The following is a 226,199-nucleotide window of genomic DNA, read 5'->3' as shown; positions in this document are numbered from 1 at the left end:
TGGTGGCCAGCTGCACCGCTTTGCGGTCCAGCACGGCGCGGTAGCCGGCGATCAAGCCCTCGTCTTCCAGGCGCTTGAGCCGGCGCGCGCAGGGGCTGGGCGATAGCGCCACCCGCTCGGCCAACTCGGCAATCGAAAGCCGCCCCTCGCGCTGCAGCAAGTCCAGCAGCTGGATATCAATTCTGTCCATGGCTTGTTTCAATCAATCGTTGATTGATTATTGGCGAATTCCACCTCTTTCGAGTCAACCGAGTGCTGATTTCGCGGCAAATCAGCCCGGGTGAGGCCAGAAAATTCTGCCTGCTTCTCCCCCTGCCAGCGGCGCTGCTGCCGCCGCGCTCGCGCCCTTTTTTGCTCCCGCCTCGCCTCCTGCTCCTGCTGTCCATGTCCTCCCCCACTCTCTCGCCCAGCGCCACCTTGGCTTCCGCCGCCACCGCCACCACCCAGCCGCAAGACGAGCAGGGCAAGCAAACGCAATGGCTGGGCTGGGCTGCCCTGGCGTTGACGCTGTGCATCTGGGCCGCTTTTTTCATCTCGCTGCGCGCCGGCGCGCGCGCCGCCCTGCCGCCGGTGGAACTGGCCCTACTGCGCTTCGGCCCTGCCGGCCTGCTGCTGGCGCCGCTGCTGTGGACGCGCCACGCCCGCTTTGCCGCCGTGCCGACTCGCTTGCTGCTGCTGGTGGTAGCCGGCGCCGGCCTGCCTTACTTTCTGATTGCCGGCTGGGGCATGCGCCATGCGCCGGTGGCCGATGGCGCCACCCTGATTCCCGGCACCTTGCCGCTGTTCACGGCTTTGTTGGCCGCAGCCCTGCATGGCCGCTCCGCCCTGCGGCATTGGCCCGCATTGCTGTGCATTGCCGCCGGCGTGGCCACCTTGCTGGCTTTGCGCGCCGGCCAAGCCGATCTGGCCCAGGGCTACAGCCTGTTCTTGCTGGGCAGCCTGATGTGGTCGGCCTACACCCTGGCGCTGCGCCAGGCCAAGCTGGCGCCGATTGAGGCGGCCGCCCTGATTTCTGGCGTGTCGCTGCTCCTGCTGCTGCCGCTGCTGGGCTGGCATGCCTTGCAGCAGCCGTTGGCCCTGCCCCAGCTGCCCGTCAGCCAGCTCTATTTGCAGCTGGCCATTCAAGGCCTGGGCGTGGGCCTGCTGTCCACGCTGGGCTACAGCATGGCCGTCAGCCGCCTGGGCGCGGAACGCAGCGCCACCGCCGGCGCCCTGACCCCCGTGCTGGCCACGCTGATGGCCATGCCTCTGTTCGGCGAGCAACCCGATGGCGGCACCTTGCTGGGCATGGCGCTGATCGCCGCCGGTGTGCTGTGGAGCCAGCGCCAGCGCTGACAATCCCCGTCCCCGCAGCCAAGCGCCCCTCAGGCGCCACCGCCACCATGGCAAGAAATATTGAGATCAAGGCACACGTCAAAGATCTGGAAGCCGTGGCCGCAGCCGCCGCCAAACTGGCAGGCGCGGCGCCAAGCCTGATCGAGCAAGACGACACTTTCTTCAGCTGCCCGGCCGGCCGGCTCAAGCTGCGCAGCTTTGTGGATGGCAGCGGTGTGCTGATCTTCTATCAACGCGCCGACCAGGCCGGGCCCAAGGAATGCTTCTATGCCCTGAGCGAAACCGCCGACGCCGCCTCGCTGCGCGAGACGCTGAGCCTGGCCTACGGGCAGGTCGGCCGGGTCCGCAAGCTGCGCCGGCTATTCATCGTCGGCCGCACCCGGGTGCATCTGGATCAGGTGGAAGGCCTGGGCTCGTTCATCGAGCTGGAGGTCGTGCTGGGCGAACACGAAGCCGCCGAGCAAGGCGTTGAGCAAGCGCATGCCCTAATGCAGCAGCTGGGCATCGCGAGCGAAGACTTGCTCGAAACCGCGTATGTGGACTTGCTGGCCGATTCGGCCAAAGCGGCCCAGGCCTAAGCGCTGAAGGCCGCTCAGGCTTCTTCCAGCCAGCCCCGCATCACCGCATCCACCGCCGCCCCCAAAGCCGGCAAGCGCCAGGTGGTGGCCAGGCGCGCCTCGGGCGCGTAGCGGCTGCCCAGATTGCTGGTCATGGCGATCAGGTAGCGGCGCTTTGCCGGGGCCAGGCCCATGACGATGCCGGCATCGGCGCTGTAGTTCTGGGTATTGCCGGTCTTGTGCGCGAACAGCAGTTCCGGTTGGTTCGTTGCCGGCCGCAGGTCACCGGGGAAGTCAGTGCCCGCTACGCGGGCCGTGCCGTCGGCGCGCACCCAGCGGGCGGGCAGGCGCGCGGGCAGGCCGGGCACCCAGGCGGGCAGGCCCATCAGCAAGCCGCTGGACAAGATTTCGTGCAGGCCTTGCTCGCGCAAGCAGTGCAGAATCTGGCAGCGGCTGTAGTCACTCAGGCGCGGCGCATCGGCACCCAGCCAGGGGGCGGGTGGCGCCTGCGGGTCCAGCCACCAGAGCAGGCGCACGGTGTCCCAGGCGGTCATCTGGCAATGGCCCACGCCCGAGCCGGCGGCATTGCCCCAGCCGCCGTCGGCGCGGGTATTGGCCAAGCGCAAGCTGCTCAGGCCCAAGGTTTCAAACCAGCGGTGTAACTCGTTATGTGTTTCCAAGCCGGCGTGGCGGCGGATCGCGCCCACGGCATGCAGATGGGCCACCAGGGCCGAAGTGGCCTCGTTGCTGCTGCTGGCCGTCATGTCAAACGCCCAATCGGCCATGCTGCGGCGCTGGCCGGCGTAGCTGATAGTGCTCTCCCAAGTGCTGCGGCCCAAGTCCACCAGCAAGCCCATGCCCACCAACACCATCAGCTTGAGCAACGAGGCCGGATAGGGCGCGACAAAGCGCTGCGGCCCTCGGCCACTGAGTGCACGCCAGCTGATTTGCGACCAATCCGCGCCGGGCAGCCAGGCGATGGAATTGCCCTGGGCGTCCTGGCAATCCGCCGAATAACTGATATTGCTGACGGCACCGGCACCCGGCGCGATCTCGGCCACCAGGCCTTGCGGGTGTTCGCGCGAGAACAGCACATTGGCAAACACCGGCGCCGCGTCACGAGGGAATGCCACGACGGCCAGGTCGATAGTGGGGTGCAGGCCCAGGGGCGCACCGCCCTGCAAGCTGTCGGGCGTTTGCTCAAAAGCTTGGGCGCGCACCGCTGCCAGCAGCGCGCTCGCCAGTTCAGCGTGGGTAAAACTCATGGGCGCGCTCAAGCCAGTTGGAAACCATCCAGCGGCACCGGGCTGGCACGACCCGCGACCAGATCGGCCACGATATTGGCCGTGCCGAAAGAGAAGGTGAAGCCGAGTGCGCCATGGCCGACATTGAGCCACAGATTGCGCAGCGGTGTTTCCCCCAGAATGGGGGCGCCGCTGGGCGTGGCCGGGCGCAAACCGGCCCAGGCGCTGGCCTGGGTGTAATCGGCCGAGCGCGGGAACATGGCTTGCACATGGCCGCGCAGCGAGGCCAGGCGGCGCGGGTCCAGGCTGGCGTCGTCGCCCACCATGTCCACCATGGCGGCCACGCGCATCTGGGCGCCGATGCGGGCGTAGACCACTTTCTTTTCGAAATCGGTGACGCTGATTTCGGGCGCTAGGTGTTCGGCGGCGATGGGCGCCGTCAGGCTGTAACCCTTGAGCGGATAGAGCGGCAGCCGCAGGCCCAAGCTCTGCGCCAGGCTGCGGCTTTGCAAGCCGGCGGCGAGCACGAAGTCATCCGCCGCCAACACACCCTGCCTCATTTGCACGGCGGCGATGCGCCCGCCCTCACCCGGCTTGAAGCCCAGCACGTCGCCTTGGACAAGGCCGCGGAAATTGGGATGGCGCTGCAGGCTGGCGGCCAGGTGGGTGCAAAACGCATGGCAATCCGCCACCGCTTCGCCCGGGGTGAAGATGCCGCCCGCCAGCTGCACGCTGCTGGCGGCCAGGGCCGGTTCCAGCTGCAGGCAGGCTGACGCATCCAAGGCCTGCTCGGCGCCGGCCGGCTGGGCTTGCAGGCGCTGGCGCACACGCTTGAACTCGGCGGCGTGGCGGTACAGCACCAGCTTGCCGGGGCTACGCAATTGCAGGGCCGGGGCGCTGAGATTCGCATCCGCATGCAGCTGCGCAAACGCGGCCTGGCTATAGGCGCCCAGCGCCAGCAGCCGGGTGGTCATCTGCTGGTTCACCGGCGCGCGGCAGGCACGCAGAAACTGCGCCATCCAGCGCCATTGCTGCAGCGAGGTCAAATCGGGCTTGAAGCGCAGCGGGCCGTCCGGGTCCAGCAGCCAGCGCAGCGCTTTCATTGGCACACCGGCATCGGCCAGGGGCGACACATAGCGGTAGCTGAGCTGCCCGCCGTTGGCGAAGCTGGCACCCTGGCCGACCTGGGCCTCGCGCTCGACCAAGCTGACGGCAAAGCCGCGCTCGGCCAAGGCCCAGGCGCTGGTCAGGCCCACCACTCCGGCGCCGATCACCACGCAATGCTTTTTCTGTCGTCCGCTCATTCGTCCTTCGGCCTGCCACTGGGAAAACAAGCCGCCAGCTTAGTGAAGGGCCGCCCGGCTGACTAATGAAAGCGCGGGCGCAAGCCATAACTTGACCGCATGTGTGACAGCGCGGCAAGCCCCTCAGCGGGCCAAGACGCAAACCCATATAGTGCCTAGCCAAGCGCAGACGAAAAAATGGGGGCACTGATGGCAGGTGGCAACTGGAAAGAGATGTACATCGCCGGCTGTGAGGGCGACCTGGAACTCGTCAAGTACCATGTCAAGCAAGGCGTGGATGTCAATTACGCCCACCCCGAATTTCTGTCCACCCCGCTGGTCGCCTGCGCCTTGGCGGGTCAGGAGGAAATCGCCCTGTACCTCTTGGACTCAGGCGCCAATCCGCATCTGCCATCCGAGTTTGACGAACTCACGCCAATTCAAGCCGCCCGCAAGGCCAAGCTGGTCGGGCTAGAAGCCAGGCTGACGCAGCTCGGCGCGATTTCAGCAGCGGCATCGCCGGGCGCCGGCCGCGATCAGCGCGGCTGGTTCAGCCGCTTGTTTGCGCGCGATAGCGCCTGAACTTGCGAGCGGGCCTCAGCCCAAGCCGCGCACAAACGCCAGAATCTGACCCGCCATGCGCGGCGTGGCCAGCGGCGCGTCGATATCACCAGCCAGCACATGCTGGCCCGGGCTTTCGCTGTAGTTCACCTCGATCAGCTGCTTGGGCTGGCTGCCAAAGCGCTTGAAGGCAGCCTGCAGGGCCGGCACATGGATGACGGTGTCGCGCGGCGAGTAAAGCATCAGCAGGGGTGCCGTGACCTTGTCCAAGCGGCTAGCGCGAACCTGGGCCACCAAGGTCATCATCGGGAACAAGGCGCTGGTGGGGTGGCGGCTGGTCCAGAAGCGTTGACGGGCTTCGCTGCTGGCGGGCTCACCCATCATGCGGCCATGCACCTGGCGCGCCAACCAGCGGCCCAGGCGCCAGTTCAGCAGGGCCGAGAACGGGTCTTTGGGCCGGAAATTGGGCGACACCATCACCCAGGCATCAACCGCCTTGGTTTTCAGCGCAGCCCAGGCGGCCAGGGTGGCGCCGGTGGAACAGCCGATCACCAAGACCCGCTCGCCCAGCAAGCTGCCGATGGCCAGGGCCTCGCGCACATCGGCTTTCCATTGCTTGAGGCGCATGCCTTCCATGGCCAGCTCGGGGCGGCCGTGGCCGGCCAGGCGGGTGTAGAACACATGGCCAGCTAGGCCGGCTGCCACCTGTTCGGCCAGCGGCGCCATTTCCTGCCGCGTGGCCGTGAAGCCGTGCAGATAGACGACCGCCCAGGGTGCGCGCGCCAGACCTGCTGCGCCCCAAATGATGGTTTTTTCGGTGCCGGGCCGAACATCACCCCAGCGCGCTTCGCTGGCGGCCAGAAAGCCGTCCAGCTGATCCAGCCGACTCGGCAAGGGCGGCCTGGTGCCCGTGTTCACACGAGCCGCCAGGCCGGGCGAAGGCCAAGGACCCTGGGCAGGGCGGGCTTCAAGCGCAGAGGATCACGGTGCCGGCTTGTTGCTTAGCGCAACTCAGCTCAGCACAGCAGCCATGGCGGCGGCCGTGGCTTCGACGTTCTTGTTGTTCAAGCCGGCAATGCACATACGGCCCGAACGGAGGATGTAAACGCCGAACTCGTCCTTCAGGCGGTCCACCTGCTCGGCGCTCAGGCCGGTGTAGCTGAACATGCCGCGCTGGGTCAGGAAGTAGTCGAAATTGCGGCCCGGCAGCTTGGCCGTCAGCACTTCGTACAAGGCATTGCGCATGGCGTGGATGCGCTCGCGCATCTCGGTCACTTCGCCTTCCCACAGGCTGCGCAGGGCCGGGTCGCTCAGCACGCGGGCAACGATCTGGCCGCCGTGCATAGGCGGGTTGGAGTAGTTGCGGCGGATCAGGAACTTCAGCTGGCCCAGCACATTGACGGCCTGGGCGGCGTTGGGGCAGACCACACTCAGCGCGCCGCAGCGCTCGCCATACAAGCTCATGCTCTTGGAGAAACTGTTGGCGACGAAGAAGCTCAGGCCCGCATCGGCCATGGCGCGGATGGCGAAAGCGTCTTCCTCGATGCCCTCACCGTAGCCCTGGTAGGCCAGGTCCAGGAAAGGCAGCAACTCACGCGCCTTCAGCACCGGGATCAGCTCATCCCACTGCGAGGGTGTCAGGTCCACCCCGGTTGGGTTGTGGCAGCAGGCGTGCAGCAGCACCACGCTCTTGGCCGGCAGGGCTTCGATGGCGGCCAGCAACTCGGCAAAGCGCACACCACCGCTGGCGGGGTCGTAATAGGGATAGGTCTTGACCTCGATGCCGGCGCCTTCGAAGACGGCGCGATGGTTGTCCCAGGTCGGGTCGGAGACGTAGATGGCGCTGTCGGGGAAGTAGCGGTGGATGAAATCCGCGCCCACCTTCAGGCCGCCGCTGGAGCCCACGCTCTGGATGGTGACGGTGCGCTCACGCACCGGATTGGCTGCGCCGAACAGCAGGGCTTGCACCGCGCTGCGGAAATTGGCGGCGCCTTCCATCGGCAGATAGGGGCGCGCACCGGCCTCGGCCACCACGGCCAGCTCGGCCTTGCGAACCGAGTCCAGCATGGGGATGCGGCCGTCATCGTCGAAATAAATGCCGATGGACAGATTGATCTTGCCCTGGCGAGGATCTTTCTGAAACGCCTCGTTGAGGCTCAGGATCGGGTCACCGGCATAAGGTTCGACGTGATGAAACATGGCTTGGTCTCCAAAACGAAATTTGCGTTTGATTATCAGCCAGCGCGCTGCAGCAGCATGGCGTCGCCATAGCTGAAGAAGCGGTACTGATGGGCAATGGCATGGCGGTACAGCGCCATGATGGGCTCATAGCCGGCAAAAGCACTGACCAACATCATCAAAGTGCTCTTGGGCAGGTGGAAGTTGGTGACCAGGGTATCGACCACGCGGAACTGGAAGCCGGGAGTGATGAAGATGGCGGTTTCACGCGCGCCGGCTTGCAACTCACCGCCCTGGGCCGCGGACTCCAGCGCGCGCAAGGTGGTTGTGCCCACCGCCACCACGCGGCCACCGCGGGCCTTGCAGGCGGCGATGGCAGCCACTGTCTCGGCGCTGACCTCGAACCATTCGCTGTGCATTTTGTGGTCGCTGAGCTGCTCCACCCGCACAGGCTGGAAGGTGCCCGCGCCCACATGCAAGGTTACATGCGCCGTGCCCACACCGCGCTCGGCCAAGCGGGCCAGCAAGGCCTCGTCGAAATGCAGGGCGGCGGTGGGTGCGGCCACCGCGCCGGGCTCTTTGGCGAACACGGTTTGATAGCGCCGCACATCGTCGGCCTCATCGGCATGTTCGATATAGGGCGGCAGCGGCACATGGCCGTGTTGCTCCAGCAGCGCGAAGGGGTCGCTGGGGAAGCGCAGATGGAACATGCCGTTATCGGGCCCGCAGCGGCCCAGCACTTCGGCGTCAAAGGCTTCGTTGAAGCGCACCCAGCTGCCCGGTTTGGGCGACTTGCTGGCGCGCAGATGGGCCCAGACTTCATTCGTGCCGGCAATCACCCGCTCGATCAGGCCTTCGACGCTGCCACCGGTGGCTTTTTGGCCATAAATCCTGGCCTTGATGACGCGGGTGTTGTTGAACACCAGCAGGTCGCCGGGGGCGAGCAAGTCGGGCAGTTCCCGAAAGATGCGATCCACCGCAGTGGCATGACGGCCATCCAGCAAGCGCGAGGCGCTGCGTTCGGCGGCGGGGTGTTGGGCGATCAGCTCCGGAGGGAGTTCGAAGTCGAAATCACTGACGCTGTGTTGACGAGCAGACATTGTGTGTTGAGGGCCGGACGGACCCGTACCAAGCAAAGAAAGAGCGCGGATTTTCCCATGCCGCACGCCAGGCACCGGCAAGCACTGGGCGAGCAGCAAAAGTTGACGCCGATCAAGGTAGCTTCCCGCCCCCGGTGCGAGCATGAGTTCCAAGGAGATCACAGCTTATGAGCAAACACCATCTCACCTCGGGGCAACAAGCCCTGCTGGAAGCCGCCCTGAAACTGCGCCAGCAATCCCTGGAGCAGGAGTTGAGCAACCAACTCGGCACGCAGGGCCGCGTGGAACATGCCCGCGAAGAATTGCTGCAAGTCGTTGACGGCGAGCAAGCCCACCAAGCCGACCGCGAGGTCGATCTGGCCCGCAGCGACCAGGCCCTCGAATCCCTGCGCCAGGTCAACGAGGCCCTGCAGCGGGTGCACGACCCCGAATTCGGCCTGTGCGGCGACTGCGGCGCCGCCATCGCCTTTGACCGCCTCAAGCTCAACCCGGCCGTGCTGCGCTGCATCGACTGCCAATCCAAGCAAGAGCAAAGCCACGGCATGGCGCGCTCGCACAGCTTGTGAGTTTGAAGCGCCAGCTACTTGAGCGCTGGCGCGGCAACAGCCGGCCAGGTCATCAGCCCTTCTTTCAACGCTTTACCTATCACTTCAACCCATAAAGGCATTCGCGCTATGAGCACTTTTCACGCCGTCGTTTGGCTCGATCACCAACAAGCCAAGGTCTTGCAGTTCGACACCGAGCATGTGCAGGCCGAGAAGATCAAGGCCCATTCCCACCACACCAAGCAGCGCGGCAGCGCGGTGCGCACCGAGCATGAATTCTTCGGTGAAGTGGTGGATGCACTGAACGGCATCACCGAAGTCTTGGTGGTCGGTTCCAGCACCGCCCAGGCCGACTTCAAGCACTATGTTGAAAAGCACCGCCCGCAAGCCGGCAAGGCCATCGTGGCCTATGAAACCGTGGATCACCCGACCGAGAACCAATTGCTGGCTTTTGCCCGCCAGTACTTCCTGAAGTACGACCGCATGGCCGGCGTGCCCACCCCGACCTGAGCACCGTGCACTGAGGCGGCACTTGCCGCTTCGCCCTCACTCAGCTAGGTTCAGGGCGAAGTCAGCCCACTCATGGCACTGCGCATGGCTTCCCGGTAAATGCCGGGGGCCTCGCGGTGCAATCCGCTGTGTGAGCCGCCGGCAATCTCCACCCAGCGCACCGGCGCCTTCCCCGCGGCTTCGGCCGTGTTGCGCAAGCGCCGGCCCAATTGCACAGGCACGGTCTTGTCGGCGCTGCCGTGCAGCATCCAGATGGGCGCGTCGATCTTGCCGATTCGCCCCGCCGAATTGAAGTCCAGTGTGGTGATGGCGGCGGCGACTTCGCCGATATTGCCGACCTCGCGCGCCACATCGGGCAGGCTGGTGAAGGTGGATTCCAGAATCAAGGCGCCGTAGTCCTGACCGTGGTGCAAACCGCTGGCCAGACGCACCGCTGCCGCGCCACCCATGGAGTGGCCAAAGATCACCCGTTTACGCGGGTCGGGCTGGCGGCGCTGCAACTCGGCAAACGCCTGGGCCGCGTCGGCCGCAATCGTCGCTTCCGAGGGAATGATGGCCGCGCTATCGCCCCAGCCGCGATAGTCCACCGCCAGGATCGCAAAGCCGGCCGCCCGCAGGGCTTCGATCTTGGGCAGGTTCTCATAGAGGTTGCGCAGGGTGCCGTGCAGATAGAGCAGCGTCGGCGCCTCCGGCTTGCCCACTTGCGGCAACCACCACAGCGCCAGCATCTGCTGCGGATCGCTGGCCGCTGGAACTAACCAACGCTGGTCGCCCGGGCGCAAGCCAGCGCCGTCTTCAGCAAAGGCCGCCGGCCGGCCCGGCGAGGGGCGCAGGGCCAATTCGCGTTGCTTGGCGTCCCACCAGGCGCAGCCGCTCAGCGCGGACACCGCCATGGCCAGGGTCAGGCCGCGTGCAAGCCCTGTCACAGGCCTTGCGATTCCCGCCGCCATAATGCGCGCCATGAAATTGCCTTTGTCGTCCATATCTATGCGGGTGTCCTCAACATCAAATATTCCCCGAGTCGCCGCAGCGGCCTTGTGCGCCGTTTTGGCGCTGGGCTCGGGAATGGCGGCTCACGCCGCTGATGATGCCAGCGATTCCAGCGCCAGCGGCTACAGCTTTGGCGGCCGCTTCACTGGCCCCTCGCATTGGCGCTTCGCGGGCTCGCCCTACACCTTGCATTTCCACCCTAGCCCCGAGCATCGCCATGTTTGGGCCGTGGGCGTCGAGAAGCAATGGGACGCCACCGACTGGCTGGCCGGTGCCTCCTACTTCAGCAATTCCTTCGGTCAGGACAGCGCCTACGTCTACGTCGGCAAGCGCTATCCCGGCCTGTGGGGCTGGACCTCGAACGAGTACTTCGCCCAGTGGTCGGCCGGCGTGCTGTGGGGTTACCGCGGCGAATACAAGAACAAAGTGCCCTTCAACTACCGCGGCATCTCGCCCGGCTTGTTGTTCTCGCTGGGCTGGCAGTTCACACCCAAGGACGCGCTGACCGTGCACGCCCTAGGTGACGCCGGCCTGATGCTGCAATATTCGCGCGAGTTCCGCTGACGCCTAAGCTTGAGCGCTAAGGGCTCAGCACACGGCAGAATGGCGCCGATGTCAGAAGCCGCCAGCACCAGCAAAGCCAGCTCCACGCCCAAATCTGCGCCGCAGAAGGCGATGGAGAAATTGGGCCTGCTGCGCGATATCGACCTGGCCCTGCACCTACCGCTGCGCTACGAGGACGAAACCCGCGTCACCCCGATTGCCGAGGCCTTCGAGGGCGACAACGTGCAATGCGAGGGCGAGGTGAGCGAATGCCGCATCGACCTGCGCGGCCGCCGCGTCTTGCTGGTGCGCATCGAGGACGACAGCGGCCAGCAACTGCTGCTGCGCTTCATCCACTTCTATCCCTCGCATCAAAAGACGCTGGCTGTTGGCAACCGCGTGCGGGTGCGGGGCGAAGTGCGCCACGGCTTTTTCGGCCGCGAGATGGTGCACCCACAGTTCAAGGCCGTGCAGGCCGACACGCCGCTGGCCGCCGCGCTCACCCCCGTCTACCCGGCAAGCGCCAGCCTGCCGCAAGCCTATTTGCGCAAGGCCGTGGCGGCCGGTTTGCAGCGCGCCGATCTGCGTGAGTTGCTGCCCGCCGGCGTGGTACCGGCCAAGCTGCCGACGCTGCGCGAGGCGCTGAACTTCCTGCATCACCCGACGCCGCAAACCCCGCTGGCCACGCTGGAAGACCACAGCCACCCGGCCTGGCAGCGCCTGAAGTTCGAAGAATTGCTGGCCCAGCAGCTCAGCCAGATGCAGGCCCAGCGCGAGCGCGCCCTGCTGCACGCCCCGGCCCTGCGCGCCAAGCCCGGCGGCTTGGTGGAGCAGCTGCTGGCCGCCCTGCCCTTCGGCCTGACCGGCGCGCAGCAACGCGTCAGCGAAGAAATTGCACAAGACCTGGCCCTGCCCCAGCCCATGCACCGCCTCTTGCAGGGCGATGTGGGCTCCGGCAAGACCGTGGTGGCCGCACTGGCGGCGGCCGTGGCCATCGACGCCGGCTGGCAATGCGCGCTGATGGCGCCGACCGAAATCCTGGCCGAGCAGCATTTCAAAAAGCTGCTGGGCTGGCTGGAGCCGCTGGGCCTCAAAGTGGCCTGGCTGACCGGCAGCGTCAAGGGCAAGGCGCGGCAGAAAATGCTGGACGCCGCCGCCGACGGCTCGGCCCAGTTGGTCATCGGCACCCATGCGGTGATCGAAGACAAGGTCAAGTTCGCCAAGCTGGGCTTGGCCATCATCGACGAACAGCACCGCTTCGGCGTGGCGCAGCGCTTGGCGCTGCGCAAGAAACTGGCCTCAATGGATTTAGAGCCGCATCTGCTGATGATGAGCGCCACGCCCATCCCGCGCACCCTGGCCATGACTTATTTCGCCGACCTGGCGGTCAGCACGATTGACGAGTTGCCGCCCGGCCGCAGCCCCATCGTCACCAAGGTGTTTGCCGATGCCAAGCGCTGGAATGTAATCGAGAAGATTCAGGAAGAGGTGGCGCGCGGCGCCCAGGTCTACTGGGTCTGCCCGCTGATCGAAGAGTCCGAGGCCATGGACCTCAGCAATGCCACCGAAACCCATGCGGAGCTGAGCACGGCGCTCGAAGGCTTCAGCGTCGGCCTGCTGCATGGCCGCATGGCGCCGGCCGAAAAAGCGGCGGTGATGGCGCAATTCGCCGGTGGCGAGATGAAGCTCTTGGTGGCCACCACCGTGATCGAAGTGGGCGTGGACGTGCCCAATGCCAGCCTGATGGTGATCGAACATGCCGAGCGTTTCGGCCTCAGCCAGCTGCACCAGCTGCGCGGCCGGGTCGGGCGTGGTGCCAAGGCCAGTGTGTGCGTACTGCTCTACACCGGGCCGCTGTCGCAAACCGGCAAAGACCGCCTGCGCGCCATGGCAGAAACCAATGACGGCTTTGAGATCGCCCGCCGCGACCTCGACATCCGCGGCCCCGGCGAATTCATGGGCTCACGCCAGAGCGGCGCCGAGCTGCTGCGCTTTGCCGATTTGCAGGAAGATTCGGTGCTGCTGCAAACCGCCCGGCGGCTGGCGCCGGTGTTGCTGGATCAACAGCCCGAAGTGGCCGCCAAGCAGGTGATGCGCTGGCTGGGCGGCAAGGCGGAGTTTTTGAAGGCCTGAGGTCTCGTGAACTGAGCGCCACTCAGCGGATCATCAATTCGCGATCACCCCGCAAGCCATGCGCTGCCCGCCGCCGCCCAAAGGCATGGGGTGGTCGGCATGGTTGTCACCTCCGGCGTGCACCATCAGGCTACGGCCCTTGATGTCGGCCAGTTTGAGGCGCGGCGCCAGCACGGCATAACTGGCTTTGCCAGCGGCATCCACCACCAGGCCGGGCAAGTCACCCAGATGGCCGTCACCCCAGGGGCTGCCGTGCTTCTTGCTGCCCAGCGGGTCGTAGTGGCCACCTGCTGCCAGGCCAGCGACGGGCTGACCATCTTTCATGGCCGAATCGCAGCTGCCGTTTTCGTGAATGTGGAAGCCATGCACGCCGGGTGGCAGGCCTTGCAGATCGGGGGTGAAGACCAGGCCATAGGCCGTCTGGGTGACGGCCACCGTGCCCAGGGACTTGAGCACGCCCGCCGGGTTGACCTGGCTGACGGTGATGCTGAGATCGGCCGGCGCGGCCATCGACTCAGCGGCCTGGGCGCTGGACGCGGCGGCCGCCAAGGCCAGGGCCGAGAAGAACCATGTGTTGGACAGACGCTTGATCATCGGGTTCACCTTCGCTGTTGAGACGGGAGAGGATCTGCGCACCAATCTAACACTCCGATGCGCTAAAGCAAGCGCGCCATCAAAGCCCCTTCGAAGCGCGCTTCCAGCGGCATGCTCACCACCACGCCATTGCCTGCGGCCTCGCTGACCGGCTCGCCCAGCTTGCCGCGCAGCTGGGTCACGTCGACGATCACATTGCCGCTGGGGTGGATGATTTCCAGGCGGTCGCCCACTTCGAAGCGGTTCTTCACCTCGATATCGGCCCAGCCCTGGGCATCCACGCTGCGCACTTCGCCGACGAACTGGCTGCGCCGCGCCTTGGAATGGCCGTCCAGATAGTTCTGCGTGTCCTGGCTGCGGTGGCGCTGATAAAAGCCCGAGGTGTAGCCGCGGTTGGACAGGCCGTCCAGCTCGGCCAGCAAGCTGGGGTCAAACGCGCGACCGGCCACCGCGTCGTCGATGGCGCGGCGGTAGACCTGGGCCGCACGCGAAACGTAGTAGCGGCTCTTGGTGCGGCCTTCGATCTTGAGCGAGTCCACACCAATCTCCACCAGGCGCTGCACATGCTCAACCGCGCGCAGATCCTTGGAGTTCATGATGTAAGTGCCGTGCTCGTCTTCCATGATGGGCATCAGCTCACCCGGCCGCTGCGACTCCTCGATCAGATAGACCTGATCGGCCGCCGGGTGGCGGCTCGTGCCACCGGCGGCGGCGAAGCTCTGGTCGGCCAGCTCGGCCGCCTTGCGGAAGTCGAAATTGATCTTTTGCGCCTCTTGCGCCTGGCCGGCCTCGTCCTCGAAGGCATCACCCAGCTTGTAGTCCCAGCGGCAGGCATTGGTGCAAGTGCCCTGGTTGGCGTCGCGGTGGTTGAAATAGCCCGAGAGCAGGCAGCGGCCCGAATAGGCAATGCACAACGCGCCGTGAACAAAAACTTCCAGCTCGATGTCCGGGCATTCCTGGCGGATCTGCGCCACTTCGTCCAGGCTCAGCTCGCGGGACAGGATGATGCGTTTGAGCCCCAGCTTCTGCCAAAACTTCACGCCCGCGTAGTTGACCGTGTTGGCCTGCACCGAGAGGTGCACCGGCAGCTCAGGCCAGCGCTCGCGCACCATCATGATCAGGCCGGGGTCGGCCATGATGAGGGCGTCGGGGGCCATCTCCACCACCGGCGCCATATCGGCCAGATAGTTCTTCAGCTTGCCGTTATGCGGCAGGATATTGCTGGCGACCAGAAACTTCTTGCCCCGCGCATGGGCCTCGGCAATGCCGGTCTTGAGGTTTTCCAGCTTGAAGTCGTTATTGCGCGCGCGCAGGGAATAACGCGGCTGGCCCGCGTACACCGCGTCGGCGCCGAAGTCGAAGGCGGCGCGCATGCGCTCCAGGTCGCCGGCGGGCAGCAGCAGTTCGGGTGCACGCAGGGTGGGCGCTGCGGGGGTGGTGAGGGGCTGATTCATGGCAATGGCCGAGAAGGTGGCAAGCAAAGGGCAAGCAACCCGCTAGGTTATGCGCCAGCGCCGCGCTGCGCCTTGCTACAGGTCAAGACATGCGCTGGGCGGCACGCCAAGATCCTCGTGACTGACCACCAGCCAGAGGCGATCGCGGGCCAGTGCCGCCTCAGCCATACGTGCGCGCAGATAGCTGAGCGACTGCGCATCCAGTGCGTTCAGCGGCTCGTCCAGCAAAAGCAAGGGCGTTTGCAAGGCCAGCGCCGCCGCCAGGGCCGCCTTGTGCTGGGTGCCGGTGGAAAGCTGGCTCAAGGGTTGATGCAAAAACGACGTCAGGCCAAAACCGTCCACATGGGCCTGCCATTGCGCCGCATCGGCCCGGGGGTAAAGCCCGGCCAGAAAGGCGAATCGTTCGGCGGGGTTCAGATGCTCAAAGGGCGGCGGCTCGGCGCCTACCCAGCTGACTTGGCGGCGATAGTCCAGCGGTTGCGCCTGCAGGTCCAGGCCTTGCAAGCGCACCGTGCCGTACTGCGGCGTGAGGGCACCGGCCAGCAGCTTCAAGCGGGTTGATTTGCCGGTGCCGTTGGCGCCGCGCAGCCAGCACAGGCCCGGCGCCAGGGTCTGCGTCCACAGGTCCACCACCCTGCGCTGCTGGGTGTAGGCAAAGCTGAGCGCCTCGCAGTGCAAGAAGTTCGCTTCGATACTCATGCGGCGCTCTTTTTCTCTTCTTGTTTTTTCATCACATCAACACCTCGCTGGCCACCGCCACCCACACAGCCCAACACAAGAGCCAGCGCGCGGCGCGCAACTCAGCCCCGCCGCCATCAAAGGCAATCGCCAGCGTCGGCGCCAGCAAGCCCAGCAACATGAACAGCGGCGTGGCACGCGGCGCCAAGGCCCAGGGCCTGACCATCAACAAGCCGGCCAGGGCCAGCCAAGCCAAGACGGCGGGCAAGAGACTCAGCAGGGCCAGGCGCCAGGCCCAGGACACATCGGCAACAGGCAGCAACTGGCTGGCCTGGCGCAGCGGGCCATAGCAGCGCTGGGCCAGGCTGTGCAGACGCGCCGTCCAGCCCATCACCAGCAAAGTGAACAAGGCCAAGGCCCAGGAGGCCTGCTGCGGCCAATGCCAGGCCAGCAGCAAGCTCAAGCTAGGCAAGAGCAGCGCCAGCAGCCAGGCCCACAACACCGCCCGCGCCGGGCCGCGCCACAGCGGCAGCCACAGCAGGCTGAACCAGGGGGAGCGCATGGCGAGCAAGGGTTGGGGCGAAGCCGGGGTAGCGTCGGCAGCGGCCCTGCTCTGGGTACGGCGGGCCGGCACGACCGGGCGGCGGCGCTGCCAGTGCAAGGCCAACACGCCCAGGGCGCTGGAGATCAGCAGCGAGGCGGCAAAGCCGGCCAGCACACCCAGCCACAGGCCTTGCATCCAAGCGGGGCTGTCGCGCCGCCAAGCCAGCATGGAAATGAGATTGAGCAACAGCCAAGGCGCTTGCGCCAAGGCCAGCACCGCCAAGTCGGCGGCTAGACGCTGGCGCCCGCTCAGCGGCAGGCTGGCCTCGGCCGGCAACCAGCGCGCGGGCAGCAGTTGCTCGCGCAGCGCCCAACACAGCAGGGCGGCAGGCAAGGCGTGGGCGGCGATGGCCAGCAGCGCCAGGCCTGCGCCTTTCGGCGCTTGCTGCACCGCCCAGAACAAGGGCAAGGCCGGCCAGCCGATCAAGGTGGTGAAAAACGGGCCCAGCACCATGGCCACCACCAGCACAAAGCCCGACCAGCGGCGCAGCAAGGCGCGCAACTCGACAGCGCTGCCGCGCAGGCGCATAGCCGTCAAGCTCACGGGCCGCTGCTGCTGCTGCAGCGATGGCGGCCCGCTTCGGTTCCTCATTACTTCAGGCGTTGCACCCAATAGATCAACACTTCTTGTTGTGGCTGGAGATCGGTATCACTGTAGCGGTAAGTGGGCACCGCATTGATGGCCTGCACCGTGGCCATGCCGGAGATGACGCGACCGAAGACGGTGTAACCGGGTTGGGCCGCGTTCTTGTAGTCAAGCCCAGGGTTGTCGACCACATTGATGAAGAACTGGTTGGTGGCGCTATTGGGGTCGCCGCGCCGCGCCATCGCCAAGGTGCCGGGCAGATTGGCCAGGCCGTTATTGCTTTCAGACACGATGGGCGCGTAGGCCGGGAAGCGCTCCACCATGCCACTGGTGTAAGCCCCGCCCTGGATCACGAAGTCGCGATCCACGCGGTGGAACAAGGTGTTGCTGTAGGCGCCATCGGCCACATAACGCAGGAAGTTGTTGACCGTCACCGGCGCGTAGGGCGTGTAAAGCTCAAACACGATTTCGCCGCTGCTGGTCAGCATGCACACGGTGGCATAGCTGCTTTGCGCCGACTTGGCCAGGCCTTCGCTGCTGCAGCTCAGGGTATTGGGTCGGGGGTTCGGGTTGGGTGTGGGCAGCGGCAGGCGGTCATGATCACCGCCATCTCCACCGCCGCCGCAGGCGCTCAGCAAGAGGCTGCTCAGCACCAGGGCCGCGGCCGTGAGCGCGCGGGTGCCGAAGGCACGGCGATGGCTGAGATTGCTGTCAGTACAAAGATCGGTACGCATGCTTGAAAACTCCCTGTTAACAGGGCTTTCAACGCTGCAGCGTGATCAGGGGATGACAGGTCTTGTGCGAATGGCGCCTGAGAAGTGCGGCGGGTGAAACAAGCCAGCGCACAAATGCGCGCAAAATCGCGGCCTTCGATCCGCCAAGGGCTTGATTGTTTTTTTGCCCGCGTCTTCACTTTCAACAAAAGTTTGTCTACTCATCATGATCAAGCCTTTTTTCCGTGCCTCGAACTTGGCTGCCACCGTCCTCGTCGCGACCCTGGGCCTTAGCGCCTGCGGCGGTGGCAATGACTCGGGCAGCTCAACAGACAGCGCAGGCTGGGCCTCCGTCACCGCACTCAAGACGAACGACACCGCGGTCGGCACCGGCGCAACAGCCGTCGGCGGCAGCGTGCTGACGGTGCACTACACCGGCTGGCTGTATGACCAAAAGGCCGCCGATCTGCGCGGCGCCAAGTTCGACAGCTCGGTGGGCGGCAACCCCTTTGGCTTCACCCTGGGCGTGTCTTCAGTGATTCAAGGCTGGCAGCTGGGCATTCTGGGCATGAAGGCGGGCGGCAAGCGCACCCTGATCATCCCGGCCAGCATGGCCTACGGTTCGACAGGCGCCGGCAACGTGATTCCGCCCAATGCGGCCTTGGTGTTCGATGTGGAACTGCTGACCGTCAAGTAAAGCAGTAGCGGCAGGCCCCAGCGGGGCCCGCACTGCGCGGCCCTCAGCCCTCGATGTTGTCGATCAGCCGGGTCGCGCCCAGCTTGGCCGCCGCCAAGGCAACCACCGGCTGGCCCGCTTGCGCCGAGCCCAGATCATGCTGGCGGCGCAGGCAGACATAGTCGGGCTGCCAGCCGTGGGCGCGCAGATGCGCCATCGCTTCGGCTTCCAGCAGGCTGAGGTCTTGCTCGCCCGCGGCCCAGCGCGCCAACATGGCTTTGAGCGTGCGGCTCAGGCGCAAGGCCTCCGCGCGCTCAAGCTCGCTGAGATAGCCATTGCGCGATGACAAGGCCAGGCCTTCAGCGCTGCGGGTGGTTTCGCCACCGATGATCTGAATCGGCAGCGCCATCTGCGCCACCATGCGGCGCAGCACCATCAGCTGCTGATAGTCCTTCTTGCCGAACAGGGCGATGGAGGGCTGCACGATATTGAAGAGCTTGGCCACCACCGTGCACACGCCGGTGAAAAAGCCGGGGCGGAACTCGCCTTCGAGAATGTCGGCCAACTCGGTCGGCGGTTGCACCTTGTAGCCCTGCGGCTCGGGATAAAGCTCGCGCTCGTCGGGCGCAAACACCACGTCACAACCGGCGGCTTGCAGCAGTTCGCAGTCACGCGCCAGGGTGCGGGGGTAGCGGTCAAAGTCTTCGTGCGGCGCGAATTGCAGGCGATTGACGAAGATGCTGGCCACCACCAAGCCGCCGCTGCCTTGCGCATCGAGCGCGGCGCGGGCTTGGCGAATCAGGGTCAGGTGGCCCTCATGCAAATTGCCCATGGTGGGCACAAAAGCGCGGCGCGGGTCGGCGGCCAATGCCTGGCGCAGGCCGGCGATGTCGTGAATCAGTTGCATGAAAAAACGAGAAGAGAAAAGGGACAGCCAGATTGAGAACTTATCCGTCAATCAATAGCTGTGCAGATCATTCTGCGGGAAGGTCTGCATCTTGACCTCGGCCACATAGCGCGCCACGGCGTCTTGCACCGAAGCCGCGCCGGCCATGAAGTTCTTGACGAAGCGCGGCCGGCGGCCGGGCGTGATGTTGAGCATGTCGTGCAGTACCAGCACCTGGCCGGAGCAGCCCACACCGGCACCGATGCCGATGACGGGGATGTTCAGGGTCTGGGTCAGGTCGGCGGCCAGGCCGGCCGGCACCATCTCCAGCACCAGCATTTGCGCGCCGGCCTCGGCCAGTTCGATGGCCTGGCGCTTGAGCAGTGCGGCGGCGGCATCGTCGCGGCCCTGCACCTTGAAGCCGCCCAGCATGGTGGCGGTCTGCGGCGTCAGACCCAGATGGGCGCAAACCGGAATGCCGCGCTCGACGATGAACTTGACCACCGGCGCGGTCCAGCCACCGCCTTCAAGCTTGACCATATGCGCGCCGGCCTTGACCAGCGCGGCGGCGCTTTTCCAGGCTTCTTGTGGGCTGGCCTGATAGCTGTCGAAGGGCAGATCGCCGATCACCCAGGCGTTCTTGCGACCACGCACCACACAGCGGGTGTGATAAACCATGTCTTCCAGGCTCACCGGCACCGTGCTGGTCTGGCCTTGCAGCACATTGCCCAGCGAGTCGCCGACCAAGAGCACGTCCACGCCCGCCTCATCCTGCAGCGTGGCGAAGGCGGCGTCGTAGCAGGTCAGCATGGCGATTTTTTCGCCGCTGGCGTGCATGTCCAACAGGCGCTGGATGCTGATGGGTTTGCGTTCGGTCATGATGGCACCTGAGCGTTGAAAGAAAAGCTGGGCCGGCAATTGAAAGTCCCATGCCAGCGGCCCGAAGTGTAGCTGTGTGCCCCGATGTCATGCGGCAAGCACAGCTTGCACTTCGCCCCTGACAATATAGGCTTTGCCTGCGCCAGCTGCCCAGCAGAAAGCCGAACCCATGACCCTGACCGAGTTGCGTTACATCGTCGCCGTGGCCCGCGAGCGGCATTTCGGCCGTGCTGCCGAAGCCTGCTTTGTGTCGCAGCCCACTTTGAGCGTGGCGATCAAGAAGCTGGAAGAAGAGCTGGATGTGAAGATCTTCGAGCGCGGCGCTGCCGAGGTCTCGGTCACCGCCCTGGGCGCGGACATCGTGCGCCAGGCCCAGTCGGTGCTGGAGCAAGCCCATGCCATCAAGGAAATCGCCAAGCGCGGCCAAGATCCCCTGGCCGGTGAGTTGCGCCTGGGCCTGATCCACACCATCGGCCCCTATCTGCTGCCCGAGCTGGTCAAGCGGGTGATTGAAGACTATCCGCAGATGCCGCTGATGCTGCAGGAGAACTTCACCGTGCGCCTGCTCGATATGTTGCGCACCGGCGAGCTGGACTGCGCCATCCTGGCCGAGCCCTTCCCCGACACCGGCCTGGCCGTGGCGCCGCTGTACGACGAGGACTTCATGGTCGCCGTGCCCGCCAAGCACCCCTTGGCCCAGTGCAGCAGCATCAGCACCCAGGAGCTGAAGCAAGAAACCATGCTGTTGCTTGGCGCCGGCCACTGCTTCCGCGATCAGGTGTTGGAGGTCTGCCCGGAGTTCGCGCGTTTCTCCAGCGACGCCGAAGGCATACGCAAAAGCTTCGAAGGCAGCTCTCTGGAAACCATCAAACACATGGTCGCCTCGGGCATGGGCGTGACCGTCGTCCCGGCCATGTCGGTGCCCAAGCAGCGCCAAGAGCTGGATCATCTGCGCTTCATTCCCTTCGCCGCGCCCGTGCCCACCCGCCGGGTGGTGCTGGCCTGGCGCAAGACCTTTACCCGCTACGAGGCCATTGCGGCCTTGCGCAATGCCGTCTACGGCTGCGAGCTGGCTGGGGTGACGCGCCTGTCATGAGGCAGGCGCCGGCCTTCTTTGCCTTGAACGCCGAGGTCGAGGCCCTGGCGGAAGAAGTCGCCGGCCTGCCCTCGCCGCAACGGCTGCCGGCGCAAACGCGGCTGGCCTGGCTTTTGCGCGAACGCGACTGCGGCCGCGCCCTCGCCCTGGCCCAGCAGGTCGAGCAAGCGCTGAGCCCAGCGGCCTGCGCGGCCCTGCCGCCCGAGCTGCTCGCTTCGCTGCGCTGGCGCCTGCAACTGACCGGTATTGAAGTCCGCCGACTGCGCGGTGAGCCGGCCCAAGACAAGGCCCTGGCCACACTGATTCTTCAACAAGCCGAGGCGGCGGCCGACTGGATTTCGGCTGCCGATGCCTGCTGGATTTTGGCGCTGTTGAGCCCAGCCGACGGCGATATGGTTCGCTGCGACCTGGTTGGCCACGGCTTCGAGCTGGCGCGGCGCGCCGGCGACCTTGATCGGCAATGGCTGCTGGAATGCAGCCAAGCCCGCTACGCCGGCTTGACGGACCGCTACGCTGCCGAGGCCCGATGGGGCGACCGCTTTGAGCACATCGACGCCGCGCTCGCACCCGCCTCGCGGCCCCTGATCGAGCTCTACGGCGCATACCGGGCGATGCGCGCCAGCAAGCTGAGCGAAGCGATCCAACGTTTTTCGGCCCTGATCGAGCCCCTCAAGGACGCCGGCAATATCCGCGAGGCCATCACCGCCCAGGTCAATCTGGGACATTCCTTCAATGAATTGAATGCCCCGGAAGCGGCGCTGGAGTGGACCGAGCGCGCCCTGGATATGGCGCGCGGCCAGGGCTGGCGCAACAGCACCGGCATCTGCCTGATGCTCTTGGGCGATACCCTGCGCCGACTCGGCCAACTGGACTTGGCTGAGCAGCATTTGACCGAGGCGCTGAAATGCTTTGCCAAGCAAGCGCAAGCGCGCAATTACGCGCTGGGCTTGAGTTATCTGGGCCGCTTGGCGCTCGATCAAACGCGGGCGCAAGAGGCCACCGGCTACTTTGCGCGCCTGCAGGCCCTGGGGGGATTCGTCGATTTGCAAATGGTCGCGCTGCGCGGCCAAGCCCAGGCCATGCTGCAACTGGAACAGTTGGATGAGGCCGAACGCTTTGCACAGCAGGCCTTGCAGTTGGCGGCATCACGCGGCGCGGGTGAACTGGAGGTGGAGCTGGGCCTGCTGCTGGCACGCATCGCGCAGCGTCAAGCAGCCGATCCGCAAGGCCTGGCGATGCAATACCTGGAACGCGCCCGCGAGCGCGCCAAGTCGATCGCCGGCTACCAAGACGGGGCCGACCTGCTGAATGCCCTGGCCATCGCCTATGCCAATGCAGGGCGTTACCGGGAGGCTTTTGAGGCCAGCCAACTGGCGGCCAGTTCGCGTGCCCAGACGCTGGGCCGCGAGGCTGACAAGCGCCTGGCCTCGATCCAGTTGCGCAATTTGAGCGAGAGTGCGCGCGCCCAGGCCGACTACCTGGGCCAGTTGGCCGAGGCCGAGCGCCAAAAAGCCCAGCTGATGCAGCGCAATAGCGACACGCTGGAGAAGCTGGGCCTGATCGGCCAGGAGCTGACCCGCCAACTCGACCTGAACTCGATCTTCTCGGCGCTCAGCCAGCACATCCCCTCTTTGCTGGATGCCCGCTCATTCGAAATCTATCTGCTCGACGCCGAGGGCCAGGGTCTGAACTCGGTGTTCGGTTTCGAGGATGGCGAGCGACTGCCGCCCGACCATATTCCGCTGAACGATCCCGCTTCGAATGCGGTGCGCTGCGCGCTTGAACGCAGCGAACTGTCGGTGCAACTCGCGGCCGACGGCAGCGACCCCAGTCAGATCCCCGGCACCATGCGCACCCTCAGCGCGCTGTTTGCGCCGCTGTTGATCGGGGATCGCCTGCTTGGCGTGGTGACGGTGCAGTCGCCACTGGCCGATGCTTACGGCGAGCATGAGCGGATGATTTTTCGCACCCTGAACGCCTACACCGCCATCGCGCTGGACAACGCCAACGCCTACCAGCGCCTGCAGCAGGCGCAAAGCCAGCTGATTGCCCAAGAAAAGCTGGCCGCCCTGGGCGCGCTGGTGGCCGGCATTGCGCATGAGCTGAACACCCCGCTGGGCAACAGCCTGCTGATGGCCAGCACGCTGGAACAAAGAACGGCCGAGGTGGAGCGCGCCGCCGTCGCCAATACCTTGCGCCGCAGCGAGTTGGCGGCCTTTTTTTACGAAGCGCGCTCGATGGCGCGGCTGATCATGCGAGGCCTGGAGACCGCCGCACGTCTGATCACCAGCTTCAAGCAGGTGGCGGTCGACCAGACGGTGGAGCAGCGCCGCGACTTTGATCTGGCCGGCATGTGCGAGCAGCTCGTCGCCACCTTGCATGCCAGCATTCGCAAGCAGGGGCACCAGATCACGCTGGACATCCCGGCCGGCATCTTGATGAACAGCTTTCCCGGCCCCTTTGGCCAGGTCTTGAGCAATTTGATCAACAACGCCATGCTGCACGGCTTCGGGGAAGGGCGCGGCGGCCAGATGCATTTGAGCGCCCAGCTGCTGAAGGACGGCCGCGTTGAGCTGCGCTTCGCGGACGATGGGCTGGGCATCAGCACCGCCCATGCCAAGCGCATCTTCGAGCCCTTCTTCACGACCAAGTTCGGCCAGGGCGGCAGCGGCTTGGGCCTCTCAATCAGCCACAACATCGTGAGCTCCCTGCTGGGCGGCAGCCTGACGCTGGAGCCCAAGCAGGGGCAGGGGCCGGGCGCATGCTTTGTGGTGAACCTGCCCTTGCAGGCGCCGCAGCGGGTAGACGGCGGGGCGGCGGGGACGGCGGCGGTTTCCGTCTCAACGCCGGCCGGCTCGGCGCAAGAACCGGGTGGGCAGAGCGGCAGCGCAATTTGACAATGCGCTCATCCGCAGCTTCAGCCCCTTGCCATGCGCCTCAGTCGATTTGAAATTCAAAGCCATGCCGCTGAGCCGTCTGCCCGGCTGCTTGCGCGCGACCTTGCCGCCCGGCGGTGCCAGCCATGCCAGCAGGTAGCGCCGCGATGAATGCGCGCTATCAACGTATTCGCGCCGCCATTGAGCGGCTCGCCGCGGCCGAGCAGGCGCCGCCGCTGCAAGCGCTGGCCGACGAGGCCGGACAGAGCCCGTTTCACTTCCAGCGCAGCTTCGTCAGCATGGCCGGCGTGACGCCCAAGGAGTTCAGCCAGGCGCTGGCCCTGCAGCGCGCCAAGCAAAGCCTGGCGCAGGCCGACTCGGTGATGGAAGCGGCGCTGGCGGCAGGGCTGTCCGGGCCTTCGCGCTTGCATGACCTGTTCATCGGCCTGGACGGCATGACGCCGGGCGATTTCAAAAACGGTGGCGCCGGTCTGACGCTGCAATGGGCCTGTGCTGACACCGTGCTGGGGCCCATCTGGCTGGCCGCGAGTGAGCGCGGTGTGATGCGCCTGGTCTTCATGGGCGACGCCTCAGCAGCCGAGCTGATCGAGCGCGAGGCCGCCGCTGCCCTGCCCCAGGCCAGCTGGCGTGAAGCGCACAAGGAGCTGGCGCCCCTGACCGCCGAGGTGCAGCGCCGGCTCAGCGGCCAGGGCGCGCGCCTGCCCCTTGGCCTCTTGATGAGCGGCACGCCGCTGCGCCTGAAAGTGTGGCAAGCCCTGCTGGCTATTCCTGAGGGTCAGGTCTTGTCCTACAGCCAGCTGGCCCGTCTGGCCGGCGCGCCGCAGGCGGTGCGCGCGGTGGCCAGCTGCGTGGCGGCCAACCCGATTGCCTATCTGATCCCCTGCCACCGGGTGATTCGCGCCAATGCCGATTTTGGCGAGTACCGCTGGGGGCCGCAGACCAAGCGCGCGCTGCTGGGGCTGGAGCTGGCGCGAGGCGCGGCCTCGGGTCTTGCGGCGAACGCCGCGCACTCGCTGGCTTGAGCGAAGCCTTAGGGGTTGGACTGCCCGAAGACGGTCTTCTGCGCCGTCGGCAACCATTCCTCGATATTGCGGCTGGTCGCGATCAGCACCGGCACCAGAATCTGCTTGGCAGGCAGCTGCCCGGCGCGCCCGGCCAGCAAAGCCTCGGCGGCGCGGCTGCCCATCAACAAGGGCTGCTGCATGCCTACCGCCAACAAGGCCTTGCTCTTGAGCAGGTCGACGAATTCCGGAATACCGTCAAAAGAGCCCACCAGCAAATCATTGCCCCGTTTGGCCTCGCGTACCGCCTGCAGCGCGCCCAGGGTGGGCTGATCCACCTCGACAAACAGGCCGCGCAGCTTGGGGAACTGGATCAGCATCTCCTTGACGAAGCCATGCGTTTCCTCGGTGGAATAGCTCTTCATCTGCCGCAGCGCCACCTCTTTGCCAAAGCCCGCTTCGCGCATCGCGTCACGAAAGCCATTGGTGCGGTCTTGGCCGTTTTTGCGATCCAGGGCGATGGTGCAAAGCCCGTATTCGCCGCCTTGCCAGCCGCGCTCCTTCATCGCCTGGGCCATCACCACGCCGACGCCAAAAGCGCCCTTGTAGTTATCGGACTTGATGTAGGACAGATACTCGCCGCCATTGGTGCCAATGTCGGCCACCACCGCTGGCACTTTGGCACGGCTGGCCAGCTCCAACACATCCAGCGCCGACTTGCTGCTGGTCGGCGACAGTACGATGCCGGCCGCCCCGCGCGCCAACACGGCGCGCGCATTCTGCAATTGCTGCGCATCGCTGTTGCGGCTGTCCAGTGCCTCGAAAGCGAAGCCCTGCGGCTCCACCACCGTCTGCACGCCCCGCCCCAGCATGCGCCAGAAGGGCAGATCCAGGCCCGGCGTCAGATAGGCCACCAACGGCGCCGGCGCGGCCTGCAGCGGCCAAGGCGCCAGCGCCGCCATGCCGCTGCCGTAGATCAGTTGACGCAAACAGTCGCGGCGCGATGCACGGGGCTCAGACATGGCGAACTCTCCCTTGTTCACTGACTCAAGACAGCTGGGGGCTGGATTGACCGTCCGGCGCCCCGCTGGCAACCTCGCGCGGCAGGCTCATCAACACCGTGGTGCCCTGGCCTCGCTGACTGACGATGCGTATCTTGCCACCCAATATGCCGGTAACGATATTGAATGCGATGTGCAAACCCAGGCCCGAGCCGCCGCGACCGAAGGTGGTCGTGAAGAAGGGCTCAAACACATGCTTCAAATGCTCCTCCGGGATGCCGCAACCGTCATCACTGACGCTCAGCTCGACTTGATCGGCGCCCAAGCTGCGCGCGCTGATCCTGATTTGCCCCTGCTCACGCCCCTCAAAAGCATGCAGCATCGCGTTATTGATCAGATGGCCCAGCACCTGTCCGAGGGGGCCGGGGAAGCTGAGCATTTGCAAGTCATGCGGCAGTTCGGCCTGCAGGCTGCACCTCGCCTTGCTCAGGGCGGGCTGCAAGGAATTGCAGATTTCATTCACCACCTCGTGCAGCAAAAAGGGGCGACGCTGCGAGCTTTCGCGGTCAGCCGCCACTTGTTTGAAGCTGCTGATCAGGTCAGCGGCCCGGCCCAGATTGCGCAGCACGATCTCGCTTGCGGTCTGCATCTCCAACACATAGTTGTTCATGGTCTTGCGGGCCAGCGGTTGTGACAACTGCTCACGCAATTGGCGGGTGGCATCGGCCATGGTGCTGGCCGCCAGCAAACCGTTGCCGATCGGCGTATTGAGCTCATGGGCCACGCCGGCCACCAGGGCGCCCAAGGCCGCCAGCTTTTCGCTGGCCACCAGGTCCGCCTGCATCTGGCTCATGGCGTCGAGGCTGCGCTGCAACTCGGCATTGGCGCAGCGCAAGGCATCGTCACGCTCGATCAAGCGCTTGCGCATCACCTCCATACCGTGTAGCAGGCTGCTGCTGTCGCTGCCTCGTAAGTGGATCGCCATCTGCATATCGCCCGCCGCGATGCGGCGCGCAATGTCCACCGCATATTCAGGCTCGCCGCCCAGGCGGCGCAGCAGGGAACGGGTGATCAGCACCGTGACCAGCACGCTCAGCAGCAGCGCCATGCCTGAGAGCGCAAAGATCAGCCAGCGAGCTTCCAGGTAGTCTTGCTCGACATGACGGCTGGCCGCCAACATCTGCGCCGCCTGGTGTTGGCTGAACTGCTCCAGCAAGGCGAAGTAGTCGGTTTGGTAGCCATGCAAATCAACGATCAGCAGATTGCGCGCCTCGCTCAGGCGATGCTGGTTGAGCAAGCCGATGAAGTCGTCCTGATTGATGCTGTAGGCCGAGTGCACCGTCTGCATGCGGCGCAGAAGATCGCGGCCCAAGGGGTCTTCCACCTGCGCCGCCAGCGTGGCCAGGGCGGCCAGCATGCGTTGATTCGCCGAGGCGATGTCGGCCTGGTGCTGGGCCAGGGCCGCGTCCTCGCTGAAGATCAGCGCATTGCGCATGGCCAGGGCGGCGATGCCGAGTTGGCTGTTCACCTCATTGACCAGGGCGGTCTTCGGGTATTCGCGCTGCAAGGCCTGCTTCGTGGTTTCGCTGAGCGTTTTGAGCTTGAGTACCGCCACCACACTCAAGCCCACCAGCAGCAAGATGATGGTGCCGTAGCTCAGTGCCAGACGCTGACCAATGCCGACGCGGGGCTGCACGCGCGATGACCGCTCTTTCACGGCAGCACCTGCCATCGGCTGGCCAGTGAAAAGTTCAAAGCACGCCCCTCCAGCATCTCTGATTTACCCTCGGCTGCAGTCTAAGCCCAAGCCCGCCAGCTTGGGCGGGCGGCTAGCTGCACTCAGCTGATTTTGATCAGCCAATCGGACGGCTGGCAGGGGTCGGAGGAACGGGTGTTTGCGCGCGAGGAAGCTTCATCAACCGAGGGCGGACACGGCGCATGCCCATCTGGGTCGCGCCTACTTTTGGCTGGCGCTCTTGGCTGCGGCCGTGAGCTGCTGGCCTTGGAGCGCTGCCAAGCGCCGCTCTTCGCGCTGCTTGGCCTCGGCTCGGCGCTGGGTGGTGAAGGGGTCGACCTCGTTGTCGGCGGGCATCTGGCCTTCGGCGCGGGCTTTGACCAACTCGGCCACCACCTCGGCGCGGCTGCGCTCAGTCGATGGCGCCGAGGCTGCTGGCGTCGCCTGCACCGCTGGCTTGCTATCAGCTGCCTGCGCTGGGCCGCAGCCAGCCCAAGCCGCTGCGAGCAGCAGAGCAGCCGGGCGCAGGGATTGAAAAGAAAAACGCGTGAAAGTTGCAGTCTTGGACATGATTCGTCACTCCATCAAAAACTAGGTCCGCCCGGCTCGGACCCGAGGGATTGCAGCCGGGGCTCGAAGCCGATGTGGCTTCGCTGGAGGGCAATGTCGCGAATCGGGCCGGGGCGGCCCATCCATTTGCGACCAAGGCTGCAAGGTGCGGCGCCAGGCAGCCTGATTGCGGCGCCAGCTGTGCGCTGGCCAAACGCGGCCAAGCAATGTGGGATTGCGCGGCAAACTTTGTCTGATGAAGATATGGCGTCGAGTTTATGTTTAACTATCGACGAGTTTGATTCTATTAACTGGCGCTATTGATCCAGGCGCCCTAAGCTTGCAGCACTGTCAGCCCAGCTGGCCCCACAAGGCGACGCCTCCCTGCGATGGGCGGCGCTCAAAACCCAAGGAGAGATGCCCATGTCCACCGAAGCCAAGTGCCCTTTCAACCACAGCGCGGCCGCTGCCGCGAGCGCCGCTCAAGCCAAGTCCAGCCGCGACTGGTGGCCCAATCAGATGAAGCTGGGCGTGCTGCATCAGCACTCGGCGCTGTCCGATCCCCTGGACCCGGGCTTTGACTACGCCCAGGCCTTCAAGAGCCTGGACCTGGCCGCGCTCAAGCAAGACTTGCATGCGCTGATGACCGATTCCCAAGACTGGTGGCCGGCCGACTTCGGCCACTACGGCCCCCTGTTTGTGCGCATGGCCTGGCATAGCGCCGGCACCTACCGCACCGGCGACGGACGTGGCGGCGCCGGTGCCGGCCAGCAGCGCTTTGCGCCGCTCAATAGCTGGCCCGATAACGTCAACCTCGACAAGGCGCGCCGCCTGCTGTGGCCGATCAAGCAGAAGTACGGCCAGAAGATTTCCTGGGCCGACCTGATGATCCTCACCGGCAACGTGGCGCTGGAATCTATGGGCTTCAAGACCTTCGGCTTTGCCGGTGGCCGCGCCGATGTGTGGGAGCCGCAGGAAGACGTCTACTGGGGTTCGGAAAGCACCTGGCTGAGCGACGACAAGCGCTACTCCGGCGCGCGTGATCTGGAGAACCCGCTGGCCGCCGTGCAGATGGGCCTGATCTATGTGAACCCGGAAGGCCCCGGCGGCAACCCCGACCCTTTGGCCGCCGCGCACGATATCCGCGAAACCTTTGCCCGCATGGCCATGGATGACGAAGAAACCGTCGCCCTGATCGCCGGCGGCCACAGCTTCGGCAAGACCCATGGCGCGGCAGATGCCAAGCATGTGGGCCTTGACCCCGAGGCCTCCGACATGGCCCAGCAAGGCATGGGCTGGGTGAATAGCTACGGCAGCGGCAAGGGCTCGCATGCCATTGGCAGCGGCCTGGAAGTGACCTGGACCACCACCCCCACGGCCTGGAGCAATAACTTCTTCGAAAACCTGTTCGGCTACGAATGGGAGCTGAGCAAGAGCCCCGCCGGCGCGCACCAGTGGGTGGCCAAGAACGCCACAGCCAACACGCCCGACGCGTTCGACCCCGCCAAGCGCCACTTGCCCACCATGCTGACCACCGACTTGTCGCTGCGCGTGGACCCGGCTTACGAGAAGATCTCGCGCCGCTTCCTGGCCAACCCGGATCAGTTCGCCGACGCTTTTGCCCGCGCTTGGTTCAAACTGACCCACCGCGATATGGGCCCGCGTACCCGCTACCTGGGCCCGGAAGTGCCGGCCGAAGAGCTGATCTGGCAAGACCCGATTCCCGCGCTCAACCATGCGCTGATCGAGGCCAAAGACATCGCCGAACTCAAGGCCAAGATCGCTGCCTCCGGCCTGACGGTGGCGCAGTTGGTCAGCACCGCCTGGGCTTCGGCTGCCACCTTCCGTGGCTCCGACAAGCGCGGCGGCGCCAATGGCGCGCGCATCCGCCTGGCACCGCAAAAGGATTGGGCCGTTAACCAGCCCGCGCAATTGGCCGCGGTGCTGCAGACGCTGGAAGGCATTCAAAGCGCCTTCAACGTCAGCCAGGCTGCCAGCAAGAAGCAGGTATCACTGGCCGATCTGATCGTGCTGGCCGGAGGCGTGGGCATTGAGTTGGCCGCGCAAAAGGCGGGGCAAGCCTTGAGCGTACCCTTCACGCCGGGCCGCATGGATGCCTCACAGGCGCAGACCGATGTGGACGCCTTCGCCGTGCTGGAGCCGGTGGCCGATGGCTTCCGTAACTTCGTCAAGGCCCGCTACAGCGTGCCGGCGGAAGCCTTCCTGATCGACAAGGCCCAGCTGCTGGGCTTGAGCGCGCCGGAGTTGAGCGTGCTGGTCGGCGGCCTGCGGGTGCTGGGTGCCAATGTGGGTGCATCGCCGCACGGTGTGTTCACGCAGCGGCCCGGCACGCTCAGCAATGACTTCTTCGTCAATCTGCTGGACATGAACACCGAGTGGAAGGCCGTGTCGCCCGAGCAAGAGCTGTTTGAAGGCCGTGACCGCAAGACAGGTAGCCTGCGCTGGAGCGCCACCCGCGCGGACTTGGTCTTCGGCTCCAACTCGCAGCTGCGCGCCGTGGCCGAGGTCTACGGCAGCAGCGATGCGCAAGCCAAGTTCGTCACTGACTTTGTGGCCGCCTGGACCAAGGTCATGAATCTGGACCGTTTCGACCTGGCCTAAGCCCCTGGGCTAGCGTCAACACACCGGGGCTGAGCTGCGGCTCAGCCCCGATGCATCCACCCCAAAAGGAGTACCCCATGTTCAACAAACCCCGCCACTTGCTTGGCCTAGCCATTCAGCTCTCGGGCAGCGCCCTGGGCGCGCAGTTCATCGTCGACTGGATGCGCCACAGCGCCAGCTGATCTTCAGGGCCACGCCCGCCACAGCGTGAACGCAGCGGCCAGGATCAGCACCAGGCCCACGCCACGCACCATCCAGCCCGCCGTGGCGCCACGTGGCCCTAGCCAATGGCGCGCCCCGGCTGCCGCAGCCGCCACCGCCCCGTAAACCACGATCTGGTTACCGGCAATGATGGCGGCCAGCAAGGCCGCTTGCGCCGCCACGCTGCGCTGCGTCACCTGCAAATAGGCCGGGAAGACCGCCAGCATGAAGGCATAGGCCTTGGGATTGAGTAAGCAGCTCATCATGCCGCGCATGAACACGCGCGGCATCGAGCCCAAGGCCGGCGGCGGCACCGGCGCTGACGCCGCACTCGCGCCTTCATCGGCCCCCACGGGCGCACGCAACATACCCCAGCCAATCCAGGCCATGTAGACGCAGCCCGCCAGCAGCAGGGCCTGAAACGCGCCCGGCCACAGCATCAGCAAGGCCGCCAGCCCCAGCACATTGAGCAGCACATGCACAAAGCCGCCCGCCACCACGCCGGCCATAGCCACCAGCCCACCCCGCAGGCCTCCGGCCGTGGCGCTGCCGGCGATGAAGGCCATGTCCAGCCCAGGCAGGGCAATGATGCCCAGGGTCAGGGCGAAGAAGATCCACAAGCTGTTGGCGGTTTGCATGGCGGGAGTTGGCTGGCGTCAGCACGATGAATGGAAAGCGGCTCGCAGTCTAAGCATCAATCAGGACAGAATCCGCCCTATATCGATTTGTTCGGCTTGCGCCAAGCTTGCCCACACCTGCATGCCCACTGACAACAAAAGCAAACCCACCAGCCGCGTGCTGGCCCTGCTGGAATTGCTGCAGGCCAAGCAACAGGTCAGCGGCGCCGAGCTGGCGCAGACCATGGGGGTGGATGCGCGTACGGTGCGGCGCTACATCGGCCACTTGCAGGCCCTGGGTGTGCCGGTGCAAGCGCGCCGGGGCTGCGACGGCGGCTACCAACTCGGCCCCGGCCACAAGCTGCCGCCGCTGATGTTCACGCAGGACGAAACCCTGGCCCTGGCAATGGGCTTGCGGGCGGCGCGCGAGCTGGGCCTGCACGGCATCCTGCCCGCCATTGCCAGCACGCAGGCCAAGCTGGAGCGCGTCAGCCCCAAGAATTTGCAAAAACGCCTGCGCGATGTCAGCGAGGTGGTGGCGATGGAGGCCCGAGATGGCCGCTCCGCCGCATTGCCGCGCAGCCAGGAGTTGCTGGCCCTGTCCGCCGCCGCGCGGGCGCAGCAGCGGGTGGAACTGCTCTACCGCGCGCCCTCGGGCGAGGCGAGCGTGCGCGAGGTCGATGTCTACGGTTTGGCCTTCCGGGCCGGTGCCTGGTATGCCGTGGGCCACTGCCATCTGCGCCGCGCCTTGCGCTGCTTCCGGCTGGACCGGGTGGAAGCGGTGGAAGCCCGGCCCGCCAGCTTCTTGCGGCCCAAGGGCTTTGATGTGCTGGGCCATTTGGCCCAGGCGATTGCCGAGCTGCCGCGCACGCACAGCGTGCAGATGCGCTTGCACACCGACCTGGCCACGGCGCAGCGGCATATCGCCCCGGAGTTGGGGCGCTTGGACGGCAGCCGCGGTACGCTCAGCTTGCACGCGCAGATCGACGATCTGGCTGCGCTGGCCCGCGAGATCGGCCGCTGGCCCTTTGCCTGGCGCGTCATCAAACCAGCCGCCTTGCGGCGCGAGTTGCAAGAACTGGGCGAACGGCTGCAAAACCTGGCCGCTCATCCCTAGGATGGCAAAGGCACCAGCCAAGCCGGGCCTATAGTCCCGCTTAGGATGACAGCCCTGAGTAGCCAGGGCCTGTCGCGAGCCGGCACCCCATTCACTCAAACCCAACCAGGAGCAGCATCCCATGGCCAAGAAGGCAGCAACCAGCAAGGGCAAGAACATCGGCAGCAGCGCGATCAATATCGGCATCTCCGACAAAGACCGCGCCGCGGTCGCCAGCGGCTTGGCGCATTTGCTGGCCGACACCTACACCCTCTACCTGACCACGCACAACTTCCACTGGAATGTGACGGGGCCGATGTTCAACACCCTGCACACCATGTTCATGGCGCAGTACACCGAACTGTGGAATGCGGTGGACCCGATTGCCGAACGCATCCGCAGCCTGGGCCATGTGGCGCCGGGCTCTTATGCACAGTTCGCGCAGCTGAGCTCGCTGTCCGACGCCCCCACCACGCCACCCAAGGCGCTGGAGATGGTGCGCATTCTGGTGGAAGGCCATGAGGCCGTGGCGCGCACCGCCCGCAAGCTCTTCCCCGCCGTGGAAAAAGCCGCCGACGAGCCCAGCGCCGACCTGCTCACCCAACGCCTGACGGTGCACGAGCAAACCGCCTGGATGCTGCGCAGCCTGCTGGAAGAGTAAGCACAGGCGAGGCCGCAGCGCAGGCTGCGCCCGCTGATTGGCCAAACCTGCGAGACCTGGCCAGCGCGCAATTTCAAGTGATCCACAAGGCCCCGGCTGTCTCAGCGCCGGGGCCTTTTCTTTGTGGCCACGGCATCGCAAGCCGATAGCGAACAGCAGTCAGCACGCACCACCATCAAATCTAAATGCGAATTATTCGCATGTACTGTGTTATGCTGCGGAGCAATGACCGGTGCCCTTGCGTCCAGAGACGCTGAGCTGGGCGCCCTTCCGGTCACCCTGATCCCTGCTTTCCTCTGCACCAGCCAGCCACTGTGAGCCAGCCCGTGTGTCATCACTTCGGACTGATTCCCTATGCTGCGCAAGACTCCCGTCGCGCTGGCGCTCGCTGCGCTATGCCTGCCCTTTAGCCCGTCGATCGGCTGGGCGCAAAACTCCACAACGAATTCAGCACCAGCGCCCGACAACAGTGTTGCGCTGAGTGAAGTCACCGTCAGCAGCACACGCACCGAGCGCAGCACTGACGCAGTGCCGAACACGGTCAGCGTCTACGGCAAGAAAAAGCTGGCGCAGCGGGATGCCCGCGACCTCAAAGCCTTGCTGGATCAAGAGGTCGATCTGGCGGTGCGCGCGGCGTCACCGCGCTTCACAGCGGCAGGTGCGGCCACCGGCCGCGGCGGAAATGAGGGGCTCAATATCCGCGGCCTGGAAGGCAATCAGGTGCTGATGCTGGTGGACGGCATTCGCTTGCCGCAAAGCTTCAACTTCGGCGCTTTCTCCAGCGGCCGACTCGATTACACCGAGATGGACACCCTGGCCGGCGCCGAAGTGCTGCGCGGCCCCGCTTCGGCGCAATACGGCAGTGACGGCCTCGCCGGCGCACTCAGCCTGCGCACCCTCAGCCCGGAGGACCTGCTGGTGAACGGCAAGACCACGGGCGGCTTTGCGCGCGCGAGTTGGTTGTCGGTCGATCGCTCCCTCGGGCTGTCCGGCGCGGTGGCTGGCCGCAGCGGCGACTGGACTGGCTTGCTCTTGCTGAGCAGCCGCAGCGGGCACGAAACCGAAAGCCACGGCGATAACCAAGCCCCTAAAAGCAGCCGCACCGCGGCCAACCCAGCCGATATCAGCAGCAAGAGCTGGCTGCTCAAGACCGGCTTGCGCATCAATGGCCAACACCAGGTTCAAGCCACCGCGGAAGGCCGACGCCGCCAGGTGGACACCGATGTGCTCTCGGCACGCGCCGAAACCGTCAACGCCAAGACGCCCAGCGCCGTCGTCGATCTGCAAGCGCAAGACCGCTTGGAGCGACAACGCTTTTCGCTGGAGCATCGCTTTGAGGACCTGAACGCCAGCTGGCTGCATGCCTTGAAGACCCAGTTCTATGTGCAAGACAGCGAGACCCGGCAATTTGCCAGCGAAGACCGCCACATCTCGCCCGACCGCACCCGATCGGGCCAATACCGCGAGCGTCTGCTCGGCCTGAGCAGCCAAGCCCAGACCCAGCTGCCCGGCCAAGTGATCAGTTATGGCCTGGACCTGAGCCGCAACCGCATCCAAGCGCTGCGTGACGGCACGGTGCCGCCCGCCGGCGAGACCTTCCCCAGCAAACCCTTCCCTGACACCGACTACACCCAACTGGGCGGCTTCGTTCAAAGCGAGCTGGCAGCAGGCAACTTCAGCTTGGTGCCCGGCCTGCGCTACGACAGCTATCGCCTGGCCCCCAAGCCCGAGGGCTACAGCGGCACGGCCGTGCGCCTCAGCGACCAGGCCCTGACGCCAAGGCTGGGCCTGGTCTGGCGCGCCACTGAGCAATTGCAGCCCTATGCCCAATGGGCCTTGGGCTTCCGCGCACCTGCGCCCGACCAGGTCAACAATGGCTTTGCCAATCCGGTCCACGGCTATATGAGCATCGGCAATCCCGAGCTCAAAGCCGAGCATGCCAACAGCCTGGAAGCCGGCTTGCGCGGCCAGCCGATCAGCGGCCTGCGTTGGCAACTCAGTGCTTACTACAACCGCTACAAAGACTTCATCAGCCAGCAAGTGGTGCGCGGCAGCGGCCGGCCGAACGATCCGCTGGTGTTCCAGTACATCAACTTGCAGCAAGCGCAGATCCGCGGCGCTGAGGCAAGGCTGATCTGGCAAGCCGCACCGGGCTTGGAACTCAATGCCGCCATCGCCCACAGCCGCGGCGACAGCCAGGTCGACGGCGCCGATCGGCCACTCGACACCATTCAGCCCACCCGCGCCAGCCTCAGCGCCAAGTATGAAAGCGGCCCATGGAGCTTGCGCGCCAACTGGCTGCACAGCGCGGCCAAGCCGGCCTCACAAGTCAGCGATGCCAAGGCCTTCTTGCCGCCAAGCTTCGACGTTATTGATCTCGGCGCCTCGTATCGCATCAGCGCTGGCCTGAGCGCCAATGTCCTGATCACCAATCTGGGCGATCGCAAGTATTGGCAGTGGGCCGACGTGCGCGGCCTGGAAGCCAGCAATGCCGTGCTTGACGCCTACACCGCACCCGGCCGGCAGGTCCAGCTCTCGCTGCGCGCCGACTTCTGATTCCCCCTACCCAGGAGCCCCCTATGCAAACCCGCTACAGCGATCTGCGCCAAGCCTTCACCTCGGCGCGCCAACAACACCGAGCCCGCCATCGCGATATTGCCGAGTCACTGGCCATCAGCGAGGGCGAGTTGATCGCCTCCCATGTCGGCCACTTCGAAGCGCAGGAGTCGCCGCTGCAGGCCTTGCGGCTGAAGGCCGAGTGGCCCGAGCTGATCGCCGCCCTGGAGCCTTTGGGCGAACTGATGGCGCTGACCCGCAACGCCTCTTGCGTGCACGAAAAAGTGGGCATATACCGCGAGGCCTCGGCCCAGCACGGCGTGGGCCTGGTGCTCGGCGAGATCGATTTGCGCCTGTTCTATCGCGTCTGGTCGCATGGCTTTGCGGTCAGCGAGCGCCTGTCCGACGGGGCTTTGCAACGCAGCTTGCAGTTCTTTGATGCGGCGGGCTCGGCCATCCACAAAGTCTTCCTGCGCCCACAAAGCGATCTGGCCGCTTACACCGCATTGCTGAGCGCCTTTACGGCCGAAGACCAAACGCCCGGCCTTGAACTCGGGCCGGTGCCCGCCGAGCCCAGCGAGCGCAGCGACGCCGACATCGACGTGCCTGGCCTGCGCGCGGCCTGGGCCTCCTTGCGCGATACGCATGACTTCTTCGGCCTCTTGAAGCGCTTTGGCGTCAGCCGAACCCAAGCCCTGCGGCTCGCGGATGCGCAGTTTGTCCAGCCACTGCCGATCGGCAGCGTGCACGAACTCATCAGCCGTGCCGCCCAGCAGGGCGTGTCCATCATGGTCTTCGTCGGCAACCCCGGCCTGATCCAGATCCACACCGGGCCGGTGCAAAAAGTGGCCGTCATGGGGCCCTGGATCAACATCCTGGATCCCGGCTTCAATCTCCATCTGCGGGAGGATCACATCGCGCAGGTCTGGCTGGTGCGCAAGCCCACCGTTGATGGCCTGGTGAGTTCACTGGAACTCTTCGACGCCGAAGGCCGCAATATCGCCATGCTGTTCGGCGAACGCAAGCCGGGCCAGGCCGAACGCTGCGATTGGCGCAGCCTGCTCAACAGCCTGACCGACCCGGCGGCGGAGTTGGCCGCGTGCCCATGAAGCCCGCCCCTTACCCACGCACAGCGCTGGCGCCAACACAGCGCCGCCAATGCTTGGCCTGGGCGGCCAGCGTCGGCCTGGGCCTCGGGCTGCCGGGCGCCTGGGCGCAGGCTCCGGCCAAGACTCAAGCCTTGCGCGTCATCAGCCTGGGCGGCGCCGTGACGGAGTTGATTTACGAACTCGGCCTGCAACAGCTCTTGGTGGGCGTGGACAGCAGCTCGCTCTACCCCGCCGTGGCGCAGAAACTGCCCCAGGTCGGCTACGCCCGCACCCTGGCCACCGAAGGCCTGCTATCGCTGCAACCCAACTTGATCGTGGCCACCGAAGATGCCGGCCCTCCGGCCGTCTTGCGCCAGTTGGAAGCCGCCCGCGTTCCCCTGCATGTGCTGAGCGCCGAGCATCGTTTTGAAGGCCTGATTGAACGCTGCCTGAAACTGGGTCAATTGCTGCAGCGGCCCAGCGAAGCCCAAGCCCTGGCCGAGCGCTTGCGCCGGCAATGGCAGAGCAGCGTGGCCCAAGTGCAGCAGCTGCAAGCCAGCGCCAACGCCAGCCGCCCGCCTCGGGTGATGTTCGTGTTGGCGCATGGCCCGCAGCAGCTGCGCATTTCGGGGCAAGACACTGCAGCCGATGCCATGCTCCGCTATGCCCGGGTCGAGAACGCGGTGCAAGGCTTCAAGGGCTATAAACAGCTGACACCCGAGGCCGCGATTGCCGCCGCGCCCGACATCTTGCTGGTCACCGACCAAGGATTGGCCGCGGCCGGCAGCATTCAGGACTTTCTGAAACTGCCCGGCCTGGCCCAGACGCCCGCAGGGCGGGCGCAACGCCTTGTGTCCATGGATGCCTTGGAGCTGCTGGGCTTCGGCCCCCGTTTGCCGCTGGCCTTGAGCCGTTTGGCCACGGCGCTGCACGCCAAGGCCTGAGCCAAATTGAGCGAGAGTAGAAGGAGCGCCTGCCCATGAGCCGCCTCAATGCCAGCCTACCCGCTGCGGCGGGCTTGGATCGCCCACTTGTCCAGCCCGGCTCGCGTGCACGCCTGCTGCGCATGCTCGCCTTGCCCGCCGCCTTGCTAGGGCTCCTGCTCACGCTGAGCCAGCTGGGCGCCGTGCCGATTGGCCTGCAGGACTGGCTGCACGGGCCGTGGACTGAGGACAGCGGCAGCGCCGGCGCCCATGTGCTGTGGCAGCTGCGCCTGCCACGCATCTTGCTGGCGGCCAGCGTTGGGGCGGGGCTTGGGCTGGCGGGTGCCTTGAGCCAAGCCCTGTTCCGCAACCCGATGGCCGACCCGGCCCTGCTGGGTGTCACCAGCGGTGCGGCGGCCGCTGTGGCCCTGAGCCTGACCCTGTTCGCCGGCCTGCAACTGGCCCTGCCTGCGCCCTGGCGGGTTTGGCTGCTGCCGGCCGTCGGCTTCGCCGGCGCCTTGCTGGTGTGCTTCGCCTTGGAGCGCTTGGCGCGCTGGCTGGCACCGGGCTCCATCGCCGCGCTGCTGCTCAGCGGCCTGGCGATTCAGGCCCTGGCCTTTGCGCTGGTCGGCTTGTGCAGCCACCTGGCCACGGATGAGCAACTGCGCTCACTGAGCTTTTGGACCCTGGGTTCCTTGGCCGGCGCCAGCTGGTTGATGGTGGCGCTGATGGGTGGGGCCGTGGTGCTGGCGGCGACTCTGGCCAAACGCATGGCGCCCCGGCTCAACGCCCTGGCCCTTGGCGAGGCGGCGGCCAGCCATGTGGGCGTGCAGGTCCATAGCTTGCGATTGCAGACCATCGCCTGCGTGGCCTTGCTCAGCGCCTTGGCCGTGGCCTGGTGCGGCAGCATCGGCTTCATCGGTTTGATGGCGCCGCACCTGGCCCGCCAATGGGTGGGGGCAGACCTGCGCCGCGTGCTGCCAATCGCGATGCTGGCGGGGGCTTTGCTGCTGATGCTGGCCGACACGCTGGCGCGCACCCTGGCCATACCGGCCGAAATCCCGGTGGGCGTGTTCAGCGCCTTGATCGGTGCCCCCTGGTTTTTGTTCATGTTGCGCAAGTCGGTGCAGCGCATGGGGAGTGTTTGAGCCATGTTGATGCAAGTGCACCAAGCCTCGCTGCGCGTGGGTTCGCGCCAGCTGGGTCGCTTCAATCTGCAGCTGCGGGCCGGTGATCGCGTCGCCATCCTGGGCCCCAGCGGCGCCGGCAAATCCAGCCTGCTGAAACTGCTGGCCAAGGAGCTGCCCGCCTCTCAGGGCTCAGTCACCTTGGGCGGCCGCGATCTGCAGCATTGGTCGGCGCCCGAACTGGCGCGCCGACGCGCCGTACTGCCTCAGGCCCATGGCCTGGCATTCGCCTTGCCGGTCGAGTTGGTGGTGTCGCTCGGCCGTGTGGCACGCGAGTTCGATCCGACGCAAATGGCGCTCGTGCGCCAGGCCTTGGCGCAAGCACATGCCAGCCATCTCTGGGGGCGGCGCTTCGACACCTTGTCGGGAGGCGAGCAAGCGCGGGTGCAGTTGGCCCGCGTCTTCGCGCAGCTCTGGGATGCCGAAGGCGGCGTGCTGCTGGTGGATGAACCGCTGGCGGCGCTGGACCCCGGCTTGGTCTTGGAGCTGATGCACGCGATGCGCGAATTTGCCGCCGAGCGCGGTCATGCCTTGGTCGCGGTCTTGCACGATATGAGCCTGGCCATGAATCACTTCGAGCGCCTATGGCTCTTGAAGGACGGCCAGATCCTGGCCGATTGCGAGGCGGTTCCCGCCGTGCTGCCGCTGCTGGAACAGCTCTACGGCCTGCGCCTGCGGCTCTTGCAAGACGCCGAGGGCATGGCCTTGCTGGCCAGCCGCGCAGGCCCCGTTTCCGCGCGTCGGGTGGCGGAGGCGGCATGAGCTGGCGCATGAGCTGGCCCCTGAGGCCAGGCCTATGGCTATCGCTCATCTTGCATTCAGCCGCATTGCTTTGCTGCTGGACCTGGAGTTCAAGCGCCACGCCGCAGCGCCTGCGCGCCCAGCCCACCCAAACCGCCGATGGCGCCAGGATCAGCGCCTTCATCGTGCCTCAGCGGCGCGCTGCCAGCGAGGTGACGGAGGCGGCTTCTAGCCATGCGCAATCACGTCTGCGTCCGCGCTTACCGCCCGCTGCCGCGCTGCCCGCCCACACCACACTCACCGCCCAAGAAGCAAGCGAAGCCATCGTCCCTGCCGCGCCAACGCTCAAGCCCGCGCCCTTGCTGGCCCATACCACCGATGCGCCCGCGGCCGTCGACAGCAAGTCCCCCACGCCAGCGCCAGCACCGGCCCCCAGCAAACAGCCGCCCGAAGCCCAGTGGGTGGCGGCCAGCCTGCCGCCCGAGCATGGCCAATGCTCGGCCAGCAACACCGCCCGGCTCTATCCCGCCCTGCTGCGCGAACGCGGCCTGCAAGGGCGGGTCACGCTGCGGGTGCAAGTGGACGAACAAGGCCGCGCGACCGACATCCAGCTCAAGCAGGGCAGCGGCCTGCGTCTATTCGATGAAGCGGCCCGACTGGTCGCGCAAGCCTGTCGTTTCATCCCGGCCCGGCGTGGGGAGCAAACCGTCGCCAGCTGGGTGGAGTACCCGGTGCGCTTCACCTTGCAACAAGATCTGCTGCAATGAGTTCCATCCTCTTGCGGCCCATCGACACCAGAGCGCCCGCTCTTTTTGAGAATCTCATCCCAATGCTGCACGACTCCATGCCCGCCCGCCATGCGCCTTCACACCAAGCTCGTCCGGCCATCGCACTGCTGCTGGCGGCAGCGGCAGTGATGATGGCAACGACGACTGCCCAAGCCAGCCCCGAAGCAACAGAGCCCACGGGCGAAAGCTTGATCGATAGCCGCAGCCAAGAAGTGCTGAGCCCGGCCGACTTGTTGACGCTGATGCGCCAGAGCGACTTTGTGCTGCTGGGTGAAGTGCATGACAACCCCTTGCATCATCAGCGCCGCGGCGCGCTGCTGGCCCAGTTGCGTGCGCCCGCCGTGGCCGTTGCCGAGCACCTGCCTGCCCCTGCGCAGCTGCAGCTGCGGCCCGAACTGGATCTGCTGAGTCAACTCAGCGGCGCCGGCTTTGAGGCCAAGGCCTGGCGCTGGCCTTTGCACGAGGCTTTGTTTGAAGGGCTGAGGGCTTCGGGCATGACATTGCTCGGCGGCAATGTGGCAACCCCGCTGGCACGCCAGGTCGCACGAGAAGGCCGCGATGCCTTGCCCGACTTCGCCCGCGCGCAAATGGACGCGACACCTTTGTCAGCGCCGGGGCGCGCCGCTTTGGCCGCCGACCTGGTGCAAGGCCATTGCGGCCAACTCAGCGGCCCACGGCTCGAAGGCATGATCTGGGCGCAAGGCCTGCGCGACGCCAGCCTGTGGAGCACCATGAAAGCCGCCGCCAAGGCCGGCGCCAAACCGGTACTGCTGCTGGCCGGCAATGGTCATATCCGCAGCGACTATGGCTTGGCCTATTGGATTCAGCAGCAGGCCCCAAAAGCGCGTGTGATCAGCGTTGGGTTCGCCGAGATTGGCCAGCCCACTGCCGGCTTGTACACCCATGTCTGGCGCACGCCGGCCGCCACGCGCGATGATCCCTGCGCCGGCTTCAAGATGCCGCCTGCGACCCCCTAATTGGAGCCCCCCTCAGTGCGGCCAAACAGCCATCGAGATCGGTTAACCTCAGCGGCGTGAGCGCCTCCATCCCCACCCCATCGAAAGCCGCGCTGCGGCTGATTTTTTTCCTGCCCATGCTGCTCGCCCAAGCCTGGGCGGCGGACACGGCGGCACCGCCAGGACTGAGCTGGCAGGACGCCGTGCAGCAGCTGCAACAAGGCTCCGATCAGCTGGCCGGCGCGCGCGCAAATGTGGCCTACCGCCAGGCGCAGAGCGAAGGCGTTGCCCGGCTGGGCGGGCCCATCGTCAGCCTCTACGGCGCCGCTTACCGCTACAAGGCCAGCCTTGACCTGAACCTGGATCCGCTCAACCAGGGTCTTGGTAACGCGATCGGCCTCTTGCCGCCAGGCCTTGCCGGCTTGTTGCCGCCCCTGCCCCCGCTGCCTTCCGACTACACGCTTGAGCGGCGCAACAGCAATCAAACCGCCATCCTCAACGCGGTCTGGCCGATCTATATGGGCGGCGCGGCCGACGCAGCGCGCGGCTTGAGCAAAGCCCAGGGTGACGAGGCGCAGGCCGAGCTGAGCCATATTGAAGAAGAAGCACTGGGCCAGTTGGCGCAGCGTTACTTCCAGACCCAGCTGGCGCGCCGCGCCGCCGCTTTGCGCGAGGCGGTGGTGCAAGGCGTGGCCGAGCATGATGCGGCGCTGGAGAAGATGCTCAAGGTCGGCGTTGTGTCCCAGCTCGAACGCCTGCAGGCGCGCGCCGCGCTGGAAGATGCCCGCCACCAGGCCCGCAAGGCACGCAGCGATGCCGAGATGGCCGCGGTGGCCCTGGCCCGCAGCGTCAAGCTGGCGGGAGCGCCGCCCACGCCCAGCACACCGCTGGCCCTGCGCAGCCAGCCGCTGGCACCGCTGCAAGAGTTCATTGACCAAGCCCTGGCCCACCACCCCGGCTTGGCCAAAGTGGCCGCCAAACGCAGCCAGGCCGAGCAAGCCAAGGCCGCAGGCGACGCGCTCAACAAGCCACAGCTGTTTGCCTTTGGCCAAAGCAATTTGAGCCATAACCGCGACTGGGTGGCCGGTGTGGGCGTGCGGGTAAATCTGTGGGATTCGCTTGACCACGAGGCCTTGTCGCGCTCACACGCCAAGCAGATCGAGCAGGTCAATGCCGCCGATGCCCAGGCCCGCAGCGACATCGCCCTGCTGGTGGAAAAGCAGTGGCGCAGCGCCGAACGTGCGCGCGAGCAATTCATCGGCCTGGCGCCGCAAGACGAGCTGGGCCTGGAGCTGCTGCGCCTGCGCCAAGCCGGCCTGCGCCAGGGCACCAGCACGGCGCTTGATTTGATCGACGCCGAACTCAATCTGGCCAAGCTGCGCACCGAGCGCGCCCAAGTGGCGTATGAGTACGTGATGGCCCTGACCGGCCTGCTGCAAGCCAGCGGCCAGATTCATCGCCTGGGCGAGTTCCTGGCGCAAGCCGATCTGCGCGTCGAGTGAATCAGCGCTTCAGCAAGCAAGCCCGCAAGCAAGTAGAACGAATAGCAAAGCCATGAAACTCAAACCAAGCCAGATCGTCGCGCCCGTCCTCTTGCTGGGCCTGGGCGCCTGGGGCGTTTACGCCTTGCTGCAAGGTGGCCGCGAGCCGCCCCAGCAGCTGCAAGGCATGATGGAAGCGCAGGAAACCGATATCGCGCCCAAGCTCACCGGCCGCATCGCCGAGCTGATGGTGCAAGAGGGCCAGAAGGTCGCGCCCGGCAGCCTGCTGCTGCGCATCAACAGCCCCGAAGTCGCGGCCAAGCTGGCACAAGCCAATAGCGCCGAACTGGCTGCGCAAGCGGTGGCGCAAAAAGCCAAGAACGGCGCGCGGCCCGAAGAGATCCGCATGGCGCAAAGCAATTACGAGCGCGCCAAGGTCGGGGCCGAACTGGCCAAGAAGAGCTACGAGCGGGTGGAGAGCCTTTACAAAGACGGCCTGGTGGCACAGCAAAAGCGCGACGAGGCCGAAGCCAACTGGCATGCCTCGCAAGGCCTGGCCGATGCGGCCAAGGCGCAAGCCGATATGGCCCGCGCCGGCGCCCGCAGCGAAGACAAGGCCGCGGCCGCCGCCCAAGCCGCCCAAGTCGCCGGCGTGGTGCAGGAAGTGGAAAGCGCCCGCGCCGAGACCGAACTGCGCAGCCCGGTGGGCGGCGAAGTGGCCAAGCTGCTGGCCAAGGTGGGCGAGTTGTCGCCCGCCGGCGTGCCGGTGCTGACCGTGGTGGACTTGCAAAACCAATGGGCCGTGTTCAATGTGCGTGAAGACCAGCTGGCCCGCTTTGCCATCGGCCAGGAGTTCGACGCCGAGTTGCCCGCGCTGAAGAGCCAGGCCAAGCCGCTCACGGTGCGCTTCAAGGTCACGGCCTCGCAAGTGCTGCCGGACTTCGCCACCTGGCGCGCCACGCGTGCCAACCAGGGCTATGACTTGCGGACCTTTGAGGTCAAGGCCAAGCCACTGCAGCCGATTGCGCAAGCGCGGCCCGGGATGAGTGTGCTGGTGAAGTGAGCCTTCATCTGCCCGCCCGCCGCGTGCCTTGATGCCGCATTGACCCCACCATGCCCGAGACTCTGAGCAACCCCCGCCCCTGGCGCGACAGCTTGCGCCGCGAGTGCGCCCTGCTCTGGGCGCGCCCCTTCGACCTGGCCATGCTGAGCTGGGTGCCCTTGCTGCTGGGCCTGATGGTGATCTGGAGCTTTGCGGCGGGCCTGCCCACGCGCTTGCCCATCGGCGTGCTGGACGGCGACCACAGCGCCTTGTCGCGCCAGTTGCAGCGCATGCTGGACGGCGCGCCGGGGCTGGCGCTCAGCGCCCAGTTCAGCGACGAGCAAGCCATGCAGCGCGCCTTGCGCGCCGGCGAGGTCTATGCCGCGCTGGTGATTCCGCCCGACCTAGCGCGTAGCATCAAGCATGGCCAGGCCGGGCAGCTGGCCCTGCTGCATAACGCGCAGTTCTCCAGCCATTCGGGCCTGATTCAAAAAGACGTGCGCACGGTGGTGGCCACCTTGTCGGCCGGCATTGAGTTGACGGCACGCGAGAAGCGCGGCCAAAGCCCGCTGGCCGCCAAAGAGGCCTTCGAGCCCCTGCGCAGCAGCCTGGGCGCGCTCTACAACGGCGCGCTGAACTACCAGCAGTTTCTGGCCACCGCCCTGATCCCCGCCCTGCTGCATCTGCTGGCCATGGTCGCCGGCGGCTGGACGGTGGGGCGTGAGCTGCGCGACGCCACCGCGCCCGCCTGGCTGGCCGCCAGCGGGGGTCAGGCCTTGCCTGCGCTGCTGGCCAAGCTGGCCCCGGCCTGGCTGCTGCTGAATTTGGTGAACTTTGCCTTCTGGCTGATTCTGGGCCGCCTGGGCTTGGTGCCCGAGGGCACGCTGAGCACGCTTTTGTTACTGCACGGTTTAATGATCGCGCTCTACCTGGCGCTGGGCGCGGCGATTGCACTGGCCGGGCGCTCGCTGCGCCTGGTGCTCTCGGCCGCCGGCTTCATCACCGCGCCAGCCTTCGCTTTCTCCGGCCTGGCCTTCCCGCTGATGGCCATGCCCGAAGGTGCGCGGATGTGGGCGCAAGCCTTGCCCTTCACCTGGGTTTTGCAAGGCCAGATCGGCCTGCTGCAGGCGGGCCTGAGCCCCGCTGACCTGCAAGCCACCCTGGGCGGCTTGGCCCTGGCCAGCCTGGCGCTGCTGATGACGGCCTGCTTCATGCTGCCGCGCCTGGCCTTGCGGCCCAGCAGCTGGGGGCGGCGTTGATGAGCGGGCAAGCCGATATGTCGTGGTTCAAACACCTCGGGGCCACCCTGGCCTCGGCCCTGCGTGATCAGGGCGCATTGCTGATGCTGCTAGTGGCGCCGGTGATTTACTCTTTTTTCTACCCTTGGCCCTATTCGACGCAGGCGCTGCAGCGCGTGCCGGTGGCCATCGTCGATCAAGACCAAAGCAGCCTGAGCCGCCAGATCGTGCGCTTCGCCCAGGCCAGCCCGCGCCTGGACATGAGCGTGGTGAGCGCCGACGAGGCCGAGGCGCGCTCGCTGATGGCACGCCGCCAGATCGAAGGCTATGTGCTGCTGCCCGCCGGCATGAAGCGCGATGTGGGGCGTGGCCAGGCCGTCACCCTTCCAGTGCTGTCGGACGGCGCCTACTTCCTCACCAACAAGGTGGTGCTGAGCGGCTTTGGCGAGGTGATTGGCACCGTCTCGGCCGGCGCCGAACTCAAGACGCTCAAGGCCCGCGGCCAGCCGCCGCTGCAAGCCGAGCAGTCGCGCAGCCCGCTCAATGTGCAACTGATTGCGCTCTACAACCCCAGCGAGGGCTATGGCAGCTATGTGGTGCCAGCGGTGGCGGTGCTGATCATCCAGCAGCTGCTGCTGATCGGCACCGCGCTGTGGGTAGGCACCTGGTTTGAGCGCCGCCCGCAAGCCGGCGAGCCTGAGGCTACGCGGGACAACAGCCTCACGGCCTGGTCGGCCCGCATCGCCGCCTTCGCGCTTTTCGGCCTGCTCTCAGCGGCCTGGTACTTCGGCCTGATGTTCCCCTGGCTGGGCTACCCGCATGGCGGCAATAACGCCGGGCTGGCGCTTTTACTCCTGCCTTTTTGCTGGGGCGTGGCCGCGCTGGGCGTGGCCCTGGGCGCCTTGTTCGCTGACCGCGAGCGGGCCATGCAGGCACTGTTATGCACCTCGCTGCCGATTGCCTTCATCGCCGGCTTCTCCTGGCCGCGCGAATCGCTGCCGGCGGCCTTGCAGACCTTGGGCGATGCCGTGCCCGCCGTGGTCGGCATTCAGGCCTTTTTGCGCCTGAACCAAATGGGCGCGCCGCTGGAAGCGGTGGCCCCCTACGGCTGGGCGCTGCTGACGCAGGCCGCCGCCTTCACGCTGCTGGCGGCCTGGGCGGTTCAGCGCCGCTCGGGCGGCACGCCGACCGCGCTGGGCTGATCGCTCAAAGCACCGCCGCCAAGCCCGCCAGGCCCAGGCCCAATGCGGCGAGTGCGTCACCGGCGATCAGGCCGCCGCCGACCAGGGAGGTGCTGCTCATATCGTCCGGCAGATCTTGCTCGCCGGCCTTGCGCTTGGGCTTGAGGGTGTTGATCAAGCTGGAAATGGCCCCGCCGGCCGCAAACCAGGCTGAGGTAGGCAGGTTCACAAAGCCGCCGAATGAGGAGGCGTAGGGGCTAGGCAAGAGCAGCACGTCCACGCAGAAGTCAACGGCAAAGCCCTTGCGGCCGGCCTTGACGAAGCGCTGATAAGCAGAGTTCGCCTTGATCAGCTTGCGCAGCAATTCGGTGACGAAGCCGATGCCCAGACCGATCAGGATGGCGGTGGTCTGAAAAGCCTTGGGCTCGGTCAGGCTGCGCAGCACGCCGACGAATTTGAAGGTCATGGCCGAGGTCCATTGCGCCGGCGCTTCGCTCTCGCTCATCACCGTTTGGTCCAGCTTGAGCACCGGGTAGGCGGTCATGAAAAGCTGGGCAATCGCCACCGCCAGAATCGCGCCCAGCAACAAGCCCGCCACCTGGAAACGGAACTGCACCGTGCGGTTGGAGCCCAGGCGCCAGCCGGTGGAGCGGTCTTGCTGCATATCGCCGGCCACACTGCTGGAAACGAACACCACCATGGCCGCCATCAGGCCCAGCATCGGGTCTTTGAGGCCAATGCCGGCCAGGATCAGCACCGTCACCACAAAGGCAGAGGAAATCGGGTTCTGGTCGGTCAGGCCCAGCGAGATGCCGTTGACGATGGCAAACACATAGACCAAGCCCACGGCCAGCAACATATAGCCCAGCGGTTCATTGAAGAAGCTCATGCCGGCCACGATGGTGGCCACGGTCCAGCAGCCCACCCACAGCAGCAGGCGCGGCATGCTGGCACGCGGGCCAATGCCCTGGCCGACCTGCTCGGCCGGCACCTGCGCCGCCGCACTGGCGGGCGTGCTGCGCAGGCGCTTGACAGCGCGGAACATGATCAGCGTCAGGTCCACGATGGCGGCGCCCAGAATCATGCCCAGCGCGATCAGAAAGGCGATCTTGCGGAAGGGCTCACCCTCTTTCAACCAACCGATGCTGATGAAATAGGGCGCCAGAGACCAGAACACCAGGCCACCGAGGATGGCCGGAATGCCCACCCGCGCGCCCACGATCAGGCCGGCGCCAAAGGTGGAGGTCGATAACTCAATCACCCCCAACACCGCCATCTTGGCCGCTGCGATGCCGCCAACGGCACCTGCCGCCATGCCACCGAACAGGCGCGTCACCGATTGCTTGAGCAGCACCGGGTCGGTCAAGGCGCGCAAGATATTGGCCACAGCCAGGCCGGAGGGAAAGGTCAGCTGCATGCGCTCAACCAAGATGGGCGTGTAGAGCATGCCGATGCCCGCGGCCATCATGCCGATGCAAAGCATGTAAGTGACCAACTGCCAGGTCGGCACCGCCGGCATGCCCATCCAGACCATGGCTTGCACCAAGGTGCTCATGGCCATCATGCCGGCTACCGAGGCGGCCGTCGTCTGGATGTAGTTGGCGCCGTGCTTGCCTTCCGTGCCGTAGCCAAAGGTGACCACCGAACCCAGAATGCCGGCCAGCACCTGGCCACCGACGAAGAAGCCGATGGAGAAGTTCATGAAGGCAGCAGTGATGCCACCCAGCGGCCCGAGGATGAGCATGCCCACCACACCGAGCAAGAGGTAGTAAGCGGCCGAGCCGACCGGCGGCAGCCAGGCCCAGCGGCGCGTGTCCAAGGCTGCGCCCTGGGTGAAATTTGAAGTGAGAGACATGGGGGTCAACTTTGACTAGGATGGCGCGCACTGTAGTCCTCTGCGCAGCGCCGCCCCATGAGTGCTTCCACCCGCATCGCCATTCTCAGCTTTGACGGCTTCAATGAGCTGGACAGCTTCATTGCCCTGGGCCTGCTGAATCGGCTGCGACCGCTGGGCTTGCATGCCGAGCTGTGCGGGCCAGGCCACAGCGTCAGCTCGATGAACGGCGTCACCGTGCAATTGCAGCGCCCGCTGGAATGGGCCAACGAGGCCGAGGTGGTGCTGTTCGGCGCGGGGCTCTACACGCGCTCGCTTGCGCAGAACTCCGCCCTGCTGGACCGGCTGCAGCTGGACCCCCTGCGCCAGCTGATCGGCGCGCAAGGCTCGGGCAGCTTGCTGATGGCCCGCCTGGGCCTGTTGGGTGATCAGGCGGCCTGCACCGACGCGGGCAGCAAGCCCTGGCTCATCGAGGCCGGCGCCCGCGTGCTGGACGAAGCCTTCCACGCCCACGGCCCCATCGCCACCGCCAGCGGCGGCCTGGCAGCGCAATACTTGGCCACCTGGGTCATGCTCAGCAAGGCCGGTGAGGCGGCCACCCGCGAGGCCTTGCACGATGTGGCGCCGGCGGGCGAGAAGGACGAGTATGTGGCGCGGCTGATCAAGACTGTGCAAGCCTTTCTGACACCCAAAAACTGAATACAAACGGAGGAGACAAGCCTTGAGTTCATGCACGCACCGCCCCAAGCTCTCTCTCGCCTTGATGGCGCTCAGCCTGGCCGCGTGCCAGCCCAAGCCACCGGAAGCCACGGCCAAGGCCGAAGTCTCTACCCAGGTCCAGCAAGCCCATGCGGCCACGGCCAAGGCGGCAGACCTGTCTGACCCGGCCACGTTCGCCGATGCCAAACGCGGCTTCATTGCCGCGCCCAAGGGTCAGGTCAAGAATGCCGCGGGCGAGGTGATCTGGGACTACGAGGCCTTCGCCTTTGTGCAAGGTGCCGCCCCTGCCACCGTCAACCCCAGCTTGTGGCGCCAGGCCTTGCTGAACAATCAGATCGGCCTGTTCAAGGTCAGCGAAGGGATCTGGCAGCTGCGCGGCTTTGATCTGGCCAATATCACCCTGATCGAGGGCAAGACGGGCTGGATCGTGGTGGATAGCCTGACCTCGCGCGAAACCGCCGCAGCGGCCATGGCCTTTGCACGCCAGCATCTGGGCAATAAGCCGGTCTCGGCCCTGGTCTTCACCCACAGCCATGCCGACCACTTCGGCGGCGCGCTGGGCGTGCTCTCGGCCGAAGACGCCAAGGCCCGCGCCGTGCCCATCGTCGCCCCGGCCGGTTTCATGGAAGAAGCCACCAGCGAGAACCTGATGGTGGGCAGCGCCATGGCGCGGCGCTCCATGTATATGTACGGCAGCCGCCTGCCGCGCTCTGCCACCGGCCTGGTGGACGACGGCCTGGGCAAGGCCGTGGCCTATGGGCAGCTGGGCATTCTGACGCCCAACCGCCTGGTCGAGAAAGCCGACGAAGAGCTGGTGCTGGACGGCGTGCGCTTCGTCTTTCACAACGTGCCCAGCAGCGAGGCACCTTCGGAGTTCACCTTCTCACTGCCGGACCTGAAGGCTTTTGGTGGCGCTGAGCTGATGAGCCACACCTTGCACAACCTCTACACCTTGCGGGGGGCCAAGGTGCGGGACGCGCTCAAGTGGGCGGCCTATCTGGACCGCTCGCTGGCCCAGGTCCAGGGCGCCGAAGTGGTGTTCAACCAGCATCACTGGCCGGTCTGGGGCGAGGCGAAGATTCGCGACTTCATCACCAAGCAGCGCGATGTCTACAAATTCATCCACGACCAGACGGTGCACGGCATCAATGCCGGCCTGAACGGGGCCGAGATCGCCGAGACCTTGCAGCTACCCAAAGCCCTGCAAGACCATCTGAATGTGCGCGGTTATTACGGCACGGTGCGGCATAACGCGCGGGCCGTCTACCAGTTCTATATGGGCTGGTTTGACGCCCACCCGTCCAATCTGGATGCCTTGCCCGCGCAGGAGCTGGCCCAGCGCTATGTGAGCTTGGCCGGTGGCCCGGACAAGGCCCTGAGTGCGGCACAGAAAGCCTTTGATGCGGGCGACTTCCGCTGGGCCGCCGAGCTGCTGAAACACCTGGTCTACAGCCAGCCCAAGGACAAGGCTGCGGCCGAGTTGCTGGCCCGCACTTTTGAGCAGCTGGGCTATGCGGCGGAGTCCGCGCCCTGGCGCAACTTCTACCTCACCGGCGCGCTGGAGTTGCGGCAAGGCCCACCCGAAAAAGGTACCAGCACCGCCATGCTGATGGACATGTTGGAGCACACGCCCATCGAGCGTTTTTTGGAGGCGATGGCCGCAGGCATCAATGCGGGCAAGGCCGAGGGGCTACAGCTCAAGATCAATCTGGTGTTCTCAGACATTCAGGAAAGCTATGTGCTGCAGCTGGACAACTCGGTGCTGCACCACAAACAGGCCCCACCCGCCAGCGATGCCAATGCCACGCTGACGCTCAGCAAGCCTTTCTTCCTGCGCATGATGACGGGCTCGGCCGGCGCCAAAGATCTGTTGCTGTCCGATCAAACCAAGATCAGCGGCAGCACCCTGGACCTGGGCCGATTCTTCAGCCTGATCGACAAATCCAAGGGCGTCTTCCCCATCGTCACCCGCTGAGCTGGCGCAGAGAAAAGGGGCGGGGCGCGCAGCGGGACCGCCACTGCGATAATCCCGCTCTTATCTTCGAATCTGCGCGTGGGCCCTGGGGCCATCACGCCCGCCTGCCCCATGTCCGCCGATCTACCCTCCCGCATTGAAACCGAAGTCAAGCGTCGCCGCACCTTCGCCATCATTTCTCACCCGGATGCGGGTAAGACCACGCTGACGGAAAAGCTGCTGCTGTTCTCGGGCGCGATCCAGATCGCCGGCTCGGTGAAGGCGCGCAAGGCCTCGCGCCACGCGACGTCCGACTGGATGGAGATTGAAAAGCAGCGCGGCATTTCGGTGGCGTCTTCCGTCATGCAGATGGAATACCGCGACTGCGTGATCAACCTGCTCGACACCCCCGGCCACCAAGACTTCTCCGAAGACACCTACCGCGTGCTGACCGCGGTGGACGCGGCGCTGATGGTGATTGACGCAGCCAACGGTGTGGAGCCACAGACCCGCCGCCTGCTGCAGGTTTGCCGCGCCCGCAACACGCCCATCCTGACCTTCGTCAACAAGATGGACCGCGAGGTGCAAGACCCGCTGGCCCTGATGGATGAGATCGAACGCGAGCTGGGCATGACCGTTGTGCCCTTCACATGGCCGGTCGGCATGGGCAAGCATTTCCACGGCGTGATGGACTTGCGTCGCGAGCAAATGCGGGTGTTCTCGCCCGGTGAAGACCGCGTGGGCGGTGACGACGAGATCCTCAGCGGCCTCAACAACCCGGCTTATGCCGAGCGCTTTGGCATGCAGTACGAGCAGGCTGAAGGCGAGATCGAACTGGTGCGCGATGCCGCCGCCGAGTTCAATCACGAGGAGTTCCTGGTCGGCAAGCAAACGCCGATGTTCTTCGGCTCCGCCGTCAACAACTTCGGCGTGCAAGAAATTCTGGACGCCCTGGTCGAGCTGGCGCCGGCGCCGGGCGACCGCGCCGCCATGCAGCGCGTGGTCAAGCCCGAGGAATCGAAGTTCACCGGCGTGGTGTTCAAGATCCAGGCCAATATGGACCCCTCGCACCGCGACCGCATCGCCTTCTTGCGCGTGGCCTCGGGCCACTTCGAGCGCGGCATGCGGCTGAAGGTGGTGCGCTCAGGCAAAGAGTTACGCCCCAACACGGTGGTGAGCTTCTTGAGCCAGCGCCGCGAGCTGCTGGACGAGGCCTTTGGCGGCGACATCATCGGTATCCCCAACCACGGCGTGCTGCAGCTGGGCGACACCATCACCGAAGGCGAGGCCCTGCAGTTCACCGGCCTGCCCTTCTTCGCGCCGGAAATGTTCCGCAGCGTAGAAGTGGCCGACCCGCTCAAGACCAAGCAACTCAAGGCCGGCCTGCAACAGCTGGGCGAAGAAGGCGCGATCCAGGTCTTCCGCCCCATCGCCGGCAGCGTGCTCTTGCTGGGCGCCGTCGGTCAGCTGCAGTTTGAAGTGGTGGCGCACCGCCTGGAGCATGAATACGGCTGCAAGGCCCGCATCAGCGGCAGCCGCTTCCAGGTGGCTCGCTGGGTGACCTGCGATGACGAGAAAGAGCTCAAACGCTTCATCGACGCCAACGACCACCGCATGGCTTACGACGCGGTGGACGCGCCCACCGTGCTGGTGGAGTACGCGCCCGAGCTGCGCGCCATCGAGGCCAACTGGCCCAAGATCAAGTTCCACGCCCTGCGCGAGCACGCTGGCTTGGTGTTCCAGAAGCGCCTGGAAGGCTGATCCCAACCATGCCGCTCAGCAGCGTGCTGCAGCGCTTGGAAACCAAGCTGCCGCCTCTGCTGCTGGTGCTGGCTTTGGCCACGCTCGCTTGGCTCTTGGCCTGGCAGTGGCCGGCACTGAACCTGCGCTTTGCCGGCCAGCGCTGGTTCGCCCTGGGGCTGGCGGTGCTGGCAGCGGCCATCGCGCTGGCGGGTGTGCGCGCCTTTCGCCAGCATGGCACCACGGTGGACCCGACGCGGCCCGAGCACAGCTCGGCCGTGGTCAGCAGCGGCATCTACCGCTTCACCCGCAACCCCATGTATCTGGGCTTCGGCCTGGGCTTGGCGGCCTGGGTCATCGGTTTGGGCAATGCGGCAGCGGCCCTGCTGATTCCGGTCTATGTGGCCTATATGGTGCGGTTTCAGATTCGCCCCGAAGAAGCGGCCCTGCAAGCCAAGTTCGGCGAGCCCTTCGTGGCCTATATGCGCCGGGTGCGACGCTGGCTGTGAGGCCCGGCAAGACCTGACACCAGACGGGCGCCAGACGGCGCTCCTTTTGCTCGCCTTGCCACCTTCCCGGCGGCCCGGCGGGTCCTGGCTCACGCCGGATCAGTTGCGTCACAACAAAGTTTTGTCAAACCGGCGCCACAAACGTGACACATATCACACGCAGAGCGCACACCCCCTTGGGCCACGGGGATGCGAGGATCTGAAGTGCTGGGAACAATAGCGACATCGTGTTGAAACAGCACCTTTGCAGTTGAAGTGAAAGCAAAAATGAAATCTCTGGTTACCGCTCTTGCCCTGATCGCCGCCCCCGCCATCACCCTGGCTGCCCAGCCTAATCTGCTGGTGAATGGCAGCTTTGAAGACAGCGTCATCGCCAATGGCAAGTGGAACGTCTTCGCCAATATCAATGGCTGGACCGGCACGGGCGCTGGCATTGAGGTGCGCAACAACATCGTTGGTTCGGCCCTTGATGGCAAGAATTTTGTAGAACTGGACAGCTATTCCAACAGCGGCATGTTCCAGACCGTCGGCACCAGCGTCGGCAGCAGCTACAACTTCAGCTTCAGCTTCGCCAATCGTGAAGGCACAGTCGCCGCCACCAATGGCCTGGACTGGACGGTTGACGGTGGCAAGACTTGGAACGCCGCTCCGACCCTGAACAGCAGCAAGTGGGCCGATTTCAGCACCAGCTTTATCGCCAGCAGCGCCAGCACCGTGATCGGCTTCCGTGCCACCGGTACCAACGACGCGCTGGGCACCTCGCTCGACAAGGTCAGCCTGACCACCGCCGTGCCTGAGCCAGAGAGCTATGCCCTGATGTTGGCCGGTTTGGCCGCCGTGGGCTTTGTGGCCCGCCGCCGCAAGAGCGCCTGATAACACAGCGCCCAGCTTGGGCGCTGCAATGTGGTCAAATCAGAAAAGCCAGCACGGTGTGCTGGCTTTTTGCATTGCTGCTGAAAAGACGCGCGCTCAGGGCTTGCTGGAATAGTTGGGCGGCAGCCAGACATAGCCCTTGCCGTCGGGCCGCAGCCGCCCGATGCCCGGGAACGAGGAATGGGCCAGGGCCACGTAATAACCTTTTTCGGCCGCATCGGCCATGGCCTTTTCGCGCTGGGGCTGAGCCAGGCTGGCATCGCTGTCGAAGCTGATGGTCACCGTGGGGTCGGGCAACTGGACTGCCGCCACATGCATCAGGTCACCCCAGACGGCCAGCTTCTGGCCCTTGCTCTCCACCAAGTAGACGCTGTGACCCGGGGTGTGCCCGTAGGTGGACAGCGCGCGGATGCCGGGCACCAGCTCGACGCCGGTCTTGGCGTCCCCCTCGAAGGGCTTGAAGCGCCCCGCCTCCTGATACGGCTTAACGGCCGCCCGGGCGTTGGTGAAGGTGCCACGCGCGCCCTCCGCCACTTTGGCCGCGTTCTCTTCGCTGAGCCAGAAATCGGCTTCACGCTGATCCATGCGCAGCGTGGCGTTCGGGAAGGCGGCCTTGCCCTCGCTGAGCACGCCGCTGATGTGATCAGAGTGCAAATGGGTGATGTAGACCTCGTCCACCTGCTCGGGCTGGTAGCCGGCTGCCTTCAGGTTCGTGATCAAACGCCCCAAGGTGGGGCCTAGATTGCTGCCACCGCCGCTGTCGACCAGCACCAGTTTGGCGCCGGTATTGATCAGAAAGCCGTTGAAGGAAGTCTCCAGCGGCAGGCCCAGATAAGCATGCTGCAGGGCGCGCAGCACCTGGCCGGGTTGGCGTTCCTTGAGCAGCTTGTCCACCGGCAGATCGCGCGTGCCGTCATTCAGGGCGGTGATCTCAAAGTCACCCAGCATCATGCGGTAGAAGCCCGGCGCCTGGGTTTTGACCTGCGGCGCGGCGGCCATGACTTCGGTATTTATACCGCCTAACAAAAGCGTTATGGCCAGTCCGAGTTGAGCAAACTTGGGCATCACGATGTCCTTCCAAATGGGGGGCACCCAGCATAGCGCGGGGGCAAAAGCCCTGCTCGGGGCTGCCGCATCGGCACTCCCCGTGTTAACCCTAGGACAAATCTACGTAAAGGTTCTTCCTGTGTCTGCCGCCATATTTCGGCCCTACATTGGGGAACTCAATTTTTCCGTGCCCTCACTCGGTGCAATACCTCTGATGAGCGAACTCATTCTTGAAACCAAGAATCTGACCAAAGAGTTCAAAGGCTTCACGGCCGTGGACAAGGTGAACCTGCAGGTTCAGCGCGGTCATATCCACGCTTTGCTGGGCCCCAATGGCGCGGGCAAAACCACCTGCTTCAATTTGCTGACCAAGTTCTTGGAGCCGACGCGCGGCACCATCATCTTCAACGGCATCGACATCACTGGTGAGAAGTCGGCCGAGATCGCCCGGCGCGGCGTGATCCGCAGCTTCCAGATCTCCGCCGTCTTCCCCCACCTCACGGTGCTGGAGAACGTGCGCATCGGCCTGCAGCGCTTCACCGGCACCAGCTTTCACTTCTGGAAGGGCCTGACCGGCCTGAAGCAGTTGGACGCCCGCGTGCTGGCCTTGCTGGAACTGGTGGACCTGCGCGACGCCGCCCACCTGAAAGCGGGCGATTTGCCCTATGGCCGCAAGCGCGCGCTGGAGATCGCCACCACCATGGCCATGGAGCCCACGCTGATGCTGTTGGATGAGCCCACCCAAGGCATGGGCCACGAGGATGTGGACAAGGTCACCGAGTTGATCAAGCGGGTGGCCGAAGGCCGCACCGTCTTGATGGTTGAACACAATATGAAGGTGGTGTCGCGCATCGCCGACCGCATCACCGTGCTGGCGCGCGGCGCCGTGCTGGCCGAAGGCGACTACGCCACCGTGTCCAAGCACCCCGCCGTGCTGGAGGCCTATATGGGCAGCGAAGCCGCTGAGTTGCAGGGAGCCCACTGATGTCAGTCGCGTTGGAAATCAAGGACCTGCACGCCTGGTACGGCGAGAGCCACATCCTGCACGGCATCAATCTGCGCGTCAAAAAGGGTCAGGTCTTGACCTTGCTGGGCCGCAACGGCGCTGGCCGCACGACCACCTTGCGCGCCATCATGGGCCTGACCGGGCGGCGCAAGGGCAGCATCCGCGTGCATGGGGTGGAAACCATCGACATGCCCACCCACCACATCACCCACCTGGGCCTGGGCTACTGCCCGGAGGAGCGCGGCATCTTCGCCTCGCTGACCACCGAGGAAAACCTGCGCCTGCCGCCGCTGCTGAAGAACCAGCGCGCCAAGCCGATGAGCGAGGCGGACATCTACGCCATGTTCCCCAATCTGGCCGAGCGCAAGAACAGCCCGGGCACCCGCTTGTCGGGCGGCGAGCAGCAGATGCTGGCCGTGGCGCGCATCCTGCGCACCGGCGCGGACATCCTCTTGCTGGATGAGATTTCCGAAGGCCTGGCGCCCGTCATCGTGCAAGCCCTGGCGCGCATGATCACAACGCTGAAATCCCAGGGCTTCACCATCGTGATGGTGGAGCAGAACTTCCGCTTCGCCGCACCGCTGGCCGACCACTTCATGGTGGTGGAGCATGGCGAGGTGGTGGAGTCCTTCCCGGCTTCTGAGCTGGCGGCCAAGCAGGCCGTGCTCGATGTGCTGCTGAGTGTTTGATGACGAGTTGGCAATAAGTAAACCCAAGGAGATGACCCCAATGAACCAAGTTCTCAAGCAAGTTGCAATCGCCAGCCTGGCCGCCTGCGGTGGCTTGGCACAGGCCCAGGTCTCCGGCGATGTGGTCAAGATCGGCTTCATCACCGATATGTCCAGCGTCTACGCCGACATCGACGGCGCCGGTGGCGTCGAAGCCCTCAAGCTGGCCATTGCCGATATGAAGGGCGTGGCCGCCGGCAAGAAGATCGAACTGATCTTTGCCGACCACCAGAACAAGGCCGATGTGGCCGCCTCCAAGGCCCGCGAGTGGATCGACACCCAGGGCCTGGACCTGCTGATCGGCGGCACCAACTCCGGCGCCAACCTGGCCATGGCCACGGTGGCCGCGGAGAAAAAGCGCCCCTTCATTTCGATCGGCGCCGGCAGCTCGGCGCTGACCAATGACAAGTGCACGCCCTACACCATCCACTATGCCTATGACACCGTGGCCCTGGCCAATGGCACGGGCGCGGCCGTCACCAAGGGCGGTGGCAAAAGCTGGTACTTCCTGCAGGCCGACTACGCCTTCGGCCAAGCCCTGCAGGCCGACACCGCCAAGGTAGTGGCCGCCTCGGGTGGCAAGGTGGTGGGCACCGTCAAGCATCCGCTCAACGCCAGCGACTTCAGCTCCTTCTTGCTGCAAGCGCAAGGCAGCGGCGCGCAAATCCTGGGCCTGGCCAATGCCGGCGGCGACACCATCAACGCCATCAAGGCGGCCAATGAGTTCGGCGTCACCAAGAGCATGAAGCTGGCCGGCCTGCTGATGTTCATCAACGACATCCACTCGCTCGGCTTGAAGACCACCGAGGGCATGTACCTGACCGACAGCTGGTACTGGAACCAAAGCCCCGAGGCGCGCGCCTGGAGCCGCCGCTTCTTCGAGAAGATGAAGCGCATGCCCTCCTCGCTGCAAGCGGCCGACTACTCCGCCGCCATGCATTACCTGAAGGCGGTGGACACGCTCAAGACCGACGACGCCGACAAGGTGCTGGCCAAGATGAAGGACACACCGATCAACGACTTCTACACCAAGGGCACGATCCGCAAGGAAGACGGCCGCGGCATCCACGATATGTTCTTGCTGCAGGTGAAGTCGCAGAAGGAGTCCGTCGAGCCTTGGGACTACTTCAAGGTCGTGACCCGCATCCCCGGCGAAGAAGCCTTCACCAAACTGGCGGACAGCAAGTGCCCGCTGGTGAAACGCTAAAGCCCTGAGCGCAGTGCGGTGGGTGCGCGCCCACTGCGCGCTGCCCGCCGGCACCGCGCCGGGGGCAGCTCACGAGTTGCATGAGCCGCACGAGCCGCCTGCACCGCATCAAGCGCACTGAAGCCATCACGCCAACCCAGCCTCGCCCATGACTGACTTCTTCGGAATCCCCCTGCCCGCCTTGCTCGGCCAGCTTTTGCTGGGCCTGGTCAACGGCTCTTTCTACGCCATGTTGTCGCTGGGCTTGGCCGTGATCTTCGGCATGCTCAACATCATCAACTTCGCCCACGGCGCGCTCTACATGATGGGCGCTTTTCTGGCCTGGATGGGGCTGGAGTATCTGGGCATCAACTACTGGGCCATGCTGCTGCTGGCGCCGCTGGTGGTGGGGGTGCTGGGCATCCTGATCGAGCGCTTGCTGCTGCAGTGGCTCTACAAGCTGGACCACATCTACGGCCTGCTGCTGACCTTCGGCATCACCCTGGTGATGGAGGGCGTGTTCCGCTCCTTCTACGGTGTGTCCGGCCAGCAATATTCGGTACCCGAGGCTTTGCAGGGCGCCACCAATCTGGGCTTCATGATTCTGCCCAACTACCGGGCTTGGGTGGTGGTGGCTTCCATCACCGTCTGTCTGGGCGTGTGGGCTTTGATTGAGAAGACCTCGCTGGGCGCCACCTTGCGCGCCGGTACCGAGAACCCGAAGCTGGTGCAGGCCTTCGGCATCAATGTGCCGCGCATGATCACCCTCACCTACGCCGGCGGCGTGGCCCTGGCGGCTTTTGCCGGCGTGCTGGCCGCGCCGATTCTGCAGGTCTCGGCGCTGATGGGTTCCAACCTCATTATCGTGGTGTTCGCGGTGGTGGTGATCGGCGGCATGGGTTCCATCCTCGGCTCCGTCATCACCGGCCTGGGCCTGGGGGTGGTGGAAGGTTTGACCAAGGTGTTCTATCCCGAAGCGTCGAGCACCGTGGTGTTCGTCGTGATGGCCATCGTGCTGCTGGTGCGTCCCGCCGGTTTGTTTGGAAAAGAGAAATGAGCACATCCGCTAGCACCACCACCGCAGCAACAGCCGCCAAGCAGCCGCCCAGCAGCGCCCGCAAAGAGCACAACCCTTTGCTGGGCTACGGCGCCCTGTTCCTAGCCATCGCCCTGCTGCCGGCCATGGGCGTCTACCCCATCTTCGTGATGAAGGTGCTGTGCTTCGCCCTGTTTGCCTGCGCCTTCAATTTGCTGATCGGCTTCACCGGCTTGCTGAGTTTTGGCCACGCCGCCTTTCTGGGCACCGCGGCCTACGCCACCGGCCATGCGCTCAAGGTGTGGGGCCTGCCCGCGCCTGCGGGCTTGTTGTTCGGCGCTCTAGCCGCCGGCGGCGTGGGCCTGCTGTTCGGCTTGCTGGCCATCCGCCGCACCGGCATCTATTTCTCGATGATCACGCTGGCGCTGAGCCAGATGCTCTATTTCGTCTTCCTGCAAGCGCCCTTCACCGGGGGCGAGGACGGCCTGCAGTCGGTGCCGCGCGGCAGCTTCTTCGGCCTGAATCTGGAACACGATCTCACGCTGTACTACGTCGTGCTGGCGATCTTCATCGCCGCCTTCTGGTTGATCTATCGCACCGTGCATTCGCCCTTCGGCCAGGTGCTGACCTCGATCCGCGAGAACGAGGCCCGCGCCACCTCGCTGGGCTATGACGTCGACAAGTTCAAGTTGCTGGCCTTTGTGCTCTCGGCCAGCCTGGCCGGCTTGGCCGGTGCCACCAAGACCCTGGTGCTGGGCTTTGCCACCCTGACCGATGCGCTCTGGACCACCTCCGGCCTGGTCATCTTGATGACCTTGGTGGGCGGCATGGGCACCCTGGTGGGCCCGATGGTGGGCGCGCTGATCATCATCGCGCTGGAGAACAAGATCGGAGATCTCGGCAAGGCCCTGGCCGACATGACCGGCGTGGCCTGGTTCAACGGCCTGGGTGAGTCTGTGAGCTTGGTCACAGGCCTGATCTTCATCATCTGCGTGCTGGCCTTCCGCCGCGGCGTGGTGGGTGAGGCCCAAGCCTTGTGGGACAAGATGCGCGGCCACTAAAAGCCGCCGCCCTGTGCATAATGCCTCGCATGCAAAGCGAGCTCCAGGCCGAGAACCAAGCCCTCAGGGAACAACTGCAAGCCCTGTTGCAGGAAGCCCGCCGCAACGAAGACAAGATGCGGCGCTTCGAGCGGCTGGAGCATCAGCTGATCGCCGCCGAATCTTTGCAAGCCCTGCTGAGCTTGCTGCTCCAAGCGTATGCCCAGGCCTTTGCCATCGACCGGGTCAGCCTGGTTCTGGTCGATAGCGAACGCGAGATCAGCCGCCTGCTGCAGGCCAACGCCGGCAGCCGCGAACACCTCAACGAAACCCTGCCGGGTCTGCAACTGCTGCCCTCGGCCCTTCAACTGCAAGCGCTTTACGGCCCGCACAGCAAGCCGCTGCTGGGCCGTTTCGACCCCGCCACACACGCCGCTTTGCTGGGTGGTGAGGCGGCCTCAGCGGGCTTGGGCTCGGTGGCGCTGCTGCCGCTGGCCCGCCATGGCCAGTTGATCGGCGGCCTGCATTTCGGCAGCGTGGATCCGCAGCGTTACGACCCCGCCACCGGCACCCAATTGCTGGAGCGCCTGAGCCTGATCGTGGCGGTGTGCCTGGAAAGCGCCATCAACCAGGAGCGGCTCAAGCTGACCGGCCTGACCGATGTGCTGACCGGCGTGCACAACCGGCGCTATTTCGAACACCGCTGCTTGATCGAGATCGCCCAGGCGCGGCGCTACCGTCATCCCTTGGCCTGCTTGTTCTTCGACCTGGATCACTTCAAGAGCATCAATGACAGCCATGGTCACCCGGTCGGCGACGAGGTGCTGCGCGGCGTGGGTCATTTGGTGCAAGGCCAGCTGCGCGCTGGTGACACCATCGCCCGCTACGGCGGCGAGGAGTTCGTGCTGCTGCTGCCGCAAACCGCCGAGCCCTTTGCGCGCGAGATCGCCGAGCGCATCCGCGCCAGCCTGGCCCAGCAGCGTTTTGTGGCTGCCGGTGGCACCAGCGGGCAGTCGCAGGTCTTGTCGGTCACGGCCAGCATCGGCCTGGCCATGCTGAACAACGATAACGCGGGTATCGACGCGGCCGTGCTGGCCAGCGAGCTGATCAGCGACGCCGACCAAGCGCTCTACCGCGCCAAGCAAGGCGGGCGCAACCGGGTGGAGTTGGCGCGCCGACCCAGCTGATTCATTCAGTGGTGTTTTTTGAAGGGCTTGTGATGCTTGGTGCTGGCCTCTTGCAGCGCCAGCTTGAGGTAGTCCAGCACATGTTTGTCGGCCACCTCATCCAGGCTGGCCAGCTTGATATGGCGGCGCTGCGGGCCTGTGCCCTCAAGGTGCCCAAAGGGATCGGCCAGCGCCGCGCCGTGGTCGAAGTCCAGCTCCACATGCTTGGCGCATGAGGTCAGGCCGCAGAACACCTGGGCCGGTTGGCCGGCGCTGAAGTGAATGCCGCCGAACTTGAACTCCTCGCTCAAGCCCTTGCCCAGACCCAGCACCATCTCGCGCAAAGCCTTGACGAGCTGATAGCGAGCATCGTCATGCTGACGAATTTCGGCCAGAAGACTGTTGACGCGTTCGGTAAACATGAGGGCCGCTCCCGAGATGGATGTGCCCCATGATAGGAGCGGCCAGCCGCCCCGGCGCAGGGGTATGCCCGCAGCCTTTTTCACTTCCGTGCCCGCTTAGGCATCAGGGTGACGAGGGCAATTTCCAACACCGGGTGCGGGAGTGGCTGAAGCACGAAATCCGGGCGCGACAATCACGCCCATGAGCACTGCTTCTTCTCCCTCGCCTTCTACCCCGCCCACCCGCCTGAGCCTCTACCTGCAGCTGATCCGCTGGGATCGCCCTGCCGGTTGGTTGCTGCTCTTGTGGCCCACCCTGGCCGCTTTGTGGATCGCGGCGGACGGCTGGCCGGGCTGGCATTTGCTGCTGGTGTTCACCCTGGGCACGGTGCTGATGCGCTCGGCCGGCTGCTGCGTCAACGATGTGGCGGATCGCGAGTTCGACAAGCATGTCAAACGCACCGCCAACCGTCCCGTCACCAGCGGCGCGCTGGGCGTCAAGGAAGCCTTGCTGCTAGGCGCCGGTTTGGCGCTGCTGTCCTTCGGCCTGGTGCTCAGCACCAATGCGCCGACGATCTTGCTCAGCTTCGCCGCGCTGGCGGTAACCCTGCTCTACCCCTATGCCAAGCGGGTGGTCAATATGCCGCAGGCGGTTTTAGGTGTGGCCTTCAGCTTCGGCATTCCGATGGCCTTCTCGGCTGCCTTGGGCGGCAGTGAGTGGAGCTGGGCCGCGGTTCAAGCCGCCGTGCCGCTCTCGGCCTGGGGCCTGCTGCTGGCCAATTTGTTCTGGGTGCTGGCCTACGACACCGAATACGCGATGGTGGACCGGGATGACGATATCCGCATCGGCATCAAGACCTCGGCCTTGACGCTGGGCCGCTTTGACGTGATCGGTGTGATGGCCTTCTACGCCATCTACCTCGGCGCCTGGACGGCCTTGGGCCTGCGCCTCGGCCTAGGCCGCTACTTCCTGCTGGGCATCGCGGTGGCGGCGGCCCAAGTGGTCTGGCACTACACCCTGATCAAGGATCGCAGCCGCGAGGGCTGCTTCAAGGCCTTCCGCGAAAACCACTGGCTGGGCCTGGCGGTGTTTGCCGGCACGGTGCTGGACTTGGCGCTGCGCGGCTAAGCGCCCGCACGCCGGTTCACTCATTCGAAGGGGTAACGCACGCCCAGTTGGCGGCGGATCTCGTCCATCCAAGCCAGCGTGGCCAAGCTGTCGGCATGGCTGATGTGCGGGCTTTCGATCAGGCCGGCGCGAATGCAGCGCTGGGCCTCTTCGATCTCGCCTTCAAAGCCATTGATGGCGGGCGGCAATTGCACGCGCAAGGGCGCGGCATCACCCAGCACCAAGGTCGCTTCGCTAGCGCCCCAGAAGGGCGCGCTGACGCTGATCCGCCCGCGCTCGCCGTAGATGTGCAGGGCGTTTTCCGCCTGGCTATCAAAGGCGCAAACGAATTGCGAGCTCACACCGCCCGGAAACTGCAGCGTGGCCGCCAGGCGCTGGTCAACCCCGCTGGGGGCCAGCACGCCCTGGGCCTGGATGCTCAGGGGCGCGGGGCACTCGCCCAAGGCTTGCTGCATGACCCAGCGGGTCATGGTGAGGTTGTAAATGCCGATGTCCAGCAAGGCGCCGCCGGCCAGTGCCGGGGCAAAGCAGCGATTGCTTTCGTCAAACGGAATTGAAAAGCAAAAGCTCGACTGCATGGCGCGAACAGGCCCGATGCGCTGTGCCCGCAGCCACTCGCCGACCTGGGCGTAAACCGGCAGAAAGCGCGTCCACACCGCCTCCATCAAAAAGCACTGACGCTGCTGCGCCAAGGCCACCAGGGTCTGGCCCTGCGCCAGATTGGGCACCAGCGGCTTCTCGCACAGCACCGGCTTGCCGGCGGCCAGGCTGGCCGCGATGAATTCGCCGTGTTGGGCATGAGGGGTGGCGATGTAGACGCCGTCCACTGCGGGGTCGGCCAAGAACGCGTCGAGCTCGTTGCTGGCCCGCACAACCTCCGTGTTTGGCACCGACCATTGCTCGGCAAAGGCCTGGGCTTTGGCCAGATCACGCGCCCACACGGCGTGCAGGCATGAGCCCGGCAAGCCGGCCACGGCCTGCGCAAATGTGCCGGCGATACGCCCTGGGCCAACCAGGCCCCAGCGAAAGCGGCTCATGCCCAAGCCTCCGCCTTGAGACGGACGCGACCGGCAACGCGGCTGCAGACGCAGACGCGAAGGCAGGCGGCGCTGAACCCGCAGGGCTCAGCGCGGCGCCGGCTTAGCGCAGGCACCGGATCAAGCCGCGGCCTTCAGCGCCGCCTTCAGGGCCTTGGCCTCGCCACGTTTGGCCTTGGTGGCCGCGCGTTGGTAAGCCTCTTCGGCCTTCTCGCGCAGCTCCACGGCCTTGGCAAGCGCGGCCTGGTACTTCTCCACCGTGTAGGTGTTTTCGGTACCGATGTACACGCTGCGGCCATGCGGCGTGCTGCCAAAGCGCGGCAGCGACACAGCAAAGCTGCAGTCGCGAACCCGGCTGCTGGCGCGTTGCCGCACGATTGGGCCGGAAATACCGACCGGCAAACCACTGCCCTTATTGCCGCTGGGGCGGCGTTGCAGGCGTGACGGCGCCGGCAGCTTGGCAATTCGGCTCAGCAACTCTTTGGTCGCGAGAGCCAGCGCCGCCGCTGCGCCACTGCCATCTTGCGAATGGTCAGAGAACAGCTTGGTGCCGCCGTAGCGCAACTGCCAACCATGGGTCGATTGGTGGTCGATGCGCTGGATACATTGCGGCACAGCAAACTGCTGGCCACTAAAAATGACAATATCTCGAGTTTTCATGAGATTCCTCAACGTGTGATGAACCTCCCTGGGAGTTCACAGTTTAGGGCCAGCGCCGGGCCTAACGCGCAAGCTCCCCCCCCTATGTTTAGGTGAATGGCGTGCTAAATCAGGCACAAACAGCTCCATCACGCGCAATTCTGCCCCGCCCCGACGAAATACTGAATTACGTGACCAGAGCATTTGTGCGGATGGCAAGCTGCCCGTAGCCGCCAGCCACTGACGCTGCATTTGCCGGCGGGTATGGCCATGGCGAGCAATGCGCTTGGGGCTGAGTTCGCTGCGTTTGACGCGCGGGTCGGCATAAAGCAAATTGGCCAGTGGCTTGGAACCCAGGCCTTTGAGTGCCCGCCACGGCCCAGCCAGCGCGGTGGCGTGCAGGGATGAGCGCGCCCACACCAGCGGCTGCCCATCGACCCGCAGAATCACCTCGCGCACAAAGGTGCAGCCGTGGCGCGGCAAACCCAGGGCTTGCAACTCCGGCGCGCGCAGCGGTGTTGTGCCCTGGCGCAAAACCTGAACTTCAAATTTCTGCCCTAACTGGGCCAGCCGACGGCTCAGAGAACCCGGCGCGCGCAACCAGTCGCGCAATGTGTCTCGACTCGCAATTCCCATGTGTCCGGCAATCTCAGGCGATCTCAGGCACCGAACTCACGCCCCATCTCGCGCGCCCGCAGCTGCGCGGCCAGCACGGCGCGCTGCATGGCGGCGGCCACGCCGTCTTGCTCCAGGCTGCTGATGGCTGCATGGGTGGTGCCGCCTTTTGAGGTCACCCGGCTGCGCAAGACGGCCGGGCTTTCGCTGGATTGCAGAGCCAGTTGAGCTGCACCGGAGCAGGTGGCCAGGGCGAGCACGCTGCCTTGCTCGGCGCTCAAGCCCATTTCCACCGCCGCGGCCATCATGGCTTCAACGATGTAGAAGAAATAAGCCGGGCCGGAGCCCGACAGCGCGGTCACCGCATCCAGATCGTCTTCCTGCTCGACCCAGAGCGTGCGGCCGGTCGGCGCCAAGACCTCTTCCACCAAGTCCCGATCCGCCGCAGACACCGCCGGGCGTGCATACAGGCCGGCAATGCCCTGGCCGATCAACGCCGGCGTGTTGGGCATGCTGCGCACCACCCGCTCAGCACCGCCGCTGAGCCGCACGATGGCCTCGCTGCGGATGCCGGCCATCACCGACAGCTGCAGGGCCTGGCTCACCATGCCCGCACAGGGTGCTGCGGCCTCGGCGAAATACTGCGGCTTGACGGCCCAGACCAGCAGGTCCGCCGTGCTCAAGGCAGCGTCGGCGGTGGCAAAGACCCGCACGCCGAAGTTCTGACGCAATTGCTCCCGCGTCGCCTCGAAAGGTTCGACCACCAGGATGGACTGCGGCGCGCGGCCGGCGCGAATCAGCCCGCCGATGATGGCGCTGGCCATATTGCCGCCGCCGATGAATGCAATGCTGCTGCTCATGAATTGGGCTGGAAATGAGGGGGAGCGGGCAGTGTAAGACCTGCCCCGCCACCCGCTTGCGGCGGCATCGATCTCAGCTCATCCCAGCGCGGGGCAGGCTCTTGGCAAAACGGCCTCAGTTGCGAGCGTCCTTGGGCTTATTGCCCTTGGCGTAGTCGTTCTTGGCGCCTGCGAACGCGGGCCGGGGCTGATGGGTCATGAACTCCGCCACATCCACCGCTTCTTGATCGCTGAGCGTGCCGCCCTGGGCCAGCGGCATATTGTGTTTGATGAAGCCAGCCGCCGTGTAGGTGCGCGCCAGGCCGGCGCCGATATTGAAGGAGGCTTCGCCCCACAGCGGCGGGAACAAATAGCCACCGGCCGGGTTCTTCATGCCCTCGCCGTGCGCCGCGTGGCAGCTGAGGCATTTGTCGGCATAGACCTGCTGGCCCTTGACCGGATCGGGCTTCAGATTGGTGTCCACCTTGCCCATGCCCCGGCCCGCCACATTGCTGCCCACCGGCACGCCGCTGGAGAGCCACTTGATGTACATGAGGATGGCATTCATCTCCTTGCCGTCAAAGGCCAGGGCCTTGCCGTTCATGCTGCGCTCGAAGCAGTCATTGACCCGCTCCTGCAAGGAATTGATGCGGCCGCCACGCGAGCGGTATTCAGGGAACACGCCCCACAGGCCCACATAGGGCGCAGCGCCTGGGGTGGTGCCCGCGCCCAAATGGCAGTTGCTGCAATTGAGGCCATTGCCCACATGGGCAGGCAGGGACTTGCCGGTCTCGGTCACCAAGAGTTTGCCCAGCTTGATGGCCTCGCCCTCCGGGCCGCCCGGCATGCTGGCCTCATCCGGCACCTTGAAGGCGACGTCCGCCGCGTGAGCGGCCAGGGGCGCCAGCGACAGCAGTGGCAGAAGGCTGCTGGCGCACAGGGCAGCGAGGGTGCGGTGATGACGAAGCTTGAGCATGGCAAAAGTCCTCAGAGTTGGCGACCCAGGCGGCCAGGGCAGAACTTCATGAAAAAGTTCAAGGGTGGGACTTAGTCTCCCCAGCCCTGGCGTTCAGGTCTGCCACCAGTGTGGCCCTCAGGTCCGCTTCTATCAAGGCCCAAAACGGATTGCTGCGCAGTCGCGTCAGCGAACCCAAGGCCAAGTTGGTGGCGCCGCTCTCGCCACGCAGCAGCCAAGATCCGATGGCCGGCACGCCATGCCGGCCGCTACCCGGCATATAGCCGTAGATCGGATCATTGGGCGGCCACAGCAAGGACACATGGCCCAGCGAGACTTGATCAAAAGGCCATTGCAGCGCGGGCTGCAGCGCCGCACTGACGGGATCAGCGCTGGCCTCGCTCGCCCCCGGCGCCCAGCGCTGCGCGGCCACGGCGGCGCTTTGCGGGTCCAGATTGCTGACGATCTCCAGCGTGTAGCCGCGCGGGCTGGCCAGCACACGGTCCAGCAAGGCTTGCGAGCTGGGGCTGACGATGCTGCGCAAATGCTGCTGGCGGTTGATATCAAACAGCACCAGGCGATGCTGGGCGCCGGGCAGGCGCGCGTACAAAGTGTCCAAGGCGCCGGTGGCGCCGACGGTGGCGTCCACCACCGACTGGTAGGTGAGCACCGGCGGCATTTGCGCCAGGCGCCCGGCCGCGGCCGCTTCGCTCAAACCCTGCTGCAAAGCCTGGGTGGCGTGAAAAACCTGGCGCCCAGCATTGATGGGGAAGGAGTTGTATTTGTAGGGATCGTATTCGGCAATGAGTTCCTGCCAGCGCGTTTTTTGCAGCAGCGGGATCGGCAAGTAATGCAGCACATCCACGACGTTAGACACGGCGGCCACCGGCGGCAGCTCAATGGCCGGTGCGGCCAGCAGCACCCGGTCAGGGCGGCGCAGCGCGGGGTCCTGCAAGGTATCCAGGCTGTGCAGCAGGGCCAGCGCGCCGCCGGTGGAAAAGCCGCCGAGGTAGAAGGGCTGATCCGGCCCAGCGCGCTTCGCCACATCGGCAGCGGCAATGCGCACGGCGGCGCGCCAGTCGCGCAGTTCCATCTCCAACATCATGGACGGCAAAGTGCCATGGCCAGGCAGGCGCAGCAGCGTCACCGCCATGCCCTGGGCGCGCAGGGTGTCAGCCATGGCCTTCATGGCATAGGGCGAATCGGTCAGGCCGTGGATCAGCAAGGCCTGGCCGCGCGCCTGCTTGACGCCCAGGCGCATCGAGCGATTGAAGGGCGCGCCCTCGGCCAGTCGGCTGACCTGGCTTTTGGGGTTGAAGCGGCTGTCGGCCCATTCGCCCCACTCCCCTCTTTCCGCGCTGTGCTCCTGCGCTTGCCAGGCGGCCTGCCGGGCTTTGAGTTCCTCGAACAACAAGGCTTCGCGCTGCAGATAGCCGTCAAAGTCCAGGCCGGCATGGGCCTCGGCGCGGAACTCCTGCGTCAGCCGCTCGGTATGCCAGGGCTGCAGCGCCGGCAGGGCCAGCACGGCATACATCGAAAAACCCAGCACCAGCGCCAGCAAAAAGGCCAGCAAGAGCAAGAACAGCCGGAGCGGCCAACGGAGCAATGGATGAAGCTGCATGCGAAATATGGGGAAGCGGCGTCAGTGCAAAAACCAGATCAGCGCGGTACCGCCGATGGAAATGAGGATATGGCCGAAGGCCACCGTGCTGGAGTATCCAATCACCGCCACCGGGCTTTCCGAGCGTTCTTGAATCGCCGCCAGGCCGGCCGTCATGGTTTGCGCGCCGGCCAGGGCGCCCAGCAGCAGCAAGGGGTTCAGGCCCAGCACATAACGCCCCACCAACAGGCCCACAAACATCGGCGTCAAAGTCACCACCATGCCGCCCAGAAACACTTGCAGGCCGATGGCGCGCACCGCGTCCACAAACACCGGACCGGCCTTGAGGCCGATCATGGCCACAAACGCCGCCAGGCCAATCGACTTCATGAACTCCACCGCGCCCGGCGGAATATAGGCAAACAAGGGCCGGCGCGAATTGCGCCAGCCCACGGCCAGGCCCACCAGCAAGACCGCCACGCTGCTGCCCAGGGCGATGTGCAGGCCGCCCAGCGGCAGGCTCAGGGCCATGCCGGCCAGTGCGCCCACAAAAATGGCCAGGCCCAGGGTGACAAAGTCGGTATTGAGCGTGGGGCGGGAGATATTGCCCACCAGGGCCGCCACCCGCTCCACCGCCGGCACCAGGCCGTGGATGGTGAGCAGGTCGCCGCGCTGAATCACCGTTCCCGGCGCCACCGGCAACTGTTCTTGGCCGCGTTGAATGGTCTTCAAAAACACGCCGCGGATGATGGCTTCGTTGCTGCGCAAATCGGCCAGGCGGCGGCCGGCGATATCGCGGCTATTCACCTCCACATCAAAGCTGGCTTGCTGCACATCGAGCAGTTCGCGGTCGAAGACCTCATCGGCGCGGCTCTCCACCACCCGCAGCAAAGCCTCATGCGGGCCGAAGATGGCCAGCACATCGCCGGCCTGCAAGACCGTGTCGGGCTGGGGCGTGAAAAGCTCCGTGCCGCGCCGGATGCGCTCGATGAATAAGCGCTCGGGCGCCACCGCGCTTTCGGCTTGCGCCACCGTGCGGCCCACCAGGGGCTGGCTGGCATCCAGCAAATAGGCCCGCAGCTCATACATGCGCCAGGCCGAGCTGATGCCGGGCTGGCTGCGCGCCATGCCCATCTCGGCCTCCAGCTTGATGGCCTCGGCCTTCATGTCCAGGCGCAGCAGCCAGGGGCCGATATAGCTGCAAAAGAAGATCACGCCGAAGGTGCCGAAGATGTAAGTCAGCGCGTCGGCCACCGGAATCTGCGAGATCAGGCGCGACTTCTCTTCATCGCTGATGGGCAGGCTGCGGATCGCCTCGCTGGCCGTGCCGATCACGGGCGACTCGGTCAGCGCGCCCGACATCATGCCGGCCGCATAGCCCATCTCCAGATTCAGCAGCTTGGCCACGGCCACTGCGGTCAGCAAGCCGGTCAGCGGAATCAACAGGCCCAGCGCGGCCCAGCGCCAGCCGCCGTCTTGAATGCCGCGGATGAAGCCGGGCCCGGCCGAGTAGCCGATGCCGAACATAAAGAGCAGGAACAGCAGCTGCTTGGCCGTGTCGGCCACCGGCACATGGAAGAAGTAGCCGATCAAGAGGCCGGCAATCAGCGAGCCGGTGACGGGGCCGAAGCCCACGCCCTTGAACTTGAACTGACCAATCCAGTAGCCTAAGCCGATGGCCAGAAAGACCGCCAGCTCGGGATGCTGGGTCAAGTAGGGAGTGAGCCAGTTCATGGGCGCCTCGGGCAGTCAGGATGGGCGCAAAGCTAACCCAAATCCTGACCGGCGGCCATCCCCAAAGACATGGCTCAGGAGAGGCGAACGAAGGCGCTCAGGCGGCGAGCAAGCTCTTCCCGCTCAAGACCTCCAGCACCTTGGTCTGCTCCTTCAGCTGCTCGCTGACGGCGACCAGCTCGCGGCGCATGGTGCCGATCTCATCGTCACCGAGCTTTTTGACCAGCCCGGCCAGCTGCTCCAGCACCTCGGCCTGGCGGTCACCCGCCGAGCGAATCGCGCCGGCGATTTGCGCGAAGGCCGGCTCCAGCTCATTGGCCGAACTGTCACCCGTGCTGGCCACCGCCTCCACCCGCCCTTGCAGCTGATCAAGCCGCGCCAGCAGCTCGTAGCGGATGGTGTTGAAAGCAGCCTCGAAGCGCTGCTGGCTGTCCTGGCTGCGGGCGATCTCGGCCGCAATGCTTTTGGCCGCGTTGTCGTTGGCTGTGCGGCACTCTTGCAGCAGCGATTGCAGCTGCGCCGAGGCGTCGACGAGACCTTGCATTTGCGACCAGCTGCCGGCCGGCCCCAAGCCTAAGCAATGGCGCAGCCACAGCGAGAAGCGGGCCGTCCAGGGCAGCGGCGCGGCGGCCGCGGCCACCACAGGCGCGAGCGCTGCTACGCCGGCGGCCGGTTCTGCCGGCGCCCCTGATGCAGGCGCGGCCGCAGTGGCTTCGGCGGGCTGAACCTGCTGCGCTTGCTGGCGCAGCTGCAACTCCGCCTCAAAGCGGGCAAAGAAGTCGCCAATGATTTTGTTGGCGGCGGCATCCACCACGCGCGAACCGATCTGCGCCAGCTTGCCGCCAATCTGCAGCTCGGCGCAGTAGTCGAGCATGCAGCGGTTCTCGTCCAGCGGCGTGAGCTTGACCTCGGCGCGGCCCTTGCCGAAACCGGCCACGCCGCCCTGGCCTTCGAAGCGCATGGCGTAGGACTGGGGTGCTTGCACATCTTCCATGGTCAGCTGACCCTTGAAGCGCGCCCGCACCGGGCCAACGGCGGCCATCACCACCACTTGCAGCTGTTCGGTCTGGACTTGGCCTGCACCCTCGCCATTGCCCTCACCTTCGCTGACGCTGACGCGTTGCAGCGATTCGCAGCCCGGGATGCAGGCCTGCAGCATGGCGTCGTCGTTCAGCGCCGCCCAGGCTAGCGCTTGCGAGCAAGGCAGCTCGCGTTGGTTCTCGATGCGCATGCCTCAGGCCTCCAGCGGCGCCACAGGCACGGCCGCATGACCATGTTTGGCGGCCAGCACGGCGTGCCAGCTGCGCCAGTCGCGGCCCGGGTGGACCTCGCCGCAGCTGCCGCAGGTGCGCTCGGCCTCGGAGCTGGCGTAGTACTGTTGATACAGCGGCGGCAGGTCACCCACAATGCTTTGCAGTTGCACCGCGTGGCGCTGGATCAGGCCGCCACAATGGGCGCAGTACCACTGGAAGGCGTCTTGCACACCTTCGGCGCGCTGGCGCTCAATCACCGTGCACAAGCTGCCCGGTTCGGGGCGCTGCGGTGAGTGCTGCACATGGGCGGGCAGCAAGAAGATATCGCCCTCGCGCAGGTCCACCCGCTCGAACTGGCCGCGGTCCCACAAGATCAGATGCGCATTGCCCTTGAGCTGGTGGAAGAACTCCTCATGCGGATCATCATGAAAGTCGGTGCGGTGATTGGGGCCACCGACCACCGTGCAGATGAAGTCGGCGTTCTGCCAGATCTGCTGATTGCCCACCGGCGGCTTGAGCTCGGCGGCGTGATCGGCAATCCACTGGGCAAAGTTGAGGGGGCGTCCGTAACTCAGCATGATGTTTTTCCTTCGCAAGGGCTGGGATTGTGGTTGATAAGATGCGCCCGCCCATGACCAAGAATTCGAGCGCACCGAAAGAAGATTTGTTGCCGTTGCCTGTGCCCTTGCCACTCGCGCGCAAGCCACACACCCGGCCCGTCAATGTGTCTTTGAAGCAGCTGCGGGGCTTTGCCGCCGTGGCGCTGGAGGGCAGCTTCACCCGCGCCGCGCAGCAGCTGTTTTTGAGCCAGTCGGCCCTGTCCTCGCTGATCCGCGGGCTGGAGTCCGAACTGGGCCTGCGCCTGCTGGACCGCACGACCCGCCGACTTGAGCTGACCGAAGCCGGCCGCGAACTGGTGCCGGCGGTGGAGCGCTTGCTGGCCGACCTGGACCGCGTGGCCGGCGACTTGCGCGATGTGGCCGAGCGCAAGCGCGGCCATGTGCGCCTGGGCACCACCCCGCTGCTGGCCACCAGCCTGATGCCGGAGCTGCTGCGCAGCTTTGTCGAGGCTTACCCCGAGATCGAGCTGAGCCTCTTCGACGCCAGCGCCGACCAGCTGCTGGCCAAGCTGCGCAAGGGTGAGCTGGACCTGGCACTGGCGACCTTTGACGTCAGCGAACCCGATATCAGCGCCGAGCCCCTGCTGCACGACGCCATGGTCGCCATCTGCACCGCCAACCACGCGCTGGCGCAGGCCAAGGCCTTGCGCTGGGAAGATCTGCTCGACCAGCCCCTGCTGCTGCTGCGCGAAGGCAGCGGCCTGCGCGCCCTGGTGGAGCGCCACTTCGAGCCCCTGGGCGGCTGCCCCAAGCCGGCGCTGGAGGTGACGCATATCGCCACCGCCATGGCCATGGCCGCCGCGGGCCTGGGCGTGGCCATCCTGCCGTCCTACGCGCTCAAGGTCTCGGCCCTGGCCAATCTGGTGGGCGTGCCGCTGACCGAGCCGGCCGTGGTGCGCGAGGTCTCGCTGGCGCATCTGCAGCAGCGTTCGCTCTCGCCCGCCGCACTCGGCATGGCCGAGCATCTGCGCCAACATCTGGCCGTGGCTCAGGCAAGGCATCGCAGTACAGCTGTGGTGACTAAACGCTCAACACGGCGCGGCGCGCCATGATGCTGCGCAGCACGCTGTAGGGCGTGACCAGGGAGGTCTTGGGGTTGTCCGGCGAGGCGGCATTGCGCAGCGTCAGATGCAAATCGCCCACGGCGCCTTGCGCCTCGATCTCATGCACATTGCCCTTGATCGTGGGGTCGGCCACCAACTCCACCGAAGTCTCGTCCATGCCCAGCGTGCACAGGGCCAAGGTAGCGGCCACATTGGCGTTCTTGGGGTAGGTGCGCGCGGCGTCACGCGCCGTGCCACGGAAGAAGACCACCGGCTCGGTGATGCTGGCCAGATCCAGCAATTGCTCGGCCGGTGTATCGCGCCAGGCCAGCGGCGGCTTGCGCGAGCGCAGGCAGACGTGGCTCAAGCCCGCCAGCTTGGCGGCTTGCAAGTAGTCCAAACCGGCTAAGGCGCCCGAGGGCAGCAACAGTTGGCGGCCAGAGTCGCGCGCGGCCTGCTCCAAGCCTTCCAGCAGGTCAGCGTCAGACAGCACGCCCACCGAGACCAGCAGCAAATCATGCCCAGCGCGCAGCACGGCCGGGCCGTAGGCCTTGACGGCGCCGTGGCCGGCAGCCTCCACCACCAGGTCGGGCTGCAAGGCCAGCAACGCGTCCAGCTGGGTCAGCACCGGCACGCCCAGGCCCTCGCCTTCGCTGGCGTGTTGGCACAGCGCGCCCACCAGCCGCACACCTTCGGCGCTGCGCGCCATCAGCTCACGCGCGATGACGCGGCCAATTGCGCCCAGGCCGATCAAGGCCACCCGCAGGGGCTGGCCATCCATGTGCTTAGTCGTCATGTTTCATCTCCAATGCTTGTTGCACCACGCGGGCGGCGAGCACGCCGGCCAGATGGGCGCGATAGTCGGCCTCGCCATGCACGTCGCTGGACATCAGCGCCTCGTCCACGCTGAGGCCGCGCAGGGCTTGCGGGCTGAACTCACGGTTCAGCGCCTGCTCGAATTCGGGGAGGCGCAGCACGCCGTTGGCACTGCCGGTCAGGGCCACGCACACCGAGCCGTCGTCCCACTGCGCCACGGCCACGCCCACCAGCGCGAAGCGCGAAGCGGCCTGCTCAAACTTGGCGTAAGCAAAGCGGCGCGGCCGGCGCAGCTGCACCCGGCACAGCAGCTCATCGGGCTCCAGCGCGGTGCCAAAGAAGCCGGTGAAAAAGTCATCAGCGGCGATTTCTCGCCGGTCGGTCACCAGCGTGGCGTTCAGCGCCAGCATGCCGGCGGGCCAGCAGGCGGCGGGGTCGGCATTGGCCAAGGAACCACCCAAGGTGCCCTGGCTGCGCACTTGTTCGTCCGCGATGTGGCTGGCCAAGTGGGCCAGGCCGGGGGCGAACTGCTTCAACACCTCATGGCGGGCCAGGCTGGCGTGGCTTTGCATGGCGCCCAGCAGCAGCTCACCACGGGCCGGCGCGCTGCAGCCGCGCAGGGCGGCCAGGTCTTGCAAGTCGATCAGGCGTTCGGTCGACATCAGGCCCAGCTTCATCGCGCCGAGAAGGCTTTGCCCACCGGCCAGCAGCTTGCTGTCCACCCCGTCACGCAGCCAGGCTTGCACCTGCTCGACGGAGGCCGCGCGGCAGTATTCAAAGTCCTGCATCGCCGCCCTCCAACCATTCGCATATCGCCGCCACGATGCCTTCGTAGCCGGTGCAGCGGCAGATGTTGCCGGCCAGGGCGCGGCGCACCGCGTCCGGCTCGGGCGGCACGCCCTCGGCCTTCATGGCGCTGGCGCGCATCAACATGCCCGGCGTGCAAAAGCCGCATTGCAAAGCATGGTGACGCGAGAAAGCCAGTTGCAGCGCGTGCCATTCACCCGGGGCGGCCATGCCTTCGATGGTTTGCACCTCGGCGCCTTCGGCTTGAACGGCCAGCACATTGCAGCTTTTCACTGCGCGGCCATTGAGCAAGACCGTGCATGCCCCGCATTGCGCGGTGTCGCAACCCTGATGGGTGCCGGTCAGGCCCAAGGGCCCGCGCAGCGCCTCCATCAACAAGGTGGCATTGCGCAGCGGCTGGATCAGGCAGGTCTGCCCATTGACACGCAGCTCCATGATGCTCAGCCCAGCTTCAGGCCGCTCAGGGCGAACTGCTCGCGGATCAGGGCCTTCTCGGCCTCGGTCAGCTGCAGCAAGGGGCGGCGCACTTGGCCACCAGCCTGGCCCAGCAGCTCCAGCCAGTATTTGCTGTGCGCCTGCGGCTTGCCCTTGGGCTTGCTGGCCTTGAAGGCTTGGCGGGCGGGCTCCAGGCTGTCGCGCACCACGCGGGCCTCGGCGAACTTGCCTTCAAACGCCAGGCGGGTGTATTCGTTGATGCGCTGATCCACCGCCGTCTGCAACAGCAGCGGAGGCGTGGAGCACAGATACAGGCGCCAGCCCAGCTCTTCGATATTGTCCAGCCACTCTTCTTCAGACGCGGTGCTGACCTGGATCTTGTCGCCGACCAAACGGCTCAACTCGACGTACATGTCGCGCGGCACGCTGTACTTGATGGCGACGATATTGGGCAGCTCGGCGATGCGGGCACAGAGCTCGGGGCTCATCAGATAGCCGCAGTCCGGGTGGTTCCACATGGCGATGCCGATGTCGAGCTGTTCGCTGATGTAGCGGTAGTACTCGTAAATCGTCTCGTCCGTGTCGGCACCGAAATGCAGCACCGGGCTGTGCACCACGATCCAGTCAGCGCCGCAATCTTGCGCGTGGCGGCCGAGTTCCAGCACCGTGTCCAGATTGGTGTCCGAGCAAGACATCACCGTGCGCGAACCATGCGCCTTGGCCACTTCCGCGGCCAGCGTGAAGCTGCGCTTGCGCTCGTCCAGCGACATCGAGAAAAACTCACCCTGCTTGCCGCTGACGAACAAGCCGCCCAGCTTGAGCGTGCCGGTCCAGTGCGCGACATTGGCGCGGAAGGCGGCTTCGTCCATCGAGCCATCGGCCTTGAACGGCGTCAGCATGGCGGCCCAAACGCCGGTGAAATGGGCCTTGGCGTAGGCCTTGGCGTCTTGTTTGCTGTAGTCCATCTTGGTTTCCTTCAACTTGTCATTCAGTGAAATCAGACCGCGCCAACCTGGCGCATGGCACGCCACAAATTGGCGGCACTCAGGGGAAAGTCGAGTTGCTGCACGCCCAGCGGGCGCAGGGCATCGTGTGCGGCGTTCAAAAGCGCGGCGGGCAGGCCGATGCAGCCGGCCTCTCCCACGCCTTTGGCGCCGAGTTCATTGGCAGCGCTGCGCGTGGGCAGGCTTTCCAGCGTGACCGTGGGCATGTCTTCGGCACGCGGCAAGGCGTAGTCCATCAGCGAGCCGGTCAGCAACTGGCCGTTGTCGTCGTAGACCAAGCGCTCCATCAGCGCCTGGCCCAGGCCTTGCGCCAGGCCGCCAATCAGCTGGCCATGCACCAGCTCGGGCGAGACCAGCACGCCGGCGTCGTCCACCCAAACCAGCTCGGTGAGCTGGCTGATGCCGGTGGCGCGTTCGATCTTCATTTCCACCATCACGCAGCCGGAAGCCCAGGCTTCTTCGGCGGTTTGGTGGAAGAGCTCCACCGTGCAGGGCAAGGCCGCCCCTTCTTGCAAGCGCTGCTGCAAAGCCTGCGCGGCCTTGAGCACGGCCGAGCCACCGATGGCGGTGCTGCGGCTGGCCAGGGCACCGATGCCGGGCGGGCAAAGCGCCGTGTCGCCATGACGCACTTCAATGTGATGCGTGGGGCAGCCCAGAGCCTGCGCGAGGATGAGGGCGTAAGCGGTTTCGCGCCCCTGGCCTTGGGCGGTGGCGCCGGTGGCCAACAGGTAGCGGCCATCGGCCAAGGCCGTCAGGCGGGCGCTTTCGCCGCCTTGGCCGCAGGGCTCCACGTAGAGGCCGATGCCGATGCCGGTGAGGAATTCATCATCCGGCTTGCTGCGGCTCGCCTGCTGCGCGGCACGCCGAACGTCGTAATCGAACAAACAAGCGGCACGTTGCAAGAGTGCCGGCAGATCGCAGCGGTCCAGCCACACCTCGCTGGCCAGGCGGCGCGGCAGCTCGGCAGCCGACCAGACATTGGCCAGGCGCAGGGCCAGGGGGTCGATGCCACGCTCATGCGCGGCGGCGTCCACCAAGCGCTCCATCAAGATGCAAGCCTCGGGCCGGCCGGCACCGCGATAGATGCCCACGGCGGCGGCATGGCTCAGGCGGCCTTCGCCCAGCACCTGCCAGTTGTCCATGCGGTAAGGGCCGGGCAGGATGCGGCAGGTATTGCGCAGAGGCGCGGCGGCACTGAAAGGCAGCCAGTGGCCCAGGGCGAATTGCAGCTGCGCGTCCAGGGCCTGCATCTGGCCTTGTGGGTCTAACCACAGGCGGCCCTGCAGGCGCGAGGCGCGGCCATGCGTGCCGGCCAGCAAATCTTCGCCGCGCGAGGCCAGCCAGCGCAGCGGGCGCTGCACGCGGCGCGCGGCCAGGGCCAACATCAGGTCTTCGGCAAAGACCGAGGCCTTGCCGCCGAAGGCGCCGCCCACATCGGTAGCGATCACCTGCACTTGCTCCGGGCGCAAGCCCAGCGCCAAGGCAATGTCTTCCCGCGCCCGGCTGGGCGTTTGGGTGGACAAATGGGCTTTGAGGCTTTGCTGCGCCTCGTTCCACTGCATCAGCGCCGCGCGTGGCTCCAGCGGCGAGGCGGCCACGCGGGGCAGCTCAACCGCGGCCTCGGCCGTGCAGGCGCCCGGCGGCAGCGCGCCCACTTTGATTTCGCTGTGCAGGGCGCGGTTACCAGGCACGGCGGCATACAAGGCTTCGGCGTCGGTGGCGAAGTCCGCCGTGGGGCTCAGGTCTTGATAGTCAATCCACACCAGCTCGGCGGCCGCCTGCGCTTCGTGCAGGGTTTCGGCCAGCACCAAGGCCACCGGCGCACCCACGGCCAGCACGCGCTCGGTGGGCACCAGATCGGCCTGGGGCAAATGCATCCCGGGCAGCAAGCCATTCACCCGGGGCTGCTTGAGCCCGGCGAAGTCTGCCGGCCCCAGCACGGCCAGCACGCCGGGCTGGGCCTGTGCGTCCAGCGACTGCACCTCGCTGATGCGGGCATGGGCGTAGGGGCTGCGCACAAACACGGCATGCGCCAGGCCCGGCACCGCCTGGTTCGCCACAAAGCCGCCTTGACCGCGCAGCAGCCGGGCGTCTTCGTTGCGCAGCAGATCGGGCTGCTGCCGGCCGGAGAGTGAGTGTGAATTGCTTGCCATGGGGGCCATTGGACCCAGGACTTCAATTCGACGCAAACGCATTATTCGAATGAATTATGCGACTTACTCAATGAATTGATCACTCGCCGCAGAGGGTGCCAACGTCAAGCTGCCAGGCATAGGCCATGCGCCAAGTGGCACATGCACCCTGCCCTACGCGTCACTCGCAGGTCACCTGGCCGCCGAACAATGGCGCCCAAACGCAGACGGTTCTGCGCACAAGGAATGCTTCAAATGAAAACTACGCGATTGACACTGCGCGCCCTGGCCGCTGCGGCCGCCCTGTCTTGTGGCTTGCCGGCCTTGGCCGACGCCAACAGCCTGATCGGCTGGGCCATGATGCCGGCCAACACTTTTGCCGATGGCCCGACCACCGGCCAGTTCGCCACCGGCGCCGGCGGCAACCCCCTGCCCCTGATCAACAAGCAATCGGTGCAAGGCTTCTCCGCCGTGTTGAATGGCCCGGTGGCCGGCACTTATCTGTTCATGCCCGACAACGGCTTTGGCACTCAAGGCAACTCGGCCGATGCCTTGCTGCGCATGTACGCCCTGCGGCCCGACTTCAAGACGGTGAACGGCGGCAGCGGCAGCATCTCGGCGGTGGACTACAACAGCGGCGCCCAGCTCGCCGGCTTCACCAAGCCCAGCAACATCACCCTGGCCGACCCGGACCGCAAGCTCGGCTTCAAGATCCAGGCCGACTACAGCAACTACTACAACAACGCCGCCAACCCAGCGGTGGACGCCAGCATCCGCGCCGGCCGCTTGCTGACCGGCGCCGACTTCGACATCGAATCGGTGCGCAAGGACAAGAACGGCAATCTGTGGTTTGGCGAAGAGTTCGGCCCCTTCCTGGTGAAGACCGATGCCAGCGGCAAGGTCTTGCGCAGCGAAGTAGGCATGGCCGGCGTGAAGTCCCCGCAAAACCCGTATCTGAATGGCGGCACACCCACGCTGGGCGGCTCACGCGGCTTTGAGGGCATGGCCATCAATCCGAACGGAGACAAGCTCTACACCTTGCTGGAAGGCAGCGTCACCGGCGACGCGCCGAACAGCCTGCGCATCAACGCCTTCAGCGTGGACCAAGAGGCCTATACCGGCGAGCGCTGGATGTACAAGCTCGACCCAGCCGGCACCAATATCGGCGACATGACCGCACTGAACGATCACGAGTTCATCATCATCGAGCGCAATAACGCCACCGCCACCGGAGGCGGCACGCCGTTCAAGAAGATCTTCCGCATCGACCTGAACAAGGTGGGCGCCGATGGCTATGTCAGCAAGTCCGAGGTGGTGGACTTGATGAATATCGCCGACCCGCATGATCTGAATGGCGACGGCAAGACCAGCTTCACCTTCCCCTACGTGACCATCGAAAGCGTGCTGGTGCTCGACGCCAACACCTTGCTGGTGGCCAATGACAACAACTACCCCGGCACCGGTGGCCGCGATGCCGGCTCTGACAAGACCGAGTTCCTGATGATCCACTTGGCCAACCCCGTGCCCGAGCCAAGCACCTACGCCTTGCTGCTGGCCGGCTTAGGCGTTGTAGCCGCCACGGCGCGCCGCCGTCGCCAAGGCTAAAACGCCCCTGCGCTGTGAGTAAGCCGGCCTGAGCCGCCGGCTGCCTCAACCGCCCTTGCGCCCGAACAGGCAGCTGTTCGGGCGCTGTCGTTTCTGGCCCTCACGCAGGCAGCCACAGTGCCGTGCCGCTGAGATTGGCCGCCGCGCCCAAGCCGACGAATTCGCATCGGCGCCACACTTCCACAAATTTGGATGCACGCTAAGTCACATGTATACATAGAATTTCTTATCAATACACAAGGAGAAGCCGTGCAAAGTCCCTCCACTCAAGGTGTCGTCCAGCGGGCCGCCTGCTTTTCCGCATGCCTCGCTGCCCTGTGCAGCAGCCCCGCCATCGGCCAGACGACGGCCAATGCCGCCGGCGCCAGTGCGGTGACGGTCTACGGTTTTCTGAAGGTCAACGTCGAGCAGGTCGGCGCCAGCGGCATGAGCGGGCCGCTGCGGCGCTTGTCCAATAACCAGTCGGTGCTGGGCTTTCGCGCCGTGGAGGCGCTGGGCGATGGCTTGCAGGCCTGGGCGCAGATTGAAAGCAATGTGAAAGTGGACACCGGTGATGGCCCCTGGGGCGGCCGCAACACGGGCATCGGCCTGCGCGGCTCGGCGGGCGAGATTTTGTTGGGCCAGTGGGAGACACCGCTGCGCTTTGTCTCGGTCTATGCCATCGACCCCTTCACCGCCAGCATCTTTGCCTCCAACAGCATTCTCGGTAACGGTTTCACCACCGCTGCCAACGGCGTCACACCCGCCTCCTTCGACCGCCGCCAACCCAATCTGATTCAATGGTCCAGCCCGGTGCTGCAAGGCGTGTCGGCCCGCATTGCCTACGCCGTGCCGGAAGAGAAGACCGCCAGCACCTCGCCCGATCTGCTTTCAACGCTGCTGAGCTACCAGGCCGGCCCGGTCTACCTGGCCTGGGGCCATGAACGCCACCGCGACTACCTGCGCGCCGGCAGCCTGGACACAGCCGACCGCTTGGCGGCAGCCTATAGCTTCGGCCCCACACGCTTGCGCGCGACCTGGGAGCAGCTGCGCTACCAACCCGGCCCAAGCACCCAGCTCAAACGCAATGCCTGGCAAGTGGCGGTGACGCATGACATCGGCAGCGGCCAGCTGCGCGCCAGCTGGGTGCAGGGCGAAGCGTCCACCGGCAATGCCAACCAAGGCATTGGCAGCATCGGCGCACCCGGCACCGACAGCGCCGCGCATCAGATCGCCTTGGGCTATGGCCACACGCTGTCGGCCCGCACCGAGGTCTGGGGCGGCTGGACGCGCTTGAGCAACGGCGCGAACAGCAGCTACAACCTGTCGGCCAACGGCATCCCCAACCTCAAGCCCGGCCAAGATCCCTATGCCTGGGGTCTAGGCATGACGCACAAGTTCTGACCGAAGCGCGCTGGGGCTGAACGGGGCCTGTTGAAGGCGCCGCTCAAGCCCAGGTTCAGGCCTGCGACTTGGCGCGGCCGGCCGGCTTGGCCGGGGCGCTGGCAGGCGCCTTTGCGACCTTCTTGGCTGCGGCCTTGGCAGCGGGCTGGGCCTTGGCGGCTGGAGTACGTGGTTTGGCGGCCGCCTTGCTCGTCGATTTCGTCGCCGATTTCGTCGCCGGCGTATTGGGTGCCGCGGCGGGCGCCTTCGTGGCCGGCGTCGCCTTGGCACCGGCTTGCTGCGCTTTCAGCAAGTCCAGCACATTGATGCTCAGCCGCGCCGTGTGGTTGCGCATGGCCTCGTAGGAGGCTTCGGCGTCCGAGGCCAGGATGGCTTTCAGAATCGCCTGATGCTCATCGTTGGACACCGGCAAGCGCCGCTCCACATGGGTCTGCGCCGCGCGGAAAGGCGCCAGCCGCTCGCGCAGATTGCTCAACATGGCAGCCAAGCTGCGGTTCTGCGCGCCGGCACAAATCAATTGATGGAACTGGTGATTCAGCTGCAAATAGCCCGCCTCATCACCGCGCGCCACGCAATCCTCGCTCTGCTGCTGCACCATTTGCAGCTGCTTTTTCTGCACCGCGCTCATGCGCTCGGCGCTGATGCGGCAGCACAGCGCGTCCAGCTCGACCATGGCCTCCAGCATGTCGGACAAATCGTCCAGCCCGATGCTGCGGACGATGCCGCCCTTGCGCGGCTGCAGGTCAATCAGCCCGCGCGCATGCAGCTCGCGCAAGGCCTCGCGGATCGGCGTGCGTGAGACCTGGAAGCGCTCGGCCAGCACCAGCTCCTCCAGCTTCAAGCCAGGCGCGAGCCGGCCACTGACGATGTCTTCGGTGAGGCTGCGGCAGATGGCGGATGAAGCATTACCCATGACTGGTCCAGACGGGGAGTAGTGGCGCGGTGGATTCTAACGAAGGCGGCGGCGCTGCACTCGGCCCCAACACCTTTGCATACTTATTCTATTTCATGTATACATACAGCATTGCAGAAATTCATCTGCAAATATCGCCGCTTCCTTTAACCCCTTGCGCAAACTTTGGAGTTCCCCATGGCTGGCAAACTGCGTCATATCGCCATTTCCGTTCCTGATCCCTGGGCCGTGGCCCCTTTCTACGAACAATCCTTCGGCATGAAGAAGGTCGGCGAGACCGACTCTTCGCTCGCCCGCGGCGTCTACCTGAGCGACGGCGTGATCTGCCTGGCCTTGCTCAACTTCAAGAACGACGCCCACGCCGGCCCGCTGGGCCGCGAACATGTGGGCCTGCACCACATCGGCTTTTGGGTCGACGACATTGCCGAATCCCGCAAAGACTGCGAAGCCGCCGGCGGCAAATACTTCCTCGGTGAAGTGCCGGTCAAAGGCAATAGCTTTTACGAGGTCAAGTACTTCGACCCCAACGGCGTGATGATCGACATGACCGACCGCGGCTGGGGCGGCGCCGCCAAAGACGTGGTCGGCGTCAGCAACGAAGCCCCGGCCCTGCGCCACCCCGATTTGAAGGCAAACCGCGAAGGGCTCTGAGTCGGAAAGGCGTGCGGCAGCGCAGCGCAGCGCAGTGAAACGCAACGCTACTGCACGTCAAAGCACATCCAGCGGGCTGCGCACCGCGCCGCCGCCGAGCTTGAGCACATGCGTGTAGATCATCGTGGTCGCCACATCCGCATGGCCCAGCAGTTCCTGCACAGTGCGAATGTCGCTGCCGCTTTGCAGCAAGTGGGTGGCAAAGCAATGGCGCAATGTGTGAGGTGTGGCCGGCTTGGTGATGCCAGCACCATTCACGGCGACCTTGAACGCGCGCTGAAAAGTCTGGTCGTACAAGTGATGGCGCCGGACCACCCCGCTGCGTGGGTCGCTGGAATGATGCCGCTGCGGAAAGACCCAGAACCAGTTCCATGATTGCCCGGCGCGCGGGTACTTGCGCTCCAGCGCATGCGGCAGTTCCACACCGCCGCAGCCAGCGGCGCAATCGTCGGCCCAAATCTGCCGCGCACAGGCCAATTGCTCACGCAGCGGTGAAAGCAAGGCGGTTGGCAACATCACCACCCGGTCCTTGCCACCCTTGCCCTGGCGCACCACGATGGCTCGGTTGCCAAAGTCCACATCCTTGGTGCGCAATTGCAGGCCTTCGGCAATCCGCATCCCGGTGCCGTACAGCAGTTGCGCCAACAGCAGATGCTCACCCCTCAAACCACCAAACACGGCCGCCACCTCTTCACGCGTCAACACCACCGGCAGGCGCCGCTGTTTCACGGGGTGGCCGATTTCGCGCAGCCAAGGCAAGTCTTGGCACAGAACTTTGGTGTACAGAAACAGCAAGGCCGACAAGGCCTGGCTGTGCGTTGATGGCGCCACCTGACGTTGCACGGCCAAGGCCGTTAAGAACGCCTCCACCTCCGGCCCACCCATTTCCGCCGGATGCCGCAAGCCGTGAAATCGAATGAAGGCCCGACACCAGTACACATAGACTTCTTCTGTACGCAAGCTGTAGTGCAGATAGCGAATCCGCTCACGCAGTTGACCCAACAAACGGCCCGACTGCAAAGGCGGCAAATCCCGCGGGAAAGCCCTAGGCCGAATTGCCCCGCGCGCCGGGTTTTCAGCTAGCCGAACTGGCAACATGGTGCACCCCACTTGGCAGCCACCACCTCCTTCGGAGGCATGTAACAAGCTGCCGCTTTCGGCGGAAATTTAATACTGTATGAAACAACAGTCAACCAAGCAGTTTCTGGTTTCAAATCAAATACTTGCAGCAAGCTATCTGGGCGGGCTTAGCCAGCACCAGGCTGGTATAGGTGGCGTCGCTTGTCGCCACAGAACACGTTAGGCCGCACGAAATGCGTCAAACCCCGCTCGAAAGCTTTGATGCGATCCGATGGATTGGCGAGCGGCAGCCATCGCTGCAGCGCCACTTGGGGCCAGGTTCGCAGCCATTGCTCCACTTTGCCCTGATGTGGAACATGTTCGAAGGTGAACTATGCGACTCATCCGCAAGTAGCGCAAAGCTTCGCGAAGTCGCCGTCCGCCTGGCCGAGCGCGGCCTTCTTGCGCACCCGTCAGCGCAGGCGTTCCGGCAGTTTGTAGAAGAGCGCTATTGGGACGGTGAGAAGGTTACAGAGAGGTTTGCGTTCCTCCGCTTGCGATCGGCTGCGGAGAACGTTGCGGTGTCAGGAGTGCTATCTGGCCAAATTGCCGAATCTGAGGGTGTCATCCATGCGCTCTTGCTCGTTGTCTATCGCTACCGGAACAACACCTTTCACGGCCTAAAGGAGGTCGCGGAAGTGCTCGGCAGTCCGGAGCTCTTTGATCAGGGTGCTCGCTTTCTTGGCGCAGCATTGGAGTGCGCGTAGTGCGGCCTAACCCTTCGCTCGAGCCGACTCGCAACGGCTGGTCTCTTCAGGCCCTCATTTCATTCTGGGCCTTCCGTTCCCAACCGCTGCTCGCGGCTCAGCTTCAACGTTAGACCTCATGAAAATCCCCGCGCTTCGAATCGAGGTCAATGGCGAACTGATTGCCGTCGCAGGCGCCCCAGACCTTTCCATGCTATCGGGTCAAGTGGCATTCGGCGCCCCCGGTCCCAATCGCATGATCGATGCATCCTGCATCATCTTTAACGTCATGGGTCTTGCACTCAAGGGAGCGCAGCCCCGCCAGCTGACGTGGGCGAACGGGCTTGATTTGAAGGTTGGCGACAGGGTGACTTTTGAGCTCGTCGAGGTATCCGACCCTAGTCCGCCCGGAAAGATTTTGGCAACGCCGTCGTCAGTCGAGCTAGCGCGCGATGCAGCAAAGCAATCGAGTGGTGGGTCGCAATGACAGTGAGGTCTAACAAGTCGCTCGATCCGGCCCGCTACGGCTGTCTGCTGCAGGCCGTCATTTCATTCTCGGCCTTACGCAGCCTGCCGCTGCGGTCGGCTCAGCTCCAGCGTTAGCCAACCCATGAGAACCGTTCACGTCGACGGCACGAAAATCAAAGACTGGGCGTCATTCTTTGACGAATTTTCCAGTGCATTCGGATTCCCTGATTTCTTTGGGCGGAACATGGATGCTTGGATTGACTGCATGACCAATCTGGACGAAGAGTTCAGTTCCGTCTACGTTCAACCGGGTGAGTTGGTATGTGTCGCGCTTGATGGGGCGGCCGAATTCAAGGAGCGCTGCCCAGATCAATTTCAAGCGTTTGTCGAGTCCGCCGCTTTTGTCAATTGGCGGCGCCTTGAGATTGGCGAGCCAGCAATTCTTGTGTTGTCTTTCAATGTCTAGTCGCATGCCGACTGCGGGTATCTTTACGTTGGGCAGCACCATGACGGCCATTCGAAAGCTAAGAGCGCTTGTGTTGTTGGCGGGCGTGTCCGCAGCGATCGACGTTCATGCATTGCCGCAAGGGGATGAAGCTGTCGCCAAGTTGCTTCAGGCCTTGCGCCCTGTTCCCACGCCCGGAAGACAGAAAAATATTGGTGCGGTGCTTAGGGAGTTCAAAGAGCAGAGCTTGATTCCGTTCCGACCTCTCATCCGCGTTGATTACACGGACTACTACCGCGTTCGAAGTAAGTTGCGGTTTTTGGGTCACGACCTAGTGCTCCTAGAAGGGGAATACATGACCAAGTACGCCGGGTGTTGCGTCAGTGAAGGCGGTGGCCTTGTTGTTCGGCTGCAAGGGAGCACAAGCGAGCTTGCGGAACTTGCAGCTGCCAATCGATGCACCTTGCATGAGTACGAGTCTTTGGAGAAATACCAAAGGGAATCTAATGTCAGCTTTGAAGCACCTAGCGGCCGCTACGCCGAACTCTCATGCCGGGCACGAGATGAGGACAAGTGATGCCCAACCCTTCATTGCAGCGGACGGCTTTGCCGCCCGCTGAACTCACACGTTCGGCGTCATAAGCCATGCTCTTTCTTCGCCGCCTACCCGCACTACTTTTCGCGCTATACCCGTGCATCTCATCTGCGCAAACCAATGCCGCTGCAAGCAACAATGGCGCGGCTGAGCAGAAAACGATCAGTTCGCTTGCGCCGTTTGCGGGACGTGAAGGGAAGGTGCTTTCCTTGATGCTCAACAACAAGCGAACGCTGAAGCTACGAGATGGCGACACCTGCGAAGTCCCAGAGAAGTGTTTGGTTCATAGACTGCTCGGCCTGTCTTCTGATCGGCAGTTCTTCGCGGTCGAGGTTCTCGGCTATGAGTCGCGTACCGTAATCTGGATTGGAAGACATTCAGGAACCCAGCATGAGGTCTACGGTGAACCTGTTACATCTCCAAATGGAAAATGGATAGTCACCGCCAACCCATCAGAGTTCGGCGGCACCAACGGAGTCTTTGTCTGGCAAGTACATGCGGACCGACTTATCGAGAAACTCAACTTCCAGCCGGATAGCTATGCGCTCTACAGCTTTGTTCGTTGGGAGAATAATGACTCGATCCTGCTGCGAAAAATTACCCACGCCGACAAATCGGTATGCCCCGGTGCGCAGCTCATGGAATTCAACGTTACTGTCAGGAACGACGGTACGTTGTGGAAGTTCGATGAGAATGCTGGCTTCAAAGAGTTACGTTGTCAATGACGCCAAACCCTGAGCTCAACCGGACCTGCGCGAAAAGCCGCGCAGGCCGATTAGCTCCACGGTAGGCCTCAGAACCCACCACCGATGCAGATCCGACGCTTCGTTCCCGGAGAAGAGGCCGCACTCTTCCAGATCTACCACTCCGCAATCCATCTGGTCGCCGTTCACGACTATGCGCAGGAGCAGATCGATGCATGGGCACCTTCGCACGTCGATCCAGAGCTCTGGGCCAGTCGCATTCGCGGAATCAACCCATTCGTGGCGGTGATCGAGGCTGAACCGGTTGGATACGCGGACGTTCAAGCCACGGGATACATCGACCACTTCTTTGTCTCCGGCAGGCATCCTCGGAGGGGTATCGGTAGGACCTTGATGAAGGCTCTTGAGTCTGAGGCAAGACGCCTGCATCTGAAGGAACTAACCTCAGATGTCAGCCGCACCGCGCAACCCTTCTTCGAACACTTTGGCTTCGCCGTCGTCGAGACGAGAGCACCTGTTGTACGCGGTATCGTGGTTCCAAATGCCTTCATGCGCAGAGTTCTTTGAAGGTGGCTTATGCGGCTGAAGCATAACTCCTAGCTCAAGCGGAGCACCAATGGCAGGCCACCATGCCCAGGCCGGTGGTACGCTGTGCATTGTCACCGGCCCGGGCCTGGCGTCCTGCCGTCGTCGCCCGCTTAACTCGAACGTTAGCTGTCACCAATGACTATCTGGCACTTTGTCGCTGTGTCCGCCTTTGTCGGCGCATTGGCTGGCTTCTTCAGCAATAGGCTGGTGCCGGGGCTCATTGCCGGCTCGGCGGGTGGTTGGCTTTTGTTAGGGCTTCCCGGCCTCCTTACGATGTGCACCGACAGTGATCTAGTGAAGGCAAATCGAGCCGCCGAAGAGTTCTTCTGGTCAATGCTGTTCATTCCAGCCAGCTTCGCTTGCGGTCTTGTTTCATTCGCAGCTTCGCGCGCTGTGGGCGCACTTGTTCGCCGTCGCAGACGGTCACGAAAATGACGAACCTGTGACGCCTACCCACTCGCTTAACCGGACCCGCAACGGCATGAAAGCCGACGTTCTGCATCGCCTGAGTTCTTGGTATCGCGAATAGCGCCTTGGTCCGCTGCCCCCAATGCCATATCGCGAACGCTTGTGCCAAGGTGCTGCGTGGCGGCGAACGTTTCCTGGCGTACCGAAGGAAGAAGTGCGCGAATTTCTTGAAGTCTTTGTCAGTGCTTTTGCCTTTCGCTCGTCGTCGCGCTTGAGCTTTGCGCCGGACGATTCCATTCTTGCGATATATCGGGCGTTGTATCCAAATCGGTGGACTCCCGACTCGCTGGAGGTTGAGTCATTCGCAAAGCAGGTGGAGCAACGCTACCGCATTGGCTTTGCTAAGGTTTGGCATGAGCACCTCACGTTGGGCGAGCTTTTCGGAGCCACACAGCTTTCACGAGGAGGCCGCCCATGATGTTGAACCTTTCGCTCCAGCGGACGGCTTCGCCGCCCACTGAGCTTTCACGTTAAGCCTCATGGAAGAACTCTTGTCCTTCATCTCGTGGATATTCATCGAAGTTGCGCTTATCGGCACGGGGAGACTTGCAGTTCGCGCCGTCTCCTTGGGCCGATGGCGTGGTGAGCAATTGGGAGGGAGGGAAGGTCGAGTCTTCGCGCCGCCCGGTGTGCTGTCTTTTCGACAAAACGGCGCACGTGTGGTTACCAGAGTTGGCCTCCTGCTTGCTGGGCTTGCTTTCTATCTGGCTATTGGCGTGCTCGCATTGGCGTTGTCAAATGTTTAGGGTTTCTGGAGTCGTGCGCCAGCATCTGAGGCCTAACCGGTCGTTCGAGCCGACTCGCAACGGCTGGTCAACTTCGACGTTAGGCTGCACGGGAGCATTGAGTTATGGCACGATTTGAAGCTCTTGATCCGAGGGGGTAAGCATGTTCGAAGCGCATCTGTTGATGACAGCAATACTTCTACTGTGTGCGTTTGCATTCCGATTTGCTGGGGCTAGGCCGCTGCTCAATACGATTGACTATCGAACCATCGGCGATGCAGCGCAGTTCAATCGCTACGTTGGAACGCGGATGTTTGTCCCTGCAGCAGTAGCGGCTTGCTGCGCTGCAGTCACCTACTGGAACCCGGTGCTTGGGGTGCCGCTGATCGTCGCAATTCCGCTGTCTCTACTGTGCGTCGTCGTCTGGATTGGCATTGGGAGCAAGCGGTTCTCCGCTAGCCTTAGCGGTCAGAGCAAGAGTGCAGCCTAACTAGTCGCTCGAGCCGACTCGCGTCGGAAGGCCGCCGCTCGCGACTCAGCTTCAACGTTAGGCCAACTACAAACCCCGCACATATTTAGGAGTCAACCATGAGTGAATTCAGTTCCCTAATAGGTATCGGCGCAGCACTCTGCGTTGGTGCAGCAAGCCCCGGCCCTAGCTTTGTTATGGTTGCTAGAACCGCTGCGTCCGCCGGCAGGACGAACGGCTTAAACGCGGCCTTGGGCATGGGGCTTGGTGCATTGCTTTTTGCTGCTGCGTCGTTGCTCGGCTTAAATGCCCTCTTCCTGGCCGTACCTGCGCTCTATGCAGCACTCAAAGTCGTAGGCGGCTTCTACCTAGCCTACATCGGCATTCAAATCTGGCGTGGCGCGTCGCAACAGCTTGATGTAAGCGATGCAACGCTTGAAAGCGCTAAGCCACGCAAGGGCTATTTTTTGCTTGGTCTAGCAACACAAGTCAGCAACCCAAAAACAGCCATCGTCTATGCCAGTGTTTTCGCGGCGTTCCTACCAGCCACGCCGAGCATTCAATTCAACCTACTAGTCGTCGCTCTAGTGTTTCTCATCGAGGCTGGCTGGTATGCCATCGTTGCAACCGTGTTGTCGTCCGAAGCTCCACGCAGCGTATATCTCCGGTTCAAAAAGTGGGGTGATCGCTCCGCCGGGGGCATCATGGGGGCGCTGGGGCTCAAACTGGCTGCATCAGCCACTCAACACTAAATGCAGCGCACGGATTCACATGTGAAGTGCAACCCCGTGCCTTCGCGCGCGGGCCTAACTGGTCTTTCAAGTGGCAATAATGCTTCGCATAATTGCCCCTTAACTTCGACGTGATGCCCCTAGGGTCAGAGGAAAACCAATGTTTCGTTTTCTGCTTCTACTTTCCGGATTGGCTGTTTCGGGCGCCTCGCACGCAGTCGACTCGTGTGCAGTTCAAGCCACTCGCCTGATGTCGCAGGGTAAGCTCTACGAGCTTTCGTCTATGTTTACAGCGCCAGGTGCGGATGTCGTTCGTGGCCTCGTGCAATTGGCGAGTTATGTCGGTCCTATCGAGGCGGTGTTGCCGGTTTCCCGTCAAACGGATGGCACCTACATTCGGAAATCCGTTGCAGTTGCTTCGCTTCCTTCAAATCACAAGTTTGACGGTAGTTGGGCGGTCGCAACTACTGGAATTGGGGAGCGCTATGAGTTCCAAGCCTCCTCCGAGCCCGGTTCATCCTGCAGGTTGTTTGCATTGCACGTTAGCAAGCTCTCCAAGTGAATAGTTTTCTTCATGCGGAGAATTAGCATAACCATTCGCTCAGTTGAACCCGCAACTGCGTGCCACCTTCGGGCCGGTTAGCTCGACCGTTAGCCATCGAAGATGCAAGTCCTATTTCGCAAGGGTGCCAGCCGTCTTTGCAATACTCGATCCAAATGAAGCCGATCCATCTGCGACCGATCCTATGTCTTGCTATGGCAGCCCTTGCAGGATGCCAGGCTGCTCCACCTGTGAGTCCTGTGGGGTATGACCTTGTCTATCCGTTCTACGCTTCGAGAGAGGATGCTCGGGCGGTTGCGGCAGGTCAATTCGGCGCAGTGCCGGTAGCGATGCCGGTTGAATCCGACATTGAGTTAGTTGAGTCTGTTCCCTGCACGTCGGATATCGCGGAGGTGCGGTCACGCGCTGGGCGGACAGGCTGGATGCCAATCGACGCTCTCCCGCGCAGACTTCAGGGCCTGTCCGCTTGCGCCACCGAGACGGCGCATCCTCAACGTTAGTCCGGATGAAAGCGTCAGGCACCACCGGGTACTCTGGAACGCCGCTCTTCAAGAAGCTCGGCATCAAAGAGGCACATCGCGTACTGCCTCTTGACGCTCCGGCGGAGTACGAAAGCCTGCTGGCCCCTCTGCCGCCGGGCGTGGTGTTTGTTGCCCAAGCCGATTCAACGGTTGATATCGCTCACGCCTTTGTGACCCAAAGAGAAGAACTTGCAAAGGTGCTGAGCCACTTGCGCAAGAAGCTGAAACCCGATGCAGCGCTATGGATCTCTTGGCCGAAGAAATCAGCCAAGGTTCCGACCACGATCACAGAAGACACCATCCGCGAATTGGCCTTGCCACTTGGCTTCGTCGATATCAAGGTCTGCGCGGTCACGGAGGTTTGGTCGGGGCTGAAGTTGGTGCTTCGTAAAGAGCTTCGCTGAGAATGCGGCCCAAGCCAGCGCTTGAGTAGGCCGCCGCCTGCTCAGCTTCAACGCTGTTCGCCCACCTCCCCCCTCCGCTGCTCACAAATGCCAATGCAAGTCGAACATCGCATCACCGTGGCCGCTTCACCTGAAACGATCTTTCATATCTATCAGGACGTGCAGAGCTGGCACACCTGGGATCCGGACACGAAGCAAGCCTGCGGATTTCAGCGATCCCGGACAGTCATTTCAGCGTGATGGCGGACAGCGTTTCAAACTGATCGCGGACAGTTTGGGTGCGCGCAAGTGCCTGGGTTGATGGTAGCTCAGGTGTCCGCGATCAGCCTGAATTGGGCTGGCCCGGACGGTTCTGCGGTGGTTGGTTTGGTGCTCATACCGAGTCCTGTTTCTTGCGCAGCGACTCGCCCTTGAGCGCGATCTTTTGTGCCGAATGGACGATCCGGTCCAAGATGGCATCGGCCAATGTCGGGTCATCCAACCATTGGTGCCAGTTTGAGACGGGTAGCTGACTGGTGATGAGCGTCGAGCGGCTGCCGACCCGGTCGTCGAGCAACTCCAGCAGGTCGTTACGGTCGGCCGCCGTGACCGGTGCAATCGCAAAGTCATCGATGACCAGCAGGTCAATGCGCGCCAGTTGTGCCAGGCGCCGGCCGAAGGAGCCGTCGCCGTGGGCCACCCGCAGCTCTTCCAGCAGCCTCGGCGCCCGCGTGTACAACACCGCGAATCCCTGGCGTGCCGCCTGCTGGGCCAGCGCGCATGCGAGCCAGGTCTTGCCGCAACCCGTGGCCCCGGTGAGCAACACGTTGTGGCCGTGGCGCAGCCAGTCGCAGCCCGCCAGTTGGGTGATGAGGCTGCGATCCAGCCCGCGCGAGCCTCGCCAGTTGATGTCCTCGATGCAGGCGCTGCTGACCTTGAGCTTGGCCGCCTTGAGCAGCCGGGCCAGGCGTTTGCCGTCGCGCCAATCGACCTCGCGTTGCACCAGCATGGCCAGCCGCTCCTCGAAGGACAGCTCGGCCGCTGCCGTGCGGGTGGCGCCATCGGTAAGCGCCTGCACCATGCCGTCTAGGCGCAGGCTGCGCAGTTGATCCAGGGTGTGTTCGTTGAGCAAGAGCTTCTCCTTCTTCAGTGGGGTCAGTGGTAGTAATCGGGGCCGCGCACGTTGTCATGCAGCGGGAGTGCGGCCTGCGTGGCTTGGGCCGGCGCGGCTTGCCGGTCCAAGCCGGTGGCCAGGATCGACTTGACGCTTTGGTAGGTCGGCGAGCGAATCGACATGGCGCGAACGCAGGCCGCTTCCAGCCGCTCGTGGCCGAACTGGCGCGCCAGGCTTTGCAGGCCGAGGCAGGAGCGGTAGCCTTGCTCGGGGTGCGGCCGGTGTTCCATCTGCCAGCGCACCACGGCGGCTGTGGCCACGCCGATGTGCTCACCCCAAGCGATGAGCTTGGCTGGGGTCCACTCTCGGTGCGCCCGGTGGGAGGCCGGCATGTGCTCGGGCGCCGTCGTGTGCGCCCCGCGCCGGACGCTGTAGGCGTGCACGGCCACGCGTTGCTGGCCCGCCAGAATCTCCACCGTGGTCGAAGTGATGCGCAACTCGACCTGCTCGCGCACCAGCCGGTGCGGCACGCTGTAGTAATGGCCATCGAGTTCAACGTGATAGTCAATATTGACCCGGGCGCGCTTGAAGCGGGCGATGGGCATGCGCGCTGCCGGCAGGGGTTTGAGCAGCGGCCGATCCAAGGCCGCGAAGGCGCTGGCCCGACAGCCGGGTAGCTTCTTGAACGGCCGAGCGTTCAGGTCCACCAGCAACTCCCGGACAGCGGCGTTGAGCTCAGCCAGGGTGAAGAAGCGCCGGTGCCGCAGCCGCGCCAGAATCCAACGCTCGACGATTTGCACGCCGACCTCCACCTTGGGCTTGTCGCGGGGATGAGCAGGACGCGCGGGCAGCATCGCCACGTCGTAGTGGTCGCAGAACTCTTCGACCAGACGGCTAGGCGTGGCCTCGTAGCGGTCGGGCCGGGCGATCAGGGCGCGCGCCTGATCCGGCACGATCAGCCGGGGCACGCCACCCATGAACTCCAGCGCATCCATGATGGCGCCGACCCAGTCGGCTGCTGTCTGTGTCGGCGTGGCGCAGGCGAAGGTGTAGTTCGAGGCGCCGAGGACGGCCACGAAGATCTGCGCTTGCCGGATCTCGCCGGTGGCAGCGTCCACCAAGGGCACAGTCTGGCCGGCGTAGTCAATGAACAGGCGCTCGCCGGCCGGGTGGACCTGGCGCATCGAGCGCTTGAGGCCGGTGACCCAGGCGCGGTACTTCACGCAGAAGCTGGTGTACTTGTAGGCTTGCGAGCCGGCGTCGGTCAGACCGCGCTGGTACTCCTCCCAGAGCAATTGCAAGGTGACGCCGGGGCGCTTGAGTTCCTGGTGGACGAGGGCGAAGTCGGGCTCAAGCTGGGTGCTGGACCGAGGCACAGCGGGGCCGTACAAGCGAGCCTCCAAGGCGGCATCGTCCAGCGTCTGGGCGGCGGCCCAGTCCACACCGGCGGCGCGGGCCTTCATAACGACGCTATTGACGGTCGACTTGGCGATGCCAAGCACGCGCGAACACTCGCGCATGCTCAGGCCAGATTCAAGGTGAAGTCGAAGGGTTTGTCGAAGTTGGCGCATGTGAATCCTGGGAGTGGGCATGACGGACCGAAAAATCGGTCAGCATGCCTACGGCTCAGGTCACTTGCGCGCGCCAGGGGTGTCCGGGATCAGTTTGAAACGCTGTCCGCGATCAGCCTGAAATGGTGTCCGCCTTCGTCTGAAACGCTGTCCGCGTTCCGCTGAAATGGGTGGCCGGGATGGGCTGAAATACGCAGCAAGCCAGTCTAGAAGGCCCATTCGCGGTGGGCAGCAGAGGCCGACTGACGCCAACGAAGGGCAACACGGTACCGATGCTGCTGACACAGGTGGTGCCCGGTCGCTGTTTCACAGTCGAGTCAAAGATCCCGCTCTTTCGCATGCTCTTCGAACACGAGTTGATTCAACTGCCAGACGCTACTGAGGTGGTCCACAGAGTCACGTTCTCCGGGCTGCTGTCTATCGTGCTGGGTCCCATGCTTTCACGGCAATTGAACACAGGGCTGCCAGTCACACTTGCTCGGCTCAAGGCCTTGGCAGAAGATCGACACGCGGTCTAAGCCTTCTCTGAATCGGTACGCCAACGGCCCGGCACCACGCCTGGAGCCTTGGGTCCGCAGTGCATTTTCACCGACCAAGGACATGCGTCAGACCGCAGCCGCTCGCTAAGCTCGCGGCCTTAGATCGCCTCATTCATCGTCAAGGCTGCGCACCCAAAAGCTCGTTAAGCTCCGCCTACAGTCCACGATGCTTGCAACCCAGCCCTGACGGTGAACGCTATGACGACAACACCCGCGAACCCGCAGCCGAACCTGGCTCTGCGCATCCTGCGCTCACCGCCAGCGCGCGTCCTGTTGCTCGGGTTCATCTTGGTGTTGTTCATGACGCTCAACACCGATGTGATGACCAGCTACGCAGGAGAGCCAGTCAAAGCGGTTCGACACATCATCGCCTTGGCCATTGCCGGCTTCGCCGTGTATGTGGGCTACGGCTACTTCATTGAGAAGCGCACCCTAACGGAACTCGCTTTGCCGGGCATGGGTCGGCAATTCGGCGTTGGCCTGCTCATCGGTGCAGGCTTGTACGCGGCCTGCGAAATGATCCTGATGGCTCTAGGCATCTACCGCATCGTGGGCTTGAATCCCTGGAGCTATATGGTTCCGGCGATTGCCATGGCGCTCAGCTCGAGCGTCTACGAGGAGCTGTTGTTCCGAGGCGTGCTGTTCGGCGCGGTCGAACAATGGTTTGGCAGTTGGGCTGCCCTTGTGGTGTCGTCACTGGTGTTTGGCCTGACCCATCTGATCAACCCGCAGGGCACGATTGAGGGTGCCCTATTCATCGCCGTCGAGGCCGGTACCTTGCTGGCTGCGGCCTATATGCTCACGCGCCGGTTGTGGGTGAGCATCGGCTTTCATATGGCCTGGAACTACACGCAGTCGGCCATCTTCTCAGGCGTCGTCTCCGGCAACGACGCACAACAGGGTCTGATCAGATCCACCGTGAACGGCCCCAACTGGCTGACCGGCGGAAACTTCGGCCTTGAGTCCTCGGTGCTTGCGCTGCTGCTGTGCACCTCGACCGGCATCGTGATGTTGCTCATGGCGGTCAAGCGCGGCAAGATCGTTCCCCCTATTTGGAAGCGCCAGGATCGGCCTGTTAACCAATGACTTGGGGTCTAAGGCAGCCACGCTCGGCTCAATTTCAAGCTTCGCTCTCAAAGGAGACCTCATTGCTTCGTTCCTTCACTCTCGCGCTTGCCTGCGCCGCATTCAGCGGCTTGCCCGCCCTGGCCTCCCAGCAATGCGAAGGCACGCCCAAGCGCGATGCCACTGATTTTTCGGCCATCGGCGACGGGTCACAGGTCGTCGACAAACGCACCCAGCTGATCTGGATGCGCTGCATCGAGGATCAAAGCTGGAATGGTTCGACCTGCGTCGCCAATGATCCAGACGCGGTCAACCCGGGCCCGAGGCTGAGCTATCAGCAAGCGAAGGCGCTCGCCAAGAGCAAGTCCACCAACGAGGAACACTGGCGAATTCCCACGCGGAAAGAGCTGCTCTCGCTGCGCGAGCCGAATTGCTACAACCCCTCGCTCAACTTGGCGGTGTTTCCAAGCAAGCCCGCGTGGAGCGCCGATGGATCGTTCTGGACGTCCACCCCGGAAGCCAAGGGCGTTTCGCTGGTGTCAGCCATTGGCACCAGCGATGCCTGGGCCACCACGGACGACGAGAACACAAACCATGTGCGTCTCGTTCGCACGCCAGCAGGTTCGAGCAAGAAATAGAAGCGCGGCGCGGTGGTCCACGCAGTCCTCATCAGCCTCGCTCTGCTCGCACTTTCTGTGCTCTTGGCGGGGCTGCTGTCAGCCGCCCGGCAGCTCGCTTTTGTCTGGCGCGCGAAAAGCGTTCAGGGCCGCGTCGTCAGCGAATGGCGCTACCGCCGTTACGGCCGTTCCATGCGCTACTACCGTGTGGAGTTCGCGCTTGCGACAGGCCAGCGCGTGGAACTGCGCAGCGCTGTTGCCATTGCTTCAAGCTCCGCACCGGCACTAGAGCAAGTCGTGCCAGTGCTCTTGGTCGAGCGAGCTGGCCACGGTCCGAAGGCGGAGATTGGCACTTGGCCTGAGCTGTGGCTTTCTTCATGCCTCTTGCTTGCGCTGGGCAGCATCGGGCTCTTGTCGGTGACGTTCGCGGGTGGGTTTTTCGTCATCATGCCGGCATAAGATCACCCCGCCACCCAACAGTTAGAGCACCGGCACCATGGTGAAAATCGATTTGAAGAAGAGCCCGGAGCTCAAGCAGCTTTACCAAGCATCGGCCAAGGCCATCGTTGAGCTTGATGTCCCTGCGCTCAACTACCTCATGGTCGACGGTCAGGGCGACCCGAATACGTCGCCAGGCTATGCGCAAGCGGTGGAGGCTTTGTTCACCGTTTCCTACACCGCGAAGTTCATGCTCAAGAAGGGGCCACAAGCCATTGACTATGCAGTCATGCCACTTGAAGGGCTTTGGTGGGCCGATGACATGGCGGCATTCAGCACAAACGATCGAGCCCGCTGGAAGTGGACCATGATGATCATGCAGCCCGAGTTCGTCACCAATGACGTGCTTGCCGAGGCCATGGAACAAGTGCGCCAGAAGAAAGCCCTGCCGGCCATTGACCGCCTGCGAGTTGCCCGCTTCACCGAAGGCGTTTGCGCGCAATTGCTGCACATCGGCCCATTCACGGAGGAAGGCCCCAGCATCGAACGGCTGCATGCCTACATCGATGAACGTTCGGGCCGAAGCGGCAAACACCATGAGATCTACCTGAGCGATATTCGTCGTGCAGACCCGAAGAATTGGAAAACAATCATTCGTCAGCCGATGCTACAAAGTGGGCCCAAGCGCCCTGTGTAGCGGGCATCACATCAGCCTGATGCGCAGCCATAGAGAGCACAGAAACAACGAGCCGCACTAAGCACCAAGGAGTTTTCAGATGTCCGAGCAAACCGTGCGCCTTCACCGGGTATTGCGCGCCAAGCCCGAGAAGGTCTACCGCGCCTTCCTCGAAGCCGGCGCCATGGCCAAATGGCTGCCGCCTTACGGCTTCACCTGCACGGTGCACCACATGGATGCGCGTGTGGGCGGCACATTCCGGATGTCCTTCCAGAATTTCTCAAACGGCAGCGGGCACGCCTTTGGCGGCGAGTATCTGGAACTGGTGCCGCACGAACGGATCCGGTACACCGACAAATTTGACGATCCGAACATGCCTGGCGTCATGGAGGTGCTGGTCACGCTCAAGCCCGTGATCTGCGGCACCGCACTGAGCATCGCGCAGAGCGGCATCCCGGCCATGATTCCGCTGGAGATGTGCTACCTCGGCTGGCAGGAGTCATTGGCGCAGCTGGCAAGCTTGGTTGAGCCTGAAATTCCGGGCTGAGCACTGCATGGCCTTGCCGGCATGGCGGGCAGACCGTCCACTCAGCATTCCTTTGTCTACGCTTCGCATGCCCGCAACAACGCCGCCATCACAACACCATCAGGCCCTGCTTCACATCGTCGCCCAATCCGGCTGGCTGATGCCAGCCTTGAGAGCGGCGCGCTCACTTGGGTTGGAGTCCTGGTGCATCGGTGCAGGGGCGATCAGGAATTTGGTCTGGGATGACTTGCATGGCTACCAAAATCCATCGGCCCTCACCGATATCGACCTGGCCTTCTTCGACCCCGAGGCCACCCCTGGCCTGGACCAAGAACTGCAAGGCCGGCTACAGCAGGAGCTTGCGCCGGGCCTGCCCTGGGAGGTCACCAACCAGGCTTTAGTCCACACCTGGTTCGAGAGCTACTTTGGCCATGCCGTTGAGCCGCTGCAGTCGCTGGAAGACGCGATTGCGACGTGGCCAGAGTTCGCCACATCGGTCGGCGTCAGCCTGGACGCTGATGACCAAATTCAAGTCATCGCCCCGCACGGCCTGGACGATTTGTTCGCGATGCGCGTGCAACGCAATCCCAGGCGCGTGAGCCTGGAGACCTATCGCGCCAGGGTGCAGGAAAAGCGCTACAAGGAGCGCTGGCCGCGCGTCACTGTCCTAGCTTTGTGAGGATGCAGGCTAGTCATGCATTCAAGCGGCTTGCCAATGCCTTGACACTCACCCAAGTGGACCGCGACTTTGTGCTGCCGATACTATCGGGTGTCTGTGATGGCTAGGACGCGTCGCGACGCAACTCACCCTCGGCCATCCATGCCCCTCAGGAGTCGCCATGAAGCTGCACCGGAACTACATCGTCGCGTCGATCATTCTGATCATGATCGTGGGGTCCCTGGCCTTGGTGCGTTATCTCGGCAACCCCGCGCCGCTGGCTTTTTGCACGCCGGCGGCGGGCGTGATCACATTCTTTGCGCTGCTCACCGACAGGCGCAGCGGATTGGCCGGCACGGCCGGGGATTACAACGAGCGCTTGCGCCAGGCCATCGCCGCTGCCGTGATTGTTCAGTACCTCGTGCTGGTCGGCCTGGTGGCCTTTTTTATCAAAAGCGTTGAGAAGCTACCGCCGATCACCGAGACCATGCTCAGCAGCTTCACCACCGTGACGAGCGTGGTGGTGGCCTTCTATTTCGGCGCCTCGGCCTTTGTTGATTCAAAAGCCAAGGCGAAAGTTGATGCAGAGAAGCCTTGAGGCCCTCGTGCTCAGCCACCCTCTCTTTCAGGCCATACCCTCATGAACACACGCCCCAAACCCAGCGCCGTCGTCTTCGCCAAAGATGTTGAAGCCATGACACGCTTCTACCGCGAGGTGGTGGCGATGAGGGAAGTACACCGTGACGCAGCCCATGTGGTGCTGGATGACGCGGGCTTTCAGCTCGTCATTCACGGCATCCCACAATCCATTGCCGAGAGCTTCACGATCAGCCAACCGCCTGAGATCAGGGACCAAACCCCCATCAAGATCTGCCTGCCGGTCACCAGCCTTGCTGAAGCACGCGCCAAGGCCGCGACGCTCGGCGGACAGCTGGGTCCAGCCGCGCAGGAATGGACGGCGCGGGGTTTCAGGGCCTGCGACGGCTTCGACCCCGAAGGCAATGTGTTCCAGCTGCGTGAACCTGCGGCCTAAATCCGCATTCAAACGGATTCCCCTCATTCATCGATCACGCTCGCCAAGCCATCATGTCCAAGCCCCAAGTCCTCAAGCTCGACAACACCAGCGCCCCGGCCGATACGAAGGCTGAAGAGTATTACCTCGCGCCAGAGAAGCTGATTGCCGGCAACCCCAAGCAAACCCTGTGGCTGCAGTACACCGACCCGAGCCGGCAATTCATGGCCGGGATTTGGCGCAGCGAGCCAGGCAAATGGCGGGTCAACTACACCGAGGAAGAGTACTGCCACATGCTCGAAGGCGTGAGCGTGATCTGCAGCGATGAGGGCCACAGCGTCACCGTCAAGGCGGGCGAAAGCTTTGTGATGCCGCGCGGCTTTGTGGGCAGCTGGGAGGTGATTGAAAGCTCCTGCAAGCGCTTTGTGATTTATGAAGCCAGCGCCTGAATGAATTGGCCTGCGTGGCCGGTATGACCGGCCCTGGCATTTGCCTTGCCCTAGCGCGTCATTTCCGGCACCGGCGTGGGCAAAGGCTGGCCCGCAAAGAAGGCGTCTAGATTAGCTGTTAGGCCAGCCATCTGAGCGCGCTGCGCGTCGGGTGAGCGGCCCGAGATATGCGGGCTCAGCAGCACCTGATGCATGCTGAGCAGGGCCTCGGGCACCTGCGGTTCGCCTTCCAGCACATCGAGTCCGGCACCGGCGATTTCACCGGCACGCAAGGCCTCGATCAGATCCCCCGTGTGCAGCACGCTGCCACGCGCCACATTGACCACAAAGCCCTGAGGCCCGAGCGCGCGCAGCACCGGGCGATTGACTAAATGGCGCGTGGCGGCGCCGCCCGGGCAGGCCAGGACCAGAAAGTCAGACTCAGCGGCCAGGCTTTGCACATCGGCAAAGTGGCGGTACGGCAGCTCAGGCCGGGGCTGGCGGCTGTGATAGCCGATCTGCATATCAAAGGCCGCTGCCCGGCGGGCGATTTGCTGGCCGATATTGCCGATGCCGATCAGGCCCAAGCGGCCACGGTTGAGCGTGGGCCGTTCGGCCCGGCTTTGCTCCCACAGGCCCGCCTTGACGGCCCGGTCCAGCGGCGCCAGGCCGCGCGCCAGGGCCAGCATCAAGGCCAGGGCGTGGTCGGCCACGGTGGCGTTGTTGACGCCCGGCGCATGCGTCACGGCCAGCCCCAGGGCCTGGGCGGCGGCCAGGTCAATGGACTCATAGCCTGCGCCGAAGGAGCACACCAGGCCCAAGCCCGGCAGCGCGCGCATCTGCGCCTCGCTCAAGCCGGTGCTGCCATTGGTCAGCACCGCAGGCGTGTGGCGCAGCGCCAATTCTTCCCAGCGCGCGCTGCTAAGGCCCTTGGGCTCATAGCTGAGTTCGTACTGCTCGGCCAGGCGCTGCACAAAAGCTGGCGGCAGCGGAATCAAGACCAGAAGATGAGGACGCAGATGAGGACGCAGAGGTGGGGTTGACACGGTCATGGCTTGGCGCTCCGGGGTGAACAAACAGTGCATCCCAGGACTTAGAACTTATCCGTCAATCGTCGGGGTCGGCTTGCTGGCGATTTGAACCCAGGCCCGCGTTGCAAATCCTCGCGATACCAGCGGGTATCGCTGCGGTTTGCGCCTTGCCCTGCGCCCAAATCGCAGCGCCATCCTCTGGCCCGACGATTGACGGATAAGTTCTTACCCTAGATCACTTGTTATGTATACATGATGATGATATTGTATGCACATAGCACAGCAAACACCTCGCTGGCTGCAGTCAAATGACAAAGGAATCCCTGTGACCTGGTACGCCCTTGCTTCCTATGACAACGGCCACGGCCAACGCCCGGCCCTGGTGCTGAATGACCGGCTTTTTGATGCCACCGTGGTGGCGCAAGCCAGCGGCCTCAGTGAGGCGCCGGAACTCAAGCCTTTTCTGACTGGCACGCAAGCCGCCATTGCGGACTGGCCCCAAAGCGCCCCCGCCATTGCCGCCCTGGCCGCCAAGGCACTGAGCCTGGCCGCCAGCGGCGAGATCAAGCCCCTGGCGGAGCAAAGCTATCGCCTGTGCACACCCTACCGGCCCGGCCGCATCTTCGGTGCCGCCTCCAATTACGCCGAGCATGCCAAGGAGATGGGCACCAAGCTGGCCCCGCGCAGCGAAAGCGCGCCCTATGTCTTCATGAAGGCCGACACCAGCGTGGTGGCCACCGAGGAAGATGTGGTCAAGCCCGCCAATACCGAGAAGCTGGACTGGGAGGTTGAGCTGGGCGTAGTGATCGGCAAGGAATGCCGCCATGTCAGCGTCGAGCAGGCCTACGAGGTCATCGCCGGCTACACCGTCTTCAACGACATCAGCGCCCGCGATTTGAACCGCCGCAGCGACTTCCCATTCACCCACGACTGGTTCCGCGGCAAGAGCTTCGACACCTTCGGCCCCATGGGTCCCTGGCTGGTGCCGCGAGAATGCATCGCCGAGCCGCAGAAGCTGCGCATGCGGCTGACCGTGAACGAGGAGACCATGCAAGACGACAGCACCGAGGGGATGATTTTCAATATCGCAGAGCAGATCGCCTACCTCTCCTCGATGCTGACGCTCAAACCCGGCGACTTGATCGCCACCGGCACCCCCACCGGCGTGGGCATGGCACGCGGCCGCTTTCTGCAGCCCGGCGATGTGATGCAGGCCAGCATTGACCAGATCGGCAGCATCCGCAACCGGGTGGTGGCGGGCTGATCCAACCCTCGTTTCAGGAGCTTTTCGACCATGGCCAAGATTCTCTGGCGCCGCCTCGCGGCCACCGCTGCCGTGCTTTGCGCGGCCTTGGGCGGCAATGCCGCGCATGCCCTGGACAAGGTCAAGTTCAACCTCGCCTGGCTGCCGCAAGGCAGCACCGGCGGGGTGCTGGTGGCCGCCGCCAAAGGCTTTTACGCCGAGGCCGGCCTGGAGGTGCAAACCCAGCGCGGCTACGGCGGCCAGCGCACGGTCAATGAGATTGACCAGGGCTTGTTCGAGTTCGGCTACGGCGACCCGATCAGCGTCATGCTCAACCGCGCCAACGGCGGCAAGACGGTGATGGTGGGCGCCATCAACACCCAGTGGCCGGGTGCGCTTTGCTATGTGCCAGGCAAGCTCAGCAAGACGCCTAAGCTGGCTGACATCAAAGGCATGAGCGTGGGCGGCGGCGCGTCCTCACCGCTGCAAAACCTGGTTCCCGCCTGGCTGCAGGCCAACGGCCTACCCGCCACGCACCTCAAGCTCTTGCGCCTGGACCCAGCGGTCATCAACCCCAGCTTTCTGGAAGGCAAGGTGGACCTGGCCGAATGCTGGGAAGGCGCCAACAAGCCCTTGCTGGAAGCCCTGGTGCGGCGCGAAGGCAAGCAACTCGCCGCCCTGCGTTACCGCGATTTCAATCTGAACATCTACGGCAACGGCATCGTCACCAGCGAGCAATTGGTGCAGAGCAACCCGGATCTGGTCAAACGCTTCGTCACCGCCACGTATCGCGGCTACGACTACATGCGCAAGAACCCCGAGGAGGCCGTGGACTTGATCGCCGCCAGCAACAAGCTGATCGCCAAGCCGATCTTGTTGCAGCAGATCAAAGAGACGCTGGAGATCATCAGCGACCCTGGGGCCGACAACGCCAAGCTCGGCTACATCCGCGCCGACCGCATGCACGGCACCATCGAATTCTCCAAAAAGGCCTTCAACGTCACCGCCGCCGTGCGCGGCGGCGAGGTCTACACCAACCGCTTCATCGTCGACTGAGTCGGCGCCCCGCAGGAGCAGCAATGAACACAATCGAGAAGATCAAACCGCGCAAGCTCGGGCACCTGGTGTTGATGGTGCGGGACATCCACAAGTCCGTGCACTTCTACACCGAGATCCTGGGCCTGGAAGTGTCGGACTGGATCAGCGACCAGATGGTCTTTCTGCGCGCCGGCAGCGACCACCATGATCTGGCGCTGGCGCAAATCCCCGCTGGCTCGGCCGGCATGAACGAAGCGCCGCGCTATGACCGGCCCGGCATGGAGCATTTCTCCTACCTAGTCGATGACCTGGCCGAGATGGAACGCGCCGTGAAGGTGCTGCAAGCCCATGGCGTGGAGATCGTGCGCGGCATCGGCAAGCATGGCCCGGGCGAGAACCTGTTCCTGGTCTTCAAAGACCCGGACGGCAATAACGTCGAGCTGTATTGCGAGATGACCCAGATCAGCCCCAGCCAACCCTACGAGGCCAAGGTGTGGGAGCGCAATATCGACTCTTTCGACCAATGGCGCTTCGCCCGCTTCGTGGTGCCGCCGCCGGCCGCCGTGGTGGCGGCCAAGCAAGGCGCCAGCGCCGACAGCAAGAAAAAGGACGGCGAGTGAGATGAAGCGCGCACTCGAGTCCTTGATCTTCTGGGGCCTGCTGGCCGCGTTCTGGGAATACGGCGTCAGCGCCCTGGGCGTGCGCCGCTATTTGCTGCCGCCGTTGTCGGCCGTGCTGGCAGCCGGCTGGGAGGCCAGGCAGATGCTATTGGCCGAGACCTGGGTCACCACGGTCGAGGTGCTGCTGGGCTTCAGCCTGGCGGTGGTGGGCGGCATCTTGCTGGGCGTGTTGATTCACCTCAGCGCGCTGGCCCGCCGCACGCTTTACCCGCTGATCACCGCGCTGCAAAGCATGCCCAAGATCGCGCTGGCGCCGCTGATGATCGTCTGGTTCGGCTACGGCCTGGGCTCCAAGGTGGCGGCGACGTTTCTCTTCGCCTTCTTCCCGGTGGTGGTGGCCACGCTGGGCGGCATGTCGAATGTGCCTATCCATCTGGATGAGCATTTCCATGCCCTCGGCGCCTCGCGCTGGGACCGCTTCTGGCGCTTGCAGATGCCCTCGGCCCTACCCGCCTTCGTCGACGGCATCAAGATCGCCATGCCCCTGGCCGTGATCGGCGCCATCGTGGGTGAGTTCATCGGGGCCGAAGCGGGCCTGGGCCATCTGATCACCCTGGCCACGGCCAATGCGCAAACCGATTTGATGTTCGCCGCCATTCTGGTGATCACCGCGCTGTCGGTGTTCCTCTACGGCATGGTCGAGCGGCTGGCGCGCGCCGTTTGGTGGCGCGGCATTTCCTACTGAACGCTTCAACACAGGGTTGTCATGTCCAAGGATTCGTCAAGTGCGGTCATCGAAGTCCGCCAGGTACTCAAGACCTTTGCCGGCAAGCATGAGGTCAAGGCGTTGGAAGCGGTGGACCTCAGCATAGGCGCGCATGAGTTCGTCTCCATCCTCGGCCCCAGCGGCTGCGGCAAGAGCACTTTGCTGCGCATCGTTGCCGGCCTAACGCCTTATCAGGGCGGCACGGTAGCCGTCAACGGCCGCGCGGTGCAGGGGCCCAGCCCGGAGATCGGCGTGGTGTTCCAAAGCAGCAATATGCTGCCCTGGCTCACGGTTCAAGACAATATGGCGCTGGGCGCCAAGCTGCGCAAAATGCCGGAGTCGGTGTGGGCGCCTAAGCTGGCTCAGCTGACCGATATGCTGGGGCTCAAGGGCTTTGAGCAGAACCACCCCCACCAGCTTTCCGGCGGCATGCGCCAGCGCGCGGCCATCGGCCAGATCCTGGCCCTGGACCCCGAAATCTTGCTGATGGACGAGCCCTTCGGCGCGCTGGATGCGCTGACGCGCGACCGCCTCAATGTCGAGCTGCTACGCATCTGGCAAGAGCAGCGCCAGACCGTGCTGCTGGTGACGCATTCGATCGCCGAGGCGGTGTTTCTGTCGGACCGGGTGCTGGTGATGTCGGGCCGGCCCGGGCGTGTGGTCAAGGAGCTGACCATCGACCTGCCACGCCCGCGCCGCCCCGAGTCGATCAAAGAGAACCCCCGCTACGGCGAGTACATCGCCGAGCTGTCCAGCCTGATGGGGGTCTTCAAAGATGATCACTGAGGGCCTCTCCGCGGCCGAGCTGCTGCGCCGCATCGGCCCGCGTTGGGCCGAGGACATCAATGCCCACCGCGACGCCGTCGTGCGCTGCTACACCCCGCTGCTGGCGGCCCGGCCGCTGCCCGGCCTGCAGATCGAGCGCGCCATTGCCTACGGCCCGCATCCGCGCCAGGTGATGGATGTCTATCTGCCGCCTGATTTGCCGCTGGAGCCCAGCACTGCGCTGCGGCCCCTCGTGGTCTTCGTGCATGGCGGCGCCTTTGTGCGCGGGCAGATGAATAGCAATGAGCAGGTCTACGGCAATGTGCTGCGCTTCTTCGCCCGCCATGGCTTTGTGGGCGTCAATGTGGAATACCGCCTGGCCCCCGAAGCGCCCTTTCCCGCCGGCGCCGAAGACGTGGCCGCAGCGCTGCGCCAGGTGCAGGCACTGGCCGCAGACTGGCGGGCCGACCCGCAGCGCCTCTTGCTGATCGGCCATTCCGCCGGCGGCTCGCATGTGGCCAGCTTGCTGTGTGACCCGCGCCTGCAAGGCCAGCGCCCGCCGGTGGCCGCCGCCGTGCTGATCAGCGCCCGCCTGCGCGCCGACACCCGCGCCGACAACCCCAATGCCCACGGCGTGCGCGCCTATTTCGGCGAGGACGCAGCCACGCTGGAGGCGCAGTCTCCCGTCAGCCATGCGGCACGCCTGGATGTGCCCACGCTGCTGGCCGTGGCGGAGTTTGAGAACCCCTGGCTGGACGTTTACGCAGCCGAGTTCTGCCACCGCGTGGGCCTGGCGCAGGGCCGCATCCCGCCGCTGATTTGCGTGCCCGCGCATAACCACACCTCCATCGTTGCCCACCTCGACAGCGGCAGCGATGACGAGCGCTTTGGCCAGCAATTGCTGGACTTTGCCCGCCGGCTCTCGCCGGCACAGCCCAGGCCGTCCTAGCGGCGTCTTGCGCGCCCCAGCAGGCGCGCGGCGCTGAGCGGCCAGGGCCGCTGCAGCAGCCCCACTCATCTCACCACTCTCAGGAGTCACTATGGTCACCACCGGCTTGACCGGCGCGTTTGCGCCCGTCGTTACCCCATTCGCTGCCGACGGCAGCCCCGACACCACCCGCTTCATCGCCCATGCGCGCTGGCTGGTCGCCCAAGGCGCAGGCCTGGCACCCTTCGGCACCAATAGCGAGGCCAATTCCCTGACTCTGGCCGAGCGCCGCGCGCTGCTGGAGGCCTTGGTGGCCGCTGGCATTCCGCCCGCCAAACTCTTGCCCGGCACCGGCGCCTGCTCGGCCGGCGAGGCCGCCGAACTCAGCCGCCATGCGGTGGAACTCGGCTGCGCAGGCGTGTTGATGCTGCCGCCCTTCTTCTACAAAGGCATCAGCGACGACGGCCTCTACGCCTGGTATGCGGATGTGATTGCCCGCGTGGGCGACGCCCGCCTGAAGGTCTATCTGTATCACATCCCCGCGCTGAGCGGCGTGCCCATCACCCACGGCGTGATCGCCCGCTTGCTGAAAGACTTCCCCGGCACCGTGGTCGGCATCAAGGACAGCTCGGGCGATTGGGACAATCTGGCCGCCATGCTGGAACGCTTCCCCGAGCTGGAAATCTTCCCGGCCTCCGAGAGCTTCATCTCCCGCACCCGGCCGCTGGGCGCGCGCGGCTGCATCTCCGCCACGGTCAATATCAACCCGGCCCGCATCAGCCAGCTGGTACAGGCCTGGCACAGCGCCGAAGGCCCCGCCCTGCAAGCGGAAGTGGACCAGCTGCGCAAGATCGTGCAGGGCTTCCCGATGATTGCGGCGCTCAAGGAAGTGATCGCCAAAGACCTGGACGACCCGGCCTGGCAGCGCGTGCGCCCGCCGCTGACGGGGCTCAGCGCCGAGCAGTCCAGCGCCCTGCATGCGGCGCTGCAGGCGATTGACTTCAAGCTGGCATGAGCGCGCCCACCATGGACACCGAGCAAGGACTAGCCCAGGCCGAGCCGCTGGCGCCGCTGGGCGCCTACCCAACGCTGCGCCGTCACGGCGACTGGCTCTTTGTCTCCGGCATGAGCGCCCGCCAGGCCGACGGCGGCTGCGCCGGCGTGACGCACTCGGACGATGGCGAGCTTCAAATCGACGTGGCCCTGCAAACCCGTGTCGTGATCGAGAAGATTCGCGCTGCGCTGCTCAGCCAGGGCGCCAGCTTGCAGGACTGCGTCAGCCTGACGTGTTACCTCACCGATATGCGCGACTTCGCCGCCTACAACGCCGCTTATGCCGAGTTCTTCGACGCCCGCAACGGCCCGGCCCGCACCACCGTGGCCGTGCACCAGTTGCCGCACCCGCATATGCGCGTCGAGATCACCGCCACTGCCTGCTTGGGAGCTGCGATATGAATCAGACGACAAGCCGCCCTGTTTTGAATGACGATGCCTGGGACCTGCTGCTGCGCCAGGCGCGCAGCCAGAGCCGCTGGCTGGACAAGCCGGTGGCACCGGCCCTGCTGACGCAGCTCTACGAGCTGATGAAGATGGGCCCGACCAGCATGAATTGCTCGCCCGCGCGGCTGGTGTTTGTGTGCAGCGAGCCAGCGCGTGCGCGCCTGCTGCCCCTGCTCTCCCCCGGTAATGTGGACAAGACCCGCAGCGCGCCGGTGACGGTGCTGATCGGCACGGCGCAACGCTTTCAGGCGCGCCTGCCCCAGCTCTTTCCCCACCGCCCCGAGGCCCGCAAACTGTTTGATGCCGATGCGGATCTGGCCGCCAGCACCGCGCAGCGCAATGCCACCTTGCAAGGCGCCTACCTGATGCTGGCCGCGCGCGGCCTGGGGCTGGATGTGGGGCCGATGTCGGGCTTCAACGCGGCAGCAGTGAGCGCGGAGTTCTTCGCCAAGCACGAAGCTTTTGCGGACGAAGACGTGACGGTGAACTTCATCTGCAATCTGGGCTACGGCGACCCCACCGGCGTGTTCGAACGCCTGCCGCGCCTGAGCTTCACCGAAGCCTGCCAGGTGTTGTGATGGAACTCGCCCTCTATCTTGCAATAGGTGCCGGCGCCGGCGTACTGGCCGGGCTGCTGGGCGTGGGCGGCGGCATCGTCATCGTGCCGCTCTTGCTGCTGGTGTTTCCCACCCTGCCCTGGGGCGGCGCGCAGGGCGCCAGTGCGGCGCATCTGGCGCACCTGGCGCTGGGCACCTCCTTGGCCAGCATCGTGTTCACCTCGATTTCCAGCGTGCGCGCCCACCATCTGCGGGGCGCCGTCGACTGGGCGCTGGTGCGGCGCATGGCACCGGGCTTGCTGCTGGGTACCTTGGCCGGCACGGTGGTGGCGGGCCGCTTGTCCACCCCGGCGCTGAAGGCGGTGTTCGTCGCCTTCAGCCTCTACGTTGGTGTGCAAATGCTGCTGAACGCACGCCCCAAGGCCAGCCGTGAGCTGCCCGGGCCAGCCGGCCTGCATGCGGCCGGCGGCGCCATCGGCGTGTTTTCCAGCTTGGTGGGCATAGGCGGCGGCTCGGTCGCCGTGCCCTTCATGAGCTGGTGCTCGGTGCCGATCCACCGCGCCATCGCCACCTCGGCGGCGCTGGGCTTTCCGATCGCCCTGGCGGGCAGCGCGGGCTACATCCTCAACGGCCTGCATGCGGCTCAGAAGAGTCAGGTCTTGCCTCCGTTCAGCCTGGGCTACGTCTACCTGCCCGCGCTGCTGGGCCTGGCGGGTGCCAGCGTGCTGACCGCGCCGCTGGGCGCCAAGCTGGCGCATGCCTTGCCGGTGGCGCGGCTCAAGCAGGTGTTCGCGCTGCTGCTGCTAGGCCTGGGCCTGCGCATGCTGTGGAGCTTGCTGGCCTGAGCGCCAGCGGGCGCGGCGGCAACTGCCACCACAGCTGCTGCGCCACGTATTTACCCTGAGGCAGATTTGGCAACAGCCGCGCGGGAGCGCAGCCGCCGGTCTGCGCAGGATTACCGGAAAGCGGCCCCTTCACACTGCGCCGCCCCGCTCGGCCGGGCGCCAGCGCTTCAGGCCGATGCCTCCACACATAAACATGACCTATTCTCATGTATGCATGAATTGCACTTCGGATACAAACACAAATCCATCCATGACCTCTTCTGACCTCCCCCTGACTGCCAAGCTTGGCCGCCACAGCGTGGCCTTCCGGCTGTGGGCCGCCGTGGCGGCGACCATCCTGGCCTTATTGGCCTCGACCGGATTTTCCGCCCTGCGCAGCGCTCAGTTGCAAGCCGCCTCGGACGAAGCCACCGCGTTGATGGATGCCAAGCAGGCAGCCGCTAACCGCTGGCTGACGCTCACCGCCGCCAATGTGGTTCGCATCCAGGCCAGCGCGGCCAGCAGCGAGCCGGCGCTGGAGGCTTTGTTCAAAGACGAGATCGCCAGCGTCACGGCCGAAGTCATCGAGGTCAAAAAGAGCATCGACGCGATGCCGCTGAATGAGCAAGACCGCCGCCTGCTGGCCGAGGTGGCCGCCACGCGCAAGACCATGCTGGACTCACTGGCCAAGCTGCGCGCCCTCAAGCGCACGGATGCGGATGCGGCGCGCCAGGAAATGACGGAGGGCTTCAGCCCCGCCGTGGCCGTGTACATGAAGTCGCTGCGCGCATTTGCCGAACAGCAGGCCATCGCCAAGCGTGAAACGCAGGCGATTGAAGCCACGCAGCACAAGACCATGACCCGCTTGGTGTGGCTGTTTGTGGCGCTGAACGTGCTGGCCTTGGTGGGCGGCGCGCTGGTCTTGATTCGCTCGATTCAGCGCCCCCTGGCCCAGGCCATGGCGGTGGCCGAGCAGATTGCCGGCGGCAATCTGAGCGCGCGGGCGCAGTCGCGGCGGCGTGACGAGTTCGGCCTCTTGCTGGGCGCGATGGACCGCATGGTGCTGCAGTTGCGTGGCGTGGTGGGTGAGGTCAAGCAAGGCATCGAATCGGTGGCCACCGCCTCCAGCCAGATTGCCACCGGCAACCACGACCTGAGCGCACGCACCGAGCAGACGGCTTCCAATCTGCAGCAAACCGCCAGCTCAATGGAAGAACTGACGGCCACCGTCGGCCATTCCGCCGACACGGCGCGCGCGGCCAATCAGCTCGCCACCTCGGCCGTGGCAGCGGCCACGCGTGGCGGCGAGGTGGTGGCCCAGGTGGAGGGCAATATGAGCCAGATCACCGAGAGCTCACGCAAGATCGGCGACATCATCGGGGTGATCGACAGCATCGCCTTCCAGACCAATATCCTGGCCCTGAACGCGGCCGTGGAGGCGGCCCGCGCTGGCGAGCAGGGGCGTGGCTTTGCGGTGGTGGCCTCCGAAGTGCGGGCGTTGGCCCAGCGCAGCGCGGGCGCGGCGCGTGAGATCAAGGCGCTGATCGGCGTCTCGGTGGAGCGGGTCGAAACCGGTGCGCAACTGGTGGCGCAAACCGGTGCGGCGATGCAAGACATCGTGGGCAGCGTTCGCCGTGTGAACGACTTGATTGCCGAGATCGCCGCGGGCGCGCTGGAGCAGCGCGACGGCATCTCGCAGGTCAACGGTGCGGTCACACAGCTGGATCAGATGACGCAGCAGAACGCGGCGCTGGTGGAGGAATCAGCGGCCGCGGCACAGTCGCTGCGCGAGCAAGCACAGCGCCTATCTGAAGCCATCGGGGTGTTCAGGGCCGAGCACTAAGGCGCCGGGGCCGGGCAGCGCTCAGCCCGGCATAGGCATGCCATCCAAGCCCTTGACCTCTTGCATCGAGAAGCTGGTGCGCATCATCTTCACCCCCGGCAGCGGGCGCAGCTTGGTTTGCATCAGCTGCGAATAACTGTCCAGGTCTTGCGACACCACCACCAGCACAAAGTCCTCGGGGCCGGAGACGCCGTGACACATCACCACCTCGGGGATGTCGCGCACCGCGCGCTCGAATTCCAGCGAATGGTCTTCGTTCTGGCTGTCGATGCTGATAGTCACAAAAGCCATCACGCCGTAACCCAGGGCGCGGCGATCCAGCCGGGCCTGATAACCCACGATCAAGCCGGCATCTTCCAGGCGTTTGACCCGCCGCCAGCAGGGCGATTGCGACATGCCCACCAGCGCGGCCAGCTCGCCGGTGGTGAGGCGGGCGTTGTCTTGTAGGGCTTTGAGCAACTGCCGATCGGTCGCGTCGATCTCGATTTGCATAAGTAAATCCGCTTTTCAAATGTTTGCGGGTTGAATTTACCCCAAATCGCGGTGGGTAGGGTTAGCAAGGTAACAAATGCGTCACACAGAACATAGAGTGACCTCTGTGTATACATATGCACGTGACCACATACAGACAACAGAAGTACCCATCATGAGTTCCCACCCTCCGATCGAAACGCAAGCCCTGGCACTGAGCGAGGCGCATTGCCTGGCGCTGGACGCCCAAGACCCGCTGGCCGCGCGCCGCGCCCTGTTCACCATCCCCGAGGGTGTGATTTATCTGGACGGCAATTCGCTGGGCGCCATGCCCGCCGCGGTGCCGGCCCGCATGAAGCAGGCCATTGAGCAGGAATGGGCCGTCGGCCTGATCCGCAGCTGGAACGATGCCGACTGGTACCCCGCCCCGCAGCGGGTGGGCGCGCGCATCTCCAGCCTGATTGGTGCGCAAGCCAATGAAGTGATCGTGGCCGATTCCACCTCGGTGAATCTGTTCAAGCTGCTGGTCGCCGCCCTGCGCATGCGCCCGGGCCGCAAGATCATCTTGGGCGAAAACGGCAACTTCCCCACCGACGCCTATGTGGCCTCCGGCGTGGCCGAGTTGACCGGCGCCCAGCACCGCGCCGTGGCGCCCGCCGATGTGATGGCCGCCCTGAACGAAGACGTGGCCGTGCTGACGCTGACCCACGTCAACTACAAGAGCGGCCAGGTCTATGACATGGCCGCCATCACCCGCCGTGCGCATGAAGTGGGCGCCCTGGTGATCTGGGATCTGGCCCACACGGCCGGCGCCATGCCTTGCGATCTGAACGGCTGCGAGGCGGACTTCGCGGTGGGCTGCGGCTACAAATACCTCAACGGCGGCCCCGGCGCCCCTTCCTTCGCCTTTGTGGCCAGCCGCCACCAAGAGGCCCTGCGTCAGCCCATCACCGGCTGGCACGGCCACGCCAAGCCTTTCGAGTTCACCCAGACCTATGTGCCCGCGCCCGGCATCGACCGCATGCTGGTCGGCACCGCGCCGCAGATGGGCTTGTTCGCGCTGGAAGCGGCGCTGACCGTGTTCGACGGCGTTGACATGCAACAGCTGCGCGCCAAGAGCCTGTCGCTGACTTCGCTGTTCATCCGCCTGGTCGATCAGGAACTGGCCGGGTTCGGCTTCGGCCTGGCCACGCCGCGTGAAGACGCGCTGCGCGGCAGCCAGGTTTCGCTGACGCATGAGCAGGGCTACGCCATCGTGCAGGCCTTGATCGCGCGCGGCGTGATCGGCGACTTCCGCGCCCCCGACATCCTGCGCTTTGGTTTCGCCGCGCTCTACCTCAGCCATGCCGATGTCTGGCAGGCGGTCGCGATTCTGAAAGACGTGATGGCCAGCGGCATTTGGTCCAGCCCCGAGTTCATGGCCAAGAAGGCCGTGACCTGAGGCCCGTGGCTGCGCCCGCCCGCGCAGCCGCTTGCTTGCGCTTGCTTTCACTCCCCCTTTTCCCTAGTCCACTTCCGCTCCCCCGGCAGCCCCACGTTCCCATCCTTCCAAGGAGATTCCCCGTGCGAGAGAACCTGTCCATCCCCACCCCGCTGGCCCTGGCTGCGGCTGCCCTGTCCCTGGCCTGCGCGCCGGCCATGGCCCAAGTGACGATCAGCGGCTATGTCGATGCCGCGCTGGAACACATCAGCTCCGGCGGCAAAACCCTGAACCGCGTGAGCCCCGCTGGCCTGACCACCTCGCGCCTGGAGTTCACCGCCAAGGAAGAGCTGGGCGACGGCCTGTCGGCCAAGATCCGCCACGAGATGATCCTCAAGCCCGACACCGGCGCCATGGACGCCAACTCGCGCGAAACCTATATCCAGCTGGCCCACAAGGACTGGGGCGATATCAATCTGGGCCGCCTGAATCTGTCCTCGTACAACCTGTATGGCTATGCCGACCCGAGCTATGGCTCGGCCTACAGCCCGGTCAATAACGTGATGGTGTTCTACGCGCCCTGGCGCGAGTCCAATGCCGTGTCCTTCAACTCGGCCAAGTTCTTGGGCGGCTTCCAGGTCCGCGCCACCGTCACCGCCGGCAAGGAAGAAAGCGACAACAGCAAGAACGGCCGCGTCATCAGCGTGGGCGCGTCGTACTGGAGCGGCCCGCTGTTCCTCAGCGTCGCCAATGACATCCAGAACAAGACCAATATCTGGGACAAGGCCAAGAAGAAGAACGAAACCTCGCGCGACACCTATATCTCCGGCGTCTACCGCATTGGCCAGTTCGACCTCACCGCCATCCTGCACGACTACAACGGCTACTACGCCTACCCACCCTACGTCGGCTTCGCCACTCACGGCAACAGCCTGCAGCTGGGCACGCGCATCTCCATCAACGACCAGATCCGTCTGTTCGCCAGCGTGGTGCGCCGCGATGACGCGACCGGCGCTTTGGCCGACTCGACCGGCGTGACGCTGGGCGCGACCTACCACTTCTCCAAGCGCACCACGCTGTACGCCACATACGGCACCGTGCGCAACGGCACCCCCGGCAGCGCCGGCGCCGAATACCCCATCGACTGGGGCCTGACGCCCAAGGCCGGTGAGAACCCCGAAGGCTATATGGTCGGCCTGCGCCACTCGTTCTGAGCCACTTTGACGGAGTGACAAAACCTATGAAACTGAACCCCACCACCGTGCTGGCCTTCGGCCTGGGCGCACTGATCATCGGCGGCAGTGCACTGGCGCAAGCGCCACGCAGCGGCGCCAATCTGAACGCCCCTGACGCGCCTCCGGGCAAGCCGCTCAACCACAACCTGCTCCCCGGTGAGCCGGCCCACCCGGCCCCCGGCAGCTATGGCTACGACGCCAAGACCGGCAAGTTCAAGATGCCGGAAATCACGCCGGACGCCTACGGTGCCCACCCGGTCGAAGGCAGCCTGAGCTATCTGGACCAAAACACCTACGCCAAGAACTTCAAGCAAGAAGCCTTCTACCCCTTCGTGGCCGGCGCCGGCCACAGCTGGCAAGCGAGCTTCGACTGGCAAGGTCGCCGCTACCTGTACGACTACGAGACCTGGCACTACAACCTCTTCGACATCACCGACCCCAAGGACGTCAAGCTGGTCACCAAGAAGTACTTTGATGTGAAGGGCGGCGAACACCAGTTCGGCCCTTTCACCGTCAAGTACAACAAAAAGCTCGACAAGATGATCGCGGTGCAGTGCTACGAGACGCCACGTTATGGCGTGGTCTGGAACAAGTACGGCAACCCCGATCAGGTCAAGGCCTTGCGCGACCGCAAGATGCTGCGCGGCTTCCGCATCTTTGAAGTCACCAGCCCGCAGTGGACCGACTGGAAGCTGCTGAGCGAAACCTCGCTGGACCCCTATCACTCGGCCAAGGAGCCGGTGCAGCAGGGTTCGGGCTGCCAGGACGTGCCGGTCTACGACGGTGACCAGTACCTCTTCGTCGCCGGCGCGCCGGACGACACCTTCGCCAACACCGAGTACAAGACTTATATGTTCGCCGGTGGCCAGCTGGCCTTCGATGTGTCCAACCCCAGCGAGCCCAAGCGCTTGTCGATGTGGTGGGCACCGGGCTCGCGCCTGGGTGAGGAAGAGGAATACAAGAAGAACCCGCGTGCCGGCAACAAGACCTCGTGGATGGGCGCGCGCATGCCGCTGTTCATCCCCACGCCGGTCGAGAAAGGTGGCAAGTACGGCTATGCGGCCATGGGCGGCTTCGGCTTCTACGTGATCGACATCAGCGATCCGAAGAATATGAAGCAGGTGGCCCACATCGATATGCCGATGAGCGTGACCGGCACCGAGGGCGACAACATCGACGTCAGCAAGGTCGAGTCCACCGGCATGGTCTATTACAGCGGCTACCCGATGAGCGAGGACTGCTACGAGCCCTTCAAGGACATCTACGCCATCGATGTGCGCGACCCCAAGAACCCCAAGATCGCTCACACCCTGCCGCGTCCGGTGCCTGACAAGGCGGCGCCCTTCACCGATTTCTGCCAGCGTCGCGGCAGCTTCGGCCCCAAGCGCAGCGGCTATGCGCAAGTCCAGCCCGGCAAGCCCAGCCCGCGCTACATGCCTTACAGCTACTACAACGCCGGCATGCAGATGTTTGACCTGAAGGACCCGGCCAAGCCCGTCATCGCCGGCTACTTCACGCCCAAGATGATTGGTGAGATCCCCGTCAAGGACGGCCAGACCCAAAGCATCCGCGCCCTGCCCAACCCGGTGCACAGCATCTTTGTGGAATGGGACCGCAACCTGGTCTGGGTCTTCTCCAACCACGGCATCTACGTGACCTCGTCCGAGTTGCTCGGCAAGCCAGTGATGGGCATGCCCAAATGATGGCGCGGCGACTCTCCCTCGCCGCCGCGAACCTGGCCATGCTGGGGGCGCTGTTCGGCCCCAGCCTGGCACAGGCTCAGGCATCAGGTGCTCAGCAGAGCTGGGCCTTGTTTGACGCGTGCATGGCCTGCCATGCACGGGACAAGGCCCTGGTCGGCCCCTCTTTTGCCGCCATCCGCGAACGCTATGAGCAGCAAGCCGATGCCGCAAACGTCCTGGCCGAACGCATTGCCCAAGGCAGCAGCGGGCGCTGGGGCGCGGTGCCCATGCCCGCCAACAGCCAGCTGACGCCGGACCAGGCCTTGGCCGCAGCGCGTTGGATCTTGGGCAGCAAGCCCGCCAGCGCCAGCAGCCAAACGCCGCCCCCTGCTTCACCCCCCGTTTCCCAACCCACCGCCCACTGAGTTCAAGCTCGGGCGGATCTCTCGAAAAGAAAAGGACTGACGATGATGATCAAGAAAACTTTCACCTTCTCGCTGATCGGCGCCGCCGCCTTGCTGGCCGCCCACGCCGCCTCGGCGCAAGAAGTGGTTCGCATCGGCCACGTGGGCCCGACCAGCGGCGCCATCGCCCACCTGGGCAAGGACAATGAACTCGGCGCCCGCATGGCCATCGACGAGCTCAACGCCAAGGGCGTGGTCATCGGCGGCAAAAAGGTCAAGCTCGAACTGCTGGGCGAAGACGACGCCGGCGATCCGAAGCAAGGCACGCAAGCCGCGCAAAAGCTGGTGGACTCCAAGGTCAACGGCGTGGTCGGTCACCTGAATTCGGGCACCTCGATCCCGGCCGCCAAGATCTACTCGGAAGCTGGCATTCCGCAAATCTCGCCTTCCAGCACCAACCCCAAGTTCACCCGCAGCGGCTACAAGACCACCTTCCGCGTGGTGGCCGATGACGTGCATCTGGGCGGCACCCTGGGCCGCTACGCCGCCAAGGACCTGAAGGGCAAGTCCATCGCCGTCATCGACGACCGCACGGCCTACGGCCAAGGCGTGGCCGATGAGTTCGAAAAAGGCGTCAAGGCCAACGGCGGCAAGATCATTGGCCGCGAATTCACCAATGACAAGGCCACCGATTTCAGCGCCATCCTGACCAGCTTGAAGTCCAAGAAGCCCGATGTGATCTTCTTCGGCGGCATGGACGCCGTGGCCGGCCCGATGCTGCGCCAGATGAAGCAGCTGGGCATCTCCGCCAAGTTCGTTGGCGGCGACGGCATCTGCACCACCGAGCTGCCCAAGCTGGCCGCCGGCACCATCGACGACAGCCAGGTCTACTGCGCTGAAGCCGGCGGCGTTGACGCTGCGCAGAAGCAAGCCATGGACGACTTCCGCGCCCGATTCCGCAACACCACCAAGCTCGACGTGCAGGTCTACGCGCCTTACTCCTACGACGCCGTTGGCGTGCTGGTCGCCGCCATGGTCAAGGCCGGTTCCTCCGATCCCGCCAAGTACCTGCCGGTGCTGGCCAAGACCGAGGGCTACAAGGGCGTGACGGGCAATATCAGCTTCGATGCCAAGGGTGACATCAAGAACGGCGCACTGACGCTGTACACCTACAAGGCCGGCAACCGCGAGTCGCTGGCGGTGATCCGCTAAGCCAGCAGCACCGCAGCCAGTGCCCTAGTCACTGGCTTGCAAGATAAGTTTTGGCGGGCGCCACCTTTGCGCCGCGCCGCCTCGGGTCCCGGGCCCGACTCAGTCTGCATGGGGAGAGCGTGCAGGCTGGGTCGGTGCCTTGGGGCTCTTTTTTTGGCTTCCGATTCAAGTGCGGAAAGGCCAAGACAGAGGGAAAACAAAAGGGCTCCTTGCGGAGCCCTTCTCTTTTCTGCTTTCCGGTCAGATCAACCGTTATGCCAGGCCTGACTCAGAACTCCAGCTTGGCGATCTTGCTGCCTGCCACCGTGGCGGCGGCCATCAGGCCACCGTTGGTGAGGGCGAAGGCGTTGACGGCGTTGTCATAGCTCTTGGTGTCGATGCCGCCATTGGCGCCCACCTGAATCAGGGCCACGGAACCATCGACGCCGGCCGTCCAACCGCTGCTCTTGCGGAAGTCGTCATAGGCCTTCTGGGTCATGAAGAAATAGATCAGCGCCTTGGACTGTGCACCGGCCTGGAAGCCGAAAGAAGCGGCCGTGGTCTTGTAATAGTCCACCGTCTGGCCACCGGCGCGCAGCGCGCCTTCACCATATTCACCACCCACCACCAAGCCAGCGGCATAGACCTTGGGGAACACCAAGATGGCGCGCGCCTTGCTGGCCAGCTCTCGGGAGCCCGGCACGCTCTTGTACAAGGTCGCCATGGTGGCGTCATAGCCGGCTTCGATGGCAGCTTTTTGCTGCGCCGGGGTTTCCTTGGCAGCCTCGTTGGTCGAGCAAGCCGACAGCAGGCCCAAAGACATGGCCAGCACGGCGGGGGTCAACAGCAGTTTTCGACGCAGCATCAGGATCTCCTTTTGTGATTGACGAAGACGTTTCATCGTAGCCCTAGCCTAGCAAGCCTGGCCCGGTATTTTGTGAAACTGCCAAGTCGCCGGTGCAAGTACCTGCCGCCGCTGTGGCCAAGGGCCGCCGCGCAGCCAGCGCAGGTAAGCGGCATCAAGGCGCAAGGGCAGCTCGGGCTTGACCCCTGCGCTGCGCTGAGGCGCGCCATCTCGCCCCTGAAATCAGGTACAAAGCCGGCCACCGCCAGCCCCGCCTCAGTTGCGCCCGCGCAGCAACTGCCCCAGGCTTTGCACCGCCTGCCGCACCTGCTCGTCAATGGGCAGGCCGCAATTGATGCGCAAGAAGGCATCGAAGCGCATGGTGTTGGAAAACATCGCCCCCGGCGCCAAGCGAATGCCCTGGGCCAGGGCCGCCTCAAACAAGGCCATGGAGGACACGCCCTCGGGCAGCTCCAGCCACAAATTGAGCCCGCCACCGGGCACGCTCAGGCGCGACTCGGCAGGCAAGTAACGCGCCAACGCCTCGGCCATTTGCTCGCGCTGCAGCGCCAGCTGGGCGCGCATCTTGCGCAGATGGCGGGGCATATGGCCGGCATTGAAATAGTCCGCCACCGCCAACTGCGGCAGCGACTCATTCGGGCGCGACTGGCTGTACTTGAGCATCTCCAGCCGCTGCTGCCAGCGCCCGCCACTCATCCAGCCCAAGCGCATGCCCGGCGCCAGAATCTTGTGCAACGAGCCGCACAGAATGACGCGCCCGTTGCGATCAAAAGATTTGATCGGCCGCAGCGGCGCCGGCCCATCCCACAGGGCGGAATAGCTGTCGTCCTCGATCAGGGCCAGGTCTTGCTGCTCGCACCAAGCCAGCAAAGCCTGCTTGGCGGCATCCGGCATGACGGCCCCCAGCGGGTTTTGCAGATGCGGCACCACCGCCACCGCCTTGAGCCCCGGCGTCAGCGCCGCCGCTTCCTGCAAGGCCGGCAGCGAGATGCCGGTGTGCGGGCTGGTCGGGATTTCCAGCGCCCGCAGCGACAGGCTTTCCAGAATCTGCAGCAAGCCGTAGTAAGTGGGCGACTCCACCGCCACCACATCGCCGGGCTGGGTCACGGCGCGCAGAGCCAGGGTGAGCGACTCGGTGCAGCCGTGGGTGATGACGATTTCGTCTGGGCTGAGTTGGAGTTGCTGCTGCTCCAGCGCCAGCCGGGCCAATGCACTGCGCAAGCTGGGCTCGCCGCCGGGCGGCGGCGGTGTCACCAGGCAGGCGCCATGCTGGCGCAAGACGCGCTGGCTGGACTGGCGCAGGCGCTCCAGCGGATACAACTCGGGCGCCGCCTGGGCGCCGGACAGATTCACCCGCACCGGCTGGGCCAGGGCCTTGGCCAGCACAGACGAAACTTTTTGATGCACGCCCACATAGCGCGCCTCATCGATCAGCGCCGTGGGCGAAGGCTCATGCGCCGGCGGCAAACCCGCCGTTCTGTGCGCACGCACAAAATAGCCGGCCCGGGCGCGCGCCTCCAGCAAGCCCTTGGCCTCCAGCCAGCGGCAGGCCTGCAAGGCGGTGGACATGCTGACCTGATGCAAACCCATCAGCCCGCGCACCGAGGGCATGCGCGCGCCCGGCGGCAAGGCACCCTTGTGGATGGCTTGGCGGTAATGGCTGGCGAGCTGGAGATAAAGCGGCATGGCGGGATTGTCGGCGCTGGGCCTGCCCCGGGGCCGATACAGATGCGCCTACAGCCTTGCAGAACAGCGCAAAAAAAGCCGCTGTTCTGCAGCACAAAGGCCCTTTCTGTCCCTGTTCCGAAGCGGCGGCCCTGGCCACACTGAAGCCGTCTTCCCCAGCGCCCTCAGGGCCACTCGCCATGACTTCTGCTCACACGCCCCCGCCCGCCCCTCGCGCTTTGCCAAGCGGCGCCCAGCAATTGCTGCAAGTTCAGGCCGGCTGGGTCTTGCATGTGCAGCGCGGCAGCTTGCTGCTGCGCCTGCCCCTCGCCTTGGAACCTGCCCTGAGCCTGAGCGACACCGTCTGGCAAGCCCGGCAGCAGCTCACAGCCGGTGCGGTCTGGGTGGCGCAAGCGCCGGGCTGGATCAGGCTGGATAGCCGCGACCCGAGCTGCCTTTACACGCTGCGCCAAGTCAACCCGGCACCGGCGCGCTGGCGGCTGCTGGCCGTGCACTTGCTGCAGCGCTTGATTCAGCGATTGATTCAGCGCTTACAGCCTCGGCCAACAAGCCAGCTCAGCCGCAGCGCCGACTAGTCAGTCGCGCTGCGGCGGCCTGGCCGGGCCTCAGTGCATGCCGGCCAGCAGTGCCGCATTGCCGCCAGCGGCTGCGGTGTTGATGGTCAAGGTCTGCTCAGCGCTGAAGCGGTATTGCTGGCTGGCGGCGCTGACTTCCTGCGCGGTGATGAGGGGGCGGATGGCGCCCTTGTCCGCCGCCATCACGCGCCACAGGCGGCGTTCCAGCGCGGCGCCGGCGCCGGCCAACACCACACCGGCAATGCGTTCATCGTCCAGCAAGGCGCGCAGGCAGGCTTCACCACCCGAGAGCAGCTGCAGCGTTTCAGCCGCCAGGCCAGCACGCTGCAGGGCCTGATGCAGGGCGGCGGCCTGCGCTTGCGCGGCCTCCGTCACCACCAGGGCCACGCTATTGCCGGCCACCAGGGCGGCGCACAGGGCCAGCGCCAGCTGATCTTCGGCGGCGCTATTGGCCAGCACGGCCAGCACGCCACGGCCATGCTGGCGCAGCTCATTGCTCTCACCCGTGGGGCCGGGCAGGCTCAGTTCGGCCAGGCTTTGCTGGGCTTGGCTCAGGCGCTTGGACAAGGCCGGCGCGCTGGCCAGGCCCTCAAACGCACGGCGCAGCAAGGCGGCACGCTCGGCCAGGGGCACATCCGCCCATTGCGCATGCGCCACGCTCAGCGCGGCCACCGAGGCGGCCAAGCTGGACGGCGGGGTGCCGGCAGCTGGGCTGGCCAGGCTGGCCTCGACGGCGATGGCCGGCAAGGCGCTAAAGCGATACAGATAGTTCGGGCCGCCAGCCTTGGGGCCGGTGCCCGACATGCCTTCGCCGCCGAAGGGCTGCACGCCCACCACCGCGCCGATCACATTGCGGTTGACGTAGACATTGCCGATGCGTGCCTTTTCTGCCAAGCGCAGGGCGCGGCTGTCGATACGGGTCTGGATGCCCAGCGTCAGGCCATAGCCCAGGGCATTGATTTGCTCCAGCACCGCGTCCACATCACCACCCCAGCGCAGCACATGCAGCACCGGGCCGAAGATTTCCTGGCGCAACTCGCTGATGCTGCCGATCTCAAACGCCACCGGCGCGATCAGGCGCGGCAGCGCCTCTTGCACCGGGCATTCGGCGATCAGCTTGGCCTCGCGCTTGAGGCGCTGCACATGCTGGGCGATGCCCTGGAAGGCTTCGTCGTCGATTACCGGGCCGACATCGGTGCTCAGCTCGGCGGGCTGGCCCACCCAGAGCTCTTGCAGGGCGCCGCGCAGCATTTCGATCACGCCGTCGGCAATGCTTTCGTGCACACACAGCAGGCGCAGGGCCGAGCAGCGCTGGCCGGCCGAGCGGAAGGCGCTTTGCACCACCGCGTCCACCACCTGCTCGGGCAAGGCGGTGGAGTCCACGATCATGGCGTTGAGGCCGCCGGTTTCGGCGATCAGGGGCACGACCTGACCCTCTTTGGCCGCCAGGGTCTGATTGATGATCTGCGCCACTTGCGTGGAGCCGGTGAAGCACACACCTGCCGTGCGCGCATCGGCCACCAGGCCGGCACCCACGGTTTCACCCGCGCCGTGCAGCAAGATCAAGGCATTGCGCGGCAGGCCGGCGGCGTACAGCAGTTCCACAAAACGCTGGGCCACAAACGGGGTTTGCTCGGCCGGCTTGGCCGCCACCGTATTGCCCACCACCAGCGCGGCCACCACCTGGCCGGCAAAAATGGCCAGCGGGAAGTTCCAGGGGCTGATGCAAACAAACACGCCGCGGCCAGCCTGCAAATGCACCGCATCGCGCTCGGCCTGGTCGGCGTAGTAACGCAGGAAGTCCACGGCCTCGCGCACCTCGGCCACGCAGTCGCCCTGGGTCTTAAAGGCTTCTTTCACCAGCAGGGCGCAGAACTCGGGCAGGCGGGCGTCCAGCGCGTCAGCGGCGCGGCGCAGAATTGCGGCCCGCTCGGCCACGGCCAAGCTGGCCCAAGGTGCAAAGCCGGCTTGCAGGGTGGCCATGGCTTCGGCCACGGCGGCGGCATCGGCCAAGGGCACGGCGCCCACTTCGATTTCGCTCAAGGCTTGCGCCAGGGGCTGGCGTTGTGCCTTGTCGCTCAGATCAGCACCGGTGGAATTGCGCCGGCCCAGACCCATGCGGTCGAAGTAAAGCTCGGGCGGCAGGGGCAGCGCGCTCTTGGCCTGCACCTGCTCCAGCGGGGAGCCCAGCAGCTCGGGCACTTGCACATTCACATCGGCCAGTTGGTGCACGAAGGAAGAGTTGGCGCCGTTCTCCAGCAGGCGGCGCACCAGATAGGCCAGCAGGTCGCGGTGCTCGCCCACCGGGGCGTAAACGCGGCAGGGGATGGTGCCCTCTTTCAGCACCTCGCGATAAACGCCCTCGCCCATGCCGTGCAGGCGCTGCATCTCGAACTTGGCACCGGCCGCGCGAGCCATCTGCACGATGGCGGCGATGGTGCCGGCGTTGTGGCTGGCGAACTGCGGGTAGATCACATCGGCATGGCCGATCAGCGCCTGCGCGCAAGCCAGGTAAGACACATCGGTGTGCTGCTTGTGGGTGAACACCGGGTAGGCATTCAGGCCCAGCTCTTGGGCGCGCTTGATTTCACCGTCCCAATACGCGCCCTTGACCAGGCGCACCATGAAGCGCAGGCCATGCTTCTTGGCGATGGCCGCCACCTCGTGAATCACATCCAGCGCGCGGGTCTGGTAAGCCTGCACGGCCAGGCCGAAGCCGCGCCACTGCGGGTAGCTGCCCTTGATGCGCGCAGCCAGCGCGTCCAGCACATCCAGCGACAGCTCCAGGCGATCCACTTCCTCGGCGTCAATGGTCAGGTTGATATTGGCGCTGGCGGCCAGCTCAATCAGCTGCCACACACGCGGCAGCAGTTCGGCAAACACGCGCTCGCGCTGCAGCACTTCATAGCGCGAGAACAGGGCGCTGAGCTTGATGGAAATGCCGTCAGCCGCCTCGGGCGAGCTGGCCTTGACGCTGGCCGCAATCGCCTTGATGGCGCCCACGTAAGCGGCTTGGTAGCGCTCGGCGTCCTTCTCGGTGCGGGCGCCTTCGCCCAGCATGTCGTAGCTGAAGCGCAGCATGGGCTGGACCTTGCGGGCATCCGCCGCCTCGCTCATGGCTTCGCCGATATTGCGGCCCAGCACGAACTGTCGACCCAGCAGTTGGATGGCGCGCACGGTGGCCGCCACCACGGTCTGCGCGCCCAGGCGAGTCATCAAGCCGCCCTGGCCTTCGGCATCAGGCAGGAACTTCTTCGACAAAGAAATGGCCGAGGCCGACAAGCTGGCCAGCATCTTGTGCGGGCCGTCCGAGGCGCCGTCAAACTGGCCACGACCGAGCTGGTCCGCCGTCAGCGCAATCGCGGTGGGCGCATCCGGCACGCGCAGCAGCGCTTCGGCCAAGCGCATCAGGGCCAGGCCCTCAGAGCTGGTGATCGGGTACTCGCGCAGCAGCGACTCCATGGCCCAGAACGGCGCCGGGTTGGCCCGCACCTGCTGCACCCAGGGGCCGGCCAGGGCAATCACCTGCGGCCAGTCCAGGCGCGCGCCCAGGGATTGCACCAGCGCGCTCACCACCGCCTGCTCGTCGCGGTAAGGGCTGGGCAGGCGGGCGGCTTCGGGCAGCAAGTTGAAAGTGCTCATGATGTGGGTCTTTGTCGGTTTATAGCGAGTGGCGGAACTTTATGAGGGTTGGCCCTGAATTAAATTCGCAACTAAACGCGTTCGGCGGTGGAAAATCCAGCATGGCCGACGAAACACAACTCGACAAGATCGACGCCCGCATCCTGCGCGCCCTGCAGGCCGACGGCCGCATCTCCAACCTCAAGCTCGCCGAGGCGGTGCACCTCTCACCCACCGCCGTGCTGGAACGCGTCAAACGCCTCACCCGCGAAGGCTTCATCCTGGGCTACGAAGCGCGCTTGAACCCCGAGAAACTAGGCGCCGGCATGCTGGTCTTCATCGAGATATTGCTCGACCGCACGGTACAGGACGTGATGGACAACTTCAAGGCAGCCGTACAAGCCCGCCCTGAAATCCTGGAATGCCACCTGGTGGCGGGCGGCTTTGACTATCTGCTCAAAACCCGCGTGTCCGATATGAACGCCTACCGCCAATTCATCGGCAGCGTGATCTGGACCTTGCCCGGGGTGCGGGAGACGCGGACTTATGCCGTGATGGAGGAGGTCAAGAGTACGACGGCGTTGCCGTTTTGAAGCTGGCGTGAGATCAAAGAGGCGGCGGCCAGATCCACTTGCCACCACGCGCCGTTTGACTTTAGAGCCTCAATGGCTGCCGCAAGATCCCATACGCAGCACTACGGTGTGCTCCAGCCAGCCCGCTTGGCATGAATCTTGGTCCAGCCCTCGTCGATGCTGCCGTATTTGAACTCGCACACGCCTTCCTGCTTCACATAACCTCCGTATCCGTTGGTCGCATGAATCATCATCTTGAGCACGCGCCCCTCTTTACTGAGAGTGGTGAAGTAGGCGCCTGCCGGGTCTCGCAGCGAGGGGCGATACCAGTTGAGGCAGATCTCGGCCTCCTGCTCCAGCGGCGATCGAATGGACTGGGCCGGCGCTGGTGGCTGCACGGCCGGCGCAGGCGCTTGCACAGCTGGCGGCACAGTCGTGGCTGCCAAAGCTGTCGCTGACTTGGCCCGATTGGCAGCTTCAGCTGCAGCGTTCGGGTCGATCAGGGGCTGACCGGTCATTGTGACTTTCTCGGCCTTCCCCGCTGTGCAGGGCGCATCTTGAAACGACACCTTGCCGTCGGACCCGGTGCATTTGTTAACTGCCCAGGCCGGGGTTGCAGCGAGCACTATCACCAGAATCAATACCGTGCCAGAGAAAATCGTGATGGTTGCTTGCATTGTTTCGTCCCGCCGTTCTTTTCGTATTGGATGTACGCTCCCACAGCGTTCCGGAAAGCCGCGACACTCGGCGAGAGCGGCAAGAGGAGTTGCGTAGGTGGCATGGGCCAAGTCTTGAACTTGCAAGCCTACCAAACCATTAGAAGGTGTTGCGGCCCGCTGGGCAAAGGTAGCTATGGAAACTTAGCCCCCTTGCGGTCGGTGCAGTCGAAGTGAATTGATGTACGCGAGGCCAAGAACGGGTCGGGACGATCAGTTTCTGATCACTTCGATGTAAACCTACTAGCGGCTCAATAGACCCTCAGCACCTCAAAATGCTGCCGGTTTGCAGCGATCTGTATAGCCACCTCATCGCCCTCGCATTTACCCAGCATGGCCTTGCCCAAGGGCGCTTCGCTGCTGATGACCTGAACGGGCTGAGGGCCGTTGAGCAACTTCATGCTGCCGCCATCCGGGCCGAGGAAGATCTGTTGCTGCTTGTCGTCGGCATCGAGCAGGCAGACCAGCGCGCCGAGCTGTATCCCTTTGCTGGCGTCGTAGGGGCTGGGGCGGAATTGCTGCCAATTGGCTATCGCCTGGCGAATGGCTTCGGCGCGACGCGCTTGGCCGGTGGCCAAGTAGGCGGCTTCGAGCCCCAAAGTGTCGTACTTGTTTTCGGCGATGTTTTCTTCGTGAGTCGCCGTTTCATGCGCCGCCCGCGCGGCCTGTTCGACTTGCAGCAGGTCTTCAGCAAGCCGTTCCAGCACCTGCTGCTGCAGCAAAAATTTATCCATGATGAAAGGTCGGCAACGCGAGCAAGCGGGGATCGGGCGCGAATTATGAAGGGCAGCAACGCATCCGGCAGGCGCCGCCTGATTGGCTGCTTAGATGTACCCCAGCACGCGCCACCAAGCCGTGCCCACCACGACCAGCACCAGCAAGTTGACAACGCTCATCACCGCCCCGGCGCCCCACCATTCATTCAAAGTGGTGTAGCCGGAGCCAAAGATGATGGGCGCGGTGCCGGTGCCGTAATGCGTAAGCGACATCATCAGCGAGGAAGAAAACGCCAGGAGCAAGGCCAGTGGCATGGGCGGCGCGCCCAGGGCCAAACCGGCGGCAAAGAATGCACCGAACATGGCGGTGATGTGCGCCGTGGTGCTGGCGAAGAAATAGTGGGAGTAGAAATAAACCAAGACCAAGATCGCGGTCGCCCCCAACCAGCTCAAGCCCAGGTGGCTGATGCCTTGCTGGATCGAGACCGAGAACCAGGCGATCAGGCCGAGCTTGCCCAAAAAGGTGGCCATCATGACCAGGGCGGCAAACCAGATCAAGGTGTCCCAGGCGCTCTTGGCTTTAAGAATGTCTTCCCAAGTCAGCACACCGGTGAGCAGCAAGCATGACAGGCCGATCACCGCGGTGGTGGTGGCGTTGACCTCCATCGCGGGGCCAAACAGCAACTCGGGCACGCCAGCCCACATCGCCAGCATCAGCGCCAACACCGCCAGGGTGATGTATTCGGCCTGCTTCATGGGCCCCAGCTTGCGCAACTCGGCCTCGGCCATGGGTTTGGCATCGGGGGTGTTTTTGATCTCGGGCGGATAGAGCCAGAACAGCACCAAGGGCATCAGCAGCAACATGCACAAGCCGGGCAACAAGGCGGCCAGCGCCCATTGGCCCCAGCTGATGTCGATGGCGGCGCCCGTACCCTTGGCGATCAAATCCACAATCAATGGATTGGGTGCGGTCGCCGTGATGAACATGGCGGAGGTGATGGGGTTGGCGTTGTAGTTGACCAGGGCCAGATAGCGCCCCAATTTGTTTTGGGTGCCCAGATCAGGGCTTGACTTGAAGCCATCCGCAATCGACTTCATGATGGGGTGAATGATGGCCCCGCCGCGCGCCGTATTGCTGGGCGTTACCGGTGCAATCACCAGTTCGGACAAGACCAGACCATAGGCAATGCCGATGGTCTTCTTGCCGAATAGCGAGATGAAGTGATAGCCGATGCGGGTGCCCAGGCCGGTTTTGGTCAGCGCCACCGCGATCATCACAGCAATCGCAATCAGCCAAATCAAGGCGTTAGAAAACCCGCTCAAGGCATCTGCAATCGCGCCATCGGGCGAACCCGGGCGGGTGACTTGCGTGATCGCCACCAGCGCGATCGCAATCATCGAAACCGCGCCAATCGGCAGCGCCTTGCCAATGATGGCGGCAATCGTGCCGGCAAACAGCGCCAGCAAATGCCAGGCCTCGGGGCTGACGCTCTCTGGCACAGGGATCACAAACCAGATCAACAAGGTCAATCCAAGCGCGATCGCACTGGGAATGGGTTTGGGGCGGACAAGCTGAGTCATGAGTTCCTACCTTCTCAATTGAAGAGGGGCCATGTCGACGACTTTAGAACCTTGTGAACCTTGCGGGGCACAAAACCTGGGGGGTCAGGTCTTGAATTTGCAGGCTTGCCAAACCCTAGCCGCTAAACAGGCGCCGTCGCCCCATGGGCAATACCCGGCTGCGGCGGCTGTTGTTGCTGCCGCTGCATTTGCCCCGGCAACTGTTGTTGATGCGCTGGCAAGTGCAGTTTCAGCTGCAAACGCTGAAAGGGCCGCTGCTGGCCCGAGAGCTGCAAGGCGAGTTGGGTAACCAGATCATGGCTGCGCGAGGGAGGTGCGCCGATGGGCAAGAGCAGCAAGGCCGCCACCACGCCGGCCGGCAGCCACGTCGGCGGGCGCTGGCCCAGGGCAGATGCTGAAGAGGAAGAGACGCGCATGCGCCGCGGCAAGCTCAAGAGGCTGGCGCCACTGCCCAGCAGCAAACCAGCCCAGGCTTCAACGGAGGAGTGCGCCCCGACCTTCAAGCGTGAGTATGCAATCAAGGCGGCCAGGGCAAAAGCCAGCGCCACGGCGCCGCGTTGCACGCGCAGGCTGCGCCCGCGCACGAGGGTCCAGGCCAGCATGGGCAGTACGGCGGAGGCAAACATGGCATGGCCGGAGATGCCGGTGAAGTCCAGCGCCTCAATGCCCAGGCCCCAGCCGATGAAGGCCAGCTTGCTGAGCGTGGTCAGCGCAGCGGCGGCGCCCAGCCAGAACAGCCAGCGGCGGGCCACGGGAGCCAGCTGGGTCGAAGGGGTCAGAGCGCCCGGCTGGGCCTCATCACGACCGCCGCGCTCACTCGTCCGCCACAGCCACAGGCATGCCACCAGCACCAGCGGCAAAAGGATTTGCGCCTCGCCCAGGCGGGTCAGCCAAGGCCAGATGGAGAAGGGAGTGGCGGCGGAAGAGGGAGAAAACAGCATGGCACCATGCTACGTGAGGGCATGTGACAAGCCATACGGTCCCCGCACAGGGCCGGCGCAGGGCGCACGGTGGGGCTAGTGGGTCGGCGCTTGTGGCTGGATGGGCAGTCAGTCACTGAACGAGTCAGCGCGCGAAATTGGCCTCAGCGGGAAAACCATACGCCGCTCAAGCCACTCTGGCCGCTGATGTCGCGAACGCATGGCGCAGAATCTCGCCCTATCCCCAGCTACCAGGCCCAGCCACACCCATGCACAAGCCGCTCATCTCCGCCTCGCCCGCCCGCTCCGCCCTGATCCCGTTCAACAAGGCCAGTTTCGCCGCCCTGCTGTTGGGCCTGAGCGGCAGCTTTTTGAGCCCAGCCAGCCTGGCCGCGCCGGTGAAAACACCCGAGGCGCAAGCTGCCCGCGACTACAAGGCCAAAGTGGCCAAGAGCGAGGCCGATGCGGCGCCTGAAGCGAGTGAGGCCCAGGCCTTCGATGCGGAAGTGGATGCCTTCCTGAAGGCCTACTGGCAGCTGCTGCCCGATGCGGCCGTGGCCGCCGGCCACTACCAGGCCGCCGCCCGACTGCCCGCGCCCACCGAGGCTGAGCGCCTGGCGCAGATTCGCTTTTGCGAGCAATGGCTGGCGCGCTTGCAAGCCCTGCCGGCCAAGCTCAGCCTGAACGCCGGGCAGCTGGGTGATCTGGCCTTGTTGGACAACCATCTGCAAGGCATGCGCTGGTCGCTGCAGCAGTTCCGCAGCGATGTCTGGGACCCCACCGGCTACAACGTGGCCGGTGGCTTCAGCGACCTGCTCAACAAGGGCGAGTTCACGCCGGCCCAGCGCGTCAAGCTGGTGGAGCAGCGCCTGCGCCAAGTGCCGGCCTACTACCGCGCCGCCCTGCAGCAGATCAAGGCGCCGGCCGCGCCGCTGCTGCAAATGGCCATCCAGCAGAACAAGGGCGGGCTGGAGCTGTTCACCCAAGACATCCCGGCCCTGCTGGACAGCGCCAAGCTGGACGCGGCCAGCCGCCAGCGCGTGCTCAAACTGCGCGATGTGGCCTTGCAATCCACCCAAGGCTTCATCAAGGCGCTGGAGCAGATCGACGCCCGCCAAACCGCCGACGGCAGCGGCCGCAGCTGGCGCATCGGCCGCGAGGCCTTCAACGAGAAGTTCCGCTACGAGATTCAGGCCTCGGTGGACGCGCCGACCCTGTTCCAGCGCGCCCTCGACCAAAAGGCCGCCCTGCACGCCCGCATGAGCGAGCTGGCCGACGGCCTGTGGCCCAGCCTCTTCCCCGGTGAGGCCCCTCCGGCCGAGCGCCTGAGCAAGATCGCGCGGGTGATCAACAAGCTGTCGGAACGGCATGTCTCGGCGGAAGGCTATTTCGATGACATCCGCGCGCAGATCCCGGCCCTGGCGGACTGGGTGGTCAAGCATGATTTGCTGACCCTGGACCCCAGCAAGCCACTACAGGTGCGCGAGACCCCGGCCTTTATGCGCGGGCTGGCGGGCGCCTCGATCAGCGCGCCCGGCCCGCTGGACCCGCAGGGCGTGACTTACTACAACGTCGACCCGCTGGACCCGATCGGCAAGCCCGAGAAGACCGAGTCCTATCTGCGCGAGTACAACCATTGGGTGCTGCAGATCCTGAGCATCCACGAGGCCATTCCCGGCCATTACGTGCAGCTGCTGTACTCGAACAAATCGCCCTCCAAGGTCAAGGCCTTGTTCGGCAACGGCGCCATGGTGGAAGGCTGGGCGGTCTACTCGGAACGCATGATGATGGAAAGCGGCTGGGGCCAGGTGGACGGCAAGCCCAGCCCCGAGATGGGCCTGATGTATGCGAAGTGGAATCTGCGCGTGGTTTGCAATGCCATCCTGGACTATTCGGTGCATGTGCTGGGCATGAGCGAGGCGCAGGGTTTGCAGCTGCTGGAAGGCGAGGCCTTCCAGTCGCACACCGAGGCGACCGAGAAGTGGCATCGCGCCCAGGTCAGCTCTGTGCAGCTGAGCAGTTACTTCGCCGGTTTCTCGGAAATTCTGGCGCTGCGCGATCAGCTCAAAGCGGCCAAGGGCGATCGCTTCAACCTCAAGGCCTTCCACGAGGAATTCCTCAGCTACGGCAGCGCGCCGGTGGCCATGGTCAGCCGCATGATGCAGCAGCAAGCGCCGGCCAAGAAGGCGCCGCTGACGCCGGCGCAGACGCAGCGCTGAGCACAGGCCCGGCGCCGTGCCGGGCCGTGTTGGGCCTTACCGGGGGCCATGCCAGGGTGCCGCGGCTTCAGTTTTCTGAACCGCGGCCGATGACTCAGCTAGACGCAACTCATTGCAGAGCGTAGCGTTCGCGCCATGGAGCCATCAATTCCCCTCAGCCCGCTGTTTCTCGAAAAGCCCAAGTCCAGCCTAACGGCCTGGGTGGACTACTTTCGCGCCATCGAGATGCCGGTCTTGGCCACCACCGCCGAGCAAATCGACGCCTTGGCGCTGGACGAAGACACGGTGGACATGAATGATCTGGCCGCCCTGATCAATAACGACCCGCTGATGCTGCTGCGCTTGCTGCGGCACGCGGGGGCTAAGAATCTGAAGGGCCGCAACCCGGCCGACCCGAAAAGCGTGTCCTCGCTGGAGACGCTGATCCTGATGGGCATCACGCCCTTCTTCCGCTCATTCACCAATCTGCCCTGCGCCGAGAACTGGCTGGCCGAGCGGATGGAAGCCATGAGCGGCCTGGACCGGGTGCTGGACCTGGGCCACCGCGCAGCGCGCTTTGCCCATGGCTTTGCCACCCAGCTGGACGACCCCAATGCACCGCTGATCCACGAAGCCGCCTTGCTGCATCACTTCGTGGAAATGATGATGTGGCTGCATGCGCCCACCTTGGCCCAACAGATCGACACCTTGCAGGCGACCACGCCGGGGCTGCGCACCCGCCAGGCCTGCCGCATGGTTTTGGGCATCGACTTGCTGGAGCTGCGCCTGGCGCTGATCAAGGCCTGGCACCTGCCCGATGTGCTGGCCCAGCTGACCGATGACGACCATGCCAAGCGCGCCCAGGTGCGCTGCGTGAGTCTGGCCATCCGGCTGGCGCGCCACACCCGCAAAGATCCCAGCCTCAAGGCTTTGATGCACCTGCCTGTGGAGCAGCTGAACACGCCCGGCGGGCTCTATCACCCGGCGCTGGCGCAAGACGTCAAAGACATTGCCGACCTGCTGCATCTGGGCCTGGAGCCGACCCTGAGCCTGCTGCCCAAACTGGTCTGAAGGCCAGCGGCTTGCGCCGCCACGGCGCTAGCGAGCAGCGCCCACCTGCGCACAGTCAGGCAGGCAGCAAGTCCATCTCAGCCTCAACGCCGCTGACGGCCACCGGGGTGACCGTGTAGCTGAAATCCGCTGCGGCCATGGGCCGGCCGAAGAACCAGCCTTGCGCCCAGTCACAGCCTTCGCGCTGCAGCCAGGCGGCTTGCTCGGCGGTTTCCACGCCCTCGGCCAGCACATCCAGATTCAAGCTGCGGGCCAGCACGATGACGGTGCGGGCAATCGCCGCGACGTTGGCGTCGCCATTGCCCAACTCGCTGACGAAGCTGCGGTCGATCTTGAGCGTCTGCACCGGCATGCGGCGCAGATAGGACAAGGAGCTGTAGCCGGTGCCGAAGTCGTCAATCGCCACGCGCACGCCGCGCTGGGTCAGCGCGCCCAGCAGCTCGATGGCGCCTTCGGCATCTTCCAGCAGCAGGCTTTCGGTCACTTCCAGTTCCAGGGCATGAGGCGGGCAGCCGCTGCGGGCCAGCACGCTGTCCACCATGGCCACAAAATCGGGCTGGCGCAATTGCCGGGCCGACACATTCACCGCCACTTGCTGCGGCTTGCCCGGCACGCCATGCCAGGCTGCCGCTTGGGCGCAGGCGGTTTCCAGCACCCAGCGACCAATCGGTACGATCAGGCCGGTGTCCTCGGCCAGGGGGATGAATTCCAGCGGCGAGATGGCGCCGCGGCTGGGATGGCGCCAGCGCAGCAGCGCCTCGGCACCGATCAGCACGCCGTCCGACAAGCGCACCTGGGGTTGGTATTCCAGGCGGAATTGCGCCAGCTCATTGGCATGGCGCAGGGCATGGGTCAGCTCAAAGCGCAGGCGCACGGCAGCGGTGAGTTCAGGGCGGTAGGCCTGCACCGAGTTGCGCGCATGCACCTTGGCCCGGCACATCGCCGCTTCGGCATTGCGCAGCAAATCGTCAACATCGTTGCCGTCGGTCGGGTACAGAGCCAGGCCGATGCTGGCGCCAAGATTGAAGCGCTGCGTTTGCTCACCCAGATTGACTTGCACCGGCTCGCTCATCGCGTCGATCAAGCGCTCACCCAAGCGCATCGCCGTTTCCTCGTCCACCAGGCCCGAGAGCAAGACCACAAACTCATCCGAACCCACGCGGGCGACCGAATCGCTGGCGCGCAGCACATTCACAAAACGGGCCGCGGCTTCTTGCAAAACGGCATCGCCGGCGGCATGGCCGGCCACATCGTTGACGTCGCGGAAGCCGTCCAGGTCGATATAGAGCAGGGCCACACCGCTGCGCTCGCGCTCGGCCACGCCGATCTGGCGGTTGATGCGGTCACGCAGCAAAGCGGCATTGGGCAGGCCGGTGAGGCGGTCATGCAGCTCTTGGTGCAGCAGCTCGGCCTCGGTCTGCTTGATGCGGGAAATATCGGTCAGCACCGCCAGGTAATGGCCCTCGCCGCCCATTTCGGCCGGTGGCACGCTGACCAGGGTGGCCCACAAGGGCACGGCAATGCCGGACTTGTTGCGCTCCACCAGCTCGCCGCTCCACTTGCCCTTGGCTTCCACCTCGGCCCACAGCTCACGCAGCAGTTCGGGGTTTTGCACGCCGATTTGCAGGTATTGCGGCATGGTGCCCAGCAACTCTTCGCAGCTGTAGCCGGTGATGGCGCACATGGCGGGGTTGACGTCGCGGATCAGCAAGTCGGCGTCCATCACCATGATGCCTTCACCGCAATGCTCGAACACCGTGACGGCGCGGTGCAGCTGCGTCATCGCCGCGCGCAAGCGGGTGACGTCGCGGGCCACGCCCACCGAACCCAGGTTTTCGCCGTCCACCAGCACCGGGGCTTGCACCACGTCCAGGCAGATGCGCTGGCCGTCCGGCCCGGTCGTCCAGCTGAGGGCGCGCTGCGTGGCTTCGGCCAGGTCGGCGCCAGCGCGCAGATGGCTCCATTCCAGCCCGGGCTGGTCATGCTGCGTGCCCTGCTCGCGCAAGGCAGTCTCGCTCACGCCGGTGCACAGCTCAAACGCAGGGTTGCAGCCCTCAAACGCGCCTTGCTGGTCGCGGAAATACACCGGGTCGGGGATGGCGTTGAGCAAGGCGCTGAGCTTGCTGCGCTCACGCCGTTCGGCATGCAGCTCAGCGCGGCGGCGGCGCAGGCGCTGGCGCAACACCACCAGCAAACGCAGCAACAAAGCCAGCACCAAGGCCGCGCCAACACCCAGGCCGTAGACCCAGACGCTGAGGCCGGCCATCGGCTGCTGAGCCACCGCCCAGACCGGGCCGCTGAAACCCAAGAGGCCAAGCACGCCGAGCACACCCAGTGCGCCGAGCGCGCTCAACACACCCGGTAGCCCCAGCAGCGCCGGGGCCCGCGCCGTGCGCAGCCATCCAGATTTTTGTTGCCCCATGCCCTACCCATAAAAAGTTTCGACGGTGTCCAGCTTGCGCCGTGCCGCAAGCTGCGGCCGGAATCTGGCACCGTTCTTCAAACCGATGGCCCAAGAAGGAAGCGCACCCCCTCGGATGCTTTGAGCCCGTTTCGGTAGTGTGCGTGCAGGGCTTGAGTCGGGGTGGCCCTTAGAGGCTGCAGCCAAGCCGGGTTCCCTGCAAAATTGCACGCTTTGCGTCTAATTCGCCAGCCTCCAGCGCGCCGCCAATCAGATGCACGCGGGCGCCTGCCGCACGCAGGGGACTTTCGAGCTCACGCAAGGGTTCTTGGCCCGCGCACAGCACGATGCTGTCCACCTCAATCAATTGGGTGTCGGCGCGCTTTTCGCCGTAGCTGACCCACAGGCCCTCGGCCGTGATGGCTTCGTAATTGACACCGGCCACCATCTCCACCTGCTTCATCTTCAAAGCCGCGCGGTGGATCCAGCCGGTGGTCTTGCCCAGGCCCGCGCCCATCTTGCCGGCCTTGCGTTGCAGCAAGGTGATCTGGCGCGCCGGTGGTGCGGGTTGTGGGCGGGTCAGGCCGGCGCGCTGCTCCTGCGGATCCACCACGCCCCATTCACGCCGCCAGGCGGGCGCATCCATGCTGAGTGACTGGCCGGCATGCTCGGCCAGGAACTCGGCCACATCGAAGCCGATGCCGCCAGCGCCCACGATGGCAACCCGGCGGCCGACCTGGGCCTTACCGGTCAGCACGTCGATATAACTGTGCACCTTGGCGGCCAGCGCGGGGTCGTCCTGACCCTTGATGCGGGGGTCGCGCGGCGTCACGCCGGTGGCGAGGATGACTTCGTCAAAACCCAGCAACTCTTCGGCTTTGACGCGGCGCTTCAAATGCAGCTGCACGCCGGTGACCTGAATGCGGCGGGCAAAGTAGCGCAGGGTTTCGCTGAACTCTTCCTTGCCGGGGATGCGCCGGGCCAGATTGAACTGGCCGCCGATCTCGGCCGCGCCATCAAACAAATGCACCTCATGGCCGCGTTCGGCCAGAGTAGTGGCCGCCGCCAGGCCGGCCGGGCCGGCGCCGACCACGGCAATGTTCTTGCGATGCTGATGGCGGGCGGCGTCGAGCGGCAGGACTTGAATCTCCTGCTCGTAAGCGGCACGCGGGTTGACCAGGCAAGTGGAAATCTTCTGCGCGAAGGTGTGGTCCAGGCAGGCCTGGTTGCAGGCGATGCAGGTATTGATTTCGTCGGCGCGGTTCTGGCGCGCTTTCTTAACGAACTCCGGGTCGGCCAGGAAGGGTCGCGCCATGCTGACCATATCGGCACTGCCCTCGGCCAGCACGTTCTCTGCCACCTCGGGCGCGTTGATGCGGTTGCTGGTGATCAGCGGGGTGGTGATGCCTTCAGCGCGCAGCTGATCACGCAGCTTCTTGGTCACCCAGGCAAAACCAGCGCGCGGCACCGAGGTGGCGATGGTGGGAATGCGCGCCTCATGCCAGCCGATGCCGCTATTGATGATGGTGGCGCCAGCCTTGACCACGCCGCGCGCCAGTTCCACCACCTCGTCCCAGCTGCTGCCATTGGGGATCAGGTCCAGCATGGAGAGGCGGTAGATGATGATGAAGTCTGGCCCCACCGCTTCGCGCATGCGGGTCAGAATCTCGATCACGATGCGCATGCGGTTGGCGTAGCTGCCGCCCCACTCGTCAGTGCGCTGATTGGTATGCGTGACCAGGAACTGGTTCAGGAAGTAGCCTTCCGAGCCCATCACCTCCACGCCGTCGTAACCGGCATCCCTGGCCAGCTTGGCGCAGCGGATGAAGGCGCGGATCTGCCGCTCAATGCCACGCGCCGAGAGTTCACGCGGGGTGAAAGGCGAGATCGGTGACTGGATGCGCGAAGGCGCCACGCAAAAAGGCTGATAGCCGTAACGCCCGGTGTGCAGGATCTGCAGCGCAATCTTGCCGCCCTCGGCATGCACGGCCTGGGTGATGACTTGATGCCGCCGCGCCGCGCCACTGGTGGCCAGGGTGCCGGCGAAAGGCTTGGCCCAGCCTTCGATATTGGGGGCATAGCCGCCGGTGACGATCAGGCCGACTTCGCCACGCGCACGCTCGGCGAAATAGACCGCCATGCGCTCGAAATGCTTGCGCCCATCCTCCAGGCCGGTGTGCATGCTGCCCATCAGCACACGATTTTTCAGGGTGGTGAAACCGAGGTCCAGGGGGCTGAGCAGATGGGGATAGTTCATGTCTTTGGGCGGGTGAGCGGCGGTGCGGGCCATGCTAGCAGCGCCGCTCCGGAATGATTTAGAGCCGCCTCCTGTAATATGAAGGCTTGTGAGGTGTCAACTTCAGGTGTCTTCACATGAGCGAAACATTGGCCACACGCCCTGGCAACAGGGACCGAGCCCAATCGCGCAACACCATTCAACGGAGCTTTTCAATGCGATTCAAACCCTGGGCGCTTGGCCTGACCTTAGCCGGCGCCGCCCTTCTCTCCGCTTGCGGTGGTGGTGGCAGCAGCAGCAGTACCAATGTCCGATTGCTGAATGCCAGCGTCTCTTATTCGGCGCTGGACCTTTCCGTGAACAGCAAGAGCCTCAACGCCAAGGTCGCCTACGGCGGCGTGGGCGCCTATGGCAGCGTTGACACCGGCTCCACCGCATCGCAAGTGCTGGACAGCAGCAACGGCAGCGCCGTGGTTTCGCTGACCCCCACGCTGGCGGGCAATAGCAACTACACCATCATTGCCTACGGCTGGGCCGGCGCTGTGCGCACCACCTTGCTGCAGGAAACCGAACCCAACCCGGATGCCAACAAGGCCAAGCTGCTCTTGTTGAACCTGGCCGCCGATGCCGGCGCCCTGGACCTCTACGTCACCGCTGCCAACGGCACCGGCCCGCTGACCAGCTCCACGCCCATCGCCACCAACATCATTGGCGGCAGCGGCTACAACCTGCTCAATAGCGGCGCCTTCCGCCTGACCCTGACCGGCACCGGCAAGCCCAACGACATCCGCCTGGACCTGCCCAGCGTGACGCTGGACTCGGCCACCGTGCAGACCCTGATCGCCACCTCCACCACCGGCGGCAAGCTGGTCAATGGCATCGTGCTCAAGCAGCAAGGCAGCACCGCCAACTACCTGACCACGTCTGCACGTGCTCGCGTGGTGAACGGCGTGGCTTCGGCCTCCGCACCCGTCAATGGCGTGGCCTCGTCGGCCGGCACCTCGGTCAGCGCTACGCTGAACAGCCAGCCCCTGTTGACCCAATCGCTGGCCCCAGTGGTTGGCCAATACGTGACGACCAAGGCCGGTGCATCGACCCTGGCCGTGACGCTCAACGGCGTGCCCGTGACCGTGGCTGCCCCGACCCTGACCGCCGGTGGCGACTACACCTTGCTGGTGTCGGGCACGGTGGCTGCGCCGGTGGTGTCGGTGATTTCCGATGACAACCGCCTGCCCTCCACGGCCGGTTACACCAAGGTGCGCCTGATGAACGGTGTCTCGACCGCCGCCGGTGCCAGCATGCAAGTGGACTTCGCCAGCGTGGCCAGCAATGTGCTGCCCGGCTTTGCCTCCACACCGCAGCTGCTGACCAGCTTGGCGACCGGTTCGCGCGTCAACGTCGCTCTGCCCACGGCCAACCCGCCGCTGCAGACACTGACCGGCGTGAACTTCACCGCCAATGCCGTGTTCACCGTCTTCGTGCTGGGTGACTCTGTCGTGCCTTACACGGTGCAGATCAACCGCGACGACCTCGTGCCGGCGCAATAAGTCTTGCTTCTCTGAAGCCAGCAAGGCCACCTTCGGGTGGCCTTTTTTGTGCGCGCACCATGCTGCAAGACGGGCCAGAGGGGCCAGAAATGACTGAAAACAAAGCGCAAGAATCCCGCCACGCCCTGCTGGTCGGCCTGCTGGTCGTACTGGCCTGGGGCCTGAACTTTCCGCTGCAAAAAGCACTGCTCACGGCGCTCGGGCCGCAGGGCTTTTTGTTCCTGCGCTTTGCCTTGATGCCGCTGCTGGTGACGGGCCTGATGTTGCAGCGCTACGGCCGGCACTGGCCGCGTGTGTCACGCGCCGACGCCTGGGCGCTGGCTCGTTTGGGCCTGCTGGGCCAGGGCTTGCACCTGGCGCTGTCCAGCTACGGCATTGACTGGTCGACGCCGTTTTCCAGCTCGGTGATGCTGGCTTGCGGGCCGGTGTTCACGCTGCTGATCCTGCGCGCCTTCGGGCTGGAGCATCTGCAGCGCGCCCAGGTGCTGGGCATCGCGGTGGCGGCCTGCGGGGCTCTGTTGTTCATGTCGGACAAGCTGCTGGCCGCCAACTGGCGTGCCAGTGGCGGCGACCTGATCTTGCTGCTGGCGGCGGCCATGTTTTCCTACTACTCGGTGGCCGCCAAACCGCTGATCCAGCGCCACGGCGCGGTGCCGGTGATGGCCTATGCCAGCCTGGCCGCCGCCCTGCCACTGCTGATCTACAGCTGGCCGGGCGCCCGGCAAACCGCTTGGGCCGAGGTGCCGGCCTGGCTTTGGCTGGGCGCGGCTTGGGCGGTGGTGGGGATTGGTTTTCTGAGCTGGCTGGCCTGGGGCTGGGTCAATGCCCAGCGCGGCGTGGCCCGCAGCGCACCGCTGATCTACCTGATGCCGGCCTTTGCGGGCCTGGCGGCCTGGCTGGCCGGCGGCGAATCTTTCACCTGGCCCAAGTTGCTGGGAGCCGCCATCACCTTGGGCGGCGTCGCGCTGGCGCAGTTCAGCAACAACAGCGGCGGCAGCAACAAGGCAAGCGCCCAGATCGACAGCCAACCACCGATCGATTGAACGCGCCAAAGCGGGCGCCCTTCGCCCCTTGCGCAGATGGATATGCACTTTGCGCCTAAGGCAAGGGCCCGGCTTGGCCCCACAATGTCAGCCCAGGCGCCAGGCAAAATCTGGTGACCCTTGCCAGGCTCGGCGGCTAGAACCTAGCCGCTGGTACCCACTGCAACGCCACCTCACTGATGACCATGACGCTCAACAAGCCCTTGTCCTCCCTCTCGCGCGCCAGCTGCCTGGCCTTGGCTGCGCTGTTTGGCGCCGCCGCCCTGCCCGCGCATGCCACCCTGACGCAAGCGCCCGGCGTGGCCTGGGCCGAAGCCGGCGCGGATGCCGACATCGAGCGCGCCTTTGCCCAAGCCCGCGGCGACAACAAGCCGCTGCTGCTGTACTGGGGTGCCAAGTGGTGCCCACCTTGCAATCAGCTCAAGGCCACGCTGTTCAACCGCCAAGACTTCATCGAGCAAAGCCGCGCCTTCGTGGCCGTGCACATCGACGGTGACTCGCCCGGCGCCCAAAAGCTCGGCACCCGTTTCAAGGTGCGCGGCTACCCGACGATGATTTTGTTCAGTGCCGATGGCCAGGAACTGACCCGCCTGCCCGGCGAGATTGACGCCCCGCAGGTGCTCAAGGTGATGCAGCTGGGCCTGGCCGGTGGCCGGCCGGTGAAGACGGTGCTGGCCGACGCCCGCGCCGGCAAAAAGCTCAGCGTCAACGAGTGGCGCTTGCTGGGCTTTTACTCCTGGGAAACCGACCAGGGTCAGCTCTTGCCTGCCGCCGAAGTGACGCCTCTGCTGGCCCAATTGGCCACCCAAGCCCAGGCGGTGGACCCGGAAACGGCCACCCGCTTGTGGCTCAAGTCACTGTCCGCCAATGATGACGGCAAGAACGAGCTGAAGGACCAAACGGCGCAACGCGCCCGCCTGGCCAAGGTCTTGGCCAGCCCCGCCGAGTCGCGTGCGCTGGCCGATGTGCTGAGCAATGGCGCGGCCGACATCGTCAAGTCGCTGAGCCCGCAAGCCGGCGCTGAGCGCACCACGCTGCTGGGCCAGTTTGACAGCAGCCTGAAACGCTTCGAAGCCGACACCAGCCTGTCCCGCGCCGACCGCCTGCAAGCCCTGCAAGCCCGCGTTGACCTGGCCCGCTTGGATCTGCCCAAAACCGAGCTCTATCCCAAGCTGAACGCCGGCCTGGTGAAGGATGTGAAGGAACAAGCCGCCCGCGCTGACCGCGAAATCAGCGACGGTTACGAGCGCCAGGCCGTCATCAGCTCCGCCGCCCATCTGCTGGGCCAAGCCGGCCAGTGGCAGGACAGCGACGCCTTGCTCAAGGCCGGCCTGGCCAAGAGCCATTCGCCCTACTACCTGATGAGCGGCCTGGCCAGCAATGCCAAGAAGCTGGGCAAAAAGGACGAAGCGCTGCGCTGGTCTGAAGAGGCCTTCAACAAAAGCGAAGGCCCGGCCACGCGCTTGCAATGGGGCGCCAACTACGTCAGCACCCTGATTGAGCTGAACCCGCAAGACAGCGCCCGCATCGAGAAAACTGCCGCCCAGCTGTTCAGCGAAGCCGCCCAGGACAAGGGCGCCTTCTACGAGCGCAGCGCGCGTTCACTGCAAAAAGTGGGCACCAGCCTGACGCAGTGGAATGCCAAGGGCCAGTACGAGCCCTCGCTCAAGCGCTTGCGCAGCCAGCTCGACGGCATCTGCCCCAAGGTGGACGCCGCCGACAAGCAGCGCGCCACCTGTGAGGCGCTGCTGACGGCCAAGAAGGGCTGAGGCCCGAGGAAGGCCCAAGGGCTGATCAGGTGGGCCAGTGCCCGCCTGATTCGACCCCCTTTGTTTACTTGATCAGGCCTTCGGCCTTCATCGCCTCGACCACCGCGGGGCGGGCGGCCACGCGGGCGCGCAAGGCCACCAGATTCGGCAGGCCAGCGACTTCCACGCCGACATACTGGCCCCAGTTGCTGACCACGAACAGATAAGCGTCGGCCACGCTGAACTCATCGCCCATCAGGTACTGCTTGCCTTCCAGCTGCGCGTTCACCCAAGCCAGCTTGCTGGCCAGCTGCGTGCGCGCCAGGGCCTTGTGCTCTTCGCCGGTAGCCGGGTTGAACAGGGGCGAAAAGCCCTTGTGCAGCTCGGAGGTGATGAAGTTGAGCCACTCCTGCAGGCGATAGCGCTCCCAGCTGCCATTGGCCGGCGCCAGCTTGGCGGCGGGGGCCTGATCGGCGATGTATTGCACGATGGCCGGGCCTTCGGTCAGGCGCTCGCCATTGTCCAACTCCAGCACAGGCACCGAGCCCTTGGAGTTGATGGCATAGAAGTCGCTGCCGTCGGCCAGCTTCTTGGTCTTGGTGCTGGCCAGCACCAATTCAAAGGGCAGGCCCGCTTCACGCAGAGCGATATGGGGAGACAGGGAGCAGGCGCCGGGGCTGTAATAGAGCTTCATAGATTCCATTCCTGGGGATCAAAGGAGCGCCGACGATACGCCCAAATGCGCGCCCCTGCCGAAGCGAAGCCCTTTCACGTTACGGCTATATTCGGGCCATGCCGACCTATGCCTTTGAAGACTTCACGCCCGGACGCGTTTTTGAGTTCGGTGGCCGCATCGTCGACCGCGAGGAGGGCCTGCGCTTCGCCGCCGCCTACGACCCGCAGCCTCTGCATCTGGACGAGGCCGCGGCCGACGCGTCGGTGCTGGGGGGCTTATCGGTCAGCGGCTGGCACACCTGCGCCATGGTGATGCGCATGATGTGCGACGCCTACCTACTCGACTCCACCTCCCAAGGCTCACCCGGCATCGACAACCTGCGCTGGTTGAAGCCGGTGCGCCCCGGTGACACCTTGCATGTGCGCATGACCGTGCAAGAGGCACGCCCCAGCAATAGCCGCCCGCAAATCGGCCTGGTGCGCAGCCTCTGGGCTGTGTTCAATCAGCACGATGAGCAGGTGCTGAGCATGGAAGGCTGGGGGATGTTCGGGCGACGCGCTGGCGCGGCAGCTTGAGTCGTCGCAGGGCGGCTCACGTTGCTTTGCTTTGCTGCGCTCCATTCGGGCGGTCTGCCACGCAACAACCCGATCAATCAGTTGGTGACAGCCTTGCCGCTGGTATCGCGGCAAGTCCTTCGGCAGCCGAGCCAAGCCTTCCGGCTTGGCTGTGCGGCCTCAGAGCTACTCACTTCGCTTCGCTCCGTTCGGGCGGTCTGTCACGCAAGTCCTAAGATTCTTCCGGGACAAAAATCCACAGCAGCAGATAGACCAGCACGCCGCTGCCGGCGCAGATGGTCAGCAAGCTGAACATCAGCCGCCACAGCCAGGTCGGTGTGGCCGTGAGTTGCGCCAAGCCACCGCACACGCCGCCCAGCCAGCGGTCGTCGCGGCTGCGCTTGAACTCGTTGATGGCCGGCATGCCATTGCTCGCGAAATAGTCAGAACCTGCCGAGGCGCCCGCAGTGCCGCCTGAGCCACCGCCCAGCACCCGCTCTTTGGCGCGCGCATATTCCTCGGCCGACAAAGTGCCACGGTCGTGCAGTTCGGCCAATTTGGCCAGCTCGTCGCTGATGGACATGGAAACAACCCTCCGATTGATTTTGATGGCGCTAGCCTAAAGCTTTCAGCCGCCTCCGACCAGCCCATGCGACAGACTGCCGCTTGGCCGGCGCGAACGGTCAGCGCCGGCCCATTCATCCGGGCCCAGGGCCATTCATCCGCGCAATTGCCCATTGAACGCCTATGCCTTGTAGGCCCGAGCAGCGTGCCCATAATCCGCCCCATCCCAAGCTGGAGTGGAGAACAAGCAGATGAATGGCATGAAAAGACTAGCCCGCCAACGCGGCCGGCAGCACTGGACGAGCGGCCTGCTGAGCCTGACGATGGCAGCAGCCGCCGCGCAGGCGGCCACAGCCAGCCCCGCCACCACCGCCGAACGCGCGACGACCCAAGCCTGCCGCGTCGAGGGCGTGCCCAACGAATTGCAATGCGGCAGCATCAAGCGCCCGCTGGACCCCAGCAAGCCGCAGGGCACGCAGATCGACATCCACTTCCTGGTGGTGCCGGCCATGGCCCGCAACAAGCAGCCCGACCCGGTGCTGATGCTGGCCGGCGGCCCCGGCCAAAGCGCCATCAGCGTGGCGCCCATGGTGCTGCCCCGCCTGGCCCGCATGAACAATCGGCGCGATCTGGTGTTCATCGACCAACGCGGCACCGGCAAGTCCGCCCCCTTGCAATGCGCCGATGCCAGCAAGCTGCCCCTGGCCGAAGCCCTGGACCGAGCCGCCATGCTCAAACGCCTGGAACAATGCAGGATTGAGTTGAGCCAGCTGCCACACGGTGATTTGACCCAGTACAGCAGCAGCATCGCCGTGCAGGACTTCGAGGCCGTGCGCCAGGCCCTCGGCGCGCCGCAGTGGAACCTGATCGGTGGCTCCTACGGCACCCGCGCGGCGCTGGAGTATCAGCGCCAGTTCCCGGCCCAGGTGCGGCGCACGGTGCTCGATGGCGTGGCCCCGCCGGACATGATCTTGCCGGCCAGCTTCTCTGTTGACGGCCAGGCCGCGCTCGACGCCATGCTGGACTTCTGCGCCAAGGACAAAAGCTGCGCGCAGCAATTCCCCCAGCTGCGCCAGGAATGGCAAGGCCTGCTGCAAAGCCTGCCGCGCAGCATCAGCGTCAAGCACCCGCTGACCGGTCAGGCCGAGCGCTTCACGCTCGAACGCGCCCAGCTGCTGCAAGCGGTGCGCACGCCGCTCTATGCACCGGCCTTGGCCGCTGCCCTGCCCGCCGCCATTCACGCCGCGCACTTGGGCCAGTTCGAGGGCTTGCTGGGTTTGAGCGGCAGCCTCGGTTCGGCCAAGAGCATGAAGCTGGCCGAAGGCATGCACTTCTCGGTGGTGTGCGCCGAAGATGTGCCGCGCCTGGCCCAAGCCAGTGACAAGCCCGGCGCCGATTTCGGCCTGAACGACGCCCAGCTCTACACCCAGGTGTGCAAGAACTGGCCGCGTGCGACTGTGCCGCCGGCCTTCTACAGCATGCCGCCAGCGCAGTCACCGGTCTTGCTGCTCAGCGGCGGCGCCGACCCCGCCACCCCGCCCCGCCACGGTGAACGCGCGGCCAAGGCCCTGGGTGCCAAGGCCCAGCACATCGTCGTGCCCGAGGCTGGCCACGGCGTGATGGGCCTGGGCTGCATGCGCGAGCTGCTGTTCCGCTTCATCGACGCCAAAACCGACAGCGCCGCCCTGCCCCAGGACGCCAGCTGCGCCATCAAGATTCCACGCCCACCTGCCTTCCTGCCCGTTCAGCCGCAGCAGCAACAACAGGCAGCCGCCACCGCCAAGGAAGCCTCATGATCGAGATCGAAAACGTCAGCAAACAGTTCGTTGCCCCCGGTGGCTCGGGTCGCGGCGGCAAGCAAGGCCTGCTCGTGGGCCTAGGTCTGAAGCGCGTGCCCAAGCAGATCGTGCATGCGGTCAGCAATGTGACGGTGATCGCGCCCAGCGGCCTCATCACCGGTTTGCTGGGTGCCAACGGCGCCGGCAAGACCACCACCTTGCGCATGCTCGGTGGCCTATTCCAACCCGACAGCGGGCGCATCACGGTGGACGGCATCGCCGTGGCCAGCCAGCCGCGCGAAGCGCTGGCCCGCATGGGCATTCTGGGCGACGCCCACGGCCTCTACCCGCGCCTGACGGCGCGCGAGAACATCATCTACTTCGGCCGCCTGCAAGGCATGGAGGAAGACGCTGCCAGCGCCCGTGCCGCTGAACTGGCGCGTTTGCTCGACATGACGCACATTCTGGATCGCCGCGCCGAGGGCTTCAGCCAGGGCGAGCGCATGAAGACCGCGCTGGCCCGCGCCCTGGTGCATGACCCCGCCAACATCGTGCTGGACGAGCCCACCAATGGCCTCGATGTGCTGGCCACCCGTTCGCTGCGCGAGGCGCTGCGGCATCTGCGCTCCGCCGCTGGCGGCAACAAGACCATCATTTTTTCGACCCACATCATGCAAGAGGTGGAACAGCTGTGCGAGCACGTGGTGGTGGTGGCCAAGGGCCGCAGCGTGGCCGAGGGCTCGGTGCCCGAGCTGCTGGACTTGGCGGGTGAGCGCCGCTTCGAAGACGCGTTCGTGAAACTGGCTTTTGGCAATTCTGAAGAGGTGGCCGCATGAGGACCGAGGACAAGAACACCCCCAACAAACCGGCCAGCGGCCTCTGGCGCAACTTCCGCGTCGTGTTCTTCAAAGAGGTGATCGACGCCTTGCGCGACCGCCGCACCCTGCTGCGCCTGATGGTGCCCGCCGTGCTGATGGGGCCGCTGATGCTGCTGGCAATTTCGGGCCTGATCTCCTCGCTGGAAACCCGTGCCGACAAGCGCGAGATTCTGGTGGCCGGCATGGAGCACGCCCCCACCCTGCGCAACTACATCGAACGCCAGACCTACACCATCAAGGAAGCACCCAAAGACTACGAGGCCGGCTTGCGCGCCAACACCTTGCTGGAGCCGGTGCTGGTGATCGGCAAGGATTTTGAGCAAGACTTGCTGCACGGCGAGCAACCCACGGTGGAGCTGGTGAGCGACAGCGCCAACCAGCGCGCCGGCGCGGGCATGGCGCCGATCCAGCGCCTGCTCAGCGGCTTCAACCGCGAACGCGCCTCGCTCAATCTGGCCCTGCGCGGCGTCTCCACCGAGCTGCTGCAGCCGCTGCTGGTGGAGGAACGTGACCTGGCCAGCACCCAGGCGCGCGCCGCGCGCATCACCGGCATGATCCCCATGTTCATCATCATGGCGGTCTTGTACGGCGCGCTAACGTCCGCCCTCGACAGCACCGCGGGTGAGCGCGAACGCGGCTCGCTGGAGCCACTGCTGATGAACCCGGTGCAGCAGTTCGCCCTGGTGCTGGGCAAATGGGGCGCGGTGGCCTGTTTGGGTCTGGCGGTGGCCATGCTGGCCAACCTCAGCTTTTTGCCGGCGCAGTGGCTCTTGGGCAATGACAGCCTGCAAGCCATGTTCCAGTTCGGCAGCTACGAGGTGCTGGTGTTCTTCTTGCTGCAGCTGCCGCTGGCGGCGGGCATTGGCGCCTTGCTGATGGCCATGGCGATTCGCACCAAGAGCTTCAAGGAGGCGCAGGCCAGCAGCACCCTGGTGATCACCTTGGTGGCGCTGGCACCCATGGTCAGCCTGCTCAACCCGGGCGGTGACGCGCCCTGGTATCTGTGGGTGCCGGGCCTGTCGCAGAACACCTTGATGATGCTGGTGCTCAAGGGCGAGGCACTGACCGCCGCCCAGGTGCTGCCCGGCGTGCTGGTGGGCTTGTTGCTCACGGTGACCAGCCTGATCTTTGTGGCGCGCTCGATGCGCGGCGCGGTAGCCAAGTAGCACTCGGCCCAACACTGAGAAGGGCGCGTGCCGCCCCTTTTCGGTCAGTGCGGACCCGGCGCTAGGCTAGCGCCGCACCGGCTTGGGGCCAGGTACGGGAATGCTGGCCATTGTCGTGAGCCAAGGCTCATGCACATAATGGCCCGGCATCTGCCGCGCAAACAGATGCCGGTCAAATTTACGCTCGGGCCAGGCCTTGCTAGCCGCCCCTGGCGCCCAGGATCAGAGTGCGCACCGAGCTTCGGGAGGCTTGCATGTTCTTGTCCAGTACTTGCTCGCAGCTTGACGCATTTATGCGCAGAGCTTCAGGCTGCGCGGCGCGCCTTGCGACAGGCCACCGGCCACCGCGGCCCCACTTGCACTGAACGGCCGGGCTCCGGCAAGCAACAATGGCTGAGAACCTGGCACTGAGCAGACTTTGGCCTCGGCATTTCAAACATCGGCTGATGTTGCTGATGTCGGTCTTGCTGGTCTTGGCCACCGCCATTCAAGGCGCCATCACCGCGCAACGGCAAAGCAATCAGGCCCTGCAGGACAAGCGCGAACAGGCCGCCATGCTGGCCCATAGTTTGGCGGTGGCCACGGCGGAATTGCTGCGCAGCGACAGAGGCTATATCGAGCTGCAAGCCTTGATTCAAAGCTATGCCAGCTTTGACAGTGTGGGCGCCTTGAGCATTCTGGGCCTCAAAGGTCAGGTGATGGCGCAGCTGCACCGAACGCCCAATGCCACCCAGGCGACCGAGAGCAAAAGCAATGGCGCCGGCATGGTGCTGCCGACCCAGCCGCTGTTCAGCGCCAAGCTCGCCGACGATGGCAAGCACCTCGAGATCTGGCAACCGGTGATGGCCGGGCGCCATTTGGGCTGGGTCAAGCTGGACTATGACTTGCAATCCCTGCGGGAAGTTCAGGCCCAGGTCTGGCGCGAGACTTTGGCAGTGGCTGCGTTGCTGGTGGTCTTGTGCATGATGCTGCTGCACGCCCTGCTGAAGCGGCCGATGCGCGCGCTGGAGAAGGCCCGCCGCTTCGCCAGTGAGCTGGCCGATGCCAGCGGCCAGACCGAACCCGTTGAGGCCGGGCCGATTGAGTTTGTGGAACTGGGCCGAGCCCTCAACGAGGCCTCGGTCTTGCTGCTCCAGCAGATGATCGTGCTGAAAGACAGCATGCAGCGCCAGCAAACCCACAAGGCGCAGATGGAGGCGCAGAACGAGCAACTGAGCGCCATCTTCGCGCTCAGCCGCGACGGCCTGCTCACCTTTGATCAGCACGGCCAGGTGCAATTCGCCAACCGCGCTTTTCTTGACTTGACCGGCTTGCAAGCCGAGGAGCTGCTGGGCCAGACCGACACGCATCTGGAAGCCCTGCTGCTGGCACGCGCCCAGGATGCCGAGGAGTTCGCCGGCCTGGCCGCCTGCTTCGCGCCGCCAGACCCACTCAATGCTCAGAAGCAAGCCCGCCAGACCAGCCTGAGCTTGATCGGCGACCGCCCGCGCGTCTTGGCGCTGAGTGGCCAGCACAGCCAATCGGCCAGGGTCAGCCGGGTCTTGTTCGTGTGTGACGTGACCCGCCAGCATGAGCTGGACCGCATGAAGTCAGAGTTCCTGGCCTTGGCTGCGCATGAGTTGCGCACGCCGATGACCAGCATTTTTGGCTACGTCGAGCTGATGCTGGAGCGCGAGATGAGCGAGGCCAAACGTCAATCCATGCTGGCGCGCATCTACCGGCAATGCCAGTTGATGATCAATATCCTCAACGAACTGCTGGACCTGGCCCGCATCGAGGCGCGCGGTGCCAGCGACTTCAAGTTCGAAACCCTGGACCTGGCGACGGTGGTGGCCGAAACGCTCAACGATTTCAAACCCCCGCAAGGCCGCGAGCCGCCCCAGCTGGAAGCGCGCGATGCCGGGCACCCGCCGATGCTGGTGTGCATCGACCGTCAGAAGATGCAGCAGATTCTGCTGGGCACCTTATCGAACGCCTACAAATACTCGCCCGAGGGCGGGCTGGTGACGGTGCGCTTGCTGCAAGCGCAGCGGCCAGCCTCCACCGGCAAGCGCATTGCCAACGGAATCCGGCTCGGCAATGGCAGTGATGCCAGTAATGCAGCTGTAGGCCCGGAAGGCCGGCCGCATTTCGGCGTGCAGATCGAGGACCGTGGCATTGGCCTCTCAGCCGAAAACCTGGCGCGCATGGGCGAGCGCTTTTTCCGTGTCGACACCTCCGGCCACATCCCCGGCACCGGCCTGGGCGTCAGCATCGCCCGCGAATTGCTGGATTTGATGGGCGGCCATATGCAGATCGAGAGCGAACTCGGCCGCGGCACTCGGGTGACGCTATGGATCAAGTGTTGAGGCTTGCGCGCTCAAACGCATCGGTGACGTGCCGTTCAGCTGAATCCCAAAGTCTCGCGCTGCGGTTCAGCCTCAGTGCAGCCCCGACAAGGCCCGCTGCACCTCATGCTGCCAAGGCAAGGCATGGACGATCTCGTTGAGCTGGCGCGCTGATTCAAACGGCGCCAGCACCTCGCCGGCCGGCGTCAAGAACTGCACATTGGTGATCAAAGCCATCGGGTCGACCATGGCCACCACCCCTTCCGACATGCTGACCCAATCCCAGGCCACACCGGCCCGCGAGCTACCGTCGTCACCTTGCCACAGGGTTTGCCCGAGAGCTGGGCGATTGGCGTCGCCGGCAACCAACACTTGAGTGCTCAAATGCGCGAACTGTAGTTGATGCACATGCAATACCTTACACAAAACTCGTGGCCACGCGTACACAATCCAAGCTGGGGTCATAAGAACAATTCTGAAAATTGAGGCAGGGAACAAAGCTCAAGCGCTCACGCTTGGAATATGACAAGTGTGATGACACTTGTCGTAATTCGATAGCTGTAAACCTTGTCAGGGAACAACGGCACTTTCGTTCGATGCATCACGAACGATCCGCCTAAATTTGGACGAATGCGATGCTGCAGGGGGGTTACCAATCGGTACTCGAGGCCCAATCCCGCGACCAGTTCCGCAGCGAAATCATTCGCTTTGCGCAGGGTCTGGGTTTTGCGACGGTGTCAGCCACGGTGGTGGTCGACCATACCCTGGGCGTTTCCGACTTTGAAACGGTGGACAACACACCGGACTCCTACTCCACCCACTTCCAAGATCGCGACACTTGGCGGCGTTGCCCAGTCACTCAGCATTGCAAACGCCAAAGCGTCCCCATCATCTGGAATCAGACTACTTACGCGTCCTGCGGTCAGGCTGATCTCTGGGAAGAACAGGCACAGTTTGGCTACAGGACCGGCATCGCTCTCGCCCTCCACATGCCAGAAGGTCGGCATTTCATGTTTGGCATGGATCGGAGCGATCCGCTGCCGAGCAACGCTGTCGAGCTGACTCGGCTGGTCGCCGACTTACAACTATTTGCCGTTTACGCGCAAGAAGCGGCTTGGCGGGTAGTCTTGCCAAAATCCCAAGGTGCTTTATCGCCCAAAATGCACCTCACGCCTCGCGAGCTTGAAGCTTTGCGTTGGACGATGGACGGAAAGACCGCCTGGGAAGTCGGCACCATCCTCAGTATTTCGGAAAGAACAGCGGTTCTTCACATCAGCAATGCGATGCGAAAACTCGACTGCACGACCAAACACCAGGCGGTGCTGAAAGCACTGCGTTTCGGTCTGATCAGATAGAGCACACTTTTCCCCGATTAATGCCAAGCCAGTCACGCTGACAAGTGTCAGAGTTGACAGTTACCTCACTTGCATCGGTCTGTTGAAATTCAACTCATGCACTCAACAGAGTGAGTTCAACAAACGGATGCCCACATGAACACCCAAGACCAAACCCCTGTCGCAACAATCTCGAACACCGATGTTGGCCCAGTGGAAATCAGCCTTGATTTGCTGCAACAGGTTTCTGGCGGCACCCCACGCGGCGGCTGGATTGTCGAACCCACCACCGTGCTGGCCATTGAAGCCGAAGCACCGACACCGCGCGGCGGCTGGTAAGCAGCCACCCCCAGCCGATACCGCAAGCGCGGTATCCCAACACAACAGCGGAGTTCGCTTTTTCTAGGTCCGCATGCTTTTCAGACCCGAAGCCCTGGCTGGCCAAGAACAAAAAGGCTGGCTGGGTCAGGTGCAAGTCCTGCCACCGCTGTCGCTCCAACTGCTCACCGCTGCGGCCGTGGGCAGTTTGTTCTTGGTCGGCGTGTTTTTAAGCACGGCCGAATACACCCGCAAGGCGCGGGTCAGCGGCTATTTGGTGCCCGACCGCGGCGTCTTGCGCATCAATGCGCCGCAAACTGCCACCGTGCTGAGCCGGCTGGTGAGCGAAGGTCAGCAGGTCAAGCAAGGGGATGTGCTGTTTGTGCTGGCCCTGGACAGCGCCAGCCAGGCGCCGGAAGACATCGCCAAAAACCTCAGCGCCCGCCAGCAAAGCCTGGGGCAGACGGCCGAACAGCAACAGCGCTTGCTGGAAACCCAGCAAAGCGCCCTGGCGCAGCGGCGCCTGGGCTTGCAGCGCGAGTTGCGCCAGTTGCAGGACGAGCGCGCCCTGCATGCCGAACGCCTGAGCCTGGCCGCCGAGGCGCTGGCTCGGCTGGAGGCCTTGAAGAACGATCAATTCATCTCCACCGCCCAAGTGCAAAGCAAGCGCGAGGAATTGCTGGGCCTGCGCGCCCAAGCCCAAGCCTTGGAGCGCCAACGCGAAGCGCTGCAGCGTGATCTGGAAGCGGTAGATGCCCAAGCACGAGAGTTGCCGCTGCGCAGCCAGGTGCTGCAGGGCGAGATCAGCCGTGACCTCGCCGCCTTGCAGCAGCAGGGGCTGGAAACGGAAGGCCGGCGCCGCTTGGTGCTGCGCGCGCCCAGCGACGGCGTTGTGTCCACCTTGCAGGCCGAGCCGGGCCAAAGCGTCAGCAGCGCGGCGCCGCTGGCCAGCTTGCTGCCGGCGCAAACGCAGATGCTGGCGCAGCTGTTCGCGCCCTCCAGCGCGGTCGGTTTTGTGCGTGCGCAGCAGGCGGTGCAGCTGCGCTATCAAGCTTTTCCCTATCAAAAATTCGGTCAGCAAAGTGGCAGCGTGCTGCAGGTCTCACGCACACCGCTGAGCCCGGCCGAGCTGGCCGGCTTGAACCTGCCCGCCGCGCTGAGCCAAGGCCCGGGCAGCGAGCCGCTGTACCGCATCACCGTCAAGCTGGACCGGCAAACCGTGTCGGCTTACGGCCAGGCCCAGCCCTTGGCCGCCGGCATGCAGCTGGATGCCGATGTGATGCTGGAACGGCGCCGCCTGATCGAGTGGATTTTTGAGCCCATCTTGAGCCTTGCCCAACGTGTCTGAAGCATCCTCGTCCTCACATCGCCTTCTTGAACGCCTGAGCCTGGGCTGGCGCGGCCGCGGCCAGATGCCAGTCATTCTGCAGACCGAGGGCGCCGAATGCGGCCTGGCCTGCCTGGCCATGATTGCCAGCGCGCAAGGCCGGCATTGCGATTTGCGCCAGCTGCGCACGCAGTTCTCGCTCTCGCTCAAGGGCGCCACCATGGCCGACTTGGTGCGCATGGCCACGCAACTGGGCCTGACCAGCCGAGCCCTGCGCGCCGAACCGGCTCATTTGGCCCAGCTGCATCTGCCCTGCATCCTGCACTGGGACTTCAATCACTTCGTGGTGCTGGAGCGGGTGCAGGGCGACGAGGCCCACATCATCGACCCGGCCCATGGCCGCCGCAGGCTCAAGCTGGCGGACTTGTCCAAGCACTTCACCGGCATCGCGCTGGAGCTGCGAGCGGGCGCTGACTTCGCCCCACAGCCCCGACCGGCGCCACTGCGCTGGCGGCAGTTGCTGGGGCGGATCACCGGGCTGAGGCGCTCACTGGCGCTGGTTTTGGGCCTGGCGCTGACGCTGGAGCTGCTGGCCCTGCTGTCGCCCTTCTTGCTGCAGTGGGTGGTGGACGGGGTGTTGGTCAGCGCCGACCGCGACCTGCTGGTCACCCTGGGCCTGGGCTTTGGCCTGCTGGTGCTCTTGCAGGTGGGCGTGGGGGCGCTGCGCTCCTGGGCGGTGCTGTATCTCTCGGCCACGCTGAATGTGCAGTGGCTGAGCCAGGTGTTTGCGCATCTGATGCGGCTGCCGTTGGACTGGTTTGAAAAGCGCCAGATCGGCGATATCTGGTCGCGCTTCGGCAGCGTGCAGACGATTCAACGCGCCTTCTCCACCCAGTTCGCCGAAGCGCTGCTGGACGGTGCCATGGTGCTGCTGACGCTGGCCATGATGTGGGTTTACAGCCCGCGCCTGAGCGCGGTGGCAATGCTGGCCGTGGCGGCTTATGCCGGGCTGCGCTGGGCCTTCTTCAGGCCGCTGCGCGAGGCCTCGGAAGAAGCCTTGGTTCACGAAGCGCGCCAGAACGGCCACTTTCTTGAATCGCTGCGCGGCGCCCAGGCCATCAAGCTCTTCAACGCCCAGGCCGAGCGTAGCGCCAGCTATGCCAATCTGGTGGTGGAGCAGATGAACGCGGGCATCCACATCCGCCGACTCGACCTCTGGATGGGCGTGGGCAACAAGCTCTTGTTCGGGCTGGAGCGGGTGGCCATCGTCTGGCTGGGCGCCCTGCTGGTGCTGGACCGCGAGTTGTCGGTGGGCATGTTGTTCGCCTTTCTGGCCTACAAAGAGCAATTCAGCCTGCGCCTGGCCGGCTTGATCGACAAAACGGTGGAGCTGCGCATGCTGCGCCTGCAAGGCGAGCGCCTGGCCGACATCGTGCTGACGCCGCCCGAAGCTGCGCAACAAGCCCTGGTGGCCGCGCCGCCCGACAGCGCCGCGCTGGAGTTGCGCGACGTCAGCTTCCGCTACGCCGACGGCGAACCGCTGGTGCTGGCGCATTGCTCGCTGCGCATCGAGCCGGGCGAGTCGGTCGCCATCATCGGCCCCTCGGGTTGCGGCAAGACCAGCTTGCTCAAGCTGATGCTGGGCATCCACGCACCGCAGTCGGGCGCCATCCTGCTGGGTGAGCAGGCGCTGGAAAAGATTGGTACGGCGGCCTGGCGCCAACGCATCGGCACGGTGATGCAGGACGACCAGCTCTTTGCCGGCAGCATTGCCGACAACATCAGCTTTTTCGACCCCGATGCCGACGCCGAATGGGTGCAGCAATGCGCCCGCCTGGCCTGCGTGTTTGAGGACATCGTCGCCATGCCCATGGGCTTTCAGAGCCTGATTGGCGATATGGGCCACAGCCTCTCCGGCGGCCAGCGCCAGCGCGTGCTGCTGGCCCGGGCCTTGTACAAAAAGCCGCAATTCCTGTTCCTGGACGAAGCCACCAGCGCCCTGGATGTGGACAAGGAACGCCAGGTCAACGCCTCACTGCGCCAGCTGCCGCTGACCAAAATCGTCATTGCCCACCGGCCCGAGACCATCGCCGCCGCCCAGCGTGTCATCGCCCTGCAGGGCGGGCGCATCGCCCAGGATTTACGCAGCGTGCAGGCCTGAGGCCAAGCTAGCGCGAGAACCTTCTCGCCCCCGCCACGCAAAGAATCACCCCCAGCGTCACGCCCAGCATGCCGGGGCTGACCTGCTCATGCAGCAAAGTGGCGGCCAAAGCCAAACCGAAGAAGGGTTGCAAGAGCTGCAACTGGCCCACGGCCGCAATGCCGCCCTGGGCCAAGCCGCGGTACCAGAAGACAAAGCCGATCAGCATGCTGAACACCGAGACATAGCCCAGGCTGAACCAGGCCGGCATTGAGATGCCGCTGAACTGCGCTGGCTGGGTTTGCCAAGCCAGCACCGCCATGAAGGGCCAGGCCAGCAGCAAGGCCCAGCTGATCACTTGCCAGCCGCCCAGCGTGCGCGAGAGCTTGGCGCCTTCGGCATAGCCCAGGCCGCACACCACAATGGCCAGCAACATCAACAAGTCGCCCACGGGCGCCGCGCTGAGGCCTTGGGAAAAGGCAAAGCCCACCACCAAAGCGCTGCCCAGAACCGAGAAAACCCAGAACACCGGCCGGGGCCGCTCGCCGCCACGCAGCACCGCGAAGGCGGCGGTGGCCAGTGGCAGCAAGCCGAGGAAGACGATGGAATGGGCGGAGCTGAGGTGTTGCAAGGCCAGCGCCGTCAAGATCGGGAAGCCCAAGACCACGCCGAACGCCACCAGCGCCAGCGAGCCCAATTGCTGACGCGCCGGGCGCGGTGCCCTGAACAGCAACAAAAGGCCCAAGGCCAAGAAGGCAGCAATGCTGGCCCGTGCCGCCGTCAGAAAGAGCGGCGTGAATTCCTGCACCGCCACCCGGGTGGCCGGCAAGGAGGCGCTGAAGATCAGCACCCCGATAAAGCCGTTGACCCAGCCGCGCAGGCTCACATGGGGCCCGCCCTCACGTTCACCCTCGTGTTCGCCATCAAGGCGCGGGGCCAAGGCGTTCTGCCCATTTTGTTCTTGCTGCTTCACCGCACGCGCTCCCTTGGCGCCATATCACCCGAGCCCGCTTGCGCAGAGCTTTCCTGGTGCATGGCCTGGCGTCCACCTCGGGTTTGAGGGGTTTGCCTGCGGCCATGCTAGGCAAGAGAATGATGACATTCAATTAATTGTCATGGATACATTGCCCATGGTGCGCGCCCGGTACAAACAAGTGGTCGACCGCTTTGCGGCCGAGATTCAGGCCGGCCGCTTGGCCCCCGGCACCCGCCTGCCCACCCACCGCGATTTGGCGCGCAAGGAAGGCATGGCCCTGGTCACCGCCAGCCGTGTGTATGCGGAGTTAGAGGCCATGGGCTTGGTCAGCGGCGAAACCGGCCGTGGCACTTTTGTGCGCGAGGCCAAGCTGCCGCAAGCGCATGGGTTGGACCAGCAGGCCACACCCGACGGCATGCTCGATCTGAACTTCAACTACCCCGCCATGCCGGGCCAGGCGGAACTGCTGCGCAGCGCGCTGCGCCTGCTGGCCACGGCGGGCAATCTGGAGGCGCTGCTGCGTTACTCGCCGCATGGCGGCCGCGCGCATGAACGGGCGGCGGTGGCGCGACATCTGCAGCAACGCGGCTTAGGTGTGAATGGCCAACAAGTCGCCCTGGTCACTGGCGCGCAGCATGGCTTGGCCACCACGGTGATGGCCTTGCTGCAGCCGGGCGATCTGGTGGCAATTGACGCGCTGAGCTATCCCGGCTTCAAGCTGCTGGCCGAGACGCATCGTCTGGAGCTAGCCCCCCTGCCGGCCGCCGGCCAAGGCCCTGACCCCGAAGCTCTGCGCGCCTTGTGCCAACGCCGCCGCGTGCGTGCCATCTACACCATGCCCACCCTGCACAACCCCATGGGCTGGGTGATGAGCAGCGCGCACCGGCAGGCCCTCGTCGAGGTGGCGCGGCAGCATGGCCTGCTGATCATCGAGGACGCGGCCTATGCCTTTCTTGAACGCCATGCCCCGCCACCGCTGGCGACGCTGGCGCCCGAGCTGACGGTCTATGTCAGCGGACTGTCCAAGAACGTGGCGGCCGGGCTGCGGGTCGGCTTTGTGGTGGCACCGGCGCCGTGGCTGGTGCAGATCGAACGCGCCATCCGCGCCACCACCTGGAACGCCCCGGGCTTGATGACGGCGATTGCTTGCGGCTGGCTGGAGGACGGCACGGTGGCCAGCTTGGAGGAGCAAAAGCGCCAAGACGCCCAGGCCCGGCAAAGCCTGGTCAGCGAAGTGCTGGGCGACCTGAGCTGCATCCGCCACCCCGCGTCCTACTTCGCCTGGCTACCGCTACGCGAAGAGCAGCGTGCCGACCGGGTCGCGATGGCGCTTTTGTCCCAAGGCATCTCGGTCGCAACAGCCCAGCCCTTCTCGACCGGCCCCGCCCCGCAAGCGCTGCGCTTGGCACTCGGCTCGGTGCCGCTGGAGGTGCTGCGGGACGCGCTGGAGCGGGTCAAGAAAACCATCGAAGCCCATGCCTATTGATGCCAGAACTTGCACCGAAACGGGGTGAATAGGCCCAAAGCACAGAAAGAACAAAGCCACAAAGGCAGCTCGGGGCGAAGCGACCTAGACCTATGAAATACTGCCCAGCACCCTCTTAGCTCGAACCACGATGCAAGCGCCAGAAACCACTGACTTGGAACACGCTGCACACAAGCTTCCAACGCTGCGTCTGCGCCTGGCAACGCAGATTCTGGGCTTGCTTTTTGTGGCGGTTGCGTCCTTTGGCTTGCTGTTCTATTTCCTGCAGGCGCGGCCATTGCTGATCAGTTTGGCGGCAGCCGATGCCGAGCGCGCGTCCAGCCAGGTGGAGGCCCGCATCAACGAAGCCACCGCGAGCTTGAACAAACTGGCGGTGATTGCTGGCGGCTGGGGGCGTAGCGGCTTGCTCGACATCGACAAGCCCCTGGCTTTTGACCAACTCTTGAAGCAGTTGCTGCTGGAGCACCCACTGGTTGATACCGTTCACCTGGCCACGGCACAGGGCCAAGAGTTGAGCCTGCACCAATTGGAAGAGGATGGCGGCTGGCTCAATCACATCGTTCAGGCAGATGGAGAACACAAGCACCGCTGGGTGACGCACGACCCCAGTTTGAAGCGCGCAGAAGAACGGATTGATGAGCAGGCCTACCAAACCGAGGAGCAGCCTTGGTTCAAGGCCGCGTTGAGCGCGCAAGACAATAATCAATTGGTCTGGACCGCGCCCCACCTCAATCGCGTCAGTGGTGACACGGTGGTCTCTGCGGCGATGCGCTGGCTCGATCCCAAGGGCCGCTTGATGATCCTGGCCTTTGACCTGTCTTTGCAGGACTTTTCCGACTTCACCAGCAAGCTCAGCATCGGCAAGTCCGGGCGAGCCGCCGTGCTGATGGCCGATGGCCGCGTGATTGGCGTGCCTCTGCACCCCAGCACGGCCACGCCAGAGGCGGTCAAAAAGCTGGTGCTCGTGCCCATCGATCAAACTCCCTTCAACGTTTTGCGTGCAGCCTACGCGACCTGGCAGCAAGGCGGCATGAAGGACATCGGCCTGCTGCGCTTTGCCGTGCCGGCGGAAAACAACGCCGTCTGGTTTGCCCGAGTGCAGCGGCCCAGCAAACCCGGCATGTTTGAATACATCGTTATGACCGTGGTGCCAGAGTCTGACTTTGTCAGCATCGGCAGCGCCTTCATCTTGCAAGCCTTGCTGATGTTGGCGGCGCTCAGCGTGCTGGGCTATTTGATGGCCCGGCGCATAGCCATGAAGCTGAGCCGCTCAATGGCAGCCCTGGCCAAGGAATCACGCCGCATCGGCCGCATGGATCTCAATGAGCCGGTGCGCATCGACGCGCGCTTTGCCGAACTGCAAAGCCTGGTCGACGCGCAAGAAGCCATGCGCCAGCGGCTCTTGCAGTCCACCACCGAGTTGGCGGAGATGAATCACTCCTTGGAAGCCAAGGTGGCGCAGCGCACCGCGCAGCTGGCCGAGAACGAGGCCCGGCTCTTGGCTATTCTGCAAGACAGCCCGATTGGCGTGGGCATTGTGGGCAAGGACGGCGTGGTGCACTTTTGCAATCGCCAGCTGGCTCGCCTCTTGGGCCTGAGCGAAGACGAGGTCAAGCAACACAACTTCGCCGAGTTCTGGACCGAGCCCGGCGCTCGCGAGCACTTTTTGAGCACCCTGAGCACGGGCGTAGATGTGCTGGACCAGGAAGTGCAGTTTCAGCGGCCCGACGGCCAGCCCTTCTGGGTCTTGTTGAATTCACTCAATCTGGACTATCAGGACCAGCCCTGCCATATCTCTTGGTTCTATGACAGCACCGAGCGCCACGCCGCCATGCTGGCGCTGAAGCAGGCCCACGATTTGGCGGAAGAGGCGGCCAAGATGAAAGCCGACTTCCTGGCCAATATGAGCCACGAAATCCGCACGCCGATGAACGCCATCATCGGCATGTCGCATCTGGCGATGAAGACGGGGCTCAACCCGCGGCAGATGGACTATGTCAGCAAGATCCAGCAGGCGGGTCGCCACTTGCTGGGCATCATCAACGACATCCTCGACTTCTCCAAGATCGAGGCCGGCAAACTCAGCCTGGAAGAACTCGACTTCGAGCTGGACAAGGTGCTGGACAACCTCGCCAACTTGGTCGGCGAGAAGGCCTCCAACAAAGGCCTGGAACTGCTCTTCGATGTGGCCAAGGATGTGCCCGCCATGTTGCGCGGCGACCCCTTGCGGCTCGGCCAGGTGCTGGTCAACTTCGCCAATAACGCGATCAAGTTCACCGAGGTGGGCGAGGTCAGCATCGTCGTTCGGGTCGAGCAAGACTTGGGCGATCGCCTGCGGCTGCGCTTCACCGTCAAGGACACCGGCATCGGCCTGGACGAGGCCCAACAAGCCCTGCTCTTCCAAGCCTTTCAGCAGGCCGACAGCTCCACCACTCGCAAATACGGCGGCACGGGATTGGGCTTGGCCATCTGCAAGCAAATTGCCGAGCTGATGGGCGGCCAGACCGGCGTGAGCAGCCAACTCGGCGTCGGCAGCAATTTCTGGTTCACCGCTGAGTTCAAGAAGAGCCAAGCCCTGCCGCCCAGCTATATGCCTCAACCCGATCTGCGCGACCGCCGGGTGCTGGTGGTGGATGACAACGCCCATGCCCGCAGCGTGCTGCACGATTTGCTGGAGTCCATGACTTTCCGGGTCGCGCAGGCCGCCAGCGGCCCCGAGGCGCTTGAGGAAATCGACAAAGCCCGAGAAGGCGGTGAGCCTTTCGAGCTGGTGCTGCTGGACTGGCAGATGCCCGGCATGGACGGCATCGAGGCCGCCCGCCGCATTCAAGTCGAGCAAAAAGATGCCGCGCCCAAGCTGGTGATGGTGACGGCCTATGGGCGCGAGGAGGTAGTCAGCCAGGCGCGCACCACCGGGATTGAGGATGTGTTGATCAAGCCGGTCAGCGCCTCCATGCTCTTTGACACCGCGATTCGGCTGCTGAGCGACGCGCTGCCCGACGGCGGCAAGCCAAACACAGCCAACCCCGATGCTTTGCTGGATCAGCTAGCGAGCCGGCGCGGCGCCCGTATCTTGGTGGTGGAAGACAACGAGCTCAATCAGCAGGTGATTTCCGATCTGCTCACCGACGCGGGCTTTGTGGTCGAAGTGGCCGAGCATGGCGCCATCGCCTTGGACATGCTGGCCAAGAAGCCCTACGCCCTGGTCTTGATGGACATGCAAATGCCCGTGATGGACGGCTTGACCGCCACCCGCTTGCTGCGCGAGCGCCCTGCCCTGGCCGACATGCCCGTACTGGCCATGACCGCCAATGCCATGCAAGCCGACCGCGAGCGCTGCTTGCAGGCCGGCATGAACGATCACCTGAGCAAGCCGATTGAGCCGGACGCGCTGTGGGCGGCCTTGCTGCACTGGATACCAGCCCAGGTGGCGGCAGCGACGAACTCGGTTGGCGCGGCGCCGGCAGCCAATTCAAGCCAGCCGCTGGCGGGTTCAGCCTCAGCCTCGTCGGCGATCACCTTGCCGGAGATTGCGGGCCTGGATGTGCAATCCGGCCTGCGCCGCGTGCTGGGCAAGCCCGAGCGCTATCTCGCCACGCTGAAACGCTATCTGAACAACCAGGCCACGGCCGCCGCGCAAATCCAGGCGGCGCTGCTGCAGGCCGACTTCCCAACGGCCGAGCGCCTGGCCCACACCAGCAAGGGTCTGGCGGGCAATATCGGCGCCGATGCGGTGCAGGCCACGGCCGCCACGCTGGAACAGGCCTTGGCCAAGCGGGCGCCTGAAGCCATCTGGCGCCCCTTGCTGGTCGACTTTGAAGCGAGCTTGGCGATCCTGATGGCCGCCTTGCACGAAGGCTTGGATGAGGACTCAGAAGCGGCAAATCCCGCCGCCGACATCCAGTGGGGCAGCGATGAAAGCCAGCAACTGGTCCAGCGCCTGGCCCAACTGCTGGCCGACGATGACGCCGAGGCCGGCCAGCTGTTTGCCGAGCAAAAAGCCAGCCTGCAAGCCCTGCTGGGGCACGGTTACCGGGAGCTGGAGAACGCCATTGGCAGCTATGACTTTGAAGAGGCCTTGGCAGCGCTGAAGGCTGCGGCTGAACAAGCCGGTCATCCCCTGGATTGAATGGAGAAAAAGCAGATGGACAACTTGCAAGCCGAGCACAAGGCCACCGTCCTGGTAGTCGATGACACGCCCGACAACCTCAGCTTGATGAGTGAGCTGCTGAAAGACCTCTACAAGGTCAAGGTCGCCAATAGCGGCGAGAAGGCGCTGAAGATCGCCGCCAGCGCCAGCCCGCCCGACCTGATCTTGCTGGACATCATGATGCCGGGGCTGGACGGCTACGAGGTCTGCACCCAGCTCAAGGCGGCGCCACAGACGCGCCATATCCCGGTGATCTTCCTGACGGCCAAGAACGAGATCGAGGACGAGAAGCGCGGCCTCGATCTGGGCGCGGTGGACTACATCACCAAACCGATTAGCCCGCCCATCGTGCTGGCTCGCGTGCACACCCAGCTCGCGCTGAAAGCCAGCGCCGACTTTCTGCGCGACCAGAATGCCTATCTGGAAAGCGAGGTGCAACGGCGCACCCGCGAGGTGGCCGCGATCCAAGACGTCACCATCATGGCCATGGCCTCGCTGGCCGAGACCCGCGACAACGAAACCGGCAACCACATCCGCCGCACCCAGCACTACATCAAGGCACTGGCCCTGCAGCTGCAAAAAGACTCGCCCTATGCGGCGCAGCTGGACGATCACACCATTGACATGCTGTTCAAGTCCGCCCCGCTGCATGACATCGGCAAGGTCGGCATCCCCGATCGCATCCTGCTCAAGCCCGGCCGCTACGAACCGCATGAGTTCGAGATCATGAAGTCCCACCCCCGGCTGGGCCGCGACGCCATCATCCGCGCCGAACAAGAGCTGGGCATGAGCGTGCCCTTTTTGGCCCATGCCAAAGACATCGCCTACGCCCACCAAGAGAAATGGGACGGCAGCGGCTACCCCGAAGGCCTGAGCGGCGAGGCCATTCCGCTCTCGGCCCGCCTGATGGCGCTGGCCGATGTGTATGACGCCTTGATCAGCCGCCGGGTCTACAAGGCGCCGATGACGCACGAGAAAGCGGCGGCCATCATCCGCGAAGGCCGCGGCACGCATTTCGACCCGCTGCTGGTGGATGCCTTCGAGGCCATCGAGTCCACCTTCGTCGCCATTGCCGCCCGTTATCAAGACAGTGATGACGATATGGCCGAGAAGGCGCGGCAGATCGAAATTGCCAGCGCCACCACCCCAGCCGGCACGTCGAGGGCTTGAACGGACACGGGCCAAGCATGCGCTCGCTGCCTGCGCGGCCAGGCACGGCCAGCCCGCTGATCAGCAATCGCGAGGCGGCTATCGCCGCCATCAGCACAGTCAAATGGACGCAGCGCTTCTCGGCCATTAGCATTTAGCTATTCATAGATCAAATGCAATAGCGTCAGGAGTTTTCACCATGGCCAAAACCGCGACCTTTGGTGTGCTGCACCTCGGCACCTCTTTCGGCGTCACTTTCGCTCTGACGGGCAATGTGGCGGTGGCTGGAGCGGTGACTTTTATCGAGCCCTTGGTGAACACCGTGATGCACCACTTTTTCGACAAGTACTGGGAGCACCCTCGCCTGCGCGCCCTGCGCCTGGCCATGAGCCGCCGCAGCCCAGCGGCGCCGGCGGCACCAGCAGCGCCGATCAGCGCTTGATTTTGGTATTGGCGTTTGGGCTGTCGGGCAGCGGCAAGGTGGCGGGTGCCGTTTGCTGCTCCATCCAGCCCAGCCAGCGCATCGCTTGTTCGCGGTTTTCACCGCACATCAATTCCTCCGGCTGCAAAGAGCCGCAGACGGCGGGCCGCTCGGGCTGACCGAAGATCTTGCAGCGGTCTTGTTCGTCCAGCTGAATGCAGCGCACGCCGGCGGGTTTGGACACCCCAGCTATCACCGGCATGCCCGGGATGGGGGAGCTGATCGACGGGGCGATGCAGCAAGCGGCGCAGTGTTCTCGACATTTCATGGCGATATTGTCGACGCAAGCCCGAAATGCCCGTGCGGCCCGGCCTGCAGACGGTGACTTATCCACACCCTCCCCGTAAAATTCGGGGTTTGCCCGCGCAGCATTTCTTGCGCCGCTGATTCGGCCTGGTATCTGGCAAAACGCCATCCGCCACCGAGCACATCACTGGGATCATCGCATCTGGGCCTCAACCGAAGCTGCACACACCACTCCCATGCTTTACCCCAAGGAATTCGACGTCATCGTCGTCGGCGGCGGACATGCCGGCACCGAGGCTGCCCTGGCTGCCGCCCGCATGGGCTGCGCCACGCTGCTGTTGACCCACAACATCGAGACCCTGGGGCAGATGAGCTGCAACCCCTCGATCGGTGGCATCGGCAAGGGCCATCTGGTCAAAGAGGTGGACGCCCTGGGCGGCGCGATGGCGGCGGCCACCGACGAGAGCGGCATCCAGTTCCGCATCCTCAACGGCTCCAAGGGTCCGGCCGTGCGCGCCACCCGCGCCCAAGCCGACCGCGTCTTGTACAAGGCCGCCATCCGCCACCGCCTGGAGAACCAGCCCAATCTCTGGCTGTTCCAGCAAGCGGTGGACGATTTGATGGTGGAGTCGGACGGCGTGAGCGAACGCGTCGTTGGCGCCGTTACGCAAATGGGTTTGCAGTTCCGTGCCCGCACGGTGGTGCTGACCGCCGGCACTTTTCTCGACGGCCGCATCCACGTTGGCCTGGAAAACTACCAAGCCGGCCGCGCCGGTGATCCGCCAGCCATCAGCCTCTCGGCACGGCTGAAGGAATTGAAGCTGCCGCAAGGCCGCCTGAAGACCGGCACACCGCCGCGCATCGACGGCCGCAGCATCGACTTCTCTAAGTGCGAAGAGCAAGGCGGCGACCTGAACCCGCTGCCGGTGTTCAGCTTCATGGGCTCGGCCGATCAGCATCCGCGCCAAGTGCCTTGCTGGATCACCCATACCTCGGCCCGCACCCACGAAATCATCCGCTCTGGCTTTGACCGCAGCCCCATGTTCACCGGCGTCATCGAAGGCGTGGGCCCGCGCTACTGCCCCAGCATCGAAGACAAGGTGAACCGCTTTGCCGACAAGGACAGCCACCAGATTTTTCTGGAGCCCGAGGGCCTGACCACCCACGAGTACTACCCCAACGGCATTTCCACCTCCCTGCCCTTTGACATTCAGCTGGCCGCCGTGCGTTCCATCCCCGGCCTGGAGAACGCCCACATCCTGCGCCCCGGCTATGCCATCGAGTACGACTACTTCGACCCGCGTGAGCTGAAGTCGTCCTTTGAAACCCGCGCCATCCGCGGCCTGTTCTTCGCCGGGCAAATCAATGGCACGACCGGCTACGAAGAAGCCGCCGCCCAAGGCCTGTTCGCCGGCCTCAACGCAGCCCTGCAAGTGCAAGGTCGCGACAGCTGGTTGCCCGGCCGCGACCAAGCCTATCTGGGCGTGTTGGTGGACGACCTGATCACCAAGGGCGTGACCGAACCCTATCGCATGTTCACCAGCCGGGCCGAGTTCCGCCTGCAGCTGCGCGAAGACAACGCCGATATGCGCCTGACCGAAATGGGCCGCGAACTGGGCTTGGTGGACGATGCCCGCTGGACGTCCTTCAACCGCAAGCGCGACGCTGTTTCACGTGAAACAGAGAAGCTGAAGTCCACCTGGGTGCACCCCAGCATCCTGCCCGCCGCCGATGCGGAGCGCTTGGTCGGCAAAGCGTTGGAGCGCGAATACAACCTGATCGATCTGCTGCGCCGTCCCGGCGTGGTCTACGACACGGTGGCTGAAGTGGCCGCAATTGCCCGCCCGGAGTCTGCTGTTTCACGTGAAACACTGAACGCCGATTTGGGCAAGACCATGGCCGACGCGGTGATCGAGCAGATCGAAACCACCGTCAAATACGCCGGCTACATCAACAAGCAGACCGAAGACGTGGCCCGCGCCTCGCACTACGAGAACCTGCGCCTGCCGCCTGAGCTGGACTATTCCCAGGTCACCGCCCTCTCCTTCGAGGCGCGCCAGAAGCTGGGCAAGCATCAGCCCGAGACCTTGGGTCAGGCCTCGCGCATCTCCGGCGTCACGCCGGCCACCATTTCCCTGCTGCTGGTCTATCTGAAGAAAAAGCGCTTTGCGGGCTTTACCGAAACAGCCGCCTGACATCCTTATGACGACATCCAATCCCCTGCGCGCCCCGCTGGCCGCCGCCGCCGAAACGCTGAAACTCAATCTCAGCGAGTCTCAGCTCGACCAGCTCCTGGCCTATTTGGACATGATTGCCAAGTGGAACAAGGTCTACAACCTGACCGCCGTGCGCGACCCCCAGGCCATGCTGACCCAGCATCTGGTGGATAGCCTGAGCCTCTTACCGGCCCTGCGCCGGTATTCCAATGATTCGGCGCTGCGCCGCGATGCCGCCGGCCAGCCTTTGCGCCTGATGGATGTGGGCAGCGGCGGTGGCTTACCCGGCGTGGTAGTTGCGATTTGCGAGCCCAGCATCGACGTGACGTGTGTGGATGCCGTGGCCAAGAAGGCCAGCTTCATCAAGCAAGTGGCCGCCGAGCTGCGCCTGCCCAATCTGCATGGCGAGCATTCCCGCGTGGAGCAATTGAAGGCACCGGCCTTTGACCTGATCACCTCCCGCGCCTTTGCTTCGCTCTTGGACTTCACCACCCTCACCCGCCAACACCTCAAGCCCGATGCCATCTGGCTGGCGATGAAGGGCCAGCACCCGACCGAGGAACTGGCCGAACTGAGTGCCGACCTGGATGTGTTTCACGTGGAACAACTGCAGGTCCCAGGCCTGGACGCCCAGCGCTGCCTGATCTGGATTCGCCCCAAAGCCTGACTTTTCGATGTGCAAGAGGCCGGCGAAGCAGCCAAGCCTTTAGCAATCGATCAAACAGCCGCTAATATTCCGCACCACCCAAAAATAGAATCCATGGCCAAAATTTTCTGCGTTGCCAATCAAAAAGGCGGAGTCGGCAAGACCACCACGACCGTGAATCTGGCCGCCGGCTTGGCCAAGGTCGGCCAACGCGTCTTGGTGGTCGACCTGGACCCGCAGGGCAATGCCACCATGGGTTCGGGCATCGACAAGCGCGCCATGGAACTGAGCGTCTACGACGTGCTGCTGGAATCCTCCACCGTGGCCGAGGCCAAGCAAGTCAGCGAAAAAGCCGGCTACCACGTGCTAGGCGCCAACCGTGAGCTGGCCGGTGCCGAGGTGGAGTTGGTGACGCTGGAGCGCCGCGAGCGCCGCCTGAAAGCCGCGCTGGCCGCCGCCGACCAGGACTACGACTTCATCCTGATCGACTGCCCGCCCTCGCTGTCCATGCTCACCCTCAACGGCCTGTGCTGCGCCAACGGCGTGATCGTGCCCATGCAGTGCGAGTACTTTGCTCTGGAAGGCTTGTCCGACTTGGTCAACACCATCAAGCAGGTGCATGCCAACCTGAACGCCGACCTGCAAATCATCGGCCTGTTGCGCGTCATGTTTGACCCCCGCATCACCTTGCAGAACCAGGTCAGCGACCAGCTCAAGGGCCACTTCGGCGACAAGGTGTTCGACACCGTGATCCCGCGCAATGTGCGTCTGGCCGAGGCGCCCAGCTACGGCCTGCCCGGCGTGGTGTTCGACCCCAGCTCCAAGGGTGCGCAAGCCTTTGTCGAGTTCGCGCGCGAGATGGTGCGCCGCATCGAGACCATGTGAATGGTGGACCAGGCCCTCGCCCACCGCGCCGAAGCCGCTGGCCTGAACGCCAGCGCGCCCCCGCAACAAGGTGAGGTCGAAGGCTGGCTGATCCGCCTCTCCCCCGGCAAGGCCAAGCGCTCCCGCTGCATCAATGCCCTGGCCGCCGGCCAGTTGCCGCTGGACGATTTGCTGGCCCGCTGCCAAAGCAGCTTTGATAAAGCCGGCCTGCCCCTGATCGTGCGCCTCACCCCATTCAGCCAACCGGCCGATTTGGACGCACAACTGGCCGCCAAAGGCTGGCCCGCTTTTGACGCGGCCGATGTGATGGTGTTGGCCGATCTGCAGGCCTTTGCCAGCCCGCCGGCCCTGCCCCAGGGTCAGGTCTTGCTCGCCGTTGAGAACAGCCGCTATGCCGAGATCGTCGGCGCCCTGCGCGGCTCCTCAGTGCGCGCCATTGCCGCCCATGCCGAACGCATGGCGGCCTCCAGCGTGCCCTATCAAGGCTTTGTGCTGCAAAGTGCAGCCGGCCAATTGCTGGCCTGCGGCCAACTGGCGCAGGAAGGGCAAATAACGGGGATTTACGACGTTTTCACGCCAGAGGAATACCGTGGCAAGGGTCATGGCCAAACGCTCTGCGCTGCCCTGCTGGCGCAAGCCCAAAGCCAGGGTGCGCGGGAAGCCTATCTGCAAGTCGGCTCAGACAACCCGGTGGCCCAGCGCCTCTACGCCGGACTCGGTTTTGAGTTCGCTTACCGCTACCACTACCGCAGCCCGCATGGCGTGGTCGACTGAGCCGGCAAGCTCAGCAGCTCACCCCTTCAAGCGCGCGGCGCCCAGCACTTCAGCAAGGTATGGCGGGTGAAGCCCGGCACAAAATCATGCAGATGAGCGATGCAGGCATAGCCCCTGCGCTCGTACAGCTCGGCCACATCGTCCAGCAGAGTTTCGATCAGCGCGTCGACACAGCCCCGCTTCAAGGCCTGAGCCTCGATCTGGCGCAATAGCTCGCTGCCCAGGCCCTGGCCGCGCGAATCGGGGCGCACCCACAGATAGCTCACATAAAGGCGCTGAAATTCGGTGCGGCCGTAGGCACCGGCCAGCAAGACGCCACCCTCGTAAAGGGCGCAGGCGATGTCTTGCTCATCGCTGCCCTGGGCTTGCTGGCGGCCATGCAGGATCACGGCGTCGCGGATGGCCGCCCGATCCGCGTCGGGCACCGCTGCGTCACGCAGCCAGGCCCGCTCGCTCATCATCATCAAAGACCCAGGCCTTCGTCCAAGCCCAGGTGCACATTCATGGCCTGCACGGCAGCGCCGCTGGCGCCCTTGCCCAGATTGTCCAGGCGAGCCATCACCAGGATTTGCGTGTCGCTGCCGAACACGCACAGATCAACCCGGTTGGTGTCATTGCAGGCCTGCACATCGAAGAAACCTTCGGCCAGGGTGTCTGCATCGCGCAGCGGCAGCACGCGGATGAAACGCTCGCCTTCGTAATGTGCGGCCAAGGCCTCGCGCACCTGCTCGTGCGTGGTGCCAGCACGCAGCTGGCTCAAATGCAGGGGCACGGTCACGGCTAGGCCCTTGTAGAAGTTGCCGACGATGGGCATGAACACCGGCGCCGTGCGCAGGCCCGTGTGCGCCATCATCTCGGGCAAATGCTTGTGCGCCAGGCCCAGGGCGTAGGGGCGCGGCGACTGCAGCTTGGCATTGCCGCCTGCCTCGTACTCGGCAATCATGGACTTGCCGCCGCCCGAGTAGCCGGTGATGGAGGTGGCCGACACCAGAGCGTCAGCGCTCAGCAAACCAGCATCCACCAGCGGGCGCAAGGCCAAGATGAAGGCGCTGGCATGGCAGCCAGGGTTGGCAATGCGCTTGGCCTGGCGAATCTTGTCGCGCTGACCGGCCGCCAACTCGGGCAGACCAAAAGCCCAGCCCGCCACCGTGCGATGCGCGGTGCTGGCGTCAATCAAGCAGGTGTTGGGGTTGGTGATCATGGCGGCGGCTTCACGTGAAGCCGCGTCGGGCAGGCACAGGAACGACACATCCGAAGCGTTCAAGAGGCGCGCGCGCTCGGCCGCGTCCTTGCGCTTGTCCGCGTCAATGCGCAGCACTTCCACATCGCTGCGGGCCGCCAAATACTCGTTGATACGCAGGCCCGTCGTGCCCTCTTGCCCGTCCACAAACACCTTGAAAGTCATTGCTACTTCTCCCGCACAATCGGCGCCAATTGAATCCAACCCGAAGCATAAAGCCTAGCCATGAAACCCACGCCTGTTTACCTCCTTCCCGGCTGGCTCAACTCCGACCCCGCGCACTGGCAAAGCCGCTGGGAACGCGAGCTTGAAGGGCACATCCGCGTCGAGCAAAGCGACTGGGACTGGCCGCGCCGCGGCGACTGGATGGCGCGCCTGGACGAAGTGCTGCTGAACGACGCCCGCCTGCAGCAAACCCCAGCCGTGCTGGTGGCGCACAGCTTGGGTTGCCAGTTAGTGGCCAGCTGGGCCGAGCATTCGCAACACCGCGCCCTGGTGGGCGCCGCCCTGCTGGTGGCGCCGCCCGACACCGAGCGCGCCGACATGCCGCCGCAGCTGCACAACTGGCGCCCGATACGGCGCACGCGCCTGCCCTTCCCCAGCATTGCCGTGGTCAGCAGCGACGACCCTTTTTGCGCGCCAGAACGCGCCGCGCAGATGGCGGCCGACTGGGGTGCCGAACTGGTGCTGGCCGGCCCGCGCGGCCACCTCAACACCGCCTCGAACCTTGGCGACTGGCCCGAGGGTCAGGTCTTGCTGCAAGACCTGTTGGCGCGCCTGCGCAGCGAGTAAGAGACAATCCACCGCTATGGTCACAAAAAAACCCAAAGGCCTTGGCATGGGCCTGGAAGCCTTGCTCGGCCCCAAAGTCAGCGAAACACCCGCCACCACGCGTGATGGTGAACCCAGCACACTGAGGCTGGAACAAATGCAGGCCGGTAAATACCAGCCGCGCACTCGCATGGACGAAGGCTCGCTGTACGAGCTGGCCGAAAGCATCAAGGCGCAAGGCATCATGCAGCCGATCTTGGTGCGCCCGATCACGCCGGACGGTGCGATCCGCTTCGAGATCATCGCCGGTGAGCGCCGCTTCCGCGCCGCCAAGCTGGCCGGTCTGCGCGAAGTGCCGGTGCTGGTCAAAGCCGTGCCGGACGAAGCCGCGGCGGCCATGGCCTTGATCGAGAACATCCAGCGCGAAGACCTCAACCCGCTGGAAGAGGCGCAAGGCCTGAAGCGCCTGACCGAAGAGTTCGGGCTCACCCATGAACTCGCCGCCCAGGCCGTGGGCCGCTCGCGCAGCGCCGCCAGCAATCTCTTGCGTCTGCTGCAGTTGGTGGAGCCGGTGCAAAACATGTTGATGGCCGGCGACATCGACATGGGCCACGCCCGCGCCCTGCTGCCGCTGGACGGTGCGCACCAGATCACCTGTGCCACCGAAATCGCCGCCAAAAAACTCAGCGTGCGCGAAGCCGAAAAGCTGGTCTCGCGCCAAGGCGCCGGCCGCCAGACCCCGCTGCTGCGCGTCAAGAGCGACAAGAGCCGTGATGTTCTGCGCCTGGAAGAAGAGTTGTCGGACCTGCTCGCCGCAGTCGTTGAAGTGCGGGTGAAAAAGCGCACCAAGCGCGGCGAACAAGGGGAGCTATCGATTCAGTTCGCATCCCTGGACGAGCTGAACGGCCTGATCGACAAACTGCGCGGCACACAGCAAAACCGCTGAAGCATTTGCCCCGTCCTAACGCCAAAAAGCCGTGACACATTGCACGGCTTTTTCGTTTGTGAGGCGGGCCGTATCAGCAGGCCGTGCCGGTCTGATCAAGAATAAATTAAGTTCATTCAAAACCACAGCAAGCAAGCGGCTTTGCACAGGTGCACAATCAGTTCCAAGCGGGCAGCAAGCCCTGTCAACGGCAAGCGCTCTTGACCAGTTAAAGCATCAGGAAGACCCAGTTTTTCAGGCCTTTGTCAGCCGGTACAAAGTTCAAGCTTTCAACCAGGACGAAACAAAACTTACTGTTGCTCAGACACCTATTCAAGTGCCCGTCAGCGGCTTCGGATTCAGCTAAGCTGAAACCAGGAAAGCTCTGATGACGCCCTCTGCAATGAGCCAGAGGACGCCATCAGATCTTCCCAGACGATGCCAGATGCGTGCCCTGTATCTGTGTAGCGCCAGGGACCTTACAGGAGGTCAGCATGGACGTGATCAGCAGTTTTGCCGCGCGCTACGAGCGCACCCGGGTTGAGGAACTCTCGCTGGAAGACTACCTTGCCGAGTGCAAGCGCAGCCCTCTGGCCTACGCCACCGCCGCCGAGCGCATGCTGCAGGCCATCGGTGAGCCGCAGATGATAGACACGCGCAACGACACCCGACTGTCGCGCCTGTTCGCCAACAAGACCATCAAGATCTACCCCGCTTTCGCGGAGTTCTACGGCCTCGAAGAAGCCATCGAACAAGTGGTGAGCTACTTCCGCCATGCCGCCCAAGGCTTGGAAGAGAAGAAGCAAATCCTCTATTTGCTGGGCCCGGTGGGGGGCGGCAAAAGCTCCATCGCCGAACGGCTCAAGCAGCTGATGGAGCAGGTGCCCTTCTACGCCCTGGCCGGCTCGCCGGTGAACGAAAGCCCGCTGGGCCTGTTCGACCCGGCCGAGGACGGCCCCCTACTGGAGCAGGAATACGGCATCCCGCGCCGCTACCTGAACCGCATCCTCAGCCCCTGGGCGGTCAAGCGCCTGGAAGAGTTTGGTGGCGACATCCGCCGCTTCAAAGTGGTCAAGCGCTACCCCAGCGTGCTCAAGCAAGTGGGCGTGGCCAAGACCGAGCCGGGCGATGAGAACAACCAGGACATTTCTTCCCTGGTCGGCAAGGTGGATATCCGCAAGCTCGAGACCTTCTCGCAAGACGACCCCGATGCCTACAGCTATTCCGGCGGCCTGTGCCTGGCCAACCAAGGCTTGCTGGAGTTTGTGGAAATGTTCAAGGCGCCGATCAAGGTGCTGCACCCCTTGCTGACCGCCACGCAAGAAGGCAATTACAAGGGCACGGAGGGCTTTGGTGCGATCCCCTTCGACGGTATCGTGCTGGCCCACAGCAATGAGAGCGAGTGGAAGACCTTCCGCAATAACAAGAACAACGAAGCCTTCCTGGACCGCATCTACATCGTCAAGGTACCGTACTGCCTGCGCGTTAGCGAAGAGGTGAAGATCTACGAGAAGCTGATCCGCGGCAGCTCGCTGGCCGAGGCCAAATGCGCCCCGGGCACGCTCAAGATCATGAGCCAGTTCGCCATCCTGACCCGGCTGAAGGAGCCCGAAAACTCCTCGCTGTATTCCAAGATGCAGGTCTACGACGGCGAGAACCTCAAAGACACCGACCCGCGCGCCAAGAGCTATCAGGAATACCGTGACTACGCCGGTGTGGACGAGGGCATGAGCGGCATCTCGACCCGCTTCGCCTACAAGATTCTGTCCAAGGTTTTCAACTTCGACAGCGCCGAGGTGGCCGCCAATCCGGTGCACCTGATGTATGTGCTGGAGCAGCAGATTGAGCGCGAGCAGTTCCCCGCCGACATCGAGCAGAAGTACATCGGCTTCATCAAGGAATCGATCTCGCCGCGCTATGCCGAGTTCATCGGCAAGGAGATTCAGACCGCTTATCTGGAGAGTTACTCCGAGTACGGCCAGAACATCTTCGACCGTTACGTCACCTACGCAGACTACTGGATTCAGGACCAGGAATACCGCGACACCGACACCGGCGAGGTGTTCGACCGCGTGGCCCTGAATGCCGAGCTGGAGAAGATCGAAAAGCCCGCCGGCATCAGCAACCCAAAAGACTTCCGCAACGAGATCGTCAACTTCGTGCTGCGTGCGCGCGCCAACAACGCCGGCAAGAACCCGGCCTGGACCAGTTACGAGAAGCTGCGCACGGTGATCGAGAAGAAGATGTTCTCCAACACCGAGGAGTTGCTGCCGGTGATTAGCTTCAACGCCAAGGCCAGTGCGGACGAGGCCAAGAAGCACGAGGACTTCGTCAATCGCATGGTCGGCAAGGGCTACACGGCCAAACAGGTCAGGCTCTTATGCGAGTGGTATCTGCGCGTACGCAAGAGCTCCTGAACGGCACCCATAAAAGTCAGAGCGTGACCAAAGCAGGGACACCTCATGCTGCAGCAAATCATCGATAGACGGCTGTCGGGCAAGAACAAGTCGATTGGCAACCGCGAGCGCTTTCTGCAACGCCACAAGGCACAGATCCGCGAGGCCGTGCGGCGTGCCGTGGACGGGCGCGGCATCCGCGATATGAACCAGGGCGAGGACGTTCACATCCCCAAAAAGGATTTGAACGAACCCGTCTTCGGCCATGGCGAAGGCGGCCGTCGCGAGGTGGTGCGGCCCGGCAATACCGAGCATGTCAAAGGCGACCGCCTGCCCAAGCCCAAGGGGGGCGGCCAAGGCCAGGGTGGCGGGCAGGCCAGCGATTCCGGCGAGGGTGACGACGACTTCGTCTTCCATCTCAGCAAAGAGGAGTTCATGCAGGTCTTCTTTGAGGACCTGGCCCTGCCCAATCTGGAACGCACCCAGCTGGCCGAAACGCCGGAATGGAAAAGCCACCGCGCCGGCTTCACCAGCGACGGCACACCCACCAACCTGCATGTGATCCGCAGCATGCGCGGAGCCTTGGGGCGCCGCATCGCCCTGGGCACCGACAAACGCCGCGAGCTACATGAGCTGGAGGAGCGCCTGGCGCTCATCAAGCGCGAAGACAGCCGCGACCCCGAGGTGCTGCACCTGCGGACCGAAACCGAAGAGCGCATCCAGCATCTGCGCGGCCGCATCGATGCCATCCCCTTCCTGGATCCCATCGATCTGCGCTTTCGCAACCGCGTGCGCACCCCGGTGCCCAGCAGCCGCGCGGTGATGTTTTGCTTGATGGATGTGTCGGGTTCCATGGACGAGAGCCGCAAGGACTTGGCCAAGCGCTTCTTCATCCTGCTCTATCTCTTCCTGACGCGGCATTACGAGAAGATTGATGTGGTCTTCATCCGCCACCACACCCAGGCGCAGGAGGTGGACGAGCAGAATTTCTTCCACGCCACCGAGACCGGCGGCACGGTGGTCTCCAGCGCCTTGGTGCTGATGGAAGAAATCATTCGCGCACGCTACCCGCGCAGCGAATGGAATATCTACGGCGCCCAGGCCAGCGACGGCGACAACTGGCACCACGACAGCGGCAAATGCCGTGAGTTGCTGGCCGAGAAAATCCTGCCGCAATGCCGCTACTTCGCCTATGTGCAAGTGGCCGAGCAAGAGCAAAACCTCTGGGAGGAATACGTCAAGCTGAGTGAAGACGTCAGCCACTTCGCCATGCGCAAGGCCACCGAAGCCGCGCAGATCTACCCGGTGTTCCGGGAGTTGTTCAAGAAGGAAGGGGCGAACAAATGAGCAGCAGTAGCAGCACCACGACGAGCGCCAGCCCTGCCCCCCTGCATCAAGGTGAAGACTTTGGCGAGCACCGCAAGAAGCCGCCCCTGCGCCAGATGCTGCCGCTGGAGCGCCGGCCCGAGCAGCCCCTGCCCTCGCCCAGCGACTGGACTTTTGAGCTGATTGAGCAATACCACGAGGTGATCCGCGCCACCGCCAAGCGCTATGGCCTGGACACCTACCCGAATCAGCTGGAGATCATCACCGCCGAGCAAATGATGGATGCCTACGCCTCGGTCGGCATGCCGGTGAACTACCGGCACTGGAGCTATGGCAAGGAATTCATCGCCACCGAGCGCAATTACAAACGCGGGCAGATGGGCCTGGCCTACGAGATCGTCATCAACTCCGACCCTTGCATCGCCTACCTGATGGAAGAGAACACCATGGCCATGCAGGCCCTGGTGATTGCGCACGCCAGCTACGGGCACAACAGCTTCTTCAAGGGCAACTATCTCTTCCGCATGTGGACCGACGCGTCCAGCATCATTGACTACTTGGTCTATGCCAAAAACTTCGTCGCCGAATGCGAAGAGCGCCATGGCCTGGCGCGCGTGGAGGCGCTGCTGGATTCCTGCCACTCGCTGATGTCTTACGGTGTTGACCGCTACCGCCGGCCCGCCAAGCTCTCGCTGGCGCAAGAGCGCAGCCGCCTGATCGAACGCGAGGCCCATGCCCAGCAGCAGGTCAATGACCTGTGGCGCACCCTGCCCCGCCGTGCCGACAAGGCCGATGAGGCTGCCGCGGCACGCCGCTTCCCGGATGAGCCGCAGGAGAACATCCTCTACTTCATCGAAAAAAACGCCCCGCTGCTGGAACCCTGGGAGCGCGAGATCGTGCGCATCGTGCGCAAGATCGCCCAATACTTCTACCCGCAGCGCCAAACCCAGGTGATGAACGAAGGCTGGGCCACCTTCTGGCACCACCGCCTGCTCAATCAGATGTACGACGACGGCTATTTGAGCGACGGCATGATGATCGAATGGCTCAAGTCACACACCAATGTGGTGGCGCAGCAGCCCATGGCCAATCTCAACCCCTATGCGCTGGGCTTTGCGATGTACACCGACATCAAGCGCATCTGCGAAAAGCCGACCGAGGAAGACCGGCGCTGGTTCCCCGACATCGCCGGCCAGGACTGGCTGCCCACCATCGACCACGCGATGCGCAACTTCAAGGATGAGAGCTTCATCTGCCAGTACCTCAGCCCGCACCTGATGCGCGAGTTCCGCCTGTTTGCCATCGTCGATGACGAGGCCGAGAAGGAATACGAGATCTCCGCCATCCACGATGACGCGGGCTACCAGCATGTGCGCGAGGCACTGGCGCGGCAGTACGACCTCAGCACCCGCGAGCCCAATATTCAGGTCTGGGATGTGAATCTGCGCGGCAATCGCTCACTCACCCTGCGCCATACCCAGCACAACAACCGGCCCCTGCACGAGAGCGCGCAAGAGGTGCTCAAGCATGTGGCCCGGCTGTGGGGCTTTGGCGTGCAGCTGGAAAGCGCCAACGACAAGGGCGATATCACCCAGCGCTGGCAGGTGCCGGCGCCGCCTCATTGAGCGAGGCCGGCACCGGACTTTGTCAGGCCATCCCGGCCTGTTAAGCCTTGCTAGCTTGCGCGCGGCGACGCTTCAACAGGCCAATGGCGGCAATGCCGGCCAACATCATGGCGTAGGTCTCGGGCTCGGGCACAGCGCTGGTGAAGGGCTGGAAGGTCTCGTAACCGAGTTCCAGTGCCACTTCATAAGGCTTGCCATCCCAGCCGATCACTTGCTTGGTGCTCAGGCCGTTGGCGATCACTGTGCCTTCCAAATGGCCGCTGCCGGTCAGAAGGGCTTGAGTGGCGAGCACGCTGCCGTTCAGAAAGGTCGACACATCCACTGCCGTGGCATTGGGCAGATTGAACACCAGACGGTCACGCAGCTTGGCCTGAACATCGGTCGAGTTCGCCTTGTCGCCACCCAGGCCGCCGCTGAAGTTCACTTGCGACGCGCTGCTATTGATCACCACATGGGCGCCGGCCTTGATGCCGCTGAAGGTCAGGTTGGCGATATTGCTGGTATTGCCCAAATTGAACACCACCAGGTCGGAGACACCGTCACCGATCAAAGTGAAGCCCGAGTTTTCTTGCTTGATTTGGCCGTTAGCCGCCAAACCAGACAGGCTGCTGGACAAGCTGTTCAACTGCGTCTTAGCGGCCGCGAAGTCGAGGAAACCTGGCTGCTTGCTGAACTGGCCGTCCGGCACCCAGTTCTGACCACCCCATTTATTGCTGTTGTCAAAGCTGCCGCCGTACACGGCCGTTGCCTTCTGGCCGGGCTTGGGCACCCAAGGGCCGATGGAGGCATTGGTGTCGGTCTTGTAGGCCGGGCCGTTGTAGACCGTGCCGGCATTCCAGGTGACATTGCCGCCCACCACCAGCGAAGGCGCGGTGGCGCCGTAGGGATTACGGTAACCAACGTCAAAGCCGTGCGTCAGGTTGCCGCCGACCGCCAAGCGGCCTTCCACATCGGCGGCTCGGCCCACATTGCCGAAGAAGAAGCCGCTGTAAGACGAGGCCACGCCGAAGTCGATCGTCGGCAGCGCCTGAGCCGTGGCACCCGCCATAGCCAGAGCCGCAATAGAGACCAGTCGAAGTCCACCCAATGCACGCAAACGCTTGTTCATATCCTGCCTTTAAAGCTTTGTGAGCCCAAAATTCGGGCAACAGGGAGAGTCTACTGAGCACAAACCCTGATGGATATGCCTTACGGCTGGTAGCTGATTGGTATGGGCGAAGGGCGTGACATTTACACCCCCAAACCCCGCACTCAAGGGGGTAGTCGCCGGCCTCGCTAGACCCTTGATGGCCCGATTGACCTGCTTTTTAGCGCCGATTCAGGCTCGGAAGATCTTGCCGGGATTCATGATGCCGCGCGGGTCCAGCGCCTTTTTGATGTTGCGCATCATGTCCACCGCCAGCTCACCCGCCTCTTCCAGCAAAAAGCCCTGCTTGTGCAGGCCAATGCCATGCTCGCCGCTGCAAGTGCCGTTCAACTGGATCGCGCGCCGCACCATTTGATGGCTCAGGCGCTCGGCCGTTTCGCGCTCCTGCGCAATGGCCGGGTCGATCAGATAAGCCATGTGGAAGTTGCCATCTCCCACGTGGCCCACGATGTAATACGGCAGGCCTGCAGCCTCCACATCTTCCACCGAGGCATTGATGATCTCGGCTAGGCGCGAGATGGGCACGCAACTGTCCGTGGTCACACAGCGGCAACCCGGCCTAGTTTGCAGCGCCGACAGATAAGCATGGTGGCGCGCCGTCCAGAGCTTGGTGCGCGCCTCGGGCGTGGTGGCCCATTCAAAGTCCTTGCCGCCGAACTCGCCGGCGATGGCTTGCACCGTCTGCGCCTGCTCGGCCACGCTGGCCGGTGAACCGTGGAATTCCATCAAGAGCATGGGTGCTTCGCGCAGGCCCAGCTTGTCGTGCGCATTGACCGCCCGCACCGCATTGGCGTCCAGCAACTCACAGCGCGCAATCGGCACGCCCAGTTGGATGATCTGGATGGCGGTCTGCACCGCGGCGTCCACCGAGGCAAAAAAGCAGACCGCGGCCGACACCGCTTCAGGCAGCGGATAGACACGCAGCGTCACCTCGGCAATCACCCCCAGCGTGCCCTCGCTGCCCACGAATAAGCGGGTCAGGTCATAGCCAGCGCTGCTTTTGCGGGCCCGCGTGCCGGTGGGCAAGACCTGGCCCTGGCCCGACACCACGGTCAGCCCCAAGACGTTTTCACGCATGGTGCCGTAACGCACGGCGTTGGTGCCGCTGGCGCGAGTGGCCGCCATGCCGCCCAGCGAGGCATCGGCCCCCGGGTCGATGGGGAAGAACAAGCCGGCGTGGCGCAATTCCTCGTTGAGCTGCTTGCGGGTCACCCCGGCCTGCACGGTCACGGTCAGATCCTCGGCATGAACGGCCAAGATCTTGTTCATGCGCGAAACATCCAAGCTGATGCCGCCCTGCACCGCCAGCACATGGCCTTCCAGTGACGTGCCGGTGCCGTAAGGGATCACCGCCACAGCATGCGCATGGGCCAGGCCCAGCACAAAGGCAATTTCCTCCACCGACTCGGCAAACACCACCACATCGGGTGGCGGCATATCGATGGGCGACTCATCCCGGCCATGCTGCTCACGCATGGCCAGGCTGGTGTTGCAGCGCGGCCCAAAACGCTGCTGCAAAGCGAGCAGCAGCACCTCGGGCAAGGCAGCTTTCACGGCAGGAGGATGCTCATTCACTGATGGTGATGCTCTTGTAAGCCGGGTCCGCCTTGATATCGGCTTCGCTGAAGGGCAGCTTGATCCACTTGCCGCCTTTCAGGTAGATGTCCGAGTAGGCCTTGGTCTGGTCGGCAAAGTTGGAAAACAGAAGGTCTAAAAAAGAGGCACGCCTCTAATCCAGACGCAAGTGTATGGGACCTGAACATGATGTCTCCCGAGGGGCAGAGCCTGGTTCGCATGGCGCGCAACACCAGACTGCCCGTTGTTTTTTGAACATGGGAAAAGGCGAGCGCAAGCTATCATTAAAAAACATAGATGCCGCTATAGATGGCGCCCCCAACAACATTCGGAGACTTGCATGCGTTTCGTTCAATCCACCCTCGGCCTGGCCCTGCTGGCCCTCATCGGCGGCGCCCAAGCGTCGGGCTACCACTTCGGTTCGCAATCCGCGTCCGCCCAAGGCACGGCCAATGCCAACGGCGCCGAAGCCACTGACGCCTCGGGCCTGTTCTACAACCCTGCCGCCTCAGCCCGCCTGAAGGGTACCCAGGCTTCGGGTGTTTTGAACGTCGTGATCCCGACCGGCAAGTTTGAAGACCAAGGTTCCACCACCGCCGCCGGCCTGCCGATCAAGGGCAGCGATGGCGGCAAGTTCGTTGCCACGACTGCCGTGCCGCACGCTTACCTGAGCCACCAGCTGTCTGACAGCCTGAGCCTGGGTTTCGGCATGTTCGTACCCTTCGGCTCCAAGAGCGAGTACTCGGAAGACTGGACCGGCCGCTACAACAGCATTGGCACCGAGTTGAAGACCATTGCCCTGAACCCCTCGCTAGCCTTCAAGGTCAATGAGAAGCTGACTTTCGGTGGTGGCCTCACCGCCCAGCGCATCGAAGGCAAACTGAGCAAGGGTGCTGACTTCGGCTCCGGCGTGCTGGCAAGCCTGCCCGCAGCAGCCCTGTCTCCCAAGCTGATCCAGGAACTGTCTGGCAACCCAAAGTACTCCGGTCGTGTCGACGTTGAAGGCACCGATTGGGGCTTTGGCTACAACCTGGGCTTGATGTACAACTACGACGAAAACACCCGTTTCGGCGTTGCGTATCGCTCCGCCATCGGCCACAAGCTGAGCGGCACGGCCAAGTGGCAGGTGCAAACACCGGCGACCAACATCGCCGCCGTGCTCAATGGCATCAAACCTGGCCTGGGCAACCAAGTGCAAACGGGCCTCATCGCCAAGTACGCCGAGAGCGACGCCAGCCTGGCCGTCGACACACCCGAATCGCTGTCTTTTAACTTCTTCAAGCAGCAAGACAAGCTGGCTGTGATGGGTGACCTGACGGTGACCCGCCACTCGCGCTTCTCCGAACTGCGCGTGAACTTCGCCAAGAATGCCAATGGCCTTGAACTGCCAGATTCGGTCACGCCCGAAAACTGGATCAACACCATCCGCGCTTCCTTCGGCGTGAACTACCAGTGGAGCGACCAGCTCAAGCTGCGCGGCGGCCTGGCGTTTGACCAGTCGCCCGTCAAGCTGTCGACCCGCACGCCTTCCATTCCCGACAATGATCGGATCTGGGTCTCCGGCGGCTTCAACTGGAAGTTGAGCAACAAGAGCTCGTTCGATGTGGCGCTGAGCTACATCAATATCGCAGCCGCGCAGGTCAATAACTACGACAACGGCGGCGTGGTCAACGCCTCGGGTTCGTCCGTCTGCGACGCCACCAAAAACACCTCCAGCTGCGCAACGGTGCGTGGGCGCTACACGGTCAGCTCGGCCTTGCTGGGCCTGCAATACAACCACCAGTTTTGACCTTGGGCAAGTGGCCCTCAAATGCCACTTGCTCCGCACTGGTTCGGGTGCCACCATTGATGCAAGATAAAACTTCAATGGAGGTGCCCGATGTCTGACCTGACCCTGACTCTGATCGTGCTGGCCCTGGTGCTAGCCGTGCTGGGCGCAATCCGCTTTGATCTGTTCGGCCTGATCTTGCAAGAGTTCCGCCGCACACCGGTTGACGCGCAAGCCCCCGAGCAAGTTCAGCGCGTGCCGCCACCCCACCCCGAGGGGATCCACGGCGATCACAGCCACGCCAACAAGCCGCCCATCCACCGCAGCGGCGGCCGCAAGCACTGAGCACCAGCCGCCTAGCCAGGCGGCAGTGCCTCAGCAATGACGCACAAGTTCCAAGGCTTCAAGAGCCTGCGCAGCGCAAGGCTGCGCCAAGTTGGGGCAAGATGGCGGGTTATCCGACCCACCCACTCTTGACGAATCCCCCGACCATGGCCAACCGACTCTCCAGCATTGCCACCCGTACCGGCGACGACGGCACCACCGGCCTCGGCGATGGCAGCCGCGTGCCCAAAGACCATCTGCGCGTGCAAGCGATGGGCGATGTGGACGAGCTGAACTCGCAAATCGGCGTGCTCCTGGCCGAGCCCCTGCCCGCCGATGTGCGCGAACTGCTGATCACCATTCAGCACGAACTCTTCAACCTCGGTGGCGAGCTTTGCATGCCCGGCTATGAGCTGCTCAAACTCGACGCCGTGCTGCGCCTGGACGAGGCGCTGGCCCATTACAACGCCGCCCTGCCGCGCTTGAAGGAATTCATCCTGCCGGCCGGCACCCGCAGCGCCGCCATTGCCCATGTCTGCCGCACCGTGGCGCGCCGGGCTGAGCGCGCGGTGGTCACCCTGGCTGCCAGCGAGGCCATCAATGCCGCGCCGCGCCAGTATCTGAACCGCCTCTCGGACCTGCTCTTCGTGCTGGCCCGCGTGCTCAACCGTGCCAACCTCGACGGCCTGGGCGGTGACGATGTGTACTGGCATAGCGAGCGCCTGCAGCGCGCTGAAGCCGATTCCAGTGACGAGGCCGCCAGCTGAGCGTTTCGGTCACAAGAATCACGCGGACTTCGGCCAAACTCGGCGCTTCCATACATCTAAGCAAGGGAGCGCCACATGAGCTTTTTCGGCAAGATTCTTGACAAGCTGGGTTTCGGATCCAAAGCGGCCGAGCCCGCAACAGCAGCAGCTGCGCCGGCTGAAGTCGCAGCACAGGCCACCGCAGTAACTCAAGTCGCCGAGCCTGCCGTGCAGGCCATCTCGGTCGTTGACGTGGTCGCTCAACTGGAGGCTCTGGCCGCCAAACACGCAGAGAAGCTGAACTGGAAAGTCTCCATCGTTGACCTGCTCAAGCTGCTCGATCTGGACAGCAGCCTGGCGGCCCGGAAGGAGTTGGCCACCGAGCTGGCCTGCCCGAGCGACAAGATGGCCGACTCGGCGCAGATGAATATGTGGCTGCACAAGACGGTGCTGCAAAAACTGGCTGATAACGGCGGCAATGTGCCGGCCGATTTGCTCTGAGCCAAGGGGCTGAGCAGCGCCCGTCCCCCCAGTTGGAAGGGAGGGGGGCGCTCCATCTTCCTAGTTCAACATCTCGACGGCCTGCCGCAGCCGCTTGGCAAAGGCATGGCGCAGCTCTGCCGGTGCCACGACCTCCACCTGGCCGGCATGGCGCAAGAGGTCCATCAGCAGCTCGGTGGCGTCAACGAAAGGCACGCGCAATTGCCAGCGCCCATCGGCCAGCCAGGCGCTGCTTTGCGCCGGGTGCCATTCCTCTTTGGACACCCACTGCGCCGCATCGGCGCTGAAGACCAAATTCGCCTCCCGCGTCTGCGCCCCGGCAAAGATGCCATAGCCCTGATCCAGTTCGGCCTCCAGCTGTTTGATGGACACCGCCTTGGCTTTCTCGGCCAACATCTCGGCCGCCTCCACCGCGTCCAGGGCAAAGCGCCGGAAGCCTTCGCTTTGATGGCACCAAGCATCCAGGTACCAGGTATTGCGGTAATGCACCAAGCGTTGCGGTGACACCGTGCGCTCGCTCAGCGCATTGCCCTGCCCGCTCTTGCCACGGCTTCGATAGCGCAGCTTGAGCCGCAGCCGCTTCACCACGGCACTGCCCACGGTCTCGAAAAACTCCGAGGGCACGCGGCGCTTGGCCGTGCTGATCAGCTTGATGCGCTGGCTCAAGGCCTTGGCCTCAGCCTCATCGGCGCCCAGCATGCCGCTGAGCTTGTCGAACATAGGCTGCAAGTGGCGGCTGAGGATGCCGTCTTCATCCAGGCCTGAGAGCATCTGGTGCATGGTCAGCAAGGCATGCAACTCTTTCTCGCTGAACCAGACGCCCGGCAACTCATGCTGCTGGCCCCGGAATTGCTGCCCAAACCGGTAGCCATTGGCGGCAGCGTCGTACTCAATCGGCGCGTCCATGCGTTCGCGAAGGTATTGCAAATCGCGCTTGAGCGTGGCCGGCGACACCTCCAGCGCCTCCAGCAACTGGGCGAAGCTGACGCATTCCCGGTTGCGGATCATCAGTTCGATTTTGTAGAAACGTTCGGTTCGGTCCACTTTTCCTCCTGATTTTCACTGGCTCACGCTATGAGCCAGCAGCGCCAGACACTGTGCCACAAGGTCGGTGCAAAGCATGCGCAGGCCGGCAACCTGGAGCATGGAAAAAATGACACTGACCGCAGCCCCCGTCGCTCAGCAGCAGCAGCAAGTCCTGAGCTTTGAACACCGCAGCAGCCAAGCAAACGCTGCTGCCTTGCCGGCCCACCAAAGTCTGGGCTTGCGCCTGGGTTGGGACTTCGCCCACCATGGCCTCACCCCGCCGGTGGAACACCTGTTTGCCACCTCGGCCCTGCGCCATGGCTGGCAAGCCGGCTGCGCCACCTTCGGCCGCCGCACCCTGCGCGCCAATAGCCAGACCCAACTCTGGCTGCATCTGCGCACCCATGCCTGGGCACGCGGGCGCAGCTTTGAAGATGTGCAACTCACACCCAACTATCTGCAACAACTGCAGGTTGCACATTGCCCCATCACCCGCCAGGCCCTCAGCCACCAGGGCAGCGCGCGCAATCACGCCTCGGTGGACCGGGTGCGCGACGACGCCGGCTATGCCGCCGGCAACCTCGCCCTGATGAGCCGCGCCGCCAACAAGGCCAAGGCCCAGCATGGCTGGCACAGTGCCAGCGCGGTGGCGCAAAGCGTGGCTGAAGGCCCGATCCAGCGCATCGCCGGGCTTGGGCCCGTCGAATGGCAGCGCATTGCCGTGCTGTGCAGCTTTGTCACCGAGTTAAGCCATGAAGAAGCCGCGCTGATTCCCATGAGCGTACTGCCCCCCAACCGCCTGCGCCTTTTCAACCCGATCCAGGCTTTGCAAGCCTTGGTGACCCGCCAACTGGCCAAACCCGGCTGGAGCCAACGCTTGAGCCGCATTGAAAGCCTGCTGCCCTGCGCCACCCTGCGCGGCGATTTCAACCGCTTCATCATGGCCCTGGCGCCGCGGGTGCTGGCGGTGCAGGCCTTGAATAGCGAGGCCGAGATCCGTTGGGCATTGGAAGACGCCTGGGCCCAGCCTCTGCTGCAAAAGCGTTGGGCCCGTTTTGCCCTGCAGCTGATGCCAGCCCAGGCCGAAAGCCTGGTGCAACGCGCCGCCGCCAAGGGCTTGAGCACCCTGCATGTGCAGCAGCACAGCCACGCCTGCGCGACCGAAGGCTGGGCCTTGGAGTGCAAGGGCTACCGGGCGGCAGCGGTGACACCCACCGCACTCCCCCCTATTCAAGTGGCCGGTCATGAGCGCATCACGGCACTGTCACGCTAGCTCCGCACAGTGCGGACGGACGCAAGCCTTCTTGCGCAATCTGACCCATCCGCACTGCCAACCTGAGCTGACACATCATGAAAAAGAACCTGATCGCCCTGGCCTTGATGGCCAGCGCCATTCTTCCCGCCCAAGCTGCCTTGACCGCCGGCGACATCGCCATCATCGGCCGCATCAACAACGGCACGCCCGACTCCTTCGCTATCGTCGCGCTGAACAATATCGCCGCCGGCGAAGTGATCTACTTCACCGACAACGGCTGGACCGGTTCGGGCTTCCGCGGTGCCACGGCTGCTGACGGCGATGGCAATGAAAACCTGACCCGCTGGACCGTGACCAGCGCCATCAGCGCCGGCAGCATTGTCAACAGCACTTCCGCAGGCTTCACCACCACCGGCACCATCGCCGGTACCAGCAGCGGCAGCTACGCCAGCCTGGCTTTGGGGCAATCCGGCGACCAGATCTACGCTTTTCAGAACAGCGTCAGCAGCAATCCCTTGTTCAAGACCGCAACTCAAAACCACCTGTACGTCTTTGACGATACCGGCGCTTTTGAGAACGCCAGCGACTCTGGCTCCGGCAATGTGACCCCAGGTCTGACTGCAGGCAGCACCGCCGTCAGCCTGAGCTTGGCATCAACACTGAGCGCCCACGTCAAGACCAGCCTCTTGAACGGCCCGGCACAGAGCAAGGAGCAATGGCTCGCCACCTTCGCCAACAAGGCCAACTGGGAGGCAGGTGCCCTGCCCACCGGCGCCATCGCCATCACAGCGGTTCCAGAACCTTCCAGCTACGCCCTGATGTTCGCTGGCTTGGCTGCCATGGGCATGCTGGTTCGCCGCCGCCGCAGCAACAACATCTAAATCACTTCAGCTAGGCAGACCAAGGCTGATGCGTTGTAACTCGCCACCTTGGTTCTGCAAGGCGACCTGGTAGCCCAGAGCACCGAACCAATTGGCCCAATTCTGGGCCATTTGTTTGCTCGGCAGCCAAGGCCCGGTTCGATCCGTGTGCAGTCGCCCACCCACCCGCTCATAAAAAATCACCCTCCACATATCCGACGTCATCACGCTGAGCTACCTCTTATATTTGCGGGCAATGTAACAAAGTAACTAGAAATTTCGACGGTGCAAACCCTCAAAGCGCAGCCAGAAATTCATCGCTTGCCAAGATTCGGCAATTGAGCACTGTTGACCCGCCGACGCGGCGTGTTGCAGCAGGCACTGGCGGCTTGGTGTCACTGACCAAGACATCCAAACTGCCACCAGCAGCGGCCAATAACTCCTGCATCGCAGGGCTGAGAAAGCCAAGCTTGTCTAGAACGCCGCTGCGGCCTTGGCTCTTTGCTGAGGCCGGCGTCGGCAAGACCTCGGCGTAAGGCAAAAAGTCCGCCAGCAATTCCTGCTGTTGCGCTGCATTGAGCGCAAATCCTGGATAGGCCAAGGCCGTCATCAAGGCTTGTGCAGCAGCCTTGGCAATCACCGGCCGGCATGTGCCTGCTTGCCAACTCGCGCGCAAGGCTTTGGCCGAGGCATCGTTGCGCAGCAAGGCAGCCAAAAGCACGGGCGTATTAAACGCCACTCGAAGTGCTGATTTTTTTGGCTGAGTTTGCGATGCCGGCTTGCTTCTTGGCGCCGCCTTCATGGCTTAGCCGGGCCAGCACTTGCGCGAGCAGTCTTGGCAATGGTTTTGCTGCCTGCTTTCGTCGCGGTTTTGGCAGCGGCATTAGCAGCAGCTTTGCTGCTTGTTTTGCTGGACGTCTTCTTCAGCGCAGCGACCGAAGGCACCGGCTCTGGCTGGTTTTTTGGACTCAATGGTTTTGCCGCTGCTTTTTTGGCCGAAGGGGCTGGCGTTTCGGCAGTTGGCTTCTTTTTACTCAGCGTTTTTTTCGCCGCTTTTTCGCCGCTGGCCCAGTCCAGTGAGGACTCAATGGTTTTGGCGTCGATTTCCAACTCGGCCAATTTGGCCCGCAGGGCGTCCCCGCGTTGAATTCGCACCGGGGTGAGGATGATTTGGCCGGCTTTTTCTTGTACTTCAAAGTACTGCACGGGGCCCAGGGATTGGGTCACGCTTTTGGGCAGGGTCAGTTGATTCTTAACGGTAAGCTTAGCCAGCACGAGGAGTGAATTTCTGAAAGTAAGGGGCCATTACTTTACCCCTACATTGCTACGCGATTGCGCGATTGGCGGACGATAAGAATTCGCGCAAAAAGCGCTGCAAGGAAAAATCCAAACAAGGAAGTGGCGACACGCCAGCCTCTTGGCTGAAGGCATTTGAAGCACGCTCATTTTTAGACCCACACTGCCGCTCGCCATCGCGGAGAAAGAGATCCCAAAGAGCCGAAGAAGATGAGGTGTACCGACGAATACTAAGCCCTTGGATGGGCTTTTTGAGGGGGCACAAAGAAGACTTTGTTGAACGCCAAAGTCAGCGTGGAGCGGGAGTTGAACGCGTCAATCGCAGCCGCAAGGAATCAAGTCGAACGAAGAAGGCCGACCTCTCTCGATCAAGATCAAATGTGCGTCGTTTGGATGACGTCATTGAGGCACAGGCGACCGCGCCTTGACTGAAGATGTCGCAGCGCGCGCAGAGGTGAAGAACAATTGCCTCGCTAGCTGGACTAGCAAGGAGAGCAAGCCGCAGCCTGCCCACAGTCCCCCGACACAAATGGTCTGTTGGTCGAGCGAAAAATCAGCGAGCGCATGGGCACGCCGTGCGAGTCATCGATGCGTGACTACCGCGAGTGCGACAGCAAGCTATGGGTAGCTTGGGTTGATCAGCGCAGCAATCGCTGGCGATCTGGGTCTGAGCCAATGGGACAGGCCAAGGCTCAGAAATGCTGGACAGTGATGAAGCCTCAGCGCCAACAGCGCCGGCTCATCCAGACTGAGATTTGGCGGCCCTTGCTGCAGCCTAGTGCAGCAAGGCGCGGCCAACATAGAACGAGCACCGGACCCTTGGGCCCGGCTGAATCCTGGTCTTAGACCAGAGAGCGATGCAAGCGCAGCTCTTCGAGGCGGGTGCCGCCCACTTCGGTGGTCTTGGCACTGCCCAGCTCGCGCTTGAAGCCGGCAAGGTCAAAGAAGCGCAGGGCGCGCTCATTGCGCAGATAGCACCACAGGGTAACCTTGGTGCAACCTTCTTCTTGCAGGCCGTCACGAGCGGCGTCCCACAGGGCCAGGCCAACGCCCTTATCCCAATGCACGGGGTTCACGTACAAGGCCCAGATCTCGCCGGTGCTGGACGGAGTGCCCTTATCGCGCGAGCGGTCAAAGCCCACAAAACCCATCAACTCGTTGTCGATATGCGCCACCACCACTTGGGGCTCGCACAAGTCGATGGCTTCGCGCCAGAAAGCCTGGCGCTTTTGCACCGACATGGCATCCAACACAGCATCGGGCAACAAGCCCTTGTAGGCGTCTTGCCAAGCCGCGACATGGATCTCTGCAATGCCCTTGGCATCACGCAAGGTGGCGGGGCGAACCTGAATACTCGACATACGAAAAAGCTCTGGGAAACAATCAAGCAGCTCGAAACATTGTTCACTCGCCGCTGCTGGCGGCGAGCGGCCGGAAAAGGCCGCAAGCTATCGATAAATGAAACGGAAGGGCGAGATTCTGCGCGTCAATCGGCGCCAAGCGGGCTCTTGACAGCACAATTTTTTAGCACCTCGGATCCGTCTGCTGCTGCGCCGGTAGGCTTCTAGCGCTCACATTTCCCTGTTTTTTCCTGACGAAATCCTGCACCGCGCGCTTCAATGCCGCCTTATTGGCGCGCTGCAAACAGGCCAGCAAAGCGTGATCGACGGGCAAGCCTTCCAAGTCCTCGGCAAAGCGCTCCTGTACGTCTTGTTGGATCTGCAGCAGCAAATGCGCAGTGGTCATCGCATCGGCCAAGGCCCGGTGGGCGCGGCCGGAGTTGGGCAGGCCGTGAAACTCCGCCAAGCTGCCGAGCTTGCAACTGGGTGCCTCCGGGTAGAGCCGTCGCGCCAGCAGCACCGTACAGGCGAACTCATGCGCAGGATCGGCATCACAGCCCGCCAGCGCTAACTCAGCCTGCCAAAAGCCTCGGTCAAAGGGCGCGTTGTGCGCCACGATCGGGCAAGCGCGGGTGAACTCGGCCACTTCTTGCATTACTTCGCTGGCCGGCGGGGCGTCTTCCAGCATGGCGTTGCTGATGCCGGTCAGTTGCTCGATGAAAGGCGGCACCCAAACACCGGTTTTCATAAGGCTGGCGAATGAATCGATCACCTGGCCGTCGCGCACCAAGACGGCCGCAATTTCGGTGGCACGGCCGCCGCCATTGGGCGCCAAACCGGAAGTCTCAAAGTCAATGACGGCAATCGTCTGCATCGGCAAGCTAGTCAAAAAAAGGGCTGTCGGCTCAGGCGACCGGGTACTTGATCGCATTGAGCGCCAGCTTGCGCTCCACCGCTGCGGCGACATCCACCCCGCTGTGATCAGCAATTTGCAGCAGGTAAAGCATCACATCGGCGATCTCTTCGCCCAGATGCTGGTGTTGCTCAGGCCGTTGCGCGATCTGCGCAGATTCCTCAGGCGTCATCCACTGAAAAATTTCGACCAGCTCAGCGGCTTCCACCACCATGGCCATCGCCAGATTCTTGGGGGTTTGGTAAGGCTGCCAATGCCGCTCCAGCGCGAATTGGCGAAGCCGCTTTTGCAGTACTACGATGTCCATGGGATGCAAGTGTGGCACGCCTTGGCAGGCAGAAAGGCAAAGTGTGCATTCTCAAAATTCTTGTTCCGCACCTGTATTCATCTTGTTTTCATATTTGAAATTAGTAGTCTTAGTAGAGGGCGAGCTTTTCTGTGGATAAGTGCAATTTCTACTTTTCTGACAAGAAGTTAGCGCTGCTAAAACCATGTGGGTGGAGGGCGGGTGAACTTGCGCGTGAAACGATAACAAGTCTGAACTTCGGCCTCGGCCTGTGGATAAGTGCCTGGCTATCCTTTTTTTATCCACAAACTTGTGCCTTGACAGCCGTCCATTGGGCTAGGTTTGAAAAATGGCGGCTTTCACCGTGATTTTTTTAACGAATTTAGCCCCAATACAGTGCAAATCAGCACTTTTTGCGCCACAGGCGGGGGCAAACACGCAGCGCCAGTATTCGCACTATTGCCTAGAGTTCCGGACGGACCCCAGCCTGAAGCACTTGACGGAGACAAACAATGAACCGGTTCCAAATCAAATCACTGGCCATCGCGGCCGCCCTGGCCCTGTCGGCCTGCGGTGGTGGCGGCACAGCTGACACCTCGCCCAAGCTGAAGATCACTGCCGTCAAAGTGTTCGGTGACAGCATTGCTGACTCAGGCACCTACGGCTACAAGTTCACCGTGCAAAGCGCGGACAACTTGATCTTCCCAGAGCGCGTGGCCGCCAGCTATGGCCAAACCCTGTGCAGCTTTTACAAAGCCACGGGCCCTGACTCCTTTGTGCCCAACCCTAAGGCGGGCTGCACCAATGCCGCCATCGGCGGCGGGCGCATCAACTACTACAGCAACCCCACGGATCCGCGCGGTATTACCGTGCAGATGGCCGCAGTGGCAGCTTTGGGTACCTATGCACCTGGCGATCTGGCTGTGATTGACGGCGGCGGCAATGACGCGGCCGATCTGGTGGGGGCTTACCTAAAAGCGCCCGGTGACAAGGCCGCTACTTATGCCGGTCTGTTGACAACCGTTTTGACGCCTGCACAAGTCGGCGCAGCCTTGGCTGGCGGTGCCGCCGGCATGGCAAGCATTGGCGGGGTCTATATGACCGCGCTGGCCGACAACTTCTACGCCGCCATCAAGACCAGCGTGTTGGACAAGGGCGCCCAGCAAGTCATCGTGCTGAATATGCCTGGCATCACCAACACGCCACGCTTCCAGATGGTGCTGGATGGCATCTCGGCCGCCTACGGTGGCGGCACGGCCGGTGCCACCGCGAGAGCGCAATCCGAAGCGCTGTTCAAGAGTTGGATTGAAGCCTTCAACAAGCAATTGGCGGCCAAGTTTTCCGGTGAAGCCAAGGTTGCTGTGGTTGATTTCTACACGGCCTTCAATGACCAGGTCAGCAATAAAGAGCAGTTTGGCCTGAGCAATGTGAAGACGCCCGCCTGCCCAATCACCGGCCTGGGCAGCGATGGCTTGCCCACCTACAACTTCCCGACCTGCACCGCCACCGCTTTGTCGGCCGCACCGCCTGCGGGTGCTGTCGGCGGCGCCGACTGGTGGAAGAGCTATGGCTTTTCAGACGGCTTCCACCCCACGCCCTACGGGCATCAGCTGACCGGTCAGCTGATCTCCAAGACCTTGGCCATCAAGGGTTGGCTGTAAACGCGGCAAGCATCAGGAGACAAACACATGAAATCCAAGAACCTTCTCTGTATCGCCGCCGCTGTTCTGTCCACCTGGGCTGGCCTGGCGCAAGCCCAATCGGCCGGAACCTGGATGGCCCGCATCGGCGCCACCACCATCCGTCCGGATGTGAAGAGCGGTGATCTGAGCGCCGCCAGCCTGGCCGGCACCAAGATCGACATCAACAATGCAACCCAGATCTCTGGCGGCATTACCTGGATGTGGACCGACAACATCGCCATCGACCTGCCCCTGGCCATTCCCTTCAAACATGAGGTGCGTGGTGCTGGCGCGATTGAAGGCACGGGCAAGCTGGCCGATGTGCAGGCCTTGCCGGTCACCCTGACCGCGCAATACCGCTTTGGCTCGCCCAGCAGCACCTTGCGGCCTTATGTGGGTGCTGGCATTACCTATGCCGTCTTCATGAAGCCCAAGAGCACGGCGGCCTTGTCGGCCTTGACCGGTGGATCGCCCAGCAACCCCACCATCATGACCATGGAAAACCGCTTCGGCCCGACCGGGCAGCTGGGCTTGACCGCCAAGTTCTCCGAGCGTTTGTCGATGGATGCCACCGTCACCAAGGTGCTGGTGAAGACGCGCGGGCATTTGTCCACCGGCCAGCAGATCGATGTGGAACTCAATCCCCTGGCTTACACCCTGGGTCTGGTCTACACCTTCTGATTCACTCAGCCCACGCGATCAGGGAGCCTACGGGCTCCCTTTTTTTTGCCTCTTGTCTGCAAAACCCCTTATAGGCGTCACTCCATCGCGGGCGCAAGATCGGAGCAAATTCGCCAGGAGACCGCCTTGAGCGCCAAACCGTTTTACAAATCCCTCTATTTCCAGGTCATCACCGCCATCGTGCTGGGTGTGCTGCTGGGCCATTTCTATCCCGAGAGTGGCGCCGCCATGAAACCCTTGGGAGACGGCTTCATCAAGCTGATCAAGATGATCATTGCCCCCATCATCTTCTGCACCGTGGTGGTCGGCATTGCCGGCATGGAGGATATGAAAAAGGTCGGCAAGACCGGCGGCCTGGCCCTGCTTTACTTTGAAATCGTGTCCACCATCGCCCTGGTCATTGGCCTGGTGGTGGTCAACGTTCTGCAACCCGGTGCGGGCATGAATGTGGACCCCGCCGCGCTCGACACCAAGGGCATTGCCGCCTATACCGGCCCCGGCAAACTGGCCAGCACGACGGACTTTTTGCTGGCCATCATCCCCACCACCCTGGTCGATGCCTTTGCCAAAGGCGAGATGTTGCAAGTGCTCTTGATTGCGGTGATGTTCGGCTTTGCTCTGCACCAGTTCGGCGGCCGCGGCACCCTGGTGTTCGACATGATCGAAAAGACCTCGCATGTGCTCTTCGCCATCGTTGGCATGATCATGAAGCTGGCGCCCATCGGCGCTTTCGGTGCCATGGCTTTCACCATCGGCAAATACGGCCTGGGCTCGCTGGTGCAACTGGGCAAGTTGATGGGCAGCTTCTATCTGACCTGCTTGATGTTCATCTTCATCGTGCTGGGCAGCATCGCGCGTTTCCACGGTTTCTCGATCTGGAAGTTCATCAAGTACATCAAGGAAGAACTGTTGATCGTGCTGGGCACCTCATCGTCCGAGTCGGTGCTGCCGCGCATGATGGCCAAGATGGAAAACCTGGGCGCCAAGAAGTCCACCGTGGGCCTGGTGATCCCGACTGGCTATTCCTTCAATCTGGATGGAACCTCCATCTACCTGACCATGGCCGCCGTCTTCATTGCCCAAGCCACCAACACACCGATGACTTTGACGCAACAACTGACCCTCTTGGCGGTCTTGTTGCTGACCTCCAAGGGCGCCGCAGGCGTGACCGGCAGTGGCTTCATTGTGCTGGCAGCCACACTCAGCGCCGTGGGCGGCGTGCCGGTGGCAGGCCTGGCGCTGATTCTGGGCATCGACCGCTTCATGAGCGAGGCGCGCGCCCTGACCAATCTGATTGGCAATGGTGTGGCCACCCTGGTGGTCGCCAAATGGACCGGTGACCTGGATATGGAACGGCTTCACAGCCAGCTCAACAACGAAGGACCGCTGGAGGCCGATGCGCCGGAAGTGGTGCTCGACCGAGTCGACGCACATTTGCCCAAGACGATCTGAAGCAAGACTGACGGAACGCCCCGGAGCTAATCAGGGGCGTCTGTTGGTCAGATTTATTCGATGCCGATGACCTTGTGCATCTGCACCGATAGCCGCCACTGCGGGTGGCTCATGCAATAAGCCACCGCTTCGCGGGTGTGCTGGGTTTTCAGGATGGAATCCAGCGGCTGCAAAAAGAAGTGTTCGAAGTCCATTGACTCGAAGCGTTCCGGTTTGGCCAAAGGCTGTGGATAAACCAGCTTCAGCTCGTGACCCTTGGTCAGCACGATTTCGGCGTCAGCCTTGGGGCTGACACAAATCCAGTCCAGGCCCTCGGGCGCAGGCTGGGTGCCATTGGTTTCCACCGCAATCTCGAAGCCTTTGGCATGCAGGGCGGCAATCAGTCCGGCATCCAGCTGCAGCAGCGGCTCGCCGCCGGTGCACACCACATAAGGCTTGCCGGGCATGCCGCTCGGCCACTGCGCCGCAACAGCCTCGGCCAGATCGGCCGCGCTGGCGAACTTGCCGCCGCCTTGGCCGTCCACGCCCACAAAATCGGTATCGCAGAAACTGCAAACTGCCTCGGCGCGGTCTTGCTCGCGGCCACTCCACAGATTGCAGCCGGCAAAGCGGCAGAACACCGAGGCCCGGCCCGCCTGTGCGCCCTCGCCTTGCAAGGTGTAGAAGATTTCTTTGACAGCGTAGGTCATACCGGAATCAAAGCCTCATCACCGCTGCTGCTGACGATGGAGCCACAGCCACGCGTTTCGTACATATCGACCCGGTCGATCTGCGGCAACACCGCAGCCCCCTTGGCCAGCACCCAGGCGGCTAGGCTGGCGGTGTCACCATCGGGCAAGTCGGCAATCTCGTACAGCGGGCGGTGATCGATGGCCTTGAAGATGGGATCGAACAAGGTCTTCACATCGCCGAAATCCACCGTCCAGCCTTGCACCTTGTCCAACTCGGCACTCAGGTGCAGGCGCAGGGTGTAGGTGTGGCCGTGGATGCCACGCAGCGGGCTGTCAGTGGGCGCTCGCTTGAGCTGAATCGCGCTGTCCAGCGTCAATTCTTTCCAGATGCGGTAGTTCGTGCCGTCGAAATTTGCGCCGCAAGAACCGGTTTCGTACACCGTGATCCAGGACAACTCGGGCAGCACCGGCTTCAAACCCGCCCACAACCAGGCCGAAATCACCTCGCTGGTCGGATTGTGCAAACCCTCAATGCTATTCAAGCATTGGTAGTTGAGCAGCATGTGCCAGGGCGCCCAGACCTCGTCCAGATGGTCGTAGTCGATGCTCAGCGCCCGCTCACCCAGGTCTTGGTTGGCGTGGATGATGACCTCGAAACCATGGCCATGCATGCGGCCGCATTTGTGACCCATGGGCACATTGGGCAATTGGTGCGCAGCTTGAAAGCGGTAGCGGCGCCAGACATGGGCGGAGCCATTGGCATCCAGATCCACACCCGAATGCTGGGTGCTTTGAATCCCGATCTGCTGGATGCCGGGTACGCCAAACTCGGTTTCCAGGCGCTGGCGGATCCAGCGGGCGATGTTTTCGTCGGTGGGCTCTTCCACGCAGCGGTTCAGCAGCGCGTGGTCCAGCGGTTCAACGCAGGCCTCCAGGCGCTTGCGCAATTCTTCGACCTCTCCGCCCGGAAAAGGCGCCCAGTCGGCAGGCAGTTCGGCACGCACGGTGGCGAAATAGCTGTGGCCATGCAGACCATGGCTGCGATGTCCGACGGGCAAGGCCGTGATCTGGCAGGCGGATTCGAAACCGCAGGAGGCGGAAAAAATAGTCAGGGTTTTCATCGGGGACGCAAGTGTGACATGGCTGGCCCGCCTTGGGGCAGGGGTGCAACGCAATCCCAACAAAAGCACTTTTGAGCTTCGCTCTGTCTTTAACAGTATCTTTAAATACTTTGTTAGTAGTCTTAGTAGGGGACGGCCCTTGCTGTGGACAAGCCGTATTTTGCCTGTTCTGGCAAGGACTTAGCTGCTGACAAAGCATGTGGGCGGATACCCTTGAACTTTGAGCCCAATAGATAACAACTTTGCCGCGCGCGCCGCCGCTGTGGATAAGCCCCTAGTTGTTCGAAAGTTATGCACATATTTGTACACATGAAAATGTTCTACTGATTGCTCAATTCGCCGCCGAAAGGGAGCGTCATGCCGCCGAGTGTTGAGACTTTTGACCCGCAAGCGGCCATCCGCGCCGAGCTGCTGGAGGGCTTGTTGGCCGAGCCGGCACATATCGCCTCCAAGTATTTCTACGACGCTTTGGGTTGCAAGCTGTTCGAGGCCATCTGTGAGTTGCCCGAGTACGCACTGACCCGTAACGAAGCCGCCATCTTTGCCGAACATGGCGCGGCCATGGCCCGTGCGATTGGCCCGGGCTGCACTTTGATTGATCTGGGCGCCGGCAATTGCGCCAAAGCAGCGGCCTTGTTTCCGCTGCTGCATCCCAGCCAATATGTGCCGATCGACATCTCGCAGGACTTTTTGCTGGAGTCGGTGGCACGCCTGCAGCCGCGTTTTGCGCATATCGAGATGACACCCGTGGCGCAGGACTTTTCCGAGCATTTGCAGCTGCCCGCCTCAGTGCGTGAGCAGCACCGCCTCTTCTTCTACCCCGGCTCCTCCATTGGCAATTTCAGTCCCTCGCAGGCCCTGGCCTTGCTGCGCCGCATGCGGGCCTTGTGCCTGGGCAGCGATGGCGGGGTGTTGATTGGTATTGATCTGCTCAAAGACAAGGCGGTGCTGGAAGCGGCTTACGACGACGCCCTGGGGCTGACGGCCGCCTTCAATCTCAACCTGCTGCGCCATGTCAATCGCTTGGCGGGCACCGATTTCGACGTCAAGCAATGGCTGCATCGCGCTCATTTCAACGCCGCCCTGGGTCGGGTTGAAATGCATTTGCTGGCAGCTGAGGATGTGCGGCTCAGCTGGCCGGGCCAGCAGCGCTTCTTCATGTCGGGCGAGAGCATCCACACCGAGAACAGCTACAAATACAGCATCGAAGGCTTCACCGAGCTGCTGCAGCGGGCTGGTTTTGAAGTGCAAGGGCAATGGACTGACGCCGATCAGGGCTTCGCTGTGATCCATGCGCGCGCCAGCGCAGGCTGAGCGGCGATGAACTTGGCAAGCCGCTTCGAGGCCGTGCGCCAGCAGTCCTTGCGCCTGGCGGCGCCGTTGTCGGCGGAAGACTGCTGTGTGCAGTCCATGCCGGAGGCCAGCCCCATCAAATGGCATTTGGCCCACACCAGCTGGTTTTTTGAGACCTTTTTGTTGGAGCGCTTTGAAGCCAGCTTCAAACCCTTCCACCCGGCCTTTCGGGTGCTGTTCAATTCTTATTACAACGGTGTGGGCGACAAGCACCCGCGCGCCCAGCGTGGCTTGTTGACGCGCCCGGCCTTGGCCGAGGTATTGGCCTATCGCGCGGCGGTGGATCAGCGCATCTTGTCGTTGCTGCAAGCCACGCCGGGCGATGCGCGCATTGCCGAGTTGATGGCACTGGGCCTGCAACATGAGCAGCAGCATCAAGAGCTGATGCTCACCGATCTGCTGCATTTGCTGGCGCAAAACCCTTTGCAGCCGGCCTACCGCGGCGAGGGGCAAGACCTGACCCCGTCTGTGCCTGAGCTGGGCTGGCTGCGTTTTGCCGGCTGCCTGCAAGACATGGGCCACCATGGCGGCGGCTTTTGCTTTGACAACGAATTGCCCGCACATCAGCAGTTCCTGCAGCCCTTCGAGCTGGCGACGCGCTTGGTCAGCAATGCCGAGTACTTGGCTTTTGTCGAGGCCGGTGGTTATCAGCAGCCGGAGCTGTGGCTTGCCGAAGGCTGGGATTGGTTGCGCAGCCAGGGCTTGTCAAAGCCTCTGTATTGGCGCCAGGACGATGCTGGCCCTTGGATGGCCTTTGGCCTGCACGGCCTGCAGCCCTTAGATCCCCATGCGCCAGCCTGCCATCTATCGCTGTTCGAGGCCGATGCTTTTGCGCGCTGGGCGGGTGCCCGGCTACCGACCGAGTTTGAGTGGGAAGCGGCGGCTCGTGCCGCCGCCCAGATGCCCGGCTTGCAGCAAATGCATGGTCAGGTTTGGCAGTGGACCAGCAGCAGTTACGCGCCCTACCCGGGCTTTGCGCCCGCCGCCGGCGCCGTGGGCGAGTACAACGGCAAGTTCATGGTCAACCAATATGTCTTGCGCGGCTCTTCCCTGGCCACGCCGGCCGGCCATGCGCGTGACAGCTACCGCAATTTCTTCCCCGCCCATACGCGCTGGCAGTTCAGCGGCATCAGGCTGGCGCGTTCCGTGCCGGCCTGAGCGCGATTAGCGGCAAGAGATGCCCAATCAGTCGCGCCGGTAGTGCAGCAGCCGCCCGCTATAGGGCAAGGCCAGTGGCAGTGATTTCAGCGGAGTTTCTTCCAGCCGATAGCCCATGCCGCTCATGCGCTTGCTGAAGGCGGAGCGGTTGCCGCGGTTGGGGTCGATGATCATCACCTCGCTGAGCGGCGCGGCGTGGCGTTCGATGAAGCGCGGTAAAGCGGCCTCGTCATCGCGTTCGTACAGCACATCGCTGCCGATGATCAGCTCGAACAAGCCCTGCACCTTGGGCACACGCAAGCTGGGTGGAATGGCCAGATTGGGCGTGGCCCAGTTGCCATGGCAGTAGCGCAGCGGTGGCAAATCGTTCAGGCGCAGGTTTTCCAGCATGAAGGCAGCGGCCAGCGGATGGCAGTCGCTGGCGGTGACCAGGGCGCCCTTGCGGTGTGCCACCAGGCTGGCCAGCCCTAAGCCGCAGCCGATTTCGAGAATGCTCTCGTCCTCACGCAAGGGACGCAAAGCCATGGCCTCGGCCAAGTGCTGGCCCGAGGGCCAGAGCAGGCCGAACAAGGGCCAGAAGGCCGATGAAATTCCCAATGCCTCGGCCTCGCCGTGAAGATCGAAGAACTGCTGATTGTTCAGCAGCGAGCGAATCTGCAAGGGCGCAGCGCCCTCAATCGCGATGGATTCGAACTTGAAGAGATAGCCTGGCATGGGGTTGCGTGTGCGCCTCTTAGCGTTTGCCGGGCCGGCCGCCGCGGGTTTGCCACAGCGGTTTCTTGCCCTTGAGATGGCGCTCGATGCCGTCGTTCAGGCGGCCGCGTAAATCGACGACCGCCTCCACTTGGCCGAATACGCCGGGGAAACGCAGATCCAGCCAAAGCCACAGGGTGCAGGAGCGCAGCGCCTGCTCCATGCGGTCGAGCCGGCTGTGTTCGTCAACATCATTCAAGAACCAGGGGGAACCGGCCGTGCCGGTGACGGCGTGGCGGTGCGTCCAGTCCAGGAACTCCTGCACCTGCGCCTCGGTGCGGGTGTCCACCGGTGCTTGGGCGTAGATGAAACGGGTCTTGAGCGGCAGCGAGCCGGCGCTGCGATCCAGCTGATCGGCCAGTTCCAGCATCTGCTCCAGCTCGGCGACCTGGAAGTGCGCATCGTCCAGGCGCAGCTGTTCCATGAACACGCCCAGCACGGCGCGCAGCTTGTTCAAGTCCAGGCGCTGGGCGATGGTGTTGATATGCCACCAGTTCGGCGCCACCGAGCATTTGAAATCGCGCGGCGCGCGCGGCTGCTTGGGCAACAAGTCCTTCAGCGTGCGCGCCGCATTGGGCTCGGCCTCACGAAGCACACCGCAAAAGCCTTCGTCATGCATGCCGTAGCGGCCGGCGCGGCCGGCAATCTGGTGCACTTCGGAGACCGTCAAGGCGCGGTCCATCTGGCCGTCGAACTTGGTCATGGTGCTGAACAGCACGCGGCGAATCGGCAGGTTCAAGCCCATGCCGATGGCGTCGGTGGCCACCAGGATATGCGAGGCGCCTTGCGCAAAGCGCTCGGCTTCGCGGCGCCGCACTTCCGGCGGCAGCGCGCCGTAGATGACGGACACCGCATGGCCGCTGGCGGCAATTTGGTCGCGCAGCATCAGCACTTCGCGGCGGCTGAAGGCCACCACGGCGTCGCCCTTTTTCAAACTGGCGATGGGCACGGCGGCGGGCAGCAATTGAACTTCTTGCTTGCGCTCGAAATGGCGCACGGTGCAGCGCTCGCCGCACAGGCCCAGCAGGTTTTCAATCGCCGGCACGGCATAGGCCGAGCAGATGATGATCAGCTCATTGGCCGGCACCGCCACGATGGCCTGGGTCCAGGCCCAGCCGCGGTAGGTGTCGAACAGCATCTGCGCTTCGTCGATCACCGCCACATCAATGGCCTTGGTGGTGTTGACCATCTCGATGGTGCTGGAAACCACCCGCGCCGCATCGGCCGGCACATTCTCTTCACCGGTCAGCAGCGAGCAGGGCACGCCGCGGCCCACCAGGCGGTCGCGCCCTTCCAGGGCCAGCAGGCGCAGCGGTGCCAGGTAGGCGCCGTCATGCGCTTGCGCCAGGCGCTCAAAGGCTGCATGGGTCTTGCCGCTGTTCGGCGGGCCGACGAATAGCGTGACGCTGCGTTGCAGGCGGCGCGCAGCGTCAAAAGTGTCGGGGTAGCCTTGAAAGGCCAGTTCGCTGTTCAGGTGGGCGAGGGTGTTGAGTTCGGCCACCAGGCGCTCCCAGCGGTCTTGCGCGCGGGTGCAGGCAGCCTTGAGCAGGGGCAGGGTTTGCGGGGTGGCACATTCGGCCTGCAATCGTGGCAGCAGCGAATCGAGGTGTTCTTCATGGCCGGCCACGCTGCGCGCCAGCAGTGCTTCCAGATGGGCCAGCAACTCGCCCTCGCCCGCAAAGGCGGGGGCCGGGCCGATGGCCTGCGTCAAGGCGTTCATATCCCCGTCGCGGTAGAAGTCCCACACTGCCGCCGCATCCGGCAAATCCAGGCGGTAAGCCACCGGGATGCGCCAGCCGGGCTGGCTAAGGCTTAGCGTGGTCTGGCACAAGCGGCTCCAGCCGCTGCTTTGGCTGAGGTCGCGGCTCAGGCCCAGCTTGTCCAGCGCCAGGGTGCGTTGCTGCATCAGCGCGCGTACGGTGGGCGCCGTGCCCACCACATCGAGGTGGCACAAGGCCACGGCCATCAGCTCGGGGGCGATCCAACGGCTGGGGCGTGCGCCGGCCACCGCTTTTTGCAGCAGGATCAAGCCGCGTTGCTCGGGCAGGTCTTCGCGCGCGGCCTCGGCGTGATCGCTATGGCCGAGGAAGTCGGCCGGCGTGAGCACCTGCGGCAGCTGGTAAGCCGCTTGGCGGATGCGCAGCAAGCCTTCGGGTGTGAGCTCGGGCGGCAGCCGCTTGGCGTGGCGCGCATGGGGCAGATTGAAGGAGGGGGAAACTGGCGCTGGCGTGGGGGCTGCGGCGCCGTGAGATTGGGGGTCTTTGATGTCTTGCACCCTAGGAGTGGACCACAGTAGGCACGGCCTGAGCATTTGACAGCCGGGCGGCAAGGCAATCAGCTGCCAAAACTGCTGGGTCAGGCGCGGCTATGTTTGCTCTGGGTCTGTGCCCTGGGCTCTTGCGTGAGCATGGATTTTGGTGGACTTGCTCGGCTGGCTGAGCCCGCAATTTGACGCGGGCCGGCCTCTTCAAACGCATGGCTCAGGCCCATGCGATGAATTGACGTATAAAAGCGGCCGGTCCTCTATGAAAACAGCTTGTTCTACCGGTGTCGACCAAGGTCAACGTGTCACAAAAAATTGCCAAACGCGGTGTTGATGCGGACTCCTGCGCATGGAGATCTAGCAAGCTAGCCGGAATGCTGTGCAGCATTTCTGACGCTCCGCCATGAGCATGCCTATTGATTGCCCCATGCCGCAGTCCGCCAGCCTGCTCCAGGCCGAACGCCTGGCCTGCCGACGTGGCCGCCGCCTGCTTTTCAGCGGCCTGAATCTGCAATTGCAGGCCGGCAGCGTGACTTGGTTGCGCGGCAGCAATGGCTGCGGCAAGACCAGCTTGCTGCGCATCTTGGCGGGATTGTCTGCGGCTACCGAAGGGCGGGTCACCTGGCCGGCTGCTGGCGCTCAAGACAGCGCAGCGCAGAGCAGCAGCCCCTTGATTTACATCGGCCACAGCAATGGCCTGAAAGACGACCTGACCCTGTTGGAGGCCCTGGCCTTTCTGGCCGAGTTGGCCGGCCTGGACCGCGCGGAGGCCCGCGCCGGCCAAGCACTGCAGCGCCTGGGCCTGGCCACGCGGGCCGCTGCACCCGTGCGCACCTTGTCGCAAGGGCAGCGGCGGCGCGGTGCGCTGGCGCGTCTGGCGCTGGACGATAAGGCGCGCGTCTGGCTGCTGGACGAACCTTTTGATGCGCTGGATGCCGACAGCATGGCGTTGCTGCAGCAATTGATTGCCGAGCATGCCGCCCGCGGTGGTGCGGCACTGCTGACCAGCCACCAGGCGATTGATCTGAAAGACGCCCATGAGCTTGATCTCGAAGTGTGGCGCGCCGCATGAGCGGGCGCTTGCTGCTGGCGCTGCTGCGCCGCGATTTGAAGTTGGTGCAGCGGCGCCGGGTCGAGGCCTTGCTGCCTTTAGGCTTTTTCATCGTTGCGGCCGGCTTGTTCCCTTTTGGCGTCGGGCCAGAGCCGCAGACCTTGCGGCAGATCGGGCCAGGCGTGGTGTGGGTGTGCGCGCTTTTGTCGGCCATGTTGTCGGTGACGCAAATGTTCAGCGGCGATCTGCAAGACGGCTCGCTGGAGCAGATGTTGCTGTCACCTCACGGCCTGCTGGCCGTGGTCTGGGGCAAGGTGCTGGCGCATTGCTTGTCCGCCGGCCTGAGCCTGGTGCTGGCCACGCCCTTGCTGGGTTTGCTCTTCGGCATGGGGGGCGCTGAGATTGCCATGCTGTGCCTGAGCCTCTTGCTGGGCACACCCATCCTCAGCCTCTTGGGTGCGCTGGGTTCGGCGCTGACCCTGGGGCTGCGCAGCGGCGCGGCGCTGGTGTTCTTGCTGGTGTTGCCGCTGACGATTCCGGCGCTGATCTTTGGCATCGGGGCGGTCGGCGCGGTGGAAGCTGGTGTGCCGGAACAGGCACAAGCGCATCTCTCGCTGCTGGGGGCCCTGCTCATCCTCACCTTGTTGGGCGCGCCGCCGGCCACCGCCGCGGCCTTGCGAATTGCACTGGACTGATGCCATGAACTCACCCACCGCCCCCTTGCGCGCGGCCTCGCAATCACGCTGGCGCTGGAGCACTTTTGCCGCGCCCTCGCGCTTTTATCAGCTGGCGGGCCGCTGCATCCCCTGGTTCTGGGGCCTAGCCTTGGTGTTGGGCCTGGCTGGCTTGTGGGTGGGTTTTGCCATCGCACCGAGTGACTTTCAGCAGGGCGAGGCTTACCGCATCATTTTTGTCCATGTGCCTGCGGCCTGGATGTCCATGTTGATCTACCTGGTGCTGGCCGCCTCGGCCGCCTGGGGTTGGATGCTCAATGTCCGCATGGCCTCGATGTATGCCCGCGCCCTGGCGCCCACCGGTGCGCTGTTCACCTTGCTGGCGCTGTGGACCGGTGCCTTGTGGGGCAAGCCGACCTGGGGGGCTTGGTGGGTGTGGGATGCGCGGCTCAGCTCGGAGTTCATCCTCTTGCTGCTCTACCTCGGCTATATCGCCCTGACCGAGGCGATTGATGATGAGCGCCGCGCTGCCAATGCCGGTGCGCTGCTGGCCTTGGTAGGGGCGGTGAACATCCCGATCATTTACTTCTCGGTGCGTTGGTGGAATACCTTGCACCAGGGCGCCACCATCAGCATGACGGCTGCGCCCAAGATGGCCCACATCATGCTGCTGGCCATGCTGCTGATGACGCTGAGCTTTTGGGCCTATAGCTTTGCCGTGGTGTGGACGCGCGCTCGTGCCATCGTGCTGGAACAAGAATGCGAGGCCGCGTGGGTGCGTGAACTCAAAGCGGCCAAGAATAGCGAGAGGGGGGGCTGACGATGACGGTCTGGAATTCGTTTGACGACTTTCTGCACATGGGCGGCTACGGCCTCTATGTCTGGGGCGCTTACGGCGCCTGCTTGCTGCTGATGGTGCTGGAAGCACGCCTGAGCGCCCGTCGCCATGCCCGCGCCCTGCAAGCTGAGACGCTGGAGGATTTGGCATGACGCTCAAGCCACGTCACAAACGCGCCGCCATCGTGGTGGGCGGACTGGCCTTGCTGGGCGTGGCCGCCGCCCTGGTGCTGAATGCCTTCAACAGCAATCTGGTCTTCTTCTACACCCCCACCCAGGTGGCAGCCAAAGAGGCACCGCAGGCGCGCACCTTCCGCGTCGGCGGCCTGGTGCAGGCGGGCAGCGTGGTGCGTGACGGCGTGACGGTGAACTTCTTGGTGACCGACACGGTCAAGGCCATGCCGGTGCGCTACCAGGGCGTCTTGCCCGATTTATTCAAGGAAGGAAAGGGCGTGGTGGCGCAGGGCCAGCTCAATGCCGAGGGCATTTTTGTGGCCCGCGAGGTGCTGGCCAAGCACGACGAAAACTACATGCCACCCGAAGCGGCTGATGCGCTTCAACGCGCCGCCAAGGCGCAGAAAGAGGCCGGCAACAGCATGGCGCCAGGAGCCCAACCATGATTCCCGAACTGGGCCATTTTCTGCTGCTGCTGGCCTTGGCGGTGGCCTTGGTGCAGGGTGTGCTGCCCCTGGCCGGCGCGCAAACCGGCCGGGCCGATTGGATGGCGCTGGCGCGCCCCACCACCGTGCTGCAAGCTTTGTTGGTGGTGGGTGCGTTTGCTTGCCTGACGGTATCTTTTGTGCGCAACGATTTCTCGGTGCTGTATGTGGCGGCCAATTCCAACTCGGCCCTGCCCTTGCCCTACCGCATCGCGGCGGTATGGGGTGGGCATGAGGGTTCGCTGCTGCTGTGGGTGCTGATGCTCAATGTCTGGAGCGTGGCGGTGGCAGCCTTCAGCCAGCGCCTGCCGGCCGCTTTCATCGCGCGCATTTTGGCGGTGCTGGGCCTGGTGGCCGCGGGTTTCTTGCTCTTTATGCTGGCCACCTCCAACCCTTTCGACCGCCTGCTGCCTGCGGCGATCGATGGGCGCGACCTCAACCCCTTGCTGCAAGACCCCGGCATGGTGATCCACCCGCCCATGCTTTATATGGGTTATGTGGGCTTCTCCGTGGCCTACGCCTTTGCCACGGCGGCTCTGCTGGGCGGCAATCTCGATGCGGCCTGGGCGCGCTGGACGCGGCCCTGGACCACCCTGGCCTGGGTCTTCCTGACCTTTGGCATTGGCCTTGGCAGTTGGTGGGCGTATAACGAGCTGGGCTGGGGCGGCTGGTGGTTCTGGGACCCGGTCGAGAACGCGTCCTTCATGCCTTGGTTGATCGGCACGGCGCTGATTCATTCGCTGGCGGTGACCGAGAAGCGCGGCGGCTTCAAGGTCTGGACCGTGTTGCTGGCGCTGCTGGCCTTTTCGCTTTCGCTGCTGGGCACGTTTCTCGTGCGTTCGGGCGTGCTGTCTTCGGTGCACGCCTTTGCTACCGACCCGCGCCGTGGCCTGTTCATCCTCTGTTTCCTCGTTGTGGTGATTGGCACTTCGCTGCTGCTGTTTGCCTGGCGTGCGCCCAAGGTCGGCCTGGGTCAGCGCTTTGGCATGTTCTCGCGCGAGTCTCTGCTGCTGGTCAACAACATGATGTTGGCGGTGGCCTGCGCGGCGGTGCTGCTGGGCACGCTGTATCCGCTGTTTCTGGATGCCATGGGCCTGGGCAAGATCTCTGTGGGTGCGCCCTACTTTGACACGGTGTTTGGCCTTCTGATGGCGCCCTTGGTGCTGGTGCTGGGCATAGGCCCGCTGACGCGTTGGAAGAACGACGAGCCCGCTGCCGTGCTGCGCCGCCTGCGCTGGCCTTTGGTGGGCGCGCTGGCGGCAGCGCTGGCTACCGGCGCCTGGGCCGGCCACATCAGCCTGGCCACCACGGGCGGCCTCACCATGGCCTTCTGGATCGTGGCAACGCAGTGGGTGGACCTGCGGCAGCGCCTGCTGCCGGCCGGCGCGCGCTTGGCGCAAATGCCGGCGCGGGGGCGCCAAATGCCGCTGGCCATGTGGGGCATGTTGGTGGCGCATCTGGGCGTGGCGGCCTTTGCTTTCGGTGTGGCGATGGTGAAAACCTACGAGACCGAACGCGACGTCAAGATGGGCTCCGGCGACACCACCGAGTTGGCCGGTTATGTGGTTCGCATGCTGGAAGTACGCGATGTGCCCGGGCCTAACTACATCGCTGCGCGCGCCACGCTGGAAGTCAGCCGCGAGGGGCGATTGATTGCCACACTCCATCCCGAAAAGCGCATCTACCGGGTCCAGCAAAACCCCATGACCGAAGCGGCGGTGGACAGCAATGCCCTGCGCGACATCTACATCTCGATGGGCGAGCGCCTGCCCAGTGGTGAGTGGGTGCTGCGGGTTCAGTACAAGCCCTTCATCGTCTGGATCTGGGCCGGTTGTCTGATCATGATGTTGGGCGGCGTGCTAGCCCTCAGTGACCGCCGCTATCGCCAGCGCAAGCCGGTGCAAGAGCTTGAGGTGATCGCCCAAGCTGGCGCCCAGCTCGGCGCCAAATCGGAGCAACCGGCATGAACCGCTATTTGCTGCCCCTGGCCCTGTTCCTCGTGCTGGCCGGCTTTCTGGCCGTGGGCCTGCGCCTGGATCCACGCGAGGTGCCCTCGCCTCTGATCAACAAGCCCGCACCCAGCTTCAGTGCCCCTTCGTTGCACAAGCCCGAGCAGCGCATCAGCAAGCAAGACTTGCTGGGCCAAGTCTGGATACTCAATGTTTGGGCCTCCTGGTGCGCTGCCTGCCGCGACGAGCATCCCGCCTTGCTGGCCTTTGCGCGCCAGGCCCAGGTGCCCATCTACGGCCTCAACTACAAGGATGAGCGCGGCGCGGGCCAGGCCTGGCTGCGCCAGTTGGGCAACCCCTATACCGATTCGCTGTATGACCCGGATGGCCGCATCGGCATTGACTATGGCGTCTACGGCGTGCCGGAGACCTTTGTGATCGACCGCAGTGGCACCATCCGCTACAAGCACATCGGCCCGCTGACGCCCGAGCTGTTGCGCGACACCATCGCTCCCTTGCTGAGGCAGCTCAATGTTTAAGACCCTGCTCTTGTTGCTGGCCTTGCTGAGCCTCAGCCCCGCTCAGGCCAAGGAGGCCCAGCCGGTGGCGCAGAACCCCGCCATCGAGGCCCGCATGATGTTGCTGGCCGCCGAGTTGCGCTGCCTGGTGTGCCAGAACCAGACCATTGCCGATTCACACTCCGGCTTGGCCGAAGACTTGCGTCAGCAGATTCGCGAAATGCTCGAACGCGGCATGACGGATGAGCAGGTGCGCAGCTTCATGAGCGAGCGTTACGGCGACTTCGTGCTTTACAAGCCGCCCTTCAAATCGAGCACAGCCCTGCTGTGGGCCGGCCCGCCGCTGCTGCTGCTACTGGCCTTGCTGGGCTTGTACGCGGTGCTGCGGCAACGCCAGCGCATGAGCTCCGATGCTTTTGAGCCGGACGATGACAACAACAATCAATCCGACGATGCGGATGGTGCCCATGACGAACACAGCCTCCCTGCAAATCGATGAACTCAAGCGCCAGCTGGCGCAGCTGGATGAGCTGTTCAAGCAAGGCGTGCTGAGTGGCGACGCGGCGCGCGCCAAGCGCGATCAGCTGGAACATGAGTTGATCGAACTCGTCTTGCGTGCCAAGCCCGGCCCGGCTGCCGCCGCAGCGCAGCCTTCGGCGCGTTTGCTGCTGGGCCTCACCGCCTTTGTGCTGGTCTTTGGCGCCGTCGGTTATGCCTGGCGCGGCAATTTCGAGGGCTTGCGCACCGGCCCTGGTGACACCCCGCCAGCGGCCGGCGCTGCGCAGGATGCCAGCGGCCATGCCGAGGACGCGCAAATCGAGGCCATGCTGAATCGCTTGGCCGACAAGCTCAAGGCCAATCCCGATGACGCGCAGGGCTGGGCCATGTTGGCGCGCTCCTACACCGCACGCGGGCGTTACGACGAAGCCGTGCCCGCCTACAAAAAAGTGGTGGAGCTGCTGCCCAAAGACGCGCAGGCCCTGGCCGACTACGCCGACGGCCTGGCCACGGCCAAGCAAGGCCAGCTCAGCGGCGAGCCCGAGCACCTGGTGCAGCAGGCGCTGCGCCTGGATGGCCGCAACGTCAAGGCCTTGTCCCTGGCGGGCACGATTGCTTTTGATCGCAATGACTTCAAGGGTGCGGCTGACTACTGGGATCGCGCGCTGCAGGCCGCGGAGCCAGACGGCAATATGGCGCGGCAATTGCAAGGTGCTTTGACCGAGGCCCGTCAGCGTGCCGGAGTGACGCCGCCAGCCGTGCCCGCAGCCGCCGCCGTAGTCGCGCCCACGCTGCCTACACCCCCAACTGCTACTGCCGCCGTGGGCGCCACCAGCATCACCGGCCGGGTGGATATTGCCCCGGCCTTGAAAGCGCAGCTGAGCCCGGATGACACCTTGTTTGTCTTCGCCCGCGCGCCCGGTGGTTCACGCATGCCGCTGGCGATTCTGCGCAAGAAAGCCAGCGAGTTGCCCTTCACGTTCACGCTGGATGACAGCCTGGCCATGAGCCCGGCAGCGCGTCTGTCTTCGGCCCCGCAAGTGGTGATCGGCGCACGCATCAGCAAGAGCGGCGAGGCGCTGCCCAAGCCCGGCGATCTGCAAGGTTTGAGCGGCGTGGTGGCACTGGGTGCGCGCGATGTGCAGGTGCTGATCAGCGAGCAGATCAAGCCTTGAAATGCAGCGTCTGAATGTCGACAGGGCGCACCGGCATCGCATTTACCTAACGGCGATTTCAGGCGGACCAGTCTTGATGGCTTGATCTTCCCTGCAGCGCGGCAAGGCAAGCCCGCGAGCGAAGAGCCTACTTATCCGAGGCCCGCTCGTAGGCCAGCTTTTGCATCAGCGTGAAAAAGCGGTCATAAAAGGTGCCGGCTGGAATGGTTTCCGAGGCGACCTTGACCAGCGAGTCGTCCGAGGACGACAGCGGCACCGAGATCGAACCCACCGCGCTGACGCCCAGGCTGGCCGAGTTCGGATTCTTCTTCAGCGCGTAGCGGTCTTGCTGGGCCGACACATAGGCGGTGGTGATTTGGTCACTGCGGCCGTCGGGCACGCACACCACATTGAAGGTGATTTCCACATGCACTTCACCGTCGGGCTGGAAGCGCTTGCGCCCCGTGACGCTGCCGCCCGGTGCGCTGGTGATCACATAGCCCTGGCTCAAAAGCGTGCGGCGCGCGGCTTCGCAAATCTCGTCGACAGGACCATCGAAGAGGCGCGAGAAAGTCTCATCCGACTGGAAGCGTTCGCTCTGGTAGACCGAGGCCTTGCGCGGTGTGTTGCCGCCGGTGATGCCGCAGCCCGCCAACAGGGCTGCTGCACTGGCGCACAAGGCGCACAGTGTGAGTCGGAAAATTCGATGTGATGACATCTGGGGGCTTGGCATTGGCTCTGGCATGGCTCCGGTGAGGCCCCGCAGGGGCGAGCGCGCATTATCTCGCGAGCTTGTAAATGCTTGAGAATGGCCGGCTCTGTTTCCTTCGAATCTGCCATGAAGCTCAAGCGCCCTCGTCCACTGATGCTCTCCACCTCCTTGGCCATGCTGCTGGCCTTGAGCGGCCCGCATGGCGTTAGCGCCCAGACCAAGGCACAGAGCCAGCAGCCGCTGGCGGCCCTGCCTTACACGCCCAGCCTGGACCCCGCCGCGATGGACACCCAGGCCCAGCCCTGCGAGGACTTCTATCAATACGCCTGCGGCGGCTGGATCAAGCGCAACCCGGTGCCGGATGACCAGGCCCATTGGTCGGTCTACGCCAAGATGATGGACGACAACCAGCGCTATCTGTGGGGCATTCTGGACAAGCTGGCCACCCCTGCGGCAGTCGATGAGCCGGCGCGCAGCGCCAACCAGCAAAAGCTGGGTGACTACTTCGCCGCCTGCATGGACGAAGCCGCGATCGACAAGCAAGGCCTGGCACCGCTGAAACCTTGGTTGGCACGCATTGACGCTTTGAGCAGCCGCCAGCAGTTGCCGGCCTTGCTGGCACAGCTGCAGCAGGCCAATAACAACGCGCGCTTCTTCTTTCAAATCGGCGCTGGCCAGGACTTTTCGGATTCCTCGCAGGTGATTGCCTTTGCCTTTGCCGGCGGCATCAGCCTGCCGGACCGCGACTACTACCTGAAGAACGACGCCAAATCGCGCGAGCTGCGTGCCCAGTTCGCCAGCCATGTGACCGCCATGTTTGAGCGCCTGGGTGACAGCCCGGCCCAAGCGCGTGAGGCCGCCCGTCTGGTGCTGAAAACTGAGACAAAGCTGGCGCGCGCCATGCTCAGCCGGGTCGACAAGCGTGACCCCTACAAGACCGCCAACAAGATGGACGCCCGCGGCCTGCAAGACCTGACCCCCGGCTTCGACTGGGCGGCTTATCGCCAGGCGCTGGGCGTGCAAGAAGCGCCCCAGGCCTATAACGTCACCGAGCCCAAGTTCTTCAAGGCCCTGGATGCGCAGTGGCGCGCCATGAGCCTGGCCGAGCTCAAGACCCTGCTGCGCTGGCAATTGCTGAGCAGCCAGGCGCCCAATCTTTCTACCGAGTTGGTGCAGCAAGACTTTGCTTTCTTCGGCCACAAGCTCAATGGCGTGCCCCAGCTCAAGCCGCGCTGGAAGCGCTGCGTTGAATTGGTGGATGCGCAGCTGGGCGAAGCCCTGGGCCATGAGTTCGTGAGCCGCAATTTCTCACCTGAGCTGAAGGCCAAGACCCAGCAGATGACCGATCAAATCGAGGCCGCCATGGCCCAGCACATCCAGGCGCTGGACTGGATGAGCCAAGCCACCAAGACGCGCGCGCTGGCCAAGCTGCACAGTATCGTCAACAAGGTGGGCTACCCCGAGCGCTGGCGCGACTACAGCGCGTTGCCGGTGCTGCGCCAAGACTTCAACGCCAATGTGGCCGCGGGTCATCGCTTCGAAGCGCAGCGCCAATGGGCCAAGATCGGCAAGCCGCTGGATCGTGGCGAGTGGGGCATGACGCCCACCACGGTCAATGCCTATTACGACGCGCAGATGAACGATATGAACTTCCCGGCCGGCGTGCTGCAGCCGCCGCTGTTCGACCCCAAGATGGATGATGCGCCCAACTACGGCAATACCGGCGGCACCATCGGCCATGAGCTGATTCACGGTTTTGACGACGAAGGCCGGCAGTTCGACGGGCAAGGCAATCTGAAGGATTGGTGGACCGCCAAAGATGCCCGTAGCTTTGATAAGCGCGCCGCCTGTGTGGCCAAGCAGTACGCCGGCTACACCATCGTGGACGACATCAAAATCAATAGCAAACTCACACTGGGCGAGGACCTGGCCGACCTCGGCGGCATGCTGCTGGCAATGAGCGCCTGGAAGGCCCACACCGCCAACTTGGGGCTGCAGCCGCAAGATGGGCTGACGCCGGAGCAGCGCTTCTTCGTCGGTTTCGCGCAATGGGCTTGCAGCAACGACCGGCCCGAAGCCTTGCGTGTGCAAGCGCTGACCAACCCGCATTCGCCCGGCCGCTACCGCGTCAACGGCGTGGTCGTCAATATGTCCGAGTTTGAGCAGGCCTTTTCCTGCAAGCCAGGGCAAAAAATGGTCAAACCCGAGGGCCAACGCTGCAGAATATGGTGATGCCTATCCTCAGCAGCCAGCCATCGCCTCGCGGCCGCCGCATTGGACGGCGGCGTTTGCTGAGCGTGCTGCTGGGAGCGCTGGCGGGCCCGGCCCGCGCGGCGCTTGGTAAACCGCCAGCTGGGGAAATTCTGATCGGCAGCTCGGCCGCCTTCAGTGGCCCGGCGGCCATGTTGGGCCAAGGCTTGCATGCGGGCGCCCAAGCCCTGTTCAAGCAGATCAATAGCCAAGGCGGGCTGGCGGGCGCCAAGTTGGTGATGCGGGCGCTGGACGATGCTTATGAACCCGTCCGCACCGACAAGAACACCCGCTTGCTGGTGGATGACCCCAAGGTGCTGGCCCTGTTCGGCTATGTGGGCACGCCCACCAGCAAGGCCGCCTTACCCTATGTGCGGCGCTGGCAGATCCCTTTTGTGGGTGCCTTCACCGGCGCCGCGGTCTTGTGGGAACCCAATCCCATGGTCTTCAATGTGCGCGCCGGCTACCGGGCCGAAGCCGAGGCTCTGGCGGGCGCGATGGTCACGGCCGGCATCAAGCATTTGGGCGTGCTTTACCAGGCCGATTTGTTTGGCCGCGCGGGCATGGAGGCGATGCGCAGCGCCGCCGAGGGCCAGGGGCTGGTAATTGGGCCGGTGGCTTCGGTGCAGCGCAATAGTGTCGACGTCCAGGCCGCACTGACTGTGCTGCTGGTCAAGCCGCATCCAGAAGCCATCTTCATGGTCAGCACTTATGCGAGTTGCGCCGCCTTTATTCAGGCCGCGCGTCAGCGTGGATATGTGGGGCGCTTTTACAGCTTGTCATTCGCGGGCCTGGAGCCGCTGCGCCAGGCGTTGAATCAAGATATGCGCAAAGTTACCATCGCCCAGGTGGTGCCCGACCCGGATGACGCCAGCATCGCCGTGGTGGCCGCCTACCAAAAGGCTATGCGTGAGGCGGGGCATAAGCATTTCGACTCGATCAGCCTGGAAGGCTATATCGCCGCCCGTGTGCTGGTGGAAGGGCTGCGCAATGCCAAGAAGCCCCTGAGCCGCGAGTCCTTGGCGCAGGGCCTGGAGACCCTGGGCCATCTGGATTTAGGCGGCTTTCAAGTGGCCTATCGGCCCAAGGACCATCAGGGCTCCAACTACATCGGCCTGCGTTCGGAAAAGTAGCGCATAGCGCCTCTTGGCCCGCTTGCCCGGGTTGGCTGCAATTCATGCGTGCCGCCCGGCAATTCATCTCTTGGGCAGAGCCAGCGCCGGCGCGTTTGGCTACGCTGCGGCTTCTTACTTTTCGGAGCCTGCTTTGAATCAACGGACCATGATCAACCTGGCGGTCGTCGCTGCCATGTCCTCCTTGTTCAGTCTGCCCGCCGCGGCCCAAACCGGCGCTGGCGCCAGCGCGGCCCCAGCGGGTGCCCGCCAAGTCATCACCCGCGCCGATCAGCTGCCCCGCCACACCCATACGCTGGCCAAGCTGCCCAGCGAGATGCTGGCCGCGCCGCTGCAAGAGCTTCAGCCCCTGGGTGCCAAGCTGGAGGCCGAGTTGCTGGCTGACTTGGCCGCTTTTGATATTCAAGACCCCGCCACCTTGCGCGAGTTCTACGGCGCCCTGGCCAGCCTGGCCCAGCTGCGCGGCGACTGGGCGGCCGTGCCGGGCTGGACCGCCAAGGCCCGCGCCTTGCAAGAAAAATCCGGTGGCAAGCTGACTAGCGGCGTCACCACCGATCTGCTCTCGCAGCAGCAGCTCGAAAAGCGTGACGCCGCCTGGCTGCAGGCCGAGGTGCAGCGCCGCTATGCGGCCCTGCCCTGGGCCACGGTTCAAGACAATCTCAAAAGCGCCAAGGGCAGCTTGGAGACTTACAACCCCGAGCTGATCCTGGGCGCCTTCAAAAGCCAGCTCGACCCCATGGCAGTGAATGGCAAGATGGTGTTGCCCAGCGGCATGGTGCAGGCCATCATCGGCGCCCGGGTGCAAAAGGAATTGTTGACGCCCAATAAGGCAGCGCTGGTGGCCGGCTTGCAGGCAGTGATCGATGCCAATAGCAAGGCCCAGGCCCGCGCGGATATCTGGACCCCGCGCACCTTCAGCATCGCGGCCGATGCCAAGGCCAAGCCGGTGGTGGTGGGCGTGTGGGATTCGGGCGTGGACCTGGCCTTGTTCAAGCCCGCTACCCCGCGCGGCGTGGCTTTTGACCCCGAGGGCAAGTTCACGCAGGAATTGCTGCGCTCGCTGGGGGATGCCCAGCCGCGCTGGCCACAGCTGCGCGGCATGATCAAGGGCGCCATGGATCAACGCGCCGCCCTGGACACGCCGGAGTCGCAGAAGTTCCGTGCCACCCTGGGCAGCCTGAAGGCCGATGAGGTCAAGGCCTTCAGCGAGGACATGTCTCTGGCCGGGCTCTACGTTCACGGAACCCATGTGGCCGGCATTGCGGTGGCCGGCAATCCCTTTGCTCAGGTCTATGCCGCCACCATGTTGTGGCCCGCCAAGACCGAACCTGAAAAGCCCAGCGAATCACGCTCCAAGACCACGGCCGAGGCCTATGGCCAGGTGGTGGAAGGCTTCAAAAAGGCCGGCGTGCGGGTGGTGAATATGAGCTGGCGCTACGGCCCCAGTGCTTACGAAGGCGCGCTGGCGTATCACAACCTGGGTGGCAGCCCGGAGCAGCGCAAGGTGGAGGCCTTGCGCCTGTTCAAGATCGAGCGTGATGCCTTGCGCGCGGCCATTGCGGGCGCGCCGGAGATCTTCTTCGTTGCCGGTTCGGGCAATGAAGACAATAGTGCCGACTTTGAGGAATACATCCCCGCCGGACTGGAGTTGCCCAATCTGATCACCGCCGGCGCGGTGGACCAAGCGGGTAGCGAGACCAGCTTCTCCACCTTCGGCGAAACGGTGGCGGTGCATGCCAATGGCTTCGAGGTTGATAGCCCCGTGCCCGGCGGTGATCACCTCAAGCTCAGCGGCACCAGCATGGCCAGCCCGCAGGTGGCCAATCTGGCAGCCAAGCTGATCGCACTCAAGCCAGCGCTCACGCCCGTGGAAGTGAAAGCCTTGATCCTGCAGGGTGCAGAGCGTCAGATGGCGGCAGACGGCAAGCCCGGCCGCGTTAACTTGATCAACCCGCGCAAGAGCGCCGAGTTGGCGGGCATCAAGCTCTGATCTTGTCCTTTTTTTCGGCCTGATCCTCCTCGGGCAGCGGGGTCAGGTCGAGAAAGGGCGTGTCCCGGTCAGCTGGCGGATAGGCGTCGGCCACATAGCCGGGGCCTTTCATGACCATCACGATCAGGCAGCCCACCGCCAGGGTCAGCAACAAGGTCCAGTGCATGGCCACCAGGCCATAGGCGATGTACTCGCCCATCAGCAGGCTGTGCGCATCTGCTTGCGCTGGCTCGGCCAGCCAGCGGCGCAGGCCCACGAAGAGAAGGGGCAGCAAAGTGCCCCAAAAAAACAAGGCCGGCAGGCGGCGCCAGATTTGGCGCTCCAGGCCGGCCGCCGTTTTGGGGCCATAGCCGGGCAATCGCTTGAAGGGATTCATGGCGATGTGCTCGGCGGATTGAGGCTTTAGAACTTGTCAGTACCAGGGCGCGCAGGGCCCCCTGGTTCCGCTGTGCTTAGGCCTTCTTGGCCCAGGCGCTACACCAGCCCTTGGCCGCCACTTGCTTGGCTGGGAACAACGGGCAGCCGCCAGCGGCATCCCCGGCCTTGCCTTGGTACAGCGCGCAGTTGGCGCAGCTTTGCGTGGCAGCGTGCTTGGGGTACTTCTTGGTGTCGGCCTTGGCGGTGTCGGCCACATAACCCAGGGCGACGGCTTGGGGATCTTTTTCCTCAACCTTGGCTTGGGCGCGGGCGCTGGTGGCGAGGGCAGTGGCGCCAGCCGCGGCCAGGGTCATCAGGAAAACGCGACGTGCTTGTTGACTCATGGAGAACTCCAATAAATTTGAGCCGGCCCATAGTGAACCAAACGAAGACAGGTCAAACAACGCTTCTGAGGGCCGGCGGGCTCATGGCGTGACGCTTCACTGTAGTACAGACTGGCGCGCTTGATAGCAAAGAATAGCCATGCCGCCGTCGACAATACGCCCATGCGACTGCGAACCAAAATCATTCTGCTTGCCGTGCTGCCTCTGGTGGCTTCGCTGGCCTTGCTGGCCGTGGCGGTGCGCCAGCAAGAAGGTGACTTGGCGCGGCGTGAGCATGCTTTGGTGGAGCGCGCCTATATGGAAGCGCGCCGGGCCGAGTTGCGCAATTACGTGGCGCTGGCGGTCAGCACTGTGCAGCCCCTGTACGAGCGCGGCGGTGACGAGGCGGCCAACCGCCGCGAGGCGCTCAAGCTGCTGGCCTCGCTGGACTATGGCGAGGACGGCTATTTCTTCGTTTACGACCTGCAGGGTCATGTCTTGATGCATTCGCGCCAGCCCGAGCTGCTGGGCAAGAACCTGTGGGAACTGCGCGACGCCCGGGGCCGGCCAACGATTCAGAAGCTGATTCAGCAAGCGCGTGCCGGCGGCGGCTATGTGGACTATCTCTGGCGCAAGCCCTCCAGCGGCCAGCCGGCGCCCAAGCTCGGCTATGTGGTGGCCCTGCAGCGCTGGCAGTGGATGTTGGGAACAGGGCTCTACCTGGACGGCATCGAAGCCACCATGACTCAGCTGGAGCGTGAAGCCAGCGCCAATATCGCCACCACTTTGCTGTGGATTGCCGGCATCGCGGTGTTTGGTGTCGGCCTGATCAGCGCCACCGGCATGGTGCTCAACTTCAGCGAGCATCGCCTGGCTGAAACCAAGCTGCGCCTGCTGGCCCGGCAGGTGGTGCAGTCGCAAGAGGATGAGCGTGCGCATCTGGCCCGCGAGTTGCACGACGGTGTCAGCCAGACCCTGGTGTCGACCAAGCTGATGGTGGAAGCGGCGCAAAAGAACGCGGCAGCGGCGGCTGAGCCCGCCGGCCTCTTGGACAAAGCCCTGCAGCGCCTCAACGCGGCCTTGAATGAGGTGCGGCGCATTTCCCACCGCCTGCGCCCGGCGCTGCTGGACACCCTGGGCCTGCCGGCCGCCCTGCAACGCCTGGCCGAAGAGTTTGACGAGGCCGGCCCGGCACGTGTGGGCTTGCGCATCGACGGTGAGCCGGTGGAATTGCCCGAGGTGCTCAAGACCGTGCTGTTCCGCGTCGCGCAGGAAAGCCTGACGAATATGGCCAAACATGCCCAAGCCAACCAAGTTGAGCTGGCCCTGAGCTTTGAGCCCGACGGCGGCCTGCGCATGAGCATCACCGACGATGGCCAGGGCTTTGACAGCCAAGCCATGCACCAGCATCCGGCGCGCGGCATCGGCCTGCGCAATATGCGGGAGCGCCTGGACTCGGTGGGCGGCTGCCTGCTGATCAGCGCCGCGCCGGGCCACGGCACCCAAATCGAAGCGCAACTCTCGGCCATCACCCTGGCCGGCTTGCGCAAGGTCTGAAAGAAACGCAGATGACAACAACAGACAGCAAGACGAAGCCCGACATCATTCGCATCCTCTTGGTGGATGACCACCCGATGGTGCGCGAGGGCCTGCGCTCCTTGCTCAATGGCGTGGCGCACCTGAGCGTGGTGGGCGAGGCGGGCGATACCAGCACGGCGCTGGCCCAGCTCACGGCCTGCGCCCCTACCGTGGTCTTGATGGATGTGGGCCTGAAGGCCGAGGCGCAAGACGAGAAGATCAGCAACGGCATTGCCTTGACCGAAGCCATGCTGGCCCAGCAACCGGCCCTGCGCGTGCTGATGTTCAGCATGTATGACAACCCGGAGTATGTGCAGCGCGCCCTGGCGGCTGGCGCGCGCGCCTATGTTTTGAAAGACGCGCCGGCCAGCGAGATCGTGGCGGCCATCGACGCGGTGGCGGCGGGCGGCACCTTCCTGAGCGAGGCGCTGTCCAAGCGCCTGTTCCGCAACCAGCAGCCGCGGCCCATGCTGTCACCGCGTGAAAGCGAAATCCTCTCTGCCCTGGCGCGCGGCGAGTCCAGCAAGCAGATCGCCCGCACGCTGGATCTGAGCGTGCGTACCGTCGAAACTCACCGTCAGAGCATTAAGCGTAAGCTGGGCCTGGAGGGGCAGGCGGAGTTGATCAAGTACGCGGTGGAACACGCGCGTACAGCCTAGCGAGGCGCGGCGGGGCCGAAGGCCTTGCGCAGCACACGCAATCGGTGCTGCTGAGACAAATTGCCGTGTATACAGGCCGTTAGTGCCTGAAAACATAACGCCTGAAATAATTTGTCTATAAAGTTAGTCATCGCTCTCGTCGATAGATGAAGGTGCATTTGCTGCGCGCTTAGGCTTTGGGCCGCGCCACGCAAATGCCACTCCCAACCTTGAAAGGACTGATCAAATGTTGAAACGCACATGGATGAAGTGGGCCGCTGTTGCCGCCCTGGCCCTGGGTGCCTCCTTGCCGGCCCTGGCCGCTGACACCCCCGCCACCTTGACCGGCGTCAAGGTTGTGAGCGCCGATGAGGTCAAGAAGATGCTCGACGCCGGTGTGCCGGTGATCGACACCCGTGTCGCCGCCGAATACGCCGAGAAGACCATCAAGGGCGCCAAGAGCGTGCCCTACCGTGAGAAGAGCAGCAAGGACGTCAAGTTCGACGCCAGCCTGGATCAGTTCGACCTCAGCAAGCTGCCCAGCGACAAGGCCGCGCCGCTGGTCTTCTTCTGCAATGCCGGCGAGTGCTGGAAGAGCTATAAGGCTTCCGTTGCGGCGCAAAAGGCGGGCTACACCAAGATCAACTGGTTCCGCGGCGGATTCCCGGAGTGGTCGGCCAAGGGTCTGCCTACACAGTAAGTTGAACGGCATCCTTTGAATCGAGCGGTATCCGGAGTTTGGCGATGAATTTGAACCTTTCCTTCAAGGGCCGACTGATCGCCCTGGTCAGTCTGGCGCTGATTGGAATTAGTGCCTTGGCCGCCCTGGCGGTTGGATCCAACCATGTCAACCAAGAGGCGCTGGCCGAGCTCTACGAGCGCGATATGGACTCTCTGGTGCGCCTGCAGCGCATCGAGAACGGTCTGCTCGAGGTGCGCTTTCGCGCCGCCGGCGTGCTGCTCGACCAATTGCCTATTCCGGGTTCGCTGAATCACTTGCGCGAGGCGCGCAAAGCCATTGCTGATCAGTATTCGGGTGCGCTGCCGGCGGCGCGCTTGTTGTTCACTGAGGGCGAGGCCCAAGAGGCCTTCAAGCAAGTCCAGGACAACTGGGCGCTGGTGGACAGCACGCTGGACAAGTTGGAAAAGGCCTACGTCGCCAAAGACAAGAACGTCATGACGACGGTGCTGGAGGAGGACTGGGCCGTGCTGCACAAGGGCGCCGTCAAGCCTATGCAGGCGCTGATTCCGATCACGCAGAAGATCTCGGCCGCCACTTATGAAGCCGCAACGGCGCGTTCCCGCGTTCTGCTGAGTGTGGGCGTTACGGGTGCCGTCTTGTGCCTGCTGGGCCTGAGCGTGGTGGCCTGGCTGACGGGGCGCTCTTTGTTGCGGCCGCTGCGTGAGGTGGAGCATTCGATGCGCCAGATCGCCGATGGTGACCTGACCGCGCCGCTGCCCGCCGCGCGCCACGACGAGCTGGGCAGCATGATTGCCGCCCTGGGGTCCATGCAAGAGCGCTTGTCGGTGCTGGTGGGCGAAGTGCGCCAGTCGGCCGAAAGCATCCAAGTGGCCTCCACCGAGGTGGCCATGGGTAATCAAGATCTTTCCCAGCGCACCGAGCAGGCCGCCAGCAGCCTGCAGGAAACCGCCAGCTCGATGGAAGAGCTGACCGGCACCGTGCGGCACAGCGCCGATTCGGCCCGCCAGGCCAATCAACTGGCCGGCTCGGCCGCCGAGGTGGCCTCGCGCGGCGGCAGCGTGGTGGCGCAGGTGGTGGCCACAATGCAGGACATCAACGCCAGCAGCAAACAGATTGCCGACATCATCGGCGTCATCGATGGCATCGCCTTCCAAACCAATATCCTGGCCCTCAATGCCGCCGTGGAAGCGGCGCGTGCGGGCGAGCAAGGGCGTGGTTTTGCAGTGGTGGCCAGCGAGGTGCGCAGCCTGGCCCAGCGCTCTGCCGGCGCCGCGCGTGAGATCAAGGCCTTGATCGGCGCGTCGGTGGACAAAGTGGAATCGGGTGCGCGCCTGGTGGCCGACGCCGGCTCGACCATGACCGAAATCGTCAGCTCGGTGCGCCGCGTCACCGATGTTATCGGCGAGATCACCGCCAGCGCGTCGCAGCAATCCGATGGCCTGAACCTCGTCAACACCTCGGTGGCTCAGCTCGACAAAATGACGCAGCAGAACGCCGCCTTGGTGGAGCAATCTGCCGCCGCGGCCGAGAGCCTGCGCGAGCAAGCGCAGCGCCTGGCGCAGGTGGTGCAGGCCTTCAAGCTGGAACGCTGAGCGGCGACCCAAGCGCCGGCCTGGCTCACCAGCCTGGCCGCCCGAATGTCCGCAATTTCGGGTTAATACCTAAGTACTCCCGCGCAATGTCAGCGCGCAGCCTGACGGATGCGCGTCGGGCATGAGAGTTCGACACTGAAGCACTAAGCCATCGTGAGCGCCATTGCGTCGCGGCTCACCGCTGGCACCTTCAGGAGACAAACACCATGCCCGAAATCATTCGTCGCCACCTGCCCTGGGCAGCGCTGGCCATTCTGGGGGCTTTTGCCCTCGCCACCGTGGCCCTGGGCCGAGGCGAGGCGGTCAGCGCCTTGTGGGTGGTGATTGCCGCCGTGTGCGTCTACCTGATCGCTTACCGCTACTACAGCCTGTTCCTGGCCAATACGGTTCTGGAACTGGATGCCAAGCGCATGACGCCAGCTTGGCGCCATAACGATGGCCTGGACTATGTGCCCACCCACAAGGGCGTGCTCTACGGTCACCACTTTGCAGCCATCGCGGGCGCTGGCCCCTTGGTCGGCCCGGTGCTGGCGGCGCAGATGGGTTATCTGCCCGGTCTGCTTTGGATTCTGGCCGGCGTGGTGTTTGCCGGCGCGGTGCAGGACTTCATCGTGCTGTTCATCAGCACACGGCGCGACGGCCGCTCGCTGGGCGACCTGATCAAGCAAGAGATGGGCACCGTGCCCGGCGTGATCGCGCTGTTCGGTTGCTTCATGATCATGATCATCATCCTGGCGGTGCTGGCGCTGATCGTGGTCAAGGCCTTGGCGCACTCGCCCTGGGGCACCTTCACGGTGGCCGCGACGATTCCGGTTGCCCTGTTCATGGGCATCTACAGCCGCTTCATCCGTCCCGGTCGCATTGGTGAGGTGTCCATCATCGGCTTTGTGCTCTTGATGCTGTCCATCTTCGGCGGCCAGTGGGTCAGCGAAAGCGCCACCCTGGGCCCGATGTTCACCTTTGACGGCAAGGCGCTGACCTGGATGTTGATTGGCTACGGCTTTGTCGCCGCCTCCATCCCGGTGTGGCTGCTGCTGGCACCGCGTGACTATCTGTCCACCTTCCTCAAGATCGGCACCATCATCGCCCTGGCCATCGGCATCGTCATCGTCGGCCCCGAGCTGAAGATGCCGGCCCTGACCCAGTTCGCTGGCGGCGGCGGCCCGGTGTGGTCGGGCAGCATGTTCCCCTTCTTGTTCATCACCATCGCCTGCGGCGCGGTGTCGGGCTTCCATGCGCTGATCTCTTCGGGCACCACGCCCAAGATGCTGGAGAACGAAACTCATGCTCGCTTCATCGGCTACGGCGGCATGTTGGCCGAATCCTTTGTGGCGGTGATGGCGCTGGTGGCGGCCTCCTGCATCGAGCCGGGCATCTACTTCGCCATGAACAGCCCTGCCGCGCTGGTGGGCAGCGATGTCAATGCGGTGGCGCAGACCCTGTCGACCTGGGGCTTTGTCATCACGCCCGAGATGCTGACGCAAACCGCCAAGGATGTGGGCGAAAGCACCATCCTGGCCCGCACCGGCGGCGCGCCGACCCTGGCCGTGGGCATGGCCCACATCCTGCACCAGGTGGTGGGCGGCAAGGCCATGATGGCCTTCTGGTACCACTTCGCGATTCTGTTTGAAGCGCTCTTCATCCTCACCGCCGTCGATGCCGGCACGCGCGCTGGCCGCTTCATGCTGCAAGACCTGCTGGGTACGTTTGTGCCGGCCTTGAAGAAGACCGACTCCCTGCCCGCCAACCTGATCGCCACTGCTCTGTGCGTGGCCGCCTGGGGTTACTTCCTCTACCAAGGCGTGGTGGATCCGCTGGGCGGCATCAACACCCTGTGGCCGCTGTTTGGTATCGCCAATCAGATGCTGGCTGCCGTGGCGCTGATGCTGGGCACCGTGGTGTTGTTCAAGATGAAGAAGGGCCGCTACGCCTGGACCACCATCGTGCCGGCCGCCTGGCTGCTGGCTTGCACGCTGACGGCGGGTTACTTGAAGATCTTCTCCGCCGACCCCAAGGTGGGCTTCCTGGCCCATGCCGACAAGTACGCCGGCGCACTGGCCGAAGGCAAGATGCTGGCACCCGCCAAGTCGCTGGAGTCGATGGGCCGCATCGTCTTCAACGACCGCCTGGACGCCGCCCTGTGCCTGCTGTTCATCTTCGTGGTGCTGAGCGTGCTGGTCTACGCCGTCAAGGCCGTGCTGAAGGCGCGTGCTGCGGACAAGCCCACGGCGCAAGAAGTGCCCTTCCAGCCCATGCCGGCCGGGGCCGCTAGCCTTGGCTAAGAAGCTGGTCCAGCTAGGGGCCGACCTGGGCGCCGAAATCGGCCAGGCCGGCCGCGGCCTGGCGCAGAGTCTGCGCTTGATGGTGGGACTGCCGGACTACGGCGGCTACCTCAAGCATATGCAGGCCACCCACCCGGACGGTCCGGTGATGAGCTTTGAGGAATTCTTCCGTGAACGCCAGCAAGCCCGCTACGGCGGCGGGCGCGGCAAGATGTGCTGTTGAGGGCTTGCGCGCGCCAGCCCGGACTGGCGCGATGCCGAACCCTCTTGCTGCCCGCGCCCCTGGGCTCAGAACTGGCGGCTGAGGGTCAACCAGCCACGAGTGGCGGAATGGGTCGGATCGGTCTGAGCGTCGCCGCCATGGCTGCTGCGAGCAATCGTTGCATCAAAAGACCAGGCGCCATCGCTGTAGCGCACGCCCACACCTGCGCCGGCCAGGGTGCGGTGATTGAGTGCCGGCGGCATCAGCAGTGATCCGGCCTTGGCATTCAGCTGCACCCTGCCGCCATCGGCAAACACATAGGGCGTGAAGGCCTTGATGCTGTAACGCAACTCCACTTGCACCAAGCCGCCCTGGTCGCCTATGCCTTCGCCCACCGGGTAGGCGCGCACCCCTGCTGGGCCGCCCAGGCTGAACTTTTCCGAGGAGTCGAGGTTGCGGTCGGCGATCTGCGCCGACAGCCGCGCCATCAGACTCAGCGGGCTGCTGCCTAGCGCCTGCACGCGCGCCAGATCCAGCGTGCCTTTGCTGAAGCCGCCGGCAGCCCTCACGCCGCTGAGCTGGTCTTGTTCGGCAAGTCCATCCTTCAATCGCAGCTGGCCGTGGTTGAAACTCAGCGCGCCGAAGGTGACGCCGCCGCCGCCCAAGTCGTCACTGCGATCAAATTGAAAAGCCAAGACGCCGGCGCGGCTGGATTTGCGATCGTCCAGGCCCGTAACGCCTTGCTTGTCGTGCAAGCCCTTGTACTGGAGACTGGCATTCAGGCTGATATTGGCGCGGGTCGATCGCAGCAAGGGGTAACTGACGCTTGCCGACACTGTATTGGCCGTGCCCGTGGCATCCAGGGCCGCGAATTCGCGGGCCAGTTGGTATGCGGTGTGGGCATAGCTCAGCTGGCCACGCAGGCCCGAAACGCCCAGAGGCGTGCTGTAGCTCAAGCCGCCTTGGGTCAGCCGTTCGTCGCTGCGGATCAGGTTGGCACTGAACTGGTCGCCCAGGGTCAGTGGGCTGTCAAGCTGCAGATTGGCCAGCAGACGCTGCTGGCCGGTGTAGCGGTCACCATGGTTGTCTAGGCCCAGTTGGGCTTTCCAGCTCTTATTGCGCTTCACCGTGACCAGCAGATCCCCTGTTCCCACGGCTTGGCCGGGCCGAATCAGCGGTGTCACCGTGATGCCCGGTTGGTCCGACAGGATCAGCATGGCGCGCTCAAGCCGCTGCACCTCGATGAGTGTGCCGCTTTGAAGCGGAGCGAGAAAAGCCTGCGCCTTGGGCGCCAGCTGCGGGTCGCCCTCGGTGCTGAGCTCGCCATAGCGCCCTTCTAGAACTCCGACCGAAATAGTGCCATCGCTGATGTTTTGGGGCAGCAAATACGCGCGTGAAAACGCATAGCCTGCGAGCCGGTAATGCTCGGTGACTTGCTGCGTCATTTCGCGCAGGCCGGCAAGGTCCAGCGAGCGGCCGAGATAGGGCTGCATCAGGTCTTGCAGCGCCTCGGTCGTGATGACGAGGTTGCCCACGAATTCGATGCGACTCACCCGCACCTGGGCACCGCCAGGGATGGTGGCCGCTTCGACCTGACCCTGAATCGGTATCGTGAGGGCGGGCTTGGGCGCTTGCAGCAAGGGTGCTTGATTCTGGCGCTGTATCTGCCCGGCGTCGGGTGGGGCTTGTTGGGCCAGCACCGGCAGGGCGATGCCAAGGGCCAAAACAAGGAAGGCGGGTCTCATCAGATGTGGGTGGGCTTGCATGGGCGGGCGTCGCTTTCCGTGAAGGAGACTGAATACGGGCAGCCGGCCGGATGGGGCCGGTGCCGTCTGGCGGTCAGGGCTCGGTGGCGCCAGCGGCCTTGCTGCGGCGTTCATCCAGTACTCTGGATTGCTGCACCAGATCGGCGAGCGAAGGCGTGCGTACCCCACTGCCGCTGAGTTCGGGCACCAGCTGGTTCAGTGCCTGCTGCGGTGCGCGCTGATCCGCCGTCTGCACCATGACCTGGACCATGCGCGAGACCACAGGCGCCGCGCCATCGGGCACGAAGACAACGCCGCCGCCCAGGGCTGCTGTCGGCATGGGCGGCGGCGCATCGGCGGGAGGCCTGCTGATCGGTGCCTGCGGTGAGATCTGCAGATTGCCGTTCAGGGCGGTGATCAGATAGTTGCTATTGAAAAGCGCCGAGGCATCGATGCTGAAATTGCCCACCGCTTCCCCCGCCTGGCGGAACAGGTTACCCGCCAGCGTGTCGCCGCCGACCAAGTCTCCGCTGCTCAGCGACCAGGTCAAGGCCGGGTCGACCATGCCATAGGTCTTGCTCTTGGGATCCGCCCGCACGGTGATGGGGCGCGGGTTGATGGTGAGCACGCCGTTTTGCGCCGTGATCAGGTAGTTGCCATTGCTCAGGGCAGAGGCGTCGATGGGGTAGCTGCCAACGTTGGCACCGGGGGCGCGGCTGAGCGCACCACTCAGGGTATCGCTGCCAATCAGCTCGCCGGCAGTCACGGACCAGCTCAGCGCCGGGTCGGCGTTGCCATAGGTCTTGCTCTTGGCGTCAGCCAGCACCGTGATCGGGCGCGGGTTGATGGTGAGCACGCCGTTTCGTGCCGTGATCAGGTAGTTGCCATTGCTCAGCGTGGAGGCGTCGATGGCGTAGCTGCCAACGTTGGCGCCGGGGGCGCGGCTGAGCGCACCGTTCAGCGTGTCGCTGCCGACCAGTTCGCCGCCAGTCACGGACCAGGTCAAGGCCGGGTCGGCGTTGCCATAGGTCTTGCTCTTGGGATCGGCCAGCACGGTGATGGGGCGCGGGGTGATCGTCAAGTCACCCGCCACATGGTTGATGGTGTAGTTGCTGCTGCTCAAGCCTTGTGGGCTGATCACATAACTTCCTGCGTTGACGGCGCCCTGGCTATTGCCGGTGAAGCCCAAGCTGCCGGACAGCACAGCGCTGCTTTCTCCATTGACAAAGCCGCTGTAGCTGACGCCATTGCCACCGCTGAAGGCTTGGCCGTCATAGGTTTTGCTCTTGTTGTTGGCGGTGACGGTCAGTGGCGCTGGTGTGATGGTGAAGCTGCCCGCGGTGTTGCCGGAAGCGGCGGATTGGTATCCGCTGCGCAGGATGTTGATGCCGAGGTTGGTATAGGTACCGGCGTTGGTGAAGCCGGTCACCGTCCCGCCGTTGAACACAAACACATAGTCGGTACCAGGCACCCAGGCGCTGTAGCTGCCGCCAAAAATGGCCGACGCGGACCACTGATCGGCCAAGTTATAGGCGCTGCCCTTGTAAAGCGGGCTGGTCGACGCGTTGCCCAAGGTGTAATTGAGCGAGGTGACAGCGACGGCGCTGTTGAGATCGGCCAAGATGTCGGCGATGCTGCGGTTGTCAAGGCTGGCGCTGAGCGCGTAGTTCTTGGACTGGCCAGGTGTCATGGTGCCGGCATTGAAAAGCATGCCGATGCCAATGTCCGCACTTTGGCTATTGCCCTTGCTGAGCGCATTGGCGGCGCTGGTCATGCTGCTCAAACTGGAGCCGCTGAAGAAGGCCGACCCGTAGCCTGGCTTGGAGTCAGCGTCGGTGGAAAAGTAGACGATCTTGGCTGTGGTTCCAGCGGCCGTGTAGTAGGAGCCGCTGGACTGGCTGCTTGCGCTGACGGCATTGGCGCTGTCACCCGCGGCAAGCGTCTGTTCGATCTTGTTGACGGTGTTGTAACCCCCGCCACCGTCCTTGTCGACGCTGTTGTCGGGGTCAAAGCTACGTGCGAATTGAACGTTATCCAGATTGCCCGAGCTGACATTGGTGAGCGCAACATCCAGGCGGAAGTACTTGTTATTGCCCGTCAGCGATATCTGTTGCTCAACCTTTAACTTGCTGTTGAGCACCGTCGAGTACTTCAGTGTGATCTTGTTATTGCTCGCCACGGGCAGGAACTCGAACACCGGACTGTTGCCGCTGTTGGCGAAGTTGAGGGCCGAGGTCGCCGCCCCGCTGATCGAATAGCCCGCGGTGAATTGCTCGGCCGGCGAGCCGGGCAGGAAGTAGTCGATGCGTAAATCGATGCCGCTGCCGAAACCATCGGCATCACCCACCATGCCAATACCGCTGCCGCTGGATCGGCCAAAGAACAGCGAGGGCTTGTTGGTGGTGCCGAACTTGCCGCCGCTGGAGCCGGACGAGCATGCCACGCTGGCCGAGCCGCAAATGCCCAGCTCCATGTACTTGTTGCCAAGGAAGTAGTTGCCGTCGTGGATGGCATAGCGGGTGCTGGCGGCGTCGCTACCTTTGCGCCATTGCAGCGAGGGCGAGGTGACCGCCGCCGTGGCCGCGTAGGTGCTGGAACCTCCGTCTGCGGCCGCCTGGCCGTACAGGAAGACGATGCCGCCGGCCGAGGTGCCGGTGTGTGTGAGGGCGGCGTTGACGCCTATATTGTTGTCGGCCTGCAGCGTCAGGCTGCGGTTGGATGACCAGGCGACGGGCGAGCTGACGGTGATATTGCCGTCTGCGCCGCTGCCGGTGCAGCTGACGCCGGTACAGGAGCCGGTGGTGGCGATGGTGACATTGCCGCTGGCCAACGCGGCGCTGATCGAGGCGGCCAAGGCGCTGTCGATGTCAACATTGATCGGGTCGATCAACCACTGCCTGGCCCTTACCGAGGCGCTGGGTGCTGCGTTGAAATGCCGACCCGAGGTTTCCACCAAGCTTGCCTCGGCCGTGATGCTGCCGCTCAGGTTCAGGGTGCCGTCTTTTGCCAGCAGCATCACGCTGCCGCCTTCACCGCCTTGCAGCGCTTGCGCCTCGATTACGCCGGAATGGTTGATGACGCTGTGCGCCAGCGTATCGGCCCCCTTGGCGCTGAGCCAAACCAGCCCGCCCTCGGCCCGTATGGCGCCACCGTTGCTGATGAGGGTCTCCAGGTCTTCGTTGCCGACCTGCAGCAGGGTCGGGCCGCCAAGGTCCAGGGTGATCCTGCTGCCGGCACCCAGGGCGACGCGCCCGGCGGGGGCGTGAATCTGGCCATCATTGATGACTTTTGCGGCCAACAGGGCCACCGATCCGCCTGGCGTGGTGGTGATGCTGCCTTGGTTGATCACCGCAGCCTGGCTGCGCCCGTTAAAAACATAACGTCCTGTAGCTATGTCATCTGATTGAAGATTCAGCGTGGAGGCAACGAGGCCGCCTACATTGACCTGGGCCGTGGGGGTGAACCACACGCCATTCGGATTAAGCAGAAAAA

The 226,199-nt window shown here is 64.2% G+C and carries 208 protein-coding genes and 1 pseudogene (2 of these 209 cut by a window edge); 134 read left to right on the top strand and 75 right to left on the bottom strand.

Annotation, left to right across the window (positions count from 1 at the left end):
* Positions 1-190, bottom strand: partial view of an Lrp/AsnC family transcriptional regulator gene (locus AT984_RS19355; protein ID WP_058721499.1) — the 5' end (the start) only. 269 nt of this gene lie to the left of the window's left edge; only the first 190 of its 459 coding nucleotides appear in the window; it begins with the start codon at positions 188-190; its stop codon lies off the left edge, out of view.
* Between the two features lie 194 nt (positions 191-384).
* Here AT984_RS19355 and AT984_RS19350 point away from each other — a divergent pair, with 194 nt between their 5' ends.
* Both AT984_RS19350 and AT984_RS19345 read left to right on the top strand, forming a co-directional pair.
* The gene (locus AT984_RS19350; RefSeq protein WP_082680380.1) at positions 385-1,335 is read left to right on the top strand and encodes a DMT family transporter; all 951 of its coding nucleotides are present in this window, start codon (positions 385-387) and stop codon (positions 1,333-1,335) included.
* Positions 1,336-1,382: 47 nt separating this feature from the next.
* Complete coding sequence (locus AT984_RS19345) at positions 1,383-1,913, top strand: class IV adenylate cyclase (protein ID WP_058722479.1); 531 nt, start codon at positions 1,383-1,385, stop codon at positions 1,911-1,913.
* Positions 1,914-1,927: 14 nt separating this feature from the next.
* Here the strand turns inward: AT984_RS19345 and AT984_RS19340 are convergent, their stop codons facing one another.
* Together AT984_RS19340 and AT984_RS19335 are read right to left on the bottom strand one after the other, a co-directional pair.
* Positions 1,928-3,157 carry a hypothetical protein gene (locus tag AT984_RS19340; RefSeq protein WP_058721498.1) on the bottom strand — a complete coding sequence of 410 codons (1,230 nt, stop codon included), beginning with the start codon at positions 3,155-3,157 and terminating at the stop codon, positions 1,928-1,930.
* A gap of 8 nt (positions 3,158-3,165) precedes the next feature.
* Entirely contained in the window at positions 3,166-4,440 is a 1,275-nt protein-coding gene (locus tag AT984_RS19335) for a D-amino acid dehydrogenase (RefSeq protein ID WP_058721497.1), read from the bottom strand.
* Positions 4,441-4,617: 177 nt separating this feature from the next.
* Here AT984_RS19335 and AT984_RS19330 point away from each other — a divergent pair, with 177 nt between their 5' ends.
* Positions 4,618-5,001, top strand: coding sequence for an ankyrin repeat domain-containing protein (locus AT984_RS19330; RefSeq protein ID WP_156422120.1), 384 nt, complete (start codon positions 4,618-4,620; stop codon positions 4,999-5,001).
* Positions 5,002-5,016: 15 nt separating this feature from the next.
* Here AT984_RS19330 and AT984_RS19325 read toward each other — a convergent pair whose 3' ends face one another.
* From AT984_RS19325 to queA, 3 genes are all read right to left on the bottom strand, one after another.
* A complete protein-coding gene (locus AT984_RS19325) occupies positions 5,017-5,898 on the bottom strand; it encodes an alpha/beta hydrolase (protein WP_058721495.1) in 882 nt (293 codons plus the stop codon).
* 93 nt (positions 5,899-5,991) lie between these two features.
* Entirely contained in the window at positions 5,992-7,179 is a 1,188-nt protein-coding gene (locus AT984_RS19320) for an amino acid aminotransferase (protein ID WP_058721494.1), read from the bottom strand.
* Between the two features lie 35 nt (positions 7,180-7,214).
* The gene (gene queA, locus AT984_RS19315; RefSeq protein WP_058721493.1) at positions 7,215-8,258 is read right to left on the bottom strand and encodes a tRNA preQ1(34) S-adenosylmethionine ribosyltransferase-isomerase QueA; all 1,044 of its coding nucleotides are present in this window, start codon (positions 8,256-8,258) and stop codon (positions 7,215-7,217) included.
* Between the two features lie 167 nt (positions 8,259-8,425).
* Between queA and AT984_RS19310 the strand changes: the two genes are divergently transcribed.
* Positions 8,426-8,824: a TraR/DksA family transcriptional regulator gene (locus AT984_RS19310; RefSeq protein WP_058721492.1), complete on the top strand. Its 399-nt coding sequence runs from the start codon at positions 8,426-8,428 to the stop codon at positions 8,822-8,824.
* A 108-nt stretch (positions 8,825-8,932) separates the two neighbouring features.
* The gene (locus AT984_RS19305) at positions 8,933-9,313 is read left to right on the top strand and encodes a hypothetical protein (RefSeq protein ID WP_058721491.1); all 381 of its coding nucleotides are present in this window, start codon (positions 8,933-8,935) and stop codon (positions 9,311-9,313) included.
* Between the two features lie 50 nt (positions 9,314-9,363).
* Here the strand turns inward: AT984_RS19305 and AT984_RS19300 are convergent, their stop codons facing one another.
* Complete coding sequence (locus AT984_RS19300; RefSeq protein WP_197418181.1) at positions 9,364-10,239, bottom strand: alpha/beta hydrolase; 876 nt, start codon at positions 10,237-10,239, stop codon at positions 9,364-9,366.
* 34 nt (positions 10,240-10,273) lie between these two features.
* On the opposite strand from AT984_RS19300, the gene AT984_RS19295 reads away from it, so the two are divergent.
* Both AT984_RS19295 and recG read left to right on the top strand, forming a co-directional pair.
* Positions 10,274-10,867, top strand: coding sequence for a hypothetical protein (locus tag AT984_RS19295; protein WP_156422119.1), 594 nt, complete (start codon positions 10,274-10,276; stop codon positions 10,865-10,867).
* A gap of 48 nt (positions 10,868-10,915) precedes the next feature.
* Complete coding sequence (gene recG, locus AT984_RS19290; protein ID WP_058722478.1) at positions 10,916-12,979, top strand: ATP-dependent DNA helicase RecG; 2,064 nt, start codon at positions 10,916-10,918, stop codon at positions 12,977-12,979.
* A gap of 33 nt (positions 12,980-13,012) precedes the next feature.
* Here recG and sodC read toward each other — a convergent pair whose 3' ends face one another.
* The 5 genes from sodC to AT984_RS19265 all read right to left on the bottom strand — a co-directional run bounded on the left by sodC (position 13,013) and on the right by AT984_RS19265 (position 17,628).
* Positions 13,013-13,573, bottom strand: coding sequence for a superoxide dismutase family protein (sodC, locus tag AT984_RS19285; RefSeq protein ID WP_082680191.1), 561 nt, complete (start codon positions 13,571-13,573; stop codon positions 13,013-13,015).
* Positions 13,574-13,635: 62 nt separating this feature from the next.
* Positions 13,636-15,027, bottom strand: a complete 1,392-nt coding sequence (trhP, locus tag AT984_RS19280; RefSeq protein WP_442952151.1) for a prephenate-dependent tRNA uridine(34) hydroxylase TrhP — start codon at positions 15,025-15,027, stop codon at positions 13,636-13,638.
* Between the two features lie 75 nt (positions 15,028-15,102).
* On the bottom strand, positions 15,103-15,726 hold the full coding sequence (locus tag AT984_RS19275; RefSeq protein WP_058721488.1) for an ABC transporter ATP-binding protein: 624 nt from the start codon (positions 15,724-15,726) through the stop codon (positions 15,103-15,105).
* A gap of 31 nt (positions 15,727-15,757) precedes the next feature.
* A complete protein-coding gene (locus tag AT984_RS19270; protein WP_156422117.1) occupies positions 15,758-16,852 on the bottom strand; it encodes a hypothetical protein in 1,095 nt (364 codons plus the stop codon).
* A gap of 47 nt (positions 16,853-16,899) precedes the next feature.
* On the bottom strand, positions 16,900-17,628 hold the full coding sequence (locus AT984_RS19265) for a peptidylprolyl isomerase (protein ID WP_156422116.1): 729 nt from the start codon (positions 17,626-17,628) through the stop codon (positions 16,900-16,902).
* Positions 17,629-17,833: 205 nt separating this feature from the next.
* On the opposite strand from AT984_RS19265, the gene AT984_RS19260 reads away from it, so the two are divergent.
* Complete coding sequence (locus AT984_RS19260) at positions 17,834-18,304, top strand: FKBP-type peptidyl-prolyl cis-trans isomerase (RefSeq protein WP_082680190.1); 471 nt, start codon at positions 17,834-17,836, stop codon at positions 18,302-18,304.
* Between the two features lie 43 nt (positions 18,305-18,347).
* On the opposite strand, the gene panC is transcribed toward AT984_RS19260, so the two are convergent.
* Positions 18,348-19,190 carry a pantoate--beta-alanine ligase gene (panC, locus tag AT984_RS19255; RefSeq protein WP_058721486.1) on the bottom strand — a complete coding sequence of 281 codons (843 nt, stop codon included), beginning with the start codon at positions 19,188-19,190 and terminating at the stop codon, positions 18,348-18,350.
* 51 nt (positions 19,191-19,241) lie between these two features.
* On the bottom strand, positions 19,242-20,048 hold the full coding sequence (gene panB, locus AT984_RS19250; protein ID WP_058722473.1) for a 3-methyl-2-oxobutanoate hydroxymethyltransferase: 807 nt from the start codon (positions 20,046-20,048) through the stop codon (positions 19,242-19,244).
* A 169-nt stretch (positions 20,049-20,217) separates the two neighbouring features.
* Between panB and AT984_RS19245 the strand changes: the two genes are divergently transcribed.
* From AT984_RS19245 to AT984_RS19235, 3 genes are all read left to right on the top strand, one after another.
* Positions 20,218-21,144: a LysR substrate-binding domain-containing protein gene (locus tag AT984_RS19245; protein WP_058721485.1), complete on the top strand. Its 927-nt coding sequence runs from the start codon at positions 20,218-20,220 to the stop codon at positions 21,142-21,144.
* Positions 21,141-24,041: an ATP-binding protein gene (locus tag AT984_RS19240; RefSeq protein WP_058721484.1), complete on the top strand. Its 2,901-nt coding sequence runs from the start codon at positions 21,141-21,143 to the stop codon at positions 24,039-24,041. The genes AT984_RS19245 and AT984_RS19240 overlap by 4 nt, the downstream gene beginning before the upstream one ends.
* 125 nt (positions 24,042-24,166) lie before the next feature.
* A complete protein-coding gene (locus AT984_RS19235; protein WP_082680189.1) occupies positions 24,167-25,063 on the top strand; it encodes a bifunctional transcriptional activator/DNA repair enzyme AdaA in 897 nt (298 codons plus the stop codon).
* Between the two features lie 8 nt (positions 25,064-25,071).
* Here the strand turns inward: AT984_RS19235 and AT984_RS19230 are convergent, their stop codons facing one another.
* The 3 genes from AT984_RS19230 to AT984_RS19220 form a co-directional block, all read right to left on the bottom strand.
* Entirely contained in the window at positions 25,072-26,064 is a 993-nt protein-coding gene (locus AT984_RS19230; protein ID WP_082680188.1) for a substrate-binding domain-containing protein, read from the bottom strand.
* A gap of 25 nt (positions 26,065-26,089) precedes the next feature.
* The gene (locus tag AT984_RS19225; RefSeq protein WP_197418180.1) at positions 26,090-27,760 is read right to left on the bottom strand and encodes an ATP-binding protein; all 1,671 of its coding nucleotides are present in this window, start codon (positions 27,758-27,760) and stop codon (positions 26,090-26,092) included.
* A gap of 240 nt (positions 27,761-28,000) precedes the next feature.
* A complete protein-coding gene (locus AT984_RS19220) occupies positions 28,001-28,348 on the bottom strand; it encodes a DUF4148 domain-containing protein (protein ID WP_058721481.1) in 348 nt (115 codons plus the stop codon).
* Between the two features lie 402 nt (positions 28,349-28,750).
* Between AT984_RS19220 and katG the strand changes: the two genes are divergently transcribed.
* Positions 28,751-30,949, top strand: a complete 2,199-nt coding sequence (katG, locus tag AT984_RS19215) for a catalase/peroxidase HPI (RefSeq protein ID WP_058722471.1) — start codon at positions 28,751-28,753, stop codon at positions 30,947-30,949.
* Between the two features lie 185 nt (positions 30,950-31,134).
* Here katG and AT984_RS19210 read toward each other — a convergent pair whose 3' ends face one another.
* On the bottom strand, positions 31,135-31,788 hold the full coding sequence (locus AT984_RS19210; RefSeq protein ID WP_058721480.1) for a LysE family translocator: 654 nt from the start codon (positions 31,786-31,788) through the stop codon (positions 31,135-31,137).
* A 121-nt stretch (positions 31,789-31,909) separates the two neighbouring features.
* On the opposite strand from AT984_RS19210, the gene AT984_RS19205 reads away from it, so the two are divergent.
* The 13 genes from AT984_RS19205 to AT984_RS19145 all read left to right on the top strand — a co-directional run bounded on the left by AT984_RS19205 (position 31,910) and on the right by AT984_RS19145 (position 46,726).
* A complete protein-coding gene (locus AT984_RS19205; RefSeq protein ID WP_058721479.1) occupies positions 31,910-32,884 on the top strand; it encodes a helix-turn-helix transcriptional regulator in 975 nt (324 codons plus the stop codon).
* Between the two features lie 121 nt (positions 32,885-33,005).
* Positions 33,006-33,524 (top strand): Dps family protein, encoded by a 519-nt coding sequence (locus AT984_RS19200; protein WP_058721478.1) that lies wholly within the window; start codon positions 33,006-33,008, stop codon positions 33,522-33,524.
* Positions 33,525-33,878: 354 nt separating this feature from the next.
* Positions 33,879-36,080, top strand: a complete 2,202-nt coding sequence (locus AT984_RS19195) for a TonB-dependent hemoglobin/transferrin/lactoferrin family receptor (protein ID WP_058721477.1) — start codon at positions 33,879-33,881, stop codon at positions 36,078-36,080.
* Positions 36,081-36,103: 23 nt separating this feature from the next.
* Positions 36,104-37,189, top strand: coding sequence for a hemin-degrading factor (locus AT984_RS19190; protein WP_058721476.1), 1,086 nt, complete (start codon positions 36,104-36,106; stop codon positions 37,187-37,189).
* The gene (locus tag AT984_RS19185; RefSeq protein ID WP_058721475.1) at positions 37,186-38,112 is read left to right on the top strand and encodes a heme/hemin ABC transporter substrate-binding protein; all 927 of its coding nucleotides are present in this window, start codon (positions 37,186-37,188) and stop codon (positions 38,110-38,112) included. Before AT984_RS19190 ends, AT984_RS19185 begins: the two co-directional genes overlap by 4 nt.
* 35 nt (positions 38,113-38,147) lie before the next feature.
* Complete coding sequence (locus AT984_RS19180) at positions 38,148-39,239, top strand: FecCD family ABC transporter permease (RefSeq protein ID WP_058721474.1); 1,092 nt, start codon at positions 38,148-38,150, stop codon at positions 39,237-39,239.
* Positions 39,240-39,242: 3 nt separating this feature from the next.
* Positions 39,243-40,040, top strand: a complete 798-nt coding sequence (locus tag AT984_RS19175; protein WP_058721473.1) for an ATP-binding cassette domain-containing protein — start codon at positions 39,243-39,245, stop codon at positions 40,038-40,040.
* An 8-nt stretch (positions 40,041-40,048) separates the two neighbouring features.
* Positions 40,049-40,786 carry an energy transducer TonB gene (locus AT984_RS19170; RefSeq protein ID WP_197418179.1) on the top strand — a complete coding sequence of 246 codons (738 nt, stop codon included), beginning with the start codon at positions 40,049-40,051 and terminating at the stop codon, positions 40,784-40,786.
* Positions 40,783-41,784: a ChaN family lipoprotein gene (locus AT984_RS19165; RefSeq protein WP_082680187.1), complete on the top strand. Its 1,002-nt coding sequence runs from the start codon at positions 40,783-40,785 to the stop codon at positions 41,782-41,784. The genes AT984_RS19170 and AT984_RS19165 overlap by 4 nt, the downstream gene beginning before the upstream one ends.
* A gap of 116 nt (positions 41,785-41,900) precedes the next feature.
* Complete coding sequence (locus tag AT984_RS19160) at positions 41,901-43,265, top strand: TolC family protein (RefSeq protein WP_058722470.1); 1,365 nt, start codon at positions 41,901-41,903, stop codon at positions 43,263-43,265.
* Positions 43,266-43,317: 52 nt separating this feature from the next.
* Entirely contained in the window at positions 43,318-44,307 is a 990-nt protein-coding gene (locus AT984_RS19155; protein WP_058721470.1) for an HlyD family secretion protein, read from the top strand.
* 50 nt (positions 44,308-44,357) lie between these two features.
* A complete protein-coding gene (locus AT984_RS19150) occupies positions 44,358-45,545 on the top strand; it encodes an ABC transporter permease (protein ID WP_058721469.1) in 1,188 nt (395 codons plus the stop codon).
* Positions 45,545-46,726 (top strand): ABC transporter permease, encoded by a 1,182-nt coding sequence (locus AT984_RS19145; RefSeq protein WP_231741467.1) that lies wholly within the window; start codon positions 45,545-45,547, stop codon positions 46,724-46,726. Before AT984_RS19150 ends, AT984_RS19145 begins: the two co-directional genes overlap by 1 nt.
* A 4-nt stretch (positions 46,727-46,730) precedes the next feature.
* On the opposite strand, the gene AT984_RS19140 is transcribed toward AT984_RS19145, so the two are convergent.
* Positions 46,731-48,560 carry an OPT/YSL family transporter gene (locus AT984_RS19140; protein ID WP_058721468.1) on the bottom strand — a complete coding sequence of 610 codons (1,830 nt, stop codon included), beginning with the start codon at positions 48,558-48,560 and terminating at the stop codon, positions 46,731-46,733.
* A 57-nt stretch (positions 48,561-48,617) separates the two neighbouring features.
* Here AT984_RS19140 and AT984_RS19135 point away from each other — a divergent pair, with 57 nt between their 5' ends.
* The 5 genes from AT984_RS19135 to AT984_RS19115 all read left to right on the top strand — a co-directional run bounded on the left by AT984_RS19135 (position 48,618) and on the right by AT984_RS19115 (position 54,335).
* The gene (locus AT984_RS19135) at positions 48,618-49,238 is read left to right on the top strand and encodes an AraC family transcriptional regulator (protein ID WP_058721467.1); all 621 of its coding nucleotides are present in this window, start codon (positions 48,618-48,620) and stop codon (positions 49,236-49,238) included.
* A gap of 22 nt (positions 49,239-49,260) precedes the next feature.
* Positions 49,261-51,234 (top strand): alkyl/aryl-sulfatase, encoded by a 1,974-nt coding sequence (locus AT984_RS19130; protein WP_231741466.1) that lies wholly within the window; start codon positions 49,261-49,263, stop codon positions 51,232-51,234.
* Positions 51,235-51,345: 111 nt separating this feature from the next.
* On the top strand, positions 51,346-52,974 hold the full coding sequence (locus AT984_RS19125; RefSeq protein WP_058721466.1) for a peptide chain release factor 3: 1,629 nt from the start codon (positions 51,346-51,348) through the stop codon (positions 52,972-52,974).
* An 8-nt stretch (positions 52,975-52,982) separates the two neighbouring features.
* Entirely contained in the window at positions 52,983-53,462 is a 480-nt protein-coding gene (locus AT984_RS19120) for a methyltransferase family protein (RefSeq protein WP_058721465.1), read from the top strand.
* Between the two features lie 267 nt (positions 53,463-53,729).
* Positions 53,730-54,335, top strand: coding sequence for a PEP-CTERM sorting domain-containing protein (locus tag AT984_RS19115; protein WP_058721464.1), 606 nt, complete (start codon positions 53,730-53,732; stop codon positions 54,333-54,335).
* Positions 54,336-54,431: 96 nt separating this feature from the next.
* Here AT984_RS19115 and AT984_RS19110 read toward each other — a convergent pair whose 3' ends face one another.
* Positions 54,432-55,400 (bottom strand): MBL fold metallo-hydrolase, encoded by a 969-nt coding sequence (locus AT984_RS19110; RefSeq protein WP_058721463.1) that lies wholly within the window; start codon positions 55,398-55,400, stop codon positions 54,432-54,434.
* 196 nt (positions 55,401-55,596) lie between these two features.
* Between AT984_RS19110 and AT984_RS19105 the strand changes: the two genes are divergently transcribed.
* From AT984_RS19105 to AT984_RS19080, 6 genes are all read left to right on the top strand, one after another.
* Positions 55,597-56,367, top strand: coding sequence for an ABC transporter ATP-binding protein (locus AT984_RS19105; protein ID WP_058721462.1), 771 nt, complete (start codon positions 55,597-55,599; stop codon positions 56,365-56,367).
* Positions 56,367-57,077 (top strand): ABC transporter ATP-binding protein, encoded by a 711-nt coding sequence (locus AT984_RS19100; protein WP_058721461.1) that lies wholly within the window; start codon positions 56,367-56,369, stop codon positions 57,075-57,077. Before AT984_RS19105 ends, AT984_RS19100 begins: the two co-directional genes overlap by 1 nt.
* Positions 57,078-57,117: 40 nt before the next feature.
* Complete coding sequence (locus AT984_RS19095) at positions 57,118-58,323, top strand: ABC transporter substrate-binding protein (protein ID WP_058722467.1); 1,206 nt, start codon at positions 57,118-57,120, stop codon at positions 58,321-58,323.
* A gap of 148 nt (positions 58,324-58,471) precedes the next feature.
* On the top strand, positions 58,472-59,359 hold the full coding sequence (locus tag AT984_RS19090) for a branched-chain amino acid ABC transporter permease (protein ID WP_058721460.1): 888 nt from the start codon (positions 58,472-58,474) through the stop codon (positions 59,357-59,359).
* 125 nt (positions 59,360-59,484) lie between these two features.
* Positions 59,485-60,399, top strand: a complete 915-nt coding sequence (locus AT984_RS19085) for a branched-chain amino acid ABC transporter permease (RefSeq protein WP_231741798.1) — start codon at positions 59,485-59,487, stop codon at positions 60,397-60,399.
* A gap of 29 nt (positions 60,400-60,428) precedes the next feature.
* Positions 60,429-61,565, top strand: coding sequence for a GGDEF domain-containing protein (locus tag AT984_RS19080; RefSeq protein ID WP_058721459.1), 1,137 nt, complete (start codon positions 60,429-60,431; stop codon positions 61,563-61,565).
* Positions 61,566-61,570: 5 nt separating this feature from the next.
* On the opposite strand, the gene AT984_RS19075 is transcribed toward AT984_RS19080, so the two are convergent.
* The gene (locus AT984_RS19075) at positions 61,571-61,966 is read right to left on the bottom strand and encodes a DUF1801 domain-containing protein (protein WP_058721458.1); all 396 of its coding nucleotides are present in this window, start codon (positions 61,964-61,966) and stop codon (positions 61,571-61,573) included.
* Positions 61,967-62,147: 181 nt separating this feature from the next.
* Between AT984_RS19075 and ubiA the strand changes: the two genes are divergently transcribed.
* Positions 62,148-63,074 carry a 4-hydroxybenzoate octaprenyltransferase gene (ubiA, locus tag AT984_RS19070; RefSeq protein WP_058721457.1) on the top strand — a complete coding sequence of 309 codons (927 nt, stop codon included), beginning with the start codon at positions 62,148-62,150 and terminating at the stop codon, positions 63,072-63,074.
* A gap of 20 nt (positions 63,075-63,094) precedes the next feature.
* On the opposite strand, the gene AT984_RS19065 is transcribed toward ubiA, so the two are convergent.
* The 9 genes from AT984_RS19065 to AT984_RS19030 form a co-directional block, all read right to left on the bottom strand.
* The gene (locus tag AT984_RS19065; protein ID WP_058721456.1) at positions 63,095-64,111 is read right to left on the bottom strand and encodes a Gfo/Idh/MocA family protein; all 1,017 of its coding nucleotides are present in this window, start codon (positions 64,109-64,111) and stop codon (positions 63,095-63,097) included.
* A gap of 120 nt (positions 64,112-64,231) precedes the next feature.
* Complete coding sequence (locus AT984_RS19060; protein WP_058721455.1) at positions 64,232-64,771, bottom strand: hypothetical protein; 540 nt, start codon at positions 64,769-64,771, stop codon at positions 64,232-64,234.
* Positions 64,772-64,807: 36 nt separating this feature from the next.
* Positions 64,808-65,386, bottom strand: a complete 579-nt coding sequence (locus AT984_RS22595) for a chorismate--pyruvate lyase family protein (RefSeq protein WP_082680184.1) — start codon at positions 65,384-65,386, stop codon at positions 64,808-64,810.
* 23 nt (positions 65,387-65,409) lie between these two features.
* Positions 65,410-66,225, bottom strand: a complete 816-nt coding sequence (gene proC / locus AT984_RS19055; protein ID WP_058721454.1) for a pyrroline-5-carboxylate reductase — start codon at positions 66,223-66,225, stop codon at positions 65,410-65,412.
* A gap of 115 nt (positions 66,226-66,340) precedes the next feature.
* Positions 66,341-67,180 carry a c-type cytochrome gene (locus tag AT984_RS19050; protein WP_058721453.1) on the bottom strand — a complete coding sequence of 280 codons (840 nt, stop codon included), beginning with the start codon at positions 67,178-67,180 and terminating at the stop codon, positions 66,341-66,343.
* A 58-nt stretch (positions 67,181-67,238) separates the two neighbouring features.
* The gene (locus tag AT984_RS19045; protein ID WP_058721452.1) at positions 67,239-68,780 is read right to left on the bottom strand and encodes an alpha/beta hydrolase; all 1,542 of its coding nucleotides are present in this window, start codon (positions 68,778-68,780) and stop codon (positions 67,239-67,241) included.
* A gap of 21 nt (positions 68,781-68,801) precedes the next feature.
* A complete protein-coding gene (locus tag AT984_RS19040) occupies positions 68,802-70,493 on the bottom strand; it encodes an aspartate:alanine exchanger family transporter (RefSeq protein ID WP_058721451.1) in 1,692 nt (563 codons plus the stop codon).
* Positions 70,494-70,590: 97 nt separating this feature from the next.
* Positions 70,591-71,724, bottom strand: a complete 1,134-nt coding sequence (locus AT984_RS19035) for a CoxG family protein (protein ID WP_058721450.1) — start codon at positions 71,722-71,724, stop codon at positions 70,591-70,593.
* 3 nt (positions 71,725-71,727) lie between these two features.
* Complete coding sequence (locus AT984_RS19030) at positions 71,728-72,324, bottom strand: 3-hydroxyanthranilate 3,4-dioxygenase (RefSeq protein WP_058721449.1); 597 nt, start codon at positions 72,322-72,324, stop codon at positions 71,728-71,730.
* A gap of 53 nt (positions 72,325-72,377) precedes the next feature.
* Here AT984_RS19030 and AT984_RS19025 point away from each other — a divergent pair, with 53 nt between their 5' ends.
* Entirely contained in the window at positions 72,378-73,418 is a 1,041-nt protein-coding gene (locus AT984_RS19025) for a LysR family transcriptional regulator (RefSeq protein WP_197418178.1), read from the top strand.
* Here the strand turns inward: AT984_RS19025 and AT984_RS19020 are convergent.
* From AT984_RS19020 to AT984_RS19000, 5 genes are read right to left on the bottom strand one after another with little or no spacing between them, the layout of a single operon-like run.
* Positions 73,387-74,205: an aspartate dehydrogenase gene (locus tag AT984_RS19020; protein WP_082680183.1), complete on the bottom strand. Its 819-nt coding sequence runs from the start codon at positions 74,203-74,205 to the stop codon at positions 73,387-73,389. The two genes, AT984_RS19025 and AT984_RS19020, sit on opposite strands and share 32 nt — an antisense overlap.
* On the bottom strand, positions 74,195-75,013 hold the full coding sequence (locus tag AT984_RS19015) for an FAD binding domain-containing protein (RefSeq protein ID WP_058721446.1): 819 nt from the start codon (positions 75,011-75,013) through the stop codon (positions 74,195-74,197). Before AT984_RS19015 ends, AT984_RS19020 begins: the two co-directional genes overlap by 11 nt.
* Positions 75,000-75,467 (bottom strand): (2Fe-2S)-binding protein, encoded by a 468-nt coding sequence (locus tag AT984_RS19010; protein WP_058721445.1) that lies wholly within the window; start codon positions 75,465-75,467, stop codon positions 75,000-75,002. The genes AT984_RS19015 and AT984_RS19010 overlap by 14 nt, the downstream gene beginning before the upstream one ends.
* Positions 75,468-75,472: 5 nt before the next feature.
* Positions 75,473-76,432, bottom strand: coding sequence for a dihydrodipicolinate synthase family protein (locus AT984_RS19005; protein WP_058722465.1), 960 nt, complete (start codon positions 76,430-76,432; stop codon positions 75,473-75,475).
* A gap of 32 nt (positions 76,433-76,464) precedes the next feature.
* A complete protein-coding gene (locus tag AT984_RS19000) occupies positions 76,465-78,624 on the bottom strand; it encodes a xanthine dehydrogenase family protein molybdopterin-binding subunit (protein WP_197418177.1) in 2,160 nt (719 codons plus the stop codon).
* Positions 78,625-78,858: 234 nt separating this feature from the next.
* On the opposite strand from AT984_RS19000, the gene AT984_RS23705 reads away from it, so the two are divergent.
* Positions 78,859-80,208, top strand: coding sequence for an esterase-like activity of phytase family protein (locus tag AT984_RS23705; protein ID WP_058721443.1), 1,350 nt, complete (start codon positions 78,859-78,861; stop codon positions 80,206-80,208).
* Between the two features lie 249 nt (positions 80,209-80,457).
* Positions 80,458-81,591 (top strand): porin, encoded by a 1,134-nt coding sequence (locus AT984_RS18990; RefSeq protein ID WP_231741465.1) that lies wholly within the window; start codon positions 80,458-80,460, stop codon positions 81,589-81,591.
* A 55-nt stretch (positions 81,592-81,646) separates the two neighbouring features.
* Here the strand turns inward: AT984_RS18990 and AT984_RS18985 are convergent, their stop codons facing one another.
* Positions 81,647-82,504, bottom strand: coding sequence for a GntR family transcriptional regulator (locus AT984_RS18985; protein ID WP_082680181.1), 858 nt, complete (start codon positions 82,502-82,504; stop codon positions 81,647-81,649).
* Between the two features lie 177 nt (positions 82,505-82,681).
* On the opposite strand from AT984_RS18985, the gene AT984_RS18980 reads away from it, so the two are divergent.
* Positions 82,682-83,155 (top strand): VOC family protein, encoded by a 474-nt coding sequence (locus AT984_RS18980; RefSeq protein ID WP_058721442.1) that lies wholly within the window; start codon positions 82,682-82,684, stop codon positions 83,153-83,155.
* 57 nt (positions 83,156-83,212) lie between these two features.
* Here AT984_RS18980 and AT984_RS18975 read toward each other — a convergent pair whose 3' ends face one another.
* Positions 83,213-84,253 (bottom strand): integron integrase, encoded by a 1,041-nt coding sequence (locus AT984_RS18975; protein WP_082680180.1) that lies wholly within the window; start codon positions 84,251-84,253, stop codon positions 83,213-83,215.
* A gap of 215 nt (positions 84,254-84,468) precedes the next feature.
* Between AT984_RS18975 and AT984_RS18970 the strand changes: the two genes are divergently transcribed.
* From AT984_RS18970 to AT984_RS18930, 9 genes are all read left to right on the top strand, one after another.
* The gene (locus AT984_RS18970) at positions 84,469-84,981 is read left to right on the top strand and encodes a hypothetical protein (RefSeq protein WP_058721440.1); all 513 of its coding nucleotides are present in this window, start codon (positions 84,469-84,471) and stop codon (positions 84,979-84,981) included.
* 118 nt (positions 84,982-85,099) lie between these two features.
* Positions 85,100-85,447 (top strand): hypothetical protein, encoded by a 348-nt coding sequence (locus AT984_RS18965; RefSeq protein WP_058721439.1) that lies wholly within the window; start codon positions 85,100-85,102, stop codon positions 85,445-85,447.
* Between the two features lie 123 nt (positions 85,448-85,570).
* Positions 85,571-85,894 carry a barstar family protein gene (locus AT984_RS18960; protein WP_058721438.1) on the top strand — a complete coding sequence of 108 codons (324 nt, stop codon included), beginning with the start codon at positions 85,571-85,573 and terminating at the stop codon, positions 85,892-85,894.
* Between the two features lie 40 nt (positions 85,895-85,934).
* The gene (locus AT984_RS18955; protein WP_156422115.1) at positions 85,935-86,450 is read left to right on the top strand and encodes a hypothetical protein; all 516 of its coding nucleotides are present in this window, start codon (positions 85,935-85,937) and stop codon (positions 86,448-86,450) included.
* A 68-nt stretch (positions 86,451-86,518) separates the two neighbouring features.
* Positions 86,519-87,193 carry a hypothetical protein gene (locus AT984_RS18950; RefSeq protein WP_058721436.1) on the top strand — a complete coding sequence of 225 codons (675 nt, stop codon included), beginning with the start codon at positions 86,519-86,521 and terminating at the stop codon, positions 87,191-87,193.
* A gap of 84 nt (positions 87,194-87,277) precedes the next feature.
* The gene (locus AT984_RS18945; protein WP_058721435.1) at positions 87,278-87,739 is read left to right on the top strand and encodes a GNAT family N-acetyltransferase; all 462 of its coding nucleotides are present in this window, start codon (positions 87,278-87,280) and stop codon (positions 87,737-87,739) included.
* Positions 87,740-89,116: 1,377 nt separating this feature from the next.
* A complete protein-coding gene (locus AT984_RS18940; RefSeq protein WP_058721434.1) occupies positions 89,117-89,443 on the top strand; it encodes a hypothetical protein in 327 nt (108 codons plus the stop codon).
* 98 nt (positions 89,444-89,541) lie between these two features.
* A complete protein-coding gene (locus AT984_RS18935) occupies positions 89,542-90,174 on the top strand; it encodes a LysE family translocator (protein WP_058721433.1) in 633 nt (210 codons plus the stop codon).
* Between the two features lie 1,046 nt (positions 90,175-91,220).
* On the top strand, positions 91,221-91,640 hold the full coding sequence (locus AT984_RS18930) for a DUF3052 family protein (protein ID WP_058721432.1): 420 nt from the start codon (positions 91,221-91,223) through the stop codon (positions 91,638-91,640).
* Positions 91,641-92,013: 373 nt separating this feature from the next.
* Here the strand turns inward: AT984_RS18930 and istB are convergent, their stop codons facing one another.
* On the bottom strand, positions 92,014-92,751 hold the full coding sequence (gene istB, locus AT984_RS18925) for an IS21-like element helper ATPase IstB (protein WP_058718811.1): 738 nt from the start codon (positions 92,749-92,751) through the stop codon (positions 92,014-92,016).
* Between the two features lie 23 nt (positions 92,752-92,774).
* Positions 92,775-94,325 carry an IS21 family transposase gene (gene istA / locus AT984_RS18920; RefSeq protein WP_058718810.1) on the bottom strand — a complete coding sequence of 517 codons (1,551 nt, stop codon included), beginning with the start codon at positions 94,323-94,325 and terminating at the stop codon, positions 92,775-92,777.
* 716 nt (positions 94,326-95,041) lie between these two features.
* Here istA and AT984_RS18910 point away from each other — a divergent pair.
* From AT984_RS18910 to AT984_RS18870, 9 genes are all read left to right on the top strand, one after another.
* Positions 95,042-95,929 carry a CPBP family intramembrane glutamic endopeptidase gene (locus AT984_RS18910; protein ID WP_058721430.1) on the top strand — a complete coding sequence of 296 codons (888 nt, stop codon included), beginning with the start codon at positions 95,042-95,044 and terminating at the stop codon, positions 95,927-95,929.
* A gap of 110 nt (positions 95,930-96,039) precedes the next feature.
* Positions 96,040-96,546 (top strand): Lcl C-terminal domain-containing protein, encoded by a 507-nt coding sequence (locus AT984_RS18905; protein ID WP_197418175.1) that lies wholly within the window; start codon positions 96,040-96,042, stop codon positions 96,544-96,546.
* A gap of 12 nt (positions 96,547-96,558) precedes the next feature.
* A complete protein-coding gene (locus AT984_RS18900) occupies positions 96,559-96,984 on the top strand; it encodes a hypothetical protein (protein ID WP_058721428.1) in 426 nt (141 codons plus the stop codon).
* Between the two features lie 37 nt (positions 96,985-97,021).
* Positions 97,022-97,660, top strand: coding sequence for a GyrI-like domain-containing protein (locus AT984_RS18895; protein WP_058721427.1), 639 nt, complete (start codon positions 97,022-97,024; stop codon positions 97,658-97,660).
* Positions 97,661-97,739: 79 nt separating this feature from the next.
* Positions 97,740-98,186, top strand: coding sequence for an SRPBCC family protein (locus tag AT984_RS18890; protein ID WP_058721426.1), 447 nt, complete (start codon positions 97,740-97,742; stop codon positions 98,184-98,186).
* Between the two features lie 139 nt (positions 98,187-98,325).
* Positions 98,326-98,844, top strand: coding sequence for a nucleotidyltransferase family protein (locus AT984_RS18885; RefSeq protein WP_197418174.1), 519 nt, complete (start codon positions 98,326-98,328; stop codon positions 98,842-98,844).
* A gap of 160 nt (positions 98,845-99,004) precedes the next feature.
* Entirely contained in the window at positions 99,005-99,421 is a 417-nt protein-coding gene (locus AT984_RS18880) for a hypothetical protein (RefSeq protein ID WP_058721425.1), read from the top strand.
* A gap of 42 nt (positions 99,422-99,463) precedes the next feature.
* Entirely contained in the window at positions 99,464-99,856 is a 393-nt protein-coding gene (locus tag AT984_RS18875) for a VOC family protein (protein WP_058721424.1), read from the top strand.
* 53 nt (positions 99,857-99,909) lie between these two features.
* A complete protein-coding gene (locus AT984_RS18870; protein ID WP_058721423.1) occupies positions 99,910-100,284 on the top strand; it encodes a cupin domain-containing protein in 375 nt (124 codons plus the stop codon).
* A gap of 50 nt (positions 100,285-100,334) precedes the next feature.
* Here the strand turns inward: AT984_RS18870 and AT984_RS18865 are convergent, their stop codons facing one another.
* Positions 100,335-101,315 carry a 2-hydroxyacid dehydrogenase gene (locus AT984_RS18865; RefSeq protein ID WP_058722462.1) on the bottom strand — a complete coding sequence of 327 codons (981 nt, stop codon included), beginning with the start codon at positions 101,313-101,315 and terminating at the stop codon, positions 100,335-100,337.
* Between the two features lie 304 nt (positions 101,316-101,619).
* Between AT984_RS18865 and AT984_RS18860 the strand changes: the two genes are divergently transcribed.
* From AT984_RS18860 to AT984_RS18810, 11 genes are all read left to right on the top strand, one after another.
* On the top strand, positions 101,620-102,558 hold the full coding sequence (locus AT984_RS18860) for a fumarylacetoacetate hydrolase family protein (RefSeq protein ID WP_058721422.1): 939 nt from the start codon (positions 101,620-101,622) through the stop codon (positions 102,556-102,558).
* Positions 102,559-102,588: 30 nt separating this feature from the next.
* Positions 102,589-103,593, top strand: a complete 1,005-nt coding sequence (locus AT984_RS18855; protein WP_058721421.1) for an ABC transporter substrate-binding protein — start codon at positions 102,589-102,591, stop codon at positions 103,591-103,593.
* A 23-nt stretch (positions 103,594-103,616) separates the two neighbouring features.
* On the top strand, positions 103,617-104,195 hold the full coding sequence (locus AT984_RS18850) for a VOC family protein (RefSeq protein ID WP_058721420.1): 579 nt from the start codon (positions 103,617-103,619) through the stop codon (positions 104,193-104,195).
* A gap of 1 nt (position 104,196) precedes the next feature.
* Entirely contained in the window at positions 104,197-104,940 is a 744-nt protein-coding gene (locus tag AT984_RS18845) for an ABC transporter permease (protein ID WP_058721419.1), read from the top strand.
* Between the two features lie 21 nt (positions 104,941-104,961).
* Positions 104,962-105,747 carry an ABC transporter ATP-binding protein gene (locus AT984_RS18840; RefSeq protein ID WP_058721418.1) on the top strand — a complete coding sequence of 262 codons (786 nt, stop codon included), beginning with the start codon at positions 104,962-104,964 and terminating at the stop codon, positions 105,745-105,747.
* Positions 105,737-106,675 (top strand): alpha/beta hydrolase, encoded by a 939-nt coding sequence (locus tag AT984_RS18835; protein ID WP_058721417.1) that lies wholly within the window; start codon positions 105,737-105,739, stop codon positions 106,673-106,675. Before AT984_RS18840 ends, AT984_RS18835 begins: the two co-directional genes overlap by 11 nt.
* 91 nt (positions 106,676-106,766) lie before the next feature.
* A complete protein-coding gene (locus AT984_RS18830; protein ID WP_058721416.1) occupies positions 106,767-107,669 on the top strand; it encodes a dihydrodipicolinate synthase family protein in 903 nt (300 codons plus the stop codon).
* Positions 107,666-108,109 carry a RidA family protein gene (locus tag AT984_RS18825; protein WP_231741464.1) on the top strand — a complete coding sequence of 148 codons (444 nt, stop codon included), beginning with the start codon at positions 107,666-107,668 and terminating at the stop codon, positions 108,107-108,109. Before AT984_RS18830 ends, AT984_RS18825 begins: the two co-directional genes overlap by 4 nt.
* Positions 108,106-108,732 (top strand): malonic semialdehyde reductase, encoded by a 627-nt coding sequence (locus AT984_RS18820; protein WP_058721415.1) that lies wholly within the window; start codon positions 108,106-108,108, stop codon positions 108,730-108,732. The genes AT984_RS18825 and AT984_RS18820 overlap by 4 nt, the downstream gene beginning before the upstream one ends.
* Complete coding sequence (locus tag AT984_RS18815) at positions 108,732-109,556, top strand: sulfite exporter TauE/SafE family protein (protein ID WP_058721414.1); 825 nt, start codon at positions 108,732-108,734, stop codon at positions 109,554-109,556. Before AT984_RS18820 ends, AT984_RS18815 begins: the two co-directional genes overlap by 1 nt.
* Positions 109,557-109,806: 250 nt before the next feature.
* Positions 109,807-111,378, top strand: coding sequence for a methyl-accepting chemotaxis protein (locus AT984_RS18810; protein ID WP_058721413.1), 1,572 nt, complete (start codon positions 109,807-109,809; stop codon positions 111,376-111,378).
* 21 nt (positions 111,379-111,399) lie between these two features.
* Here AT984_RS18810 and AT984_RS18805 read toward each other — a convergent pair whose 3' ends face one another.
* Positions 111,400-111,870 carry an Lrp/AsnC family transcriptional regulator gene (locus AT984_RS18805; protein WP_058721412.1) on the bottom strand — a complete coding sequence of 157 codons (471 nt, stop codon included), beginning with the start codon at positions 111,868-111,870 and terminating at the stop codon, positions 111,400-111,402.
* 154 nt (positions 111,871-112,024) lie between these two features.
* Between AT984_RS18805 and kynU the strand changes: the two genes are divergently transcribed.
* The 5 genes from kynU (at position 112,025) to AT984_RS18780 (ending at position 117,802) form a co-directional block, all read left to right on the top strand.
* On the top strand, positions 112,025-113,290 hold the full coding sequence (gene kynU, locus AT984_RS18800; RefSeq protein WP_082680176.1) for a kynureninase: 1,266 nt from the start codon (positions 112,025-112,027) through the stop codon (positions 113,288-113,290).
* Positions 113,291-113,412: 122 nt separating this feature from the next.
* Complete coding sequence (locus AT984_RS18795) at positions 113,413-114,483, top strand: porin (protein WP_058721411.1); 1,071 nt, start codon at positions 113,413-113,415, stop codon at positions 114,481-114,483.
* Positions 114,484-114,509: 26 nt separating this feature from the next.
* Entirely contained in the window at positions 114,510-116,207 is a 1,698-nt protein-coding gene (locus AT984_RS18790; protein ID WP_058721410.1) for a hypothetical protein, read from the top strand.
* Positions 116,207-116,611 carry a c-type cytochrome gene (locus AT984_RS18785; protein WP_156422247.1) on the top strand — a complete coding sequence of 135 codons (405 nt, stop codon included), beginning with the start codon at positions 116,207-116,209 and terminating at the stop codon, positions 116,609-116,611. The genes AT984_RS18790 and AT984_RS18785 overlap by 1 nt, the downstream gene beginning before the upstream one ends.
* Before the next feature lie 45 nt (positions 116,612-116,656).
* Positions 116,657-117,802: a branched-chain amino acid ABC transporter substrate-binding protein gene (locus tag AT984_RS18780; RefSeq protein ID WP_058722459.1), complete on the top strand. Its 1,146-nt coding sequence runs from the start codon at positions 116,657-116,659 to the stop codon at positions 117,800-117,802.
* 268 nt (positions 117,803-118,070) lie between these two features.
* On the opposite strand, the gene AT984_RS18775 is transcribed toward AT984_RS18780, so the two are convergent.
* Together AT984_RS18775 and AT984_RS18770 are read right to left on the bottom strand one after the other, a co-directional pair.
* Complete coding sequence (locus tag AT984_RS18775; protein WP_058721409.1) at positions 118,071-118,646, bottom strand: BPSL1445 family SYLF domain-containing lipoprotein; 576 nt, start codon at positions 118,644-118,646, stop codon at positions 118,071-118,073.
* Positions 118,647-118,901: 255 nt separating this feature from the next.
* Complete coding sequence (locus AT984_RS18770; RefSeq protein WP_058721408.1) at positions 118,902-120,332, bottom strand: aminotransferase-like domain-containing protein; 1,431 nt, start codon at positions 120,330-120,332, stop codon at positions 118,902-118,904.
* 179 nt (positions 120,333-120,511) lie between these two features.
* On the opposite strand from AT984_RS18770, the gene AT984_RS18765 reads away from it, so the two are divergent.
* Positions 120,512-120,907 (top strand): hypothetical protein, encoded by a 396-nt coding sequence (locus AT984_RS18765; RefSeq protein ID WP_156422112.1) that lies wholly within the window; start codon positions 120,512-120,514, stop codon positions 120,905-120,907.
* A 30-nt stretch (positions 120,908-120,937) separates the two neighbouring features.
* Here AT984_RS18765 and AT984_RS23700 read toward each other — a convergent pair whose 3' ends face one another.
* Together AT984_RS23700 and AT984_RS18760 are read right to left on the bottom strand one after the other, a co-directional pair.
* Positions 120,938-121,366, bottom strand: coding sequence for an aldehyde dehydrogenase family protein (locus AT984_RS23700; protein ID WP_257721187.1), 429 nt, complete (start codon positions 121,364-121,366; stop codon positions 120,938-120,940).
* Between the two features lie 255 nt (positions 121,367-121,621).
* Positions 121,622-124,549, bottom strand: a pseudogene (locus AT984_RS18760) (L-glutamate gamma-semialdehyde dehydrogenase); the annotation flags it as partial.
* A 101-nt stretch (positions 124,550-124,650) separates the two neighbouring features.
* Here AT984_RS18760 and AT984_RS18755 point away from each other — a divergent pair.
* The gene (locus AT984_RS18755; RefSeq protein ID WP_058721406.1) at positions 124,651-125,121 is read left to right on the top strand and encodes an Lrp/AsnC ligand binding domain-containing protein; all 471 of its coding nucleotides are present in this window, start codon (positions 124,651-124,653) and stop codon (positions 125,119-125,121) included.
* A 101-nt stretch (positions 125,122-125,222) separates the two neighbouring features.
* Here AT984_RS18755 and AT984_RS23695 read toward each other — a convergent pair whose 3' ends face one another.
* From AT984_RS23695 to AT984_RS18735, 4 genes are all read right to left on the bottom strand, one after another.
* Positions 125,223-125,777, bottom strand: coding sequence for a DUF4124 domain-containing protein (locus AT984_RS23695; RefSeq protein ID WP_231741463.1), 555 nt, complete (start codon positions 125,775-125,777; stop codon positions 125,223-125,225).
* 290 nt (positions 125,778-126,067) lie between these two features.
* A complete protein-coding gene (locus AT984_RS18745; RefSeq protein WP_058721404.1) occupies positions 126,068-126,550 on the bottom strand; it encodes a GreA/GreB family elongation factor in 483 nt (160 codons plus the stop codon).
* Positions 126,551-126,640: 90 nt separating this feature from the next.
* Positions 126,641-128,113, bottom strand: coding sequence for a DASS family sodium-coupled anion symporter (locus AT984_RS18740; RefSeq protein ID WP_058721403.1), 1,473 nt, complete (start codon positions 128,111-128,113; stop codon positions 126,641-126,643).
* Between the two features lie 122 nt (positions 128,114-128,235).
* Positions 128,236-129,054, bottom strand: a complete 819-nt coding sequence (locus AT984_RS18735) for a phosphatase PAP2 family protein (RefSeq protein WP_058721402.1) — start codon at positions 129,052-129,054, stop codon at positions 128,236-128,238.
* 248 nt (positions 129,055-129,302) lie between these two features.
* On the opposite strand from AT984_RS18735, the gene AT984_RS18730 reads away from it, so the two are divergent.
* Positions 129,303-131,252, top strand: a complete 1,950-nt coding sequence (locus AT984_RS18730; RefSeq protein ID WP_058721401.1) for a DUF885 domain-containing protein — start codon at positions 129,303-129,305, stop codon at positions 131,250-131,252.
* A gap of 135 nt (positions 131,253-131,387) precedes the next feature.
* A complete protein-coding gene (locus AT984_RS18725; RefSeq protein ID WP_058721400.1) occupies positions 131,388-132,302 on the top strand; it encodes an HDOD domain-containing protein in 915 nt (304 codons plus the stop codon).
* Positions 132,303-132,357: 55 nt separating this feature from the next.
* Here AT984_RS18725 and AT984_RS18720 read toward each other — a convergent pair whose 3' ends face one another.
* Entirely contained in the window at positions 132,358-134,724 is a 2,367-nt protein-coding gene (locus AT984_RS18720; RefSeq protein ID WP_058721399.1) for a putative bifunctional diguanylate cyclase/phosphodiesterase, read from the bottom strand.
* 169 nt (positions 134,725-134,893) lie between these two features.
* Positions 134,894-136,960: an NADPH-dependent 2,4-dienoyl-CoA reductase gene (locus AT984_RS18715; RefSeq protein ID WP_156422246.1), complete on the bottom strand. Its 2,067-nt coding sequence runs from the start codon at positions 136,958-136,960 to the stop codon at positions 134,894-134,896.
* Between the two features lie 194 nt (positions 136,961-137,154).
* Between AT984_RS18715 and AT984_RS18710 the strand changes: the two genes are divergently transcribed.
* The 3 genes from AT984_RS18710 to AT984_RS18700 all read left to right on the top strand — a co-directional run bounded on the left by AT984_RS18710 (position 137,155) and on the right by AT984_RS18700 (position 141,298).
* Positions 137,155-138,486 carry a DUF4397 domain-containing protein gene (locus tag AT984_RS18710; RefSeq protein ID WP_058721397.1) on the top strand — a complete coding sequence of 444 codons (1,332 nt, stop codon included), beginning with the start codon at positions 137,155-137,157 and terminating at the stop codon, positions 138,484-138,486.
* Positions 138,487-138,575: 89 nt separating this feature from the next.
* Positions 138,576-139,529 carry a DMT family transporter gene (locus tag AT984_RS18705; protein ID WP_082680172.1) on the top strand — a complete coding sequence of 318 codons (954 nt, stop codon included), beginning with the start codon at positions 138,576-138,578 and terminating at the stop codon, positions 139,527-139,529.
* Positions 139,530-139,714: 185 nt separating this feature from the next.
* Positions 139,715-141,298, top strand: coding sequence for a thioredoxin family protein (locus AT984_RS18700; RefSeq protein ID WP_058722458.1), 1,584 nt, complete (start codon positions 139,715-139,717; stop codon positions 141,296-141,298).
* Between the two features lie 64 nt (positions 141,299-141,362).
* Here AT984_RS18700 and gstA read toward each other — a convergent pair whose 3' ends face one another.
* The gene (gene gstA, locus AT984_RS18695) at positions 141,363-141,971 is read right to left on the bottom strand and encodes a glutathione transferase GstA (protein ID WP_058721396.1); all 609 of its coding nucleotides are present in this window, start codon (positions 141,969-141,971) and stop codon (positions 141,363-141,365) included.
* A gap of 98 nt (positions 141,972-142,069) precedes the next feature.
* Between gstA and AT984_RS18690 the strand changes: the two genes are divergently transcribed.
* Positions 142,070-142,528, top strand: coding sequence for a MaoC family dehydratase (locus AT984_RS18690; RefSeq protein WP_058721395.1), 459 nt, complete (start codon positions 142,070-142,072; stop codon positions 142,526-142,528).
* Between the two features lie 211 nt (positions 142,529-142,739).
* On the opposite strand, the gene AT984_RS18685 is transcribed toward AT984_RS18690, so the two are convergent.
* Positions 142,740-143,090 carry a PspC domain-containing protein gene (locus AT984_RS18685; RefSeq protein ID WP_058721394.1) on the bottom strand — a complete coding sequence of 117 codons (351 nt, stop codon included), beginning with the start codon at positions 143,088-143,090 and terminating at the stop codon, positions 142,740-142,742.
* 241 nt (positions 143,091-143,331) lie between these two features.
* Here AT984_RS18685 and AT984_RS18680 point away from each other — a divergent pair, with 241 nt between their 5' ends.
* The 4 genes from AT984_RS18680 (at position 143,332) to AT984_RS18665 (ending at position 149,241) form a co-directional block, all read left to right on the top strand.
* Positions 143,332-144,867 (top strand): alpha/beta hydrolase, encoded by a 1,536-nt coding sequence (locus AT984_RS18680; protein ID WP_082680377.1) that lies wholly within the window; start codon positions 143,332-143,334, stop codon positions 144,865-144,867.
* Positions 144,864-145,685, top strand: a complete 822-nt coding sequence (locus AT984_RS18675; RefSeq protein WP_058721393.1) for an ABC transporter ATP-binding protein — start codon at positions 144,864-144,866, stop codon at positions 145,683-145,685. The genes AT984_RS18680 and AT984_RS18675 overlap by 4 nt, the downstream gene beginning before the upstream one ends.
* On the top strand, positions 145,682-146,893 hold the full coding sequence (locus AT984_RS18670; protein ID WP_058721392.1) for an ABC transporter permease: 1,212 nt from the start codon (positions 145,682-145,684) through the stop codon (positions 146,891-146,893). The genes AT984_RS18675 and AT984_RS18670 overlap by 4 nt, the downstream gene beginning before the upstream one ends.
* 446 nt (positions 146,894-147,339) lie before the next feature.
* Positions 147,340-149,241, top strand: coding sequence for a sensor histidine kinase (locus AT984_RS18665; protein ID WP_058721391.1), 1,902 nt, complete (start codon positions 147,340-147,342; stop codon positions 149,239-149,241).
* Between the two features lie 72 nt (positions 149,242-149,313).
* Here AT984_RS18665 and AT984_RS18660 read toward each other — a convergent pair whose 3' ends face one another.
* A complete protein-coding gene (locus AT984_RS18660; protein ID WP_058721390.1) occupies positions 149,314-149,604 on the bottom strand; it encodes a hypothetical protein in 291 nt (96 codons plus the stop codon).
* 251 nt (positions 149,605-149,855) lie between these two features.
* Between AT984_RS18660 and AT984_RS18655 the strand changes: the two genes are divergently transcribed.
* From AT984_RS18655 to AT984_RS18640, 4 genes are all read left to right on the top strand, one after another.
* Positions 149,856-150,575, top strand: a complete 720-nt coding sequence (locus AT984_RS18655) for a helix-turn-helix transcriptional regulator (RefSeq protein ID WP_058721389.1) — start codon at positions 149,856-149,858, stop codon at positions 150,573-150,575.
* 135 nt (positions 150,576-150,710) lie between these two features.
* The gene (locus tag AT984_RS18650) at positions 150,711-150,893 is read left to right on the top strand and encodes a hypothetical protein (RefSeq protein ID WP_058721388.1); all 183 of its coding nucleotides are present in this window, start codon (positions 150,711-150,713) and stop codon (positions 150,891-150,893) included.
* A gap of 73 nt (positions 150,894-150,966) precedes the next feature.
* Positions 150,967-152,220 carry an HlyD family secretion protein gene (locus AT984_RS18645; protein WP_058721387.1) on the top strand — a complete coding sequence of 418 codons (1,254 nt, stop codon included), beginning with the start codon at positions 150,967-150,969 and terminating at the stop codon, positions 152,218-152,220.
* Positions 152,221-152,284: 64 nt separating this feature from the next.
* Positions 152,285-154,360: a peptidase domain-containing ABC transporter gene (locus tag AT984_RS18640; RefSeq protein WP_058721386.1), complete on the top strand. Its 2,076-nt coding sequence runs from the start codon at positions 152,285-152,287 to the stop codon at positions 154,358-154,360.
* 7 nt (positions 154,361-154,367) lie between these two features.
* On the opposite strand, the gene AT984_RS18635 is transcribed toward AT984_RS18640, so the two are convergent.
* Positions 154,368-155,225 carry a DMT family transporter gene (locus AT984_RS18635; protein WP_058722457.1) on the bottom strand — a complete coding sequence of 286 codons (858 nt, stop codon included), beginning with the start codon at positions 155,223-155,225 and terminating at the stop codon, positions 154,368-154,370.
* A 244-nt stretch (positions 155,226-155,469) separates the two neighbouring features.
* Here AT984_RS18635 and AT984_RS18630 point away from each other — a divergent pair, with 244 nt between their 5' ends.
* From AT984_RS18630 to AT984_RS18615, 4 genes are all read left to right on the top strand, one after another.
* A complete protein-coding gene (locus AT984_RS18630; protein ID WP_058721385.1) occupies positions 155,470-156,801 on the top strand; it encodes an aminotransferase-like domain-containing protein in 1,332 nt (443 codons plus the stop codon).
* 130 nt (positions 156,802-156,931) lie between these two features.
* Complete coding sequence (locus tag AT984_RS18625; RefSeq protein ID WP_058721384.1) at positions 156,932-160,930, top strand: response regulator; 3,999 nt, start codon at positions 156,932-156,934, stop codon at positions 160,928-160,930.
* 15 nt (positions 160,931-160,945) lie between these two features.
* The gene (locus AT984_RS18620; RefSeq protein ID WP_058721383.1) at positions 160,946-162,121 is read left to right on the top strand and encodes a response regulator; all 1,176 of its coding nucleotides are present in this window, start codon (positions 160,946-160,948) and stop codon (positions 162,119-162,121) included.
* 178 nt (positions 162,122-162,299) lie between these two features.
* Positions 162,300-162,542, top strand: coding sequence for a DUF2061 domain-containing protein (locus tag AT984_RS18615; protein ID WP_058721382.1), 243 nt, complete (start codon positions 162,300-162,302; stop codon positions 162,540-162,542).
* On the opposite strand, the gene AT984_RS18610 is transcribed toward AT984_RS18615, so the two are convergent.
* Complete coding sequence (locus AT984_RS18610) at positions 162,532-162,849, bottom strand: YkgJ family cysteine cluster protein (RefSeq protein ID WP_058721381.1); 318 nt, start codon at positions 162,847-162,849, stop codon at positions 162,532-162,534. The two genes, AT984_RS18615 and AT984_RS18610, sit on opposite strands and share 11 nt — an antisense overlap.
* Before the next feature lie 214 nt (positions 162,850-163,063).
* Between AT984_RS18610 and mnmG the strand changes: the two genes are divergently transcribed.
* From mnmG to AT984_RS18590, 4 genes are all read left to right on the top strand, one after another.
* Positions 163,064-165,022, top strand: coding sequence for a tRNA uridine-5-carboxymethylaminomethyl(34) synthesis enzyme MnmG (gene mnmG / locus AT984_RS18605; protein WP_058721380.1), 1,959 nt, complete (start codon positions 163,064-163,066; stop codon positions 165,020-165,022).
* A gap of 1 nt (position 165,023) precedes the next feature.
* Complete coding sequence (gene rsmG / locus AT984_RS18600) at positions 165,024-165,710, top strand: 16S rRNA (guanine(527)-N(7))-methyltransferase RsmG (RefSeq protein WP_442952188.1); 687 nt, start codon at positions 165,024-165,026, stop codon at positions 165,708-165,710.
* 93 nt (positions 165,711-165,803) lie between these two features.
* A complete protein-coding gene (locus AT984_RS18595) occupies positions 165,804-166,574 on the top strand; it encodes a ParA family protein (RefSeq protein ID WP_058721378.1) in 771 nt (256 codons plus the stop codon).
* On the top strand, positions 166,575-167,348 hold the full coding sequence (locus tag AT984_RS18590; protein WP_058721377.1) for a GNAT family N-acetyltransferase: 774 nt from the start codon (positions 166,575-166,577) through the stop codon (positions 167,346-167,348).
* Positions 167,349-167,374: 26 nt separating this feature from the next.
* Here the strand turns inward: AT984_RS18590 and AT984_RS18585 are convergent, their stop codons facing one another.
* Positions 167,375-167,812 (bottom strand): GNAT family N-acetyltransferase, encoded by a 438-nt coding sequence (locus AT984_RS18585; RefSeq protein ID WP_197418172.1) that lies wholly within the window; start codon positions 167,810-167,812, stop codon positions 167,375-167,377.
* On the bottom strand, positions 167,812-168,753 hold the full coding sequence (argC, locus tag AT984_RS18580) for an N-acetyl-gamma-glutamyl-phosphate reductase (protein WP_058721376.1): 942 nt from the start codon (positions 168,751-168,753) through the stop codon (positions 167,812-167,814). Before argC ends, AT984_RS18585 begins: the two co-directional genes overlap by 1 nt.
* 60 nt (positions 168,754-168,813) lie before the next feature.
* Between argC and AT984_RS18575 the strand changes: the two genes are divergently transcribed.
* From AT984_RS18575 to AT984_RS18555, 6 genes are all read left to right on the top strand, one after another.
* Positions 168,814-169,380 (top strand): RBBP9/YdeN family alpha/beta hydrolase, encoded by a 567-nt coding sequence (locus AT984_RS18575; protein WP_058721375.1) that lies wholly within the window; start codon positions 168,814-168,816, stop codon positions 169,378-169,380.
* A 16-nt stretch (positions 169,381-169,396) separates the two neighbouring features.
* A complete protein-coding gene (locus AT984_RS18570) occupies positions 169,397-170,305 on the top strand; it encodes a ParB/RepB/Spo0J family partition protein (RefSeq protein WP_058721374.1) in 909 nt (302 codons plus the stop codon).
* 31 nt (positions 170,306-170,336) lie between these two features.
* A complete protein-coding gene (locus AT984_RS23080) occupies positions 170,337-170,651 on the top strand; it encodes a hypothetical protein (RefSeq protein WP_156422110.1) in 315 nt (104 codons plus the stop codon).
* 127 nt (positions 170,652-170,778) lie between these two features.
* Complete coding sequence (locus AT984_RS18565) at positions 170,779-172,701, top strand: PrkA family serine protein kinase (protein ID WP_058721373.1); 1,923 nt, start codon at positions 170,779-170,781, stop codon at positions 172,699-172,701.
* Positions 172,702-172,746: 45 nt separating this feature from the next.
* Positions 172,747-174,027, top strand: coding sequence for a YeaH/YhbH family protein (locus AT984_RS18560; RefSeq protein ID WP_058721372.1), 1,281 nt, complete (start codon positions 172,747-172,749; stop codon positions 174,025-174,027).
* A complete protein-coding gene (locus tag AT984_RS18555; RefSeq protein WP_058721371.1) occupies positions 174,024-175,631 on the top strand; it encodes a SpoVR family protein in 1,608 nt (535 codons plus the stop codon). Before AT984_RS18560 ends, AT984_RS18555 begins: the two co-directional genes overlap by 4 nt.
* Positions 175,632-175,671: 40 nt before the next feature.
* On the opposite strand, the gene AT984_RS18550 is transcribed toward AT984_RS18555, so the two are convergent.
* Positions 175,672-176,739, bottom strand: a complete 1,068-nt coding sequence (locus tag AT984_RS18550) for a choice-of-anchor A family protein (protein ID WP_082680170.1) — start codon at positions 176,737-176,739, stop codon at positions 175,672-175,674.
* A 210-nt stretch (positions 176,740-176,949) separates the two neighbouring features.
* Positions 176,950-178,332, bottom strand: a complete 1,383-nt coding sequence (locus AT984_RS18545; RefSeq protein WP_231741461.1) for an FAD-binding oxidoreductase — start codon at positions 178,330-178,332, stop codon at positions 176,950-176,952.
* A 361-nt stretch (positions 178,333-178,693) separates the two neighbouring features.
* Between AT984_RS18545 and AT984_RS18540 the strand changes: the two genes are divergently transcribed.
* The 4 genes from AT984_RS18540 (at position 178,694) to AT984_RS18525 (ending at position 181,692) form a co-directional block, all read left to right on the top strand.
* Entirely contained in the window at positions 178,694-180,142 is a 1,449-nt protein-coding gene (locus tag AT984_RS18540; protein WP_058721368.1) for an OmpP1/FadL family transporter, read from the top strand.
* A 90-nt stretch (positions 180,143-180,232) separates the two neighbouring features.
* Positions 180,233-180,466 (top strand): hypothetical protein, encoded by a 234-nt coding sequence (locus tag AT984_RS18535; RefSeq protein ID WP_058721367.1) that lies wholly within the window; start codon positions 180,233-180,235, stop codon positions 180,464-180,466.
* A gap of 146 nt (positions 180,467-180,612) precedes the next feature.
* Complete coding sequence (locus AT984_RS18530) at positions 180,613-181,212, top strand: cob(I)yrinic acid a,c-diamide adenosyltransferase (protein ID WP_058721366.1); 600 nt, start codon at positions 180,613-180,615, stop codon at positions 181,210-181,212.
* A 75-nt stretch (positions 181,213-181,287) separates the two neighbouring features.
* Positions 181,288-181,692 (top strand): DUF3597 domain-containing protein, encoded by a 405-nt coding sequence (locus AT984_RS18525; protein ID WP_058721365.1) that lies wholly within the window; start codon positions 181,288-181,290, stop codon positions 181,690-181,692.
* Positions 181,693-181,752: 60 nt separating this feature from the next.
* On the opposite strand, the gene AT984_RS18520 is transcribed toward AT984_RS18525, so the two are convergent.
* Positions 181,753-182,736: a helix-turn-helix transcriptional regulator gene (locus tag AT984_RS18520; RefSeq protein ID WP_058721364.1), complete on the bottom strand. Its 984-nt coding sequence runs from the start codon at positions 182,734-182,736 to the stop codon at positions 181,753-181,755.
* A 109-nt stretch (positions 182,737-182,845) separates the two neighbouring features.
* Here AT984_RS18520 and AT984_RS18515 point away from each other — a divergent pair, with 109 nt between their 5' ends.
* On the top strand, positions 182,846-183,991 hold the full coding sequence (locus AT984_RS18515; RefSeq protein ID WP_156422109.1) for a hypothetical protein: 1,146 nt from the start codon (positions 182,846-182,848) through the stop codon (positions 183,989-183,991).
* Between the two features lie 77 nt (positions 183,992-184,068).
* On the top strand, positions 184,069-184,854 hold the full coding sequence (locus AT984_RS18510) for a PEP-CTERM sorting domain-containing protein (RefSeq protein WP_058721362.1): 786 nt from the start codon (positions 184,069-184,071) through the stop codon (positions 184,852-184,854).
* Between the two features lie 274 nt (positions 184,855-185,128).
* On the opposite strand, the gene AT984_RS18505 is transcribed toward AT984_RS18510, so the two are convergent.
* From AT984_RS18505 to AT984_RS18485, 5 genes are all read right to left on the bottom strand, one after another.
* Complete coding sequence (locus tag AT984_RS18505; protein WP_156422108.1) at positions 185,129-185,554, bottom strand: hypothetical protein; 426 nt, start codon at positions 185,552-185,554, stop codon at positions 185,129-185,131.
* A gap of 77 nt (positions 185,555-185,631) precedes the next feature.
* The gene (locus AT984_RS23305) at positions 185,632-186,108 is read right to left on the bottom strand and encodes an AbrB/MazE/SpoVT family DNA-binding domain-containing protein (RefSeq protein WP_197418171.1); all 477 of its coding nucleotides are present in this window, start codon (positions 186,106-186,108) and stop codon (positions 185,632-185,634) included.
* Positions 186,109-186,971: 863 nt separating this feature from the next.
* A complete protein-coding gene (locus AT984_RS18495; protein WP_058721359.1) occupies positions 186,972-187,490 on the bottom strand; it encodes a GNAT family N-acetyltransferase in 519 nt (172 codons plus the stop codon).
* A gap of 163 nt (positions 187,491-187,653) precedes the next feature.
* Entirely contained in the window at positions 187,654-188,343 is a 690-nt protein-coding gene (locus AT984_RS18490; RefSeq protein ID WP_058721358.1) for a 3'-5' exonuclease, read from the bottom strand.
* A 31-nt stretch (positions 188,344-188,374) separates the two neighbouring features.
* Complete coding sequence (locus AT984_RS18485) at positions 188,375-188,689, bottom strand: nucleotide pyrophosphohydrolase (protein WP_058721357.1); 315 nt, start codon at positions 188,687-188,689, stop codon at positions 188,375-188,377.
* 491 nt (positions 188,690-189,180) lie between these two features.
* Here AT984_RS18485 and AT984_RS18480 point away from each other — a divergent pair, with 491 nt between their 5' ends.
* The 3 genes from AT984_RS18480 (at position 189,181) to AT984_RS18470 (ending at position 192,483) form a co-directional block, all read left to right on the top strand.
* Complete coding sequence (locus AT984_RS18480; RefSeq protein WP_058721356.1) at positions 189,181-190,329, top strand: SGNH/GDSL hydrolase family protein; 1,149 nt, start codon at positions 189,181-189,183, stop codon at positions 190,327-190,329.
* 27 nt (positions 190,330-190,356) lie between these two features.
* Entirely contained in the window at positions 190,357-191,031 is a 675-nt protein-coding gene (locus tag AT984_RS18475; RefSeq protein WP_058721355.1) for an OmpW/AlkL family protein, read from the top strand.
* Positions 191,032-191,157: 126 nt separating this feature from the next.
* Positions 191,158-192,483 carry a dicarboxylate/amino acid:cation symporter gene (locus tag AT984_RS18470; RefSeq protein WP_156422107.1) on the top strand — a complete coding sequence of 442 codons (1,326 nt, stop codon included), beginning with the start codon at positions 191,158-191,160 and terminating at the stop codon, positions 192,481-192,483.
* Positions 192,484-192,536: 53 nt separating this feature from the next.
* Here AT984_RS18470 and queE read toward each other — a convergent pair whose 3' ends face one another.
* Both queE and AT984_RS18460 read right to left on the bottom strand, forming a co-directional pair.
* A complete protein-coding gene (gene queE, locus AT984_RS18465; protein WP_058721354.1) occupies positions 192,537-193,172 on the bottom strand; it encodes a 7-carboxy-7-deazaguanine synthase in 636 nt (211 codons plus the stop codon).
* Positions 193,169-194,275 (bottom strand): 6-carboxytetrahydropterin synthase, encoded by a 1,107-nt coding sequence (locus AT984_RS18460; RefSeq protein WP_058721353.1) that lies wholly within the window; start codon positions 194,273-194,275, stop codon positions 193,169-193,171. The genes queE and AT984_RS18460 overlap by 4 nt, the downstream gene beginning before the upstream one ends.
* 357 nt (positions 194,276-194,632) lie before the next feature.
* Between AT984_RS18460 and egtD the strand changes: the two genes are divergently transcribed.
* Entirely contained in the window at positions 194,633-195,589 is a 957-nt protein-coding gene (gene egtD, locus AT984_RS18455; RefSeq protein WP_058721352.1) for an L-histidine N(alpha)-methyltransferase, read from the top strand.
* A gap of 6 nt (positions 195,590-195,595) precedes the next feature.
* Positions 195,596-196,786, top strand: coding sequence for an ergothioneine biosynthesis protein EgtB (gene egtB / locus AT984_RS18450; RefSeq protein ID WP_058721351.1), 1,191 nt, complete (start codon positions 195,596-195,598; stop codon positions 196,784-196,786).
* A 27-nt stretch (positions 196,787-196,813) separates the two neighbouring features.
* Here the strand turns inward: egtB and AT984_RS18445 are convergent, their stop codons facing one another.
* Together AT984_RS18445 and AT984_RS18440 are read right to left on the bottom strand one after the other, a co-directional pair.
* The gene (locus AT984_RS18445; RefSeq protein ID WP_058721350.1) at positions 196,814-197,500 is read right to left on the bottom strand and encodes a class I SAM-dependent methyltransferase; all 687 of its coding nucleotides are present in this window, start codon (positions 197,498-197,500) and stop codon (positions 196,814-196,816) included.
* 19 nt (positions 197,501-197,519) lie between these two features.
* Complete coding sequence (locus AT984_RS18440) at positions 197,520-199,814, bottom strand: helicase-related protein (RefSeq protein WP_231741460.1); 2,295 nt, start codon at positions 199,812-199,814, stop codon at positions 197,520-197,522.
* 391 nt (positions 199,815-200,205) lie between these two features.
* Between AT984_RS18440 and ccmA the strand changes: the two genes are divergently transcribed.
* The 9 genes from ccmA to AT984_RS18395 are packed head-to-tail and all read left to right on the top strand — an operon-like array spanning position 200,206 to position 207,163.
* On the top strand, positions 200,206-200,874 hold the full coding sequence (gene ccmA, locus AT984_RS18435; RefSeq protein ID WP_231741459.1) for a cytochrome c biogenesis heme-transporting ATPase CcmA: 669 nt from the start codon (positions 200,206-200,208) through the stop codon (positions 200,872-200,874).
* Positions 200,871-201,548: a heme exporter protein CcmB gene (ccmB, locus tag AT984_RS18430; protein WP_058722452.1), complete on the top strand. Its 678-nt coding sequence runs from the start codon at positions 200,871-200,873 to the stop codon at positions 201,546-201,548. Before ccmA ends, ccmB begins: the two co-directional genes overlap by 4 nt.
* 4 nt (positions 201,549-201,552) lie before the next feature.
* Positions 201,553-202,347 carry a heme ABC transporter permease CcmC gene (gene ccmC / locus AT984_RS18425; RefSeq protein WP_058721349.1) on the top strand — a complete coding sequence of 265 codons (795 nt, stop codon included), beginning with the start codon at positions 201,553-201,555 and terminating at the stop codon, positions 202,345-202,347.
* 2 nt (positions 202,348-202,349) lie between these two features.
* Entirely contained in the window at positions 202,350-202,517 is a 168-nt protein-coding gene (ccmD, locus tag AT984_RS18420; protein WP_058721348.1) for a heme exporter protein CcmD, read from the top strand.
* Positions 202,514-202,984: a cytochrome c maturation protein CcmE gene (gene ccmE, locus AT984_RS18415; RefSeq protein WP_058721347.1), complete on the top strand. Its 471-nt coding sequence runs from the start codon at positions 202,514-202,516 to the stop codon at positions 202,982-202,984. The genes ccmD and ccmE overlap by 4 nt, the downstream gene beginning before the upstream one ends.
* Positions 202,981-204,990: a heme lyase CcmF/NrfE family subunit gene (locus AT984_RS18410; protein WP_058721346.1), complete on the top strand. Its 2,010-nt coding sequence runs from the start codon at positions 202,981-202,983 to the stop codon at positions 204,988-204,990. Before ccmE ends, AT984_RS18410 begins: the two co-directional genes overlap by 4 nt.
* Positions 204,987-205,511 carry a DsbE family thiol:disulfide interchange protein gene (locus AT984_RS18405; protein ID WP_058721345.1) on the top strand — a complete coding sequence of 175 codons (525 nt, stop codon included), beginning with the start codon at positions 204,987-204,989 and terminating at the stop codon, positions 205,509-205,511. The genes AT984_RS18410 and AT984_RS18405 overlap by 4 nt, the downstream gene beginning before the upstream one ends.
* Positions 205,504-205,989, top strand: a complete 486-nt coding sequence (locus AT984_RS18400; RefSeq protein WP_058721344.1) for a cytochrome c-type biogenesis protein — start codon at positions 205,504-205,506, stop codon at positions 205,987-205,989. The genes AT984_RS18405 and AT984_RS18400 overlap by 8 nt, the downstream gene beginning before the upstream one ends.
* Complete coding sequence (locus tag AT984_RS18395; RefSeq protein ID WP_197418170.1) at positions 205,958-207,163, top strand: tetratricopeptide repeat protein; 1,206 nt, start codon at positions 205,958-205,960, stop codon at positions 207,161-207,163. Before AT984_RS18400 ends, AT984_RS18395 begins: the two co-directional genes overlap by 32 nt.
* A 127-nt stretch (positions 207,164-207,290) precedes the next feature.
* Here the strand turns inward: AT984_RS18395 and AT984_RS18390 are convergent, their stop codons facing one another.
* On the bottom strand, positions 207,291-207,860 hold the full coding sequence (locus AT984_RS18390) for a DUF2242 domain-containing protein (protein ID WP_058721342.1): 570 nt from the start codon (positions 207,858-207,860) through the stop codon (positions 207,291-207,293).
* Positions 207,861-207,980: 120 nt separating this feature from the next.
* Between AT984_RS18390 and AT984_RS18385 the strand changes: the two genes are divergently transcribed.
* The 3 genes from AT984_RS18385 to AT984_RS18375 all read left to right on the top strand — a co-directional run bounded on the left by AT984_RS18385 (position 207,981) and on the right by AT984_RS18375 (position 213,227).
* Positions 207,981-210,086 (top strand): M13 family metallopeptidase, encoded by a 2,106-nt coding sequence (locus AT984_RS18385; RefSeq protein WP_231741458.1) that lies wholly within the window; start codon positions 207,981-207,983, stop codon positions 210,084-210,086.
* Complete coding sequence (locus tag AT984_RS18380; RefSeq protein ID WP_197418169.1) at positions 210,086-211,237, top strand: ABC transporter substrate-binding protein; 1,152 nt, start codon at positions 210,086-210,088, stop codon at positions 211,235-211,237. Before AT984_RS18385 ends, AT984_RS18380 begins: the two co-directional genes overlap by 1 nt.
* A gap of 133 nt (positions 211,238-211,370) precedes the next feature.
* Positions 211,371-213,227, top strand: a complete 1,857-nt coding sequence (locus tag AT984_RS18375; protein ID WP_156422106.1) for a S8 family serine peptidase — start codon at positions 211,371-211,373, stop codon at positions 213,225-213,227.
* Here AT984_RS18375 and AT984_RS18370 read toward each other — a convergent pair.
* Positions 213,217-213,603, bottom strand: coding sequence for a hypothetical protein (locus AT984_RS18370; RefSeq protein ID WP_058721339.1), 387 nt, complete (start codon positions 213,601-213,603; stop codon positions 213,217-213,219). The two genes, AT984_RS18375 and AT984_RS18370, sit on opposite strands and share 11 nt — an antisense overlap.
* 76 nt (positions 213,604-213,679) lie before the next feature.
* Complete coding sequence (locus tag AT984_RS18365) at positions 213,680-213,988, bottom strand: high-potential iron-sulfur protein (protein ID WP_058721338.1); 309 nt, start codon at positions 213,986-213,988, stop codon at positions 213,680-213,682.
* A gap of 162 nt (positions 213,989-214,150) precedes the next feature.
* On the opposite strand from AT984_RS18365, the gene AT984_RS18360 reads away from it, so the two are divergent.
* From AT984_RS18360 to AT984_RS18335, 6 genes are all read left to right on the top strand, one after another.
* On the top strand, positions 214,151-215,524 hold the full coding sequence (locus AT984_RS18360; RefSeq protein ID WP_082680374.1) for a cache domain-containing protein: 1,374 nt from the start codon (positions 214,151-214,153) through the stop codon (positions 215,522-215,524).
* 11 nt (positions 215,525-215,535) lie between these two features.
* Positions 215,536-216,204: a response regulator transcription factor gene (locus AT984_RS18355; protein WP_058721336.1), complete on the top strand. Its 669-nt coding sequence runs from the start codon at positions 215,536-215,538 to the stop codon at positions 216,202-216,204.
* A gap of 226 nt (positions 216,205-216,430) precedes the next feature.
* Positions 216,431-216,883, top strand: coding sequence for a rhodanese-like domain-containing protein (locus AT984_RS18350; RefSeq protein WP_058721335.1), 453 nt, complete (start codon positions 216,431-216,433; stop codon positions 216,881-216,883).
* A gap of 44 nt (positions 216,884-216,927) precedes the next feature.
* Positions 216,928-218,478 carry a methyl-accepting chemotaxis protein gene (locus AT984_RS23860; RefSeq protein WP_058721334.1) on the top strand — a complete coding sequence of 517 codons (1,551 nt, stop codon included), beginning with the start codon at positions 216,928-216,930 and terminating at the stop codon, positions 218,476-218,478.
* Between the two features lie 206 nt (positions 218,479-218,684).
* Positions 218,685-220,760 (top strand): carbon starvation CstA family protein, encoded by a 2,076-nt coding sequence (locus AT984_RS18340; protein ID WP_058721333.1) that lies wholly within the window; start codon positions 218,685-218,687, stop codon positions 220,758-220,760.
* On the top strand, positions 220,753-220,983 hold the full coding sequence (locus AT984_RS18335) for a YbdD/YjiX family protein (RefSeq protein WP_442952150.1): 231 nt from the start codon (positions 220,753-220,755) through the stop codon (positions 220,981-220,983). Before AT984_RS18340 ends, AT984_RS18335 begins: the two co-directional genes overlap by 8 nt.
* 65 nt (positions 220,984-221,048) lie before the next feature.
* Here the strand turns inward: AT984_RS18335 and AT984_RS18330 are convergent, their stop codons facing one another.
* Positions 221,049-222,707, bottom strand: a complete 1,659-nt coding sequence (locus AT984_RS18330; RefSeq protein ID WP_197418168.1) for a ShlB/FhaC/HecB family hemolysin secretion/activation protein — start codon at positions 222,705-222,707, stop codon at positions 221,049-221,051.
* A 94-nt stretch (positions 222,708-222,801) separates the two neighbouring features.
* On the bottom strand, positions 222,802-226,199 hold the 3' portion of the coding sequence (locus tag AT984_RS18325; RefSeq protein ID WP_058721331.1) for an MBG domain-containing protein. The gene runs 433 nt beyond the window's last position; the window shows 3,398 of its 3,831 coding nt (coding positions 434-3,831); its start codon lies off the right edge, out of view — the gene reads right to left on this strand; the stop codon is at positions 222,802-222,804.

The sequence above is a fragment of the Paucibacter sp. KCTC 42545 genome (assembly GCF_001477625.1).
Classification (GTDB): Bacteria; Pseudomonadota; Gammaproteobacteria; order Burkholderiales; family Burkholderiaceae_C; genus Paucibacter_A.
The sequence above is the reverse complement of the archived record's forward strand: the minus strand, read 5'-3'. Positions and strand labels throughout refer to the sequence as shown.

Excerpts from the sequence above, each read along its gene's own strand:
- AT984_RS19350 (WP_082680380.1), top strand. The coding sequence starts at position 385 with ATGTCCTCCCCCACTCTCTCGCCCAGCGCCACCTTGGCTTCCGCCGCC.
- AT984_RS19345 (WP_058722479.1), top strand. The coding sequence starts at position 1,383 with ATGGCAAGAAATATTGAGATCAAGGCACACGTCAAAGATCTGGAAGCC.
- AT984_RS19340 (WP_058721498.1), bottom strand. The coding sequence starts at position 3,157 with ATGAGTTTTACCCACGCTGAACTGGCGAGCGCGCTGCTGGCAGCGGTG.
- AT984_RS19335 (WP_058721497.1), bottom strand. The coding sequence starts at position 4,440 with ATGAGCGGACGACAGAAAAAGCATTGCGTGGTGATCGGCGCCGGAGTG.
- AT984_RS19330 (WP_156422120.1), top strand. The coding sequence starts at position 4,618 with ATGGGGGCACTGATGGCAGGTGGCAACTGGAAAGAGATGTACATCGCC.
- AT984_RS19320 (WP_058721494.1), bottom strand. The coding sequence starts at position 7,179 with ATGTTTCATCACGTCGAACCTTATGCCGGTGACCCGATCCTGAGCCTC.
- queA (WP_058721493.1), bottom strand. The coding sequence starts at position 8,258 with ATGTCTGCTCGTCAACACAGCGTCAGTGATTTCGACTTCGAACTCCCT.
- AT984_RS19310 (WP_058721492.1), top strand. The coding sequence starts at position 8,426 with ATGAGCAAACACCATCTCACCTCGGGGCAACAAGCCCTGCTGGAAGCC.
- AT984_RS19305 (WP_058721491.1), top strand. The coding sequence starts at position 8,933 with ATGAGCACTTTTCACGCCGTCGTTTGGCTCGATCACCAACAAGCCAAG.
- AT984_RS19295 (WP_156422119.1), top strand. The coding sequence starts at position 10,274 with ATGAAATTGCCTTTGTCGTCCATATCTATGCGGGTGTCCTCAACATCA.
- recG (WP_058722478.1), top strand. The coding sequence starts at position 10,916 with ATGTCAGAAGCCGCCAGCACCAGCAAAGCCAGCTCCACGCCCAAATCT.
- sodC (WP_082680191.1), bottom strand. The coding sequence starts at position 13,573 with ATGATCAAGCGTCTGTCCAACACATGGTTCTTCTCGGCCCTGGCCTTG.
- trhP (WP_442952151.1), bottom strand. The coding sequence starts at position 15,027 with ATGAATCAGCCCCTCACCACCCCCGCAGCGCCCACCCTGCGTGCACCC.
- AT984_RS19275 (WP_058721488.1), bottom strand. The coding sequence starts at position 15,726 with ATGAGTATCGAAGCGAACTTCTTGCACTGCGAGGCGCTCAGCTTTGCC.
- AT984_RS19265 (WP_156422116.1), bottom strand. The coding sequence starts at position 17,628 with ATGCGTACCGATCTTTGTACTGACAGCAATCTCAGCCATCGCCGTGCC.
- AT984_RS19260 (WP_082680190.1), top strand. The coding sequence starts at position 17,834 with ATGATCAAGCCTTTTTTCCGTGCCTCGAACTTGGCTGCCACCGTCCTC.
- panC (WP_058721486.1), bottom strand. The coding sequence starts at position 19,190 with ATGCAACTGATTCACGACATCGCCGGCCTGCGCCAGGCATTGGCCGCC.
- panB (WP_058722473.1), bottom strand. The coding sequence starts at position 20,048 with ATGACCGAACGCAAACCCATCAGCATCCAGCGCCTGTTGGACATGCAC.
- AT984_RS19245 (WP_058721485.1), top strand. The coding sequence starts at position 20,218 with ATGACCCTGACCGAGTTGCGTTACATCGTCGCCGTGGCCCGCGAGCGG.
- AT984_RS19240 (WP_058721484.1), top strand. The coding sequence starts at position 21,141 with ATGAGGCAGGCGCCGGCCTTCTTTGCCTTGAACGCCGAGGTCGAGGCC.
- AT984_RS19235 (WP_082680189.1), top strand. The coding sequence starts at position 24,167 with ATGCCAGCAGGTAGCGCCGCGATGAATGCGCGCTATCAACGTATTCGC.
- AT984_RS19230 (WP_082680188.1), bottom strand. The coding sequence starts at position 26,064 with ATGTCTGAGCCCCGTGCATCGCGCCGCGACTGTTTGCGTCAACTGATC.
- AT984_RS19220 (WP_058721481.1), bottom strand. The coding sequence starts at position 28,348 with ATGTCCAAGACTGCAACTTTCACGCGTTTTTCTTTTCAATCCCTGCGC.
- katG (WP_058722471.1), top strand. The coding sequence starts at position 28,751 with ATGTCCACCGAAGCCAAGTGCCCTTTCAACCACAGCGCGGCCGCTGCC.
- AT984_RS19210 (WP_058721480.1), bottom strand. The coding sequence starts at position 31,788 with ATGCAAACCGCCAACAGCTTGTGGATCTTCTTCGCCCTGACCCTGGGC.
- AT984_RS19205 (WP_058721479.1), top strand. The coding sequence starts at position 31,910 with ATGCCCACTGACAACAAAAGCAAACCCACCAGCCGCGTGCTGGCCCTG.
- AT984_RS19200 (WP_058721478.1), top strand. The coding sequence starts at position 33,006 with ATGGCCAAGAAGGCAGCAACCAGCAAGGGCAAGAACATCGGCAGCAGC.
- AT984_RS19195 (WP_058721477.1), top strand. The coding sequence starts at position 33,879 with ATGCTGCGCAAGACTCCCGTCGCGCTGGCGCTCGCTGCGCTATGCCTG.
- AT984_RS19190 (WP_058721476.1), top strand. The coding sequence starts at position 36,104 with ATGCAAACCCGCTACAGCGATCTGCGCCAAGCCTTCACCTCGGCGCGC.
- AT984_RS19185 (WP_058721475.1), top strand. The coding sequence starts at position 37,186 with ATGAAGCCCGCCCCTTACCCACGCACAGCGCTGGCGCCAACACAGCGC.
- AT984_RS19180 (WP_058721474.1), top strand. The coding sequence starts at position 38,148 with ATGAGCCGCCTCAATGCCAGCCTACCCGCTGCGGCGGGCTTGGATCGC.
- AT984_RS19175 (WP_058721473.1), top strand. The coding sequence starts at position 39,243 with ATGTTGATGCAAGTGCACCAAGCCTCGCTGCGCGTGGGTTCGCGCCAG.
- AT984_RS19170 (WP_197418179.1), top strand. The coding sequence starts at position 40,049 with ATGAGCTGGCCCCTGAGGCCAGGCCTATGGCTATCGCTCATCTTGCAT.
- AT984_RS19165 (WP_082680187.1), top strand. The coding sequence starts at position 40,783 with ATGAGTTCCATCCTCTTGCGGCCCATCGACACCAGAGCGCCCGCTCTT.
- AT984_RS19160 (WP_058722470.1), top strand. The coding sequence starts at position 41,901 with ATGCTGCTCGCCCAAGCCTGGGCGGCGGACACGGCGGCACCGCCAGGA.
- AT984_RS19155 (WP_058721470.1), top strand. The coding sequence starts at position 43,318 with ATGAAACTCAAACCAAGCCAGATCGTCGCGCCCGTCCTCTTGCTGGGC.
- AT984_RS19150 (WP_058721469.1), top strand. The coding sequence starts at position 44,358 with ATGCCCGAGACTCTGAGCAACCCCCGCCCCTGGCGCGACAGCTTGCGC.
- AT984_RS19145 (WP_231741467.1), top strand. The coding sequence starts at position 45,545 with ATGAGCGGGCAAGCCGATATGTCGTGGTTCAAACACCTCGGGGCCACC.
- AT984_RS19140 (WP_058721468.1), bottom strand. The coding sequence starts at position 48,560 with ATGTCTCTCACTTCAAATTTCACCCAGGGCGCAGCCTTGGACACGCGC.
- AT984_RS19135 (WP_058721467.1), top strand. The coding sequence starts at position 48,618 with ATGAGTGCTTCCACCCGCATCGCCATTCTCAGCTTTGACGGCTTCAAT.
- AT984_RS19125 (WP_058721466.1), top strand. The coding sequence starts at position 51,346 with ATGTCCGCCGATCTACCCTCCCGCATTGAAACCGAAGTCAAGCGTCGC.
- AT984_RS19120 (WP_058721465.1), top strand. The coding sequence starts at position 52,983 with ATGCCGCTCAGCAGCGTGCTGCAGCGCTTGGAAACCAAGCTGCCGCCT.
- AT984_RS19115 (WP_058721464.1), top strand. The coding sequence starts at position 53,730 with ATGAAATCTCTGGTTACCGCTCTTGCCCTGATCGCCGCCCCCGCCATC.
- AT984_RS19110 (WP_058721463.1), bottom strand. The coding sequence starts at position 55,400 with ATGCCCAAGTTTGCTCAACTCGGACTGGCCATAACGCTTTTGTTAGGC.
- AT984_RS19105 (WP_058721462.1), top strand. The coding sequence starts at position 55,597 with ATGAGCGAACTCATTCTTGAAACCAAGAATCTGACCAAAGAGTTCAAA.
- AT984_RS19100 (WP_058721461.1), top strand. The coding sequence starts at position 56,367 with ATGTCAGTCGCGTTGGAAATCAAGGACCTGCACGCCTGGTACGGCGAG.
- AT984_RS19095 (WP_058722467.1), top strand. The coding sequence starts at position 57,118 with ATGAACCAAGTTCTCAAGCAAGTTGCAATCGCCAGCCTGGCCGCCTGC.
- AT984_RS19090 (WP_058721460.1), top strand. The coding sequence starts at position 58,472 with ATGACTGACTTCTTCGGAATCCCCCTGCCCGCCTTGCTCGGCCAGCTT.
- AT984_RS19085 (WP_231741798.1), top strand. The coding sequence starts at position 59,485 with ATGGGCGTCTACCCCATCTTCGTGATGAAGGTGCTGTGCTTCGCCCTG.
- AT984_RS19080 (WP_058721459.1), top strand. The coding sequence starts at position 60,429 with ATGCAAAGCGAGCTCCAGGCCGAGAACCAAGCCCTCAGGGAACAACTG.
- AT984_RS19075 (WP_058721458.1), bottom strand. The coding sequence starts at position 61,966 with ATGTTTACCGAACGCGTCAACAGTCTTCTGGCCGAAATTCGTCAGCAT.
- ubiA (WP_058721457.1), top strand. The coding sequence starts at position 62,148 with ATGAGCACTGCTTCTTCTCCCTCGCCTTCTACCCCGCCCACCCGCCTG.
- AT984_RS19065 (WP_058721456.1), bottom strand. The coding sequence starts at position 64,111 with ATGAGCCGCTTTCGCTGGGGCCTGGTTGGCCCAGGGCGTATCGCCGGC.
- AT984_RS19060 (WP_058721455.1), bottom strand. The coding sequence starts at position 64,771 with ATGAAAACTCGAGATATTGTCATTTTTAGTGGCCAGCAGTTTGCTGTG.
- AT984_RS22595 (WP_082680184.1), bottom strand. The coding sequence starts at position 65,386 with ATGGGAATTGCGAGTCGAGACACATTGCGCGACTGGTTGCGCGCGCCG.
- proC (WP_058721454.1), bottom strand. The coding sequence starts at position 66,225 with ATGAGCAGCAGCATTGCATTCATCGGCGGCGGCAATATGGCCAGCGCC.
- AT984_RS19050 (WP_058721453.1), bottom strand. The coding sequence starts at position 67,180 with ATGCTCAAGCTTCGTCATCACCGCACCCTCGCTGCCCTGTGCGCCAGC.
- AT984_RS19045 (WP_058721452.1), bottom strand. The coding sequence starts at position 68,780 with ATGCAGCTTCATCCATTGCTCCGTTGGCCGCTCCGGCTGTTCTTGCTC.
- AT984_RS19040 (WP_058721451.1), bottom strand. The coding sequence starts at position 70,493 with ATGAACTGGCTCACTCCCTACTTGACCCAGCATCCCGAGCTGGCGGTC.
- AT984_RS19035 (WP_058721450.1), bottom strand. The coding sequence starts at position 71,724 with ATGCGCATCGAGAACCAACGCGAGCTGCCTTGCTCGCAAGCGCTAGCC.
- AT984_RS19030 (WP_058721449.1), bottom strand. The coding sequence starts at position 72,324 with ATGCTGAGTTACGGACGCCCCCTCAACTTTGCCCAGTGGATTGCCGAT.
- AT984_RS19025 (WP_197418178.1), top strand. The coding sequence starts at position 72,378 with ATGACCAAGAATTCGAGCGCACCGAAAGAAGATTTGTTGCCGTTGCCT.
- AT984_RS19020 (WP_082680183.1), bottom strand. The coding sequence starts at position 74,205 with ATGACGACTAAGCACATGGATGGCCAGCCCCTGCGGGTGGCCTTGATC.
- AT984_RS19015 (WP_058721446.1), bottom strand. The coding sequence starts at position 75,013 with ATGCAGGACTTTGAATACTGCCGCGCGGCCTCCGTCGAGCAGGTGCAA.
- AT984_RS19010 (WP_058721445.1), bottom strand. The coding sequence starts at position 75,467 with ATGGAGCTGCGTGTCAATGGGCAGACCTGCCTGATCCAGCCGCTGCGC.
- AT984_RS19005 (WP_058722465.1), bottom strand. The coding sequence starts at position 76,432 with ATGGACTACAGCAAACAAGACGCCAAGGCCTACGCCAAGGCCCATTTC.
- AT984_RS19000 (WP_197418177.1), bottom strand. The coding sequence starts at position 78,624 with ATGGCAAGCAATTCACACTCACTCTCCGGCCGGCAGCAGCCCGATCTG.
- AT984_RS23705 (WP_058721443.1), top strand. The coding sequence starts at position 78,859 with ATGAAAACTACGCGATTGACACTGCGCGCCCTGGCCGCTGCGGCCGCC.
- AT984_RS18985 (WP_082680181.1), bottom strand. The coding sequence starts at position 82,504 with ATGGGTAATGCTTCATCCGCCATCTGCCGCAGCCTCACCGAAGACATC.
- AT984_RS18980 (WP_058721442.1), top strand. The coding sequence starts at position 82,682 with ATGGCTGGCAAACTGCGTCATATCGCCATTTCCGTTCCTGATCCCTGG.
- AT984_RS18975 (WP_082680180.1), bottom strand. The coding sequence starts at position 84,253 with ATGTTGCCAGTTCGGCTAGCTGAAAACCCGGCGCGCGGGGCAATTCGG.
- AT984_RS18970 (WP_058721440.1), top strand. The coding sequence starts at position 84,469 with ATGCGTCAAACCCCGCTCGAAAGCTTTGATGCGATCCGATGGATTGGC.
- AT984_RS18965 (WP_058721439.1), top strand. The coding sequence starts at position 85,100 with ATGAAAATCCCCGCGCTTCGAATCGAGGTCAATGGCGAACTGATTGCC.
- AT984_RS18960 (WP_058721438.1), top strand. The coding sequence starts at position 85,571 with ATGAGAACCGTTCACGTCGACGGCACGAAAATCAAAGACTGGGCGTCA.
- AT984_RS18955 (WP_156422115.1), top strand. The coding sequence starts at position 85,935 with ATGACGGCCATTCGAAAGCTAAGAGCGCTTGTGTTGTTGGCGGGCGTG.
- AT984_RS18950 (WP_058721436.1), top strand. The coding sequence starts at position 86,519 with ATGCTCTTTCTTCGCCGCCTACCCGCACTACTTTTCGCGCTATACCCG.
- AT984_RS18945 (WP_058721435.1), top strand. The coding sequence starts at position 87,278 with ATGCAGATCCGACGCTTCGTTCCCGGAGAAGAGGCCGCACTCTTCCAG.
- AT984_RS18940 (WP_058721434.1), top strand. The coding sequence starts at position 89,117 with ATGTTCGAAGCGCATCTGTTGATGACAGCAATACTTCTACTGTGTGCG.
- AT984_RS18935 (WP_058721433.1), top strand. The coding sequence starts at position 89,542 with ATGAGTGAATTCAGTTCCCTAATAGGTATCGGCGCAGCACTCTGCGTT.
- AT984_RS18930 (WP_058721432.1), top strand. The coding sequence starts at position 91,221 with ATGAAAGCGTCAGGCACCACCGGGTACTCTGGAACGCCGCTCTTCAAG.
- istA (WP_058718810.1), bottom strand. The coding sequence starts at position 94,325 with ATGCCCACTCCCAGGATTCACATGCGCCAACTTCGACAAACCCTTCGA.
- AT984_RS18910 (WP_058721430.1), top strand. The coding sequence starts at position 95,042 with ATGACGACAACACCCGCGAACCCGCAGCCGAACCTGGCTCTGCGCATC.
- AT984_RS18895 (WP_058721427.1), top strand. The coding sequence starts at position 97,022 with ATGGTGAAAATCGATTTGAAGAAGAGCCCGGAGCTCAAGCAGCTTTAC.
- AT984_RS18890 (WP_058721426.1), top strand. The coding sequence starts at position 97,740 with ATGTCCGAGCAAACCGTGCGCCTTCACCGGGTATTGCGCGCCAAGCCC.
- AT984_RS18885 (WP_197418174.1), top strand. The coding sequence starts at position 98,326 with ATGCCAGCCTTGAGAGCGGCGCGCTCACTTGGGTTGGAGTCCTGGTGC.
- AT984_RS18880 (WP_058721425.1), top strand. The coding sequence starts at position 99,005 with ATGAAGCTGCACCGGAACTACATCGTCGCGTCGATCATTCTGATCATG.
- AT984_RS18875 (WP_058721424.1), top strand. The coding sequence starts at position 99,464 with ATGAACACACGCCCCAAACCCAGCGCCGTCGTCTTCGCCAAAGATGTT.
- AT984_RS18870 (WP_058721423.1), top strand. The coding sequence starts at position 99,910 with ATGTCCAAGCCCCAAGTCCTCAAGCTCGACAACACCAGCGCCCCGGCC.
- AT984_RS18865 (WP_058722462.1), bottom strand. The coding sequence starts at position 101,315 with ATGACCGTGTCAACCCCACCTCTGCGTCCTCATCTGCGTCCTCATCTT.
- AT984_RS18855 (WP_058721421.1), top strand. The coding sequence starts at position 102,589 with ATGGCCAAGATTCTCTGGCGCCGCCTCGCGGCCACCGCTGCCGTGCTT.
- AT984_RS18850 (WP_058721420.1), top strand. The coding sequence starts at position 103,617 with ATGAACACAATCGAGAAGATCAAACCGCGCAAGCTCGGGCACCTGGTG.
- AT984_RS18845 (WP_058721419.1), top strand. The coding sequence starts at position 104,197 with ATGAAGCGCGCACTCGAGTCCTTGATCTTCTGGGGCCTGCTGGCCGCG.
- AT984_RS18840 (WP_058721418.1), top strand. The coding sequence starts at position 104,962 with ATGTCCAAGGATTCGTCAAGTGCGGTCATCGAAGTCCGCCAGGTACTC.
- AT984_RS18835 (WP_058721417.1), top strand. The coding sequence starts at position 105,737 with ATGATCACTGAGGGCCTCTCCGCGGCCGAGCTGCTGCGCCGCATCGGC.
- AT984_RS18830 (WP_058721416.1), top strand. The coding sequence starts at position 106,767 with ATGGTCACCACCGGCTTGACCGGCGCGTTTGCGCCCGTCGTTACCCCA.
- AT984_RS18825 (WP_231741464.1), top strand. The coding sequence starts at position 107,666 with ATGAGCGCGCCCACCATGGACACCGAGCAAGGACTAGCCCAGGCCGAG.
- AT984_RS18820 (WP_058721415.1), top strand. The coding sequence starts at position 108,106 with ATGAATCAGACGACAAGCCGCCCTGTTTTGAATGACGATGCCTGGGAC.
- AT984_RS18815 (WP_058721414.1), top strand. The coding sequence starts at position 108,732 with ATGGAACTCGCCCTCTATCTTGCAATAGGTGCCGGCGCCGGCGTACTG.
- AT984_RS18810 (WP_058721413.1), top strand. The coding sequence starts at position 109,807 with ATGACCTCTTCTGACCTCCCCCTGACTGCCAAGCTTGGCCGCCACAGC.
- AT984_RS18805 (WP_058721412.1), bottom strand. The coding sequence starts at position 111,870 with ATGCAAATCGAGATCGACGCGACCGATCGGCAGTTGCTCAAAGCCCTA.
- kynU (WP_082680176.1), top strand. The coding sequence starts at position 112,025 with ATGAGTTCCCACCCTCCGATCGAAACGCAAGCCCTGGCACTGAGCGAG.
- AT984_RS18790 (WP_058721410.1), top strand. The coding sequence starts at position 114,510 with ATGAAACTGAACCCCACCACCGTGCTGGCCTTCGGCCTGGGCGCACTG.
- AT984_RS18785 (WP_156422247.1), top strand. The coding sequence starts at position 116,207 with ATGGCGCGGCGACTCTCCCTCGCCGCCGCGAACCTGGCCATGCTGGGG.
- AT984_RS18780 (WP_058722459.1), top strand. The coding sequence starts at position 116,657 with ATGATCAAGAAAACTTTCACCTTCTCGCTGATCGGCGCCGCCGCCTTG.
- AT984_RS18775 (WP_058721409.1), bottom strand. The coding sequence starts at position 118,646 with ATGCTGCGTCGAAAACTGCTGTTGACCCCCGCCGTGCTGGCCATGTCT.
- AT984_RS18770 (WP_058721408.1), bottom strand. The coding sequence starts at position 120,332 with ATGCCGCTTTATCTCCAGCTCGCCAGCCATTACCGCCAAGCCATCCAC.
- AT984_RS18765 (WP_156422112.1), top strand. The coding sequence starts at position 120,512 with ATGACTTCTGCTCACACGCCCCCGCCCGCCCCTCGCGCTTTGCCAAGC.
- AT984_RS18755 (WP_058721406.1), top strand. The coding sequence starts at position 124,651 with ATGGCCGACGAAACACAACTCGACAAGATCGACGCCCGCATCCTGCGC.
- AT984_RS23695 (WP_231741463.1), bottom strand. The coding sequence starts at position 125,777 with ATGCAAGCAACCATCACGATTTTCTCTGGCACGGTATTGATTCTGGTG.
- AT984_RS18745 (WP_058721404.1), bottom strand. The coding sequence starts at position 126,550 with ATGGATAAATTTTTGCTGCAGCAGCAGGTGCTGGAACGGCTTGCTGAA.
- AT984_RS18740 (WP_058721403.1), bottom strand. The coding sequence starts at position 128,113 with ATGACTCAGCTTGTCCGCCCCAAACCCATTCCCAGTGCGATCGCGCTT.
- AT984_RS18735 (WP_058721402.1), bottom strand. The coding sequence starts at position 129,054 with ATGCTGTTTTCTCCCTCTTCCGCCGCCACTCCCTTCTCCATCTGGCCT.
- AT984_RS18730 (WP_058721401.1), top strand. The coding sequence starts at position 129,303 with ATGCACAAGCCGCTCATCTCCGCCTCGCCCGCCCGCTCCGCCCTGATC.
- AT984_RS18725 (WP_058721400.1), top strand. The coding sequence starts at position 131,388 with ATGGAGCCATCAATTCCCCTCAGCCCGCTGTTTCTCGAAAAGCCCAAG.
- AT984_RS18720 (WP_058721399.1), bottom strand. The coding sequence starts at position 134,724 with ATGGGGCAACAAAAATCTGGATGGCTGCGCACGGCGCGGGCCCCGGCG.
- AT984_RS18715 (WP_156422246.1), bottom strand. The coding sequence starts at position 136,960 with ATGAACTATCCCCATCTGCTCAGCCCCCTGGACCTCGGTTTCACCACC.
- AT984_RS18710 (WP_058721397.1), top strand. The coding sequence starts at position 137,155 with ATGCGATTCAAACCCTGGGCGCTTGGCCTGACCTTAGCCGGCGCCGCC.
- AT984_RS18705 (WP_082680172.1), top strand. The coding sequence starts at position 138,576 with ATGACTGAAAACAAAGCGCAAGAATCCCGCCACGCCCTGCTGGTCGGC.
- AT984_RS18700 (WP_058722458.1), top strand. The coding sequence starts at position 139,715 with ATGACGCTCAACAAGCCCTTGTCCTCCCTCTCGCGCGCCAGCTGCCTG.
- gstA (WP_058721396.1), bottom strand. The coding sequence starts at position 141,971 with ATGAAGCTCTATTACAGCCCCGGCGCCTGCTCCCTGTCTCCCCATATC.
- AT984_RS18690 (WP_058721395.1), top strand. The coding sequence starts at position 142,070 with ATGCCGACCTATGCCTTTGAAGACTTCACGCCCGGACGCGTTTTTGAG.
- AT984_RS18685 (WP_058721394.1), bottom strand. The coding sequence starts at position 143,090 with ATGTCCATCAGCGACGAGCTGGCCAAATTGGCCGAACTGCACGACCGT.
- AT984_RS18680 (WP_082680377.1), top strand. The coding sequence starts at position 143,332 with ATGAAAAGACTAGCCCGCCAACGCGGCCGGCAGCACTGGACGAGCGGC.
- AT984_RS18675 (WP_058721393.1), top strand. The coding sequence starts at position 144,864 with ATGATCGAGATCGAAAACGTCAGCAAACAGTTCGTTGCCCCCGGTGGC.
- AT984_RS18670 (WP_058721392.1), top strand. The coding sequence starts at position 145,682 with ATGAGGACCGAGGACAAGAACACCCCCAACAAACCGGCCAGCGGCCTC.
- AT984_RS18665 (WP_058721391.1), top strand. The coding sequence starts at position 147,340 with ATGTTGCTGATGTCGGTCTTGCTGGTCTTGGCCACCGCCATTCAAGGC.
- AT984_RS18655 (WP_058721389.1), top strand. The coding sequence starts at position 149,856 with ATGCTGCAGGGGGGTTACCAATCGGTACTCGAGGCCCAATCCCGCGAC.
- AT984_RS18650 (WP_058721388.1), top strand. The coding sequence starts at position 150,711 with ATGAACACCCAAGACCAAACCCCTGTCGCAACAATCTCGAACACCGAT.
- AT984_RS18645 (WP_058721387.1), top strand. The coding sequence starts at position 150,967 with ATGCTTTTCAGACCCGAAGCCCTGGCTGGCCAAGAACAAAAAGGCTGG.
- AT984_RS18640 (WP_058721386.1), top strand. The coding sequence starts at position 152,285 with ATGCCAGTCATTCTGCAGACCGAGGGCGCCGAATGCGGCCTGGCCTGC.
- AT984_RS18630 (WP_058721385.1), top strand. The coding sequence starts at position 155,470 with ATGGTGCGCGCCCGGTACAAACAAGTGGTCGACCGCTTTGCGGCCGAG.
- AT984_RS18625 (WP_058721384.1), top strand. The coding sequence starts at position 156,932 with ATGCAAGCGCCAGAAACCACTGACTTGGAACACGCTGCACACAAGCTT.
- AT984_RS18620 (WP_058721383.1), top strand. The coding sequence starts at position 160,946 with ATGGACAACTTGCAAGCCGAGCACAAGGCCACCGTCCTGGTAGTCGAT.
- AT984_RS18615 (WP_058721382.1), top strand. The coding sequence starts at position 162,300 with ATGGCCAAAACCGCGACCTTTGGTGTGCTGCACCTCGGCACCTCTTTC.
- AT984_RS18610 (WP_058721381.1), bottom strand. The coding sequence starts at position 162,849 with ATGAAATGTCGAGAACACTGCGCCGCTTGCTGCATCGCCCCGTCGATC.
- mnmG (WP_058721380.1), top strand. The coding sequence starts at position 163,064 with ATGCTTTACCCCAAGGAATTCGACGTCATCGTCGTCGGCGGCGGACAT.
- AT984_RS18595 (WP_058721378.1), top strand. The coding sequence starts at position 165,804 with ATGGCCAAAATTTTCTGCGTTGCCAATCAAAAAGGCGGAGTCGGCAAG.
- AT984_RS18590 (WP_058721377.1), top strand. The coding sequence starts at position 166,575 with ATGGTGGACCAGGCCCTCGCCCACCGCGCCGAAGCCGCTGGCCTGAAC.
- AT984_RS18585 (WP_197418172.1), bottom strand. The coding sequence starts at position 167,812 with ATGATGATGAGCGAGCGGGCCTGGCTGCGTGACGCAGCGGTGCCCGAC.
- argC (WP_058721376.1), bottom strand. The coding sequence starts at position 168,753 with ATGACTTTCAAGGTGTTTGTGGACGGGCAAGAGGGCACGACGGGCCTG.
- AT984_RS18575 (WP_058721375.1), top strand. The coding sequence starts at position 168,814 with ATGAAACCCACGCCTGTTTACCTCCTTCCCGGCTGGCTCAACTCCGAC.
- AT984_RS18570 (WP_058721374.1), top strand. The coding sequence starts at position 169,397 with ATGGTCACAAAAAAACCCAAAGGCCTTGGCATGGGCCTGGAAGCCTTG.
- AT984_RS18565 (WP_058721373.1), top strand. The coding sequence starts at position 170,779 with ATGGACGTGATCAGCAGTTTTGCCGCGCGCTACGAGCGCACCCGGGTT.
- AT984_RS18560 (WP_058721372.1), top strand. The coding sequence starts at position 172,747 with ATGCTGCAGCAAATCATCGATAGACGGCTGTCGGGCAAGAACAAGTCG.
- AT984_RS18555 (WP_058721371.1), top strand. The coding sequence starts at position 174,024 with ATGAGCAGCAGTAGCAGCACCACGACGAGCGCCAGCCCTGCCCCCCTG.
- AT984_RS18550 (WP_082680170.1), bottom strand. The coding sequence starts at position 176,739 with ATGAACAAGCGTTTGCGTGCATTGGGTGGACTTCGACTGGTCTCTATT.
- AT984_RS18540 (WP_058721368.1), top strand. The coding sequence starts at position 178,694 with ATGCGTTTCGTTCAATCCACCCTCGGCCTGGCCCTGCTGGCCCTCATC.
- AT984_RS18535 (WP_058721367.1), top strand. The coding sequence starts at position 180,233 with ATGTCTGACCTGACCCTGACTCTGATCGTGCTGGCCCTGGTGCTAGCC.
- AT984_RS18530 (WP_058721366.1), top strand. The coding sequence starts at position 180,613 with ATGGCCAACCGACTCTCCAGCATTGCCACCCGTACCGGCGACGACGGC.
- AT984_RS18525 (WP_058721365.1), top strand. The coding sequence starts at position 181,288 with ATGAGCTTTTTCGGCAAGATTCTTGACAAGCTGGGTTTCGGATCCAAA.
- AT984_RS18515 (WP_156422109.1), top strand. The coding sequence starts at position 182,846 with ATGACACTGACCGCAGCCCCCGTCGCTCAGCAGCAGCAGCAAGTCCTG.
- AT984_RS18510 (WP_058721362.1), top strand. The coding sequence starts at position 184,069 with ATGAAAAAGAACCTGATCGCCCTGGCCTTGATGGCCAGCGCCATTCTT.
- AT984_RS18495 (WP_058721359.1), bottom strand. The coding sequence starts at position 187,490 with ATGTCGAGTATTCAGGTTCGCCCCGCCACCTTGCGTGATGCCAAGGGC.
- AT984_RS18490 (WP_058721358.1), bottom strand. The coding sequence starts at position 188,343 with ATGCAGACGATTGCCGTCATTGACTTTGAGACTTCCGGTTTGGCGCCC.
- AT984_RS18485 (WP_058721357.1), bottom strand. The coding sequence starts at position 188,689 with ATGGACATCGTAGTACTGCAAAAGCGGCTTCGCCAATTCGCGCTGGAG.
- AT984_RS18480 (WP_058721356.1), top strand. The coding sequence starts at position 189,181 with ATGAACCGGTTCCAAATCAAATCACTGGCCATCGCGGCCGCCCTGGCC.
- AT984_RS18475 (WP_058721355.1), top strand. The coding sequence starts at position 190,357 with ATGAAATCCAAGAACCTTCTCTGTATCGCCGCCGCTGTTCTGTCCACC.
- queE (WP_058721354.1), bottom strand. The coding sequence starts at position 193,172 with ATGACCTACGCTGTCAAAGAAATCTTCTACACCTTGCAAGGCGAGGGC.
- AT984_RS18460 (WP_058721353.1), bottom strand. The coding sequence starts at position 194,275 with ATGAAAACCCTGACTATTTTTTCCGCCTCCTGCGGTTTCGAATCCGCC.
- egtD (WP_058721352.1), top strand. The coding sequence starts at position 194,633 with ATGCCGCCGAGTGTTGAGACTTTTGACCCGCAAGCGGCCATCCGCGCC.
- egtB (WP_058721351.1), top strand. The coding sequence starts at position 195,596 with ATGAACTTGGCAAGCCGCTTCGAGGCCGTGCGCCAGCAGTCCTTGCGC.
- AT984_RS18445 (WP_058721350.1), bottom strand. The coding sequence starts at position 197,500 with ATGCCAGGCTATCTCTTCAAGTTCGAATCCATCGCGATTGAGGGCGCT.
- ccmA (WP_231741459.1), top strand. The coding sequence starts at position 200,206 with ATGAGCATGCCTATTGATTGCCCCATGCCGCAGTCCGCCAGCCTGCTC.
- ccmB (WP_058722452.1), top strand. The coding sequence starts at position 200,871 with ATGAGCGGGCGCTTGCTGCTGGCGCTGCTGCGCCGCGATTTGAAGTTG.
- ccmC (WP_058721349.1), top strand. The coding sequence starts at position 201,553 with ATGAACTCACCCACCGCCCCCTTGCGCGCGGCCTCGCAATCACGCTGG.
- ccmD (WP_058721348.1), top strand. The coding sequence starts at position 202,350 with ATGACGGTCTGGAATTCGTTTGACGACTTTCTGCACATGGGCGGCTAC.
- ccmE (WP_058721347.1), top strand. The coding sequence starts at position 202,514 with ATGACGCTCAAGCCACGTCACAAACGCGCCGCCATCGTGGTGGGCGGA.
- AT984_RS18410 (WP_058721346.1), top strand. The coding sequence starts at position 202,981 with ATGATTCCCGAACTGGGCCATTTTCTGCTGCTGCTGGCCTTGGCGGTG.
- AT984_RS18405 (WP_058721345.1), top strand. The coding sequence starts at position 204,987 with ATGAACCGCTATTTGCTGCCCCTGGCCCTGTTCCTCGTGCTGGCCGGC.
- AT984_RS18400 (WP_058721344.1), top strand. The coding sequence starts at position 205,504 with ATGTTTAAGACCCTGCTCTTGTTGCTGGCCTTGCTGAGCCTCAGCCCC.
- AT984_RS18395 (WP_197418170.1), top strand. The coding sequence starts at position 205,958 with ATGACGAACACAGCCTCCCTGCAAATCGATGAACTCAAGCGCCAGCTG.
- AT984_RS18390 (WP_058721342.1), bottom strand. The coding sequence starts at position 207,860 with ATGTCATCACATCGAATTTTCCGACTCACACTGTGCGCCTTGTGCGCC.
- AT984_RS18385 (WP_231741458.1), top strand. The coding sequence starts at position 207,981 with ATGAAGCTCAAGCGCCCTCGTCCACTGATGCTCTCCACCTCCTTGGCC.
- AT984_RS18380 (WP_197418169.1), top strand. The coding sequence starts at position 210,086 with ATGCCTATCCTCAGCAGCCAGCCATCGCCTCGCGGCCGCCGCATTGGA.
- AT984_RS18370 (WP_058721339.1), bottom strand. The coding sequence starts at position 213,603 with ATGAATCCCTTCAAGCGATTGCCCGGCTATGGCCCCAAAACGGCGGCC.
- AT984_RS18365 (WP_058721338.1), bottom strand. The coding sequence starts at position 213,988 with ATGAGTCAACAAGCACGTCGCGTTTTCCTGATGACCCTGGCCGCGGCT.
- AT984_RS18360 (WP_082680374.1), top strand. The coding sequence starts at position 214,151 with ATGCGACTGCGAACCAAAATCATTCTGCTTGCCGTGCTGCCTCTGGTG.
- AT984_RS18355 (WP_058721336.1), top strand. The coding sequence starts at position 215,536 with ATGACAACAACAGACAGCAAGACGAAGCCCGACATCATTCGCATCCTC.
- AT984_RS18350 (WP_058721335.1), top strand. The coding sequence starts at position 216,431 with ATGTTGAAACGCACATGGATGAAGTGGGCCGCTGTTGCCGCCCTGGCC.
- AT984_RS23860 (WP_058721334.1), top strand. The coding sequence starts at position 216,928 with ATGAATTTGAACCTTTCCTTCAAGGGCCGACTGATCGCCCTGGTCAGT.
- AT984_RS18340 (WP_058721333.1), top strand. The coding sequence starts at position 218,685 with ATGCCCGAAATCATTCGTCGCCACCTGCCCTGGGCAGCGCTGGCCATT.
- AT984_RS18330 (WP_197418168.1), bottom strand. The coding sequence starts at position 222,707 with ATGAGACCCGCCTTCCTTGTTTTGGCCCTTGGCATCGCCCTGCCGGTG.